Here is a 220046-nt window from a genome sequence, read left to right as displayed (position 1 = left end):
CAAGGTGAATCTGCATCTCGAGGTGCTCGGCCTGCGTGCGGACGGCTTCCACGAGTTGGCGATGGTGATGCAGAGCATCGACCTCGCCGATCGCCTCACGTTCAGCAACACCGCCGATGGGCGCCTCAGCCTCAGCTGTGATGACCCCGCACTCAGCATCGGCGAGGACAATCTGGTGCTGCGGGCCGCTCGTCTGCTGCGGGAGCGTTCCGGCTTCCAGGAGCTCGGTGCCGCCATCACACTCGAGAAGCGCATCCCCATCGGTGCCGGACTGGCCGGAGGCTCCAGCGATGGTGCCGCGACGCTCGTGGGGCTGAACGCGCTCTGGGGACTGGGGCACAGCTGCGCGGATCTGGAACGGCTGGCAGCTGAGCTCGGGTCCGACATGCCCTTCTGCGTTCAGGGGGGCAGTCAGCTCTGTTTCGGACGTGGAGAGCTGCTGGAGCCTCTGTCGGACGGGAGTGAACCGCTGGCGGTTCTGCTGGTGAAGGATCCAAGGGTGAGTGTCTCCACCCCCTGGGCCTATGGACGTTGCCGGCAACGGCATGGCGGCGACTATCTGGTCGGCGAGCCCGCCTTCGAGCTGAGACGCCGGGCCCTGCGCCAGGCCGGCTGGATCCGGCCGATCCGTGCCGCGCAGCCTCCGCCTCTGCGGAACGATCTCCAGTCCGTGGTGGAGCCCGAGACGCCAGCGGTGCAGACCGCGCTTCAGCTGCTGCGCTCCCTTCCCGACAGCCTTGCTGTCGCCATGAGCGGCTCCGGTCCCAGCTGTTTTGCCCTGTTCCCCGATCTCAACAGCTCCCGGCAGGGATATGAAAGGCTCCGGAAGGATCTGGAGTCCGAAGGGCTGCGGGCCTGGTGCTGTTCCCTCCGCTCCGGGGGGGCGAGGATCGAAGCATGAGTTCCGACGACACCAAACTTCCGGCCAGCGACTCCGCTGAGACCAGAGCCCGCAAGGGGCCCCTCAGTTTCTTCTCCGGTGCCGTGACGGCTGGACTGCTCGCCTGGCTGGCCCTGGGGTTCAGCCGGCGCATGGTCGTTTACTTCGCGATGCATCCGCCGCACTACAGCTCCCCGATCGCCCAGAACATCGCCGTCACGCTCAAGACGCTGCTGGTCGGTCTGTCCTTCCTGGCCACGTTCAGCACCGGATTCGTCGCCTTCGGGCTGACCCTGGTGTTTCTTCGCAGTCTCTTCACGGGTCAGGACTCAGACCCTGCCTAGCGTCTGGCTGAGCTCGGACGACGTGCATGACCCCCCACGACCTGGGACAGCTGGCTCTGCTGCTCTCGCCGGCGATGCTGCTGTCGGTGCTGCTGCTGTTCACCTTCGCCGCCGGCGGTTGAGTCCGCAGCGGCTGAGATAGCTTGGCCGCTCACCCCGGGAAGGCCGGGATTGCAGCGACGCCGTGGCAGGAACCCTTCTCTTCAACGCCCTGCGGGAAGCCATCGACGAGGAGATGGCCCGCGATCCTCATGTGTGTGTCATGGGAGAGGACGTCGGTCACTACGGCGGCAGTTACAAGGTCACCAAGGATCTCTGCGAGAAGTACGGCGAACTGAGGGTTCTGGATACCCCGATCGCGGAGAACGCTTTCACCGGCATGGCGGTCGGTGCCGCGATGACCGGTCTCAGGCCGATCGTTGAGGGCATGAACATGGGGTTCCTGCTCCTGGCGTTCAATCAGATCTCGAACAACATGGGAATGCTCCGCTACACGAGCGGCGGCAACTTCACCATCCCCACGGTGGTGCGCGGTCCCGGTGGTGTGGGCCGTCAGCTGGGGGCGGAGCACAGCCAGCGTCTGGAGGCGTACTTCCATGCGGTGCCGGGCATCAAGATCGTGGCCTGCAGCACGCCCACCAATGCCAAGGGTCTGATGAAGGCCGCCATCCGCGACAACAACCCGGTGCTGTTCTTCGAGCATGTCCTGCTCTACAACCTCACCGAAGAGCTGCCGGAGGGTGAGTACACCTGTGCGCTGGACCAGGCGGATCTGGTGCAGGAAGGACGCGACGTCACGATCCTCACCTACTCGCGCATGCGCCACCACTGCCTCAAGGCCGTGGAGCAACTGGAGGCGGATGGCATCAGTGTGGAACTGATCGATCTGATCAGCCTCAAGCCCTTCGATATGGAGACGATCGCGCGCTCCATCCGCAAGACCCATCGCGTGATCGTGGTGGAGGAATGCATGAAGACAGGCGGCATCGGAGCCGAGCTGATCGCTCTGATCACCGAGCAGTGTTTCGACGACCTGGATGCCCGCCCGGTGCGGCTGTCCAGCCAGGACATCCCTACGCCCTACAACGGCTCGCTGGAGAATCTGACGATCATCCAGCCGCATCAGATCATCGAGGCGGCTGAGCAGATCGTGCGTCAGGGGATCTGATCGATGGCTCGTCAGCAGGGCTGGTTCGCCCTTGTCCTCGCGCTGGCCATCTCGGCTGCGGCGTTGCTGTTCACCACCCCCCTCCAGCTGGGGCTGGATCTCCGCGGTGGCAGCCAGATCACCGTGGAGGTGCAGCCTGCCGGTGACATCAAGCGGGTGGGTGCCGAGCAGATGGAGGCGGTGAAGGTCGTGCTCGACCGCCGAGTCAACGGTCTGGGCGTGGCTGAATCGACCCTCCAGACCGTCGGGGAGAACCAGCTTGTGCTTCAGCTGCCCGGTGAGCAGGATCCGACGGCGGCGGCCAGGATCCTCGGCGACACGGCTCTGCTGGAGTTCAGAGCTCAGAAGCCTGGAACCGAGGCGGACTTCCGGGCTCTGCGTCAGCTGCGCAGCCAGGCCGAAGCGATTCTCAACCTGAGGGAAGAGCAGATCCGTCGCGGGGAGGAAACCGACCCGCTGGATCTTGAGCGGCTCGGCGAAGCGCAGTCGGTTCTTGGCCTGGATGGCGACATCGGCAGCGAAGAGGACCAGCTCAGGGCACTTCTGGTCAAGGTGGATGCCGAGATCCTGAAGCTTCTCGAGCCGGCAGCCCTCACCGGCAAACAGCTGGTCTCCGCAGGTCGTCAGCCGTTGCAGAACAATCCGAACAGCTGGGAGGTGACCCTCAATTTCAATGGTGAAGGTGCCGAGGCCTTCGCCGAGCTGACCAAGTCGATCGCCGGCACCGACCAGTTGCTGTCGATCGTTCTGGATGATCAGCTGATCAGCGCCGCCACCGTTGGCCCCCAGTTCAAGACAGCCGGCATTTCCGGAGGCGCCGCCACCATCAGCGGCAACTTCAGCGCCGAGACGGCACGGGAGCTGGAGGTGAAATTGCGAGGTGGCTCGCTGCCTCTGCCGGTCGAGGTGATCGAGGTGCGCACGATCGGTCCGACCCTTGGGGCTGAGAACATCCGTCGCAGCCTGGTGGCCGCTCTATCCGGCCTCGCCCTGGTGGCGGTGTTCATGGTGTTTGTCTATCGACTGCCGGGAGGGGTGGCTGTTGCGGCTCTCAGCCTCTACGCCCTGTTCAACCTCGCCATCTATACGCTGCTGCCTGTCACGCTGACACTTCCTGGAATCGCAGGGTTCATCCTCAGCATCGGCATGGCGGTGGACGCCAATGTGCTGATCTTCGAGCGCATCAAGGATGAACTGCGGCAGGGCAACACGCTGATCCGTTCGATCGAGACGGGCTTCGCTCAGGCGTTCTCCTCGATCGTTGATGGTCACCTCACCACGTTGATCAGCTGTGCGGCCTTGTTCTTCCTGGGCACAGGACTGGTCAAGGGATTTGCCGCCACCCTCGGTATCGGGGTGCTGCTGAGCCTGTTCACCGCCCTGACCTGCACGCGGACACTGCTGCGGTTCCTCATGGGGTATGCCGGCCTGCGCAACCCAAGCAATTTCCTGCCGCTGCGGCAGATCTCCCCCCCGTCTGCCTGAACGATGGTCGCTTCATCGCCTGAGCTCTCTGCGTCAACGCTCCAGCTGCGCTGGTCCTTGAGCAGCATGCGCCGCCGCATCTGGCTGGTCTCCGCCGCCGTCGTTCTGGTCAGCCTGACTGCACTGGTGCTGTGTTGGCTGGATCCCTCCGTTGGGTTCCCTTTGCGTCCCGGTCTTGATTTCACAGGGGGGACGCAGATTCAGCTTGAACGGAACTGCGGGTCATCCTGCGGTGCGCTGAAGACGGTTGAGGTTCAGGAGCTGATCCGCTCGCTCGAGCTTCCTGAAGAGCCCGACACGACTCCACCCAATCTCAGTGCTCCCCGTGTGCAACTGCTTGACGGTGGTCAGTCGCTGTCGCTTCGACTTCCAACCCTGACGGCCGGTCAGGGCCAGGCGGTGATTCGTGGCGTGGAGCCGCTCGCCGGTCCCTTCATCGAAGGGGGGCAGGCCGTCGACACGATCGGCCCGAGCCTGGGCGGTCAGTTGTTGCGCAGCAGCCTCATTTCACTGCTGGTGGCCTTCAGTGGCATCGCTGTGTACATCTCCTTCCGCTACGACCGTCGATACGCCCTGCTGGCGCTGGTGGCTCTGGCTCACGATGTCACCATCGTCTGCGGCCTGTTCGCCTGGCTCGGTCTGCTTCTGCAGCTGGAGGTGGACAGTCTGTTCGCGGTGTCGTTGCTGACGATCGCCGGATATTCGGTCAACGACACGGTGGTGGTGTTCGATCGCATCCGAGAACGGCGTCGCGAGATGGAGGAGCTCAGCCTCTCCCAGCAGGTGGACCAGGCCGTGTCGGCAACCCTGACGCGCACGCTTTACACCAGCGGCACCACCCTGATGCCGTTGCTCGCACTGATCTTCTTCGGAGGGTCAACGCTGGTGTGGTTCGCCACGGCTCTGGCCGTTGGTGTGGTGGTGGGCAGCTGGTCGAGCATCGCCCTGGCTCCATCTCTGCTCACGCTCTGGGACCGCTCCCGTGCGTAGGGGTCTGCCGTCGACCCCCGTGGGAGCTCGCACCTACAAATGGTTTCCGTTGCTGTTGATGGTCCTGTCGCTGTGGGATCTGAAAACTGAAATCATCCTGCTTGCCGATCAGTTCACCTTCACTGGCCTGAATTACGCCCTGCGCCATCACATGCTGGCCGTCGTGGTACTGGTGGCATTCCCTTCTCTTTGGCGTCGTTATCGATAGATTTCAAGGAGTGATTCTGGTCAGGCTGTGTTTCTCAGGTTCCAAACTCCTGCCAGAGTGAGTCCCACGTTCTGCGCTTGACTTCGTCATTCCAACGGCCTGCAGATTGATTTGATTCCCACCACGATTCAAACAAATCCTGTGCTTCTTCGTACAGGGAATCAGGGTCAATGTTGTCTCTCACCAGTTGAAGTACGGCCTGTTTCAGATCGTCGTAGCGGGAGAAGTTGAAAATGACATCCACGCGCGATGACGCAGTTGGTTGGATTCCACCGTATGCCAGCGATGGGCCTCATGGCCATTGATCCATCACCTGCTGCACCACCACGCGCTGCATGCCCACCTGCATCACCACCACCAGCGGCAGAGCCAGAAGTACGCCGGGAAGTCCGAGCAGGGCGCCAAGGCTGAGCTGCGCTGTCAGTGCAACCGTCGGGAGCAGGTTGACGGTCTGACGGAGCAGTAACGGCGTGAGGACGAATGCTTCCAGGTTCTGCAGGACAAGACGGAACACCAGCACCGAGATCGTCAGCTCCGGTGACTGCAGCAGCGCCAGTCCTGCCGGCAGCAGTGTGGCTGTGGTGGGTCCGATGGTGGGGACGAACGTGAGCAGACCGCAGACCAGGGCGCTCAGCAGTGCCAGGGGTGCCTTGAGCAGGCTCAGTCCTGCCCAGCTCAACAGGAAGACTGTTGTGGCGGAGATGGTCATGCCGCTCAGCCATCCCCCCAGTGCGGTCCGGCATGCATCGAGCAGTTGAACCATCTGAACCCGGGCCGGGCGGGGAGTCACCGCAACGACCATCTGGCGGTGTGATGCCGGGTCGAGGGCGAGGAGCACGGCAAGGAGCGTCATCAGCCCGAGCTGCACCACGCTGTTGGCGGCATTGCCGGCCATGCCCAGCAGCCGTGATCCAAGCGGTTGAAGCTGGTCGAGGCTGACGTCACCGCCGATGGCCTTGTCCAGTTCCACAAAGCGTGGATTGGTCGCGAGGATGGTGTTCAGTTTGCTGAGCAGCTCCGGCAGATCCCGCCCCAGTTGCTGGATCTGAGTGATCAGCTCCGGCAGCAGCAGCTGGGCCACGATCACGGCGGCCAGCAGCAGCAGCACCAACACGATGCTGAGAGCCTGCGGACGGTTGAGTCGCGTGCGTGTCATCAGCTGCGTGATCAGCACATCAAGGGCGACAGCGACCACAACGGCCCCGAACAGCACCAGCAGAACCCAGCGGAGGTGCCAGGCCATCAGGGCAAGGCCGATCGATGTCAGCGCAATCAGCAGTGAACGTGAGTTCATGTCTGAAGTCTTGTGCGCTTCCAGTGATCCAGAACGTCGTGAATCAGGATTTCACGTACCAGCACCTGGATCACCACGGCCAGCGGCAGGGCCATCAGCAGTCCGAGAGGACCAAACAGCAGGGTGAAGATGAACTGGGCCATCAGGGTCAATCCCGGCAGCAGTTTCACCTGGTGATGCATCACCGAGGGGGTGATCAGATAGCTCTCCAGGTTCTGGATCAGCACATAGGCCCCGAGCACGGCCACGGCTTTCCAGGGGGCGTCAAGAATGGCCACAGCCATCGGAAACACGGTGCTGATCGTCGGCCCCACATTGGGGATGACGTTGAGCAATCCCGCCAGCAGGGCGTTGGCCAGAACCAGCTTCACACCGAGCAGGGAGAGAGCGATGCCGCAGAGCATCGCCACAGCGAGCGAGCTGATCAGCACACCGACCATCCAGCTGCTGAGGGCCTCCCCGCACAGGGTCAGGATGCGACGTGCCCGTCGTCTGTAAAAGGATGGAACCAGCTGAATGCTGACGTCGCGGTAGGCCTGGGGTTGGATGCTGACCATCAGCCCGATGGCGAGCACGAACAGCACCCGGAGCAGTCCATTCCCGAGATTGCCGGCAACACCGACAAGGCTCACCAGGCCTGTGCCCACTCCTGACAAGAGGGAAGAACCATCGGGGATCAGCCGCAGTTCCGAACGTCCCAGCTCCTGCAGATCAGGCAGCGTGTCAACGCCGTAAATCGCATCACTGACGCGATCAAGAGAACTCAGGGTGCTGCTGATCAGGATCCGTGCGGCCTCCGGAAGTTGTTCCAGCAGAACCGCGAATTCCTTCACGAAGGGTGGAACGACGACGGCCGATGCGATGGCCAACCCGCCGATCACCCCACCGATGCAGGAGAGCAGGGCGATGGTCCGCGGCATCGGTCGCAGGGCCTGAAGCTGGCCGACCAACGTGCACAGAGCCATCGCCAGAACAATGCCTGTGAACATCAGCACAAGCACGTGACGAAGGCTCCAGATCAGGACACCGGCAGCGATCAGCGCCGCCAGGGACAGCCATCGCGCCAGGTTCACGCGTTCGGGTCGGAATCCTGGTTCGTGTCGTCGCCGTTCTGGTTCTGGGCATATCCCAGTCCGTTAGCGGCGGCATAGCGCTGGGCGAAGCGCATGAAGCGTTCGAAATCCTCCTCGGATTTCCATGAGTACACAGCTTCAAGGGCACTCGCTTTGCCGTTCACGAACTTGCCGTTGATTTCCCTGGTGACCATCTCTCCTTCTTCATCAATCATCCACATCCCCGTGATGTCACCCATCGTCTCCGGCGCAATCGCAGCCGGCTGCTCGAAACGGAACGTCGCTTGACCGGTGCGTCCATCACGACTGCGGGTCAGGCGGATATCTGGAACCACAGGTTCGTTGACTCCCCGGAAGAACTGGATGGCTGCCGCCCCGGATGCTTCGCTCATTGGCCCACTGATCTGAGGGCGGATCTTAGTCGGATCTCTCCATGCAACTGAGCTGGATCAGGTGATCTGCTGCCGCCGAGGGTGACAGACCGCTGATGTCGATGCTCTGGCGTTGCGGTGTCCGTTCCAGCTCATGGTCGTAACAGCGGTCGTAGTAATCGAGGGTGGCCCGACAGGCGGTTCCCCAGTCTTCAGCCTCAATCGCCTTCAGGGCCATGGCCGTGCGCTGCGGTCCCAGCCGCCGGCTGATGCGTTGCGTGGCCTCGCTCAGGGCTTCCTGCCCCTGTGATCCGTAGACCTCCACCAACTGGTTGACCCGTTCCTCGAGTGTTCGCTGAATCTCCAGCACCGGGGCCTGTTGCATCTGCTGGAACAGACCTGCAGGAATCCGGCAGCGTCCAACCTGCACACTCTCGGCTTCCAGCCAGATGCTTCGGGCCTGCGACCGCCGATGCCGGTCGAGACACTCGGCCAGTTTGTTCTCGTAGTGCTCTGTGGACGGCTGCTGCGGCAATCCCAGCCCTCCGAAGCTGCTGCCCCGGTGATGGGCCAGTCCCTCGAGATCGACCATGGCCACGCCCCGCTGTTCCAGAGCCAGCAGTAGATCGGTCTTGCCCGTCCCGGTGCGGCCTCCGAGCAGGCGCAGGGGCCAGGGTCTGCTGAACTGCTCGAGCACCCAGTGCCTGTACTGCTTGTAGCCACCCTTCAGAAGCAGCGGTTTGAGGTCGATCTGTTCCGCCAGCCAGGCGATGCTGGCTGATCGCATGCCTCCTCGCCAGCAGTAGATCCTCGGGGGGACTCCCCCGGCGAGAGACTCCAGCCTGGCGGCGAGTTCGGCCAGCTTCGGGCCGGTGATCTCAAGACCGAGCTGCACCGCCCGGCGGCGCCCCTCCTGCTTGTAAGCCGTGCCGACGGCAGCGCGCTCGTCATCCTCGAAGAGAGGAAGGTTCCGAGCCTCTGGCCAATGCCCGCGGTCGAATTCCGATGGACTGCGCACATCGATCAGCGGACCGCTCTGCTCCCGCAGTTCCTCGACGGTGACGGAACGGGCGATTCCCATGCCTGACATAGTGGGCCAACGCCGAGCCAGTCAGGGCCGGTTGCAATCCATGCTTTCTGGTTCCTCACCCGCCACCAGCCTCAGTCCCGACCAACTGCTCGAGCGGTTCGCGACCGGCAATCCACGTCAGCGCCGCAGTCTGATCAAGACCGTCGAGGCTCGGATCGGTGATCTTGAGGCCTTAGGAGATGGCTTGCTGGAGCCATTTGACCCTGCTGGTGATGACTGGGCGGCCGGCTGGATCCTGCAGCTGTTGCATCGCCAACACCCCGAACGGGTCAGCGCATTGCTCGGCAGCTGCCCGGATGGATGGTTCAAGGTTGAATCAGCTGTCGGCATCGACTACCGGGGCCTGCAGCAGGATCTGCTTCAGGAGGATTTCCAGGCAGCCGACCGCTTCACGAGTGCCGCACTCAGGCAGTTGGCAGGTCCGGAAGCTGAGAGGCGGGGTTACGTGTACTTCAGCGAGGTGCCGGCAATGCCGGGGGTTGACCTGACCGTGATCGACCGTCTCTGGACCGCGTATTCCCAGGGACGATTCGGTTTCACGACTCAGGCACGGCTTCTTCAGGCACTGGGTGGGCGTTATGACCTTCTCTGGCCTCGTATCGGCTGGAAACTTGATGGTGTCTGGACCCGCTATCCCGGCGCCTTCACCTGGAGCCTGGAGGCGCCGGAAGGGCACATGCCCCTGGTCAACCAACTGCGTGGTGTCCGTCTGATGGATGCCTTGCTGAATCACCCAGCCCTGCAGCAACGGCGGTAACCAATCGATCTGTGCAGACCGCAAAGAACCGTTAGGTTCGAGAAAGTCCAGCAGTGATCCGGATCGTGCCACCTCAGCGGTCCTTATCCCTCGTTCCTCCGTCGAGCGATCCGATCGCGTCGATTCCGTCGTTCCGGTGGGCCGATTTCGTTCTGCCCTCCACGCTTCAGCTGGCACCGCTGATGGAGCTTCTGATCGAACCGGTCGGATGTCTGGTGACATGCCAGCGCATTGAGCTCGGTCTGCACGAGGCACTGGTCAATGCCGTTCGTCACGGCAACGCGGAAAACCCCGCCAAGCGGCTCCGGGTCCGTCGCATCCTCACGCCCAACTGGTTGATCTGGCAGATCCAGGATGAAGGTCAGGGGATGCCGAGGGGGGTGCGTCAGCCCTCTCTCCCGGATCAGCTTGATGCCGCCAGCGGCCGAGGTCTTTTCCTGATCCATCAGTGCTTCGACGATGTCCGCTGGAGCCGACGGGGCAACCGTCTGCAACTCGCCTGCCGCAGGCCCGTCAGCGATGGGGGCAGCCAGGATCCTTCAGCTCACCTCTGATCCAGCCGAGAGCCTGTTCGGTGAGGCTGGCCACATCCTCGCGGCGGCCATTGGCGGTCAGCTGAGCCAGTGCTGCCATGAGCAGTTCAGCGGCGCGACGATCGGAACTGGTTTTCAGACGATGCCAGTCCCGATCGCTGATCTTCATCAGATCATGCAGCTCCTGGGTCAGCTTGCGGGTTCCATCAGGCCATTCAGCGGGCGGCATCGAGCTGGAGGAGAGGAGATCGGTCTAGTTTCAGGGAAACAGTGCAGTGGTTGATGCCTCAGCACCGTGCTGAACGTCGCCAGCTCCGCTGGCTTCACACCGCCTCCCTGTTGATGCTTCAGGGTCGCCGTCAGGCTGTCAGCCTGCGGAGCGGGAGAGGCAGTTCCCAGCGTCGCTGGAAGCAGCGCCAGAACCTGGCTCAGAAACTTCTGGAAAGCCCAGCAGAAGGTTGGACGCTGCCGCGTCAGCGAGGTGCAAGGTTCTGGCGGGCCCTGCGCTGGGGGGGAGCAGGATTCGTGGTCGCCTGGTGGCTGAGGGGAGGCTGAGGAGAACCCTCAGCCCAGCTTTTAGGAATTCTGCTGAACAACCACGAGGGAGACGGGTCGCTCTGACTGAGCTTCCCTGAGGGGCGGAAAGGGGCGTTCCGAAGGTCTGGGCAGATCATTACCCCGAAGCCAGGCACTGTGGAGCGCACGGCGACGGCGGTCCTCAGCGAGCACCAGACGATCAGCTGCGCTCTGAGGACTTTCCCCGGGGAGCACAGCGGTTCGCAGGCAGATGCCAAAACCGTGGGCTTCCACCTGAACATGGCCTTCCATCAGAACGACCTGGAAGATCCATCCCTGAAGCCAACGCAACCGGAAAGGATTGGTCATGGATCATCCCAACGGTCGAACACACCCTATGGATGTTGAACGGATCTGCAAGGTGGGCTGTCAGCGAACCCGTTCAGAGTGCTGAAACCACAGGTTTCCGCGCGGTCCATACCCTCGTCATGAAATGGGATTCGCCTTTGATGGCCTCGAATCCTGCGCTGGCCAGGCGTGCGGGGATGTCATCACTGATGTAATCGCGGTAGTAGGGCTCGTGAAAGACCCTTCTGAAGTTCTCCATCGCGACGCCGAACTCCGGCGAGTCGTTGATCTGGACCGAATCCGCGAGAACGAAGGTTCCGCCGGGCTCCAGCACCCGCCAGGCTTCGTTCAGCACGTTCTGGCGCGCTTCCCCCGGGAGCTCATGGAGCAGAAACACACAGGTCACGGCCTGCAGGCCGTCATCAGCCAGAGGAAGACGTTCTCCATTCGCCCGCAGTAGCTCCACCAGTGGTGACGTCCCACCATTCAGCCAGCGATTCGCCTGCCTGAGGTAGGCCTCCGAAAGATCGATCCCGATCAGTTCCGCGTGGGGAAAGGCTCCGCGGATCTGATGCAGGGTTCGACCGGTGCCGGTCGCCACATCAAGAATCCTCAGCGAGGCCGGCGATCGATCTGAGAAGTGACGCAGACCTCTCTTGAGAGGTGCCAGAACGCGGCGACGCATGGCATCGGCGGTGCCGTTGAACAGAATCTCAACCTGGAGGTCGTAGAGGCCTGCCGAGTGATCGCTCAGATACCCATCCGTCTGGTGGTGGAAGTTCTGGAGGTAGTAGTCGGGATAGAGGCTGGGGTCGGTTCCTTCCGGCAGATCTCTCACATTGCGCTGCTTGCGGCGGGACCAGGTTGAGGGCAGATCGAGCCAGACCATCGGATACGTTCTGGCCCACTCCAGCCAGGGCGCATCAAAGAGCAGTTCCTGTGGATACACACCCTGCTCAGCGTCAGCCCAGTCCCGTTCCTCGAGCTTCGCCATGGCAGCTCGGAGGGTGTTCAGCATCTCGGGAGGAACCGATTCCGTGCTGGGGACGGCTTCCGGAGCCACAAGCGACATCAGCCGCGTGCTGAGGTCTTTGTGAACCAGACCGGCCAGACCTTTCCCCTGCTGCAGGGTCTGGTAAGCGAGCTTGCTGAAGGGCGTGGTCGCCATCGGAGTGCGTTGAAGACGACCATTCCAGCGAATCCATTGCTGAAACGGGGACTCTGCTCATCAGACGGAACCTGACGGTCATCAAAAAGGCCCGTCTCCTGAGAAGACGGGCCCCTGAACACACCGACCGGATCCCCGGATCAGGCGTCGTAGTACATCGCGAACTCGTGGGGGTGAGGACGCTGCCGGAGCTGCTGAACCTCCTCGTATTTGATGTCAATCCAGTTCTGGATGAAGTCATCAGAGAAGACGCCTCCCTCGGTCAGGAATCCCCTGTCGGCATCCAGAGCTTCGAGGGCGCCGTTGAGAGATGGCGGAACCGTGGAGATGCTGGCGAGTTCTTCGGCAGGCAGTTCGAACAGGTCCTTGTCGAAGCCGTCACCGGGATCGATCTGATTCTTGATGCCGTCGATGCCGGCCATCATCATGGCGCTGAAGGCCAGATAAGGATTGGCCAGAGCATCACCCGAGCGGAACTCCAGACGCTTGGCCTTGGGGCTTGGGCCTGTGAGGGGGATGCGGACGGCGGCGGACCGGTTCCCTTCGGAGTACACCAGGTTCACAGGAGCTTCGAATCCGGGCACCAGTCGCTTGTAGCTGTTGGTGGTGGGGTTTGTGAAGGCGAGGAATGCCGGAGCGTGCTTCAGGATTCCACCGATGTACCAGCGAGCCGTCTGGGAGAGGTTGGCGTAGGTGCCTTCTCCGAAGAACAGGGGCTGGCCGCCCTTCCAGAGGCTCTGGTGCACGTGCATGCCGCTTCCGTTGTCGTTGAAGACAGGCTTCGGCATGAACGTGGCCGTCTTGCCGTACTTCTTCGCGACGTTGCGGACGACGTACTTGTACGTCATGACGTTGTCGGCTGCCTGGATCAGCTCAGCGAATTTCATGCCCAGCTCGTGCTGGCCAGCGCCGGCCACTTCATGGTGGTGCTTCTCGATGGGAATCCCGAGCTGGCCCATGAGCAGAAGCATCTCCGAACGGATGTCCTGGGCTGTGTCGTTCGGAGCGACGGGGAAGTACCCCTCCTTCTCCTGAATTTTGTAGGCGAGGTTGCCGCCTTCCTCGAGGCGACCGGTGTTCCAGCCCGCCTCGATCGTGTCAACGCTGTAGAAGGCGCCACCGGAGGACGAGTTGTAGCGGACGTCGTCAAAGAGGAAGAACTCAGGCTCAGGACCGAAGAAGGCCATGTCAGCAAGGCCGGTCGAGCTCAGATAATCGAGAGCCCGCTGGGCCAGGGCGCGAGGGCAGCGCTCGTAGGGCAGACCGGTGCGCGGCTCCTGAATCGAGCAGATCATGCTCAGGGTTTTGTGCCGGTAGAACGGGTCCACCCAGGCGGTGTTGGGGTCGGGCACCATGGCCATGTCGGAGGCCTGGATGCCTTTCCAGCCGCGGATCGATGAACCGTCAAAGGCAAGGCCCTCGGTGAAGGACTCCTCCTCCAGCAGATCGGTGCAGACCGTGAGGTGCTGCCACTTGCCGTGGAGGTCAGTGAACTTGAGGTCGATCAGTTCAATGCCCTCGTCTTTGATCTGACGGAGGACATCCTGTGAAGTTTTTGCCATGGAAAGACGTCTCGGCCCTAGGCGTGCTTTTAGGACCGTAAAGATCCTGAATACCCCATTGTGTAGCAAGGGGTACAAAATTCTCCACCCATCGCCTGGGGCGACATCTCTGCTCGGCCGGTTCCGCTGACGCTCCGCGTAACCGTTTCTGTCAACTTCGCTGGAACTCAGGCCCCCAGAGGCTTTTCGCCGGATGACAGGTGTTAGCTTCCGGCCGGGAGTGTCTGTCGAATCCACAGCATGCGCGACGCCATCAGCGGATTGATCGGTCGATATGACCAGCAGGGTCGTTACTTCGACCGCATGGCCATCGACCGGATCGAGTCGTTCCTTGGTGAGTCCGAACTTCGGATCCGCGCCGTGGAGCTGATCAACCGCGATGCCGCCGAGATCGTCCGCGAGGCGAGTCAGACGCTGTTCCTGGATGAGCCGGAACTGCTGCTCCCGGGAGGCAACGCTTACACCACAAGGCGCCTCGCGGCCTGTCTGCGGGACATGGACTACTTCCTGCGCTACGCCAGCTATGCCCTCGTGGCTGGAGACAGCACGATCCTCAACGAGCGGGTGCTCAACGGGCTGGATGACACCTACAAGAGCCTCGGGGTACCAACCGGTCCGACGGTTCGAAGCATCGTGCTTCTCGGTGAGGTCGTCTGTGAACGACTCCGGTCCGAAGGGGTCCCCCTGGAGCGCCTGGCCACCGTCCGAGAGCCCTTCGATCACATGGCCAGAGGCCTCGCTGAGACCAACGTGCGTCAGCGCTGATCCGAAGCTTCAACGACTGCGTTGCAAACCGACGGATTTCGTCCGCTGGGTGAGATGAGTGCGTAGCATCTGCGGCCAGACCTCCTGCTCAGGGCCTTGGCGACGACCCACTCACTCCTTCCCGTAGACGACAGTCACCGCAGGAGCTTCGATCCGATCGCCACCCCGGACAGACTGCTTCTCGGACCGGGGCCGTCCAATGCCCACCCGACGGTGCTGAAAGCTCTGTCTCGCACGCCCATCGGCCATCTCGATCCGCTCTACGTGGAATTGATGAGCGAGGTTCAGGAACTGCTTCGTTACGCCTGGCAGACCGAAAACCGACTCACGCTTCCGATGAGCGGTACCGGTAGCTCCGCAATGGAGGCAACCCTGGCGAACACCGTCGAACCCGGTGACACCGTTCTCGTCGCGGTGAAGGGGTACTTCGGTTTAAGGCTTGTGGACATGGCCGGTCGCTACCGCGCCGACGTCAGAACCATCGAAAAGCCCTGGGGAGAATGGTTCTCCCTTGAGGAGCTCGAGGCGGCGATCCTCGAGCACAAGCCGGCGATCCTGGCGATGGTGCATGCCGAAACCTCCACAGGGGTCTGCCAGCCCATGGAGGGAGTCGGCGAGCTGTGCCGCCGGCACGACTGCCTGCTGCTGCTGGATACGGTCACGTCTCTCGGCGGTGTTCCGCTCTACATCGATGACTGGCAGGTCGATCTCGCTTACAGCTGCAGTCAGAAGGGACTCAGCTGCCCCCCTGGGCTTGGTCCCTTCACGATGGGCCCCCGCGCTGAGGCCAAGATGGAAGCTCGCCGGGACAAGGTGCCGAACTGGTATCTCGACGTCTCCCTGCTCAACAAGTACTGGGGCAGCGACAGGGTTTACCACCACACAGCGCCTGTGAACATGAACTTCGGCATGCGGGAGGCCCTGCGTCTGCTTGCCGAGGAAGGGCTGGACCAGTCCTGGGCCCGACATCGTCGCAATGCGGAAGCGCTCTGGAGCGGCCTGGAGGCACTCGGTCTTGAAATGGTCGTTCCCGAGGAGCATCGGCTTCCCACCCTCACCACCGTTCGCATCCCTGAAGGGGTTGATGGAAAGGCATTCAGCCAGCATCTGCTCAATACCCATGGCATCGAGGTGGGTGGTGGCCTCGGCTCCCTCGCCGGCAAGATCTGGCGCATCGGTCTGATGGGCTACAACTCAACCCCCGAGAACGTCGACCGGCTGCTTGATCTGTTCAAGACCGAGCTCCCCAGCTTCAAGGGGACCGTCGCCGCCGCTGCCTGAACCAGCCTTCCAGCTGATCTCGGGCTTCGATCCGTAGAACCCCTCCCTGCACCGACATGTGATGGTGCGCACTTGCATGGGTGGACAGATCGAGGCTTCCCCCCAGGCCCCCTCGCTTGGGATCCGATGTTCCATAGATCACACAGCCCATCCGCGCCTGCACAAGGGCTCCGGCACACATCGGGCACGGTTCAAGCGTGACGATCAAGGTGCAGTCGTTGAATCTCCAGTCGCCCTGAACCCAGGCGGCCTGTCTGAGCGCAACCAGTTCGGCGTGACCAAGAGGATCCCTCCCCGTCTCGCGTCGGTTGCTGCCATGGCCGATGCAGCGACCTTCGGCATCCAGAACCACGGCTGCCACCGGCACTTCCCCGGCCTCACCGACCCTCTCCGCCCGCTGAAGCAGCACTGTCATCCAGCGCTGCACGGTGGCTTCCCGCATCAACGCACATCGAACGATCTGTGAGCACGTTCCCACGAAAGGCGAGGATCAGCGAAGCTCCACCGTTGCCGGTGCACGCCAGCTCCGATCTGCGTCAGCCCGTGACCTGGCTTCCACCCTTCGCCTCCCCTGACAGCCCGGACCCTGTCCTGCGCCATTTCCTTCATCAGGCGAGCGACCTGCTCTGCGAGTGGATCGGCACGGCCGCGGACCGCCCACCGCTGCCTGTGGTCCGTCCCGAGCCGGAGCTGGTGCCTGGGGATCAGGGATGCGACGTACCGGCGCTGTTGAACGACCTGCAGATCGTCATGGACGGGGCCTATCAGCCGTCCCACCCCGGGGCGCTGGCCCACCTTGATCCCCCTCCGCTCACCGCCTCGATTGCAGCGGATCTGATCTGTGCCGGCCTGAACAACAACCTGCTGGCCGAGGAACTCTCCCCAGGCCTGTCCAGCCTGGAGCGCCAGCTCTGCCGCTGGTTCTGTCAGCGACTCGGGCTGCCTGAGAACGCCGGAGGTGTGCTGGCTACAGGTGGAACACTCAGCAACCTGATGGCCCTGGTGACTGCCCGTAGCCTGCAAGGCCCCGGTGATGGCGTCGTCCTCTGCAGTCGGGATGCCCATGTTTCCCTTCAGAAGGCGACACGGGTGATGGGTCTGGCCGGAGACGGTCTGCAGCAGCTTCCCGTGGACAGCGAGGGTCGCCTCTGCTCCACCGCTCTCGAGCGGGCGCTGCAGGATCTTCACCGCCGTGGTCGACCCTGCCTTGCGGTGGTGGCGACAGCGGGCACGACGATCCGCGGTGCCATCGATCCTCTTGCTGAGATCGCCACCGTCTGCCGTCGCTATGAGGCCTGGCTTCACGTGGATGCTGCGATCGGGGGCGTCTTCGCCCTCTCGGAGGACTGGTCTCCCCTGTTCCGTGGGCTTGAGCAGGCGGATTCGATCACGCTCAATCCGCAGAAGCTTCTGGGGATCGCCAAAGCGTCTTCCCTTCTGCTGGTCCGGGACGTCGGTCATCTGCATCAGAGTTTCTCCACCGGCCTGCCGTACATGGACGGCGCCAGCGGTGAGCCCCATGGCGGTGAGCTCGGATTGCAGGGCACACGTCCTGCCGAAGTGCTGAAGCTCTGGCTGGGACTGAGACAGCTCGGTGAACAGGGAATCGCGATGGTGTTGCGATCGGCCCTCGAGCGGCGGGACCATGTCCGTCGTCGGTTGGACTTGGACCGGTTGACGCTGCTGGACGGCTCACTGCATCTGCTGTCCCTGCATCCCCACGCCGCTGACGCGGACCATTGCGACTCCTGGTCGCAGACCACCCGCCAATGGCTTCTGGGTCAGGGGTTCATGCTGTCGAGACCGCGCTACGGCGACCGCTATTGCCTGAAGGCCGTCTTCGGCAACCCCCACACCGGACCCCAGCACCTGGACCGGCTGGCTGAGCTGATCAACGACTCGCTCCTCTGAGCGTCATCCCTCAGAATCGCCCCACTGCGCAGTCTGTGATGAAGGAGGAACGAGGCCGTTCCCGCTGGATCGCCATCATCACCGGTGCGATCTCCGTCGCCATCGGCGTTCTCTATCTCGGGATGATCACGGTCCTGGACGCCCGCGGTCCGATGCTCCCCCCTCCTCCCGAGGCTCTGGCCGGGGTGGGAGCTTCCGATCTGGGCGGCGCTGCAACGGTTCCACCACCTGCCGCACGGCCATCTCAACAAAGCTCCTGAGAGAGGCATCGCGACGGTTCAGTTCAAAGGCCTGCCGCACGGCATCCTGAACACCTCCGTCCCCCCAGTCCTGGTCCTGCTCGAAATAGCGGATGAAGCTGAACCCGGCGATGCGGGTCAGCCAGGCCGCAGCCACGCCCTGGATCGCCCGTCCGGCCAGCAGGGTCGGCAGACTGAGGCTGAGAGCGGTACCGATCAGGCTCATCGCTCCCTTGACCAGTCCCAGGGTCGCCAGCGTCCGTCCCACGGACAGCGCCAGCTCACGAGCCCGATCTCTGGAGAGTTCGACTCCATAGACGCCGGCCATCTCCATCACCATCTGGGCATTCACGGCAGCCGTTCCAAGCAGGTCAACGCCGGGCAGCGGCGTGGCTGCCACGACCCCGCCACTGATCCAGCTGTAGCGGTCCACGCAGCGCTGAGCCTCCCGTCGTCGCTGGCGGTTCAGCAGCTGCCGACCCTGCTCATCCAGCCTGCGGCACTGCAGAAGGATGTTGTCGGCGATCAGTTCCTCGCCATCAGCGTGGAGCACGGCTGCGAGCCGCTGCAGCAGCTCCACCACATCCGGTGCCGGTTGCAGCGGCTGGCCCCCCGGTCTGGGAATCGACTGGGGTGAGGCACTGCAGGCGATCACATCCAGCTCCTCCACCAGCCCTCTGCAGCGGTGACGCAGCACCTCCAGCAACCGTCGCTCCTCTTCAACACCTCGCAGATCACGCTTGTTCAGCACCAGCAGCAGACGCTTTCCAAGGTCGGCGATCGACTGCAGAACGCCGAACTCGGAGGCCCTCAGATCTCCATCCACCACCACAAGGAGCAGATCGGAACGCACGGCCACCCTCCGTGCCGTTTCCTCACGGGTATACCCGGCGTCCCCGGCCTCGAGGATGCCGGGGGTGTCCACCAGCTGCAGGCCACGCTGCAAGCCCCGCAGTTTCAGGCGATAGGTGCGGCTGTGCTGGGTGGAGCCCATCGCCGCGGCGACCTCCCCCACCATCTCCTGAAGCAGTGCACGGATCAGAGAGGTCTTCCCGCTTGAGCCGCTGCCGAACACGGCCACCACGAGGTCGCCGCGCGTCAGATCCTCCGCGACCCGCTGCCGCTCCCGTCGCAGTCCCTCGCGGGTGATGTCGTCCTGAAGCTGTTCCAGCACGCGGTCGATGCTGTCCAGACTTCGGGTCGCGGCCTCGCGCCGATCGCTCGGAACCTGAATCTGCGGTTCCGTGGTCTGATCCGGCCGCCGCTTCCGTCGCTGCCAGCTCTGCCACCATGGCCAGCCGATCTGGATCCCGAGAGCGAGGATCAGGCCGACGGCCAGCAATAGCACCGGAGTGAGCAACCAGCCCGGCAGCAGATAGCTGAGATCCCAGAGCAGGCTGCGGACCGCCTGGAGGATGGCTCCAATCACCACAAGGGCCAGGAGCCCGGCAGCAAGGCCGATCAGCAACCGGCTGCGCGGCGGAATCATTGCGTGACGCTGCCGCGACCCGCTGCCCGGATGATGTCGCCCCAGAGGACCGCGGCAAGGGCGCTGGAGCTGGCGGTCGGACTGTTGTCGTCGTTGCCCAGCCAGATGCCGAGCACCCAGTGACGCGAGGGTTCGTAGCCGATGAACAGCAGATCACGACCGTCGTTCGTGGTGCCCGTCTTGCCTCCCTCCTTGCCGCCGAGATAGGCCCCTCGACCGGTGCCGTTGCGCACCACCGCCTGCAGCAGCGTCTGCATCCGCTTGGCAGTCTCGGGCCGGACGGCCCGACGCTCGGCGTTGAGACTTCCGCTGCCGGTGGCTGTGAGACTGCGGCAGGACCTGGCCTGCTCGGCTGTGCAGGTCTCCGCGTCCACAAGCCTGCGGATGGTGGTCGGTGGATGCCACAGTCCGTCGTTGGCCACCGCGGCATAGGCACTGGTGAGTTCGATCAGTCGGACTTCGCTCTGACCGAGGGCAAGACCCGGTACGGGGTCGAGCGGTGTGGTGATCCCGAGAGCCCTGGCCTGACGCACGACCTGCTCCAATCCGATCCGACGGGACAGTCGCAGGGCTGCGGTGTTGTTGCTGAACGCAAAGGCGCTCAGCAGCGTCAGTTCCCCCTTGCAGGTGCTCTCAAAGGTTTGACCTCCCCACTCCAGCCCCTCGCAGTTCAGCTTGGTTCCCGGGCTAATGCCGCGCTCCAGCGCCGCGAGGTAGGTCATCAGCTTGAAGGTGCTGCCGGGCTGCCTCAGCGCCATCGTGGCCCGGTTGAACTGGCTGAATCGATAGTCACGGCCACCGGCGATGGCGAGAACACCACCGTTGCGGCTGTCAAGCACCACCGCTGCCCCCTGCCCGACGCCAAGGCCGGCGCTGCTCTCGAGCAGATTTTGCAGCTGTCGGACCACCACGGACTGGAGCACAGGGTCGAGATGGGTCTCGATCAGAAAATTCCCTTCCGCTGCCACCTCCGGTCCCACCAGGGCAGTGAGATCTCGGCGCACCTGGTCGCTGTAGAAGGGTGCTGTACCGGCATTGACCTGGCTGCAGGCCTTCGGCGACAGCTGGATCGGTCGACGACGGGCTTCGCGGGCGGCTTCCAGGGACAAGCGCCCCTCATCGGCCATCTTGTTGAGCACCAGATTGCGGGCCTCCAGTGCCCGCTGGGGGTAACGGCAGGGATCGTGTCCGTTCGGAGACGGCAGCAGGCCCACCAGCAGGGCCGCCTGCTCCAGGTTGAGCTTGCTGGCCGAGGTGTTGAAGTAGGCCCGGGCGGCGTCCTCGAATCCGAAGCCGACACCGAGATACACCCTGTTCAGATAGCTCAGCAGCAGCTCTGCCTTGCTGAAGCGGCTCTCCAGCTGCAGAGCCACCAGCAGCTCCCTCCATTTGCGTTCGATCGTGTCGCCCTGCCCGACCTGGTCGGGATACAGGCTGCGGGCCAGCTGCTGGGTGAGACTGCTGCCCCCTTCAAGCACCTCGCCACCAACGACATTGGTCGTCAGTGCCCGCAGGGTGCCGATGGCATCGATGCCGGGATGCCACCAGAAGCGGTTGTCCTCGCTGGCCAGCAGAGCATCGACGATGGATGGAGAAAATTCCTGGATGCTGCCGAGTTCACGGTGGCGCTGGGAATCAGCAGAACGGATCGGCTGGTTGTTCCGGTCGTAGATGGCGATCGGACCCTGAACCGTGGCCAACCTCCCGCGGACCGGGACACTGAGATTGGCGAGAAGCAGCAAGGCGCCGGTGGTGCTGAGTCCCGCCACCACCAGGGCCCCGGTCAGCCAGGCAAGACGCCGACCGTTGTGTTCACGCGGGTTGATGAAGCGAAGAGTCGGTGATCCCGCCTCGGAAGCGGGTGCCAGGGCAATCCGGTCACCGTCACGCAGTTCCAGTTCTCTGACACGGCGGCCCTTCCACCAGATCCCGTTGGTGGAGTCCTGATCGATCAGCAGCCAGTGCCGTCCACGACGTTGCAGCAGAGCATGCAGGCGGCTGATGGCCGGATGATTGAGCGGAACCTCGAGACTGTCCTCCCGCCCGAGTCGATAGCCGTCTCCATGCAGGGGGATGCTTCGGTCCGGCTGATCCAGCTGGTGAACAACCAGGCTGGGCACTCCGGATTCAGCAATGCGTTCAGCCACGGCGAATCCCGCTGCGGTTCGACCAGAGGTCCACAGCGAAGCAGATCACGGCGAGATTGATGGCGACATCAGCCGGATTGAAGATCGGGAAGTCGATCGGAACAAGGGCCAGAAAATCGACCACATAGCCGAGCCGCCAGCGGTCCAGTCCATTGCCGAGACTGCCCCCCAGCAGGAAGCCGACAGCCAGCCCCTGCCAGATCGGAAGCCTCTGCTGTCGCCAGAGCCAAATCAGAACGGCGATGACCACCACCAGACTCAGCAGTGCAAGCAGCGGTGTCGCTCCCCGCAGCAGGCTGAACGCTGCTCCGGTGTTGTGCACCAGGCGCAGATCCAGCAGACCGGGAACAACCTTGATCGAGCGGCCATCGCTCAGCAGGGCCGTGATCCAGGCCTTGCTCAGCTGATCACAGAGCACAACGGCGACGGCGATCAGAATCACGCCACTCCGTCCCAGCACGCGATGGTTCATCCCGGCACCATCAGCAGACGGCGCAGCACGACGGCGATCAGGCCCACTCCGCAGCACAGCAGGAGCTGCGCCGGCAGGGGACCCAGCGAGTACTGAACGATCAGCTGGGGCAGGGAGACGCTCCAGCGGCTCAACAGAGCACCAAGGCCAAGGTTCAGAAGTCCGCAGAGCTGCAGAACCATCAGCCCCGCGATGGCGGAGCCGGTTTGCGCGGTCAGATCCCCCATCTCGTTCTGCTGGGACAGCCGTCCTGTGAGCCAGGCGGCCGGAATGAATCCGGCCAGATAGCCGAACCCGGGCTCGAGCACATAAGTGATTCCGCCACCGCTCTGGAACACGGGCAGATCAGTGAGGCCGATGCTCAGATAAGCGACGGCAGCGATCACCCCGGCCCTGGGACCACAGACCAGTGCGCAGAGCAGCAGGGCCGGGACCTGCCAGGTCGCCGGCAGCTCCACCACTGACAACGGCAACGGCACCAACAGGGCTGCCGGCAGCAGGCTGCCGATCAGGATCAGCAGCAGACCGGCGAGGGCGCCGCTCCATGTGGCCAGGGCCCGCACGGCTTGGCTTCGACTCGGCCCATCCTGCTTGACAATGCAAGCCCTGCCCAGACTCCATGGATGCGTCGATCGGCGACCGCCTGCGCCTGAAAGAACCCATGCCGTACCTGAAGACGGCGGATCCCATGCCCATGCTGCGACCTCCGGACTTGGTCGAAGCCGGAGAAATCGGTGAGGTGGTGGCCCTGCGCCCGCTTGACACCCTGGCTGTGCGCTTCAGGCGCGGCACGTTTCTGATCCCCATGGATCGTCTCGAGGCCGTCGCTCAGGACCGCGACGACTGACTGCACCAGAGCCGGCTGAGGGTCTCCAGAGGCTGCCGGGGTCCGCAGAGACTCAGGCTTGGTCTGTGCAACCAGCGATCCGCCACCTGCCGGAGTGCCTCTGCATCCAGCGATTCCAGACTGCTCTGACACTGCTGATCAAAATCCTGCGGCAGACCGAGGCCGCACAGCTGCACGTTGCGCTCAGCCCGTTGGGAACAGGTCTGGCCGGCATGGGCCATCTGGCCGATGAATTTGGCTCGGGCCAGGGCCAGCTCAGCCTGGTCGAGGAGCCCCTCCCGGAGCTCCCACCAGATCTGCATCAGCAGGCGCAGGGTGAGATCAGCCCGATCGGCACTGGTCGAGGCATGCAGAAGAAACGGAGCTGCGCCGGCGCGGACCGGATGATGCACGCCGGTTTCATAGGCGACACCGTTCTCCTCCCTCAGCCGCTGGAACAGGAGGCCCGACATTCCGGCCCCGAGATGACAGGCCAGCAATCGCAGGGCGAGATCATCCGGGTGTCCGTGCGGGATGGTCGCCTGCCCCAGCATCACGACCACCTGTTCCGTGGCCATCACCGACCCGTGCAATCGGTTGTTCGAATGCTCCGCACCGGTGTCCGGCAGCTGGCCGGCATCGGCAGTCCCGGGCGGCCAGGAGGCGAACCCGGGCAGCGTTCCGAACTGCTGGGTCAACTGATCAGGCCACTGGCCACAGAGCGCCAGAACCGCCGGTTGCCGTTGCAGATCAGAGGCGAGGGGTTCGAGTGCGGATCGCTCGAGGCTGATCAGATCCGCTTCGATTCCCAGCGGATCGTGGCCATAGCCGCCCTCTCCGTAGTTCAGGTTTCGCCAGCCGTCAAAGGCGATCTGCACCGGGTCCTCGCGCTGGCGCACCAGGGCCTGAACCGACAGCTGCCGCTCCAGCTCCAGCTGATCAGGCTCCAGGTGCGGGGCCGTGACCATCCAGGCCAGGCTGGGCAGCAGCTCCCGAGCATCCTCGCTGGCGCAGCGCAGGCTGATCAGCAGCCCATCCTCGTGAGCCTCGCTGCGTAGTCCTGCTCCCCGGCCTTCGATCAGTTCAGCCAGTTGCTGGTGGTTGTGCGGACCGCATCCTCTGGTGAGCAGGGCGGCCAGAAGCTGATGGGCGCCACGCTGTCCGGCGGGATCACATGCGCTTCCCCTGGGCAGCAGCAGCTTGGCTGCCATCACTCCAGGCGTGGAGCGTGGCTCGAGCAGCAGTTCAGGCCGTCCCATCACGCTGCCGCTCCGGGGGTGGCAATCAGGGTGCAGGCTCTGTCGCTGCTGAGCGTCGGCATCAGCTCCTGCAGGAGGCGGTCAGCACTCCAGCCGTTCAGAACCTGCAGGGGTTGCAACAGGTCCTGCTGACGCTCCCAGAGCTGTTGACTCCCCGCTGTGCCAGCCACCTGCGCCGTGGATTCAAGGGAGAAGCGCAGTCCGTTGCCAACGAGCTGTCGGGCTCGATTCAGCTCCCACTCGGCTGGTGGCTCATGGAGGCTCCTGGCCAGTTCTGCCTCGAGCTCCCGTTCCACACTCGCCAGATCCTCCTCTCTGCAGCAGATCTCGAGGGTGACCAGGCTCCCCTGCTCCAGCACCGTGAGATCCATGTCCACGGTCTCCGCGATGCGCAGTGTCTCCCGCAACCGCCCGACCAGACGACTGCGTCGTCCCTCGGCAAGAAGCGTGGTGGCCAGATCCGCCCCCATCACCATCTCCTGATCGGCTGCTTCCGCTGTTGACCACAGCATCAACAGCCGGGCGGACTCGAGGCGATCGACCCGGATCGCATGGCGGCCGCTGCGCACGGCTGCAGCCGGCGTCGGGATGGCATCGAGCGGTGCCGGCTCCAGATCCATCAGCGCTGAGGAACGGATGTGTGCTTCCAGGAATCCATCCGGAGCGCCGGCGATGGCGAGACTGCAGTTCGAGCCCCGGTACCGTCGCTGATGAAAGCGCCGGACCATGTCCGGTGTCATGGCCATCAGGCTGGAACGTGCGCCGAGGATCGGCCGGCCGTAGGCATGGTCCGGACAGCCACGGCTCAGCAGCACCTGCAGGACCAGTTCGTCGGGTTGATCGGCACACTGGGCGATCTCCTCAAGCACGACTTCCCGCTCGGTGCTGAAATCGCGCTCCAAAACCGCCGGATGCAGCACCAGATCAAGCAGCAGATCCAGGGCACGGGTGGTCTGCTCGGCGGGAATCAGCACATGGAAATGCACATCGTCGAATCCGGTGGCCGCATTGGAGCTGCCTCCGAGAGCTTCGATCTCGCGATCGAAGGCACCTGCTGGCAACTGATCGCTGCCTTTGAACACGAGGTGTTCAAGGAAGTGCGCCATCCCCTCTTCTCCCCTCTCTTCGCTGGCGCTTCCAGCGCGACACCAGAGATCAAGGCATGTCAGCGCAGCCTCCGGCATCGCCGCTGTCACGCAGCGGACGCCGTTGGGGAGTGTCCAAGGGGTGAGGTCAGGTCCGACCAGCGAAGTGCTCAGAACTACGTGGCAAAGTTCCATTCTGTGCCTGCTGCCCCTGATGCAGTCCTCCGTGTCGGACTCCTGTGAGGGACTGCACCCCCTGGTGAAGGCGTTGTCGGAGGGAATCCGCAGTGCCCGGGGTGAGCTGCCCGAGCTGCGGCTCCTGCCGCTGGCGGCCGATCTCGAGCAAGTCCAGGGGCGGCTGGATGGTGAACGCCTGTTCATCGCCAATGAGGTTCACCAGTGCCGTGGGCTGCGCAAGCTTCACCTTGAGGTCGCTCGCCTCGGCAACGGTCTGCAGATCCTGCACTGCGTCTGGTTCCCGGACCCCCGCTTTGACCTGCCGATCTTCGGAGCGGATGTCGTGGCGGGTCCGGCCGGCATCTCGGCGGCCATCGTTGATCTCTCCCCGGCAGGGGAGAACCTTCCTGCGCCTGTGGTGTCGGCTCTGCAGACCGTGCCTGTGCCGGGATTCCGGCAGGTTCGCCAACTGCCTGGCTGGGGGACGATCTTCTCCAGCTTCGTGCGTTTCATCCGTCCGGACGGTGCCGACGAGGAAGAGCTGTTCCGTCAGCTGGTGATGGATTACCTGGCCGTGATGCGGGAGGCGGTGGCCGGTGCCTCACTCGATTCCCCTGAAGCGACTTCTACGATCCGCAGACATGAGGGTCAGCTGAACTATTGCCTCCAGCAGAAGCGCAACGACAAGACCCGCCGGGTGCTGGAGAAGGCCTTCGACCCGACCTGGGCGGATCGCTACATCGAGCAGCTCCTGTTCGACGATCCGCCTCCTCTGAGATGAGTCGGCTGCGCCGCTGGGGGCTGCTGACTGGCGGAACTCTCGCGCTCGCCGCCGGCGTCTGGGCCGTTGTCAAGAACCTGCCGTCAACGTCACAGCAGGTGGCAGATCCTGCCCCGCTGACGCGGGCACCCGAAGCGGTGGCGGCGCTCGGGCAGCTGGAACCCTCCGGTGAGGTTCGGCGACTGGCGGCTCCCTCATCAGGGCTGGCCGGCAGTGCGCGGATGGCGGAGCTTTTGGTGGCGGAGGGTGAGACGGTCCGGGAGGGCCAGCCCCTGGCGCGATTCGACAGCCGATACAAGGTTCAGGCGCGCCTGGCGTCCAATGCGGCTCTGCTGAAGAGCCTGGAGAGCGAGATCGGATTCCAGCGCATCGAGGTCGAGCGCTACTCCAGAGCGGCCCGTGGAGGGGCTGCTTCGCTGGTGCTGCTTGAAACGAAGCAGGCCGAGCTGGGGCGTCTCGAGGGACAGCTGCTTCAGGCCAGGGCCGAGCGCGGGGTTCTCCAGGTTGATCTGCTGAACAGTGAACTCAGGTCTCCGATCGATGGCCTTGTGCTCAGGGTGCACGCCCAGGTCGGCGAGCGTCCGGGATCGGAAGGGGTGATGGAGGTCGGTGCCAGCCAGCGCATGCAGGCACGGATCGAGGTGTACGAATCCGACATCTCAAGAATCACCATCGGCCAACCTGTGACGCTCACCAGCGAGAACGGCGGGTTCAAGGGTGAGTTGCAGGGTCGCGTGGCGTCCATCACACCTCAGGTTCAGCAGCGTCAGGTGCTGTCGACCGATCCCACCGGTGACGCGGATGCCCGTGTGGTCGAGGTGAACGTGGCGCTTGACCCGCAGGACGCAGCCAGGGTCAGCCGGTTGTCCGGACTGAAGGTGATCGCCCGTTTCGGAGTGACGTCGTGAAGAGGCCCTGGCAGGGCCGTCGCATTCCTTTGTCGTGGCTGCTGCTGACGCGCCAGCCGATCCGGCTGCTCGTTGCCCTCGCCGGCATCAGCTTCGCCGGCATTCTGATGTTCATGCAGCTCGGCTTTCGCGACGGGCTGTTCGACGCCAGCGTCACAGTGCACCGGCTGTTCGATGCCGATCTGGTGCTGATCAGTCCCCGATCCGCCAGTTCGGTGCGCATGGCGGGTTTTCCGCGTCGCCGTCTGGTGCAGACCCTGGCTGATCCGGAGGTCGAAGGTGTCACGCCGGTCCACTGGGGATTGATGCTCTGGCGCAACCCGGAGACCCGTCGCAACCGGGCGATTCTGGCTCTGGGGTTCAATCCCGATGATCCCTTCTTCATGGATCCCGGTCTGGCGCAGAAGACGGGGGTTCTTAAGCAGAAAGGGCGCATCCTGTTTGATCAGCTGTCCCGCCCTGAGTTCGGTCCGATCGCGCAATGGCATCGCGAGGGGCGCACCGTCGAGACCGAGATTGCGGGCAATCGCGTCCGTGTTGCCGGTCTTGTAAGCCTCGGCACCAGTTTCGGTGCCGATGGCAACCTGCTGACCAGTACCGAGACTTTTCTCGATCTGCTGCCTCAGAAACCGCCCGGGGCGATCGAGGTCGGTCTGATCCGTCTTCGAACAGGCAGTGATCCTGATCGGGTGCTGGCTCGATTGAAGCAACGGCTGCCTGATGACGTGATCGTCCTCAGCAAGCAGGGGTTCATCGATTTCGAGCAGAACTACTGGCGCAGCAGCACCTCGATCGGATTCATCTTCACGCTCGGTGCCGCCATGGGCTTCGTGGTCGGTTGCGTCATCGTTTATCAGGTCCTCTACACGGATGTGAGCGACCACCTGCCCGAGTACGCCACGCTGATGGCGATGGGCTACCGGCTGAGCCATCTGCTTGGGGTGGTGCTGCGGGAGGGGGTCTACCTCGCGGCGATGGGCTATGTGCCGGCCTATCTCGCCGGTCAGGGTCTGTACTGGTTCGTCAGGGATGCCACCCGGTTGCCGGTGGGCATGAACGCCACGAGAGCTCTGACGGTTCTGGTGATGATCCTGGTGATGTGTGTGGCGTCCTCCCTCCTGGCGATGCGCAGGCTTGTGGATGCCGATCCTGCGGAGATCTTCTGATGGCCGCCGTTGAACTGAGCGGTCTGAGTCACGCCTACGGCCGCGGTGCCATGCGCCGTCAGGTGCTGCAGAACATCAGCCTGCGGATCGATCCGGGGGAGGTTGTGCTGCTGACCGGACCATCGGGCTGCGGCAAGACGACGCTGCTCACCCTGATCGGAGCCCTGCGTTCGGTGCAGTCAGGGGATGTGACAGTTCTCGGTGAACGTCTGGATGGAGCCGGCCGTCGTCGACGTCAGCAGGTCAGACGCAGGATCGGCATGATCTTTCAGGGACACAACCTGCTCCGTTGCCTCACCGCTGAGCAGAACGTTCAGATGGGGTCGGATCTTCTTCCGGGTCTTGGTTACAGGGCCCGTCGGGATGAAGCCCGCCGCTGGCTGAGGGCTGTCGGCCTCGAGGACCAGATGGCCCAGATGCCCCACGACCTGTCCGGAGGGCAGAAGCAACGGGTCGCCATCGCCAGGGCTCTGGCTGCCCATCCACGTCTGCTGCTGGCGGATGAACCCACCGCAGCCCTGGACAGCGCCACGGGCCGCGGTGTCGTTGAGCTGCTGCGCACCCTTGCGCTCGAACAGTCCTGCGCCGTGCTGATGGTCACGCACGACCCCAGGATTCTCGACGTGGCTGATCGGCTGCTGAGAATGGAAGATGGCTGCCTGCTGCCGCCCGTTCAGTAAGGTGATGGTCTGTGTCACGCAGACAACATTCCATGGCTAAGCGCAGGAACTTGAAGAAGGAGAAGCAGGAGCGCAATCGCGCCTACGCGCGCAAGTTCAAGAAGCGCAAGCTCCGCAACGACGGCCGCGGTGAGGGAGCCGGCAACGGTGTGACCGGAACCGCAAACAACGGCGGAGCGGCGGACTGATCCGCCGAGTCATTCCATCGCAAAGGGGCCTGAAGGCCCCTTTTTTTGGTCTCTAGGCTTGCTGATCTCTGCCACGAGGGTTCCGCGATGTTCGCCAGCGTCGTCATCCCGACCTACAACCGGAAGCCGATCCTGGAGAAGTGTCTGCTCGCTCTCGAGCAGCAGCAGCTCGGTGGAGCACTTGATCGTTATGAGGTGGTGGTGGTGGACGATGGATCCACCGATGGGACGCCCGACTGGCTGCGCGAGCACGCGGCCCGCTTCCCCCACGTCCGCTTGATTGAACAGGAACATGGCGGCCCTGCCGCGGGCCGCAACCGCGGCGTGCAGCAGGCCGATGGAGACGTGATCGTTTTCATTGACAGCGATCTTGTGGTGACTGACACGTTTCTTGCCAGCCATGCACGGGCGCTCAGCCAGCACTGGCAGACCCACGGGGACAGGCTGGCCTTCACCTACGGAGCCGTTGTCAACACGGCCGACTTCGACAACCCAACCTCGGAACGGCACAAGCTGCGTGATCTGTCCTGGGCGTATTTCGCTACCGGGAATGTGGCGATCGATCGCGATGTGCTGGAGGACTCCGGTCTGTTCGACACAGGATTCCGTCTCTACGGCTGGGAGGATCTCGAACTCGGGGAAAGACTCCGACGCATGGGGGTTCAACTGATCCAGTGCCCGGAGGCTGTGGGGTACCACTGGCACCCAGCCCTGAGCCTGGATCAGATCCCCCGCCTGATTGAGGTGGAAGGGGAACGGGCCCGCATGGGTCTGGTCTTCTATCGGAAGCACCCGACCCGGCGTGTGCGCTTCATCATCCAGTTCACCTGGCTGCACCGAGTTCTCTGGGAGCTTCTGACGCTCGGAGGTCTGCTGAATGAGCACAGCCTGCGACCCCTGCTGCGCTGGCTCATCCGTCGGGGCCATGCGGGAACGGCCATGGAGTTGCTGCGGCTTCCCCTGAACCGCATCGGCGTGCGGGCTCTGTTCCGGGAAGCCAGTGCTGCCGGCGTCCCCTGCCCCTTGCTTTGATAACGTCGGAAAGTCCTTTCAAACCGCACACCTGCTCGTTTCGGGTGAATGCGATCGCGGAGAATGCCCTCAGGCAGTGCCGTGATCCGTCCCTAGCAGGTGGAGGCGAACCCGAAACCCTCAAACCATGGCTGTTGTAACCCTCGCCGAGATGATGGAGGCGGGTGCCCACTTCGGGCACCAGACCCGCCGCTGGAATCCCAAGATGTCGCGCTACATCTACTGCGCGCGCAACGGAGTCCACATCATCGATCTCGTGCAGACCGCGGTCTGCATGAACAACGCGTACAAATGGACCCGCTCTGCCGCCCGCAGCGGCAAGCGGTTCCTGTTCGTGGGCACCAAGAAGCAGGCCTCCGAAGTGGTGGCCCAGGAGGCTGCCCGTTGCGGTGCCGCCTTTGTGAACCAGCGCTGGCTTGGCGGCATGCTCACCAACTGGACGACCATGAAGGCGCGCATCGATCGCCTCAAGGATCTCGAGCGGATGGAGTCCAGCGGAGCCATCGCGATGCGCCCCAAAAAGGAGGGCGCCGTGCTTCGCCGTGAACTGGAACGTCTGCAGAAGTACCTGGGTGGTCTCAAGAGCATGCGGCGTCTTCCGGACGTGGTGGTTCTCGTGGATCAGCGCCGCGAATCGAACGCTGTGCTCGAAGCCCGCAAGCTCGACATTCCGCTCGTGTCGATGCTCGACACGAACTGCGACCCGGATCTCTGCGAGGTCCCGATTCCCTGCAACGACGACGCCGTGCGCTCGGTGCAGCTTGTGCTGGGGCGCCTGGCGGATGCCATCAACGAAGGACGCCACGGCAACAACGATCAGCGCGGTGGTGACGACGGCGAGGCCTGAGTCCCGCTGAAGCGCTAAGTTCGCGCCGCCGCTCCATCACCCTGGGGCGGCGGTATTTCATTCCCCCTCATCTCTTCGAGTTCTGATGGCTGACGTATCCGCCAAGCTTGTCAAAGACCTGCGCGACAAGACCGGCGCGGGAATGATGGACTGCAAGAAGGCTCTCAAAGCCACCGACGGTGATGCCGCCAAGGCCGTGGAGTGGCTGCGTCAGAAGGGCATCGCCAGCGCCGAGAAGAAGTCGGGCCGCACGGCTGCCGAGGGATCCGTCGGCAGTTACATCCACACTGGCGCCCGCGTCGGGGTGCTTCTCGAAGTGAACTGCGAGACCGATTTCGTCGCCAGAGGTGAGATCTTTCAGGAGCTGGTCCGTGATGTGGCCATGCAGGTGGCGGCCTGCCCGAACGTGGAATACGTGTCCACCGATGACATCCCCGGTGAGATCCGCGAGCGGGAGAAAGCCATCGAAATGGGCCGTGATGATCTCGAAGGCAAGCCCGACAAGATGAAGGAGAAGATCGTCGAAGGCCGCATCGGCAAGCGCCTGAAGGAGCTGGCGCTTCTGGAGCAGCCGTTCATCAAGGACAGTGCGATCACCGTTGCCGAACTGGTCAAGCAGACCGCCGGCAAGATCGGCGAGAACGTGAAGGTCCGGCGATTCACCCGATACACCCTCGGGGAAGGAATCGAGGTGGAGGAAAGCGACTTCGCCGCGGAAGTGGCTTCCATGAAGGCCGGCTGACCCCGGTGCCTGGAAGGGACCATCCGCCCTGCCACGATCCATCCGAGCAGCTGGCGCGCCTGCGCAGGGTGTGCCGGCAGCGATCGGTCTCCGTCTACAGGGATCAGGCGCTCTATCTCCAGATCCTTCGGGATGAACTGCTGTCAGCGACCCGTCAGGCGCTGTACAGGCTGATCAGTGACGTTGATCCACTGCGTTTCCGCGAACTCAGTGAGACGGCACGGCAGGGATTTCATGCAGCTGTCGACAGCCTGGTGCAGCGATGTTCCGTGCTGCTCACCGTCGAGCAGCTGAGGCTTCTGGTTGACCAGATGCGTCAGGAGAACCGACGCCGGCAGGCCCGTGCCAGCCGGGGCATGCTCGAACAACTGGCGAAGCAGAGCGAAGCCGGTGAGGAAGCGGCGGACACGGCGCCGCGACAGGAGGCTTCCGGCTCCATCGAGCTCAGCCTGGCGTCTCCCCTCGACAGCGATCAGCCGTTCCGGCCGATCACCGGTCCGCAGGAGCAAGAGAGATCGGAGACTGCGGACGCTGACTCCAGCGCGGATCCCGCGGATCTCGATGTGCTCCGCTCGCTGTTCCAGCTGGCTGGTGAGGCATTGGATCATCCATCCCCGGATCCCACGGTCAGCACGTATCCAGTGCATCCACGGGAGGACAGGGACTCTGGCCTGTTGCCCTCCCAGCCGGATGCTCTTGGCCTCTGGATGGAGGGATTCGATCAGGCGATGGACCGTCGTCTTCGCAACCTCTCCCATGCCGTGAACGTGCAGTTGTTGCGCAGCGGCCTGGCCAGCACTCTGCTGCCCGTGACCTTGCTGGAGGCGGTGCTGCGCGGTCAGATGGAGACGCAACCGGCCGCTTCCAATCTGCTGCGCTTGCACCTGCCGATCGCAGTGGGTGAGATGGAGCAGGGAATGGATGTGCTGTGCCTGCTTCTGCGAACCAGCGAACTGGAATTCGACAGTCACCGCCTGCGACGGGTTCGCCGTCGTCTGCGCGAGCATCAGCAGGAGGTGCACACAATGGTGCGACAGCAGCGCCACTGGGAGCGCCGCTGTCTGGATCGTGAGGCCCTTTCCCATTGGCAGAGCCCATCCGAGCCGAAGCTGCCCCCGGAGAACGGGGACTGACCGCCGGTCAGCTCCGGCTGATCCTCGATTGGATCTCCCCTCTGCAGCAGGCCCTGGCACTGGAGGCTGACCGCGGCTTCTCCGATCTCGAAGGCCGTCGGCAACGCTTTCATGCCTTCCTTGCAGAGCAGCTGGAAACGCTTCCGGCCGTTCCCCTTCCCCGTGGTGCCGGGGACCGCGTCCGTGGCCTTGCAGAGGGATACGGCCGTTATCCGGGGATGACGGACGCCGCCCGCCGCCGTCTGGTGACGGACACCCGTCAGTGGCTGCATGAGCTGCGTCATCGCGTCGAACCGTCGGCACCGATGGCTCCACCACGTCTGCGACTGGAGACCGCCTCGGCCAGCTCCGCTGCTGGAGATCGCTCCGGACCGCTGCCGCTCGACAGTCCGCTCTCCGCGCTGCGGGGAGTGGGACCGAAGCTGGCGGCCCGTCTTGCCTCCCTCGGACTGCTTCTGGTGCGCGACCTGTTGCGCCATTACCCGCGGGACCACGTCGACTACTCAGCGATGCGCCGCATCGAGGCTCTGGTGACCGGTGAGACGGCCACGATCGTGGCGACCGTCCGTCGTTGCAACGGTTTCGTCAGCCCTCGGAATCCCAATCTCGCGATCCTGGAACTTCAGCTTCAGGATCCCACCGGTCGCCTGCGCATCACCCGGTTCCTCGCAGGCAAACGGTTCAGTTCTCCGGCTGCGCTGAAAGCTCAGCAGCGGCTTTATCCCGTCGGGTCCAGGGTTGCCGTCAGCGGGCTGGTCAAGGAGGGGGGGTACGGGATCACGGTGCATGATCCGTTGATCGAGGTGCTCGATGGTGCCGATTCCACGGTGCGATCCCAGACCATCGGCAGGCTGTTGCCCGTCTATCCCCTGACCGAGGGGGTGGCCTCGGATCGTTTCCGCGCTCTCATCGAACAGGCTCTGCCCTCGGCTCGCCTGTGGAGCGAGCCGCTCGGCAGTGGGGAACGTGAGAGCTGCGGGTTGCTGAGCATCGCTGAGGCGCTGCGCTGCATCCATGCGCCCCGTTGCCGTGAGGAGCTGGATCAGGCCCGTCGTCGCCTTGTGTTCGATGAATTTCTGCTGCTTCAGCTCGGACTGCTGCAACGCCGCAGTGAGCTCCGTTCCAGGCCGGCTCCCGAACTGCTGACACGCGTTGCCGAAGGAGGGCTGCTGCAGCGTTTCCAGGAGCTGCTCCCGTTCGACTTCACTCGGGCTCAGCAACGTGTCTTCGCCGAGATCGAGGCGGACCTGCAGCGGTCCGAGCCGATGGCCCGCCTCGTGCAGGGGGACGTGGGTTCCGGCAAGACCGTGGTGGCCATCGCCGCCTTGCTCAGCACCATCGATGCCGGCTGGCAGGGTGCCCTGATGGCCCCCACCGAGGTGCTGGCGGAACAGCACTACCGCAACCTCTGTCGCTGGATGCCACCGCTGCACGTCACGGTCGAGCTGCTCACCGGATCCACGCCGCGACCACGGCGGCGGCAACTGCTCGATGACCTCGCCAATGGCTCTCTCAAGCTGCTTGTGGGCACCCATGCGTTGCTGGAGGATCCGGTGGTGTTCTCCCGCCTCGGTCTTGTGGTGGTGGATGAGCAGCACCGCTTCGGTGTGCATCAGCGCGATCGCCTACTCAGCAAGGGTCTGCAGCCCCATCTGCTCACGATGACGGCGACACCGATCCCGCGCACCCTTGCCCTGTCACTGCACGGTGATCTGGACGTCAGTCAGATCGACGAGCTTCCGCCCGGCCGCACGCCGATCCGCACCACGCTGCTGAACAGCTCCCAGCGGGAGAAAGCGCATGAGTTGATCCGCTCGGAGGTGGAACGCGGTCAGCGGGCTTATGTGGTGCTTCCCCTGGTGGAGGAGTCGGAGAAGCTCGCCCTGCGTTCTGCGGTGGATGTGCATGCGGAACTGGCATCCGAGGTGTTTCCTGATCTGACCGTGGGTCTGCTGCATGGTCGTCTCAGCAGCCCTGAGAAGCAGTCGGTGTTGGCGGATTTTGCAGGTGGGCGAAGCCAGATTCTGGTGTCCACCACCGTGGTGGAGGTGGGCGTCGATGTCCCGGAGGCGTCGGTGATGGTGATCGAACACGCAGAGCGCTTCGGGCTGGCGCAGCTGCATCAGCTGCGTGGCCGCGTGGGCCGGGGGGCCGCTGCGTCTCACTGTGTGCTGATCAACGGCAGCTCCAATGCGCTGGCCCGGCAGCGCCTCGATGTGCTGGTGCGCTCCAGCGATGGATTCGAGATCGCCGAGATGGATCTGCGCTTGCGGGGGCCAGGACAGGTGCTCGGTACGCGTCAGTCCGGCCTTCCGGATCTCGCCCTCGCCAGCCTCGCCGACGATGGTGCCGTTCTCGACGATGCCCGCAGCTTCGCTGAGGGAGTGCTGGCCGCGGATCCTCACCTGGAGGATCACCCCAGGCTTCGTGAGCTGTTGCACGACCAGCAGAGACGCCTCAGCGGCGGAAACCCGCTGAACTGACCATCGCCACGGGCTGTGGAAGGATTTCGTTTTCGCACCTGAGCAGGTGAGGCCCTGGAGTGATCGTCCGATCGTGGAGTGCCACGAGCCCCTTGAACCGCTGCCGCCATCCCTTCTGCGGCTGACCCCCCATCCCTATCAGGCGATCGGGGCTCCCTATGGCCGCGGTGCGGATCCGTTCCGGCTCAGGTCAGGGGTCGTGGCACGGTTGCTTGAGGCCCAGGGCCAGTTGCAGCTGCGGGAACCCACGCTGCAGCTGGCCATCTTCGATGCCTGGCGCCCGGTGGCCGTGCAGGCCTTCATGGTGGATCACGCCATCGCTGAGGAATGCCAGAGGCAGGGCGTTGATCCCTCCGATGCGGGCCAGCGGGATGCACTCAGGAGAGTGACAGCCGAGGTTGGGCGTTTCTGGGCTCCTCCGAGTGACGATCCCGCCACGCCTCCCCCTCACAGCACAGGCGCGGCCGTGGATCTGACCCTCGCCGAGTCGGGTTCGGTGCTCGACATGGGCGGGGCGATCGACGCCATCGGTGCGGTCTCCGAGCCGGATCACTACAGCGCGGCGGCTCGATCACAGCCGCAGTCGCAGGCTGGCGTCTGGCAGCGACGGCGAGACCTGCTGAAGGAGGTGATGGCTGCAGCTGGATTTGAACAGCACCCCAACGAGTGGTGGCATTTCAGCCACGGTGATCAGCTGTGGGCGTGGCGCTGCGGCGCGCCGCAGGCGATCTATGCCGGAGCGCTGGTTCCGAGCAGTTCGGCGACGGTCTGATCCCCCAGCCGTTGGATGTGGTCGCCGAAGCTGCGCCGTCCGCCTGCCTCCTTCCAGCTCTTCAGAAGGGGTTCGATCGTCGTCTCCAGCTCCTGCAGGGGCATGCGCTGAAGAAAGGGCTGGGCAAGGCGCTGCAGATTCGGAGTTCCACCAAGCCAGAGCTGATACTGATTCACACCGCTGCCCACCAGCCCGAGTTCCGCCATGTAAGGGCGAGCGCAACCGTTGGGGCAGCCGGTCATGCGCACGAGCAGGGATTTTTCAATCCCGAGCCTGCGGAGCTGCGCATCCAGTCGATCCAGAACTTCGGGGAGGATGCGCTCTGATTCAGTGATCGCCAGTCCGCAGGTCGGCAGCGCGGGACAGGCGATGGCATGACGTGCCAGGGCGGCCGGTTCCTCAGGCACAGCGAAACCGAGTGCCGCAAGATCCTCCCGAATGGCGGCACGCTGGGTTGTGCCGATGTTGCAGAGCAGCAGATCCTGGTTGGCGGTGAGTCGGATCTCCAGCTGGTAGGTCTCCACCAGACGGCGCAGGCCCGACTTCATCTCCCCCTTCAAGCGTCCGCAGAGCAGGGGCAGGCCGACGAACCAGAGACCGGCGCGCTGGCGGTGCCAGCCCAGATAGTCCTGCAGTTTCGCCTTCGGCTCGTTGCGCAGCCCCTTCAACTCCCCATCGAAGTAGTTCTGTTTGAGCTCCGTGCGGAACCAGCCGATGCCACGGTCCTCGATCAGATACTTCATCCGGGCATGGCGGCGCACACGCCGATCGCCATGATCGCGCTGCAACGCGACGATCGCCTGCAGCAGGTCGAAGACATGCCTGGCATCGACGTAGCCGAGAGGATCGGCAATCCGCGCGAAGGTCTCCTCCTTGTTGTGGGTCCGACCCATGCCTCCGCCGACGTAGACATTGCAGCCGCGCAAGGCACCATCGGCGCCGGTGAATGCCACCAGTCCGATGTCCTGAGTCAGCAGGTCAACGGAGTTATCCCCCGGAACCGTGACGGCAACTTTGAACTTGCGGGGCAGATAGGTGTCTCCGTACAGCGGTTCGTCCTTGCTGCCGGAAAAGACACCACCTTCGAGCTGACGCTCGCGCGCCTTGCGGACCTCGCGCGATGGTTTGAAGCGGTAGCTCAGATCCCCATCGACCCAGAGATCGAGGTAAGACCCTTCGGCGGCCTCAGGACTCAGCAGATCGGCAATCTCATCCGCCAGTCGGCGGGCGACTGGATACCCCCCTTTCTCAAAGGGAGCCGGTGGAGCCATCACGTTGCGGTTGATGTCCCCGCAGGCCGCCAGGGTTGATCCCAGATTGGTCACGATCGTCCCGATCACCTCCTTGAGGTCGGCCTTCGGGATGCCGTGCATCTGAAAGGCCTGGCGGGTGGTGGCCCGCAGTGTTCCATCCCCGAGGCGATCGGCGAGGTCGTCGAGCGCGAGGAACAGCTGGGCCGGGATCCGTCCTCCCGGGCTGCGCAGGCGCAGCATCATCTGCCAGCTCTTGTCCTTTCCCTTTTCCCGCTTGTCGCGATCGTCCTGCTGATAGCTGCCGTGAAATTTGAGAATCTGAAGAGCGTCCTCACTGAAGTGATGGCTGTCATTAGCCAACTCGTCCAGCAGGGGCTGTCGCAGGTGCTCACTGTCCAGCTTCCTCTGCTCCGCCTTCGGGAGGGCGCTCTCCACTGATTGCTTCACCGCCGCTGGCCCGTCGCTCACTTGCATCGGATCTCGATTGTTTGAAGGTAGCGAAACGGCTTCCAATACAGTCACCTCCGGTTAAGTCAGTGGCGTGACATCTACGTTTCTTCTCGAGATCGGCACCGAGGAGCTGCCCGCTGATTTCGCCCGGCTGGCCCTGCAGCAGCTTGTGCAGCGCGTCACCAGAGATCTGGGTGAGTGCCGCCTCAGCCATCAGGGCATCAGCGTCAGTGGCACGCCACGGCGTCTGGCTGTCCGAGTGGCCGATCTGCAAGTTCGTCAGGACGATCTGACAGAAGATCGCAAAGGTCCCCCCGTGGCCCAGGCCTTCGTGGAGGGAAAGCCCGGTGCGGCGGCGATTGGATTCGCCCGTCGCTGCGGCGTTGAACCGAGCGAACTCGAGGTGCGGGAGACCCCGAAAGGCCCCTGCGTCTTCGCCACGGTGCGAACGCCCGGTCAGAGCAGTAGCGATCTTCTCCAAAGCCTGATTCCTGCCTGGATCGATTCCCTGCAGGGGAGGCGATTCATGCGCTGGGGGACCGGTAACCAGCGCTTCAGTCGCCCGATCCGCTGGCTCGTGGCTCTTCTGGGAGCGGATCTGATCCCCGTGGAGCTGGAGGGTGCCGATCCCCGGGTGTGCAGCGATCGTTTCAGTCGTGGTCACCGGCTGCATGGCGATGCCCCGGTGGAGATCTCCGATGCCGAGAGCTATGCGGACATCCTTGCGGCTCTGGGTGTGCTGGTGGATCGCGAAGCGCGGGCCGAGCTGATCCAATCCGCCATCGACAGCGAAGCTGAGGCGGTTGGAGGGGTTCCGAACTGCCCTGTAACTCTTTTCGAGGAGCTTGTCGATCTGGTGGAGGATCCGCGCGTGCTGCGGGGATCGATCGCTGACCGCTTTCTGGATCTCCCTCCAGAGGTGATCAGCACCGTGATGCAGGCTCATCAGCGCTACATCCCCCTGGATGTCCCGGATGTCGAGAGTGATCCGCTGCGGCTGCAGGCGAAGTCGGTGTTGCGTCCAGAGTTTCTGCTGGTCAGCAACGGTCGCGCTCAGGCCTCGGAACAGATCGTCCGAGGCAATGAACGTGTGCTCGGGGCCCGTCTCGCGGATGCGGAGTTCTTTCTGGCCGTCGACCGCCGCGACTCCAGCGTCAATCGTCGGGAGTCACTCCACCGAGTCACGTTCGCCGAGGGGCTCGGGAGTCTCCGCCAACGCTGCGAACGGATCGAACGTCTGGCGGAACGTCTCCTGGAGGCTCTTGTGTTACCGAAGGAGATCGCAGGTCATGCGAGTCGCGCCGCCCACCTCTGCAAGCATGATCTCGTCAGTCAGATGGTGGGGGAGTTCCCGGAGCTTCAGGGGCTCATGGGCGGCAAATATCTGCTCGAGGAGGGGGAACCGAGGGAGGTGGCTCTTGCGGTGGTGGAGCATTACCTGCCGCGGGGAGCCGGCGATGCCCTGCCCGGCAGCGATGCCGGAGCCGTCGTGGCATTGGCGGAACGGCTTGAATTGCTGCTGAGCATCTTCGCCAAGGGAGAGCGTCCAAGCGGCTCCTCCGATCCCTACGCGTTGCGACGAGCCGGCAATGGAATTCTTCTGATCCTCTGGGACAGAGGCTGGCGCCTCGATCTGCCGACCTTCCTGAAGGCTGCCGTCGCGGACTGGGTGAAGCTGTTCCCGCATTTCGCCATCGAACCGGGCCCGCTGCTGGCGGATCTACTGCAACTGCTCAGGCAACGCATCGTCTCGCAGCTTGAAGAGGACGGCTATGAACCGGATCTGGTTCAGGCGGTGGCCGGGGAAGGGGTCACGGACGCTCGTCTCCTCGGCGACCCGATGGATGTGCAGGAAAGAATTCAGCTGCTGCGTGCGCTGCGTCAGCAAGGCGGACTGGCGGCCGTTCAGGCCGTTGTCCAGCGCGCCGCTCGCCTGGCGGAGAAGGGGAACCTCCCCGAGGACACCCTGGCCCTGCCAGGTGTGGTGGATCCGGATCGTTTCGAATCCGTCAGCGAACAGGGCATGTTCGATGTGTTGAAGCAGCTGGAACCTCTCGCCGCGGAACGGCGCTACCAGGCTCTTTCAGACGGTCTTGTGAAGGCCACGCCGGTCCTGGAAGCCTTCTTCGACGGAGAGAACAGCGTGATGGTGATGGCTGAGGATGAAGACCTGCGCAGGAACCGTCTCAACCTTCTGGGCGTGTTGCGCAACCAGGCCTCAGTGCTGGCGCGATTCGAGTCGATTCAGTCCTGAGTCGCGACTGTTCCCCTGGGCCGCCGTTCCCTTTGTTGGCAACCGGCGATGAACCGGCTATCGAGAGATGGCATCAACCATCACATTCATGGCTGACGAGTCGAGCAATCAGCAACAGCCAGTCGTGGTCAAACAGGGAGGCAACGGCATCGGCCTTGTTCTTGCGGCCCTGATCGTGGCAGGTGCCGTCGTCTATGCCATCAACGTCTGGTCGACCACCAAGAAAGAAACCGCCCCAGGCAAGAACCTGCAGCAGGGGATCGAACGCATCAAGGAAGGCGTCGACAAGGCGATCGAACAGCGGGATTGAGTCAGGCCCCTGCAGCCGGGGTCAGCTGATCCCGGCTTTCTCCTTCTCGTTTTCCATCTCGTTCTCCTTGGCCTGAGCCTTCACCGCCTGAGCAGCTTCCTCAGCAAGGAAATCTCCATCGGAACGTCCAACCGCCGAGGGCACGGGGTTGTAGCTCGAGGGAGCCAGGGCCTCTCCTCTGATCAGGCTGCCCAGAGTGCGCAGCGTCAGCTTGATCTGCTGCCAGGGGTTCATCATCACCACCCGCTTGTAGAGGTAGCTGTCGAAGGTGAGCTTCTGAACGTCCTTGTCGTCGCACATCTCGACGAACGCTTCTCGCGCGGCGTCGTTTCTGTAGAAGATGCGCTGAAGAATGTCGAGCACGGCGTAAGTCGCGCCGTACTTGCGATCCCAGCGCTTGAGATAGCTGGATTTGATCTGTTTCTCGGTGGGGATGACGCTGCCGTTTTTGGAGATCTCCACGATCGCTTCGGCGCACATCCGGCCACTCTTGGCTGCGAAATAGATCCCTTCACCGGAGCTTTTGGTGACATAGCCGGCAGCGTCACCGACGAGGGCCATGCGCCCCACCACACGACGGGGTCGGGGATGTTCCGGGATGGGATGCGCTTCCACCTTGATCACTTCGCCCTTGAACAGGCGCTTGGTGGCACGCTCGCGGATTCCCTTCTGAAGACCCTTGATCAGGCTCTGGTTCTGCTGCATCGTGCCGGTTCCCACGGCCACGTGGTCGTATTTGGGGAACACCCAGGCGTAGAAGTCGGGGGAGACGTCGGTTCCGACGTACATCTCCGCCAGATCCTCGTAGTAGGTCATCTCCTCAGCAGGAAGCTTGATCCGCTCCTGAAAGGCGATCGCCACGTTGTAATCGCCGGCGTCCATGGCCTTGGCCACCCGGGAATTGGCGCCGTCGGCTCCAATGATCAGATCCACCTCCAGGGTCTTGCGGTCACCGGTGGGGCCGCCAGCGCTGTAGTCGGCGTAATGGATGGTGTATGGGCCCTGTCGGTTGGTGCCGGTGTCGATCTTCTGCACCAGACCGTTCACCAGGGTGGTGCCGAGATCGGCGGCACGGTTGCGGAGGAAGGCGTCGAACACCTCCCGGCGGCACATGCCGATGTAGGCGTTGTCGTCGTAACCGAGCGGATCGAGTCGGATGTCCACCTCCCGGTTGGAAGGGGAGATCATCTTCATGTTGCGAACCTTGCGGTCGATGATGTCGTCCGGCAGATCGAATTCCTCGACCATGCAGAGGGGGATCGCTCCACCGCAGGGCTTGGCGTTATCCAGCTTGCGTTCGAACAGCCAGGTCTCGATTCCAGCTTTGGCGAGCACCTCGGCAGCACAGGATCCGCTCGGACCACCGCCGACAACCGCAACACGCAACATCTCAGCCATTCTCCGCTGGATTGTTTTTTGAAGCTACCACTGCGTCATCAATGACGGTGGGGCTCCCTGGCCATCGCCCTTACGATCGAAACAACACGCATCAGCGCTGTGAGTCGGGCTGCCTCTGCTCGTCGGCAACAGAGGGACGACATTCCGGTCGCGCGTCGCTCCCGTCCGGCTCCGCGTCGCTCGCGGGGCCGTGGTCTCGGGCTGCTGCTCGCCTGCCTGGTGGTGTGCGGTGTCAGTGGAGCCGTCGTGCTGATGGGGCCGCAGCTGATGGCGAGGCTGAATCGCACGCCGCCAGCGCCTGTTGTTCCGGGGATCCCCGAGCCGCCGGCAGCGGATGGTCGGTTGCTGGGCCACTTCCCCTATGACCAGGTCAGCCCGGACGAGCTGATCGTCGTCGAGCCGGGTATTCAGCTTCATGTCGATGCGGCCGAGGCTCTCGACGGCATGCTCCGGGCTGCCGCCGCCGAAGGCATTGATCTGCGGTTGCTCAGCGGCTATCGATCCCATGACCTGCAGGAATCGATCTTCTTTGATGTGGCCTCGGAGCGGAATCAGACCGCCGAGGAGCGGGCTCAGGTGTCGGCACCGCCGGGTTATTCCGAGCACAGCACCGGTTTCGCTGTGGATCTGGGAGATGGGCAAGCTCCTGAGACCCACCTCTCGACCGATTTCGAGCAGACGCGCACCTTCCGCTGGCTGCAGGACAATGCCGCCCGCTATCACTTCGTGATGTCGTTTCCGGACGGCAATTCCCAGGGTGTGAGCTACGAGCCCTGGCACTGGCGCTTCGAGGGCACGGCCGATGCACTCCGACGCTTCGAGGCAGCCCGGCGTCTCGCCCGTCGTCCGTTTTGAACATTCCTGAGCTGCTGGCGCCAGCCGGCGACTGGCCGGCTCTGCGGGCAGCGGTGGCATCTGGAGCCGATGCCGTCTACTTCGGTGTGGACGCCTTCAACGCCCGCCAGCGGGCCGAGAATTTCCGCATCGACGAGCTTCCGTCGGTGATGCACTGGCTGCACGAGCGACAGGTGAAGGGATGTCTCACCTTCAACGTGCTGGTGTTCAGCGATGAGCTCGAGCGGGCAGCTCAGCTGCTGATCGCCGCAGCGGAGGCCGGTGTGGATGCCGTGATCGTGCAGGACGTCGGCCTCTGCAGGCTGGCCCGGAGACTCGTGCCCCAGCTGACGCTGCACGCCTCCACTCAGATGTCGATCACCAGTGCCGCCGGCGTGGCTCAGGCCGCATCCCTGGGCTGCGAACGGGTGGTGCTGGCCCGGGAACTGGCGCTGAGAGACCTCGAACGCCTGCAGCGTCAGCTGCGGGATCGCCACCTGGCCATGCCACTCGAGGTCTTCGTGCACGGAGCGCTCTGCGTGGCCTACTCCGGCCAGTGCCTCACGAGTGAATCCCTGGGCCAGCGCAGTGCCAATCGCGGGGAATGCGCCCAGGCCTGTCGCCTGCCCTATGAACTCGTCGTTGACGGCGTTCCCCGTGCGCTTGAGGATCAGCGCTATCTACTCTCACCCCAGGACCTGGCGGCCTGGGAGCTGCTGCCTGAGCTGCAGCGCATCGGCATTGCCAGCCTCAAGATCGAGGGGCGTTTGAAGGACGCCAGTTACGTAGCAGCGGTGACCGATGCCTATCGGCAGCGCCTCGACCGTCCTGAGCCCGAACCCGTCCAGAGGCAGCTGGAGCTGGCCTTCTCCCGGGGGCTTTCAACAGGCTGGCTTGAGGGAGTGAACCATCGCCGGCTGGTCCATGGGCGCTGGAGCAAGAAGCGTGGACCGCTGATCGGTCGCCTGCTGCAGGTTGATCGCGGAGGCTGGCTGCAGATCCGCAGCCGGGAGCGCCTGCGACCCGGTCAGGGAATCGTCCTGGAGGCTCTGTCGGACGACCCGTTGCGACCTCCCGACGAGGTGGGAGGCCGCGTCATGGCCTGTGAACAGCTCGGACAGGAACGCCTGAAACTGCGTCTGGGTCCTGGAAGGATCGAAACCCGCGCCCTGCGCGCCGGAGCATCGGTCTGGCTGACCAGCGATCCGGAATGGCAGAGCCAGTGGCAGCGGATGGCGCGTCGACCCACCGAGGCCCGGCCCCGTGATCTGTCGCTGCGGGTGGTTGGACGCCGTGGTGACGTCCTGAGGCTCGAGCAGCCGGAGAGGGGCGTAGTCATCAGCAGTGCCATGCCCTTGCAGTCCGCGGATCAGCGCCCCCTGGACCGGGCGCGTCTTGAGCAGCAGCTCGGGCGTCTCGGCGGCAGCGGCTGGCGGTTGCGTGATCTCAAGGTCGAGCTCGAAGGCGATCTGTTCCTACCGGTGGCAGAACTGAACCGCATGCGCCGGGCCCTTCTGGAGGCTCTTGGATCACCGGTCGCTGAGCAGCCGCTTGCTTCTGTGCCTCTCGATCCTGCAGCCGTCCTCTCGGAGTTTGTCCCGGCGGCAGCAGACGGTTGCCAAGACGAGCCGATGGGTCTGGTGGTGCTCGTGAGAAGCCTGAACCAGCTTCGAGCGCTGATGGAGCTTCCCGACGGGGCAGCGCCGATCCGCTCCGTGGTGGCCGACCTCGATCAGCCACGGCAGCTCCGGGAGGCTGTGGCCATGGCCCGGGGCGTCTGGCCCGAGGGCATCTGGCTTGCCGGCAGCCGGATCACCCGGCCTGATGAGCGCTGGACCCTGGAGCCGCTGATCCGCGCTCGACCGGATGGCTATCTGGTGCGCAATGCCGATCAACTGGAGATCCTCACTCCCCTGGCACCCTGCGTCGGTGATTTCTCCCTCAATGCCGCCAATCCCCTCAGCTTCGACTGGTATCGAAGTCACTGGGGGCTGAAACGGATCACAGCCAGCTACGACCTCAATCTCCAGCAGTTGCTGGATCTGTCCGCCGGGGTGGAGTCATCGCGCCTGGAGGTGACCCTGCATCAGCACATGCCCCTGTTTCACATGGAGCACTGTCTGTTCTGCGCTTTCCTCTCCGAGGGGCACGATCACACCGACTGTGGTCGCCCCTGCGAGCAGCACACAGTGACTCTCCGTGACCGCAGTGGTGTGGAACATCCTCTGCGCGCGGATCTGGGCTGCCGCAACACCCTGTTCAACGGCACGGCTCAGACCGGTGTCGAGGGGTTGCCGGCTCTGCGTCAGGCCGGCGTGCGTCACGTCCGTCTGGAACTGCTCGACGAGGGGGCAGAGGCCACCCGAAGACGCGTCCTCCTTTACGCGGATGCCCTGGCTGGCCGGCTTGCATCGCGTGACGTCTGGAAGCAGGAGCGCATCGACCATCAACTCGGGGTCACCCGCGGCAGCTTGCGCGTGCAAGGTCCAGAACGGACCAGTCGGATCTCACGTTGAGATATCCTTTCGCCCTGCGCCTATGGCGTTCTTCACAATTTCTAACGGTCAACCCGCATGAGCGCCCAGCAAAAGGCGATTCGCAATATCGCGATCATCGCCCACGTTGACCACGGCAAGACGACCCTGGTCGACTCACTGCTGGCTCAGTCGGGCATCTTCCGCGACAACGAAGCGGTTCCCACCTGCGTGATGGACTCCAACGACCTGGAGCGCGAGCGCGGCATCACAATCCTGTCGAAGAACACCGCTGTCACGTACAACGAGACGCGCATCAACATTGTTGATACCCCGGGTCACGCTGATTTCGGCGGGGAGGTGGAGCGGGTGCTCGGCATGGTCGATGGCTGTCTGCTGATCGTCGATGCCAACGAGGGTCCGATGCCACAGACCCGTTTCGTCCTGAAGAAAGCCCTCGAGCAGGGACTGCGTCCGATCGTGTTCGTCAACAAGATCGATCGGGCCCGGGTTGATCCCGAAACCGCCGTCGACAAGGTGCTGGATCTGTTCATCGAACTGGGCGCTGATGACGACCAGTGCGATTTCCCCTATCTGTTCGGAAGTGGTCTGGGCGGCTTTGCCAAGCCCGACATGAAGACCGACAGCGAGAACATGCGGCCGCTGTTCGACGCGATCCTGCGCCATGTTCCACCCCCGGTGGGTGATTCGGAGAAACCGCTTCAGCTCCAGATCACCACTCTGGATTACTCCGATTTCCTGGGTCGCATCATCATCGGCCGCGTTCACAACGGAAAAATCAAGCAGGGCCAGAGCGCTGCTCTGATCAAAGACGATGGTTCCGTCAAGAAGGGCCGCATCAGCAAGCTGCTGGGCTTCGAGGGGCTGCAACGCGTTGAAATCGAAGAGGCCTCCGCCGGAGATCTGGTGGCTGTGGCCGGCTTCGATGACGTGAACATCGGCGAAACCATCGCCTGTCCCGATGAGCCCACAGCACTGCCGCTGATCAAAGTGGATGAGCCCACGCTGCAGATGACGTTCGTGGTCAACGACTCCCCTTTCGCTGGCAAAGAGGGCAAGTTCGTGACCAGCCGTCAGGTGCGCGACCGTCTTCAGCGGGAACTGCTCACCAACGTGGCGCTCCGGGTCGAGGACACCGATTCTCCGGACCGCTTCGCCGTCAGCGGCCGCGGCGAGCTGCACCTCGGCATCCTGATCGAGACGATGCGGCGTGAGGGATATGAATTCCAGGTGTCGCAGCCGCAGGTGATCTACCGCACCATCGATGGCACCCCCTGTGAGCCTGTTGAGACGCTGGTGATGGATGTGCCCGAAGAGGCGGTCGGCGGTTGCATCGAGAAGCTGGGCACCCGGAAGGGTGAGATGCAGAACATGGAGACCGGTCAGGACGGCCGTACCCAGCTGGAGTTCATCGTTCCCTCCCGTGGTCTGATCGGCTTCCGCGGTGAATTCATCCGTGCCACCCGCGGCGAGGGAATCATGAGCCATTCCTTCTTCGAGTACCGGCCGATGGTTGGGGATTTCGATACCCGACGCAACGGTGTTCTGATCGCCTTCGAGGAAGGCACCGCCACGTTCTATGCCCTCAAGAACGCCGAGGACCGCGGTCAGTTCTTCATCTCGCCCGGCACCAAGGTCTACAAGGGGATGATCATCGGCGAATACAACCGGCCCCAGGATCTGGAGATCAACGTCTGCAAGACGAAGCAGCTCACCAACATGCGCTCGGCTGGTGCCGATGAACTCGATACCCTCCAGGCACCCATCCAGATGACCCTCGAGCGTGCGCTTGAGTACATCGGACCCGGCGAGATGCTGGAAGTCACCCAGGAATCCATCCGTCTCCGCAAGCTGCCGGCCAAGAAGATGGCCAAGCGCTGATGCCCGAGGCGGATCCCCGCTTTCAGCAGGCGATCGAGCTCTTCAACAGTCAGCAGTGGTACGACGCCCATGACGTGTTCGAGGAGCTCTGGCATGAAACCGGCGAGCCCGAACGACGCAGCCTCCAGGGCATCCTGCAGGTAGCGGTGGCCCAGCTGCATCTGCAGAGGGGCAACCGTCGTGGGGCCACCATCCTGTTCGGCGAAGCGCTCGGAAGGCTTCGCCGGCCGGGAACACCCGATCTCGGTCTCGATCTCGACGGCCTCTGCGCTGTGATCCAGGGGCGTCTCGAGCTGCTGCAGCTGGACGGCGATCCCGAGTCGTGCACTGTCCCCGTGCTTCGGAACAGCCCATGAGCAGGCTGTAGTGTCCACGCAACATCCAGCAGCTTCAGGCTGCGAAAGCGCCTTCCGAGATGTTCAGGTCCACCGGCTGGTCACCCCTTCTGATCCTGCTGTCATCACTTCTGTTCGGAGCTGTTCCGCTCCAAGCCGCTGATCCGCAGGGGGAGGGGCTGATCACCATCGAATCCGATCAGCAGTCGGCGGACAATGTCACCGGCGTGATCACCGCCTCCGGCAACGTGCGGCTGGTTCATGCCAACCGCGGTGTCGTCGCCACCAGCCGGCAGGCCCAGTACTTCACCAAGGAGGAGCGCATCGTGCTCAGCGGGGATGTCGACGTGGTTCAGAAGGATGGCAATCTTCTGAGGGCCGGACAGGTGACCTACCTGCTCGACGAAGAGCGTGCTCTTGCCCTGCCAACCGATGGTGGGCAGGTGTTCAGCCAGTGGTCCCTCGAGACGAAGTCCAGCAGTCCGACTCCGATGGTTCCATGAGCCTGACGCTGGAGACTGTCTCCATCAGCCTGGGCGGTCGTCAGCTTGTTCGTGACGTGAGCCTCGATCTCTCTCCGGGCGAAGTGGTGGGGCTGCTGGGTCCCAACGGTGCGGGAAAGACGACCACCTTCAATCTCGTGGTCGGGCTGCTGAGGCCCGACCGTGGAGCGGTGAATCTCGACGGCCTGGCCGTTGCCGGACTCTCCATGCCTCAGCGCGCCCGGCTGGGCATCGGTTATCTGCCGCAGGAACCCAGCGTCTTCCGACAGCTGAGCGTCCGGGAGAATCTGGAGATCGCTCTTGCCCAGACCGATCTGAGCAATCAGGAGCGTCGGGACCGCCGCGATCAGCTGATCGATCAGTTCCATCTCACTCTCTTCATGGATCGCCGCGGGTTTCAGCTGTCCGGAGGTGAACGCCGCCGTTGCGAGGTGGCCAGGGCTCTGGCGGTCGGCCGCGATGGTCCCCGTTATCTGCTGCTGGATGAACCGTTCGCCGGGGTCGACCCGCTTGCTGTCGCCGATCTTCAGCTGCTGATTCAGTCTCTGCGCAGCCTCGGCATGGGAATCCTGATCACCGATCACAACGTTCGGGAGATCCTCGCCATCACCGATCGCGCTTACATCCTCAACGATGGATCGATTCTGGCGTCGGGACTTTCCGAAACGGTGGCCTCCGATCCCCTGGTCCGTCGTCATTACCTCGGGGAGGGATTCCAGCTTTGATCAGCCTTCCCCCGCTGCCGCGCAAAGTACCGCTTCTTGATCGCTGGCTGTTCGGTGAACTCACGGGGCCGCTGCTGTTCGCCATCGCGGCCTTCACCGTCGTTTCCCTCTCCGTCGGTGTGATGTTCGATCTGGTGCGGCGCATCGTCGAATCGGGATTGCCGGTGACGGTGGCCGTGCAGGTGATGGCTCTCAAACTCCCCAGTTTTCTGGTCATCTCCTTCCCGATGGCCACGTTGATGGCGACACTTCTGGCCTACAGCCGGCTCTCGGCCAACAGTGAGCTCACGGCGCTGCGCAGCGTTGGAGTCAGCACGGTGCGACTGGTGGCACCGGCCCTGGTTCTGGCGATCCTGCTCACCGGGCTCACCCTGGTGTTCAACGATGTGATCGTTCCGCAGGCGAACCGAAGCGCTGAATCCACTCTGCAGCGTGCTCTCGGCCGCTCCCTGGCCACGGAGAAGGGCAAGGACATCATCTATTCACGTTTCGGGCGGTTGCAGGGCAGGGACGATGAACAACGCGGACGAGGGCTCAATCAGCTGTTCTATGCCCGCCGATTCGAGAAGGGGGAGATGCTCGATGTGACCGTGCTGGATTTCTCCCGGGTCGGTTTCCGCCAGATGCTCGTTGCCGAAAAGGCTCTCTGGCGGGAACAGGAGGCGAAATGGGAGTTTCTCGACGGTCAGATCCTCACGCTCAACACCAACGGCAGCACCACCCGTGTGGATTTCGATCGCTACCTCTATCCCCTCAGTGCCGGGCCTCTGAAGGTGGCCCGTCTTCCGCGGGATGCCAACAACATGACCATCGGGGAGGCGATCAAGGCCAGGCAGCTGTACGTGGAGGCAGGCAACGCCAAGGAAGCTCGCCGGCTTGCCGTTCGTATCCAGGAGAAGTTCACCTTCCCGGTCTCCTGCCTGGTGTTCGCTCTGATCGGCAGCAGTCTCGGCTCCAGGCCAGGGTCACGCACCAGCCGCAGCCAGGGCTTCGGCATCAGCGTGCTGTTGATTCTCGGCTATTACGTGCTCAGTTTCAGCTTCAGCTCCCTGGGCGTGAAGGGCACGCTTCCGGCTGTGACAGCCGCCTGGTTACCGGTGCTGATCTCCCTGGGCTGCGGCGGAGCGTTGCTTCGCCAGGCCAGTCGTTGAGGTGAGCCGTCAGAATTGATCTCTGGTTGATCGCACGACACCGTTGCCGACCCCTCCGACTGACGTGGTGACCCTGCTGGGATTCATCGCTTTCTCGCTGCTGCTGCTGGCTCTTCCTCTGGCGTTCTGGGCGGTCTCCGGTCGATCCCTGCAGTCGCAGGTCAGGCTCCTGGTGGCGGTTGCGAACCTTCTGCTCACAACCCAGCTGGTTCTGCGCTGGTGGCAGTCGGGTCATTTCCCCATCAGCAACCTCTACGAATCCCTGTGCTTTCTGGCCTGGGCCTGCACGCTCACGCAGCTTCTGGTGGAACGCAGCTGGCCGTCTCCGCTCGTGGCCGCCGCGGCAACACCGATGGGGCTCGGCTGCATCGCCTTCGCCAGCTTCGCGTTGCCGGATCAGCTGCAGGAGGCAGCTCCCCTTGTTCCGGCCCTGCGCTCCAGCTGGCTGGTGATGCACGTGAGCGTGATCATGGTCAGTTACGCGGCTCTGCTGGTGGGGTCGCTGCTGTCCCTGGCGGTGCTGTTCACTGATCGAGGGGACGACCTGGAGCTGCGCAGCAGTTCCATCGGCAGTGGTGGATTCCGTCAGTCCGTTGCCGCCTCTGATGTCGGTGTTCTGCAGCTGCAGTCGGTTCAGCTCTCCACCAGTGAGCAGCTCGACAGCCTCAGCTACCGCACCATCACCGTCGGGTTCCTGATGCTCACGGTGGGCATCATCAGCGGTGCCGTCTGGGCGAATGAAGCCTGGGGCAGTTACTGGAGCTGGGATCCCAAGGAGACCTGGGCCCTGATCTGCTGGCTGGTCTATGCGGCCTATCTCCACACCCGATTCAGCCGGGGTTGGCAGGGGCGCCGTCCGGCACTGGTGGCGGTGGCCGGCCTTGTCGTGATCGGCGTCTGTTACATCGGCGTGAACCTGCTCGGGATCGGATTGCACAGCTACGGCTGGTTTCTAGGCTGAGAGCAAACAGCACCCAAGCGCCGTGAGTCAGGCCAGTCGCCGTGGCTGCCGCCGTTGTGCTCCGGCCTACCGACCGGTGGATGTGCGCCCCGCTGTGACGGGAGTGCTGATCGGTTTGGCGGTGGTGATGCTGATCGCTCTGCTGGCTCTTCTCTGAACGGAGGCCCATGAAAAAGCCCCGGCCATGGCCGGGGCATCGATGACGAAGCGACACCGCCTGGTTCAGACCAGAACCGCTTCCTTGCTGCTGCTGCTGCGGATTCCTTTGATCGCCTCGGCGTAGTCGGGCTGGTTGAATACACCGGATCCGGAGACGATCGCATTGGCTCCGGCCTCGATCACCTTCCAGGCGTTGCCGGCCTTGATGCCGCCGTCCACCTCGATCCAGGGATCCAGGCCCCGCTCGTCGCACATGCGGCGGAGATCACGGATCTTCTGCACCTGGTTCTCGATGAAGCTCTGACCACCGAAGCCGGGGTTCACGCTCATGATCAGCACCAGATCGCAGAGCTCGAGGCAGTACTCCAGGGTGTCCAGGGGAGTGCTGGGGTTCAGCACAGCACCGGCTTTCTTGCCGAGGTCCTTGATCTGGGCCAGGTTGCGATGCAGGTGAGGGCAGGCTTCCACCTGCACCGAGATGATGTCTGCGCCGGCCTTGGCGAAATCAGGGACGTACTTCTCAGGCTCAACGATCATCAGGTGCACATCCAGCGGCTTCTGCGTCACCGGGCGCAGGGCGCTCACGATCAGGGGGCCGATGGTGATGTTGGGAACGAAGCGGCCATCCATCACATCAACGTGGATCCAGTCTGCGCCTGCCTCGTCAACGGCCTTGACCTCCTCTCCGAGACGGGAGAAGTCGGCCGAGAGAATGGAGGGCGAGATCACCAGGGGCTTGGTGCTCATGGCGGGAACCGCGGAAGTGCGGGGTGATTTTAGGGACAACGGAAGCCACTGATACAGTGAGCCGCGCTCAGACGCCGAGATCCACTGCGGCAAGGGCAAACTGCCCGCCCCGATGGACTTGCTAACCCCTTCACCCCACATCTGGAGTCCCGTGGATCAGACCCTCATTCAGGAAATTCTCGAGGTTGTCGAACAGGCTGCCATCGCCTCCGCCAAGCTCTCCGGCAAAGGCCTGAAGAACGAGGCCGATGCCGCTGCCGTGGAAGCCATGCGCAAGCGCATGGGACAAATTCAGATGCAGGGCCGCATCGTCATCGGTGAGGGCGAGCGTGATGAAGCTCCCATGCTCTACATCGGTGAGGAAGTCGGCAGCGGCACCGGTCCTGGCGTTGACTTCGCTGTCGATCCCTGCGAAGGCACCAACCTCTGCGCGTTCAATCAGCGCGGATCCATGGCGGTTCTGGCTGCTTCCGACCGCGGCGGTCTGTTCAATGCTCCCGACTTCTACATGAAGAAGCTGGCCGCGCCTCCGGCGGCCAAGGGCAAGGTGGACATCCGTAAGTCGGCCACTGAAAACATCAAGATCCTCAGCGAATGTCTCGGCCTCGCTGTTGATGAACTGACGATCGTGGTGATGGATCGTGCCCGTCACAAGGACCTGATCGCTGAAATCCGGGCCACCGGAGCCCGCATCCAGCCCATCTCCGACGGAGACGTTCAGGCCGCTATCGCCTGTGGTTTCGCCGGCACTGGCACCCATTGCCTGATGGGCATCGGCGCCGCTCCTGAAGGTGTGATCTCCGCTGCTGCCATGCGGGCTCTCGGCGGTCACTTCCAGGGTCAGCTGGTGTACGACCCTGCTGTGGCTCAGACCTCCGAATGGGCTGACCTGACCAAGGAGGGCAACCTGGCGCGTCTCGCTGAGATGGGCATCACCGATCCCGACAAGATCTACGAAGCTGACGAGCTGGCCTGCGGTGAGCACGTTTGTTTCGCTGGCAGCGGCATCACGGATGGCCTGCTGTTCCACGGGGTTAAGTTCGAGCGTGATTGCACACGAACCAGCAGCCTGGTGATCAGCAACCTGGATAACACCTGCCGCTTCACCAACACCGTGCACATCAAGGACGGCGCCCAGAGCATCGCTCTGAGCTGATCGTCATCCATTGGTTGAGAGGAACGTCTCCATGCACATTGCCGTCGTCGGCCTCAGTCATCGCACGGCACCGGTGGAGATCCGGGAACGGCTCAGCATCCCTGAGCAGACCATGGAGACGTCCCTCCAATCGTTGAAGGGCAACGATCAGGTGATCGAGGCTTCGATTCTCAGCACCTGCAACCGCCTGGAGATCTACACGCTGGTGCGGCATCCAGATCTGGGTGTGTCCGCCGTCAGCGATTTCCTCAGCGGCCATTCCGGTCTGGGGACCGGCGAACTGTCGCCCCACCTGTTCAGTTACCACCACGCTGATGCCGTGGACCACCTGATGCGGGTGGCGGCCGGGCTGGACAGCCTGGTCCTGGGTGAGGGACAGATCCTCTCCCAGGTGAAGAAAATGATGCGCCTGGGACAGGAGCACAAATCCCTTGGACCGATTCTCAACCGGCTGCTCACCCAGGCCGTCAGCACCGGCAAACGGGTGCGCAGCGAGACCAACCTCGGCACCGGGGCCGTGTCCATCAGCTCCGCCGCTGTCGAGCTGGCACAGCTGAAGCTCGGTCAGTCCCGTGGCCTCGATCAGCTGGTCACCCTCGAGAGCGAACAGATCGCCGTTGTGGGGGCCGGCCGCATGAGCCGTTTGTTGCTTCAGCACCTTCAATCCAAGGGTGCCGCTGGGGTGGTGCTGCTGAATCGCACGGTGGAGCGGGCTGAACTGCTGGCCAAGGATTTTCCCGAGCTGCCGGTTCAATGCCGGCCACTCACGGACCTCGATCAATACCTGAGCACCTGTTCCCTGGTGTTCACCAGCACGGCAGCCGACGACCCGATCATTGATGCAGCACGGCTGAAGCCGTTGAACCGCCGCAGCAGGCTGCGCCTGATCGATATCGGTGTGCCCCGCAACATCGCCGCCGATGCGGCGGAGGTGCCCGGCGTGGAGTCCCATGACGTGGACGATCTTCAGGAGGTGGTCGCCCGCAACCAGGAGGCGCGCCAGGCCATGGCACGCGAAGCCGAGCAGCTTCTGAACCAGGAGGCTCAGCAGTTCCTCGACTGGTGGGACAGCCTCGAGGCCGTGCCGACCATCAACCGACTCCGCTCGGCCATGGAAGCGGTCCGAACTGAGGAGCTGCAGAAAGCCCTCAGTCGGATGGGGCCGGATTTCTCCGCTCGCGAGCGCAAGGTCGTGGAGGCCCTGACCAAGGGGATCATCAACAAGATCCTCCACGTCCCAGTGACCCAGCTGCGGGCTCCTCAGTCCCGTCAGGACCGTCAGCAGTCTCTCCGCACCGTCGAGCGCCTGTTCTCGCTGGAGGAGTCCGGGCTGGAATGATCCCAGTCCGCCTCAGTCCCGACCTGATTCGCACCAATCTCGTCGGATCTGACCGGTGATCAGCTCCGATTCCCTGAAACTCCGGTAAGTTCATCCCGCTCAACCGAGTGAACAAGGCATGAAGCGGGTACTGGCCATCATTCTCGGCGGCGGTGCCGGCACCCGTCTCTACCCGCTCACCAAGATGCGTGCCAAGCCTGCGGTGCCCCTGGCAGGCAAGTACCGACTGATCGATATCCCCATCAGCAACTGCATCAACTCGAACATCAACAAGATGTACGTGATGACGCAGTTCAACAGCGCCTCACTGAACCGCCATCTCAGCCAGTCCTTCAATCTGAGCGCCTCCTTCGGCCAGGGCTTCGTGGAGGTTCTGGCTGCGCAGCAGACCCCTGACAGCCCTTCCTGGTTCGAGGGCACCGCTGATGCTGTGCGCAAGTACCAGTGGCTGTTCCAGGAATGGGATGTGGACGAGTACCTGATCCTCTCCGGTGATCAGCTCTACCGGATGGATTACAGCCTGTTCATCGAGCACCATCGCAGCACCGGAGCGGATCTCACGGTGGCGGCTCTGCCGGTTGATCCCAAGCAGGCTGAAGCCTTCGGTCTGATGCGCACCGATGAGAACGGCAACATCAAGGAATTCCGTGAGAAGCCCAAGGGTGATTCACTGCTGGAGATGGCCGTGGACACAAGCCGTTTCGGGTTGACTGCTGATGCCTCCAAGGAGCGCCCCTATCTGGCTTCCATGGGGATCTATGTGTTCAGCCGCGAAACGCTGTTTGACCTCCTGGACAAGCATCCGGGTCACAAGGATTTCGGCAAGGAGTTGATCCCTGAGGCTCTGAACAGGGGTGACAAACTCCAGAGCTATGTGTTCAACGATTACTGGGAAGACATCGGAACCATCGGTGCCTTCTACGAGGCCAATCTTGCGCTCACCCAGCAACCCACTCCTCCCTTCAGCTTCTACGACGAGAAGTTCCCGATCTATACCCGTCCCCGCTATCTGCCGCCGAGCAAACTGGTCGATGCTCAGATCACCAACTCGATTGTTGGTGAAGGCTCCATTCTGAAGTCATGCAGCATTCATCATTGTGTGCTTGGAGTGAGAAGTCGTGTGGAAACTGATGTTGTCCTGCAGGACACTCTTGTCATGGGAGCTGATTTCTTTGAATCCAGTGACGAGCGCGCTCTGCTGCGTGAACGTGGAGGGATCCCTGTGGGCGTCGGTCAGGGCACCACGGTGAAGCGGGCGATTCTTGATAAGAACGCTCGCATCGGTTCCAACGTCACGATTGTCAACAAGGATCATGTTGAGGAAGCGGACCGATCTGACCTTGGTTTCTACATCCGTAACGGCATTGTCGTTGTGGTGAAGAACGCCACGATTCAGGACGGCTCAGTCATCTGATTTCGGTTCGTTTTTCGGTATCGCCGACTACAGCGACCTGGTCAATCCCTTATTCCTGACACAAGGCATCGAAAGTGCGGCCGGATCCCGATCTGACGCTCACACTGACGTCAGTTGTCAGTGGTCCCTAAGACCATGTCCCAGTCTCACTTCGGTCTGATCGGTCTCGGCGTGATGGGGGAGAACCTCGTCCTCAACGCCGAGCGGAACGGATTTTCCAGTGTTGTCTACAACCGCACCTACGCCAAAACAGAGGAATTCCTGAACGGTCGCGGACAGGGCAAGAACATCCAGGGAGCCACCGATCTCCAGGACTTCGTCAGCAAGCTGGAGCGTCCCCGCCGCATCCTGATGATGGTCAAGGCCGGGCCTGCTGTGGATGCGGTTGTGGATCAGATCTCCCCGTTTCTTGAAGAGGGTGACCTGCTGATTGATGGTGGCAACTCCGACTACCACGACACCGAGCGCCGGGTGCAGGAGTTGGAGAGCAAGAGCTTCGGCTTCATCGGCATGGGTGTGTCCGGTGGTGCCAAGGGTGCTCTGGAAGGACCGAGCATGATGCCCGGCGGCACGAAGGCGTCCTACGACGCCATCGAGAGCCTGGTGAACAAGATGGCGGCACAGGTGGAAGACGGCCCCTGCGTCACCTACATCGGCCCCGGTGGTTCCGGCCACCTGGTGAAGACCGTTCACAACGGCATCGAGTACGGCATCGAGCAGATCCTTGCTGAGGGTTACGACCTAATGAAGCGGGTCAAGGGCATGAACGGTGAGCAGATGGCCGATGTTCTCGGTCAGTGGAATGCCACCGAGGAGCTGTCCTCCTACCTCGTCGAGATCACCGAGGTCTGCCTGCGCACCAAGGATCCAGAGGATGGCGCGGATCTGGTGGAGAAGATCATGGACCAGGCCGGCCAGAAAGGAACCGGTCTCTGGACTGTGGTCACAGCACTGCAGATGGGTGCGCCTGTCCCCACCATCTATGCGTCTCTCAACGGTCGCGTGATGAGCTCCCTGAAGCCTCAGCGTGTTGCCGCTGAATCGATCCTCAAGGGCCCCTCCATCAAGGATTTCGATCTCGGGACTCCCGCTGACGCCATGGCTCCGTTGATGGACGCCACGGTCCTCAGCTGCATCGCCAGCTATGCGCAGGGCATGGAGCTGCTGCGCATCGCCTCCCAGGATCTGGATTACAAGCTGCACATGCCGTCCATTGCCCAGATCTGGAAGGGTGGCTGCATCATCCGGGCGCGACTGCTGAAGCGCATTCAGGACGCCTTCAATGCGGATCCCGAGCTGTCCAACCTGATGATCGATCCCTGGTTCGCGGACCAGATCAACCGTCGTCTCCCCGGTCTGGCCAAGGTGGTGGCTGGCGCCGCCGAGTCCGGCATCCCCGTTCCCTGCTTCAGCAGCACCCTCGATTACATCAACAGCTACCGCAGTGGCCGTCTGCCGCAGAACCTGGTGCAGGCCATGCGCGACTGCTTCGGCTCCCACACCTACCAGCGGGTGGACAAGGACGGCAGCTTCCACACCGAATGGCTCAGCTGAGCCGAACGGTGATGACCACTTACCGCATCGAGCGGGCGGGCGATTCCGACTCCCTCGCCCGCCGGGCCTCCGAAACCATCGCGACCCAGATCAGTCAGGTGCTCGATCAGCGGGATCGCTGCAGGATCGCTCTCTCGGGAGGCAGCACGCCGGCCAAGGCGTACGCCCTGCTCGGTCAGGAACATCTCCCCTGGGAGCGGGTTGATGTCGTCCTCGGCGATGAGCGTTGGGTGGCCGCCGACGATGAATCCAGCAATGCCCGCATGCTGAGAAACACCCTGTTCGACGGAGGACCCGGGGCATCGGCCAGCTTCCATGCGGTTCCGACCGTGGAACTTTCCGATGCTGATGCCAGCGCCGCTGCCTTTGCTGACCTGGTCAGCCGCATCTGTCCAGGCGAGCCGCCGGTCTTCGATCTGATGCTGCTCGGCCTCGGGGACGACGGTCACACGGCGTCGTTGTTTCCCGGTACCGAAGCGCCGGGTGTCACGGATCGATGGGCCACCGTGGGGCGCGGCAAGGGACTGGACCGGATCACTCTCACGGCTCCGGTGCTCAGCGCCGCTCGCCAGGTGATCTTTCTGGTCGGAGGTTCCGCCAAGCAGGAGGCCCTCCGGCGACTGATGGATCCGCTCGAATCGGCGGAGCGAACCCCCGCCCGCCTGGTTCAGCCTGCTAAGGATGTCCTGATCCTCGCTGATCAGGATGCATCCGCCGGCCTCTGAACAGGTTCTTGTCCAGGAAGGCGGTTTCGCCGAATGGGCCAGCCTCAATGACACGATCATGGGGGGGCGCAGCCGGGCGGGCTGTCGCGTCACCCCCGAGGGTCTTCTGCTGGAGGGGGAGCTCGTCGAGGCCGGCGGTGGCTTCGTCAGCTGTCGCTCGCCCCGGCTGCAGCCTCCATTGGATCTCTCAGCCTTCTCGGCTCTGCAGCTGGATGTCGAAGCGGAAGGGCGCACCCTCAAGATCGCTCTCGGCTGCCGAGATGGTGCTCTTGGGCTCACAGAGCTGATTCCCGGTGGTCTGCGCTGGGTGATCGATGTTCCAACCCAGACCGATGGCATCACCCGGTTGACCGTTCCCTTCCGTGATCTGCATCCCACCTTCCGGGCCAAACCAGTGGGCCTGCCGCTGCGATTCGACGCCAGTGGGGTCACACGGATCCAGGTGCTGCATTCGAAGTTCGGGGAATCCGGAGAACTCAACCCAGGATTCCGCTCCGGACCGATCCGCCTGCTGATCCGATCCATCCGGGCCCTGCCCTGAACGGATGGATCTTCTGGTGCTGATCGCCAAGGCTGCGGATGTCTGCCTCAAGCCCTACAGCCATGCCGTGGTGCCCGCCGATCCCTCCGCGCCGGCGGACCTGGAGGACCTGACGGTGCGGATCGAATGCCGTGACGCCGAGGGGGCCCGCCATTGCGATCGCGATCTGGACCTTGAGATCTATCGCAGCGGTGACGAGATCAACCTGATGCTGGCCTGGAGGGATCAGCCGGAACGGCCGATGCTCTGGCAGGGGCGTCATCCGGTTTGGATGAACGGAGACACCGGTGTGCGCTGCCAGGGACCTGAGGATGCGGCTCCGCTCGAGGCCCTTGGCCGGCGACTGCGCTCCCTGCTGCAGCCGGACTGATCAGTCCGGCTGATCGGTGACGGCGCCTTTGCTCGAACTCGACACCAGACGGGCGTATTTGCCGAGGATCCCTGTGCGGTAACGCGGTTCCGGACGGATCCAGGCCGCGCGCCGCCGCTCCAGTTCAGCGTCGTCCACGTTCAGCTGCAGCAGCAGCTGATCGGCATCCACCGTGATGCTGTCGCCCTCCTCAACCAGCCCGATGGTGCCCCCGACGGCAGCTTCCGGAGCCACATGCCCCACCACCAGCCCGTAAGTGCCACCGCTGAAGCGGCCATCGGTGATCAGAGCCACCTTGTCCCCAAGTCCCTGGCCGACGATGGCGGAGGTGGGGGCGAGCATTTCACGCATACCGGGGCCGCCCACGGGGCCTTCGTTGCGCACCACCACCACATCACCGGCTTGGATCTGCTTGTCGAGGATGGCCGCAAGGCAGTCCTCCTCGCTCTCGAACACGCGGGCCGGACCCGTCAGCACCGGAGTTTTCACACCGCTGATCTTGGCCACACTTCCCTCTCGGGCCAGGTTGCCCTTGAGGATCGCCAGGTGCCCCTTGCCATAGAGAGGATTGTTCAGCGGACGGATCACGTCCTGACCGGCAGGAGGTTCCGACGGCACATCGGCCAGCAACTCCCTGAGGCTCTTTCCCTCCACGGTGCGGCAGTCGCCATGAAGCAGGCCGGCATCCAGGAGCAGCTTCATCACCTGAGGGATTCCACCGGCCCTGTGCAGATCCACGGTCACGTAGCGACCGCTGGGTTTGAGGTCGCAGATCACCGGCACCCTCTGACGGATCACTTCGAAGTCATCGATGCCGAGTTGCACGCCTGCGGTGCGGGCGATGGCCAGAAGGTGCAGCACCGCATTGGTGGATCCACCCACGGCCATGATCACGCTGATGGCGTTTTCAAAAGCCTCCCGTGTCAGCAGATCCAGCGGCCGGATGTCGGCCTTCACCGCGTTCAGCAGCACCTCGGCGGAACGGGCCGCACTGTCCGCCTTCTCTTCATCCTCCGCCGCCATGGTGGAGCTGTAGGGCAGGCTGAGTCCCATCGTCTCGATGGCTGCGCTCATCGTGTTGGCGGTGAACATGCCGCCACAGCTGCCGGCTCCGGGGCAGGCATTTTTCTCAACCGCCGTGAGCTGCTCCTCGTCGATCCTGCCGCTGGTCAGCTGACCCACCGCTTCGAAGGCACTGACCACCGTCAGATCGCAACCCCCGAGCTTTCCCGGCTTGATCGTGCCGCCGTAGACGAACACCGAGGGGATGTTCATCCGAGCCATCGCCAGCATGGCGCCCGGCATGTTCTTGTCGCAGCCGCCGACAGCAAGCACCCCATCCATGCTCTGGCCGTTGCAGGCGGTTTCGATGGCATCGGCGATCACTTCCCTGCTCACCAGGGAGTACTTCATGCCTTCGGTGCCCATCGAGATGCCGTCGCTGACGGTGATGGTCCCGAACATCTGGGGCATGCCACCGGCCTGCCGGGCCGCTTCCTCAGCACGCCGCGCCAGATCGTTCAGCCCGACGTTGCAGGGAGTGATCGTGCTGTAGCCGTTGGCGATGCCGAGGATCGGCTTGCCGAAATCCTCATCCCCGAATCCGACAGCCCGCAACATGGCGCGGTTCGGGGAGCGCTGGATTCCCTTGGTGACGGCGTCGGATCGAAGCATGGGCCTGAGGGCTGAGCCTGTGGCGATTTGGCCAACCTACCGATCGTTCAGTCGCCGCCCCCCATGCTCTCCAGCTGACGCCGCACATCGGCGATGGCGGCATTCAGTTTCTCCACCCGTTCCTCGAGATGCTGGTTGTGATGGTGTCCATTGCCGCTGGGGTCGAGGACCTCGGATCCGTCCTGCATGCGCGGGGCGTAGAGCATTGCCTTCTGATGGCCGATCCGCCGGCGGCGATCCGCTTCGTTGAGAAGCCACCAGGCCAGGCCTGCGGCTCCGATCACCGCTCCGGTCGCAAGAGTGGCGATGGTTCCTGGAGCGGAGTCGTGCTGCTGCACCATCACGGGTCGTCAGGTGATCACAAACTAGTCACGGCCTGCTGTTCTGAGATTCAGGCGTCGTGAAGGGTCACCGATGCCCGGAACAATCTCTCCTGCGTCGTTCAGATCGGGGTCGATGCAGGCGGTGTGCAGGGTGAGATCCGGAATGGCCTCGCCGATGCGCTTCAGTCCTGGGCTGGCACAGACGGCGGTGACCAGCCGCAGGCGGCGTCCGTCGATGCCGCGGTCGACCAGTTGCTGGAGCAACGCCAGCGTGCTGAAGCCATCGCTGATCGTGTCCTTGAAGACGATCACACCGGCGCGGCTTTCGATCGCAGCTGGAACGCCCTCCAGGCAGAGGGCGGCATCGGGCAGAACAGCGCGTGCTCCCTGCCAGAGTTCCAGGCCGGCCGGCAGAACGGGCATGGCCAGCAGCGGCACGTCCCGTTCCACGACGGTTCCCTCGGTTTCGCCATGATCGGTGAGCACGGCTTCCCTGCGGTGCGGCAACCAATCGCGCAGGGCCTCGTAGCTGAGCCAGCGTCCGAGCTCCTGCAGAGCTGTGGCGTAGAGCGCCGGAGGGGTCTCGCGGAACCGGAGCACCGTCAGCCAGTGGCCGATCAGTGGGTGGGGCGGTACCACCACCCGCAGGGTCATGGCCATGAACGTCGCTTCTCAGGCAGCTGCCATAACGTGAGCAGACAAGCTACCGGCCCTGATGCAAGCCCTCCTTCGCCCGGCTCCCCTGCTGGCGGCGCTGCTGGTCGCGGTCACGTCTCTGCTGTGGTCCGGCAGTGCCGAAGCCATCACCGCTCCAGAGCTGCGCGGGCAGCGTGCCGTGCAGGAGATCACCGCCGACATGCACGGCCTTGATCTCAAGGAGAAGGAGTTCCTGAAGGCGGATCTGCGTGACATCGATCTCAGTGGCACCGATCTTCGCGGTGCCGTGATCAACACCTCTCAGCTGCAGGGAGCGGATCTGCGCAATGCCGACCTGTCCGACCTCGTCGGCTTCGCCAGCAGGTTCGACGGTGCTGATCTGCGGGGCGCGAATTTCACCAACGCCATGCTGATGCAGAGCCGGTTCGCCGATGCCCGCATCGACGGAGCGGATTTCACCAATGCCGTGCTCGATCTTCCCCAGCAGAAATCCCTCTGCTCACGGGCCGACGGCTCCAACCCAGTCACCGGTGTCTCCACCCGTGAGAGCCTCGGGTGTCGTCCCTGAACCGAGCCACCATGCCAACCCGTCTGCCGGTGACCGTCATCACCGGTTTTCTCGGTGCCGGGAAAACCACGCTTCTGCGCCATCTGCTGACCACCAGTGGTCAGAGACTGGCGGTGATGGTGAACGAATTCGGCAGTGTCGGGCTGGATGGTGATCTGATCCGCAGCTGCGGTTTCTGTCCGGAGGATGAGCTCGAGGGGCGTCTTGTGGAGCTCAACAACGGTTGTCTCTGCTGCACGGTTCAGGACGACTTCCTGCCGACGATGGAACGTTTGCTGGAGCGGGCGGATCACCTCGACGGCATCGTCGTGGAGACCAGTGGTCTGGCACTGCCGCGCCCGCTGCTTCAGGCCCTGGAGTGGCCTGCGATCCGCAGTCGCGTCCACGTCAACGGTGTGGTCACCGTGGTGGACGGTGAAGCCATGGTCGGAGGACATCCGGTGGCGGATCGGGAGGCTCTGGAGAACCAGCGGCTGAATGACCCGAGCCTGGATCACATCACCGCCATCGATGAGTTGTTTGCCGATCAACTGGGTGCAGCTGATCTGGTGCTGATCAGCCGGGCGGATCTGGTGACGGACGACAGCATGGAGAGGGTGCGCTCCTCGCTCGCATCGCAGGTTCGCGACGGCACGCCACTGCTGCCCGTTCGTCAGGGGACGATCGATCCAGCTGTGGTGCTCGGCCTTGTTCATCGCGATGAGCATCAGGCTGACCACGACCACGACCACGATCACGATCACGATCACCATCACCACGATCACAGCCATGTGGAGATCGTTGGTGGTGTGGTGCGCCTTGCCGGTGCTATCGACCGCGCTCAGCTGGAGCGCCTGCTGCCCGACCTGGTGAGAGGTCATGGCGTCGTTCGACTCAAAGGCCGCGTCTGGTTGGCAGGCAAAACCCTCCCGCTTCAGATCCAGATGGTGGGACCGCGTCTCAACAGTTGGTTTGAAGCTGCGCCGGCCACGGCCTGGCATCCGCCCCAATCGGTTGGACTGGATCTGGTGGTGCTCTCCTTCGAGGAGTCCGCGACCGACGCGATCCAGACGGCTCTTCAGAGCGTGGTCACCGCGACTCCAGCAAGGGCAAGCACTGCCGCCAGCAGTCCCAGCGGTTGAATCGCATCGCCTTCCAGGGGAGCGATCAGAAGAGCCATCACCGGTGCCGTTGCCATCAGGGTCACCCCTGGCCCCACCGGTAATTCACGGAACACCAGTTGCTGCAAGGCAATACCGACGTTCGTGCCGAGCACGGTCGCCATCAGGATCCGGAACCATGGACCCCGCCGGCTGCCCAGCCGGTTCCATGGAGTCTTTCTCAGAACAGGCATCAGCACCAGCCAGCCACCCAGCAGCCGGATGGCTGCCGACTGCAGCGGCGACAGGCTGGTCTCCAGCAGCACATGGCGGGCGAGGAAGGCTCCTGCGAGTCCGCTGATCACCGCCATCAGCGACAACATCAACCCATGAACCACCGGAGGGTTGCCGGAGTCAGACGGGTTGGACTCCGAACTCTGACGCGCCACCAGCAACACGGCTGAGCTGACAAGCACGGCGCCAATCCATGCCTTCCAGGGAAGGGTGTCCTGCATCAGCAGCACGGACCCGACACTTCCGAGCACGGGCCCGACCGCTTCCACCGTGAGCGTGCGACGGGTGCCCAACCGTCGCAGCGCGGCCAGATAAAAGCTGTCGCCGATGGCGATGCCGATCACCCCGCTGAGCAGCAGGAGGGCCACCCCCTGTCCGTTGTCACCCCAGGGAAGGCTCAGCAGCACGGGGAGGAACAGCAGTGTCGCCAATCCGTTCTTGACCGTGTTGAGCTGCAGTGCGGAGCCGCTGCTCGAGACGGATCGCCACAGGCTGCTGGCTGTGGTCCAGACCATGGCCGCTCCCAAGGCTGCGAGCAGTCCGGCCATGTCGTCGTGCCCTGGAGACCGCCAAAGTCTGGCGCCAGCGGTCGGGGGCCGGGAGACAATGGCGATCAGTCTCTTTTCGTCACTGAATGCTGCTGGATGCTCTCAACCGACTCTCGGGTCAGTGGCAGGTGAATCTTGAGACCCGTGTGGCGCGGACAGAGCTGTATGAGAAGCGGATCGCATCCTCGAGACCGTCCCTCGGATTCTTTGTGCTGCTGATCAGTTCGGCGGTGATCGCCACGCTCGGGCTGATCTCCAACAGCACGGCCGTGGTGATCGGAGCCATGATCGTTGCTCCATTGATGGATCCGATCCTCAGCCTTTCCTTCGGTCTTGCGGTCTCTGATGACAAGTTGATCCGGCGTTCCTTTGTGACCGTGTTGCTCGGGGTGATCACGGTTGTTGTCACGGCGGCCTTGATTTCTTCTGTTCTCGATATCACTCACGTGCAATCGGAGATCCTCGGTCGCACCACACCGAATCTCATCGATCTGGGAATTGCAGTGGCGGCTGCTGTGGCGGGGTCGTTCTCGATGACCAGGGAGAGACTGTCGAGTTCCATTGCCGGAGTTGCGATCGCGGTTGCCCTGGTTCCACCGCTCTGTGTCAGCGGGATCGGTCTGAATCTCGGTCATGAGATCACCGCCGTGTTCGGACGCGGCAGCGTGACAGGACTCTCCAATCAGGTTGCGGAAGGCTCGTTTCTGCTTTTTCTGGCCAACCTGATCGGCATCGTTGTTGCCAGTTTGATGGTGTTCCTGATTCAGCAATACGGAACAATCACCCGATGCTGGCGCAATCTTCTGGTCTGGCTTGGATTGCTTGGACTGCTGTGCATTCCACTGTCATCGTCTTTGCATGATTTCAGCCTCACCCAGGAGATGAATGCTCAGTTCAGCCGATTCAAGGCGGGTAAGGTTGAACGCCTGCCTGTGATTCAGAAGAACCCGGGGTTATGGCGAAGGGTCCGTGTGATGTACAGCAACGTCAGGGTGGTCAACAACAAGGCGGTGGTGGATCTGGTGATTAACGTTCCCGAAGCCCTGGCGAAGAATGACCAGACGTTCGATCGCATCATGACCAGTCTGGTGGAACGCTCGAAGGACTACGGACTGGATGACACCGTTGTGAATGTGAACGTGATTCCCAACCACAGTCTGAGTTACAGCTCCAAGGGGTCGGAGGGCTGAACGCCGGGCATCACGGTCTGCATCAGCTCTGAACTGAGCCTCCACAACGCCGTTGCCTTGGCTTGATCGCGGGCCTCCGCACTGGTGTCCACCGCTTCGAACCGATGCTGTCCCGGTCGGGTCAGGTGGTTGCTGAAGTAGTGGAAGCCAGGATCCGACCAGCGGTTGTCGACGCAGAGATCTGCCAGTAGTTCCCCGGCCTGAGCCGGGGTCTCCGTGAGACGCAGCACGTCCCGGGCCAGAAGGGCGAAGAGGGTCATCCCCAGAGGATTGCAGGCGCGACTGGTGCGGAAGAATCCCTCAGGTCCACGAGGAATCACGAGCCCAGGACTCCAGCTGAGCACAGGAAACGGGGTGCCCTGTGCCTCGAGCCGACGGCTCAGTTCCCGCCCGAGCAGCACGTTGCAGAGCTTGCTGTCCTTGTACGCCTTGTCGGCGTCGAACGTGCCCCCGTCCACCATGGCGAAACCGGTGCCGCTGCGAAGACCATCGAGGCTCCCCAGATCGGCCGGTCGACCGACCCGACCACCACCGCTCAGCGGATTATGGACATCCGAGGCCGTGATCACGGCCCTCGGCTGGTGGCCACGTTTGAGCAACGGCAGCAGATTCTCAAGCAGTCGCTGGTGTGCCAGCTGGTTGACGGCGAAGGTCAGCTCGATACCTTGCCGACTCCACTGCGGCGCACGGGTTCCCGCTAGCTGCAGACCCGCATTCAGAACCAGGGTGTCAATGACGTCTGCCTCATCGATCAGCTGGCGACTGATCCGATCCACAGCTTCCAGATCAGCGAGGTCAGCGATCAGGATTCGCGGTGACGGACCCAGTTGCAAACGGGTCCGTGCTTCCGCCTGCTCCGATCGGCACAGCAGCGTCAGTCGATGCCCCATGGTTTGAAGACGTCGTGCCGCTTCGGCTCCGATTCCGGAGCTGGCTCCGGTGATCAGCAGGTGCCTGGCGTCATTCATGGCCGTGCACCCGGAACACGTAGAGCTGAGCGTCCCGTTCGCTCACGACGTAAAGCCTGCGTTTCACCGGATCGAAGGCAACGCCTTCGGATTTGCGGATCTTCGCTGGTTTCTGATCGCTCTCCAGGTTCAGATCCAGACGTTGCAGAACCTGATCGGTGGACCAGTCGTAATGAAACAGGCACTGGCCTTTGTCGCTGGTGATCCAGAGCGTGTCACGGGTGCTGTCGTGGCTCAATCCGGAGAAGTCGAGCTTGTCCGGGCCGACGCGTGGATGGTCGAAACCGTTCGTGGTTGTGAGAAGACGTGCGGCGATGATCGCCCCGAGGTCCGGGCTGATCTCGATGAGCACCCCCGGGCGGCCTTCCTTCACGACGAACACGTGGTTGTTCCTGGTGTTCACCGTGATGCCCTCCAGTCCCTTGTTGTCCGGCGGATCAGGAAAGTGATGGGCCACCAGCCCGTAGTTCTCCATGGCGGCCAGCGGTCGGCGGCTGATCTCCTTCCGGCTCGCGATGTCGACCGTGATGATCGAATTGGTGTCCTCCTGGACAGCCAGCAGGCGGCTGCCATCAGCGCTGATCGCGATGCCCTCGAGATCGTCGACACCGATGAAGAAGGATTCGCTGATCCTCAGCCGTCCCTTGAGGTCGAGCTTGAAGATCGCCTTGGTGTCGTCACTGACGGTGTAGAGCGCGGTGCCGTCAGTGTTGAGGGTGAGTCCTGACGGTTCGTTGAGGCCGGCTCCTTTGTCGAGAATGCGATGTTCGCCGATCAGGCTCAGCGTTAGTTCCTCAGGCCCGGCCATGGACGGATGGTTGGAGGTGCTCAAAGCATTTCAGCTGTCGTGGGGACGGGGAAGTGCCCAGATCACCCTGAACGATGATCGGAATTCATGCCGCTGATCCATGCCAAGCATCTGCGTGTACTGCGGATCCAGGGTTGGCCATGACCCGTCGCACCGGCAGGCGGCAGAGGAACTCGCTGCGGTTCTGCTGCGCCATCGACTCGGGCTGATCTATGGCGCTGGGCGGATCGGCCTGATGGGCGTGCTGGCGGACGCGATGCTTGCTGGAGGAGGGGACGTGATCGGTGTGATCCCGCGCGCACTGATGGATTCGGAGGTCGCTCATACGGGCCTCAGCCGTCTTGAGGTGGTCGAGTCGATGCACATCCGCAAGGCGCGGATGATGGAACTGGCTGATGCGATGGTCGCGCTGCCCGGTGGCCTCGGCACGCTCGAGGAGTTGTTCGAGGCGCTCACCTGGGCACAGCTCCGATTCCACAGCAAACCCTGCGGGCTGCTGAATGTGCGGGGCTATTTCGATCCGCTGCTGACCTTCCTCGATGGGGCTCTCGAGGAGGGGTTCATCTCAGCTGAGAACCGCCGGCTGGTGTCGGTGGAGTCTTCTCCGGCCCAGCTCCTGGATGTCCTGCTGAAAACCCTCTGATGGCTGAGGAGATGCGCGTCGTCATGCTGAGCGGAGGCAGCCGTGGCATCGGTCGTGCGATCGCTCAGGCTCTGCTGAAGGAGGGGCATCTCCTCAGCCTCGGTCTGCGCGACGTTGAATCAGCAGACATCGGCGATCTGGAGGATTCAGGGCGTGTGCTGCTTCAGCGGTATGACGCGGAGGATCCGGCATCGGCCGAGTCCTGGGTTGAGGCGACGGCTGCCTGGGCGGGACACGTGGATGCTCTGGTGCATTGTGCCGGCATCCTGAGGCGCACCCCGCTTCTCTTCTCTGACGGGGAGCAGCAGGACATCGAGGCGCTCTGGCGAGTGAATGTGATGGGCCCCTGGTGGCTGACTCGTGCTGCCTGGCCCCATCTGGTGCGCAGCGGGCGAGGACGGATCCAGGTGCTGGTCTCGATGAGTGGACGACGCGTGCGTGGAGGCATGGCGGCCTATCCGGTCAGCAAGTTCGCCCTGATGGGGCTTTGCCAGTCGATGCGGAATGAAGGCTGGCCCCATGGAATCCGCGTGACCGCCTTCTGTCCCAGTTGGGTCAACACCACGATGGCCGCTGGAATCAGCCAGGTGAGCTCGGATGACATGACGCAGCCTGACGATCTTGCGGCGATCTCAGCACTTCTGCTTCGGTTGCCGGCTGCCAGTGTTCCCTTCGAGGTTGCGGTGAACTGCAATCTGGAAACGTGATCCCCACGGCTGTCTCAGCTTCGTCGCAGCCATGAGGGGGCTCCTCCGAACCAATCCTCGAGATCATCCCGATCGGCGTGAAAGTTGCCATCCGGCTCGCTGCACCCGAGATCCAGTTCCTGAAGCAGAACGTCCTCCTGGAGCGGACGCTGTCGCTGTCGCTGGCGGCGACGGGCCCGTCGCAACCAGGCGGCCACGGTCGAATCATGGTCTGCGAACGTGTGCAGTTCGATCCGCTCGGCAAGGGTCACCTGGCAGCCGGAGGCCAGGCGTCGCAGGATTGCCTGCAGGCGGAGACGGGTCTGTGTGGTCAGCATCGACCTTTGCCACTGCACACCTGTTAGGGCTGCTGAGCCCATGACGCACAAGGCCCATGGAATCTCTCCAGGGTTGTCTCTCCGTTCACAAGCCCGGCCATCCCCCCGTCTGAGGCTGATCCCTGTGGCCGATGGTCACCTTCGCTCGCGACGGCGTCCAGATCCGCTTCAGCAGGTTCAGCATCAGTGCGATCCACAGCAAGAGCAGCACGGCAAAGCTGCCATGAACGATCCAGTCCGGCAGCAACAGCCGGGCTCCCCAGCTCACGTTGCGGACAATCCCCGACATCAGCACGGGGATCACCGAACCGAACCAGCCGATGCAGACACTGAGCAGAAAGCGCAGCACCATGCCGGTACGAGCTCCGATCATCATCACTTCATCTCAGCGGCTGTCGGCGTGATCCATCCACACGCTTGAATCTCCCAGATGATGAACTCCGACTGCCCCATCTGCGCCCTGCATGTCGAGCCGGCCATGGTGGGGAGCTACGAGATTGAACGGTCCGGTCTCTGGGTTCTCCGCCATCACCCCGATCCGGCGCCGCTGGTCGGTTGGTTGCTCCTGGACAGCCTGCGCCATTGCTCAGGCCCGCTCGCGTTCAATGCGGAGGAAGCCGCCGACTGGGGGCGGGCCGTTCGTGATGCCAGTGTTCTTGTTCAGGACCTCACCGGCTGTGATCGGGTGTATGCCATTGCCTTCGGCGAGGGCGCACAGCATTTGCATCTGCATCTGATTCCCCGTTTCCTGAACGAACCCGCCACGGCCGCATGGTCCGTGGCAGATCACTACCGGGCTGTGGCGGGTGGGGATCGCCAGGCCGCCGGACCAGCCGCGGTGCAGGAGCTGATCCGACGTGCCCGGACGGTTACCAGTTGACGAATCCGCCGCCGTAGCGCGCATTGGCGAAGCCACCGCCGCCGTTGCCCCAGCCGCCGCCGCGGGCATTGCCGAAGCCGCCGCCACCGCCGCCGCCGTTGGCCCAGCCCCGGCCACGACCGTTGCCCCAAGCGGCGATCTGCAGGTCTCCATTGCTGTGGCTGTCGAGGAACTCCTGCCAGCCACTGGCTTGATCACGGGCGCTGGCGATCCGCGCTTCGATGCTGTTGTCCGCTTTTTGGTCTGTGTAGGTGCCGGTCTCGGCGATGGCGCTGAAGGTGCTCCAGGAGCTGAGCAGCGCCAGAACTCCAAGCAGGGTGGTGGTTTTCATGGGATGTAAGGGAAATGGATGGATTCAGGAGCAGGACTCACTCGTCCTTGCCGATGCCGGCCACCGTGCCGAGCACACTGTTGTAGTAAGCCGCGATTTTGTCGGCCTCGAGGCCGACGGGGCTGTCGGGACCGATCGAGGAGTTGATGATTCGGGTGCTCTCCTCATCGCCATCGATATAGCCCTGCAACAGCTGGCCGATGGCGAGGTTTCCTGAAGCCAGCAGCGCATCGTTGCCGTGGGTCACCGCACAGCCGACACCTGCACGGCCGTAGGGACGGACCGGAACCATCCTGCTGCCGGGGACTTCGGCCATGTTGGCCTTGCTCCAGAGCGCACCTCCGGCAATGGTGGCGATTTCACCGTCCTTCAGGGCTTTCAGTGCTGCATCGGGGGAATCGAATCCCTTCGCGTCGGCTTCGGGGAGCTGGCTTTCAACAAGGTTGGCCGGAATGCTGCCGGTGATCACACCGATCTGCTTTCCCTTCATGGATTCAGGAGTTCCGTCCACGCCTTCGGTGGTGAGCAGTCGCATTCCGCCCACGGCGAAAGGAAGCGTGTAGTTGATCTGCCTGGAGCGTTTCCATGAGAAGCCAACGCCGCAGACGATGTTGGCCGTTCCGTTGGTGAGGGCGTCCTTGGCCTCTGAAACGCTGCCGACCTCCACATAGCTCAGTTCCGTTGTGGCATTCTCCTCCGACTGTTCCTTCTGAATGGCCTTGAGCACGTCAACAGCCAGGCCTGTCCATGCGTCGCCGTTCTTGGTGCTGTAAGGCAGGGCATCGTTGATGACGACGGCTTTCAACCCCACGTGATCGCCGGTGGCTGATGTCGTGGTGTCTTTTGTCTGGGAGCTGCAGGCCGCAAGGCTCAGCATTCCAACAGCCAAAGCGGCGGGAAGGATCTTCATCCGTCTGATCGGTTGAACTCCCCGTTGTTAAAGGATTTGTATCGGATGCGACGTGTTGCGTAAAACAGCTTGATGACGTGTCAGTTGTCTTCCACCAAGTGATCCTTCCGCTTGCTTTTTCGCTTGCGAGGGTGATCCGCCCGCAGGTCGCCCATCGGCCAGCCAAGTTGATGCAGGTGCCGGATCACCGGTGCATCAGCTTCGAAATAATTGCTGCCGTAGGTGGTCTTCAGTCCGATCTCCTTGAGTGTCAGCAGCAGGAGTCGTTCTTCACGGCGCGTTCCCCGGCGTGCATCGACCAACTGAAACCCACGGGCCTCGAAATCGCTCTGAACCGAGCCGATGTCTTCGCTGTAGCCGATGGCAATCGTCTGATCGATGCCGCGCAGAAAGGTGAAGACAACGGCTTCCGGTTTCGCCTCCAGATCCTGGAATCGTTCTGTCAGCGCAATAACGGCGTCCATCACCGGTGCCTGCAGAGCCTGTTCGATCAGTGCGAATTCCATGGTCAGAGGCCTCCGATGGCAAGGCGTTCGTCGCAGGCCGTTTCGTAATTGCGGATGGCGGCGCTGGGGATGGAGCCGTTGCTCTTGAGCTGCCGGATGGAGAGTTCGACGCACTGAAGCACAACACTGGTGAGCTCGCGGCCCTCGCACAGAGCCCAGCTTCGCAGCAGCACATGCAGGCTTGGTGGCACGGAGACCGTGAGCTTCACCTGGTTTTCGCGAGTGGCGGTTTTGATCATCAGCGGCTCTTCTGAGCAACCCAAAAGTAGCTCAGCAGTCACCAGGAAGCAACTCTGAAGTGTCTTCGAGGTGGCTTCGGGGTCTATTCAGAGCGTCTGCGCAAGAATTGCTGGTGTGACGCAAGGTGCACATGCGGCTCTGGCTCCTTCTGGCAGCAGCGCTTTTCAGCTCCTCTCCGGTGCGAGCCGCCGGTGGCGATGACGCCTGGGACTGGTACACGGGAATGACGCCCTTCGAGCAGTGCGAGGAGTATCTGCTCGGGGATCCCTATATCGAGACTGTGCTGGCGGAGGACCTTTCAGGATGCGCTGAAGTTTTTGGCCTCCCGCAGGTCATTGAGCCCTGAGGAGCAGCGTTTAAGGAAGAAAGCGGAGAGGGCGGGATTCGAACCCGCGGAGGCTTGCACCTCGCTGGTTTTCAAGACCAGAGCCATCAACCACTCGACCACCTCTCCCTGACCGTGATCAAGATCACGACCACCACTTTAGCAAGGTGTTCGCAGCTGTTCAGACCTGCCGATCAACATCTCAATGGCGTTCATCGAGCGACTGTTTCACCCATCAAGAGTCGGAAGGCTGATCCTCAAAGAGATATTCTTCGTGTTGGTGGTAACTGCTTTTTGCAAAATACGAATGCTATCGACCTGTTAAATCTTCTTTTTGCAAGAACAATAACGTTTTTCTTGGTTGGCAGTGTTGACGGACTCGTTCACGCCCTCTGACGGATGTCATGTCCTCTGTCTTTCATCGGGTCCCGCTTCCGGTGAGTTGGTGGTGAGAATGATGTTGCGAGGAATTCTCATTGTTTGGCCATGAAAAAGGAGGGGCCGAAGCCCCTCCCCTCCTGATTAGATCAAGCGATCAGATCAGTCAGCAGCGAAGGCCTGCATGAAGGCGGACGCGGTGCGCTGGTTGTTCTGAGTCGCGAAGGAGTTGGTGGACAACGTCGCTGTGGCAGAACCGTTGGCGGTCGCAGAAGAATTCTGCTGCGTGCCGGTGGACTTGAACGCTTCCAGGCGATCCAGGTTCACGGTGAAACTGGAGGCCTCATCGGCGTTCACGCTGGCGATGGCACCCAGACCTTCGATGGCAACCTGACTGTCGCTGACAGTGCTGGTCTGACCGACGGACTGCTGATAGCCAGCCTCATACGCTGCGTTGAAAGCAGCGGTCCAGGATGCACCACCGGTGGTGTCGTTGGTGCTGTTCGCGGCTGCCAAAGCGGAATTCACGATGGCACCCAGCTGACCTTCCTGACCGATGGCGGTCACAGAATCCTCAGTGGACTGGAAATCACCTTTGATGATTCCGGTCGCCGACGACTCGGTAGCCGTGGAGGAACTGTTGGTGATGACGTTGTTGTAAGCAGAGCTGTAACTCGCGTTGTAGTTCTGGTTGTAGGCCTGTGTGTAGGCGTTCTTGAACTGTTTGAAGTTGCTCTGCTCGGTTTCGTAAGCAGTTCTTCCCTCAGATCCATAGGAAGCCTGGACGGAGGCATCCAGATCGCCCCATGCGCTGTCGTAATCAGCAGACCACTGCCAATCACCATTCCGGTCGTAGCTGCCGTAATTACCGGTTGTGGTAGAGGACAGGTTCGTCGCTGTCGTGGCTGATTCCCAACCAGTGGAGTGGGATTCACGCTGAGCAGTTTCCGTTGCAACCGAGTTGGCGGCAGCAGAAGCGGCCTGGGTGGCAGCAGCGGAGGAGGAGGTGCCGTTGGTCTGCATCAGGCTGCTGCCTGCACCCAGCTGCATCACACCCAGGGACAGACCGTCAAATTCCTGAGTCGCAGACACGCTGGCGTTCACACCGATGCTGGTGTTGGAGCCGACGTTGAACTGGTTGGAGGTGCCAACTGCGTTGTTGAAGGTGGCAGTACCGGCGCCCGAGAAGGTCAGTCCACCGGGGGTGGTGGCGTTGATGATGAACATGCGCTGGGTGGTACCAGACATGTTGGGGTCATCGGACCCGGCGATGCTTTGAGCGTTCGCCGCAAGCGGTGCCAGGAGAAGCAGTGCTGCCCCAAAGCAAAGCCGAGGATCTAGACAGGATTTCATGGTTCAGGGAACGAACGAAGGATGAAGAAAGAGATTCACCCATCAAAGATTAGTAACCACCGGCGGACTAGAACATGTCGAAAAAATTAAATCACCGGCTCTCTGGAACGCCTGTTTTGCGAAAAGTAGAATTAAAAATGAATTTCTCGCGACTTTGGGGTTGTTCCGTGCAAGCCGTTGTTCTCATGAACACAAAAAAGGAGGCAATCAATGCCTCCTTGTTGTTTGATTGTCAGCAACGTTGATCTTCAGCTGGGTTTTGACAGAGGCAATAAGCACTTGTCCGAATCACAGCCGGCAGGACCTGCTTCTGCAATCTCGCCCATGTCGTATCGCTTCAAGGCAGCAAAGAAGTCGCTGCTGACGCGTCTCTGCACCACCTCAGACTGCATTCTCTCGTAGGTCGCTGCGTCGATCGGCTCGAAAGGCAGGCGTGGGAATGTGGCATTGGCGTCGAATCGAGCCAGCAGAGCTGCCGAGATGTAGCCATCTCCATGGAGCATCGCTCCATGGAGCGCGTCGGCCAGGGGCTCGATCTCGTGCTCGCGGAATTCGATCGTGGCAGAGGTGTTGTGGGCGGTGTAGTGGCGCTGCACCTGCATGTAGAAATCAAACTGGGCCATGGCCGAGAAGCCGTTGATGTCGACGGCATCGGCTCCAGGCAGATTGGCCCAGCTCACTTCGGTGGGGATTTCCACCAGCCATTCGGTGCAGCGGGGATCAAACGGATCATCCAGCAGCCGGCCCTGGTCGTCCTTGTCCGACTGGGAGGGAACCACGGTGTAGCCGTAGTCCATGCAGGCCATCGCCACCGGGTCGTTCTTGCGGAAGGTGATCCGGCGAATAAAGCGCTGGGCCTTGGGGGGATGCCAGCCAGGGGCTGCACCGGTGAGCAGGCTCTTGGTTCCTGCCGGTTGAACGGTGGTGCAGCGGTTCGGACGGCGCAGGCCGTGGCGATCGCAGTAGTCCCAGACGGTGTCGTTCACCACCTGCTTCCAACGGCTCAGGTAGGCCGCCTCCTGTGCCTTGAACGCCAGGCCTTCCTCGGTGTCCGGACGTCCGGCCTCCCACCACTGCAACCAGGGGGTGCCGAAGGCATGCACGAAGAAATCGAACAGGCCCGTGAAGCTGACACCCACGATCGGGTCCCATTCGCGGCTCTGGCGATAACGCTCCACCTCGAAGCGGTGGTTCAACAGACAGGCCACGGAAAGGGCGGCTGCACGGAAGGCATCAGCCTGCCCCTCCTCATCGCTCGGATCGATCTGATTCAGATGGATCTCCGCCAGATTGCAGTGGAAATCGGCACCGAGGATTTCTCCGCAGGGGTTGAGTCCGTAGCGGCCGAGGCGATGGTCCAGTTCTGCCTCGCTCATGTCGCTGTTGTGCAGGCGCAACCAGCGGCCGGCCTCATCACGACCCTGATCGCAGTAGATCTCAATGAATTCCTGGCGAAGTTCAGGGGTGCTCAGCAGGTCGGCATTGGAGCGGGCGATTGCTTCGGGTGCGAACTGAATGGCGCCCTCGCCGGAGTGGAACTGCTTGGTGACAGCCGCCAGCACCACATCGCGGCTTGGGCGCGTGTGATAAACCCGCGTGTGATTCGCCATGCGCAGGGCATCGCGCTCAGGGTCGATCCGCCAGTTGCCCTGTTCATCCTGTTGCCAGAGGTTGTCCTTGGCTGATGACGCCGCATCGTCATCGGCGGCGAACTGACGCATCCCCGCACTGCGACGGATGTTGCCGGCCACGATGGTGACGGCCGCTTCGTCGATCAGCAGGCAGCACTCCACGGAGGTGAGGCGTCTGCCGATCGCCTTGTTGAGCAGCCGTTCCACCCGTCCGTACAGATCCTTCAGCTTCACCGGGTTGGCCATGCCACCGAAGCCCTTCAGGGTTTCGCCGACCGGGCGTACGTCGTTGAGATCAACCTCGATCTCGATCAGTCCGCCATCGAACCGTTCATCGCTGCACAGTTCCAGCATCAGCTGGTAGCTGTCCACCCAGCCCCGACGGGTATCGCCCACCTTGATGGTGACCCGGTTGCCCTCGATGCGATGGGTGCACTCGTCCTGGCGCTGTCCTGCAGGGGTGACTCCGATATCGGAAACCGACACCACCTTGAGTCTGTTGCGCACGACCGGAAGGCGATCGATCAGGTGCGGCTCGATGATGGCCCCGGTGCCGCAGCCCATCATGGCGAGGTCCATCATCAGACCAAAGGCCTGCCAGTCCACCAGGTTGGTGGAGGTGCAGTTGTAGGCACCCGAGAAATTCACCGGTTGCTCAATCCAGCCCGTGCCGCCGATCCACAGCCAGCGGCCCGAGGGAAGAGCCTTCTTCTCTGCCTGCATGCGTGCCAGCAGATCCAGTTCCTGCTGATTGAGATTGCCGAGTTTGCGCAGGCCTTCGAGATTCCGTTGGCCAACCTGTGCCCAGCTCTCACGCCCTTCAGGAATACGGCGGCTGTAGGTGCGGTAGAAGACAGGGTTGGCGGCGGGGGCGGTAGCGGGGAAATCGCCAAAGCTGGCGATCTCTCCCGCGTGGAGCGCCACGCGATTCGGAGTGAGGGTCACGTGCAGCTGAGCACTGGAGTTGTCGAAACCCTAACGCCACCAATGGGGTCAGCAAGGCCCGTTTTCCACCATCAGCAGTGTCCTGCTCAGACTGGTGCCCTCAGCCTTCATCCAATGCAGCGTGTTTGCGAGCCGGAACTCATGGACGATCCGCAGCAGGTGCAGGCTTATGCGCAGGCGGATTTCAGCGACGGAGATCGCCACACCCTCGCCCTGATCGAGTCCCTGCTGGCGCGGTCCCCAGCATTGCCGGAAGCTCCTCTGTTCATCGACCTCGGTTGCGGACCAGGCAACATCACCCTGCCGCTGGCGGTATCGCATCCCTCCGCTGAGCTTGTTGGGGTGGACGGCGCCGGTTCCATGCTGTCTGTTGCGGCTCAGCGCGCTGCCGCCGCGGGCCTCACGGTGCGCTGGCAGCAAGCCTCGCTTCAGGATCTGCAGAGGGGTGATCTGCCTGAGCTGCTCGGACGTGCCGATCTGATTGTCAGCAACAGCCTGCTGCACCATCTGCATCAGCCCGGACTTCTCTGGTCGCTCACCCGCGTTCTCGCTGCTCCGGGTTGCCGGGTTCTGCACCGGGATCTGCGCCGTCCCGCAACTCTGATGGAGGCCCGGCAGCTCCAGGAGCGTCATCTCCCGGACGGTCCGCAACTGCTGGTGAGGGATTTCCTGGCGTCTCTTCAGGCCGCTTTCGAGGTTTCCGAAGTCGAGGCTCAGCTCGCGGCTGCTGATCTGAATGGCCTGAATGTCCGCGCGGAGAACGACCGCTATCTGGTGGTGTCAGGCTTGGTGGATTGACGCAACACGATGAGCTTGAGCACCTCTGCTGCGGAGTCTGATCCCGGCGCTGCGGTCGCTGAGGCGGTGGATCGGCGCCGCAATTTCGCGATCATTTCCCACCCGGATGCCGGCAAGACGACTCTCACCGAGAAGCTGCTGCTCTACGGCGGTGCGATTCAGCAGGCCGGTGCTGTGAAGGCCCGGGGGGAGCAGCGCAAGGTCACATCCGACTGGATGGAACTTGAGAAGCAGAGAGGCATCTCGATTACCTCCACCGTTCTCCAGTTCGACTACGACGCCACCACCATCAATCTTCTGGATACTCCGGGCCACCAGGATTTTTCGGAGGACACCTACAGGACCCTGGCGGCCGCTGACAACGCCGTGATGCTGGAGGACGCCGCCAAGGGACTCGAGCCGCAGACCCGCAAGTTGTTCGAGGTCTGTCGCATGCGCCAGATCCCGATCTTCACCTTCATCAACAAGATGGACCGTCCCGGTCGGGAGCCGTTGTCGCTGCTCGATGAGATCGAATCGGAACTGGAGCTGATCCCCTGGGCTGTGAACTGGCCGATCGGCAGTGGCGAGCAGTTCCGTGGCGTGATCGACCGTCGCAGTCGTGAAGTGGTGCTGTTCAGCCGTGCGGAACGGGGCCGACAGGCCAGCGAGCGGCGCCTGACCCTGGATGACCCTGCTCTGCGCGAGCTGGTGGAGCCTGAGCTGCTCGATCTGGCGGTGGAAGAGATGGAGCTTCTCGATGTCGCCGGCGCTGAACTGGATCTGGAGGCGGTGCATTCCGGAGACCTCACCCCCGTGTTCTTCGGCTCCGCAATGACCAACTTCGGTGTGCGTCCCTTCCTGGACGCGTTTCTGGAAATGGCCCAGCGTCCGATCGCCCGATCCAGCAGTGATGGCCTGGTGGACCCCCTGCGTGAGGGGTTCAGCGGATTCGTGTTCAAACTGCAGGCGAACATGGATCCTCGGCACCGGGATCGGGTCGCCTTTGTTCGGGTCTGCAGCGGTCGCTTCGAGAAGGACATGACCGTGAAGCACGCCCGGACGGGCAAGGCGATCCGTCTGTCGCGGCCCCAGAAGCTGTTCGGACAGGATCGAGCGGTAGTGGAAGACGCCTACCCAGGTGATGTGATCGGTCTGAACAACCCCGGCATGTTCTCGATCGGCGACACCCTCTATGTGGGGCCGAAGGTGGAATACGAAGGAATTCCCTGCTTCAGCCCGGAGATCTTCAGCTGGCTGCGGAATCCCAATCCCTCAGCATTCAAGAATTTCCGCAAAGGGGTGAATGAATTGCGGGAAGAGGGCGCTGTTCAGATCCTCTACGACACCGATGAAAGCAAGCGTGACCCGATCCTGGCGGCCGTCGGTCAGCTGCAGCTGGAGGTGGTTCAACATCGGCTCGAGCATGAGTACGGCGTTGAGACCCGTTTAGAGCCTCTTGGCTTCCAGGTGGCGCGATGGGTGTCGGGGGGCTGGTCGGAACTCGAGAAGGTGGGACGCATCTTCAACTGCAAGACAGTGCGTGACGCCTGGAATCGGCCTGTCCTGCTGTTCAAGAACGAGTGGAACCTCAATCAGCTCAAGGAAGATCATCCTGATCTCGCTCTCAGCAATGTGGCTCCGGTGGTCAGCGGTGTGGAGCCGATCAGCCTCTGATCGCCACCGTGCTGATCAGTGGGAACTGAAGTGCATCGCTTCGGTGGTTCCCCACAGATGTTTCCGCGCCAGTTCAGCGCGCCGAATCCATTGCTGCGCTTCGGTGCGGTTGCGACAGGTTCTGGCTTTCTCCTCAATCGTCATCAGCGACAGGAGTTCCTGAAGAGTGTTCATCCCTCTAGCCCAATTGATTCACTGTTAACCCGCCTTTAACCTTTGTCAAGCGCGGGCAGGCGTTCTTCACGCTCGTTTCAGCGCTGATGCATCAAGCGGGGGCGGGTGAGCAACCGCGGATCTCCTCGCGGGCCTCTGACTTCATCGCCAGACTGCACCGACTCACCACAACGATCCGTTGGACAGTCTCTGGCTTGTGCGAAGCACGTCGGACGGCGGAACCGAATACGTCTGCTTCCGCGGGGCCAGCGAACCTGTGGAGATGGTGGAGGGTTATCACCTTCCACCCCAGATGCCGCTGATCAAGCGACGCCAGTGGTTGAACCGCAGCGAAGCTCTCCATTGCCGTGAGCGCCTGGAGGGCAGTGAAGGGTTCCGACACGCAGCCCCCCTGTTCTGAGCTGCTGTCGATACGCTCAACTGCAGTTGGTTGAACGCCGTCATGGCAGCCGTGGGTGAATCCGGTCCACAACCCGATTCCGATGACCCCTATGCCCGGCTCGGGCTGTCGGCGGGCGCCAGCTTCGAGCAGGTTCAGAGCGCCAAGCAGCGCTGCCTCAGCGATGCCGACGATGATCCCCAGGCCAGGGCGAGGATCGAAGCGGCTTACGACGCGGTCTTGATGGCACGACTGCGGGATCGTCAGCAGGGCCAGCTCAGCCCGGCTGCTGCCACGGCATCACAGCGCGAGGACGGCACTGCTGCTGCAGCTGCTTCCGCTCCTGCCGCTGTCGGAGTTCTGCAGCGGATCCGCAGCGGTCTCCCCGATCCAGGCCCGGCTCTCTCCGGCCTGGCACCGCAATGGTCTCTGGTTGAGGGGCGTGGCCTGATCGTGCGACTGGTCGCCGGTGGCCTCGGTCTCGTGCTGCTGCTGTTGTCACCCGGAAGCGTTCAGCTGATCCTGGCGCTTGCCGTCATCGGCTGTTTCCTCAGCCAGATCCGTCGCGGTCGGCGCCCCCTGGCTTCGCTGGGCTGGACGATCCTTCTGCTCGTGGCCGGCCTGGTCACCGGCGTTGTGCTGGTCTCGGCGTTGTCTCCTTCGGCCCTGTCCCAGCTTCAGCTCGCCAGTGATCAGATTCAGGCGATTCCAGCTGCTCTGCTGCTGCTGATCGCATCGTTGCTGCTGGCTTAAGCCACCGGTGTCTGGTCGGCGATCAAGGCGCGCAGTTCGTCGCCGCTGATCTCATAACGGGCATTGCAGAAATGACAGATGAGTTCAGCCATGCCATCGGTCTCGAGCATGTTGGTCAGTTCCTCCCGCCCCAGCAACATCAGCGCGCCAACGCTTCGCTGACGGCTGCAGGGGCAGTGAAAGCGAACGTCCTGGTTGGCTGCGGCATCCTCCAGGGGGTGGGGGTCGAGGTCTGGGAAGACATCGCGAAGGAGATCCTCGAGCGCGTCCCCGTGCTCCTCCAGTCGGCCGCTGAAGTCGGTGATCTCACGGCAGCGCTGTTCCAGCAGCTCCACGAGGGCGGGCTCCTCCGCCGCCTTCGGCAACACCTGCACCAGCAGTCCTCCACTGCTCCTCACCCCTGATCGGTCGATGCGTTCGCCGACGAAGACCGCAGAGGGGGTCTGCTCGGAATGCAGCAGAAAGGACGCCACGTCCTCACCGACGGCACCACTGACCAGTTCGACGGTGCTGCTGAACGGTTCTCCCTTGCCGTCATCCCGCACCACATGCAGGTAACCGGTGCCGGTTGCCCCCTTGAAGTCGAAGCCGTAGCCCCCCTGGCCATCACCGATCGGATCCAGTTCCAGCTGCGGGGTGCCCACGTATCCACGCACCGTTCCGTCACGCCCGGCATCCACGCTCATTCCCTTCAGCGGTCCGACCGAGCTGATCCGCAGATTCACCCGTCCGTGCCGCACCTTCATCGAGCTGGCCAGCATCAGTGCGGCACTCATTCCTCTGCCGAGCATCACGGTCGTCAGGTACGAGAGGTCATGACGCTCCCGGGCTTCCCGCAGGGTCTCCGTCGTCGCCACCGCCACCAGCCGGATGCCGCCACCTGCCGCCGTTGCCCGAACCAGACGGTCGGCCATGCTCCCGCTCCAAGTCAGGGCAATGTAATCAGTGGCTTCAGCTGTCCGTCCAGGAGGGCATGTCGGTCGCAAAGCCAGCCCTCGAACAGTTCCGGTTCATGGGTGACAACGATCAGGATCCGCTCATCGGCCAGGTCCGACATCAGCTGCAGCACCTCGCGGCGCACCGACCAGTCCAGGCCGGCAGTGGGTTCATCCAGCAGCAGCACCTCTGCACCGCGAAGCAACTGCACCGCGAGGGCAAGCCTTCTCTGCTGGCCGCCGCTCAGTCGCTCCGGCGGGGTGCTGAGGTCCACATCCGCCAGACCGACCCGTTTCAGCACATGTTGCTGCTGCTCCCATCCGAGTCGCTTCTGACCCAGCTTCAGCTCCTGCTGGATGCTCAGCCCCAGAAAATGCCGTTCCGGGAACTGAAACACGATGCCGCAGAGCCAGCGTCGCTGCTGACGGTTGACGGCCTGACCCTGCCAGCGGATCTCGCCGTGCTGGTTGCCGGCAAGGCCGCTGATCACCTCCAGCAGGCTGGTCTTGCCACTGCCGCTGGCTCCGGCGATCAGCACGGGTTGCCCGTTCCTGGCCGACAGGGTCACCCCACGCAGCACTGGATCCGCGGCTGTCGCCGGGCTGTAGTGCAGCGCGTCCAGATCAAGCATGTCGTCCAGCTTGAATGATGATGAGGTGAAATCGATGGACCCATGGACATCCGGTTTCGGGAGGTCGACCCCTTCAATTGCTGGCTCTGGCTGCGTTTTGCGGAGGTTCCAAGCCAGGGGGAGCGGAATTACGTCGATGGGATCTTCGACAGCTGGTATGTGATCGGCCGTCTCGGCGGATTCAATGCCGAGAACCTGCAGGTGCATGAGGAAAGTGCTGACCTGAGTTGGATGGCCTACGACAACGAGGAGGCCGAATCGGTGATGCCCGCCCTGATGCACAACATGGGGCAGATGGAATACCGGGACGCGTGGGGCCGATGCTGGGTTGATCTCGGCACCAGTGATGCCGTCGGCCTTGATGTGCTTATCAATGCGCTGCGACAGCTCGATTCCGACGTGGTTCAGATCGAGGAACTGGTCGTCGGCGGAGTGAATGAGGACTGGCCCGTGGAGGACCATCCAGACAGCCTGTTCCCGGCGGGTGGCTGAACTGCGCCGGCTGCTGATCGAGCCGGAACGTCTGGGGGCTCTCTCCAGCCGGAACCGGGTTCTGACCCTCAGGGAGCACGAACGTCATTACCTGCGTCGGGTGCTGCGCCTTAAGGTCGGTGATCCGGTGGCCGTCATCGATGGCTGCGGCCATCTCTGGAGTGCTCGTCTGGATGTCGACGCTGCCCTGATCCTGGACACCGCCCCCTCCGCACCCGCCGAAAGCGAGCCGCGACCGCGTCAGCAGCTGGGTCTTGCAGTGGCCCTGGTCCGCCGTGGCATGGACGATCTGCTGCGCATGGCCTGTGAACTGGGGGTGGACCGATTTCAGCCACTGCAGACGGCGCGATGCACCCCCCAGGCGGAGCACCGTCCGGACCGCTGGGCCAGCATCCTGCGCGAAGCGGCCGAGCAGTGCGAACGCCTGTGGCAACCGACGCTGCATCCCTTGCGCACGCTTCAGGACTGGTCTCCTGCTCCCCCGTCTCAGCTGGCGGTCGCTGTCACGCGCTGTGATCAGGTTCAGGAGCTGAGCCTCTGGCTTGAGCAGGCGGCGGCTCCGGATCAGGATCTGTGGCTGGTGATCGGCCCGGAGGGCGGTTGGACAGCGGACGAGCAGACCCTGTTCGGGCAACGCCACTGGCAGCCGGTGGGACTGGCTCCGACGATCCTGCGCTCCTCCACCGCCGGCGTTTGTGCGGCGGTGAAGTTGTCGTCGTGGCGCCAGATCAGACCTTGAACAGATCGCTGGCGATGGCACGGAAACCGCGCATGGAGGCCCCTGGCTGCCGGCGACGTGCCCTCAAGCCTGTGCCGGGAAGCAGGTTCTCGGGAGCGAAGGTCGCCATGGTGACGGCCGGACGGGATTGTTCCGCCGCGGCCAGTTCGGCGGCGATCGCCTCGGCCGTGGTCTGCGTGGCGCTATCGGAGTCAGGAGCGGACGCTGTCACCGCCGTTGGGGTGAGGACCGGTTCCGGAGTGATCTCAGACGGTTCGGTGACCACAACCGGAGTGGCCGTCGGTTCGGGGCTTTCCGTCGCCTGGCTCGGAATGCTCAGATCGGCAGGGGCTGCCTCGTCATCGAGGGTGAGGAAGAATCCTTTGTTCTGCTTGTTGAACACCATGCCCTGGTCGCTGCACGATCACGGGTGATTCTCCCCCGTCGGCCTGGCATGACGAGGGATGCTTAGGGCAGTGCAACACAGTCGGCATGCCCTGGCTCTCAGCCCTGTTGATTCATGGGGTGCTGATCGCCCTGGCGCAGCGACTGCCGCTGCTCACACGGGCGGGCTGGATCCATGCCGGAGCCCTTGGAACGATTCTGCTGGGTTCCCTTGGTTGGCAGGGTTGGCTGGCCGTGGTGCTCTATCTGGTGCTCGGCAGTGCCGTCACCAAACTCGGTTTCCGCGACAAGCAGCGCCGTGGTCTGGCCGAAGCCCGCGGAGGCAGCCGTGGGCCGGAAAACGTCTGGGGTTCGGCTGCCACCGGTGCTGCGCTGGCGTTGCTGATCGGCGCCGGAGTGGAGCCCAGGTCGGTGCTGCTGGTGGGTTTCGCCGCCAGTTTCGCCGCCAAGCTGGCGGATACCTTCGGCAGTGAGATCGGCAAGCGCTGGGGACGCACAACCGTTCTGATCACCAGCTTCCGTCGCGTGCCACCCGGTACGGAAGGGGCGATCAGCCTGGAGGGAACCCTGGCCAGTGCCTTCGGCAGCCTGCTGATGAGTGTTCTGATGCTTGCGCTGCAGCTGATTCCGTCCTGGCCGTTGACCGGTCTGGTGATGCTGATCGGTCTGGTGGCGACCCTGGCCGAGAGTCTGTTCGGTGCGCTGGTGCAGGACCGTTACGACTGGATGAGCAACGAACTGGTGAATGCGCTGCAGACCTCCCTGGCGGCAGTTCTGGCCATCACAGCGATGCGGATCTGAGCGACAGCTCACCGTCTCTCTCCGCCAGTTCCTGAAGACGCGCGATCCCCGCCTGGATCACAGATCGGAGTCCGCCGGCATGCACGTTCTGACGTCGCGCCACCTCGCGAAGGCTTTGCCCGTCGATCAGATGGGCCTGAAGCACCCGGCGTTGTTCCGGATCCAGTTCGACCATGGCCTTGACAAGCCACTCGCGTTGGTCATCAAGGGCTCGCTCATCGGGCAGCTCGCATGGCATGGCGTCGAGGCTCTGGCTCCGGGCGCAGTGGAGGGCTGCAAAGGCATCCTGCAGCCGTGTCTCCGTGACGCCGAGACGTCTGGCAAGACCCTGGCGTGACAGAGGCGGCTGACTCTCCGGCGAGAGACCATCGCGGAGACGTCCGGCACGCACGGCCAGATCCCTCAGTCGCCAGGGGATGCGCAGCGTTGCCGCACGATCCCGTCGGTAGTGCATCACCTGGCCGTTCGCACGGCTGAGCAGATAGGAGCTGGGCTTCAGTCCCCGACTTGCATCGAAGCGATCCACCCCGGCGATCAGACCAAGGCAGGCCTCCTGGAGCAGATCGTCGTACTCCTCCGGACCCTGTCGCCGCTGACGTTTGGCGACCAGGTGGGCCAGTCCCAGGTGCTGAAGAACCCGATGGTTGCGACGCCGCAGGGCATCGGGCAGAGGTCGGCGCTGCTCATGGCGCCAGTGATGTTGGTTGATCAAAAGGAGAACGCATCGTCCTCCCCAGGGTTCCCGGCTTCAGGACGACGGCACGCCCACTCGAGTGCCGCTGTTGACCACCCGGGTGTCGCCGATGCTCCGTGATTCAGGAGGGATCCAGATCGCAGCGGGCAAGCTCCGGCTGGGTCAGCCGATCGATGATGCGAGCCATGTCCACGGCGGTGAGCTCACCGTTCTCATCCCATTTCAGTGTTGTCTTCCGCTGCGCGGAGGTGCGTCCGGTGGTCGGGTCGAGATTGCGGTCGGGCCCCACGTCCATCAGTTGTGTCAGGGAACACGCACATTAGGTCTCAGGTCGTGTTCGGAGTCAGTGTCTTCAGGGGTTGTAACCCGGCCCAGGCGAGCAGAGCGGGCCATTGCCGCAGCCTCTGATGCATCCAGGCATGGCCATCGGCGTTCAGGTGAAGTCCATCGGGCTCCAGCCAGCTCAGCCAGTCCGTTTCAGCCTGCACTGGCCTGTGCATCGCGAGGAAGGGCACATCGTGTTCCCGGCAGGTTTCCGCCAGCACCGCTTCGTATTGCTCGATCACTGGGTTGGCGTACCAGAGACAGTCCGCAAAGGGCATCACGTGGTCGTCCACCGGCGTCATGCCGATCACCAGCACGCTGCTCTCCCGGCTGATGGCTTCCAGCAGCTGCCCCATGCCGAAGGCGTAAGCCTCCTCGCTGAGCTGTGGTCGACCGTTGGGCCTGCCGATGCGAGCGGTGTCGTTCAGGCCGACGCTGAGCAGCACACCATCCGGTTGCTGCCGACGCAGTTCGCCCCGGCAGCTCCATTCCCTCCGCCATCGGGCCGAGACGGCCTCCAGTCCGTCACCACGCACGCCGAGCGGGTAGATCACCGGCGCCTGGGGCAGTCCCATCCATTCCAGCCTGAGCCGCTCGCACCAACCACCGCCCAGCCGATCCCCCCAGCCATGAACGCCGCTGTCACCCAGAACCACCAGCTGCCGCGGTGCCATTGCCATCAGCCTGGACGACTCAGAGCGAGCCAGCCTGACAGGCCCACTGTCTCTGCAGCCGGTCCATCAGCAGTTCCCCGAGGCTGGTGAGGGTGGCATAGGCCAGCACCAGCCAGAACACCTGGGCCCAGTGGAAGGAACCGAGCGCTTCGATCAGCTGCCAGCCCAGTCCGGCGCCACCGACCAGTCCCACCACAGCGGTGTCACGGAGGATCACATCGCAGCGACTGGCGGCATAGATCAGATAGCTGCGACTGCATGGAGCCAGCTCCCCCATCAGCCACGCCTGGCGCTGTCCGGCTCCCATGCAGCGCAGAGCCTGGGAGAGCCTGGGATCGTTGTGATCAAGGTCCTCCACAAGAATCCGGCCCATCACACCGAGATGATGCAGTCCGAGGGCCAGACCGGCGAGCCACAGACTCGGCTTCACCATCATCATCAGCAGCAGGGCTGTGAGCGGTGGTGGTAGCAGACGCAGCAGTCCCCATCCCCACCGCTGCAGATGCGCCGCTGACCGCCCGGGCCAGACCATCAACCCCAGCACCGGCCCGCTGATGGCGACAGCGCTGCCCAGCAGTGTCAATCCGAGTGTGGAAAGAATCAGGCCTGGCCAGGGTGTCGTGGTTAGGGCCTCCATCAGCGCAGCGCCATCCACCGCCTGGAACAACGACAGATCCGCCAGCTGCGGTGCTGTGAGATCCAGCTGGAGCATGGATCCCCACAACAGGCCTGCCGGCAGTGCTGCCGTCAGGAGCAGCAGGATCATTCCGGTGGGAAAGAGGTTCAGCAGCACTTCGAGCAGAACCATGGCGAGCGCCAGGATCCAGAGCCCGCTCCAAAGCTCACGGAACTGCAGCGACTGAAGACTGAGGACCAGATCGGTTCCCAGACCTCCGAGACCGAAGACCCCCAGCAGCACAGCCGAACGCAGGGCACAGTCCAGACGCTGAGCCATCTGACTGATCAGCGACGGTCCGACCGTCGGCAGCACGGCGGTGACGAAGGCGGCTCCCGGACCGGCTCCACCTCTCTGCAGCGCCAGGGACGCCGGCGGATTACGACTGTCGATCTGATCACTCACGACCCTGGCCAGCAGAGCGGCATAGGGGACGGCGATCGCCAGAACCGCCACCCATCCATTCAGACCGAACACCTGCAGCAGCAGCAGTCCCCAGATGAGTTCATGCAGGGAACGGATCGGAGCAAGCAGCCGTCGGACCAGCACGGCACCTGTGGTGGTGCCGTTCACCAGCAGCCAGACATGACGTGAACTGAGCAGTCCCAGGGCACATCCCGCCAGGCAACTCACCCCCCAGGCGAGCAGGGCCGTGATCAACGTCACCTGGAGACCCTGCAGCAGGCTTGCGATCAGCGGAGGATCCAGGCTGGGCTGCACGGCAGCGAGTGCGAAACGGCCGAGCAGGTTCAGCCCGCCGCCATGCAGATCCAGCGCCAGCACCAGCAGCATCACTGGAAAGACCAGGCCAGGCAGCAGAGGCCACAGGGGCAGAGCCGGTTTCAGAGGGATTGGTAGAGGCATGCGATCGCGTCAGACGTGACATCGCCGGTGGATTTGTCGAGCACGAGGCGCCCTTGCCGCAAGCCGATGACGCGGTCGAAGCGATGCACCAGGTCGGGACGGTGCAGGCTCACCAGGCAGCCGGCCTGATCCAGCAGACCGAGCATCACCTCCTCGGCAAGGACGGGATCCAGAGCGGAGAGGGGTTCATCCGCGAGCACCAGAAGCGGTTGCTGCCGCAACAGGCGGGCCAAAGCCACCCGCTGACGCTGGCCGCCGGACAGACGGCTCACCGTGGTGTCCATCAGTTCAGGCTCCAGACCCGCTGCGGTCACCGCGGCCAGGCACTCCCGCCGTTCGAGCGGCTGGAGCAGATTGCGCAGGGCCCAGAGCAGGGAGTGTCGCCCGAGGGCACCGGCATTGACATTGCGGCTGACCGTCAGTTCCTCGATCAGCCGCAGGTCCTGCCAGAGGGTTCCGATCTCCAGACGCCTCCGCCGCGGCAGTGTCCTGATCGGCTGGCCTCGCCACTGCACCTGGCCCTGATCGGGCTGAAGACTGCCATTGGCGAGGCTGAGCAGCGTCGTTTTTCCGGCGCCACTGGCTCCGAGCAGAGCGACACGTTCTCCGATGGCAATGCGCAGATCGAGCGGTTCCAGGCGCCCCCGAACGCCCACCTGCCGCATCGCCAGCACAGCGGTCAACGGATTTTGCCGAGCTGCCGACCGATGTTGGCGATCGCGTCGTAGTCCGACGCCTTCGCCGGAATGAAGCTGCCCGCACCGAACAGTTCCAGGATCGTGCGCCGGCGCTCGGTATCCGGTTTCAGCGCGATGAAGGTGCCGCGCACCCGTTCGGTGAATCCGGTGCCGAAACGGTCGTCCAGTCCGGGACGTGCCAGCCAGTGATAGTCGGCATACGGAGGCGTGCGCCAGATCACCTTCACCTTGCTGCTGTCCACCCGTCCATCCTTCACCTGGCTGGTCCAGACCTGCTCGTTCAGAGCGCCGACTTCATAGGCCCCGCTCTGCACCAGAGCGACCGTCGCGTCGTGGCTGCCGCTGAATCCGCCTCTCCCTCCAGCGAAATCACGGGGGGTGACAGCGGCTTGCCGCAGGAAGTGCTCTGGCATCAGCCGTCCTGAGGTGGAACTTTCCGAGCCGAAGGTGAAGCGTTTTCCCTTCAGTTGCTTCAGCTGGTCCTGACTGGTGATCGGACGCAGACCGCTCCCGCTGTTGGCGATGAACACACTGGTGAAACGGGCGTCGATATCGCGCTGAGCCACGACTTTGGCCCCGGGGGTCTGCAGGCGTGCCTGCACACCGGTGAGTCCTCCGAACCAGACCAGATCCAGACTGCCGGTGCGGAAGGCGCTCACCGCAGCGGCGTAATTGCTGACTGGGACATAGCGCACCGGCACTCCGAGGGACTCACTCAGTTCCGCGGACAGTGCCCCGTGCAGGCGGTTGAGCCGTTCGGGATTCTGGTCAGGGATCGCTCCGATCCGAAGAGGACGGACGGCGGCGGTGGGGGTGGCCGTGATTCCGAGACCGAACAGCAGTCCGGTGACGACCACGGCCAGGCGTTCTCGCACAGGCATCAGGAATTCGTGGGTCTTGAACGATTGATCAGAACGACTGCAGCATCTGACTGAGTCGGTTCAGACCATCCCCGATCGTCTCACGCGACACCGCACAGGACAGTCGGATGCAGCGGTCCTCTCCGAAGGCGACACCCGGAACGACGGCCAGCCCGGACTCGTCCAGGGCTCTGCGGCAGAACGCCATGGAATCGTTGATCCGTTCCGGAAGCTGAGGGAAGGCGTAGAACGCACCCTGGGGCGGCAGCAGCGTGATCTCCTCGATCGCCTGCAGTCCCTGCGTGAGCAGAGTCCGGCGGCGGTTGTAGCTCTCCGCCATCTGAATCACACAGTCCCGCTTGCCCTGCAGTGCCGCCAGCGCACCGCGCTGGGCGAAGCTGCAGACGTTGCTGGTGCTCTGGCTCTGAAGCGCCGACGCCGCCTTGATCACGGTCTCGTCTCCGGCCAGGTACCCGATGCGCCATCCGGTCATCGCCCAGCCTTTGGCGAACCCATTGACCGTGAAGCAGCGTTCCGCCAGATCCGGTGCGACGGCCGCGAAGCTGTGGTGCTCCTGCCCTTCCGCCAGGAGGAATTCGTAGATCTCATCGCTCATCACCAACAGACGAGGATGCCGGCGCACCAGCTCGGCCAGAGCTTCCAGCTCCGCACGGCTCATCACCCGTCCGGTCGGATTCCCGGGGGTGTTGAGCACCAGCAGGCGCGTGCGTTCCGTGATGCGTGCCTCCAGCTCGGAGAGATCGAGCCGGAAGCCCTCCTCAGGGTTCGACGCAATCACAACACTCCTGGCTCCCGCCAGAGCGGCCATGTCCGGGTAACTGAGCCAGTACGGCGCAGGGATCAGCACTTCGTCGCCGGGATTGAGCAGCACCTGGAACAGGTTGAAGATCGCCTGCTTTCCACCGTTGGTGATCAGCACCTGGCTCGGCCTGGTGGGAATGCCGTTCTCGCTGCTCAGCTTCTCAGCCACCGCCGCTCTCAGTTCGGGATCACCGGCCGCCGGCCCGTAGCGGGTGATTCCATCGCCGAGGGCCTTGCGGGCGGCGTCGACGATGAACTCGGGGGTGTCGAAATCCGGCTCTCCGGCGCTCAGACTGCAGATGTCGCGGCCCTCGTTCCTCAGCGCTTTCGCTCTGGCCCCGATTTCAAGGGTCAGGGACGGCTTCAGGGCTTCAGCCCGTTGGGACAGAACGGTCGGGGTGGGCATCAGCAACGCACCTCCCCCGGATGCGTTTGAAAGAGCCAATCCTGCCTCATGTGGTGTCCCAGACAACCAGTTGCCAGCTCATCGCCATGAAACCGATCTCGATCACCTGGGTGCTGGCGGCCCACGCCCCCGAACCCCTGGCCCGTTTCTATGCCCTTGCCTTCGGGACCGTCGCCGAACAGGGTTTCTCTCGGCAGCACTGGCGCGTGCCGCTGGCGGATGGGGGATGTCTGGAGATCTACCGCCCCTCTCGATCGCGTCCTTTCCCAGAGCGTGGACGAACCCTGGCGCCCTGTCTCAGGCTCTCCGCCTGTGAGCATCCCCTGGAGCTGCTCGAGGCGTGTCTCCCCGAGTTGATCGCCTCTGGCGCCAGAGTGCAGCAGCCCCCGCGCGTGGAGCCGTTCGGGGCTGAAGCCTGGCTGGAGGATCCCGAGCAGAATCCGCTGCTTGTGGTTGCCCCGTCCATCTGATCCGTCATGGCCGAGACCCCGCTCACGGAACTGGACCTCTGTGGCAGCTGCACCGCCTGTTCCCTCTCGGAGACCCGCACCAGGGTGGTGGTGAGCCGAGGTTCCGCGTCGGCGCCTCTGATGCTGATCGGTGAGGCCCCCGGAGCCCGGGAAGATGCCACCGGCCAGCCGTTTGTCGGACGATCCGGCCAGGCGCTTGATCGTCTGCTGGTGGAAGCCGGATTCGACCTCGAGACGGACGTCTACATCTGCAATGCCGTGAAATGCCGACCGCCGGGCAACCGACGCCCGAAGCGGGTGGAACTCGCCGCCTGCCGGCCCTGGCTCGATCTTCAGCTGCAACAGGTGAACCCCGCAGCGGTCGTCCTGGCCGGTGCGACGGCGGTGGAGGCGATCCTGGGCATCAAGGGCGGCATGACGCAACTTCGGGGACGTTGGCAGCGATGGCAGGACCGTGCGGTGATGCCGATCTTCCACCCCTCGTATCTGCTGAGAAATCCTTCGCCTGATGAAGGTGCTCCCATCGATCTGACGCGCCGGGATCTGGCCGCGGTGCGACAGCACCTGTGCGAACGTTGAATCGCTCGCGGCGAACCCTGTCATGACCGCCACACTGCCGACCACGCCAGCTGTTGTGGATCGTCGTTACGACACCCAGATCCACCGGCGCGTCACCCGCACCGTGATGGTGGGGGACGTGCCCATCGGCAGTGACCATCCCGTGGTGGTGCAGTCGATGATCAATGAGGACACCCTCGACATCGAGGCCGCGGTGGCGGGCATCATCCGGCTGGCCGAGGCGGGCAGCGAGATCGTGCGGGTGACCACTCCCTCCATGGCCCATGCCCGAGCGATGGGTGAGATCCGGGCTGCCGTCCGATCCCGTGGCTGCACGGTTCCGCTCGTCGCTGATGTGCATCACAACGGCGTCAAGATCGCCATGGAAGTGGCTCAGCACGTCGACAAGGTCCGGATCAATCCAGGCCTGTTCGTCTTTGACAAGCCCGACCCCGGGCGTCAGGAGTTCTCAGACCAGGAATTCGCCGCCATCGGAGCCCGCATCCGCGAAACCTTCGAGCCACTCGTCACCCTGCTGCGGGATCAGAACAAGGCTCTCCGCATCGGTGTCAACCACGGCTCCCTCGCCGAACGGATGTTGTTCACCTACGGCGACACCCCCAAGGGAATGGTCGAGTCGGCGATGGAATTCGTGCGCATCTGCGATGACCTCGACTTTCACAACATCGTGATTTCCATGAAGGCCTCCCGCGCTCCGGTGATGCTGGCGGCGTACCGCCTGATGGCCGACACCATGGATCGGGAGGGTTTCCATTACCCGTTGCATCTCGGGGTGACGGAGGCCGGAGATGGTGATTACGGCCGCATCAAGAGCACCGCTGGGATCGCAACCCTGCTTGCCGATGGGCTCGGTGACACCGTCCGGGTGTCGCTCACCGAGGCTCCAGAGCGGGAAATCCCAGTTTGCTACTCGATTCTTCAGTCGCTGGGCCTGCGCAAGACGATGGTCGAATACGTGGCCTGCCCCAGCTGCGGTCGCACCCTGTTCAACCTTGAGGAGGTGTTGCACAAGGTGCGCGATGCCACGGCTCATCTCAAGGGGCTCGACATCGCCGTGATGGGTTGCATCGTCAACGGTCCAGGCGAGATGGCGGACGCTGACTACGGATATGTCGGCAAGACACCCGGCGTCATCTCTCTCTACCGCGGTCGCGAGGAGATCCGCAAGGTTCCCGAGGATCAGGGCGTCTCCGCTCTGATCCAGTTGATCAAGGAGGACGGCCGCTGGGTTGATCCGGCCTGAAGTCGTTAGGCTGAAACATCAACTTTCAGGGCGCATGCCCAGCGTTTCACCCATGCGGAAGGTGGTGCGGTCGGGCTCCCTGCTGATCCTGGGTCTGGGTGGAATCGCAGCTGCCGTTGTGCTGTCGCGGCCGGGGCTGAGTCTTCCGAGCGCCACCGGCGGTTCGATCACCGACAGCCCGAAAGAGGTGATCGATCAGGTCTGGCAGATCGTGTATCGCGATTACATGGATTCCAGTGGTGCCTACACCGAATCGCGCTGGCGTCAGCTGCGGGGCGAACTGCTCAGGAAGTCCTACGCCGACAGCGATGCCTCCTATGAGGCGATCCGCGGCATGCTTGACAGCCTGAACGACCCCTACACGCGCTTCCTGGACCCGAAGGAGTTCAAGGAGATGCAGATCGACACCACCGGGGAGCTGATGGGTGTCGGGATTCAGCTCGGTCTCGACAAGGAGACCAAGGAACTGGTGGTGATTTCGCCGATCGATGGAACTCCTGCCTCACGGGCCGGTGTGCAGTCCAAGGATGTGATCGTCACCATCGATGGTGCCTCCACCGAGGGCATGAGCACCTCCGATGCCGTCAAGCTGATCCGCGGACCTGAGGGCTCCGAGGTGGTGCTCGGCCTCCGCCGCGACGGCAGGGTTCTGAATGTGCCTCTGATCCGGGCCCGCATCGAACTCAATGCGGTGAAGTCCAGCCTCAACACCGCCCAGGACGGCAGCAAGGTCGGATACATCCGCCTGAAGACCTTCAATGCCAATGCATCCCGCGAGATGCGCGATGCGATCCGCGAACTCGAGGAGCAGGAGGCGGACGGCTATGTGCTGGATCTGCGCAGCAACCCAGGTGGTCTGCTCGAAGCCAGCGTTGACATCGCCCGCCAGTGGCTGAACGAGGGCACCATCGTCAGCACGCGCACCCGTGAGGGCATCCGTGATGTGCGTCGTGCCACCGGCAGCGCTCTCACCGACAAGCCCATGGTGGTGCTGATCAACGAGGGGTCGGCCAGTGCCAGCGAGATCCTCTCCGGAGCACTGCAGGAGAACAACCGTGCCGAACTCGTCGGCATGAAGACCTTCGGAAAGGGGCTTGTGCAGGCCGTTCGCGGCCTTGCTGATGGTTCCGGAATGACGGTGACCATCGCCAAATATCTGACCCCCCGTGGGACGGACATCCACCAGAACGGCATCAAACCGGATCTGGAAGCCGATCTCACTGAGAAGGAGATCAAGGGACTCACCCCGGATGATCTCGGAACGGCAAAGGACGGTCAGTACAAAGTCGCTGAGTCCGCCCTCGTGAAAGTGCTCACCAAAGCCGACGCCGGTCAGACCTACAACCCAACTGGTGCCAATCTTCAATCCGCGCTTCAAACTCCTGAGTAGTCAATCTCAAACACGCAGCAACAACGATTCAGGTCTCCATGACCTCAGGATCGTCTGTTAAACGCCATCGGTATGAAAGGTATAAACCGCTGCAGACACAGGTAAAACCACAATTAAGGTTAGGTTAACGAGGCGAAGCTGAGTTGCCTGACAGAATCCTCTACTTCTTCTTTTTTCTAAGCATCTACAACACGTGCTTCATCTTCGCTTACACGACAGGTCATAAGCGATTGAGACCCGACTCCCCTTACAGGCTTTCTCGAGAAGTCTGGTTGGTGACAATCATCGGTACTTTGATTGCTGCTATCTGGGATCTGGATTTGATGTAGGTCTCTTGAAGAACAGCTGAATGTTGTGAAGGCAGATCCCTTGCCCGGATCAAGCGCTTCCACCGAACCCTTCTCTTTGTGTTCGGAAGACTTCGCTCAAGCCGGACATGCGTGATGGAAGGTGAATCAATGCCAATACCGCAAGTCATTCCAGCGGCAAGCGATCGAAACCATGGAATCGAGTCAGCGGTATGGATAGAGACCGAAAGCTTCCCGCTGACTTCGACCTTGATGGCCTCCGGCCACCTGGATGGGGGCTCCCGGCCATGCGCTTCCAGGGGCGTTGCCGTTCAGCAAGGCCCGGCAGCCTCCGGCCGAATCGATGGTGCGATCCACCACTGAGATCGGCACCGACCGACCCCAGCCCCGGGACCAGCCCCAGGTCTCACCCTGCCGGTCCAGCAGGGTGATGGCCTGGTCACGGCTGATCCGGCCGCTGCGCAACAGGCACGTCGTGGAGGCCAGCGTGCTGGCCTGCATCGACGGCTGCCAGCCATTGGAGACAGGTGCCGGGCTGCTGTAGGGAGCCATGGGCCTCGACGGCATCGGTATGGGCATTCCACCGGACATCGGGACGGATCGACCGCCACCGAATTGGCTCATGGCAGCCATCGCGAGTTGCATTAAGAGGGATTCCATTGGTCGTGAGGATGTGGGTGTGCGTTAGGGAGAGTCGTCAGATCTGATTCATGCCGAACGAGCGCCGCAGTAGCGGTCGAACAGCCTCATCACCTGTTGAGGAGGAAGTTGCGCCGTGTAGCGGGCCTCGATTTCGCTGCGGTGTTGCCGCCTCGGGTAGGCGCGCAGTGCGGCGACATCCTCCGGCGAGTAGCGCCGGAGCGTGCTCAGCATGGTTTGCGTGTACTCCGGTTTGGAGATGGGACCACCGGCGCAGTCCTGCATGCGATGGGCCGCCTCGTGCGCCAGCGTGTTCCAGACCTGTCCGGGGCTCCGATGGGCACGGCAGACGACAAGCCTGTTGCGTCTGGAGTCGTACGCCCCCTGCAATCCCCGCTGGCAATCCGTCTGGGACACACGGACACCATTGCGCTCGAGACGCCAGCGCAGCGCATCAACCTCTGCCCAGGATCTGGCCTGGGCAGGACCTGAGACTGCAAAACAAAGCAGGCCGAACCAGAGCAGACATCGGACCGGAACGTTGCTCATCAAGATCTGAAAAGGACTTCCTCACGCTGGAGGAGGACACCGTCCCATTCATCTCAGAAGTGTTGGCAAGGTGCGACCAGATGCGTCCGGATCCAGCGGAGCTCAGGAAATCGGCTGCATCAGGCCGCCACCACCACCGCCATTGGAGTCGTCATCGTCACTCGGGCCGGTCTGAAACAAGGCAAACAAGCCAAGCGCCGCAACACAGAAAACACCGCTGACCGCTCCGATGGAACCGCCCGCTGAACTGAGTTCGATCACTTCACCCATCGGAGATCCAGCGTTTCGAGCAATGTAACGAAGAATTGCGGGTCTGTGGAGTTTTTCTCAGAAATGCGACTACGCCGTCACACGCGCAGCACCGACGCGTTGCGTTCGCGCTCAGCTGCCTCGCGCTCAGCGCTGCTGACCCCTTCTGCATCCGGAATCTGAGCGGCCATCAGTCTCAGCCACTCCATCAGCTGCTCCAGCTGTTTCTCCATCGGCAGGACCCCGAGGCCCCTTGCCATCACCTTGTGGAGGATGCCGTTGCCGGCCTGGTACACAAGCCGGCCATGCAGGTGCTGGGGAAGTCCCTGGCGCAGCAGACGGAAGGCGGGTTCCTCCATGGGTGTTTCCAGAACGATGTTCGGTTTCTCCGGTTTGATCCTGGAAAAGCCGCAACGCTTGGCCAGCAGCTTCATCTCCATCAACTGCAGGAGGGACTGCACGGCGGCGGGAAGTGCTCCGTACCGATCGGCCCAACCGGCTGCGAGCTCCACCAGAGCCTCTGAGCTTTCGCAGTCAGCGGCAGCGCGGTAGGCCGCGATCTTCTCGTCCGCATCGGTGATCCATTCCGCTGGGACGAATGCGGTCACGGGCAGATCCACCTGGGTGTCGTCCACCGATGGAATGTCCTGCCCCTGGATTTCGGCGAGGGACTCCTGCAGCATCTCCATGTAGAGGTCAAAGCCGATCGCCTCCATCTGGCCGCTCTGCTCCACGCCGAGCAGATTGCCCACGCCGCGGATCTCCATATCCCGCATCGCCAGCTGATAGCCGCTCCCCAGCTGCGCAAACTCCTGAATCGCCCGGAGCCGCTGCCGGGCGGTGTCACTCAGGGAGGCATTGCCGGGATAGAACAGCCAGGCGTGGGCCTGGATACCGCTGCGTCCCACCCGCCCTCGCAGTTGGTAGAGCTGCGACAGTCCGAAGCGATGGGCATCCTCGATCAGGATCGTGTTGACCCGGGGGATGTCCAGACCGCTCTCCACGATCGTGGTGCAGAGCATCACATCAGCTTCACCGGCGTTGAAGGCCACCATGGCGCTTTCCAGTTCGCCCTCCGCCATCTGACCGTGGGCCACCAGCAGCTTCAGGCCTGGAAGCATGGTCCTCAAGCCTGCGGCCACATCCTCGATTCCTTCCACCCGTGGCACCACGTAGAAGACCTGGCCGCCGCGATCGAGCTCCTGGCGGATGGCGCTGCGCACCGCTTCGGGATCGAGGGTGGCCAGATGCGTCTTGATCGGTCGGCGCAGCGGCGGCGGTGTGGTGATCAGACTCATTTCGCGCACTCCCGACAGGCTCATGTAGAGCGTTCGCGGAATCGGGGTAGCCGACAGGGTCAGAACGTCGACGTCCTTGCGCAGAACCTTGATCTTCTCCTTCTGATTGACGCCGAAGCGCTGTTCTTCGTCCACCACCAGCAGCCCGAGCTTGTCGAATGCCGCCCCCTTGTTGAGCAGCTGGTGAGTCCCGACCACGGCATCGATCGTGCCCTGCTTGAGGCCTTCAAGAATGGTCTTGCGCTCCGAGGCCGTCCGGAACCGGTTCAGCAGTGAGACCTTGATCGGATACGGAGCGAACCGTTCCGAAAGGGTGCGCCAGTGCTGCTGGGCCAGAACGGTGGTGGGGGCGAGCATCGCCACCTGGCGTCCTGCGGTGATCGCCTTGAAGATCGCCCGGATCGCCACCTCCGTCTTGCCGAATCCAACATCACCGCACACGAGTCGATCCATCGGCTCCGGTTTCTCCATGTCCCGTTTCACATCGGCGGTCGCCTTCAGCTGGTCCGGGGTGGGTTCGTAGGGGAAGGATTCCTCGAGCTCGCTCTGCCAGGGCCCATCCGTGGGGTAGGCGAATCCGTTCGCCTTGTGTCGCTCGGCGTAGAGCTTCACCAGGTCCATCGCCACCTTGCGCACGGCCTTCCTGGCCCGCTCCTTCGCCTTGGTCCAGGCGGTGCCTCCCATGCGGTTCAGCTCCGGAGCTTTTTCACTGGTGGCCCGATACCGGCCGAGGCTGCCCAGCTGATCGGCGGCCACCCGCAGCAGCCCGTCGGCGTACTGCACAACGAGGTAGTCGCGGACATCCCCGCTGATGGCGAGCTTCTCCATCGCCTTGAAGCGTCCGACCCCGTGGTTGCGGTGCACCACGAAATCTCCCGGCCGCATCTTGTTCGGATCCACCGTGCGACTGGCGGCTTTGCGCCGGCGTCTCATATAGCCGCTTGATGTCAGCGTCTGCTGCCCGAAAAACTCCCGGTCGGTGACCAGCGCAATCCGCCAGGCCGGCAGTTGCAGGCCCTCCAGCTCGGCATTGCCGCGTGCCTTCAGAGCCACCGGAGTGTTCTGCTGGATCAGGCGCGTGATGGCCGCGGCATCGGCACTGTTGGACACGAACCGGCTGATGCAGTCGTGTTCCTCGAGAAGGGCCACGGCCCGACTTGGCTGAGCGGAGACCAGCCAGGTGGCGATCCGCTCCTGCTGGAATCCCTTGATCAGTTCTCCGAGCTTGCCGAACTGGTTCGGATAGGCCGGGACGGGGCGGCTGGCGAGATCGAAGCTGTTCGGATGGGAGTCCTCCTCCAGCAGTTCCGCCAGATCGAAGCCTTTGAAGCCCTCCGCCGCGCCGAAAGCCTCGTCGATATCCCGGTGCAGCAGACCTGGCCAGAGACGGTCCCGATCCCCATCGTTCAGGCCCCGTTCCGCGGCCATCTCGTTGTGATGTTCACGGGCATGGTCGAGCCATTGCTGCCCGTGGGCGAGACCGTGACGGCGTTCGTCGATGACGACGAAGCAGTCCTCGCCGAGGTAGTCGAGCAGTGATGCCGGTTCCTGCCAGGCGAGCCCCATCAGGCGTCGCATCCCCTCCGGTGTGCCCCCATCGAGCAACAGATCAACCTCCTGCTCCTGCAGCAGACGATCCAGACCCTCGGGCATCCGTTCGCGCAGAGCGTCGGCGATCAGAGGGCTGAAACCGGTGGGTGTCAGCTGCAGCTGATCGATTGGATCAAGGGAGCGCTGGCTGGCGGGGTCGAACTCTCTGAGCTTGTCGAGCTCCTCCCCGAAGAACTCCAGTCGCACCGGCAGCTCGCTGCTGACGGGAAACACATCAACGATGTCGCCCCTGCGGCTCCAGGTCCCTTCCTGGTCGATCGAGGAGACGCGTTCGTAGCCCAACCTGGCGAGGGTCTCCCCCAGGTCCTCGAGATTCACCTGATCTCCCCGCCGCAGGATCCGGCAACGCTCTGAGAGGGCCTTCGCAGGTGGCAGATGCGGCTGAAGGCAGCGTTCCGTCGCCACGATCGCCCGGTTGGCCTGGCTTGGCTCTGCGATCAGATCGCTGAGAACCTGAAGCTGTCCCCACACGATCTCACTGGTGGGATCGAAGGGTTCGTAAGGAGAGCCCTCGCTGGTTGGATACAGATGGGTTGTGCTCCATCCCATCAACTCCAGCAGCGCGGTCCAGCGGCCCGCCTCCTCCAGAGTTGGCACCACCACCAGCAGCGGTCGTTTGTCGCGCTGGGCCATGGCGCTGGCCACCAGCGCCCGGCAACCACGACCGGCACCGCGCATGAGCAGACGATCAGGACGCCGGCTGCGCTCCAGCAGTTCCCCGGTGAGTGCTGCCTCCTGCAGCTGACGCACCAGAGAACTGAGGGGCATGGGTGGCTGAGTGCAGCAACAGACGATCTTCGCAATATGGTGCGCCAAGCCGCGACCAACGGTCGATGCCGCGCTACCGCTGTCCTTCCTGCTGCTGCGGTGCGGCCCTCGTGCTTCATCCGCCGAAGGGAGCCACACCGATCTGCTCCCGTTGCCGCACTCCGCTTGAGCGCCAACCGCTTGTGCGGCCGCTTCCCCTGCTGATCCTGTTGTCAGTCGGCAGCGTTCTGGTGTTGTCGTCAGTGCCGATGTTGTTCAATCCTTCCGCTCCGGTTCAACCGGAACACAAGGACCGCTCGGCGTGAAGGCCAAGGTCCTCAGCAGCAGCCTGATGCTGTTGCGTTTGGGGATTCAGTTAGCCCTGGGGTTCAGACACTCACTCTCGTTGTGGACAGTCTTCATCGAGTTCTCATGTCGCCGGAGACAGATTTGACGACACTGAATGTGAAAGGCAGAGGTGCTTTTCAGCTTTCAGGGAAGATCATCCGGCCTTGGCATTCTGCTGAAGCCGGATTTTTATTGGCCATTGTTCCCGGATGGGTCTGCAGCTGAGGTTGTTGAACCGGATTCCGTGGCCCTGAAATGGCGGGTTGTCACCTGTTCCAATGTTCTGATGGCTTCCAGGTTCTCAAGTCGCTTCTGGGCCTGAGCAAGCATCGGTTTTCCATGGGGCACACAGGATTCGATCAGCGAAACAGCTTCTGAAACTTCTGCTCTGACCCATCCAATGCAGCGATCGATCTGCTGAGAGAGATTTCCATCTTCGAGGGCACCGGCATAGTTCGGACCCGCAATCGTGGTCAGCAGCAGACGAAGAGCCTGCGTCGTGTCGTCTGAACCGGGGTTCATGGCTGTTGCCTGACTGAACCGGAAGTCTGAAGCCTCCGATCGATCTCAGCCACTCAACGTTTTTCCATCAGGAGTCCTGATGCCAGAACCTGATCAGAGGATCGAAATGATCGGTCTGAACAGGCCAAGGAATCCGATTGTGATGATGATCACAGTCAACGTGTACATGATCAGGATTTACCCGGCGTCAGTGCAGCAGCGAATCCACCGGAGATGGCAACGATGACGACAACGGCGAGAACTTCCATCGGAAAAGGGTGTAATGCAAACAACTTCCGGCATCCGGTGGATTGGAGATGTAGTCGTTGAGGCGAAATCTCTCGCTTGAGTTCAAATGCCTAACTCATTTGGAAAGCATCCATTGCGACGCTTCTCTGACGTTCTGGAAATGACAGATACAGAAGCGCGCAGTCTGTGCCTGCATGGTGATGTCAACTGCTCCGGCATCTATGGAATTCATTCTGGCTGGCTGTCTCGTTTTTCCCATCTCGGCGCTTTGGCTGCAATCCCTCGAGGATGATGAAGTCGAAGAGGAGTTTGATTTTCTCTGAACATCGGCCTCAAGTCTTATTTCGGTGTTGTTGTGATGGTCCGGATCCTCGGGTTCTCGCAGGATCTGGATACCATCTCCACAACAGTTGCAGGTTCGATGCGCGGTTTTCAGCCTGATGAGATTGACAGGATCATCGAAATGGCCTGGGAGGACCGCACAACTTTTGACGCGATACACGCTCAGTACGGAGTGACTGAGCCTGAGGTGATTGCGTTGATGAGAACGGAACTAAAACCATCATCATTCCGGATGTGGCGCAAGCGTGTGACAGGGCGGAAGACGAAGCATGGTTTCACATCCGGATCTCAACGGTTCCGAGCGGCGTGCCATCGCTGAACCTGCTGGCTGGCTTCCCTGCCGAGAGCGATTCTGCTGATTGACAGCCTTAGCGCATTGGCTTGACTGCGGCATATGGGGTTTTGATCATGCAGGATCTCTCAAGAGCGGCCGCTGAAACGATGGCCATCCTTTCTGAGATGAAGGCGGACCTCCCCGATTCCGCCCTCGGCACCCCGAGCTGGAGCCGGCTCGGCAGGTTGGAGGATCTGTTGATGCGCGTTCTTGCCCAGTCTGATCTGGCTTTGTCGGAGCTCGGCAGCCATCGGCGTACCAGCTGAGAGCTTCAGGCAGCCATCCCGTGATGTTCCTTCAGGGCTGGTAACGACCATCACTGGATTTTTGCAACCGAGTTGGGATAACTTGAAATATGGCCATTTTCCCAGCTTCTCTCGCTGTTTCTGCCTTGTTGATCCTGGCGGCGGGTCCCGCTGCCAGATCCCAGACACAGACGGCGATCACGCGACGGACCTTCGTCAGCCCCAGTCACACGACCAGTGTGACAACCCCGACGACCAACAGTGCGGTTGATTTCTCGGTTGATCGCCGTTTCCGGGGATCGCTTTATGTGCTGATGGTGAACGTTCGTGAGCCGGGCAACGAAGACTGCCGACAGCCGCTGTCCGACAGTTTCCTGTGCAGCAAGACCATCACCAACACGCTTGATCCGAGTGAGGGGCCAGTCTTCGACTAACGCATGAGAGCGATGGCTGTCTGATCCCTTCGATCATGCTGCCGATTTGTTCTGTCGCTTCGGTGTTGATTGCTTCAAGAAGCTTCCGCTGGTTCGAGCTCTTGCTAACCAGCAGAAAGAATCAAAAAAATCATGCAGCATTACCTGATTGTCTGGAGCTTCCCGACAGTTGAGGGGTCCTGGCAGTCATGCCCTGGGTTCGCTGATTACATCAATGGGGGATGTCCTGGTGATCAGTTCGATGGTTTCGCTCTGCAGTACCGCGTCTGTGAGCCGATCAGTGGAAGCGGTGTTGCCATTGTGCAGGCCACTGACATCGGAAAGGTCTGGGCGCATCTCGGTCCCTGGATCGAGGGCTATGGCATTCAGTTCGAGGTCAATGCCGTGGTGACCGATCGCGAATTCGCAAGCATGTGGCCGGCGGTGGAAGCTGCCGCGGCCGTTGTCTGATCTCAGCCTGAACGGGAGGGTGTTGCTTGACATAGCCACCTTACGCGGCTAGTACTGGTGTACTTAAGGGTTGAGTGATGGTTGCCCCTGCTGCCTGCAGGCCCGCTGGTCTGCCACCCGTCTTTCTCAGTGTCACCGCCGGGATGACGGTGATCTGTGGTGATCCGGACGGCGACGATTGGTGGATGGCAGATGTCGTTCACGTGTCCTGTACGGCTCGGGAGCCCGAAGTGCCGAGCCTGTTTCATGTGGTTGATGTCGATAGCGGAACGCTGCGATGGGTCTGCGCCGATCTGGTGACGCATATCGTCCCGGGTGGTTAATTGCCAGGACGCATGCCGTTCAGCTGCAGGGCGTTGATGTATTGGCAGGTCTGAACATCTTCAAATTTTCTGGAGTACGATCAACGGCATTTACTTCGGCTGCGGAATTGCTATGGGCGCGAAATCAATCGGTCTGGCTGCAGCGTCGACGCTTCTTTTTTTCAACGCTGCCGCTCTGGCGGCACCAAAGCCCGTCATCGATGAATTGTTCAAATCGAATCAGACGCTGGGCGGTCGATCCGTCGTCTATCCAGAAGGAAAGCCGGAGATGAGGGTTTATAAAGTCACTCTCGCTCCCGGTTCAACCATTCCTCTCCATACCCATCCGTCCCCTGTTGTCGCTTTTGTACAGGAAGGCGCCCTGCATAATGTTCGGGTTGTAGATGGTGCCGAAGTCGTTGATCTGATTGTGGCCGGGGAGGGTTTTCTTGAAGGGTCTCCCGATGAGCCGCATTATGTGGTCAACAAGGGGACGACACCAGCTGTTGTGATGGTCACATTCGCTTCTGTTGAAGGAATGCCGAATCTTGTGGCGATCGACTGAACCTGTTCCCGGTTTTACTTGATCAAATCATTGCAGGACCTGTTCTCTGGCTGAGCGCAGAGTGCGCTGTGCTGTTCTGTGTTGCTGTGCATGTTGGCAACAGCATGATCCACGCCGTCGCTGATGAACACGCCAAATGCAATCGTGATCAGGCAGATTCCCAGTGGGTTGAAATGGACGAGGCGTGATGTTCTGCGCCGGAAGATGAGTCGATTGTTATCCACAGATCAGGACTGTTATGATCTTCTGTGATCTTGATGCGCTTGGTTGCACAGATCTTGTGATTTCGCTGAGAATTTCGTGAGGAACTCCACGGATATCGGAACGGCCATGAAGTTCGCTCTTTTGATGCAACGAATGGTCTGCTATTCCTGCGGATGTTGCCGGTTCAATTCCGGTGGTTCGTCACATCTTGATCCATAGGCTGCAGTTTGTGTCTTGCGGATTTCGGTCCTGCGAGCCTGTCGCGTCTTCTCAAGTCGGAACTCTGTTCGATATCGGTTAGACTGACTGAATGACACGAATCAACTGATTTCGCGTGATTCAAGCTCTTGAGGTTGCTGCAGCGATCATTGTCACGGCAGGTTTGGTTGCCGGAAATCTGATTTTATTCTCGCCCCTGAGATCCGACGACAGGGGCAATGCACTGAGTTCCCATTCTCGATCAGCAGCCACTGGTGTTGATGTGGCGCCTGTTAGCAATAAGGTGACCAACAATCCTTGAACGATGCTCCGAGTTTCCTGGTTGCATTCCCGCTGGGTTGAGATGAAACGCTGCTGATTCAGGATGCACCCCCTGCTTGCAACGTCTGCTCCTCCAGCAGCATGTTGAATTGCAGTAACTGTTCGTCGCTGAGCTGCTGCCGGCTTGTTGCGCCGAGATGCTGTTGCAGGAAACGGCGTGCCTGATCTGCTCCCCAGCTCAGCTGCTGCAGCATCAGGTCTCCCTGGTTGATCAGATCATTACGGCGGATGGGGACAGGAGCTGACTCCGGACGATCTCCTGGTTGGAGACCGCGCAGCTGCCGCAGAAACGACACCAGATCGGCATAACGGGTCAGCCGATGGCGACTGGCATGTCCGAACGCTCTCTCCAGATAGGTGCTCTCCAGCTCACGATCCCAGCCAATGCGACGCAACTCCAGATCGATGGCAGTGAGCTCCTCACTCCAGTCCTCAGGGTCGGTCGGAGCTTCCGAGGGGGGCTCTGGGGTTGGCTCGGGAGTCGGCTCTGGTGATGGAACCGCTGCAGCTGGTGGTCTCAGGTCCGGATCGGTGTCGGGTCTGGAATCAGTGGATCGTGTCGGGGTGGTCTGCGGACCCTGAGGAGCCTTCCTCGCTGGAGCCGGTGTCGTGCTGGCGAGACGCTGGCGGGCCCGGTCCTCCGCTGCCTCACAGCTCTCGGCCTCTCCCAGTGTGCTGGCCAGCAGCTGACCGTTCTCCCAGGCCTCGACGCGCACCACGCATCGGAGCGTATCGACGTGACACAGCTCAGCCCGGAACTGCACGGTCATGCAACGACTGCGTACTTTCTAGGCTGCCGCCATGGATGTCACAGCACTTCCCTCGATCAGCGATGCGTTCGAGGGCGTCGACCAATGGAGAGAGGTCCTCTCCGTGCTGCCGGTGCTCGTGGCCCTCGAGCTGGTGTTGTCGGCTGACAATGCCGTGGCTCTGGCGGCCATCGCGCGTCGTTGTCGTCAGCAGGATCAGGAGCGACTTGCTCTGAACATCGGTATCGCACTGGCGTTCGTGCTCCGGATCGCGTTGATCGTGATGGCTCAGTGGGTGCTGCGCCATCCACCGGTGCAGATCCTGGCGGCGACCTACCTGCTCTGGTTGTTCATCGACCATCTGCGCAGCCGATCGAACCCGGCATCAGAGGATTTGCCCGAGGAGGGCGGTCTGTCCGGCTCACTCGCACGCACGGTGGTTCTGCTGGCCTTCACCGATCTTGCTTTCTCGATCGACAGTGTCGCGGCGGCTGTGGCCATCAGTGATCAGACCCTGCTGATCGGCACCGGCGCGGTGATCGGGATCATTGCCCTGCGATTCACCTCAGGGCTGTTCATCCGCTGGCTGGAGATTTACCCTCGCCTCGAAACCGCCGGTTTTCTCGCGGTGGCCTTTGTGGCGGTTCGTCTGTTTGTGCATGTGGCACTTCCGGCGGTCCAGCAACCCGACTGGTTGATGTTCCTCGTTGTCATGGTCCTGTTCACCTGGGGGTTCTCACTACGGAATCCCGTTGTTGACGCGCGTCATGCTGGTTGAGCTGCGCCAGTCGGGAAGTGATGTGCTGCTGGATCGCCTGCAGCTGGATGTTCCCCCTCACCCCGGCCGCTGGGTTGAACTGAACGGGAGGTCTTACCTGGTGATGCAGCGTCGGCATCGATACCAGCTGCGCAACGGTCGATATGAGATCGGTTCCGTCGCCCTTGTCGTGAAGCCTCAGAGCAGACCAGTTGACGCCAAGGCCTGGCGCCACGGTTGGGTCATCGGAGATCCTGACTGTCGATTCAACGCGCACAGTCCATTGCTGCGTTGTGCGGTCTGGCCGGATGGCCCCTGTCATGAGTGCCAGCACCGCGAGTCGCGATGAGCCGTGTCGATACCAGTCGCCTGATCGGACACATCGTGAGTGGTCATGGCGTGGCCTCAGGCCGCAGCGATGGCTCCCCGTACCCCGCCGGGACCATCGCGATGCAGACGCCAGTGTTCCGTCAGGCCGGTCTCGACCTCAGCGACTGCTGGCCCGGCACGATCAACCTCAGTTTCGCGCCGTTGGAACTGCGTCTGAAGGATCCGGACCATTGCTTTCCGCACCTTCGCTGGACCGATCTGCATCCACCCGAAACGTTTTCGTTCTGGCGGGTCGATCTCATCTCCGAAAACGGGCAACAGGCCTGCGGCTGGGTTTACCGCCCTCACCCCGAAACGAAGCAGCGTCATTGGCAATCCTCCAGCACCCTTGAGTTGCTGGCTCCGCGCCTCAACGGGGTGAAACCGAACTCCCGCATGGAGATCGTCGATCACCGATCCCGGATCGCCCTGGTGGATGGGGTGCGGTTGCGGTCCCGTCTTCTGGAATGTCTGAAATTCAGGGTGCTGGCTGCTCAGCAGAGCTTCTTTGTCTCCACGGAGGGGGAGCAACGGCGTGTCTGGCTCCGGCAGGCCTGGCCTGAAGCTCTCGACCTGGACGATGGCGATCTGGAGGCGGTCTGGTCCCAGGCCAGGATGCTCTATGCCGACGACTGAGGCTTGGACGATATCGTTTCAGAATCGTTTCAATATCGTCACGTGTCCGTATCGACATCGTTTCCCAGCTGGTCGCCGGGCTGAGCGCGCAGTTGCTGGAGAAGTGTGTCTGCGTCGCTGCGCGACTTTCCTTCCAGCTGCGCTGCGCGGATCAACAGGGGGCATCCCCGTGTGCTGACCACCAGTCCGAGGCCCGCCTCGGTGCTCAGAACAGTCCCGGGTGTGCCCTCGCCGGTCGGCCAGCGACCGACCAGATCTCTGGCGTCCTCTGAAAGTTCCCCGCGCAAACGCTCGATCAGCGGTTCGCAGCGCAGCACCTTGAGGCGTTGTCCCCGCCATCGCGTGAAAGCGTTCGGATGCAGCGCCATCACACGCCGGTGCAGCGCCAGGGCCGACTCACTCCAGTCCAGCCGCAGGTCGTCCTTGGTCAGCATGCGTGCATAGGTCACCTCCCCGTTCCGCTCCTGCTGAGCAGTGACCCCCAGACGCTGCCAGCGAAGCTCCTGAGGGCCCTCTCCAGCTGATTCGATGCGGGGGAGCGCCTCCAGCATCAGCTCGGCCGTCACAGCACTCAGGCGTAAGGCCAGCTCTTCGGCGGTCTCCAGCAGACCGATCCTGCAGCGCCGTTCCAGCAGCACCGGCCCTGTGTCCAGGCCCTCCTCCATCGCCATCACGCCGACACCGGTCTCCGGGTCACCTTCCAGCAGGCTCCACTGGATCGGTCCGGCTCCGCGCCAGCGCGGCAGCAAGGATCCATGGCCGTTCCAGCATCCCAACGGAGGCTGCTCCAGCACGGATCTCGGCAGGATCTGGCCGAAAGCCACCACAACGGACAGATCCGCATTCAGCCTTGCCAGTGCTTGCTGGCACTCCAGATCCCGACGGATCCGTTCCGGGGTGAACACCGGACATTCGATCTCCAGCGCCACCTGTTTGACGGGCGATGGCATCAGCTGCTTCCCACGCCCCCGCCGCCGGTCCGGTTGGGTGACGACACCGACCACCTCGTGGCCGGCGGCATGCAGTGCCTTCAGAGTTGGGACGGCGTACTGGGGAGTGCCCCAGAACAGCACTCTCATGCTTCGCCGGTGATCGAGAGTCCGTCCACCCAGACATGGGGACTGACCCCCCTCGGGGTGACTTCCGATTCCGTTTCAAGATGCAGAAGGCTGTTGAGCACGGTGCGGATATCGCCGGCCACGGTGGCGGCTTCCACCGAAATGCGTTCGCCGCCCTTCACCAACCAGCCATCAAAGGGGAGGGAGAACGAGCCCTGGCTCGCTTTGACGCCGGCATGCAGGGCGCTGAGATCTTCAATCAGCACAAACGGATCCTGATGGGTCTTGTGATGCAGATCGTGACCGCTGCTGACGCCTTCTGTGGTGCTCACCACAAACCAGTCCGGACCGACCGAGACTTTCGCGCCCAGGCCGGCATGGCCGGTGGGTGCGACGCCGAAGGCCCGGGCTGTGGCCTCCGAGTGCAGGAAGTTGGTCAGCACGCCACCCTCGATCAGGCTGATCCGTCGCGTCGGTGTTCCTTCTCCGTCGAACGCCGATGCGCCGATGTTGCCGCTGTGCAGTCCGTCGTCGTGAAGGGACAGGAACGGAACAGCGACGGAGGTCCCGAGCGACTCCCGCCGGCTGAGGCTGACGCCATCCAGAACCGAGCGTGCATTGAGCATGCTGCTGAAGGCCCCGAGCAGAGACAGAAACGCCTCCGGTGTGAAGCAGATCCGATAGCTGCCGGTGTCGATCGGTCGATAGGCGAGGTGACTGACGGTGCGCTCGACGGCCTCCTCGATGCAGCCGCTCACGTCGAGGTCGCCACTGCCCAGAGCGAGGCGAACGGCACCGGAGCTGCGCGGTTTACGACCGGTTTCTTCCGCCTTCGCGTAGAGATAAAGCGAGGCCTGGGTGCGCTGCATTTCGCGCAGGGCTCCGTCGCTGTTCAGATAGAGGCTCTGCGAGAGCGACTCAGCAAGTCCGTTGTACGGCACGCTGTTGATCGCGGGGTGGCGGGCGAGCAGGTCGGCTTCGGCCTCGCGCAGGGTCGACAGCAACGGCAGGATTCCCCGGCGCTGTTTCAGTGGGCGGTCCAGCTCGGGCAGCGGTGCCGTCGCCAGCGGTGAAAAGCCGGGCACATCGTCTGGATTGCCGAAGCGGCTGGCTTCGTGGGCTCCGGTGAGGGCCTTCTCCAGGCCGGCCTCGGAGAGATCGGTGGTGCTGGTGATCCCCACCAGCCCATCGCCGTTCCAGACACGCACGGTGATTGAGCTGCGCTGAGCCGCCTTCAGCTGTTTCGCTTCTCCCCGATCGACCTGAACAGAGCAGTCGTCACTGCAGGCGGCGCCAAGGTCCCACTGATGGATCCCTTCGCGTCTGGCGAGTTGCTGCAGCCGATCACGCAGGGCGGAGGCGTTGAGACCGTTCGTTTCCGTCATCTTCAGCGGCCTCCGACGGTGATGGAATCGACCTTGATGTGCGGTTGCCCCACGGTGACGAAGATGCTGCCGCTCACGGAGCCACAGAAGCCGGCTGCCAGATCGAGATCATCCGCGCACATGGAGATTCGCGGCATCACCTCCTTGGCATCCCCGATCAGCGTGGCGCCCTTCACCGGTTGTCTCAGTTGACCGTTCTCGATCAGATACCCCTCCTCCACGGCGAAGTTGAACTGACCAGTGGGTCCAACGCTGCCACCGCCCATGGCCTTGCAGTAAAGACCGTGATCCACCGACGCGATCAGATCCTCCGGCTTGTGGGGACCGGCATCGATGTAGGTGTTTCGCATGCGACTGGCGGCCGCGAAGGCGTGGCTCTGGCGCCGACCACTGCCGGTTCGACGGTGGCCTGTCCGGAGTTCTCCGGCGCGGTCACTGATGAACCGCTGCAGGATGCCGTTCTCGATCAGCACCGTGCGTTCCGGCGCCATGCCTTCGTCGTCCATGGAGAGGGTTCCGAAGGCCCCGTCACTGAGGCCCTCATCAACCGCCGTGACCGCTGGATGGGCGATCAGCGAACCGACGCTGTCCGCGAAGGGGGTGGTGCCCCGTTCGATCTGAGTTGTCTCCAGCAGGTGACCGCAGGCTTCATGGAAGATCACACCGCCGAAGCGGTTGGCGAGCACCACCGGCATCTGGCCGGCCTCGACGTAATCAGCGCGGAGCATCTTGCCGGCGCTCTCGCAGACCTCCGTGGCACTCGTCTCGCTGTTCCAGTTGACGAGATCCTCCGGTCGGTCCGTGCTGCCGTAGCGCCGACCGATGCTGGCGCGGTAGTCGCCATCGGCTGCCAGCACCGAGAGTCCGGTGGACTGGTGGAGACGGATGTCCCGCGCGAAGGTGCCGTCCGACGCGGCCACCAGAACCTCCTGCCAATCGCGGGAATAGCTGCCACGACGCACCTGCAGATGCTTGCCGAGGCGCTCCAGATGAGCGGTTCCCTGCTTCAGCCTGTCGCCGGCTGCCGCCATGGAGGGGCAGCGCTGCAACCAGTCCTCTTTGGTTGCGGCATGGTTGATGAGTGCACGCAGACCCTGGAAGCCCGCAGCGGAATCCCGGGTTCCGATCTCCAGCCCAAGCATCGCCAGGGCCTGGTCGAGAGCCCTGGTCAGGCCATCCCTCGAGAGATCGTTGGTGCTCACGAAGCCGTCCCGCTCGCCGCGGAACACCCTGATTCCAGCGCCGCAGGCGAAGGACGGGTTGACGCTGGTGATGTTGTCCTGTTCGGCGAGCAGACCGAGATGATCGGTTCGTTCAGCAAACACCTCGACGAGCGAGGCCCCGGCCGAAACGCCCCGCTGGAGAAGGTCCTCCAGCAGTGCGGCTCCGTTGGTCGTGAAAAGAGCGGCGGTCAAGTGCGTTGTCGTGAGAAGAAGCCCGTCAGCGGACGGCGGGCTGGAAACGATCACTGGGGATCGGGGACATCAGGAACAGCTTCGCCATCACGGAGACGTTGCCGAGCCAGTGGGGGAGCTTGCGGATCAGACGCACAGGCGCAGGGGACGTGCCGGCATCCGCAGCCTGAAGAGCTGCGTTGTTGCTGACCAACTGCTCGAGGCGCTCCCAGAACTTGTCGTTGCGCACATCGAGCACGACCGGGAAAACGCGGGCCGAGGTCTCGTTGGTCTTGTCGATCACCATGCGGTCGTAGGTGCGGGCGTCAAGGCCGAGTGACTCGTAGAACTCCTTGCGGGCCACATCACGCACATACATGGTGGCGAACACGGCCAGCAGGAAGAACCGGCACCACAACCTGGCGATGGGGCCACGCACGGTGTCGGGCTGAGCCTTCATCAGGGCGTCGAAGAAATCGCCATGGCGGTTCTCGTCCTGACACCAGTTCTCGAAGAAGTTGAAGATCGGGAAGATCTTGCTGTCCGGGTTCTTCTCCAGGTGCCGGTAGATGGCGATGTAACGCCAGTAGCCGATCTTCTCTGACAGGTAGGTGGCGTAGAAGATGAACTTGGGTTTGAAGAAGGTGTACTTCTTGCTGGCCGTCAGGAACCCGAGGTCGAGCTGAACTCCGAAATCACTCATCGCCTTGTTGAGGAAGCCGGCGTGGCGGGCCTCATCGCGGGCCATGTGGGCAAAGCACTCGGCGAGAAGAGGGTTCTTCTGCTTGATCCGACGGCTCAGCTCCTTGTAGAGGAGGAAACCGGAGAATTCCGACGTGCAGCTCTGCTCGAGAAATTCAACGAAGACCTGTCGTGTTTCAGGGTCGAGTTTGTCGGCGGCGCCGTCGAACTCGTCGTTGCGGACGAAATGATGACGGTTGTAATCCTTGCGGAATTCTTCACAGATCGCTTCGAGCTCCGCCTCGTTCGGGCGCAGGTCCATGGCGGCCATGGCCTCGAAATCGGTGGTGTAAAACCGCGGAGTGAGGATTGTGTCCTTGACGGGCTCCTTGACGGCGACAGCACTCTCGGCTGCCTGCTCGGCCATGGCGGTGGGAGGGACCATCAGCTCCGGTACAAGGTGTCATCCAATGTAGGGGTGACACCGTGATCTCCGTCGCGCTTCAGTTCCCCCCCAGCCATTTCTGACCGTTCAGGCGCTGCAGAAGCCTGGACACGAGCAGAGCCAGTGACATCCGCTTCTCATCGATCAGGAAGGACTCCAGCAGGGTCGGGTCGCTGCCCGGGTCCGCCAGGGTGATGGTCTTTCCGCTGGCGATGTCCTCGCTGTTGAAACACAGCCAGAAGCGACGGTCACCAGGCAGTTCCCCGACCACCATCGGGCAGGTGCCTCCGACCACCGGTCGCTCGCCTGTGACCAGCTCAAGCCGGTCCGGGGCGATGGCGTGATCCTTGAGCTGGCTGCTGACCGCCGGCAGAAACTCCTCGCGCATGAACAGCTCGAATGGTTTGTCCTCCGGTTTGGGAGGTTTGGCCTTCGGCTTCGGTTTCGCCTGCGCTTCGGCTTCAGCAGGGGTGTCGCTCACCGGATCCAGATCTCTGCGGGAACTTTAGGCAGCCCCGGAGGTGCCTCACCAATCGCGGTCGGGATCCTGATCCCAGTCCGACGTGTCGCTGTCGCTCGGTCGCGACCGGACGCGCTCGGGTTGCTGAATCACCCGGTAGGCGACAGCAACGGTGGGTGCCGGCTCCCGGATGTCCCGTTCGGGCATCGACGGGCTCGGCTGAGGAGGTTGCGGTTCCCGCTCGACGTTCTCGACGGCACGATGCACCTGACGGCGCAGGGGCTGGCGGGACGGCCTCAGCAGCAAGGTCGTGCCCGCCGCCAGAGCGGCGCCCGTGGAGGCGGCCAGAGCCGTCCAGGCTCCGATCGGCAGGGGTGGCGTGCGCCAGATGAGCAATTGCAGCCGAACCGGTGTTCCGCGCGTCAGCGCAGACAGCACGATCACCATCACGAATGGTGCCAGGCAGGGCAGCAGCAGCAGTCTCTGCAACGCGGTCATGCGACAGGGCCCTGCCAGCGATCGAGCGGACCGAGATCCTCCTCAAGACCATCCAGCAGGCGGATCACGAGGAAATCGACCATGTCATCCAGGCTTTCCGGCCGTGTGTACCAGGCAGGAATCGGAGCTGCAATGCGTGCCCCGGCTTCCGCAAGGGCCGTGAGATTGCGCAGATGAATCAGGTTGAACGGCATTTCGCGAGGAGCGATCACCAGCGGGCGACCCTCCTTGAGATGCACATCGGCGCAGCGTTCGATCAGATCCATCGCCACACCGGCACGGATGCGACCGACCGTGCCCATGCTGCAGGGAAGGATCAGCATGGCCCGTGTGCGGAAACTGCCGCTGGCGATCGAGGCGCTCTGATCGTTCCAACGATGGCACACCAGTCCACCCGCTGATTCCTTGAGATGCTCGCGCCAGAAGCGTTCCTGCTCATCGGGTGCCACTGGGATCCTCAGTCCCTGCTCGGCGCGGAACACCTCGTGGGCTCCGCGGCTCAGCACCAGATGAACGTCGCGGCCGCGTCGCAACAGCAGCTGCAGAGCCCGCTCCGCCAGCGGCTGCGCGGATGCGCCGGTCACCGCAAGGACGTAGGGATGCATGGTCAGGCGTTGCTGAGGGTGACCGGAATCGGTGTGATGCCGGTGTCCTCTGCTTCCGGCGCCGGCAAGGGGTCGGCGATCACGTCCAGATCGATCTGATTGCGCAGCACGTCGACTTTGATCACACGCACCCGAACGCTGTCACCGAGTTGATACACGCGGCGTGTCTTGCGTCCGACGAGACGGTTCTGGCGCGATCGGTACTCATACCAATCATCGTTCAGGGAGCTGACGTGCACGAGCCCTTCAACCCGTGTCGGCCCCACCTCGACAAAGAATCCGTAGCTCTGAACACCACTGATTCGGCCTTCGGTTTCGCTGTCCACCAGCGGCTCGGCGGACCGCGCCTGAACCATGGTCACCAGATCCCGTTCAAGCTCATGAATCTGACGACGGCGGCTGTTCAGTCTCTGAACGAAGCGTTCCGTGCAGATCCCCTGCAGTTTCTCCTCCTGGGACGCTGTGAACAGAGGCCAGCTCAGCGCTTCGCCGCATCCGCGTTCCCCGAGGGTGAGACGGGTCTTGTGGCGCACGGTCGGCCGATCCTTGCCGTCCTGGAGCAGGCTGACCAGCACCTGCTGGTTGGCGAGGTGGGCATAGCTGAGGCCTGCGCAGCACCACGGGACCTCGGCGACCAGAGGATCTGTCGCCTTCTCGCCACCGGTGGCCGATGCGGTGGATTCCTCGGCTTCCGTCGGCACCGGGGCCAGGCCGGCAAAGGCGAACACCGGTTGCGGCAGGGCATGGCTGAGCTGTTGCTCCAGCACGCGTCGATGGGCTGACTCGCTGAAGCCTGCGAGCAGTTCCTGAGCGGATGGGCTGCCCTCTTCATCGAGTTCAAGCGGCAGATCGAGGGCAATCGCGGTCTTCGCGACATCCGTCAGAACAGCGGGATCCGGTTCCCCGCTCTGCAGAACGATGCCCGGCAGCTGAAGCGACTCACGATGCTGTGCCCAGGCCCGGTTGGCGGCACGCAGCAGCGGCTGCAGCAGCGACTGTGGGTCCTGTGGAGCCATGGCATCGACCCAGCGATGCCGCAGCCCTGTGGGATCGGCCCAGATCAGGTCTCCGAGCGCTTCCATCTCCGGCAGCTGCAGATCCAGTTGCACCACGCCGGCCTGACGCTCGCGATCCATCAGACAGCGGGCACAGAACTGCAGTGTCTCCAGCTGTCCGAGGTGGTCCTTGATCGGCTTGAGCGCGGTGGGGAGACTGCGGCTTCTGGGCTTGCGCTCCGCCAGCGCCTTCATCTGCTCCGAGGACACCGTCGCCGCCGGACGGATGGTGCTGAGCATGAAGGTCCAGTCCGTGATCTCTCCCGTCGCGGAGACATCGAGGCGCACCGTGATCGCTTCGGCCGTTTCCCCTGACACGAAGCTTCCGGCCTTGCTGAGTGCTGGCGTGAGCAGCGGTTGCCAGGCGTTCCCGAGGCAGAGAGCTTCCCCCTGATCGCGCAACCACAGATCCAGACTGTTTCCGCTGCCGATCCGTTCGGCGACCGTGGGCGCATGCACCCAGAGCCGGCTCCCGCCCTCATGGGCTTCGACGTGAACGGCGGGCAGCCCGGGGGCGTCCTCGACGGACCAGCTGCGCAGCAGCAGACAGGGCTGATCACTGAGATCGGTGCGTCCCTTCGTGGTTGGAGCCTTGGCGGATCCACGCGGCGCGGCCTGCCGGTGATGCAGCCCTGCCTTGGTGAGCAGCAGTTCGCGATCGGCCGCAGGGCCCCCGTTCAGGGGAAGCGGACGCGCCACATGACCCATAGCCGCATGCTGAGCCACCGGGTAGCGATCGACCTGAACCTCCACAACAGAGGTTGGTTTGTCTTCCTGGAGATGCTCTCCAGCTTCTTTCGGCAACTGAATGCTGGCCAGCAGCCGGTCGTCGAGGGGAACGGCCACCAGCTGCTCGTCCTGACGTTCCACCTGGGCCAGCAGCGAGGTGGTGCTGCGTTCGAGGATGCACTGAACACCTCCCTCCGGTGATCGTCGTCGCCCGCCTTCTCGGGTGATTCGCACCAGCACGCGATCACCGTTCCAGGCGTGATTGAGCTGATGGTCGCGGATGTAGATGTCATCCCCGCCGTCATGACGGATGGCGAAGCAGAAGCCTTTGCTGCTGCAGCGAAGCCGGGCATCGATCAGCTGATCGTTTTCACAACGGATGACGCCACCGTCGTCCTGGATCGCGACCACCCCGATCCTGCCGAGGGCGTCGAGGGCCAGATCCAGGCACTGCTTCTCGCTCTGCTTGGTGAGCTTGAGGCTCTTGGCCAGCTTCGGTGGCTCGACCGCTGCATCGATGGACAGTTGATCGAGCAGGTCGGCGACCGTGAACTTCATCGGAAATCGGGAAAAGACCGGCCGTCAGGACCGGGGGAAGGTGACGCGGAGCGGGCCACCGGTGGGGTGGACCATGCAGCGAACTCCAGGCCGTTCCGACTTTAGGAGTCGGCGGGTCCCTCCTTCTCCTCCAGCAGGTTTGCGCCGCGAAGTGCTGGCCAGAGCAGACGGGTTCCGATCACCAGGAAGCCGATGGAGGCAGCCAGCTGCAGCAGATCAGCGGGGATCATGCTCGCCATCGACCCTCCCGCCAGAGCCCCGAGAAGGCTGGCCAGCACAAGGGCGGACGACGATCCCAGGAAGACGGCGAACGGACGGTCGGAGGTTCCACTGAGCGCCACGGTGGCCAACTGGGTCTTGTCCCCCAGCTCCGCCAGGAAGACCGTCACGAAGGTGGACAGCAGCAGCGCGAGGTCCATGACTCAGAACATGGGGTGGGTGATCAGCAGCGCCCGTGCCGCCTGCAGACCGAGCCAGAGGCCGAGGCTCACCATCAGCACGCCGGCCATCAGTTCCAGCCGTTCCGGAGGCAGCACCTTGGACAACCACTGGCCCACCAGCACCCCAACGAGGCTGGAGGCGATGAGCGCCAGGGCAGCACCGAGGAAGACCAGCCAGGGCGAGCCTGACTGAGCGGCGAGGAGCAGGGTCGCCAGCTGCGTCTTGTCCCCGAGCTCCGCCAGGAAAACCGTGGTGAAACTGCTGATCAGAACCGTCAGAAACGGGGGCCGAGCGGACTCAGTCATCGCCGGGGGTGGACCTGCGCAGGGCTCGGTCGAACCTACGCAGGACGCGGCTGCGTCCTCCATAGACGGATCGGATCTGCTGACGGCAGCAGCTCACCGCGAACTCCTCGAGGTCGGAGTCGCTCACATCGAACAGGCTTCCGAGCTGCTGGACCCGGCAGAAGTCCGGTCGCGTCTCATAGATGCGACAACGGCGGCCGCCGCTGTCGTAGTTGATGCACCAGCCATCCGGCCCCACCATCGACAGATAGTCACGGCGTTGATCCTCACTGAGGGCCTCAAGCGCCTCGCCCCGTTCCTCCGGGCAGAGCCGGCAGCACGCTCCGCACTGGCTGATGCAGGTCCAGCTCCCGAGCACCCCGTTCATCGGTCTCGCTGTGACAAGCAATCACAGAGCTTCACCCCTCGCGGACCCGCAGGTCCGCAGGCCCCGTAGCCTGGGTTGCCAATCGTCGTCTGACAGCGCTTCCGAACCATGGGCATCGACATCCATCTGATCGCCAATTTCGCCGCCCTTGCGCTGATCACTCTCGCCGGCCCCGCTGTGATCTTCATCCTCTTCTATCGCCGCGGCGCCCTCTGAGCCCTGCTCAGGGCCTCAGTCCAAGGGCCAGGCTCGCCTCCTCGAGAAGGTGCAGAACCTGTCGGTTCTGAGCGAGAGGGTCCCGGCAGTTCAGCGGTTCCTCCGCGGGCACGCGTGCCTCGATCGAGCGTCCCTGGTCGTTGCTGAGGGTCAGACCTTCCCCGTTGCGGGCGGCGGTGTACCGGTTGGTTCCTCGGCAGAGCGTGATGCTGTCGCTGTGGGGTCTGAGTGCTTTCACATCGAGTTGCAGCCGCTGCTCCCCCTGCCACCGATTGAGGTTGATCCGGAAGGCCACATCACAGCGGCTGGGAACGGAACGCTGGTCTGACCAGCGCCAGGCGACAGCCCTTCGTTCGGCGGATCCCTGGCTCAGCTTCAGAGCCAGATGACCACCGTTCATGGTGCGTGATTCCGTCACCCGACAGTCCCGCGACCAGAAGAGGGGCGTCTCATGGCCGATGCCGAAGGGCTCCAGGCGCTGCAGCGCACTCCAGAGATCCCAGTTCACCTGTTCAAGGCTCAGCAGGGCGTCAGGGCGGATGGGAATGCCCTGTCCCTGCCGGCTCAGCCAATCCTCCGCCAGGGAGTTGAGCCGTTCCTGGAGTGGATGCACCTGCTCCGCCGCCACGGTGAAGCCACCGGCTGCCGGATGACCTCCGAAACGTTCCAGCAGGTCACTGCAGCTGTTCAGGGCGGCATCCACGGCAAATCCGGATGGTGCCCGCACGGAGGCCCGCAGGCGGCCATCCCCCTCTCCCGCCAGCAGGGCGGCCGGCCGGTGATAGCGCTCAACCAGGCGCGCCGCCACGATGCCGATCACGCCGTGATGCCAGTGTCCCTGAGCCAGCAGCAGGAACGGCGGCACTGTTCCCCGGTCTGCTTCCACCAGAGCCACGGCTTCGGCCTCGATGGCGTTGCACAGATCCCGGCGCTGCCGGTTGTAATCGTCACAACGGCGTGCCAGAGCCATGGCCGCTTCAGGGTCCTCCACCGTCAGCAGGTCCACCACAAGGCTCGGTTCCCCGAGGCGCCCCACGGCGTTGATTCTCGGAGCGATCTGAAACCCGATGTCATCGCTGCGAAGCGGCCGGTCACCAAGCCCTGAAAGGCGTTGCAGCGCCTGAAGCCCTTCACATCGACTGCGGTGCAGTTGTCTCAGCCCGTCCCGCAGCCAGCGACGGTTCGCTCCGGTGAGGGGAGCCATGTCGGCGACGGTGCCGATGCAGAACAGATCCCGGGCCGTCGCCACCGCTTCCGGACGCTTCAGTCGGGATGCCACCGCCTCCGCCAGCACGTAGGCCAGTCCGACGCCCGCCAGTCCTCGGTAGGGCGAGCTTTCGGGGGTTGTGGCCGGATGAATCAGCGCTGCCATCGGCGGTCGCTGAGCGGGAATCGTGTGGTGATCGGTGACGATCACCTCCACATCGAGTTCGATCGCCTTCTCCAGGGCCGCTACCGCTGCAACTCCGTTGTCAACGGTCACCAGCAGTCGGATCCCCTGGGCCTGCAGGCGTTCGACCATGCCGGTGTTGAGCCCGTAACCGTCATCCATCCGCGAAGGGATCGCTGCCACAGCGTCCGCTCCAAGGGGGCGGAGGGCGCGAATCAGCAGGGCTGTGCTCGTCATCCCATCGGCGTCGTAATCCCCGCAGATCGCCAGGGATTCACCGCCTCTGCAGGCCCGCGCCAGGCGTGCTGCCGCTGTTGCCAGATCCGGGAACTCCTGTTCCGGATCCGGCAGATCCGGCGGATCGAGCAGGTGTTCCGCTGCTTCCACCGTTCGGATGCCCCGTCGTTGCAGCAGGCTCCGCAACGGCAGGGGCAGATCCACCTCCGCCAGCGGGGACGGTGTGATCACCTCCGGCAGGGACCAGCTCCAGAGAGGTGAATGGTGCGTCAACGTCGGCCGCGATCGTGTGCTGAGATGCTCGTGCATTGTGCGTCCGACGGCACGTCGGCACCGGCGATGGCTGAGCTGCGCGGCGTGTTCTGGGATGTGGACGGAACCCTGGCGGACACCGAGATGGATGGCCATCGCCCCGCCTTCAACCAAGCGTTCGAGGACCTCGGTCTGCCCCTTCACTGGACTCCCGAGCACTACGCCGATCTGCTCTCCGTTCCAGGAGGGATGGCCCGTGTCAGGTTCTCTGCCCGGCAGCAGGGCGTGAGCCTTGATGATGACCTGCTTCTGACACTTCGTGGCCGCAAGCGGGAGCGTTACCTGGAACGCTGCCGGTCCGGCCATGTGCGCTGGCGGCCGGGCGTGCTGCGACTGCTCCGGGAGCTGGACTGCGCCGGTGTGCAGCAGTGGATCGTCACCTCCAGCGGCCGTGGCTCGGTCAGCGCGTTGCTGTCCGGTGGTGGCGACGGATCATGGCCGTTCCAGGGCATCGTCACGGCTGATGACGTGCCTGAGGGCAAACCATCGCCTGCCGGTTATCTCCACGCTCTGCAGGCCAGTGGCCTCAGTGCCGAGGAAGGACTGGCCCTGGAGGATTCGGCGGCTGGACTCCGGGCGGCCAGAGCCTCGGGCCTCGCCTGCCTGCTGACGCCCTCTCCATGGGATCGGGACCTTCCGCCGCTGCATGGGCTGGCCGTTGCCGTTCTCGAGCATCTCGGTGAGCGGGAGCGGCCGGCTCACCAATGCTGGGGGCCCCCTTGCCCGCAGGGCCTAGTGACGCTGGAGTACCTGAAGTTTCTTCTGGATCCACCGGCGTGATGCGCTCCTACCAGACCACGCGTCTCGCCGGGGTTCAGGGTCGATTCGGGGCGCGTCTCAGCCAGTCCTTCGCTGGCCCCTGGTGGCGGCGCAGCCTCTCACTGATCGCTTTGTTGCTCGGATTCCTTTCAGGATCCGTGGCCACTGTTCATCTGGTGAACGCCGTATCGATGCGAACGTTCGCCGGGCTTCTCGTTCTGGCTGTGTGTGAAGCCCTGGTGTTCTTCCGCCGCCGTGTCTTCCAGGAGCCGCTGCCACTCTCCTGGCAGCTTCTGGACAATGGCCGGATTGGACTGGTCTACGGAATCGTGCTGGAGGCGTTCAAGGTTGGATCCTGAAGCACCGAGGGATCTGCCGCAGGCGGATCTGATCGCACTGCTTGAACATCTCGGGGATGTTGACCCTCAAGGCTGGGAGAGGCGCTGGCGTCAGCGTTCCGCCACCGATCTCGCATCGGATGCCTGGGCTCGCGGTGCATCGGCCGACTGGTTGTGGGCGCTCGGGCTGCCTCTGCTGACCCTGGCTGAACAGCTTGAGAGCCGTGGAACACGCCATCTCATCGGCCTCAGCGCCCTGCCGGGCTGTGGCAAATCCAGTCTCGGACGCTGGTTGGAAGGCGCCGCATCTCAGCTCGGGCTGTCGTTGCAGGTGGTGTCCATCGACGATTTCTATCTCGATGCGGCCGGTCTCGATCTGGCGATGCAGGGCAACCCCTGGGGAGTACCCCGGGCCTTGCCTGGAAGCCATGATCTGCCTCTGCTGCTGGATCGCCTCAGTGCCTGGAGGCAGGGGAAACAGCCCAACCTTCCGATGTTCGACAAGGCACTCCGGCAGGGGCGCGGGGACCGCTGCGGCTGGCGTCCGTGCCCGGCGCGGATTCTGCTGCTGGAAGGTTGGTTCGTGGGCTGTGAACCCCTGGCCGCCGGTCAACCGATTTCGGCGGGTTCGGAGCATCTGCTTCCTCCCCTCAGTGCGGAGGAACTCCGGTACCGCCAGACCGTGCAGGACCAGCTGCGCACTTACGCCCCGGTGTGGTCGAGCCTTGATGCGCTCTGGCAGCTTCAGGCCCTGGACTTCACATCCTCCAGGCTCTGGAAGCTGGATCAGGAGGCCACGATGCAGCAGACGAGCGGTGTCTCCCTGGATCGCAGGGAGCTGGAAGGCTTCACCCGGATGATCATGGCCGCCATTCCCGCCGTGAGCTTCCAGCTTCCATCCGCTGATGTGGTTTTCGATATCGATGTTCAGCGGCGGCTCCGCCGCATCCGCATCGGACCGGATCAGCTCTCCTCGTCGTCGGTATCGCGGACGGGGTAGACGAATCCCTGGGCCCGGCCGCTCAGCACCGATTTGCCGATCGACATGGCTCGCTGGGCAGCGACCGCCGCCTTGGCTTTCCAGGTGGCATGGCGCTGGTTGCGCTTGGCCTTGGATGTCTTCTTCTTCGGGACGGCCATTGCGGCTGCTGTATCTCCAAACAGGGATTGTCCCGCCTGGAGATGCCCGGCGTCAAATCGCTAGTCTCATGACAGAGCAGAGATGTCGTGAGTTCAGGTTCGAGCGCTCCGGAACAGACCAGCCGTCCTCAGCCGTCCCTGATGCCCGCTCTGGGTCGGCGACAGCCCCCGACGAGCTATTCCACGCTGCTGCGTCAGATTGAGAAGAAGGACGTCAGCAACCTCGAGCTGATCCCCGGGCGCCGGGAAGTGCAGGTGACCTATCGCGATGGCCGGCGCGCCACCGTTGCTGTCTTCGCCAACGACCAGCAGATTCTGCGGGCTGCCGAAGCTTCCGGCACTCCACTGACGGTGCGGGATGTCCGCCAGGATCAGGCCCTGGCCGGCATGGCCGGAAACCTTGCCCTGATCGTGCTGATCGTTGTGGGGCTTTCGCTGCTGCTGAGGCGCTCAGCTCAGGTGGCCAACAAAGCGCTGGGTTTCGGACGCAGTCAGCCTCGGGTCAAGGCTCAGGAGGATCTTCAGGTCCGCTTCGAGGACGTCGCCGGCATCAACCAGGCGAAACAGGAACTCCAGGAGGTGGTCACCTTCCTGAAGCAGCCGGAGTCCTTTATCCGGCTCGGGGCCAGGATTCCCAGAGGTGTTCTGCTGGTGGGACCACCGGGAACCGGCAAGACACTTCTGGCCAGGGCGATCGCCGGGGAGGCCGGCGTTCCCTTCTTTTCGATGGCCGCCTCCGAATTCGTTGAGCTGTTCGTCGGTGTCGGAGCCAGCAGAGTCAGGGATCTGTTCCGAAAGGCCAAGGAGAAAGCTCCCTGCATCGTCTTCATCGATGAGATCGACGCCGTCGGTCGTCAGCGCGGGGCAGGAATCGGTGGCGGAAATGATGAACGGGAGCAGACGCTGAATCAGCTGCTCACCGAAATGGATGGTTTCGCGGAGAATTCCGGTGTGATTCTCCTGGCGGCCACCAATCGGGCCGATGTGCTCGATGCCGCTCTGACGCGTCCGGGCCGTTTCGATCGCCGCATCGATGTCTCGCTGCCCGATCGCCGTGGCCGCGCTGACATCCTCGCGGTCCATGCCAGAACCAGGCCCCTGGATCCCAGCGTGAATCTGGAGCACTGGGCACGGCGGACACCGGGATTCTCCGGAGCCGACCTTGCCAATCTGCTCAATGAGGCGGCGATTCTCACCGCTCGTCAGCAGGAGCAGGCGATCACGGACACCCAACTGGAAGGCGCCCTGGATCGGATCACGATGGGGTTGAGCGCCAGACCCCTCCAGGACAGTGCCAAGAAACGTCTGATCGCTTATCACGAAATCGGCCACGCTCTCGTCGCGGCGCTGTTGCCGGCAGCTGACCCCGTCGACAAGGTCACGATCCTTCCCCGCGGTGGCGCGGCCGGCTACTCCCGTTTGATGCCGGATGAGGAACGCCTCGACTCGGGCCTCTACACACGCGCCTATCTGCAGGCGGATCTTGTGGTGATGCTGGGGGGACGCGCCGCTGAACTCGTGGTGTTCGGAGCTCAGGAAGTGACCCAGGGAGCCAGCGGTGACCTCCAGACAGTGGCCCGTCTGGCCAGGGAGATGGTCACCCGCTTCGGTTTCTCCAGCCTGGGACCGGTCGCCCTTGAGTCGGCAGGTTCCGAGGTTTTCCTCGGCAAGGACTGGTTCAACCAGCGTCCCGACTACGCCGAGACGACAGGACGGGAGATTGATTCCCAGGTCCGTGCCCTTGCCCGACGCTCCCTTGAGCAGGCAGTGGCTCTCCTGCAGCCGAGACGGCAGGTGATGGACCGTCTGGTCGAGGCCCTGATCGACGAGGAGACCCTGCCGGGGGACCGCTTCATGCAGCTTGCCGGCCTGACGTGATCCGTCTGCTTCTCCTGCTCCCGCTGTCGTGGCTGGCAGCCCGGATGCTGGTGGAGTGGCTCTGGTTCGCTCAGTTCGACTGGCAGGGCGTGTTGCTGCAGCGTTGGGGCCTGCAGCTTCTGTCAGGGGGGTGCGCCGCGATCCTGCTGCTGGCCGCATCCCGCTGGAGCCGAACCGTCCTGGCGTCTCCGGTGGACCGCTCGGACAGCCTCGCTCCCGTGCTGCGGGGGTGGCGCTACAGCCTGCTTCTGGCCGTGAGTGGTGCCGTGCTTCTGGTCAGCGGGGTGCTGATCGGCCTGCTGGTGGTCGAGGCGCTACTTCATCCGACCACGCTGGGGCAGTGGTCCTTCGATCTCTCCGGCTCTCGCCAGGTCCTCGTGCTTCTGAGTCTGGCCGTGGGCCTGCTGGCTCTCCGACTCCCCTGGATGGTCTGGCTGATGCGTCTCGGCTGGATCGGCCTTGTGGTGATCACCGCCAGGGCCTGGAGTGTGTGGGCGCTGGCAGTGGACATTCCCGATACGGGCTTGACCGAACCTCTGCTCGGCGGCGACATCAGCTTCTCCCTCGCCCGTTTCGCCGCCATCAAATTGCTGCTGGAGCTGGGGTTGCTGGCTCAGCTGTTCACCCTGTCGAGCACGGTCTGGGGGCGGTTGATCCGTCCTCCGTGTCTCAGTGACTGGGAATGTCCCGGATTTGCCCCTCACGCTCTGAACGGTCTGCGCCGCTGGAGCGGCCTGATCCTGACCACCGCTGCCTGCTGGTGCTGGCTGTCACGCCATCAGCTCCTCTGGACGCAGTCCGGCATGGTCGCCGGTGCCGGCTGGTTGCAGGTTCATCTGACCCTGCCGTTCCGCAGCCTGATCGCGCTGTTGCTGCTGCTCCTGGCCATTGCTGTGATCGCTGGCGGAGACGATCGTCTCCGCCGGCGCGCGCCGCGTCTGCTGCTGGTGCTGCTGGTGATCACCGTGCTGATCGAGCAGTTGGTCACCCCTCTGACCCGCTGGCTGTTGCTGCGACCCCAGGAACTGACGCTGCAGATGCCTTACCTGGAGCAGGCGATCACATCGACCCGACGCGCCTTCCAGCTGGATCGCATCAGCTTCCGCTCGGATGATCTGAGTTCCAATCTCACCAGCGCCGATCTGGAGACGGCAGCCAGCACCGTCGACAACATCCGTCTATGGGACAGCAGGCCTCTGCTGGAGACCAATCGACAGCTGCAGCAGCTTCGTGTCTACTACCGCTTCTCCAACGCCGCCGTTGATCGCTATCCACTCCTCCCCGATCGCGACACGGCTCAGCAGGTGATCCTCGCGGCCCGGGAGCTGGAGCAGTCCGAACTGCCCAGACGGTCCCGGACGTGGTTGAACCGTCATTTCGTGTTCACCCACGGCTACGGATTCACGCTGAGCCCGGTGAATGCGGCCCGTCCGGATGGCCTTCCGCCCTATTTCATCAGCGATCTGGGCTCCGCCACCCGCATCGAAGGCAATGCAAGGCTTGGCATCTCCCGCGGGGATGTTGAGCGGGTTGTCCCTGTGAACCGGGCGGCGCTGTATTTCGGCATGCTGCCGTCGCCCTATGCGGTGGCTCCGACCCTCGTGGACGAGTTCGATTACCCGGAGGGCGATGTCAACGTTTACACCAATTACTCGGGGGCAGCTGGTGTTCCCATCGGTTTCCTCCCCCAGAGGCTTGCTGCTGCTGCCTATCTGATGGAGCCAAGGTTGCTGACAACCGGTTCGATGACATCCGACACCCGTCTTCTGCTCAGGCGTGATGTCCACCAGCGGGTCAAAGCGATCGCCCCGTTCCTGGAGTTCCGCGGCGATCCCTATCTGGTCTCCGTCCCGATCGAGCAGGGACGGGCCGGCTATGAGCAGGATCAGAACCAGTACTGGATCGTTGAGGGTTTCACCCGTTCAGCCACCTACCCCTACAGCGCAGCTGTCGGCGACGCCCTGAGTGATCGCTATCTGCGCAATTCGGTCAAGGCCGTTGTCGATGCCTTCAACGGCAGCGTCCACTTCTATGTGAGTGAACCGGAAGACCCGCTGATCCGTGGATGGTCAGCCTTGTTCCCGGATCTGTTCGAACCCCTCAGCGCCATGCCTGAGAGCCTTCGCCGGCACCTGCGTGTACCGGAAGCCCTGTTCAAGGTGCAGGTCCAGCAGCTTCAGACTTACCACGTGATCGATCCGAGGGTGCTCTACAGCGGTGACGACGTGTGGCAATTGCCCGTTGAGACCTACGGCGACAGGGAAGTGCCTGTTGAGCCCTATCACATCACGGCACAACTGGAAGCCAACAGCAGTTCGGAATTCCTGTTGCTTCAGCCCTTCACCCCCCAGGCCCGACCGAATCTCACCGGCTGGCTTGCAGCACGCAATGACGGCGATCACTACGGGGAACTGGTGCTGATTGATTTCCCTCAGGACAAGCCCATCCCCGGGCCACAGCAGGTGCAGGCCAGGATCAACCAGGATCCCGATATCAGCAAGATGTTCGGACTCTGGGATCGCGGCGGATCTGAAGTGGTTCAGGGCAATCTTCTGGTGGTCCCCGTTGGCAGCAGCCTTCTCTACGTCGAGCCGGTCTATCTGCGCGCCAGCCAGGGGGGGCTTCCCACGCTTGTCAGGATCGTGGTGAGTGACGGACGCGGGATCGCGATGGCGGATACGCTCTCTGGCGCGATCGATCAGCTCATGAAAAAGGCTCCGGCAGGTCAGAGACCGCCGGAGCCGGATAACGAGGATGTGCTCGGTTGATCAGCCGATGGCAGAGAAGTACTCCTTGCTGCCGACGGGATCCTCCTTCATGGTCTTTTCGCCAGGAGTCCAGTTGGCGGGGCAGACCTCGTCGGGGTTTGCCGCCACGTACTGGTAGCCCTGAAGCACACGAAGGGTTTCATCAACATTGCGACCGACGGGCGCCTTGTTGATGGTCATGTGCATGACCATCCCTTCCGGGTTGATGATGAACAGTCCGCGATCGGCTTCGCCGTCGTCGTTGAGCACGTTGTAGGCGGTGCAGATCTCACGCTTCAGGTCGGAGACGAGCGGATAGCTGATATCGCCCACGCCACCCTGGTTACGAGGAGTCTGGATCCAGGCCAGGTGGCAGTTCTTGCTGTCGACGGAGACCGCGAGAACTTCGGTGTTCTTGCTGGTGAAATCAGCGATGCGATCGCTGAAGGCCGTGATCTCTGTCGGACAGACGAAGGTGAAGTCCAGGGGGTAGAAGAACAGCACGACGTACTTGCCCCGGTACTGGGACAGGCTGATTTCCTTGAACTCCTGATCCACCACAGCGGTGGCGGTGAAATCCGGGGCCATCTGGCCCACACGCAGGCAACCGTTTTCGGGCATGTTCGGGATGCGGTGGTGATGAACCGGTCGTCGACGGCGACTAAGTCGTAGTCGGATCGACTTCCAATTGCGCGCGCAACCTATCACGGGTCCCGCTGCTCTAGACCATACACTTTTGCAACAACCTTTCGGTCTTGATGAGCTGGGATCCCTCATTGCTGCGCAAATTCAGTTCCACCGGGCACTTCCGGCTTCTGAATCAGCTGCGCGGTGACCTGAAGAAGCGACCGCTGGATCGTGACAGCACGACGGGAGCTCTCAGGATGCCGGGCACATCCGGTCGCTCCGAGCGCCAGAGACGTCAGGCGCCGCCGCAGTCCAGGTCGACTCCAACGGCATCCACCACCTCCATGCAGGAGAAGGACAACAACCGCACGTTCCGCGACCGGCTCAACGCCATCGACATGCGTTGAGAAGTTGATGTTCAGAACAGACGAATGGCTCGGGGGAGACTTGAACTCCCGACCTTGGGGTTATGAATCCCACGCTCTAACCAGCTGAGCTACCGAGCCTTGTATGAACGGATTTTAGAGGATCACCAGACGCTCAGGCCTGACGGGTTGGAAGCTTGGAGAGGGGATTGACAGCAGCTCCACCGGAACGGCGGATCTCGAAGTGCAGATGGGGGCCGGTGCTGCGTCCGGTGCTTCCCATCAGGGAAATGCGGGCTCCCTGAGGGACCACCTGGCCTTTCTTGACCAGCAGCCGGCTGTTGTGGGCATACCGCGTGGACTCTCCATCGGCGTGGGACATCTCCACCAGATAGCCGTAACCGCTGCTCCAACCCGAGTAGGTGATGATTCCATCCCGAGCGGCATGGATCGGGGTGCCCGTGTTGTTGGCGATATCGATGCCCTTGTGCATCCGACCCCAACGCCAGCCGTAGCCAGACGTGAAGATGCCTTTGGTGGGCCAGGAGTAGGAATTGTTGAGAAGCTTGGGAGCCTGCTTTACCGGTGTCTCGAACTGAGGCCGCCGAGGCCAGCTGGCACCACCACTGACGGTGGGTCGGATGGCCAGAAGCTGTCTTGCGCTGCTGGCTTTGGCGACCGTCAGTTCACTTCCGGCGGCCATCGAGCTCAATTCGAGGCCGGGATTCAGGCTGCGCAACTCATCCCAGGTGAGTCCGTTGCGGGACAGGAACGTGTTGAGAGAGTCACCCGACTGAACACGCGCCGTGTTGCCGACCGGAGGAGGTGCCAGAACGGGAGGCGATGTGCGGCGGGACTCAGCATCAACCGCTGAGATGAACTCGAGTTCTTCAACGGCCTCGGCTGGAAGCTTGACCCACGAGCCAGATAGGTAGAGGTGAGCTTCCGATTTCTCGTTCAGTCTGGAGAGCTCCTCACCCTGCAGCCCAAGCAGTTCAGCCAGGCTTCCGAGGCCGATCCTCTCCTGAAGCTGCACCCAGATCATCTTGTCGCTGGCGATTTCCTCCTCCGTCAGAGATGGAAGCGGAGGGAGTTCAGCGATCAGTGGGCGGTTGTTGGCTTGTCCAGGCTGACCCTGCCAGATGCCGAGGGTCAGCATCGGCGCAGTGACCGTCAGTAGGACCTGGACGAAACGCATGCACCCCGGAGGAAGTCTTGGACGGCATACGACCGTCTGAGTGGGCCGAAGGTAACGAGCCAAACATTTGGGTGCAAGGGGGACTGGATCACTCCGTCGATCACCACAAACTCAGTTGAGTTCCTGCGTGGAATGCCACCAGAGCACAGGCCACCGAAAGGTTGAGACTGCGCACGCCTCCTCGGCCCGAGCTGTCCGCTGCGCCTGGCATGGGAATCGTGACCATGCCGTCACAGCGTTCACGCACTGATGGCGGCAGCCCCGTGTCCTCCCGTCCGAACAACAGCACATCACCGTGCTGGAACACCATTGACGTCAAGGCCACACCGCCGTAGCGGCTGCAGCCGATCAGACGGCTCTCCCTCGGGAGCTGTCCTGTCAGATCGTTGAGATCCTCATGGGTGGAGACCCTCACGTGCGGCCAGTAGTCGAGACCGGCCCTCCGGAGGCTGCGGTCGTCAATCCGGAACCCGAGGGGTTCGATCAAAGCCAGTGGCAGCTGGAACGCCGCACAGGTGCGGGCGATATTCCCGGTGTTGGGAGGAATCTGCGGTTCGAACAAGGCGATGCGCAGCGCTGCTGAGGGATCCGGAAGCTTCATGGAACCGGTACCCCCAGAGCGTGAAGATCCAGTGCCCGACCCTGCACCACCAGCCAACTGGCCACCGCCTGACGATCAAGGCGCTGGGCAAGAGCTCCGAGTCGGTCACGGAACAGACCGCCGATGGCGGTGGGCGGAACCACGCCCCACCCCGTTTCCTCGATCACCAGAACACAGGTCTGCCCCATGGTCGAAAGCTGGCTGAGCAGGCGTTCGGTCTGTTGATCCCAGATGTTGCTGTCCGAGTCGAGATGCCGGGCCACGTATCCGCCGAGAGCATCGATCAGAACGGCATGGTTCCCAGGAACGCGCTTCAGATCCTGGGGAAGGTCCGGACCCGCTTCCAGCAACGCCCAGTGATCCGGTCGCCGCATGCGGTGCAGACGCAATCGCTCCTGCCAGCGCGCATCCTGAGGTCGTCCCGGTGATGTCGCGACGTAGGTGACCGGGGTGATGTCCTTCAACAGTGCTTCTGCCCAGCGACTCTTGCCGCCGCGGGCCGGACCGTGGACAAGAACGAGGGATCCTGCCCGCGCTGGGGCTTCAGCCTCCACCGTTCATTCCCTTCAGTGTCGCCACAGACGAGGGTGAGACCCGGTTGAGATAACGGAAGATCCAGTATTTGAAAATCGTTGCCAGGATCACCGGGAAAGTGGCGATAAACAACATGATGAAGTTCTCCTGAGCCGGTAATCCGAAATGGTTGGCAACACCGTCAAGCAGAACAGTCCATCCCTCTGGACTGTGATAGCCCACGAAGATATCTGTGAACAGAATGATGCCGAAAGCCTTGGCTGAATCACTCAGACCGTAAACAGCTTCATCGATGAAACCTCGAAGAACCCGAAGTTCATCTCGGCTCGAAAAGCAGACCACAACGAAGGCCATCAGAGCGGCAAGATCGGAAAGAACATTCTTGATCGCCTGAAGGCTCTCGAATGTGATCTCACGGTTCAGTTCTTCTGCCTTGACTCTCAGTTTCTCCCGCATGGCATCACCCGTCGGAGTCTCGACGCCGCTGAGCAGAGCTTCAAACTCGATTTCTTCCTTGTAAATCCGCAGCTTCTCCACAGACCTTGCTTCGAGGCCGTCTTTCGGATAGCTCAGAAAGCCGAGATCAGGTGCCAGGCGGTCGACCACCGGGGAGATCAGATAGGTGCGCGAGATCTGCTGCACCATGAGCGGTACGAGGATCAGCAGCAGGACCAGACGCAGGGAGATGAGTGTGGAATCACGGCGCCGCCGAAAACCTGCAACGAGGGTTTCCTCTGAAGAGGGGTCCAGCTGACGACGCATCGAGTCGAAGAGGCTGAGCAGCGACCGGGGAAGAGGTTCCGGGTCCCTGCTGATTTTTCCGCGTTGTGAGGAGCGACCCGGTGCGTAGCGGGCCACGACGGTTTCGATCAGCTGCAGCTGTCGCAGTTCCTGAACATCCAACTGGCCGCGTTTCGGTTCGATGGCCGCCTTGCTCGAGCGGCAGATGTTCAGAGCTGTCCGGAAGCGTCGAAGAATCGTCAGCTGAACCTGCCGGGGAACCGACAGCTCAAGGTCCGGACGAACCGGACGGTCTGCGTAGTACTCAAGCTCGAGGCTCTGGATCAGCAGGGCAGCCTCATACCCCCTCTCCAGTTCATTGGAGAGGTCGAATGACTGGTCGTGGGAAAAGAGCTGGATCCAGTTTCGACGCGTCATCAGCTGCGGTGGTCAGCGTGAGAACACCCACCAGGTCGCCATCGGGATGATGGTTCCGAGCACCATCAGCACGATGATCCAGGTGGTGGCATTGCTGCTCTGGGTCTCTTCCTGGGTGGGGATGTTGGTGGGCAGAGTCGTGCGCACCGTCTCCTCAGGGGGGCCAGGATCCTCACCACCGTTCAGGACTACCGAGATCCGCCCGAGGCCGTCCATCGAGGCCTGGCGGTAGCGATCTCCAGCCCGCAGTGGAATCGCCATCGTGGTGCGTGCCGTGCTTTTCAGCAGGGATTCAGGAAGGCGTGACTGCAGGGAGTCGTCCGCGACAATCGCGGCCCGTTTCCCCTGACTTTCGATCAGAAGCAGCATCAGAGGCGCCTCACCGGGCTGACTCCACTGCTCCAGCAGCTCGGTCCCGAAGCTGTTGAGGGTGTATCCGTAGTCCAGGCGCCGCAGCGTGATCAGCCTGGCGTCAAGGCGGTCCTGTTCAAAGTCCTGCAGACGCGTTTCCAGCTCCCCGCGGCTGGCACGACTGAAGACGTCGGCATCGTCGATCACGTGATCAACCGGCCGTTCGGTGCTGAACGCTGCCGGGGCGACCGCCATGGCCGCTGGAACCATCAGGATCAGAGCCAGAGCCAGGCCGCTCAGTGCGGTGACGATCTGCTTCCAGTGCGGCTTCACGCGGTTCCTCCCACAGGCGATTCATGGCCACAGTCTGCCGTCAGCTGTCGAGGCTGTCGCGGTTGAGTGCTTCGATCGAGCGGATGATCATCTGGGCTTCCCCGGATGGCAGGTTGAGCTGTTCCGTCAACCTCTGGAGAAATTCGGACTCCTCACGTGTCACTTTGCGATCGGCGTGAACGAGATGGGCGGCCACGGCCAGGGCCGACTCCTGCTGACTCTGATTGAGGGCGGGCACAGCCGAATCGATCAGTCCCGCGACACCGTTCTCCCGGAGCAGGGTGAGCAGCCGATCGAACAGCTCACCCATCGCGGCTTCCGAACAGCTGGTGTACAGGCTGCGGTTCTCCAGCTGTCGGCGCAGGGCATGGGCCTCATCGCGACCAAGAGTCCCGTCGCAGGCAACTGCAGCAAGGGCTACGGCGGCAAAGGCTTCGGCGCTGGTCATGCGGACGGGACGGTCTGTCCACATTTGAGCAGGATGTCCTGGTTCTGACAGTGCCCGGTAACGCATGCCCGCCCAGGCCCGCATCGTCCTCGTCTGGGGTCTGCTGATCCTTGTGATGGCCGTGCTGAACACCGTGATGGCGCAGTCCGTCACCCCGGAACTGCAACGGGCCGAAGTGCTCTCGGCCGTCGCTGCGGTCAGTCTCCTGCTGGTGGCTGTGCTCTGGACCCGGGCCGACCCTCGCAGCGCTGCTCGTCAGGAGCTCGGTGGCGAACAGGGTCTCGTGCTGGCATCCGATCTCTCCGATGCGGTCCGCGATGAGCTGGGCTGGGGAAGCCATATGTTGCTGACGGCGACGGCTGCGTCAACCGTGCTGGTCTACTGGCAGGGGACTGTCCTGCTGCGTCGGGGGCTGATCAGCGATGGAGACTTCCACCCCGGAACCATCTGCCGGCGCGTGATGCAGAAGAACAGCAGTGTCTCCCTGGTGAGCACCGCGCTGTTTCCGGGTCGAGGGGAGTTTGACCCCGTGCTGGACGCCCTTCCCTCCGTGTTGATCTGTCCCCTCGGAGGGGATGGGGTGGTCGTGATCGGTGGCTGGTCAGAACGCTGCTTCAGTCGATCGGACGAACGCTGGGCTGAAGGATGGGCCGTCCGACTCAGAACAGCTCTGCAGGGGATCCATTCCGTTGCTGACGGGCCGGTTCCCCCAGTCTGATCCGGGACCGAACCCGCTCACCCCCACCACTGAACCGCAGGTTGCCGTCTTCCCCGACCACCCCCTCCAGAACAGGAGCCCTGGTGATCTGTTCAAGTGCTTCACGCCGGACTTCCACGTCCCCTTCTGCCCTGACGCGTTCATTGCTCCAGTTCCAGCGACAGCGTTGGGCACGCAGCTGCTCTCCCGGCTGGTTCAGACGGCAGTCGCTTGCAATGGTGACCGTGGTGGCCTCCTCATCGATGATGAAGCCAGTGCCACTGGCCTCACCTACCTCGAATGTGGCTGTGAATGGTCTGTTGGAACGGAGTTCCCGTCGCTGATAGTTCCAGCGTGTCCGTCCGGCCTTGATCTCATCCTCTGAATCACCGAGACGAACGTGCACCGGTTCCATCAGGTCCAGATATCCCTCTTTGGTGTTGCCCTCCAGCCGGCTGGCTGTGAGCGAACGATCCGGCTGGCGTTCGCCCAGCACAGGACCGGCGGCATCCAGACGGCCGGTGGCGAGATTCCAGCTGCCACGTTGAACCTGGATGAGCGTGTCAGGAGGCTTGTCCGCCGTTCGCGCCTTGTCCCAGCGCTGCAGGCGGGCAGGCCCCTCGAAGATCAGGTTGTCGGTGTCTGTCCGGTAGTTCAGGCGCGGGGAGGTGAGTCTTGATTCCGCATCCACCGCCACCGGTCGCTGCTCGAGAACCATCTGCGATCGGTCCGGCGTCCACACCAGACGTTGGCCCTGGATCAGGAGGCGTCGCTGATTCAGCTGCTGCAGACGCACGTTCCCTTCCAGAACCACCAGTTCCCCGTCATTGAGAACAGTGGCGAGATCAGCAGTGATCCGGAACCCCGGGCGATCAGCCTTGTACAGCACGCCGGAGGGGCGTTTGGCACGCACGGTTCGGCTGTCGAGGTCGTAGCGGGCCTCCGGACTGCTGAGATCCCAGTCCCGGGAGCCGTCGGGCTTGAGCTGATTGAGGCTGAGGGAGCGCAGCACGAAGGGAGGTGCCTGCTGGTTGCTCGCTGGCTTCTCCTGGCAGCCTGTCATCACGGCAAGGCCGGCAAGCAGCGGGATCAGGCGCCGACCGACGGGACCAAGCAGCATCGCCATCAGAGCGGTTCGTCCAGCTCCAGTCGCTGCATCACAGGACTGGGCTGAGGCAGCGGCGTTCCCGGGGTCAGTCCCCCCCAGACCAGTTGATCCTCCCAGCGGTCGGCTGCCCTGGGATTCCCCAGCTGTTCGAGGATCCTTGCGCTCAGATCCGGCAGCAGCGGGGACAGAAGCACACCGACGATCCTGGCCGCTTCCAGGACCGCATAGAGGTCGATCGCCACAACTGACTCCTGACCCGGTTGCTTCATTCGGCTCCAGGGTGCGGTGTCATTCAGGTGGCCGTTCGCTGCGATCGCCAGTTGCAACAGGGCTTCTGAGGACGTCTTGAACGCCAGCCGATCGAGTCCCTCGAGACAGGTGCTCACCGCCCCGGCAGCCTGCACGGCAAGGGGGTGATCCGCGCCGGCACCATCGCGACCGGGGGGAACGGATTCCTCAAACCACTTGCGTGCCATGGACGACGTTCGGTTCAGCAGATTGCCGATCGTGTTCGCCAGGTCGTTGTTGATCAGATCGACGAACCGCTGCTGCTGGAAATCGCCGTCGTCTCCGAACTGGATGTCCCGCAACAGGTACCAGCGCACAGCGTCCGTCCCGCAGCGTTCGAGCAGCACCTCCGGATCAAGGACATTTCCGAGGGATTTGCCCATCTTCTGCCCTTCACGGGTCAGGAATCCATGGCCGAACACCCGATGCGGCAACGGCAATCCGGCCGACATGAGCATGGCCGGCCAGAACACGGCATGGAAGCGGAGGATGTCCTTGCCGATCACGTGCACTGATGCGGGCCAGCCCGACTGCTCAAGCCTGTCGAGGTCGACATCGCCTCCGTCATCGAGGAGGGCCGTGAGGTAGCCGAGCAAGGCATCAAACCAGACGTAGAAGGTGTGTCCGTCATGGCCGGGTACCGGCAGTCCCCAGGACACATTGACCCTGGAGATCGAGAAGTCCCGCAGTCCCTGGGCAACGAAATTGCGCACCTCCTGGCGACGGCTGGCCGGGGCGATGAAATCGTCCCGGTTCACGAGCTCCTCGATAGCGCTCTGGTACCGGGACAACCGGAAGAAGAGATTCTCCTCATCGCGCCACTCCAACGGCTTGCGGTGGATCGGGCAGTCGGGGTCAACCGCTTCGGCCGGATCGTCCTTGAATTCCTCGCAGTCAACGCAGTACCAGCCCGTCTGGCGTCCTGTCACCACATCGCCGGAGGCCTCGACCCGTGCAAAGAACTGCTGGACCAGGTCAAGGTGTCGCGGATCGGTTGTGCGGATGAAGCGGTCCTGGCTGATTCCCCAGCGGGCCCAGAGGTCGCGGTAGGTGGAACTGATGCGATCGCAGTGTTCCTGGGGTGAAACCCCCTGTCGTTCCGCTGTGCGCTGGATCTTCTGGCCATGTTCATCAACACCGGTGATGAACACCACGGAACCGTTGCGCAAACGCTGGTAGCGGGCCAGGGCGTCGCAGGCGATGGTCGTGTAGGTACTGCCGAGATGGGGCTTGTCGTTGACGTAATAAAGCGGAGTTGTGAGGGTGTAGGGCATCTTGAAAGCGGTAACTCCGCTGCACCGCAGCGACGCCGGATCCTAACGACCATCCTCTGCAGCACCTGATGACGCGCTCCTCAGAACTGGATGACAGGAGCCTGCAGGCCGGGCTCGCCGCTCTCCACCCAGGCGGCGACGCGTGATGTCCTGGGATGTCGTTGTCTGGGGAGGGGGAACCGGTGGTTGCGCAGCCGCTGTTCAGAGTGCCCGGACCGGGGCCTCCACCTTGCTGCTGACCCCAGGTCACTGGTTGGGTGGAATGCTGAGCGCCGCCGGCGTCAGTGCACCCGATGGCCATGAACTCAGTTGCTGGCAGACCGGCCTGTGGGGCGCTCTGATCCGTGACCTGCAGCCGAGGGTGCCGGAAGGTCTCGATCAGAACTGGGTGAGTTGCTTCGGATTCCGGCCTGACCAGGCGGAAGCGGTTCTTCAGGAGTGGGTTGCAGCCGAGGAGCTGCTGACCTGGTGGCCGGGAACCACTCTGCTGGATGTGGGCCGCCGCGCGGATCGTATCGATGTTCTGACGGTGCGGTATGCCGACGAGAGCATCAGCCTCACTCCGGAGATCGTTGTCGATGGCAGTGATCTTGGTGATCTGATGGCACGGGCGGAGGTGCCGTTCCGCTGGGGCTGGGAGCCCAGGGAATGCTGGAACGAACCGAGTGCACCACCGCGGCAACAGCTGTCCAGCGATCCGTTCTTCCGGCGTCAGCCGGTGCAGTCGCCCACCTGGGTCGCGATGGGACAGCTCACAGAGGCTCGTTTGCCCGTGCAGCCGTTGGTTGAACCCCAAGAGCCCTTCCGGGGCTGCCTCGAGACCTTCGGACTGGAACGCACCCTCACCTACGGCCGGCTGCCCGGGGGACTGGTGATGCTGAACTGGCCGAAGCAGGGCAATGACTGGCACATCGATCTGGGCAGGTGCATCAGTCCAGATCCGAAGGAGAAAGACGACCTTGCCGTCGCGATGCGGCGTCATAGCCGCGCCTTCCTGGACACATTGCGGGCCTGCTCCGGCGGAGCGCTGGAGGCAGGCTCCGCCTTCCCTGGTCCGTCCCCCGAGTTGGCGCTGATGCCCTACTGGCGGGAAGGACGTCGCCTCGTCGGCGATGCGGTGGTCACCGAATGCGACCTGCTGCCTGTGGCGGCTGGTCGGCGCGGTCCCCTGCCTCTGGATGCCTCAGGGCGTTGCACCAGCATCGCCGTGGGCACCTATGCCAATGATCATCACTACCCAGGAGAGGACTGGCCGCTGGCTCCGAAGAGCTGCCGCTGGGGCGGCCGCTGGACCGGAACCCCCTTTTGTGTGCCGCTGGCTGCCCTGGTGTCCAGGTCGGCGCCCAACCTGCTGATGGCGGACAAGGCCTTCAGCGTCAGCCACATGGCCAACGGAGCCACACGCCTGCAACCTCTGATGCTCAATCTCGGGCAGGCGGCCGGACTGGCGGCAGCCCTTTCCATCCGCAGAGCCACTGTGCCGGCCGAACTGCCGGTGGAGGCCGTTCAGCACGCCCTTCTGGAGGATCCGGTCGCTCCGGCGGCGGTCCTTCCGCTTTGGGAATGGCCGAGCTGGCATCCGGACTGGGCTCAGGCCCAGCGCCGTGGCCTCTGCCATCCGGATGCCGTCGATGAGCAGGGAAACCTGCACCCGGCACAGGTCAGCGACCTGTCGCGTCCGCAGCCTGACGGCGCCCCATGCCCCGGGCCTGCCAGACGGTTCAAGGGCAGGTTGTTTCACGGCCCGGATGGCGCTCTTCGGCTCAGTTGCGGCCAGGGGGATCAGACCTTGATCACCCTGGAACCGGCGGTGAATCAGTGGTTGATGGCCATGCGCGACGCTGAACCCGTGGAACTGATCGCCGCCGAGAATCCATGGGGGCCCTGGCTGCGGGTGATTCAGGTGCTCGATGCCTCCAGCTGAATGCGCAGCTCGCCCTGATCCGCATCCACATGCTGGATCCGCATCTGCAGAGACTGCCCCGGGTTGGGATCGACCCCTTCCGCCACACCCACCAGATCCATCGCCAGGTCCGCGACATGCACCAGCGCCAATCGATCCTGGGGCCGCAGCCAGCGCAGGAAGAGCGCTCTCCAGGTCTGCTCGCGATGCATGCTCAGCCAGACCTGCTGCCAGTGACGCTGGTCCTCCCGACTGATCTGAATCCCCTGTCGCAACGGTGAGTCCAGATCCCCGATCAGCTCACCGATCCGGTCCTTGTCGAGCGGTGTCTGGCCTTCAAGGTTGGCGATGAGCTGTCTGTGGCTGAGCAGATCCGCGTAGCGCCGGATCGGGGAGGTGGCCTGGACGTAACTGGCCAGGCCGAGACTGAAATGGGGCATTGGGGTGGTGCCCTGGACGCCACGGCTGAGACAGCGCTTGATCGCAGCATCACGGGCCGGCCCCTCGGGAAGTGCCTGCAGCTCGGCCGGCGAAGGCAGCTCTGCCGGAGGTTGACTGCGGAAGGGCAGTGCCAGATCGTGTCGCACACCGAAATCAGCCACCACGGCCCCCATCAGCAGCATCGCTTCGCTGACCATCCGTCTGGCGGCCGTTGGTTCGATCACCTGGAGTGCCGGACCATCCTCCAGACGTCGGAACCGCCCTTCCGGTCGATCGAATCCGATCGCCCCCTGACGTTCGCGCCACTGCTGGCGACGACGCAACAGCAGCGAGAGATCGGCAAGATCCTCATCCCCGGGCGGGGCCAGTTCGATCAGTTCATCACCATCGTCGTAGCTGAGGCCGTAGCGAGGTCGGACCCAGCTTCGGCAGATCCTGCTCTCCTGCACCGCACCCTCTGCGTCGAGCCGAACGCCGGCACTCAGGGCAGCGCATCTCTGACCGGCCCGCAGGCTCAGCACGTCGGCGGCGAGGCTGAAAGGGAGCATCGGTCGCACCCCTTCCGCCAGATAGAGACTTGTGGCCCTGCGCCTTGCCTCCAGATCCAGTGGGCTGTCCGCTTCGATCAGCCGTGCGGGATCAGCGATGTGGATCCAGATCCAATCTCCCCGGGGATCGCGCATCAGGGAGAGGCCGTCGTCGATCTCGCGTGTGCCGCTGTCATCCAGCGTGTAAACCCGATGATCGGTGAGATCCAGACGCATGGGATCCCCCGGTTGAGGGCGTTCCGAACACCGTTTCAGGTCTTCTGCCGCTTCCAGCAGCTCCGGTTCGAACGTTGCCGACCAGACACTCCCCCGCAGCCCTGCCGGTTGATCCGGATCGAGCAGGTCCCGTTGCATCAGCCACTGCCTCAGGCTGCGACGCGATGCCTCGATCGAGAGTTGCTGCATCTGTTCGCAGGCATCCGCATCGGCGAGCAACTGGCGTTCATCTCCAAGCGCCAGCTCCTGCAGTCGTTCAAGAGTTCTGCGCCACTCCGGATCAAGCTGTTCGCGCAGATCGGTGGTCAGCGGTCGCGGTGAACGCAGCAGATCCAGTTGCCGCTGCTGGTGTTGAAGCAGCAATCTCTGCTGCTTGTTTCTGCCGCGCTGGCGCTGGATCTCCGTGAGTGGGCGCACCTGCAGCGAACGATCCCGTCGCAGCCGAAACCACAGCTGCGGCCCATGCAACCAGTCCCAGAGCGCCGCTATGGAAGCCAGGGTCACGGAGGCCATCACCAGATCGGCGAGTTCCACCAGGGACAGGCAGGGCAGATCGTCGTCAGAACCGTTGTGATCGCTGATCAGCAACCACCAGGTTTCCGCCACGGCTCGCGCACTGACGCCACAGTCCTGAATGGCTTCAGGCGTCGGCAGGGGCTGCCGGGATGCAGCCGGCTCCAGCCCTGCGATCACCGTCAGATCCCTCTGAGGCAGTTCCTGGTCGCGGCGCTGACCGCCGAATCCGATACTCGCTCGGCTGCCCCTGGAAGACAGAACACGACCGATCAGGGGCTGTCCCCTGAGGACGAGCCCGACAATCGCGTCTGTCTGGATGGCTGGCTTCAACGGTGGCCGATCAGCCTTCGGGATTCACGAACGGCAGCAGCGCGACGATCCGCGCACGCTTCACAGCATTGGTGAGATCACGCTGCTGTTTGGCTGTCAGACCGGTGAGACGGCGAGGGAGGATCTTGCCCCGCTCGGTGATGAATTTCTTGAGCAGATCCACATCCTTGTAATCGATGGGATCGCCGGGCTTGATCGGAGAAAGACGCTTCTTGAAGAAGGAGCTGGACATGAGTCAGGAACGGATGGAAGGAAGGCAGGCCTGCAAGATCACTTGATCTCCTTGTGGAGCGTCATCTTGTTGCAGTGGGGACAGAACTTCTTGATCTCCAGCCGTTCGGTGGTGTTCCGGCGGTTCTTCTCTGACGTGTAACGGGACACGCCAGGGGAACGCTTGGCGGGATTGGACCGGCATTCGGTGCACTCGAGAGTGATCACGATCCGGACGCCCTTGTTCTTGGCCATAAAGGACGTTGCGCCGCAGTGCGAAGCGGATTGACAAACAAAGAGCTTACCCGCTGATGCCGCTGGGACCTCCCACCGACGCTTCTTAGGATCACGCGCGCTTCCTGCCTTCCCCCATGCGGGTCTCTCTCTCCTGGTTACAGCAACTGGTCCAGGTGAACGATTCCGTCGATGCACTGGCGGAACGTCTCTCCATGGCAGGGTTCGAGGTGGACGAGATCGATGATCTGAGCGCCCGGGCCCGGGGGGTTGTGGTCGGGAAGGTGATCGAACGGGAGAAACATCCCGATGCCGACAAACTGAGTGTCTGCCGTGTTGATGTCGGAGCAGCGGAGCCGCTCCAGATCGTCTGCGGTGCCGCCAACGTCCGCGCCGGGATCCATGTTCCTGTGGCCAGGGTCGGAGCGGTACTGCCGGCAGTCAATCTCACCATCAAGGCCGGTGAGCTGCGTGGCGTCGCCAGCAACGGAATGATCTGCTCCCTGTCGGAACTGGGGCTGGAGAACGACTCCGACGGCATCGCCGTTCTGGATGATCTGGTGGAGGCAACGCTCGAGCCTGGTGCTGCGGCGGCCTCTGTGCTTGGTCTCGATGACACCGTGCTCGATCTCGCGATCACCGCGAACCGGCCCGACGGTCTTTCCATGGTGGGCATCGCCCGTGAGGTCGCCGCCCTCACCGGCGCTCCGCTCAACCTTCCGGCCCTCACGCTGAATCCGGATCACCAGTCGCTGAACACCTCCGAGGCCAGTGACGCGGCCATGCGACGGGGTGGTCTCTATGGCCTGACCTCGATCGAGGGCATCGACGGTTCCGTCAGTTCACCCGCATGGGTGAAGGATCGCCTGGAACGCGCCGGCATCAATCGCGTCAATGCCGTGGTCGACGTCACCAACGTGGTGATGCTCGAGCAGGGCCAGCCCCTGCATGCCTTTGACGCTGATGCCCTGGAGCAGCTGACCGGCCAGCCGGTGGATGCCGCCAGCTTCGGACTGCGACAGGCCCGTGAGGGCGAAGCGTTCACCGGACTGGATGACCGAGAGCTCGTCCTCGACCCGAGGGCACAGGTGGTGACCTGCCACGACCGTCCGGTGGCTCTGGCCGGGGTCATCGGCAGTCGCGAGAGCGGCGTCACCGAGGCGACCCGGCGCATCTGGCTGGAATCCGCGATGTTCACGCCCTCCTCCGTTCGAGAAACGGCCCGGTCCGTCGGCCTGCGCACCGATGCCAGCGCCCGTTTCGAGAAGGGACTGCCGAAGGATCTCACCCTGGCCTGCAGCGTCCGTGCCGTTGAACTGCTTGAGGATCTGTTCCGTTGCCGGGTCACGGGGCGCTGGGTGTGCGGCGATGTGTCGCCCGAGTCGAAGCCTGTTCTGCTGCGACGTGAAGCCCTGCAGCGTCTGCTCGGATCACTGGAGTCGCAGGAGGAGGTCCGGCATCTGGAGGATGCGGAGATCGAACGCTGCCTGACGGCCCTCGGCTGTGAGCTCACGGCGATGGATGAAGGCTGGCAGGTGATCGCCCCACCCTCACGCAGACAGGATCTCTGCCGCGAAGTCGACCTGATCGAGGAGGTGGCCCGTCTCGTGGGCTTCGATCGCTTCGGTTCCCATCTGCCTGATCCGATCGTTCCGGGACGCCTCACACCGACCCAGCAGGCCGAACGCCGTCTGCGTCGTCTGTTCAGTGGCTGTGGTCTTCAGGAGATCACCACGCTGTCGCTGGTCGGTCCCAGTGAAACGGAACACCGGATCCCGCTCACGAATCCTCTGCTGGCGGAAACCAGCCACCTGCGCACCAACCTCTGGGAAGAACACCTTCAGGTCTGCGTGCGCAATCTGAAGGCGTCCCAGACGGGTTGCTGGATCTTCGAGCTCGGTCACACCTTCAGCGGCCGAGCCGATGCCGTCGACCAGTCCGCTTCTCTCAGCGGCATGATCTGCGGCGAACGTCGACTGGAACGCTGGTCCAGCAGCGGTAAACCCGTGCACCTCGATTATTTCGAGGCACGTGGCGTCCTGGGCCAGGTGATGCAGGCGCTGAAGCTGGAGATCAGTGACCGTCGACTCGACAGCGACGCCCGTCTGCACCCCGGCCGTGCGGCGACGCTGATCCTTGAAGGTCGACCGTTCGGATGCTTCGGGCAGCTGCATCCCGCTCTGGCCGAAGCCCATGATCTGCCGGAGGCCACCTACCTGTTCGAACTGGATCTCAGCCGCGTTCTCGAGGCTGCGACCCGCAGCAACCGCTGGGTGACAGGGTTCCGTCCATTCCCGACGGTGCCCTTCAGCGAACGGGATCTGGCGTTGGTGGTCGATCAACAGTGTCCATCGTCCGATCTGATGCAGGCCATCCGCAAAGCCGGAAAGCCGTTGCTGGAACAGGTGGAGCTCATCGACCGCTTTGAAGGCGATCAACTGGGAGCCGGCAAGGCGAGCCAGGCATTCCGTCTGCGCTACCGCGGCAAGTCAACGCTCAAGGACGAGGAGGTGCAGCCGGTGCACGACAAGATCCGGAAGGCCCTGGAGAAGCAGTTCGGGGCTGAGCTCAGGAGCTGATGCGTTTCAGCAGCGCCAGGCTTTCCAGGTGGCTGGTCTGCGGGAAGAAGTCAATGGGTTGGAGACGTTCCAGCCGGTAGCAACCGGACGGCCCGACCAGCCGGCGCAGATCCCTGGCCTGCGTGGCGGCATCACAACTGAGATAGGCCAACAGCGGTGGTGGAGATCCGAGGATCGCTTCGATCACTCGATCGTCCAGCCCACGTCGCGGTGGGTCCAGCACGAGGCCATCACAGCCGGCCAGTGCCTGGCCGAGATGGTCAGCGACATCCCCGGCGACGAACCGGCACCGGTCGTGCAGCCCGTTCATCCGCGCGTTACTGCGGGCCTGTTCGATCGAATCCGGATTCAGTTCCACCCCCACCAGATCAAATCCGGCTGCAGCGAGAGGGAGGCTGATGGTGCCGATGCCGCAGTAGGCGTCAACAAGACATCCCGAGTCGAGTTCAGCGGCGAACCAATCGCGGATGAGGCCGACGATCCGCTCGGCCTGGGGGGTGTTGATCTGGAAAAAGGTGGTAGTGCCCAGGGAGAGGCTCAGCCCGCAGAAGCGTTCTTCGATGCAGGGGCTACCGCCGAGCAACCGTGTCTCCGCTCCGAGGATCAGGTTGCTGCGTTTCGGTTGCAGGTTCAGGGTCACCCCACGCACGCTCGGCCAGCGGCTCAGCCAGCGGGTTGCCAGTTCCCGGAGTCCGGGCAGATCCTCACGGCTGCTGATCAGGCTGATCAGCACCTCCCCGGTGTGATGACCGATGCGCAGGCCCAGATGGCGCAGGCCATCACGGCCCTGAAGATCATGATCAGCGGGAAGAGCGCTGCGCTCCAGATCCCGTTTCAGCGGCTCCAGCAGAGGGTCCAGCCGTGCATCAAGCACCGGACAGCGATTCAGATTGACAATCCGATGGCTGCCGCGACGGAAATACCCCATGCGCAGACGTCCATCCGGTTCCCGGCGCAGCGGAATCAGTGCCCGGTTGCGATAGCCGAGACAACGGTCACGATTCACCAGCACGGCTTCGGGCTCGTGGGAGAGCGACCCGACGCGCTGAAGGGTCTGCTCGAGTGATCGTTGTTTCCACTGCGTCTGAGCGTCGTCCTGCCAGTGCTGAAGAGTGCAGCCTCCGCAGTCCTTCGCCAGGATGCATGGACTGGATCGCCGTTCGGGGGAATGGTGCTGCAACTCCAGTCGACGACTGAGCCACTGAGCCTTCTGACGTTGTTGCAGCTGAACCCTGGCCCGCTCTCCGGGAAGCAGATCCGGGACCACCACGACCCAGGAGTTCCAACGGGCCAATCCACGACCTTCACGGTCAAGGTCGATTGCCTCGAGATCGACGATCAGACCGGGACGGGGAACCTGCGGGTCCTGATCGTGTCCGTCGCAGTCAGGCATTGCAATGGCGTAACACCGGGCTCTGCATCAGCGGAGGACCCACGTGAGACCACTAAACTCCACTGAGCCTGTTCTGTTCCATGAGCGTCGTCCGGGATCTCATCCTTCAGGCAGATGAGGATCTGCGGTATCCGACCAGCGGAGAACTCCGCTCGATGGTCGACTTTCTCGGCCAGGGTGCCATGCGCATCTCGGTGGTCAGGGTGCTGACCGACAACGAGAAGAAGATCGTGGATGAAGCCGCCAAACAGCTCTTTCTGCGCAAGCCTGAGTACGTGGCACCCGGCGGCAACGCCTACGGCCAGCGTCAGCGTGCACAGTGTCTGCGTGATTACAGCTGGTACCTGCGTCTGGTGACCTACGGCGTCCTCGCCGGCAGCACTGAAATGATCCAGGACATCGGTCTGGTCGGTGCCCGTGAGATGTACAACAGCCTCGGGGTCCCCATGCCCGGAATGGTGGAAGCGATGAAAACGATGAAGGCCGCAGCCCTGTCACTTCTTTCTGAGCAGCAGAGCATGGTGGCTGGTCCGTACTTCGATTTTCTGATCCAGGGGATGCAGACCTCCACCTGATTCATCTCCTCCGTCTCAGTCGAGACACGGCCCTGGTCGCATGATGCGTCCAGGGCTTTTTTTATGGGATTGGCAGGCTTGCTTGCGATTCCCTGGCAAGACTCGGCCTAAGACTTATGTCTGGTCCTGGATGCGACGCATGATGGGCGTGATTGGTCGCTTTTGGTGATTTCAGGCTTGCGTATCTGTGTCTACAGCAGGTACGCAAGCCATCTGATGCCCTTCCTCACTGGGTTCCAGAGCGGCCGTTCAATCTCTGGACCGGACGTGGACGCTGCTATTAAGCATCACAATCAGAATTTTCTGAGGGCGACTGTTGTTGTCGAGGATTGACAGGTTGATGCGGGTGAAATTATGCAAAAACCATTGTTCATTCTTACTCGGGAATCTCGCATGAGACTCTTACGTGGTCTCATGACGGGACTAGGACAGGAGTGCTGCGATGGCTTAGCGCTGGCGCTTCACTAGTCTTCGCTGAGCTTTGATCCGGTTCGTGCCGACCACACTCCTTGAACGACGTTTCGAGCGCATGATCTGGCGCTTCCGGCTGATCAGCATTGTGCCAGTGCTGCTGAGTCTGCTTGGAAGCATTGGTTGCTTTGCGATTGGTGCCAGCGAGGTGCTCTCGGCGTTCTGGCGTTTGCTGAGTCACCCGATCGGCAGTTCGTCGTTGCAGGCCAAATCGATTGCTCAGATGGTCGGAGGTGTGGATTACTTCGTGATCGGTATCGCTTTGCTGATTTTTGGATATGGCATCTATGAGCTCGTGATTTCAGACCTGGACCCCCGCCATGAAGGTGATGATGAGCAGCACGCCAATCTGCTCTCGGTCAGCAGCCTGGAAAGCCTGAAGCACAATCTCACCAACGTGATTGTTGTGGCTCTGATTGTTTCCGCTTTCAAGAAGATGATCGACTTCGAGGTCAACAACTCTCTGGAACTCCTGGCGCTCTGTGGCTGCGTCGCCATGCTCGCTCTCAGCGCCTGGTTGATCGTTCGCAGCCACTCGGAAACGGAATCAATTCAGTCTCGGCCGTCTCGCAAGAGGCGCTCGCCGAGACTTGCCATGCGTCGCAGATGAGACGCATGATCTATCTCTGGCGGTACAGCTCCCGGAGCAGGCGGTAGGCCTCATTCAGTCGGCGCATCGATTCGGTTGAGCCACCGGCGTCCGGATGCTCATCGAGGGCGCGGGTCTTGTAGGCCTCTCGGATCGAGTTCAGCGTCACCGAAGCACCAGCCTGCGTTGACAGGCCAAGGAGTTTCAAAGCCCCATGCACGGTCATGGTCGACTCCAGAGTCTCGAAGGAGGTCACCTGTCGACTGCGCCGGAAGCGATTCACGAAACGCCGAACCAGCGTTGGCATGCGCTCCGCCAGGAACGCCGTTGCAAAGGGATCCTCCAGGGCACCGGCGACGACCATCACACGAGCGAGAGACGGTTCCGCAAGGTTCCATTCGGGGCAGAGCTCCTGAATCGCCGCGTTGGCCGCTGTCCAGGTGAACGGTCGTCCGTCGCTGGCATCAACGCTTGGCCAGAGGTCTCGGCCCAGCCAGAGCATCGCTGCTTCCACGACGGTCTCGCCGGGATCCTGGCCGTACAAAGATCGCCAATGTTCCTCAGCCGCCCCACCGGCCGCGATCAGATCGTCATGGCTGACCGGCGAGAGCAGAGGGTCCGCCTGAGAACGTCCAGACGGTCTGGGATCGGACAGTGACTCCTTCAGCTGTGTCGTGCGGCGACGCACGAAACCGGGCAGGTCAATACCGACTGACGCACTGGCACCTGGAGACGCCGACGATGGCAGCGAAGGCTCCGACGTTTCGTTTGCATCTGCCGTTCGGCCGATGAGAACCAGGCTGCTGGCATCGGATGAATCCTGAGGATCGTCGTTGGTCGATGGTTCGCTCGGCTGCGGAACCGGATCGGCGTCTTCGGCGTCCGCGCTGCAGACGAGATCCTCCAGCAGAGTTTCCAGCACCTTGCCGCGGGAACGCACCCCGAACTCCTTCTTCAACCGGTCGAGGACGTCGACGTACCGTCCGGCCAGCATCAATGTGATCTGTCGTTTCGCGGACTCCTCGTCAGCCAATCAGACGACACTGCTGCCGGAAGGTTATCGACCCTGCAGGGTCCGAAGCCATTGCTGCTGTGTGCGGATCGCATCCGACTGCATCGCATCAACCGAAGGCACGATCGCCGGGATCGGTGGCGGCGGCGGCGGTGGCAACGGCTGAGTCGTCTTGGTCGTGGGTTTCGGTTTCGATTGGCCAGCCGTCTTGGTCGGTGTCGTCAGATTCGGGGGAGGTGCCTTCGGGTTCACCTTGCGTGCTTTCTGCTCCTCAAGCTTCTTCTGTGCGGCACGCTGCTGTTCCTGCCGTCTGTGCAGCATCGCCAGTTGCTGCACAGGAACCACGCTGAGCAGGTGACCCGGTGTCGCATCGGCGGGGTAGACCAGGCTCACTTTCACCGGATTGACCTGCCCCTCTTTCAGGCGCAGGTCAGTGAGAGCGAGACTTTCCCCTGATTTCAGGCCGACATGCACCTCCTTGGCACCCTGATCCGATTCAATGCGGATGGACCCTCTGAAGGCCGTGAAGGGCTTCTTGCCTGAGACCACCGGATGGCTCATCACCAGTTGATGTTGTCCTGATCCGGACAGGTTCAGGGAGACGTCGTAGCGGACGCCGTAGGTCCCGACGTTGTCGAGAGCGGAATCGAGCATGCGTGTCGTCAACTGGTTGACCTGCACATCACGGGTTCCGAAGTTGTGACGCTCCGTGCTGGTGAGCGGCACATGCAGAGATCCGCGTCGCAGATCGTGCTTGATCGATGCCTGATAGGAATCCCCGAGTGCGACTCCGGCGACGCGCGAGAAGATTTTCCGTTGCTGAATCTCCCGGACCCGATCGAGATACACCCGTCCGGGTGCGAGGCGACCTGCATCGAGCACCGCGATCAGTTCAGCGTCCAGCTTGGTTTCCTCAGCAGCGATGACCGCCATCGTGAACGGTCCGTCGCTCCGTCCACGCAGCAACCCATTGGCAATGCCCCGTGCCGGCAGCACTGTGCTCACCACCACTGCCCGACCGCGGGCAGGAATCGTGATGCTGCGTTCAAGACGTCGATCCAGTTCATTGCGAAGCATCTGGACCGCCGTGGCGTCACCGGGGCCTGTGTTCCATGGACGTTTGCCCAGGGGCTTGACCCCCATCAGGTTGTTGGGGTGATACGGCGCCTCGAAGCTGTTCTTGACGGAGCCCCGATCGAAACGGAGGGTGACGGGACGTTTGCCGGGATTGGAGGCGATCAGGGCCAGTGTGAGCAGCCCGCGCTTTCGACGGCCGCCCAGCTTGTTCTTGTCGTCCGGGTAATACTTGTGGTGCATGTGAACGCCGAATTCACCCTCGAAGGTGTATTCCGCATTGCGCAGCGGTCGGTTGGTTTCCGCAGCGATGGCCGCCCCTTTCGCGGTGTCAACAAGAATCCCAGGCCCCGTCACGATCTCGGGCTGATTGGAGTGCAGAACCGGCACGTTGTTGAACCGACCGTTGAGGGCTCTCGCCCGCTGACCGGCCATCAGGGCGACGTAGGACCGCGCGGGCGTCGGCAGGCTCACCTCCAGGAGCGTGCCGGCACCGGTGGCCAGGATCAGAACCAGCAGTGAATCTCGCCTGATCGCCATGAACCAAGGTGCTCAGAGGCTTGCCGATTGATGCCGGCCTCCTCTGAAACCCACTCGACAGTGGCTAAAGGTAATGCGCCTGACATCCCTCGCCAAGCACATGCGTCCGGAACGCATCCACAGATCATTTCCGCCAGGATCATCTCGGTGATTCCCTCTGAGATGTTCCCGCCCCTCTGCTGCGATTCCGGTGTTGATCAGGCCAGCCGCCGTCGCCATCACCAGTCCCGCAAGATGGCCATGCTGACCTTCTGGCGTGATGGTCTGGAGCGTCAGCTCGCTGCTGTCACCGCTGCGATGGACACTCTGCAGCGGCAGATCGATCGGGACGCTCAGTCTGATAGCTGACTTTGCTTCAGCGCTGCCGACAGGCTGCCGAGCCCGCGTTTGACGCGACGTTGAATCGTCATCGCCGAAACGCCGCTGTCTCTGGCGACTGCTCGCAGAGAGGCCCCCTGCAGGACCACCCGCACGATCGCGTCCCGTTCCTGTCCGGGAAGATCGTTCAGAGCTTCGCGCACCTGGTTGCGTCGATCCTCTGCAACCAGATCAATCAGATGGTCTTCACCTGATTCAGCGGCAACATCATCGAGGTCACACCATCGGGTTTTGTTCCGATACCGCGCCACCACCAGCTGCTCTTTGGCATCCAGCTGATCGATCGGTTGCCGGCAGAGCCGCTGAGCCTGCTCCTCGACACGACGCGGAAGCCGTATCAGCGCTGATCGATCCCGCAGGTAATGAAGGATCGCACCGCGGATATGCGGTCGAGCGAAGGCCTGGAAGGGAACCGGGCCGCCGACCTGATAGGCCGACGAGGCCTTGATCAGCCCGAGCATCCCCACCTGGGTGAGATCCTCGCCGCATTGGCCGCTGCGCCTGGCGAAGCTGAGAGCGATCGGTCTGACCAGCTGGAGATGCTCCTCCACTCTCCGGTTGCGCCTGTGAATTGCTGTTGATGTCTTGATGGTGGGTTGTTTCGATGGATCCGGGACGTCGTCGGCGACTCCCTACCTCCAGCGATGCCTTAATGAAAGTCAGGCCGCATCCGTGATTCCACGGACGTTTCTGAAATCACGGATGGTTCCGCGCCACCTGTCGCAACAGCTCCTCCGGCCCCACCGCGTTCAGCCAGTCTCGATCAGAGCTCTCCGTGGCCAGCAGATATCCGGCGAAGCCGAGGGCGTTGACGCTGAAGCCGTGCACACCGTCTCTCGAGCGTCGCACCAGAGCCATCCAGTCCCTGCAGAGAAGGATGTTGTAAGGGTGCCGGGGCCTGTCCATCTCTTCGGGACTGCCGATCCCCAGGCTTCCGCAGAGGTTCCGGTACGTGGCGGAGAGTCGTTCGCCGCTGCAGGCGGCCGCGTCCATCGGTGCCACGGCGCAGCTCTGTTCCAGCAGATCACCATCCGACCTGCCGGGACGTGACGAGCGCATCCGGTACCAACGGTCCCGAGGACACACGGCCTGGCCGACATGCCTCGGCAACAGCTGCAGATGTCGATGCGGCTGACTGGCCCCTGCATCCGGGCCACTGTTGAAGAACCAGAGCCCGGTCGTGTCGCTGTCCACGGAGGCAAGAGCCTGCCAGTCTCTCTCCGTCAGCCATCCCGACTGAGGAGCCCACTCGGATGTGATCAGAAGCATGTGACCGATCTGGACCGGAAACTTGTTGAGAATCAGGGTGTGGTGCTCTCCGACCGAACGGACCGCCAGCCGTTGATCCCACGGTCGAAATGGATTCGGACGCGGACCCGCGGCCCGCAGGTGCTTCGGTGTGGTTCCGGTGAGATGCCGCAGCTCGAAGTCCAAGCCATCCGCCCCGGCCAGGGCGTGGACACTGGTGGGCAGCGGCACCAGCGCTGATGCCGCCAGAGCCGTCTCGCTGCAGGCCAGAGCCTGTTCCCAGATCTGCTCAGTTCCCATCGATCCGTAAGCGGGCCAGAGAAGCGCCCTGGTAATAGCTGCCGAGGATCTCGTTGTACTTCAGTCCCCTGGAGGCCAGCTCCTGCGCTCCCGTCTGGCTCATGCTGGCTCCGAGATGCCCGTGGGCCTCGGCACTGATGGTGCTGTTGGCGGCGTAGAGGCTCTCCACGATTCCTCCGTCGTAGCTGAGGATGATGCCCTGCGTGTCCCTGGCTGCCCTCAGCGTGCGCTCGCTGACGCTCTGATCTCCTGAAAAGACCTGCCACCGTGTCGTGTCACCCAGGTGGTAATCCGAGGAGGCGGGGCGGGCGAGATGGGCCATCGCGTAGGAGCGGGCGGCCACAGCCTGGGCCTTGAGTGCTTCCATCTCCCAGTAGGCCGGCATTTCCCCACCGACCACAGAGGCGATGTAGTCCTCCAGATCCAGTTCGTTCACCGCCAGCCAGCCCTCCCCACGGTTGATCAGGTGCAGGGCGTCTCCGTACGTCCTGTTGTTGATCCTCAGGCGCCCTCCCCGGCAGTGGAACTGGCCCGTCTGCCTCGTGCTGATGACGATCTCGAGCTGCTGACTGTCGAGGACGCGTCCGTCAGGAAGGCTGCAGCGGCAACCTGCGATGGGTGTCAGGGATCGGATCGGTGCCTGACTGAGGAGTGCCACACGGATGGGCAGCGTCACAGGGCCCTGGGGCTCCGGGATCTCCGGAACGATGCGTGGTCGCGTTGCCGTCGTGGAGGCGTCCCCTGCCGTGTTGAGTTGTTCAGCAGGGCGCGGGGGGGCCTGCAGCAGGTCCAGAAGCCGTGCGGACGTTGCGGCGGATGCACGGGGCTTGATGAAGGGACTGTCCGAGCGGCCCATCGACCATGCCCCGGCAAGGACCGCCCCAGTGATCCCTGCGAGCATGAGGGTGCGCTGTGGGGAGACCGGCACGGTGCAGCCAGGCTGGACCCCCGAATCATCGCCGAAATCACTTAGACGACACGGGCATTCAGAGCACCGATCGTGTCAACAGCGGATCCTGCCTCTTGGCGTGGCCTCGCCCTGGTCGTCGGGACCGGGGGGATCGGAACAGCGATGTCCTCAACGCTCCGCCGCAGATGTCCGGATCTCACGCTGCTGACCGCCGGTCGCAGTGGCCCCCCGCTTCAGGATCTGCGTCTGGATCTGGAGGATGACGATTCCCTGGATGCTCTGGCCTCACAGCTGGCGGAGACCGAACTGCCGCTGCGGCTGGTGTTCAACTGCAGCGGACGTCTGCACGGCCCTGATCTGGCTCCGGAGAAGAGGCTCCGCCAGGTTGAACGCCGACAACTCAGTGAACAGTTCGGCATCAATGCGATCGCTCCGGTTCTGCTGGCCAAGGCCGTGGAACCCCTACTCCGGCGCGCTCAGCCCTTTCACTTCGCCAGTCTCAGTGCCCGGGTCGGAAGCATCACGGACAACCGCAGTGGCGGCTGGTATGGCTACAGGGCGGCAAAGGCAGCGCAGAATCAGTTGCTGCGCTGCCTCAGCATCGAATGGTCGAGGCGCTGGCCACGGGCCACCGTCAGCCTGTTCCACCCCGGAACCACCGACACGGACCTGTCACGGCCCTTTCATGGTTTTGTCCCGCCGGAGCAGCTGTTCCCGCCTCAGCGGTCAGCGGACCATCTGGTGGACCTGCTGCTGCAGCAGACCCCTGAGCAGTCCGGGCAGTTTCTTGCCTGGGACGGTCAGGTCATCCCCTGGTGAGCATGTTCCTGGAGCTGCTCCAGGCTCACCACCGCCAATGCGGACTCTTCCGTTGCCTCGAGTCGCACAGGAGGGGCCATCCCGTCGTCGTAAGCCTGTTTCCAGCGCGGCGCGCAGACGCACCAGTGATCTCCGGGCTTCAGCCCGGGGAATCGGAAGGCCGGCACCGGGGTGGACAGGTCATTTCCCTGCGCCTTGCTGTACGTCAGGAAGGATTCGTTCATCACACAGCAGATGCTGTGCTGGCCGAGATCGGTGGGATCGGTTTCGCAGAAACCGTTGCGATACCAGCCGGTCATCGGCTGACAGCCGCATTGCACCAGGGTCTCTCCGAGAACGTTTCTGGTGGTTGAAGTTGCAGGGCTGCTGCTGGTCATCCGAACAGTCCAGGTGCAAGGAGTCTGCCGAAGGAGTGGCACATTTCGACGTCAGACGGTTGACGGACCCCTGGGGGAAGGCGTTAAAGGTCGTTCAGTCATGTCCACTCGATGGATTGGGAGTTCACCGAAGACGCCGCCTTTCTCGCGCTGTGCGACGCCTTTCGCGAGAGCGGTGAGAGCTCGGCGATCGAGTTCCTGGCCAACGGGGAGGGTGCGTTTCATTTTCAGGATCTGGCTCAGAATGCTGCCGGCGAAGGCATCGATCTGAGCGAATCGAATGCCCTCGACGAGTTTCAGCAGGAAGTGATCGACACCATGGAGAAGCTCTGCCAGGACTGATGCAACCGAGCTCGAAGGGAGCCTTCAGCTGAAGTAGAAGGCGATCTCCTTGGCCTTGAGGCCGTCCCAGCCGGCCTCGATCAGTCGCTGATTGAGAGCAGCCTGATCGAAATGCTTGGCGCCGGTCTTGACCACGCGGTTGCGCATGGACTTGAGCACACCGCTGCGGGCACGCTGGCTCTCCAGATCCATCACCTCGTTGTAGAGACTGAGCATCTCCTGGGGGATGGGGCTGCCGTCGAGATCAACGCCCGCCTGGATGGCGGCATCCACGCCGTCGGGTCCGGCAATCGCCATGGTCTTCAAAAAGAGGCGATTCAGGTTATGCGCTGAAATAGCGCGCCTGGCTGTGGATCGTCACGAGAGCGGTCGTGCTCTGTTCCGGTGCCAGCTGATCGCTGGCATCCATGGTCAGACCGATTCTCTCCGCATCGAGCCAGGCCAGTTGCTGTCTTGAATCGGCCACATTCGGACAGGCGGGGTATCCGAATGAGTAGCGACTGCCGCGGTAGCGCTGCGCCAGAACATCCCGCAGAGGCATGTCGGAGGGATCGGCAAAACCGAGTTCCGTCCGGATCCGCGCATGCACCCACTCGGCCAGAGCTTCCGCCATCTGCACGGCGAGACCGTGGAAATAGAGGTAGTCGCTGTAGCGATCGCCCTGAAACAGCTCCTGGGCCACTTCACTGGCCCGTTCCCCCATGGTGACCGCCTGCATCGGCAGAACATCGGCCGGACGGCCATCAGATCCGAGGTCCTGGAAGAAGTCAGCGATGCAGTAACGGTTCCCAGAACGTTGACGGGGTAGATCGAAGCGCCCCAGCTCCTCGGCCCCGTTCACGTCGAAGACACGCAGGCTGTTGCCGTCTCTTCCGACGGGGAAATAGCCGTAGGCGACCCGCGGTGTGAGCAGCTTTTCATCCAGACAACGGGCCATCCACTGCTCCAGGACCGGCTCCGCCTTCTCAGCCAGCATCGCGTCGTACTCCTCACGGCTCTGCTGCTGGGTTTTGCGGATCTGCCACTGCCCGGCGAACAGAGCATTGCGATCCAGGTATGGGAACACTTCTTCAAGTGCGATCTGACCCTCGTCCAGCAGAGCCGAACCCAGGAAGGGAGGCGTCGCAGCCGGCTCGGCAGGCACCGCCTCCGAGCGTTCGGTGCTCACCGGGGTCTGAGGCTGCTGGGGAGTGTCCTTCGGGGCTGAACTGCCGTTGCTGCTGGTCTCCTCGGCTTCCGGCTCGTCCAGCCCGACACCCTGCGGTGCTCCGTTCAGAAATCCGGTGGTGTTGCTCCAGCCGTCCTGCCCCTTCGCCTCCATCAGCGCATCCATGAAACGCAGATCAGCGAAGGCATCCCGTCCGTACACCACCTTGCCGTTGTAGACCTCGCGGCAGTCCTTCTGAACGAACCGAGGCGTCAGTGCAGCGCCTCCGAGAATCACGGGAACGTCGATGCCCGCCTCATTGAAGGCGCTGAGGTTGTCCTTCATGAAGGCGGTCGACTTCACCAGAAGGCCGCTCATCGCGATGCAGTCGGCCTTGTGTTCGTGCTGGGCCTCGATGATCGCTTCACAGCTCTGTTTGATGCCGAGATTGACGACCTCGTAGCCGTTGTTGGTGAGGATGATGTCCACCAGGTTCTTGCCGATGTCGTGGACATCGCCTTTGACGGTGGCGATGAGGAACTTGCCCTTGCTGCTGCTCTCTCCCTCGCTCTTCTCCATGTGCGGCTCCAGGAAGGCCACCGCTGATTTCATCGTCTCGGCGCTCTGGAGCACGAAAGGCAGCTGCATCTGACCGCTGCCGAACAACTCACCCACCACCTTCATGCCGTCCAGCAGGAAGGTGTTGACGATGTGCAGCGGCTTGTAGCTGGTCAGGCCTTCCTTCAGGGCCGTTTCCAGGCCGATCCGCTCACCATCGATGATGTGCTGCTTGAGACGTTCTTCCACGGGAAGGTCAGCCAGGGATGGTCCGGATGCCCGCGCTTCCTTGGCGCTCACACCTTCGAACAGCTTGGTGAGCTCGGTGAGGGGGTCGTAAACGCAGATGCCGTCGTCGAAGCGACGCTTGTCGTTGATCAGATCACGGCACACCGTCTGATGGTCTTCGCTGATCTTGATCAGCGGCAGGATCTTCGCTGGGCTGACGATCGCGGCATCCATGCCGGCCTGGCAGCAGTCGTGAAGGAAAACGGAGTTGAGCGTGATCCGTGCGGCAGGTGAGAGCCCGAAACTGACGTTGCTCACCCCCAGCACCACATGCACGCCGGGGAGGTTCTCGCGGATCAGCCGGATCGCGTCGAGGGTGGCCTTGCCGTTGAGTCGGTCCTCCTCGATCCCGGTGGAGATGGGCAGGGCCAGAGGGTCATAGAAGATCTCCTCAGCAGGAATGCCGAACTCCAGGGCATCGCGGTACGCCCGCTGGGCGATGGCGAACTTCTGCTCAGCGGTCCGGGCCATGCCGTCTTCATCGATGGTGCCGACAACGACACCGGCGCCATAGCGGCGCGCAAGGTCAAGCACCTTGAAAAAGCGCTCATCCCCGTCTTCGTAGTTGGTGGAGTTGAGGATGCACTTGCCACCAGCCACCTTGAGGCCGGCTTCCATCTTCTGCCACTCGGTGGAGTCAAGCATCAGCGGCAGGTTGACGTTGGTGACCAGACGGCTCACCAGTTCGTGCATATCCCGCTCGCCGTCGCGTCCGACGTAGTCGACGTTGACGTCCAGGACGTGGGCGTTCTCCTTCACCTGACCGCGGGCCACGGAGACCAGTCCGTCCCAGTCCTCCTCCGCCAGCAGCTCTCGCACTTTGCGGCTGCCGCTGGCATTGAGTCGCTCTCCGATGATCAGGAAGGAGTTGTCCTGGTGATACGGCGTGATTCCGTAGATCGAGGCCGCGGACGGCTCACTGCTGCGACGGCTCCGTTCCGCCGGTTTCAGTTCCGCGGAGAGCTCCGAGAGTGCGCTGATGTGGGCAGGTGTGGTGCCGCAGCAACCTCCGATCACCTGCACTCCCAGGTCCTCCACGAAGTGCATCAGCTGCATCTTCAGTTCCGTCGGCGTCAGACGGTAATGAGCCACACCGCCGATGTTCTCCGGAAGCCCGGCATTGGGAATGCAGCTGACGGTGAAGGGTGAATGCTCCGAGAGGTAGCGGATGTGCTCTTTCATCTGCTCCGGTCCCGTCGCGCAGTTCAGCCCGAGGATGTCGATGGGAAATGGCTCAAGGATCGACACCACAGCGGCGATGTCGGACCCCACGAGCATCGTGCCGGTGGTCTCCATGGTCACCGACACCATCAGGGCACGACGTTCACCGGCGGCTTCGAAGGCCTCCTCGATTCCCTGCAGTGCCGCCTTGATCTGGAGAACGTCCTGACAGGTCTCGACGATGAACAGATCGACATCGCCGGCGATCAGGCCCTCCGCCTGTTCCCGGAAGGACGCGCGCATCGTGTCGAAATCGATGTGGCCGAGGGTGGGCAGTTTGGTGGTGGGTCCCATGGAACCGGCCACGAAGCGCGGTTTCTCGGCGGTGCTGTACTGATCCGCCATCTCCCGGGCGAGTTCCGCCGCCTTCTTGTTCAGGGCATGGGCGTGGTCCTCCAGGCCGTATTCGGCCAGAACGATCGAGGCGGCACCGAAGGTGTCGGTCTCGATCACATCGCATCCCGCCTCCAGAAACTGGCGATGCACCGCCTGAACGGCATCGGGCCGGGTGACCACCAGGTTCTCGTTGCAACCCTCCAGTTCCAGACCGCCGAAGTCATCAGCCGTCAGATCCATCTGCTGCAGGCTGGTTCCGGTGGCCCCGTCGAAGACGAGCACGGGACGTCGGGGACCGTTCAGGTGGCTGAGAAAACGGGAATTCGCCACGGATGTGGTGGTCACCGTCGCTGCCATGGAACCCTTCCAGTAGTCGCCGACTCTAAGAAAAGTCCGTGGCGAGCATCCCTCGAACTCAGATGCTGATCCGGGTCACCCAGTGCTCGAAGGCCGGATCCCGTCCCTCGGTGATCGCGACCAGTCGGGTGCGGAGCGACTCCATCACGGGCCTGTCGGTGCCGAGGGTGGTGGATTCGATCTGGCGGATGGGAGTGATCTTGGCGGCTGTACCGGTCAGGAACACCTCGTCGGCGATGAACAGCTCCGTCTTGTCGACAGGCCTCTGGATCACCCGGATGCCCATGGTTTCCGCCAGTTCGATGACGCTGGCACGGGTGATGCCCTCCAGGATGTCCTGTTCGACGCCAGGCGTGATCAGCTCGCCATCGCGCACGAGGAAGAGGTTCATGCCGCTGGCCTCGCTGACCTTGCCGCGGCTGTTGAGCAGCAGCGCTTCGTCGAACCCGCTCTGCACTGCTTCGGTCTTGGCCAGAGAGCTGGTGATGTAAGCGCCGCTGATCTTGCCCCGCAGGGGCAGGGAGCGATCCTCCTGGCGTGTCCAGCTGCTGATGCGACAGCTGACTCCCTCCGGTGAGAGGTAGTCGCCGAGCGGCAGGCCATAGATGAGGAAGTCGGTCTCGATCTGATGCAGCCGGGGCGCGATGCCGAGATCGCTGGTGTAAACGAAGGGCCGCAGATAGATCGGCTGCTGAGGTTTGTTCGCCTGCAGCATGGCGGTCAGTGCGGAGAGGATCGTCTCCTCGCTGAGCTCTGTGAGCAGCAGACGGGCACTCTGACTGAGCCGGCGAGCATGGCGATCGGCCCGGAACAGCAGCATCGTGCCGGCCTGAGTGGGGTCGGGGATGGCCCGCATGCCGCCGAACGCTCCAGTGCCGTAGTGCAGAGCGTGGGTGGCGATGGAGATCCTGGCGTCCTCGAAGGGCACGCACTGTCCCTGGAACCAGGCGTAGGGCAGGAACTGATGCATCACTGTGGAGCCCGATGGCTGAATCTTCTCACCCACCGGGCAGGAGAATGTCCGCATGCATCGTCTCGCCACCTGTCCCGGGGTCGATCCACCGGAGGACGTTGTGCTGGTGGAGCAGCCGCCGGCGGATGTGCTCTTCCTGACGAGTGCCGGAACCGATCTCACCTGTCTGTCCCGGGCGTTGGCTCGACCAGCCGCTGAAGCGGTGTTCCGAGCCACGATTCGCGGGCTCGCTCTGGACTGTCTGGGCCACCCGGCCCAGCTCGATCACTACCTGAGCACCACGGCCGCGAAGGCCAGGGCGATCGTGGTGCGCCTCCTCGGTGGTCGGGGTCACTGGAGTTACGGGCTTGAACAGCTGCAGGGCTGGTGCGCAGCCGCATCCGATCGCGAGCTGGTGATCCTGGCCGGTACCGCTGATCAGGACGTTCATCTTCACGAACTGGGCTCGATCAATGCCGATCTGGCCGGTCGTCTGGCCGCCTGTCTGCGCGAGGGCGGCGAGCGGAACATGCTGCAGATGCTGGCGGTTCTGCAGCGTCTGCTGGACGGCGAATCACAGCCGGAGGATGCCGGCAGCGTGCACCCGATGCCCGACCCATCGCCCTGGGACTGGCAGTCCGACGCTGGGCCGCGTATCGGTGTCGTCCTCTATCGCGCGCTGTTTCAGAGCGGTGATCTGCGTCTTGCGGAAGCCCTGACCGCGGCTCTGCGATCTCAGGGCCTCTGTCCACGTCTTCTCTGGGTGAGCAGCCTGCGTGATGCCGCCGTTCAGCGCGGAGTGAAGGACCTGCTGCGCCGAGAACAGGTTGAGGTCGTGATCTGTGGCACGGCCTTCGCATCCGTGCGCAGTGCGGATGCCGGGTTCGGCAGTCCGCTGTGGGATGACCTGGATCTGCCGGTGCTTCAGCTGCTGATCAGCGGACGAAGCCGGGAGGAATGGCTCGCGGGCAGCCGCGGACTGACACCGCTGGACCTCACGCTCCAAGTGGTCATGCCGGAGCTGGATGCCCGTCTCTGCACGCGGCCCTGCGGTTTCCGTGATCTGCGCACGGATGATCCCCGGCTCGCCACCGCGATTCCGGGGGTGGTTCCCGATGACGACGGCATCCGCTGGCTCGTGGATCATGCCCGCCGTTGGGTGCGGCTGAGAGAGACCGACGCCAATCAACGGCGGGTTGCCCTGGTGCTGGCGAACTATCCGGTGCGGGACGGTCGGCTGGCCAACGGGGTGGGACTCGACACCCCCGCCAGCTGTCTGTCCATCCTGCAGTGGCTTCAGCAGGAGGGAATGGCCCTTGGTGGGGAACCGCTCCCCTGCGATGGCGAGGCACTGATGCAGAGCCTGCTCGCTGGTCGCACCAATGCTCCGGAGAGCCTGAATCGTCAGCCACTGGATCATCTGAGCCTCTCCGATTACCAGCGGTGGTGGGAGTCCGTCCCCCCCGAGGCCCGTCAACGCATCGAGGAGCGCTGGGGACCGCCGGACAGGGCCTGTGACCTGGAGCCCGGGCTCGGCTTTCCCGTGCACGGACTCCGATTCGGTCATGTGGTGGTGCTGATTCAGCCGGACCGCGGCTACGACGCGGATCAGATCGCGGATCTGCACTCACCGGATCTGCCACCACCCCATCGCTATCTCGCGCAGTACCTGTGGTTGAGGGAGCGGCATGGGACGCACCTGATGCTGCACGTGGGCAAACATGGCAGCGCCGAATGGCTGCCGGGCAAATCCGTTGGACTGAGTGCAGGCTGTGCGCCTCAGCTGGCGCTCGGGGCCATTCCGCATCTCTACCCCTTCATCGTCAATGACCCGGGGGAGGGATCGCAGGCCAAACGCCGTGGCCACGCCGTGATTGTGGATCACCTGACCCCTCCGCTGGGCCGGGCCGGCCTGCATGGTCCTCTGCAGAGGCTTGAGGGGCTGCTGGATGAACTGGTGGAGGCTCGCCAGATGGGGGCCGCTCGAAGCGCCGACCTGGAGCAGCAGGTGCTCAAGACGCTGCGGCATCTGGACTGGCCCGGTCTGCCGGATCCAGAGCAAGCCGATTCCGATTCAGCGGCACTGGATCTCGCTTTGGATGCAGCCGAGACCTATCTCTGCGAACTGAAGGAAGCCCAGATCAGGACCGGTCTGCATCGTCTCGGAACCCGCCCGTCTGCGGGGGCGGAACTGGAACTGCTGATCGCCCTGGCGCGGCCGCCGAGTCGGGAGGGTCCAGGCCTGATCCAGGCGCTGGCTCGGGTGGTCGGTCTTGCGTTCGATCCCTGGTCGGATGAAGACGGTGAACCGCTGTCAGCGGCGGACCAGCAGCTTCTGGGAGAGCTCGGTTGCACGCGTGCGCGCCGCGTGGGGGATGGCACGGCCTGGCTCGAGAACCAGGCCATGGGTCTGGTGAGCCGGCTGGTCGGCCAGGGATCCGGAAGCGACCTGTCCGCTCCGATCCACGACTGGTCGGTACGGACCCCCCGGGATCCGGTGCTGGAGCGATTGCTCACCCGGCTGTGGCCGGATCTCATCCGTTGTGCGGACCAGGAGCGACACGCCCTGATCCGCGGTGCCGCCGGAGGTCGTGTACCGGCTGGACCATCGGGAGCGCCGACCCGAGGACGGCCCGATGTGCTTCCCACCGGCCGCAATTTCTACTCCGTTGATCTGAGGGGCCTGCCCACCGAGGCCGCCTGGGATCTGGGTCGCCGCTCGGCTGAACAGCTGCTGGATCTGCACCTGCTGGAGGAAGGAGAACCGGTGCGGCATCTGGCACTGTCTGTGTGGGGGACGGCCACCATGCGCAACGGCGGCGAGGACATCGCCCAGTTGCTGGCTCTGATCGGGGTTCGTCCCGTCTGGGATGGACCGACCCGTCGGATGGTCGATCTGGAGCTGATCCCGTTGTCTCTGCTGGGAAGGCCGAGGGTCGATGTGCTGCTGCGCATCTCAGGGTTGTTCCGTGATGCCTTCCCCCAGCTGGTGGCCTGGGTTGATCGCGCTCAGCGCCTTGTGGCGGCACAGGACGAACCGGGGGAGGCCAATCCCCTGGCGGAGCTCTCGCGGCGAGAGGGACCCCAGGGTCGGATCTTCGGATCGGCCCCGGGGGCCTACGGCGCTGGATTGCAGGCAGTGATCGACAGCGGTGCCTGGGAGGACCGGGGTGATCTGGCCGAGGCCTTTCTGAGCTGGAGTCAGTGGCGGTACGACGAAGGTGGTGAGGGCGTGAAAGACCGCACCGGCCTGGAATCAGCCCTCAGTCGCGTGCAGGTGGTGCTGCACAACCAGGACAACCGGGAACACGATCTGCTCGATTCCGATGATTATTACCAGTTCCACGGGGGGCTGGCTGCTGCGGTGGAACACCAGCGTGGGCAACCCGCTCAGATGTGGTTCGGCGACCACTCCCGGCGGGAGAGACCCCGCCTGCACCGGTTGGAGAAAGAGATCGACAAGGTGATGCGCAGCCGTCTGCTCAACCCTCGCTGGATCGAGGGAATGCAGCAGCACGGATACAAGGGGGCCTTCGAGATGGGGGCGAGTCTTGACTATCTGTTCGCCTATGACGCCGCCACGGATCGTGTTCCGGACTGGTGCTACGGAGCCCTCAGCGATCAATGGCTCGCGGATGATCGAACGATTGAGTTCCTGATGTCGAGCAATCCCTGGGTGCTGCGCGACATGGCGGAACGTCTTCTCGAGGCGTCCAACCGCGGTCTGTGGCAATCAGCTCAGGCTCAGCAGCTGCAGCTGCTGAGCCATCTGGTGCACCGCAGTGAGGCCTGCATCGAACAGGGCGGACCTACTTGTTGAGATCCCTGACCATCTGACGGAACGGATCGATCGAGCCGGCGGGGCTCCGACCTCCGGTGTTGCCGGGCTTGGTCACCTCAGGCTCTGACTTCAGAGATTCCTTGCGACCGACAGGAGCGGCGTCCGCGCTCGACGGCACGTTGACTCCAGTCACGGCAGCACCCTTGAGACGCTGCTTCATCTCGGCGGTGCTGACCTGTTCGGCAAAGGTCTTCTTGACAGGCTTCGGGACACCGCCGACAGGACTGACCGGTTCCTCCTCCTTCTTCACGACACCACCGAGGCCGTCACTGCGGCGGGTCACCTGTTCGGTCTCCGCTGCCACCACACTCACCCGTTCCTTCGTGCCGGGGGAATCGGCCGTACCAGGGAAGGTGCGGCGGATCGTCTTCGATTCGCGCATGTAGTCGCGGTCCCCCAGGGAGGAGGAGGAGTCGGAATCGAGGAAGAAGGCTTCCGCCTTTTCGGCCTTCTCAGGTCTCGGCTTAATCGGCTTGGAGTCTTCGGAGCCACTGTTGACGAAGCTCTTGACTCGATCAAATAAACCCATGCCGAGTGGATCTGACTTGCGTCGAACTTAGCGGCCGCTCAGGTCGATTCCGTGACTGTCGGTGCCACACGTACGCAAAAGGCCAAGTTCACGGAGCTGCCGGTCGATCGTTTCGCAGATCAAGGGGCTTGGTCGCCAGTGGGGCTGCATCTCATAGTCGTACCAGGCTTCACCTCCATCAAATCCCAGACGGGCGGCCTCCTCGATGAGCAGGTCATGGCCGAGTCGGTAGCGGGCCGGATGGGCCAGCACGGCAAGCCCGCCCGCCGCGTGGATCGCCCGGACGACGCTCTCGGCTCGCAATGCTTCACCGACCACGGCATCACCACGGTTGTAGGGCTGCAGATCCCGGTGATTCAGCTCGAAGCCGAGCGCCAGCACGTGGACCAGACAACCCTTGAGCAGGGCGCTGATCTCCATGCCGCTCCACAGGGTGGGCACGGTCCGGCCCGAGTCCCGCTGCCGGGACAACCAGTCACGCATGGCGGGATGCGCATGGGAGCTGTGGTGATCGGTCACCGCCAGGTGCGTCAGGCCCCGTTCCGTTGCCTGGGTGATCAGTTCCTCAGGGGTCAGACTTCCATCGCTGCAGATGGTGTGGCAGTGGAAGTTCAGCGTCCCGGGGCAACTGGAGGATTCGACCTGCTCCAGCACCGTGCTCAGAGGGTGATCAGTGCGCGTTGGCATCTCAGGCCTCCGCTGCCGCTTCGGCGCGCAGACGACGCCAGCGCGCGTAGAACTGGATCGACGCGGCCATGAACACCACCAGTCCGACGATGAACCAGGTCGCGGCGCTGGTCGGGAACTGGTTCTTGAAGACCACCAGCATCACAACCAGCACCAGCAGCAGGGTGGGCAGTTCGTTGAACGCGCGCAACTGACGCCCGCTCCACTGACAGCCGCCCGTCTTCAACTGTCCCATCAGCCTGTAACACAGCAGGTGATAGGCGAGCAGTGCGGCCACGAAGCCCAGCTTGGCGTGCATCCAGCTCTCATGAAGCCAGCCGGGTTGAAGCAGCAGCAGACCAATCGCCATCGCCACCGCGACAACCATTCCCGGGGTGGTGATGATGTTGGCCAGACGCCTCTCCATCAGTTCGTATTGCGCCCGGAACGGTTGCTGCAGCTCGGGAGCCAGCTCATCAGCCTCAACGTGATAGATGAACAGCCGAACGAGGTAGAAGAGGCCGGCGAACCAGACCACCACACCGACGATGTGGAGAGTCTTGAACCAGAGGTAAGCCTCAGGAGGAAGCGACATCACCGCAACCGCACTGGAAGGACCATACGCAGTGCTCAGGTGAGGCCGTCAAGAAAGTCGCCGGCCCGACGCTGATGGGCGATCAACACCTCCGGGGCCATGCGATCCAGATTCCGGGCCATCATCGCCAACCGGTACTGACTGCGGAAAAAGGCGTCGTGGCGTTTGATGAACGACCAGAACAGACCGTCCCAGATCTCGCACCAGTCACCCTTGCGGTAGTCCGACATCTTCCGCACGTAGTTGGATCCGGAGAGGTAGGGCTTGGTGGTGAAGATGCCTCCGTTCGCGAACTGGCTCATGCCGTAGACATTGGGGACCATCACCCAGTCGTAAGCGTCCACAAACAGCTCCATGAACCAGGTGTAGATGCGGGTCGGGTGAAAACCGCAGAGCAGCATCACGTTGCCCAGCAGCATCAGTCGTTCGATGTGATGGCAGTAACCGGTGCTCAGGGCATGGTGGATGGCGTCATCGATGGGGGGAAGGCCCGTGGTGCCCTCATAGAACGCTGATGGGATCGGCCGGTCCTCGAAGTCCCAGAAGTTGCCGTTGCGCATCGTCACGCCATGGAGGCGGTACATCGCTGCCATGAACTCCCTCCAGCCGATGATCTGACGCAGGAATCCCTCGAGGGAATTGATCGGGATATCCCCCTCCCCGGCTCTGTCCATCGTCCGGTTGATCACCTGCTGCGGCGTGAGCAGGCCGCAGTTCAGCATCGGTGTCAGCACCCCGTGCCACATCACCCGATGCCTGGTGCTGATTGCGTCTTCGTAGGCCCCGAACTGCTGCAGGCGATGCTCCAGAAAATCATCCAGCCATCGGCTCGCATCGGCATGGGTGATGGGATAAGCGAAGTCCTCCCAGGCACCGATCCCCGGTAATGACTCCTGGATCAGCTCCCGACGCGCCAGGTCCACGTGCCGGCCGCCGACCTGACGCGGCTCCGGGGGAACAAGAACCGTTTTGGGCAGCTTCTTGCGGTTGTCGGCGTCGTAACTCCAGCGCCCTCCAAGGGGCCCGCCATCGGCATCGATCAGCAGATCGAGCCTGCGGCGCTGCATCTCGTAGAAGCGTGCCATCAGCGGTTTCCGTCCGCCGCTGAAATGCTCATCCAGCAGGTCGGTCGGCGTCAGCAGCAGCGGTGTGGGGCTGATGGTGAGCTCACATCCGGCTCGCCGGACGAAACCCCGCAGGCGCCGGTGCAGCACGTCATCGACGGGGTCGGCCAGATGGAAGCTTCGGTAGCCGGCTGCATGCAGCAGCCCGAGATGCCCAGCGGTGTCGGCAGCCTGATCATGGCGCTGGTGCAGAACGGTCAGCCCCCTGCCACGGAGGTCGTCGCCATAGGCCTTCAGCGCTGCACGGTGCAGCAACAGACGCTGACGATGGACACGCATCGGCCAACGGGGATCCGTGCCGAAGAACAGCGGATCCTCGATCAGCGCCATAGGTCGCGCGGCCGTGATCGCCGGATGCTCAGCGAACAGCTGATGCGGAAAAACGATGGTGATCTCCATCTCAGACAGGCTCACCGGCAAGCCGGCAGGCGCGCCGACCGAGGGCCGTGGCGAAGCCCCGATCCACCTGTCCGACACGCGGACTGAGAACACCGGCCCTGCAGTCCATCACCACCTTTTCGCGATGGCCCTGCTGGTCATTGAGGCGAAGAACCAGTTGCCAGTGGTTCTTCGCGCTGCGGGTGATGCCATCCGCACACACAGGGCCCGTGCAGAGCCCTGGCGCGGCCTCGACGACGCCCGTGATGGTGAACCACAGCACGCCGAGCAGGATCAACAGTGCCCTGAACGGGAACAGCCGACGGATCATGCGCTTTGCTCCCGGGTGTCATCGCTCTGCTCGGACGCATCCGGATGAAAGAAGCCGTGAATCTCCCGGGCCAGGGACGATCCGACCCCTGGAGCCTGGGAAAGCCTTTCGATGCTTGCCAGCTGGATCGCGTCGATCGAATGGAAATGGGCCAGGAGCTCTTTCACGCGTTTGGGACCGAGACCAGGAATATCGGAGAGGCGTGACCGCTTCATCCGTTCCCCACGTTGCTGACGATGGAAGCTGACCGCGAATCGGTGGGCTTCATCCCGGAGACGACGCAGCAAGGCCACACCCAGCTGATCCGGTTCACTGTCGAGCGGCTGGCTCTCACCGGGCAGAAAGACCTCTTCCCGTTGCTTGGCCAGGGAGCAGACCTGCAGCTCCTCCTGCAGGTCCAGTTCGCGCAGAGCCTCCATCACGGCAGAGAGCTGGCCTTTCCCCCCATCGATCATCACCACATCCGGCCAGTCATTCAGTCCGTCGGTCTGCAGCGCACTGCCGCCCCGCCGGCGAAGTGCCGCCAGATCCGCCCCCTCCGCCTTGGCCCTCGCCCAACGGCGGAAGCGACGCCGGATCACCTCGGCCATGGCCATGAAATCGTCGCTGTGGCCGGAACGGATGCTGCTGCTGCGAATTTTGTATTTCCGGTAATGCTGCTTTGCCGGAAGACCATCGATGAACACCACCTGGGAGGCGACCGCATCACTCCCCTGGATGTGGCTGATGTCGTAGCCCTCGATGCGCCGCGGTGAACCCGACAGTTCCAGAAGCTGCGCAAGATCCTCCATGGCCAGTGCCTGCTGTTCCTGGCCCTGCTTGGCGCGGAGCAGCTCGAACTCGGCATTGCGTTGCACCAGCTCGATCAGATCAGCCTTCCGCCGTCGCTGGGGCCAGTGAATCTGGACTTTGCGTTCTCGCTGCTCCGTCAGCCATTCCTCCAGCAGATCCTGTTGCGGCAAGGAGTGCTGCACAAGAAGTTCCGGAGGAATCTCGACCGAATCCACCTGGCTGTAATGCTCCTCGATCACGCGCTGGAGAATCACCCCCGGCTCCAGTCCTGAAGCATCCGCCGTGTACCCGAGCCGTCCGACAAGCTTTCCCGCCCGCATCTGAAACAGCTGAACGGCCGCGACACGCTCATCACTGGCGAGGGCCAGCACATCCCGACTCACCGAGGAGTCCGGGAGGCTCATCTTCTGATCCGCCGTCAACTGATCCAGCCCTTGAAGCTGATCGCGAACCCGGGCAGCCGATTCGAAATCGAGACGTTCGGCATACCGCTCCATCTGCTGCTCGAGCAGCTTCTGAAGCTCATCGCTGCGGCCCTGGAACACCATCGCCACCTTGCGCAGGGTGCGGTGATAGTCCTGCGAGGTGATCATTTCCTGGCAGACACCGGGGCAGCGTCCGATGCTGAAGTTGAGACAGGTGCGATCCGGATGCAGCGGGCGTGGACGCTGCCGAAGCGGGAACACCCGTTTCACGAGAAAGAGGGTGCGTCGCAGCAGCCCGACATCTACATAGGGGCCGTAGAAGCGATCGAGCGGGCTACGGAACCGTCGTCGACGGGTGATGAAGATCCGTGGATAGGCCTCGCTCCAGGTGATGCACAGATAGGGATATTTCTTGTCGTCCTTCAGCAGCACATTGAAGTGCGGCTGATGGTTCTTGATCAGATTCGACTCAAGGGCAAGGGCCTCGGCTTCGCTGTCGGTGACGATGAATTCGATCTCGCAGACCTGTCGCGTCATCAGACGGATGCGCGGCGACAGGTCATGACGGCTGCGGAAATAGCTGCGGACCCGGCTGCGCAGGCTCTTGGACTTGCCGACGTAGAGGATCCGGTCGTCCCCGTCTCGCATCAGGTAGCAACCCGGCTCAGCGGGAATGTCCCGGAGCCGGCTCTCCAGCACCTGAGGCCGGGTGAGCAGAGGTGCCACCGACGTGGACTCGTCCAAACCGTTTCAGCCGCCGTAATTCCAGCCGGTGCTTGCCAGGGTGAGTGCCTCGCCGTCAGCGAGCAGCTGGGCAGACTTCACTTCGCCGACGAACACGGTGTGATCGCCATGCTTGACCTGGCCCACCAGTTCGCATTCCACTCCGCCGATCGCCTCCTCCAGAAGTGGCAGTCCGAGCTCTCCCTCACGGAAGGGAGCAGCTTCGAATCGACCTCCCATCGCCTTCTGCGGTTTGAAGAACACCGCGACCAGATCCTTCTGATCAGCGCGCATCACGTTGAGAGAGAAGCGCCCGGTGCGCTCGATGATGCCGTGGCTGGTGCTGTCGGCACGAACACCCATCACCACCAGAGGCGGTTCAAAGGAGCCCTGAGTTACCCAGCTGGCTGTGAAACCGTTGACCTCATCCCCTTCCCGCACTCCGCAGACGAACAGGCCGTGAGGGATCTTGCGCAGGAGAACCTTCTTCGCGTCAGCGTCGAGGGGCATCGAGATGGGAGTCGTTCCCTGAAATCTAGGCAGAGCACTTCTGCATAGGATCCGACCACGGTCTGCACAGCCATGAGGGCGCTCTATCCCGGCAGCTTCGATCCGCTCACGAACGGTCACATGGATCTGATCGAACGGGCGTCTGCGCTGTTCGGCGAGGTGATCGTGGCTGTGCTGTCGAACCCCAGCAAGAAACCGCTGTTCACCGTCGAGGAGCGGATCGCTCAGATCCGGGTCTCAACGGCGCACCTGGAGCGCATTGAAGTGATCAGCTTCGACGGACTGACCGTGCATTGCGCGGAGGCCCATTGTGCCGATCTGATCCTGCGGGGACTGCGGGCGATGAGTGATTTCGAATACGAGCTTCAGATCGCCCACACGAACCGTTCGCTGGCGGAGGATCTGGAGACCGTTTTCCTCGCCACATCAGCCCGACACAGCTTTCTGAGCAGCTCTGTGGTCAAGGAGGTGGCCCGTTTCGGTGGGCCGGTGGAGCACATGGTCCCCTGCGAGGTTGCGTCCGACCTGAACAGGCATTTCAATTCGGCTTTCACACCTCCGGTGACATGAGTGACGCCCGGTTCACCGTCCTCGATCAACTCGATCAACTGGAAGAAATCGTGCTGGAGGGAAGTCGCCTTCCCTTCACCGGTGGCCGGCTTGTCAATGAAGGGGATGCGGTCGAGGTGCTTGATGCCATCCGCGAGGCGATGCCCAAGGAGGTGGAGCGGGCCGGACAACTGCTCGACCGCCGCGATGAGTTCATCAACACGGCCCGTCAGCAGGCGGAGGAGATCGTTCAGCAGGCTCAGCGCCAGCGTGAACAGCTGGTGAACAATGCCGCGATCCGACAGGAGGCGGAGCGTCAGGTGAACGAACTGCGCGAACAGACCCGCCAGCAGTGTGAGCAGGTTCTTCAGAACACACGCCAGCAGAACGCCAAGCTCGAGCAGGAGATGCAGGCGAAGACGGCTCAGCAGGAGCAGCAGTTCGCAGCCCGCAGGCAGCAGCTGGAACAGGAGGGGCTGGAGCGTCGTCAGCAGCTCGAGCAGGAGGCTACGGAGATCAAGCGCCAGTACGCCGAGCAGCACGAAGCCAACCGTCAGCAGGCTCTGCAGGATCTCGAGACGATCCGCCGTGAGGGGCTGCGTCTCCAGAAGGAAAGCCGTGACGAAGCGGAAAGGGTTCACAACGATGCCCTCCAGTTCCGTCAGCAGACGCAGCAGCAGTGTGAATCCCTGATTCAACGCAGTCGTCAGGAGGCTGCCAGTGTTCAGGACGGTGCCAATCGCTATGCGGAGCAGACCCTTGGAGAACTGGAGGTCCGCCTCAAGGAGATGGCCCAGGTGGTGATGGCCGGACGCCAGGAACTGGTCAAGATCCAGACCATCCGCACCCATGAGGAGGTGAATGGTTCCTCGGAGGCCAACACCGTGCCGATCACGCGGGCCCGGCGTGGTGCAGGACGGGTTCGTTCCGTCAAGCGCACCGGCTGAGGCGTTGGCTGGCCCTCAGCACCTTGCCCATCACGGTGTTGGGGGTCGATCCTCCGTTGGAGATCATGCTCACGTAGCGCGGTCCATTGGCTGTTTCCAGGATTCCTGAAAGAGTCCGCACCCCGCGCAGTGTTCCGGTTTTGCCCCAGAAACGTCCCTCGAGGGGCGTACCGCGATAAAGACGTCTCAATGTGCCTCGCTGTCCGGCGATCGCCATCGAGGCCTGGTAGTACGAGGCCATCGGATGCTGCCCCATGCGGAGCAGCAATTCAGCCAGCGTCCGGCTGGTGACGCGATTGCCTCTGGAGAGCCCGCTGCCATCACGAATTCGAAGCCCGGCAGTCGAGATCCCCTGCGACTGCAACCAGCGGGTGTTGGCCAGAGCGGCTCGGTTCACGTCCCAGTCGTCCGCGGCTTCACGCAGCAGCACCTCAGCCGTGAAATTGTGGCTTTCGGTGTTGGCCAGACTCAGCAAGGCGTGCATCGGTGCCGAGTCCTCGCTGTGCAGCACCACCGTGTCGTCACCGGCGATCGGAGCCCCTCTCTCACGCTGTTCGTGGTCGACCATCACCATGCTCAGTCGCCCCCCCTGCTGGCGTGCCGTGCTGTCGAGAATGCGCTGCAACCTGGCAGCGGGATTCATCACCGCACTGCTCAGTGCATTGCTGGTGAGCGCCAGTCGCGTGATCGGTGCCCCGTAGGCATAGGTTCGATCCGCCTGTTGCCAGTCGCTGGGCCACCAGCGGCGTTTCGGCTCTTCACGAACCAACAGCCGGATCGGTGTTTCCGGAGTGCTGGTGCTTCGGGAGCCCCCCTCGCCAAGGGCCACCATCGCGAACCGCTGGATTTCAGCGATGCTCAGGTCCGGATCTCCCTCGCCCACGATTTCCAGAGAGCCATCGGGGTGACGCAGCAGCCTGGTGCGCAGGCGGAAATCTGTTCCCAGACGATCCAGCGCAAAAGCAGTGCTGATCAGCTTCTGGTTGGAGGCCGGAACCCGGGGCACTGTGCCGTTCACATCGGCCAGCAAGGCGCCGTTCTCATCGAGAACGGTGATGCTCCAGGCCCCGATCTGAGGTCCGAGCACCGAACGGATCGTCTGCTGCAGGGCCTCACAGAGGCGTCCCGGTTGCAGTTGCAGCGATGGACGTCCCTGCTGATGTTGCGGCGCCGGGGGCGAGAGCAGGGCGGACGGGATTTCACCGGTCTGCGCCAGAGCTGGAACAGACACCGTCAGCAAGCTGATGCTGACCATCGCGCAGCGACGCATCACGCCCATCACAGGAGCTGCACTCCACTGACGGTGCCGTTCACCCGGTAAAGACGGCCCTCCAGCTCGATCGGTGTGCCGATCTTCAGCTTGGTTCCGCCGACCACAACACCGGACGACTTCGCTTCCCCTCTGGCTTCCAGCAGGAAGCGGGCATGGACGGGAAGGGCGGGATTGGGATTGTCCGCCTGGACGACATCCCCATCAGGAAAAACCGAGATCAGGCGATTCTTGAACTGTTCGACTCCGATCAGCTTCAGGCGACCAGCCGGTTGGTTGCGGATGACGAGGCTCACCTCTCCTTCCTCCCGGATCGCATTCATCAGGCCTTCCGGATCGGCGGCCACCAGATGGCGGACATCGACGCTCACGCGGATGGGTTGGATCGCCCCCGTCGCCTGGGCGAGGGCATTGGTCAGCTTCGGTGACCACACGGCACCAGCGAGGGCCGACAGAGCGATCAGAGCAGCCAGTCCGTCCAACGGAGTGAGCTGGCGCAACCACGAAGGACGCTGCATCGATCGCACGATTGGACCCGAACCATACGGATTGTTCGCTGATGGATCAAGCGATTCGGATCAGTTCCGAAGTCCGTCGAGGAATCGGTCGACAGTGTTCAGCTGCGCTGCGATGCCCTGGGTTCCGTCCGTTGACAGCAGCTCGGCAAGATCTTCGGAATCAGGCCGGGAGCTGAGAGTTCCGGCCAACCGGTAACCGTCCGGGTCCTGTCTGAAGACCCGCCAGTCATCCGGATGGATCCGCATCAGGGCTCCGGCATCGAGTGGCTGCAACCAGTAGCAGGCGGTCCAGGACGCAACGAATCCGCGCCGTCGTTCCCGGGCGACACTGCCGATGCCGACAGCAGCGTCCTCGAGCCTGCCGTTGAGCATGACCACCATGCCGGCATGGGCTTCGCAGATCTCCTGGAAATCCTCGTAGTCGGAGGGTTGAGGGGAGATGGCCAGGATCAGATCCGTGCGGTCACCCGCCTCGGTTCCTGCCGACCACTGGTTGAAGTCCTTGATGAATGTCTGCAGCTCCGGTGCTTCCCGGCGGGCCAAGGCGGCAGCACCCGCATCCGGCCAGAGCAGTGTCGGTTGAAGCCCTGCTTGCTTCAGTGCATTCCCAAGCCGCAGGGCGATGGGAAGCAGCCGAAGACCCTCAAAGAGCAGAGATGCGGCCAGACGGCGACTGGGAACAGCACCGATCGCGTCGAGCACAGCCCTCTGAAGATCCAGCTCCGCGGTGGCCAGATCAGCAGGGAGATGGTCCGGTACGGGAGTGGATGTGCTCATTGGACCAGCATCTCAGGTGCACGACTGGCGGGCTGCATCCAGGCGATCCGGGACCGTGGCCAGATCCGCATCGCTCAGCCACGTGCCCAGGGTGAGCCGCAATCCCGAACGGCGCCAGGCCGGAGCCGTCCCCATCGCGGCGAGCACAGGACTGTCCTCCGTCCGGCCTGCATGGCAGGCACTGCCGCTGCTGCAGGCGAGTCCATCCCGTGCCATCGCCCGGACGACGGCACGAGCGGACAGGGGTCTGTCCTTGCGGTCGCCGATCAGGAGGGAGATGTGGTGAGGCAGCCGCGCCTGGAGCGCAGGACCCAGCAGATGCACACCGTCCATGCGCAACAACCTCTCCAGAAGACGGTCCCTCTGGATCCGAACCGACGGATCACCCGGCGGCACAGGATGCACCGTTGGATCGAAGCGGGGCAGACCCCGCATCGCTTCCGCCATGCCAGCGATCAACGCCACAGGCTCGGTGCCGGAACGGATGCCCCCTTCCTGTCCACCACCGCCCAGGAGCGGATCGGGGACCGAATCGCTTCGGTGCAGCAGCAAGCCCACACCACGGGGGCCCCGCAGCTTGTGGGCGGAGAGACTCAGCAGATCGATGGGATGGTCGTTCCAGCGGATCAAACCCTGGGGGATCACCTGAGTGGCGTCGGTGTGGAAGGTGATTCCGCGCTGCCGGCAGGCCTGCGCGACCTTCAGAACCGGTTGCAGAGCTCCGACCTCGCTCTGCCCCCAGATCATCGACACAAGCTGTGTCGGTGGGGCGAGCATCGTCTCGAGCAGCTCGAGCCGGATCAGTCCATCGCCGTCCACAGGCCACTGCAGGAGCTTCCAGCCCTGCCGCTCCAGCCGCCGTGCCGCTGCCACCACGGCGGGATGCTCAACGGCCGAGATCACCAGACGGGCAGGGTCCCTTTTGAGCGCCGTGCCCAGAAGAGCCAGATGCACCGATTCCGTGGCGCCGGAGGTGAAGGTGAGCTGGTCGCGTTCCGCCCCGAGGGCGCTGGCAATCGACTGACGGGACCGTTCCAGGCACTCGGCAGCCCGGATACCCGGACCATGAAGGCTGCTGGGGTTGGCCCAGGTGTCGGCCTGGACAACGCGGATCCGTTCGATCACGTCGGCCGACGGAGGGGTCGTCGCCGCCGCATCCAGGTAGATGTCAGCCTTCGCTTCGCTCATACCGACTGCGGATCCGTTGTTCCAGAGACTCACTCGCAAGATTGAGCATGGAATCCAGCGAGGTGTTGTTCAGGAAGGCCTGGACTTTCTGCTGCGCTTCATCACGGAGGCAGTTGTCTGGCCGGAGACAGGCTTCCGAACAGTCCTTTGCACAGTCGAACAGATCAGGGTCCGGCTCGGCCGTCCCGATGCTGGCCTGCATGGCCGGGGCCATGCTCGGAATCAGATCCGGTGACAGCACCCCATCGAAGACGGCTTCGGCTGGCCCGGTCATCAGAACGGATCCCTCACGTCCGCTCCAGGCGATCTGCAGCGGTCCGCCAGGCAGCAGCACCTCCGCCTGGTCATCACTGAGTCCGAGCAGACTGGCGGCGACGAGCGTCGCGCAGGCACCGGTGCCACAGGCAAGGGTCGGTCCGGCCCCGCGCTCCCAGACGCGGATTTCCAGGGAGCGGCGGTCGTGCACCCGCAGAAAGTGGACGTTCGTGCGTGCAGGGAACATCGGATGCCGTTCCAGAGCAGCGCCCCAGGTGTCGAAGGGGATGGCCTCGAGATCCTCGACCGGCACGACCACATGGGGATTGCCCATGCCGACGGCAGCCACCGCCATCTCCACACCATCCAGATCGATGACGCCTTCCGGAAGACCACGGTCCGAAACGGCCAGGCCCGTGGGCACCTGATCGGACAGCAGGAAGGGTGCTCCCATATCGACCTTCAGCTGACCGTCCCCCTGAAGCTCCGGGCAGATCAGACCTGCCGGGGTCTCGATCGACCAGCGGATGCCGACAGGGGAGCCGTCACTGTCGGCCAGAAAGCGGGCCAGACAACGGATGCCGTTGCCGCACATCTCCGCCTCCGTGCCGTCGGCATTGAAGATGCGCATGCGCAGATCCGCCGCTCCCTCCGGAGGCAGGGCCAGGATCACTCCATCACCGCCCACTCCGAAGCGTCGGTCGCAGACCCGCCTCACCCATTCCTCAGAGGGGTCAACGATTTCAGCAGGGAGCTGACCTCTGCGTCCCTCGAGGATCAGGAAGTCGTTGCCAAGTCCCTGATATTTGCTGAAGTGCAGCATGACCGCTGGGGAACTGTCCGAATCCTATGGAGACCACCCCACTGGACTCGAGCCTTCCCGGCGTCCGATTGCTGCAGTCCTGGATCCGGGAACGCTGTCCGCTCTCCATCGAAGTGCTCGGCGCGGAGCGACTGGAAGGACGGCTGGTGTGGCAGGACCCGGAATTTCTGGCGATCGAACGACCGGGAGCGCAACGCCCGGTGCTGATCGGGCGCCGGCAGATCTGCGTGATCCGTCCACTCGGCTGAAACAGCAGGCTGTGGCACGATCGCAGCCTTGCCGTCGACCGGTCGCCCGTGAACAGCCGCTACGAGCCCTCCGAACTGGAGCAGCGCTGGCAGTCGAGTTGGCGTGATCTTGGGACGGACAGAACCCCCGAGGATCCGACAAGACCGGTTTTCTACGCGCTGTCGATGTTCCCGTATCCCTCGGGAACTCTGCACATGGGTCACGTGCGCAACTACGTGATCACGGATGTGATCGCGAGGGTGCAACGGATGCGCGGCCATGCCGTTCTTCATCCGATGGGATGGGATGCCTTCGGCCTTCCTGCAGAGAACGCAGCGATCGAACGGAATGTCGACCCCGGCGAATGGACGGACCGAAACATCGAACAGATGCGCGGCCAGCTCGACCGTCTCGGACTGTCCATCGACTGGGATCGCGAACAGGCGACCTGCCACAGCGATTACTACCGCTGGACCCAGTGGTTGTTCCTTGAACTCTTTGACGGTGGGCTGGCGTACCGCAAGAACGCGACGGTCAACTGGGATCCCATCGACCAGACGGTGCTGGCGAACGAACAGGTGGATGCCGACGGCCGATCCTGGCGTTCCGGGGCCCTGGTGGAGCAGCGGCAGCTGAATCAGTGGTTTCTGCGCATCACCGACTACGCCGAGGCACTGCTCAGGGACCTGGATCAGCTCGACGGCTGGCCCGAGCGTGTCCGCACCATGCAGGCCAACTGGATCGGCCGATCGGAGGGGGCCGAGATCACCTTTGCGGTCACCGCTGATCCAGCCACCACCCTCACGGTGTTCACCACCCGGCCGGACACGTTGGCCGGAGCCAGTTACGTGGTGCTGGCTCCGGAACATCCGCTGGTGGATCAGCTCCTCGATGCTGATCACACGGATTCCGTGCGTCGCTTTCAGAAGGAGGTTGCACGACTCAGCAACCTGGAACGCACCAGCGACGACGGACCCAAGCGGGGTGTCCCCATCGGCGCCGGTGTGATCAATCCACTCACGGGAGAGGAGCTGCCGGTCTGGATCGCTGACTACGTGCTGGCCGACTACGGCACCGGCGCTGTCATGGGCGTGCCCGCTCACGATCAGCGGGACATGGCCTTCGCAACCAGCAACAAACTGGCTGTTCGCCAGGTGATCGAAGCCGACGGCGCAGCCGATGCGATCGCGGCAGGGCAGGCATGGACGGAGCCGGGGCAGTTGATCAACTCCGGCCGTTTCGATGGTCTGGATTCCAGCGCTGCCAAGACGGCGATCACCACCCATGGCAGCGCAGAGGGTTGGGCCCAGGCCAAGGTCACCTACCGCCTGCGGGATTGGTTGATCTCCCGCCAGCGGTACTGGGGGTGTCCGATTCCGGTCATCCACTGTCCGAGTTGTGGTGCGGTGGCTGTGCCTCGAGAGGATCTGCCGGTCGAGCTGCCAAGGGGGATCGACCTCTCCGGGAAGGGCGGTTCGCCTCTGGCCCAGCAGGAGGACTGGGTGAATGTCCCCTGCCCGTCCTGCGGTGAACCGGCCAGACGTGAGACCGACACGATGGACACCTTCATGTGCTCCTCCTGGTATTTCCTGCGCTTCGCGGACCCGCACAACAGCGAAACACCCTTCAGCAGGGAAGCGGTGAACCGCTGGTTGCCCGTTCAGCAGTACGTGGGCGGCATCGAGCACGCGATTCTTCACCTGCTCTATTCCCGGTTCTTCACCAAGGCCCTCAGGGATCGAGGCCTGATCGATGTCGGTGAGCCCTTTCAGCGTCTGCTGACCCAGGGCATGGTGCAGGGCACCACCTACCGCAATCCGGTCACGGGTAAATACGTGGCACCGGCCGACGTCGTCGATCCCGCAGATCCCAGGGATCCCGTGACGGGTGATGCCCTTGAGGTGCTGTTCGAGAAGATGTCGAAATCGAAGTACAACGGGGTCGATCCTGCGGCTGTCATCGACCGTTACGGCGCCGACACCGCCCGAATGTTCATCCTGTTCAAAGCTCCTCCAGAGAAGGATCTCGAATGGGATGACGCCGACGTTGAGGGCCAGTACCGCTTCCTGCAACGGCTCTGGCGCCTGATCGACAGCTCACGTCCCCTGCTGGATCAGCAGGACGGCGGTGAGGGGCGTCCCGCCGAGCTCACGCCGGAGGAAGCGGATCTGCGACGGGCCGTTCACACCGCTATCGAGGCCGTTACGGAGGACCTCAGCGATGACATCCAGCTCAACACGGCCATTTCCGAGCTGATGAAGCTGTCCAATGCCATCAATGCCACAGATCTCCCAGGCCTGCGTGTCGCCGTGCTGCGTGAAGCCCTTTCGGTGCTCGTGCGTCTGCTGGCCCCGTTCGCGCCTCATCTCGCGGAGGAGTTCTGGCAGAAACTCGGGGGGAGCGAGAGCGTGCATCAGCAGAGCTGGCCGGAGCTGGATGCCTCGGCGCTGGTGCAGGACAGCGTTGATCTGGTGATTCAGGTGAAGGGGAAGGTGCGGGGAACCATCAGCGTTCCCGCCGATGCGGACAAGGAGACCCTCGAGAAACTCGCCCTCAGCAGTGAGGTGGCTCAGAAGTGGCTCGAGGGAGCTGAGCCGCGCCGGGTGATCGTCGTGCCGGGCAAGCTGGTGAATCTGGTGCCCTGAATCACTCAGCTGCAAATCCGTGGTTTCAGACCTTGCTGAATCGCATGCTGGCGGGACTGGACCAGTCGCCTTCAGCGGTGTAGCCGCGCTTGTTGCCGGTGAGGTGCCGCATGATCCAGAAGACTGATTCGTCGGAACCCTCCCCGAGGGCCTGACGGATCTCCGTGACGGAACGGGATGCACCGTCCTTGAGCACGCCCTCCACACGGCTCTGAAGATCCAGCACGGCGGCAGCTGCTTTCTTGCCGGCTTCCACCCCAGGCTGGTGATAGGCATTGATGTTCACCAGCTCTCCGTAAAAGCCGACCGCCCGTTCAAACAGTCCGATCAGCGCGCCGAGACGGCGGGCATCGAAACGGCGCATGGTGATGCTCATGTTCTGTCGACCTCCTTCCGTCAGTGCCGATCGGGTGCCCTGCAGGAATCCATCGAGGAAATCCCCTGGACGCTCCTCCTTGATCTCGGGAATGTCCTCAACATCCTCGAGACACTCGATGAAGGTGGCGAAGAAGTTGTCGACTCCGTCTCTCAGCTGCTGGACGTAAGCGTGCTGGTCGGTGGATCCCTTGTTGCCGTAAACCGCGATGCCCTGGTGCACCACGTTGCCGTCGCGGTCGAGACGCTTGCCGAGGGACTCCATCACCAGCTGCTGCAGATAGCGGCTGAACACCTCGAGACGATCGCGGTAGGGAAGCACCACCATGTCGCGCTTGCCCTTGCCGTCGCCGGCAACGAACCAGGACGCTGCCATCAGCGCAGCAGGATTGCGACGAAGATCGGCCACCCGCGTGGCTTCATCCATCTGGGCGGCACCACCCAGAAACTCGCGGATATCGCATCCGATCAGTGCTCCTGGGAGCAGGCCGACGGCGCTGGTGATGCTGGTCCGTCCGCCGACCCAGTCGAACATGTCGAACCGCTGCAGCCAGCCCTGCTGCCGAGCCTCGACGTCGAGCTTGCTGTCCAGCATGGTGATCGCGACGGCCTGACCCGCCCACTGGCCGCCGTTGGCCTCGACCCGGTGACGGGCCTGTTCCATGCCCAGGTGAGGTTCCGGCGTGCCACCGGATTTGCTCACCGTCACCACCAGCGTTGTCTTGAGCTTCTCTCCGAGGGCTTCCAGCACGGCGCTCATGCCGTTGGGATCGACGTTGTCGAAGAAGTGAAAGGGCAGACCCTCCCCATGGCGCTGGAGTGCCCTGATCATCAGAAGCGGGCCGAGGCCGCTGCCGCCGATGCCGATCCAGAGCACATCCGTGAACGGTTCCCCGTTGGGGGCCTTGATGGTGCCGCTGAGCACGTCCTTGCCGAACGATTCGATCTGATCGATCTCGCGGGACACATGAACGCGCACCTCCTCGGAGGGGGCCAGCTGGGGATGGCGCAACCAGTAGTGACCGACCTGGCGCTGCTCATCGGCATTCGAGATCGCACCGGCCTCCAGCTCCTGCATCGCCGCAAAGGCCTTGTCGAAGCCAGGCTGCAGCTGATCGAGATGGGAGGTGTTGAGATGCATCCGGCTCACATCAAGCCAGAGTCCGAGATCGTCGTGGTACCAGATCAGATCACAGAATCTCTGCCACTGGATCTGTGCATCGGTACCGTTGAAATCCGGAAAACTCATCAGGGCCTGAGGATGCACTCACGATGAAGTTATCCATCTTCGAACGGACTGCCCATCGCCTGCGACACCACGGCTAATTTCTGTGCCGTGTTGTTCCCGTCCAGCTCTGCACTTCATGGGTGAGTTCCTGCGTCAATCCGCTCTGCCACTGCTGGCATGCCTGGGACTTCTCACCAGTTCGGCTGTGCTTCTGTCTGGGAAGGACCATCGACAGACCGTTGCGGACGAGAACGCGCAACAAACCATCACCCAGCAGGGGGACCCGACGGATTTCTCCGCGGAGGAACTGCGGATGCTGCAGGTCCGCTTCGGGGTGCACGGCCCTCAGACACCTCTCGCCCAGTTGTTCACCAACGGAGTCGACCAGCTTCAACCGCTGCGGACCCGCACCCTGGATCAGCTGCGCTCGTTGAAGAGCGATATCCACCGCCAGTCGGCGCGATATCGCGTCAACCCGATGCTGCTCACGGCAATCCTGTTCGATGAGATCCAGCATTCCAAACCGGGGGAATCCCTGCCCTTCATCGCCCACTCCGGTCTGGTCCGCACCCACGGTCCCGCCCAGATCGGGATTTCTGAGCTGATTCATCAGAACTGGCTACCAGAGGATCCCAGCGACACCGACATCGCCTGGGCACGGGAACAGCTTCTGGATCCTGCCTTCAACGTTGAACTGCTCGCCGGCAAGCTGCAGCGGCTGAAACGTGCCCTTGGACTGCCGGCTGAGTCGATGCTTCAGGCGAGCCGCTCCTATCTCGACGCCAAGGCGATCGCCACACTCACCTATCTCCACAACGGCAAACTCGATTACCCGGCTCGGGTTCTGCGTTACATGCAGGACGCCGAGCTGCACGGACTGATCTACAGCAAACAGCACGGCGGCGCGGACTGGCTGATCTGACTCAGGGGGTCAGGGCCCTGGCGACACACAGATCTCCGAGCGAAGCGAGCCGGCTCTGAAGAGCTGCCCAGTCGAAACTGCGTGGGTCACTGCGTTCGCCTCCGATATCCACATGCCGATGGGTGGTGATCGCTGCCGGCGGCAGGTTGAAATCGCGGATCCAGCCCGACAGAACAAGTGCTAGGGCGTCGTACTGAGATGAGCTGTAGCCGCTGTGGCGTGGGTTGTTGTTGGCCCCTTCGCTGGGGGTCTCCAGGCTGACGTGCAGGGCGAAGTTGTTGACCGACCCCTTGAAGCGCTTGTTGGTGATGGCCCACTCCCCCAGGAAGGCGGAGTAGCCGGCGCCATAGGCACGCAGGGACGGGTCCACCAGGTCGAGAACACGACCATCCCTGCCGATGAGCGTGTGATAACTGACCTGATCCTCGTCCCGGGGATGGGGTGTCAGGAAGGTGTTCACCGCAGAGGTCATCGAATAGACCGTCTCGTGCATCACCACCACCCGGGGGGTGATGTCCAGGCGGCGTCCGAAGGCATCGCGTTCGTGTCGCCGACCGAAGTTCGTGGCGTCGATGGCGAGATCGGACCGCCAGGACGCTTCCTGGCTCATCAGCGTTTCCAGGCGCTGCTTCACCGCGGGATCGATGCCTGAACACTGGCGGGCCAGGGGTGAGGTCCAGGATCGAGCTCGGGGGGCCTGCGGCGCGGTGTCGAGGGGAGCATCCTCCAACTGACGGCCCCGCTCCTTGCTCACCTGATCCAGCAGCTCAAGCAGAGAGGGGCGATCACCGGCGTGGGAGCGTTCCCCCTGTTCACCTCCAAGCCAGGTCACCAGCACCAGGGTCAGGGCCCCCGCAGCCAGGGCACTCAGGAGAGCACCTGGATGCCTGCCGATCATCTTCAGAACATCGGACAGGCGACGATTCAGAGGATCTGGAACCATTGATCCCGCAGGGCCCGCTGAGATGCGCTTGACCCAGGGTCCCAGGAGAGCAGCCAGCGGTCTACCGCTTCGTCAGGAATCAGATGCGTTTCAGCGAGGCAACCGCGGCGCGCATAGACGATCCCAACAGGCGTCGAACCCTTGAGTAATCCGGAGATGTCGGTCATCCGCCGCAGCCGCCGGCCCCGAACGGCGATCAGTTCATCATCTGGAACCAGGGCCGCGGTGGCAGCGGGGCCGCCAGGGCGGACGCGGCTGACGAGCACCGCGCCACCCTCGTCCCGCAGAGTCATGCCGGGATCGGGGGATGAACGCATCACCGGATCCAGGCGCAGGCCGAGCTCCTGCGTGCAGGCTTCCAGCGGCAGGGAATCCGGCTGATCAAGCCAGGTTGCGAGATCATCGGAGAGGGCCGGATCGGATTCCGCCAGCAGGGCCTGGATGTCGCCGCGGTGGAACCCGCGGGCGCTTCTGCCGTGGCTGCCCCAGAGCCGGCGCAGCAGAGACGACAAGGATGAGTTGCGCCGGCGCAAGCGAACATCCAGGCAGAAGGCCGTTGCAGCTCCGAGGCGGTAGTAGCTCACCTGCGTGTCGCGGGAGGTCGCCGTCGCCTTGTAGAGCTTCACCCACGCCTCCCGGGCGCTGTCGGACAGGCTCTGCACCCGACGTCCCGGCGTGAGCTGCACCCTTGAAAGCTCATCGCCGAGATCGGCAAGAAAGGTCGGCCGGTCACTGCGGCCCGCGAGCAACGTCAGGGCCAGATCGAAATAACTGGTGATGCCCTCGGCGAACCAAAGCCCCTCACTGATCACCGCGGAGCCGTAGTTGTAGGGACGCAACTCCGCAGGGCGAAGACGGCGGATGTTCCACTGGTGCAGGTATTCATGACCGATCAGCTGCAGCAGCTGCCGGTATCCCTCCGGTTTCTCCAGTGCAGCCCAGCTGTAGTGCAGAACTGCCCCGTGATCATGCTCAAGGCCGCCGTAACCGTTTTCCAGAAGAATCAGCACCAGCTGGTAGCGGTCTGCCGCCGGCGGTGGTGTTCCCATCAGGCGGCAGGTGGCCTCGCAGACGGCGATGACATCGTCGAGGAAGCTGGGGGGCCATCCTCCGGGGGGCGCTCCGATCAGAAGCAGCTGATGCTGATGATCCAGCACGCGGAAGTGACGGACTTCGAGGGAACCGGCATGCACCGGACTGTCGACGAGTGCATCGAAGTCAGCGGCGATCCAGCCTTCGCCGGAGTGATCAAGGGGAACGTGAACGGACCAGTCCTCCGGTGCGCTGACGGTCAGTTGGTGGGCGCTCCAGCGACATCCCTCCACCTCCATGGCCAGGCCCGCCAGGCAGAGGGAGGCGAGGTCCGGATCCAGGTGGCAGGTGCGCACGGTCAGGTTGCGCGCCTCCACGGCGTAACTGAGCGTGAGCGGAGCCAGATGGGGCAGATCGGCCTGCCAGCGCGATGGTGTGACACGTCGGAACGGGACGGGTCCGCCCTCAGACTCGAGCCGCAGGCTGTGAAGGTGCTGCACGTGATCCCGAACCGTGTAGGACCCGGGTGTCCAGACCGGCATCTGCCAGGACTGGTGCATAGTCTCCGGAGACCAGCTCAGGCTGACCCGAACCGTCTGCCGTTCAGGCTCGCGAAGGTCGAGATGGATCCGGACAGCGGAACTCACCTCAGCACTGGCCGATGCTGAACTCAGCGGTCGGCAGATCGAGGGACTGCAGTGAGTCGATCGCCGACAACAAGGCGTAGCGACGCGAGAGGCGCTGCAGACGGGAGGACAACCCCGGAATCCGCTGAAGATCTCCGTGCAGACGGATCACGCCCTGGTCATCGATGCACCAGCCCATGGGACGGGAGCCGTCGCGGAGCGCCAGCAGATCCACGGATCGGGGGGCGCGACCGAAATCAGGCAGGACCCCATGGCGGATCACGTCGAACCCTTCGAGCCCCAGTGCGGTCTCAAGCAGGTCGAGGCGGGTGAAGACGGTCGGCAGGATGGAGAGATGGGACATGAATCCGGATGCCCGCTTTCTCAGACCCTAGCCAGCGTGAACCGGCGGACCAGGCCCTGATGCATCCCCACGCAGAACAGTGCGCCGCTCTGCGTGCTCCGCTGCGACTCGGCGTGATGGCATCCGGAAACGGGACCAATTTCGAAGCCCTGGTGGAATCGATCGCGGCGGGGGAGCTGTGTGCGGAGATCCCTCTGCTGGTGGTCAACAACCCAGGATGTGGTGCGCAACAGAGGGCGCAGCGTCTCGGCGTGCCCTGCAGCGTGCTGGATCACCGGGTCCTGCGCGATCGCGTTGAACTCGATCGTGAACTGGTGCGCCGCTTCCGGGAAGCGGAGGTGGAAGGCATTGTGATGGCCGGCTGGATGCGCATCGTCACACCGGTGCTGGTTCAGGCGTTTGCGGGTCGGTTGCTGAACGTTCATCCCTCACTGCTCCCCAGCTTCCGGGGTCTGGATGCTGTCGGGCAGGCCCTGGCCTCTGGCGTGACCATCAGCGGTTGCACCGTTCACCTGGTCACCGAGGAGCTCGATGCCGGCCCGATCCTTGCCCAGGCGGCGGTTCCAGTGCTGGAAACGGATGATCACGTCAGCCTGTCGGCTCGCATCCGCCGCCAGGAGCATCGTGTGCTGCCTCAAGCCGTTCTCAGGGCCGGACTGCGCTGGCGTCAGGGATAGAAGGCCTGCAGAGGAAGTCCGGTTTCCGGCTCGAGACCAGCCATCAGATTCAGGCATTGAATGCCCTGACCGGCCTGTCCCTTGATCAGATTGTCGATGGCACTCATCAGGATCAGCTGCCCGGTTCGGGTATCGACCTGCACCGAGAGCATGGCGCGATTGGTGTGGCGCACCCACTTGGTGGCCGGATAGGTACCCACCGGCATCACCTGCACGCAGGGATGATGGCGATAGACCGCCTCCAGCACCGTCGTGCAGTCCTCTGCGGTCAAGCCCGGATCACGAAGCCGCGCGTAGACGGTGGACAGCAATCCGCGCACCATCGGCACCAGATGGGGTGTGAACTGCAGTTGCACGGACTGCCCCGCAACCTCCTGTGCGAGCTGCTCGATCTCGGAGGTGTGTCGGTGGCCGACGACTCCGTAGGGCGAGATCGATTCGGAGGCCTCAGCCAGCAGCATGGCCTCCTTGGGAACACGTCCTCCCCCGGAGGTACCGGTCTTCGCGTCGATGATGATCCCGTCGGTGTCGATCAGCCCCTGCTTCAGGAAGGGCAGCAGCGGCAACAGGCTGGCGGTGGGAAAACAACCTGGGGCCGCCACCAGCGAGGCCTCGGCGATCGCCGGACCATGCCATTCCGGCAGCCCATAGACGGCATCTCGGCAGAGATCGGCATCGGTCCTGTTGAGACGGGCGGCTTCCTGGGCGTAGACCTGATTCCACTGCTCAAGCGACCGGTAACGGAAATCGGCAGACAGATCGATGACGCGAACACCCCGCTCCAGAAGACGGGGTGCGAGCTGACAGGCCAGTCCGTTCGGGAGACTCAGCACCGCGTAGTCAGCGGCCTCCGCGACGCGGTCGGGATCAGCCGACTGGACCTGTGGATCGTCGGGAAGGGGGAGGAATGGACAGACCGAACTCCAGCGCTGTCCGGCACTGCGCTCTCCCCCCAGAAAGGTGACATCGAAGCGAGGATGCCCGAGCAGAAGCCTCAACGTCTGAAGCCCGCCGTAACCCGAGGCACCGATCACCGCGACCCTGGACGGCTCCGATGACGTCATCGCGGCCAGGGGCGACGGGATACTGCTGTCCATGGGCGGTATCAAACCGCGGCTGATCGTACAGGTATCGATAATGACAACTCATTCCATCGTTTTCAGGACCCTGGGAGATCAGATCGAATTCGACAGCATTCCCGATGCCCTGGCGGCCATCCGTAACGGGGCCTGCGTCGTGGTGGTCGACGACGAACAGCGTGAAAACGAAGGTGATCTCATCTGCGCCGCGCAGTTCGCCACCCCTGAAGCGATCAATTTCATGGCCACCGAAGCCCGTGGACTGATCTGCCTGGCAATGGAGGGGAGTCGTCTGGATGCCCTCGATCTGCCCCTGATGGTGGATCGCAACACCGACGTCAATGAGACCGCCTTCACCGTCAGCATCGATGCCGGCCGTGAGCATGGCGTCAGCACGGGGATTTCCGCTGAGGACAGGGCCCGAACGATCCAGGTGGCCCTCAACCCGTCCACGCGACCGGCCGATCTGCGGCGCCCCGGTCACATCTTCCCCCTGCGGGCCCGTCCGGGTGGGGTTCTGAAGAGGGCAGGGCACACCGAAGCCGCGGTTGACCTCGCCCAGCTGTCCGGACTGGCACCAGCCGGTGTGATCTGCGAGATCCAGAACACCGATGGCTCGATGGCTCGGCTGGCGCAGCTGCGGGAGTACGCCACCCACTGGGGGTTGAAGCTGATCAACATCGCGGATCTGATCCGATACCGACTGGAAAACGAGCGGTTCGTCAGACGACAGGCCCAGGCGAGCATGCCCAGCCAGTTCGGCGACTTTCAGGCGATCGGATATCGCAATGAACTCGACGGTTCCGAGCACGTCGCCCTGATCAAGGGAGATCCTGCAGCCCTGAAGGAACCGGTGCTCGTGCGCATGCATTCGGAATGCCTCACCGGCGATGCCTTCGGTTCACTTCGCTGCGATTGCCGTTCCCAGCTAGAGACAGCGCTGCGAAGGATCGAACAGGAGGGGGAAGGCGTCGTCGTTTATCTGCGGCAGGAAGGCCGGGGGATCGGACTGATCAACAAGCTCAAGGCCTACAGCCTCCAGGATGGGGGGCTGGACACGGTGGAAGCCAACGAGCGCCTGGGTTTTCCGGCCGACCTGCGCAATTACGGGGTCGGAGCTCAAATTCTTTCCGACCTCGGCATCCACCATCTGCGGCTTCTGACCAACAACCCGCGCAAGATCGCCGGCCTCGGTGGCTATGGACTGAAGGTGGAGGAACGCGTTCCGCTTGTGATGGATGCCGGGGATCACAACGCCGAGTATCTGGCCACGAAACGCGACAAGCTCGGTCATCTGATGGCAGAACAGGGACCCTGCACCGTGCTGGCGCTGGCCGTCGACGCCGCCACGGACCAGTGGCCTCAGATCCGTCGACGAGCCGAGTCGGCGGCCTCGGACCACGGCTTCCTGCTGGAAGCCGTCCAGACCCCCCGCCTGCTGGCCCTTTGGGAGCGCCCCCAGTTCGTCTGGACGCTTCGTCCGGGTCAGGAGGATCCTCTCCCCCTGCTGCGTCTGATGGCGCAATGGCCGGAGACACGTCGACTCGGTCTGTTGAAGGCAGCAACCGACCGGATGGCAATGCATCCGCCCCACACGCTGGAGCGGACCGAGCTTGGCCTGAACGACCTGGTTGATGGGCAGGGGGACGGACCGCTGCCTTCCGAACCGTCCCTGCTGCACTGGACCACGGACTGATCAGTCCTGGATGGTGACCTTGGTGATACGGGATCCGTTGCCCAGCTTCAGCACGGTGTCCATGTTCCCGGTGAGACCGAACACGGTGTGCACGCCATCGAGATGAGGCTGAGCCTCATGGCAGATGTAGAACTGCGAGCCGCCGGTGTTCTTGCCGGCGTGAGCCATCGCCAGCGTGCCTGCCTGGTGTTTCTTGGAATTGATCTCACAGTCGATCTGGTAGCCAGGGCCACCGGTGCCGGGCATGCCCTTGGATCCTTCACGGGAGTTCGGACAGCCTCCCTGGGCCATGAAACCTGGAATGACCCTGTGGAAAGCCAGACCGTCGTAAAAGCCATCCTTCGCCAGCTTGACGAAATTGGCCACGGTGTTGGGTGCGTCCGCCTCGAACAGCTCGAGCTCGATCGGGCCCGCCTCCGTCTCCATCAGAGCCTTGGTCATGGTGCCGCGAGCAAAACTGGAGTGTAGGGAGCTGTGCAGGGATGACTGAGCCCATGGATCTGAGCCATGCCCGTGTCGGTGTGATCGGCGGCAGCGGTCTCTATGCCATGCCCGGACTCGAGCAGCTGGAGGAACACTCCGTGGAGACCCCGTTCGGGAGTCCGTCGGATGTGATGCGTCTCGGACGGCTGGGAGGAATGGAGGTCGTCTTTCTGGCCCGTCACGGCCGTGACCACCATCTGATGCCGATGGAAGTTCCATACACGGCGAACATCTGGGCGATGCGGAGTCTCGGCGTGCGCTGGCTGATCTCCGTGTCCGCCGTCGGATCCCTGAAGGAACATCTCCGGCCGCGCGACATGGTGGTGCCCGATCAGTTCATCGATCGCACCCATCGACGCCCGCAGTCGTTCTTCGGTGACGGCTGTGTTGCTCATGTGAGCCTGGCCGATCCGACCTGCCCGATCCTCAATGCCCTGCTGGCTGATGCTGCCGAGCAGGCGATCCCCGCCGGTCATCATCTGCATCGCGGCGGAACCTATCTGTGCATGGAAGGTCCTGCCTTCTCCACCCGTGCCGAGAGCGAGCTCTACCGCAGCTGGGGATGTGCGGTGATCGGAATGACGAATCACACCGAAGCACGGCTCGCCCGCGAGGCTGAGATCGCTTACAGCTCCCTCAGCATGGTGACCGACTTCGACTGCTGGCAACGGGACCAGGACGCTGTCAGCGTCGAACTGGTGCTGAGCAATCTGAAGGCCAATGCGGAGGCCACCGCACCGATCCTGAGCCGGGTGATGGATCAGCTGCAAGCGACGCGGCCTGTGTCCGCGGCCCACACCGCGCTCGCGGATGCTCTCTTCACCCGGAAGGAGAGGGTCCCAACGGAGACCAGGCGACGGCTTGATCTGTTCACAGCTCCCTACTGGGGATCCTTTGATCAGGCCTGAAGCAGGCTGACACCACTGGCTTCGAGCGCCGCACGCAACTGCTGTCTGTGCTCCTGCAGTCGCTCGGTTGCTCCGGAACGATCCAGACCTGTGGCCGCCATCATCAGCGCGAGCTTCACCGAACCGCCTGTCTGTTCGAGAAGCGCAAGGCCACTCTCCCGATCGAGTCCGGCCAGATCGCGCAGGATGCGCAGGGAGCGGTCCACCAGTTTGCTGTTGCTGGCAGCCACATCAACCATGCGGTTGCCGTACACCTTGCCGAGACGCACCATCACGCCGGTCGACAGGATGTTGAGCGCCATCTTCGTGGCGGTGCCCGCCTTCAGGCGGGTTGAACCGGTGAGCAGTTCCGGGCCGGTGAGCAGCCGGATGTCGAGATCACAGGGGAGTGGTGCCTGCTCAGCGGGCACGCAGGCCATGGCGATCGCCAGAGCCCCGAGCTCGAGTGCATGGCGGAGACCTCCCCTGACATAGGGGGTGGTGCCACCTGCAGCGATGCCGATCAGACAATCCCTGGAACAGAAGCCCCGCTGCTCCAGATCGGAGCGGCCGGCCTGCTCAAGATCTTCCAGACCTTCGGAGCTGCGCAGCAGTGCCGGTGCCCCACCCGCGAGCACACCCTGCACCATCTCGGGATCACTGCAGAAGGTGGGGGGACATTCGGCAGCGTCGAGAACACCCAGCCGTCCGGAAGTCCCCGCTCCCAGATAAAAAAGCCGGCCTCCCGTCCTCAGTCGTTCAGCAATGCGGTCCACGGCATGACTGATCTCTGTGGCGGCAGCCTGGACCGCCTGTTGAGGGCGACGGTCCTCGGCCACGAACAGGTCCACCAGCTCCTGGGTCGGCAACTGATCGAGGTCACGGCTGAGGCTGTTGCTCTGCTCCGTGAGCAGATGCCCGCGGTCATCCGAGGGCTGCAGGTCACGCTGAAACTCAGCCATGGATCAGAGGAGACCCTCCAGTCGCTGACGCAGTTCATCTAGCTCCGGGGAGGACCTCACCGCACTGTCACTCTCACCGTCACTGGCAGCGTCACGGGCACTTTCATCATCGGTGTCGATCTCCTCTTTCCAGCGGGAGACATCGCGATTGGATTCCGGAGGGGAGATGAACAATCTCTCTTCGTCACTGCCCGGTAGGAAACCGGTCTCGATGAAGCGCGGTTCATATCCCGCCTCGCTGCAGAACGCCTCCACTTCCACGCGATCCAGGGCTTCGATGCTCGGCACAGGGAAGTCCTGTGCTTCGAGCAAACCGGCGTACCGCTCGGCGTCATCGGGATTCTCGAACAGGAGAACCACCGTGCGCCCCCCGATCTCAAGGGAATGGATTCCCTCGCTGTCAGTGCCTGCATCGAAAAGGAGCACGTGCACGCGCATTGCGTCGGTCACATCACCGGAGGAGGGCAGGAGTCTCTCACCGATCCTCGCTCAGCTGGCATCCGGATCGAGAGCCAGCTCCTGCAGGCGGCGGTACAGCGCCCGTTCCGCATCTCCGAGATCGGCGGGAATGACGATCACGATCTCAACGAGCTGATCACCTCGACGGTCATCGATGGTCAGCCCACGACCACGAAGACGAAGCAGGCGGCCGCTGGAGGAACCAGGAGGGACCTGCAGTGTCACGGGGCCGTCGAGGGTGGGAACATCCACCGCGCATCCGAGAGCGGCATCGGGCGGGAAGAGCTCCAGCCTGTACAGAACCCTGAGCCCATCAATGCGAAGTCCTTCCGGTGTCACCACACGCAGCTGCAGAAAATGATCACGCCCACCGGCGGCAACCCCCTCCAGCCTGAGTCTCCAGCCGTCTCCAGCGAAGGGAGGGGTGTCGAGCTCCACCAGCGTTCCATCCTCCAGGGCAAGCTCCACACGGGTTCCGAACAGCGCCTGATCAGGGGTGAGCTCGATGGTGGATTCCAGGTCTTCCCTGACCTGAACCGGCGGCGGCGGCGGCGGTGCGGAGACCGGTGAATCCCCGCGATCTCTCGCAGGTTCGTCCTGCACGGCCGTCGTCGGAATACCGAGAACCACCTCGAGGTAATCCTCGAAATGGGGAAATCCGCTGGCGAAGGGATCGTGGCTGGTCTCCGATGCGCGATCACCGGCTTCCCAGCTCTGCCGGCGACGCGGGTCGCTGAGCACCGCATAAGCCTCATTGACCAGCTTGAAGCGCTCTTCCGCAACAGGGTCATTGCCGTTGAGATCGGGGTGCCATCGGCGGGCTTCCTGGCGGAAGGCACGCTTGAGCTGGTCCTGGCTGCTGCCCGGTTCGAGTCCGAGCAGCGACCAGTAATCAGGATCAGCGATAGAAGTCATCGTCCCAGGGATCGGAACCCCGCTGGCCTAGTCCACGGCTTCGCGAGGGAGGACGGCTGGGGGAGCCCCAGGGGTCATCCTCCCAGTCATCGGAGAACAGTTCATCCTTCAGGGATCCAAGCGTGTTGCGGAGACCCTGGAGGGGATTGCCATCCCCTTGTCGCTCCATGGAGAGGCGCCGGTTGAGGCCGAACAGGGCCTCCTCCAGGCCGCTCACGGTGAGATCGAGTTCCTGAAGGTCATCCTGAGCCAGACAGTCCTGGACATCACGGATGGCCATCTCGACCGCCCTCTGCTGGCGATCCGCTCCGTACGGCCCAAGTTCGAGCGCAGCATCCCGGAGGCGACGTTCGGCCTGAGCCACAAGGGTCTGGGCACGGTTGCGACGCTCCACCTGACTGCGACGACGCCGGTCGTCATCCGCGCGCTCCTCCGCTTCAGCCAGGAGTGCCTGAAGTTCGTCCTCATTGAGATTGGAACCTCCCTGAATCGAAACGGACTGCTTGCGGCCGGTGGTGCGATCAGTGGCACTGACCTGCAGAAGACCGTTGGCATCGATGTCGAAGGCCACCTGCACCTGAGGGACACCGCGAGGGGCGGGTGGGATCCCCGAGAGTCGGAATCGACCCAGTGACTTGTTATCAGCGGCCATCTGACGCTCCCCCTGCCAGACATGAATCTCGACCGAGGACTGGTTCGCCTCCGAGGTGCTGAACACGTCGGACTGACGCACGGGAATTGGCGTGTTCCTGGGAATGAGCACCTTCATCAGGCCTCCAACCGTCTCCAGTCCGAGCGATAGAGGCGTGACGTCGTTCAGCAGGAGGTCCCGGAGCTCGCCGGTGAGGATGCCCGCCTGCACGGCTGCGCCGATCGCCACCACCTCATCGGGGTTCACCGACTGACAGGGATCGATGGGCACGAGGGTGCGCACCAGCTGCTGAACCATCGGCATGCGCGTGGCTCCGCCGACCAGAACCACGTCATCGATGTCCTCAGCCGCCCAGCCGGAATCCCGCAGGGAACACTGCACGGGATTCAACAGACGGTCGAGCAGATCGGGGCAGAGGGATTCGAAGGTGGATCGGTCGAGAGAGGTCTCGATATGCAGAGGTCCCTCAGTTCCGGTGGCGATGAAAGGTAGGGAAATCGGCGTGCTCAGTACGCCGGAGAGCTCCTGCTTGGCCTTCTCGGAAGCTTCGATCAGTCGTTGCAGTGCCTGGCGGTCACGGCGGAGATCGATGCCGTGTTCGGACTGGAAGGCATCGGCGAGCCAGTCGACGATGCGCTGATCGAAATCATTTCCCCCCAGCTGCGTGTCGCCGTTGGTCGCTTTCACATCGAAAACACCGTTGGCGATGCGAAGCAGCGACACGTCAAAGGTTCCACCACCCAGATCGAAGACCAGAACACGCCGGACGGCGCTGCGATCAAAGCCGTAGGCAAGAGCGGCAGCGGTGGGTTCGTTCAGGATTCTCTCGACGGAGATACCGGCAAGACGGCCGGCATCCCGGGTTGCCTGGCGCTGAGCATCGTTGAAATAGGCCGGCACGGTGACGACCGCGGCCTCGACGCTCTCACCGAGATAAACGGCCGCATCATCCACAAGCTTGCGGATGATACTGGCCACGAGTTCCTCCGGCGCGTATTCCCGCTCCGTCACCGGACAGGGCACACGGACCTGGCCGACGTCATTGGCCCGGACCGTGTAAGGGACAGAGAGGCTGCCATCCTCAAGCTCCTCCCAGTCACGACCGACGAATCGCTTCAGATTGGAAAAGGTGTTGCGTGGGCTGAGGACCAGCTGACGCCGGGCCATCTGACCGACCAACAGCTCCCGATCCTTGCTGTAGCCCACCACCGAGGGCGTGGTTCGACTCCCCTCGGCATTCGCGATCACGAGAGGCCTGCCGGCTTCGAGGACGGCAACGACCGAGTTGGTTGTCCCCAGGTCGATTCCGACGATCCGGCCCATAACCCCACGCGTTCGATCCCCACGCTACCGACCGCATCCAGAGCGAGGTCGCGAGCCTCGACCAAAAGCCAACGTCCCGTTAAGACGTTCTTAGTGACGTGCAGTGAAGTCACCGATAACTTATCGAAGTGAGATTTACAGGAGAATGTCCCCCGAAACAGACACTCAATATCTTCTCCGCAGGCGTCCTCCGCAAGAAAAACTTGTCGATGTCGGCTTTAGGAATCTCGCAGTCGTTCTGGCTTCGATGGTGGCGATCGTTCTCCTCTCCATTCTCGTGGTGGTGTTCTGGGGAGGTCTCGAATCCATGGGTCGATACGGCTGGAAATTCCTGGTCACATCCAACTGGAATCCAGTCGACGACGAGTACGGAGCCGGAGCAGCCATTTACGGAACACTTGTCACGTCGCTGCTTTCTCTCCTGATTGCAGTTCCACTTGGCGTTGGCACAGCAATCTTCATCACGGAAAACATCATCCCCCGCAATATCAGAAATGTGATCGGGGTGATGGTCGAGTTATTGGCAGCCATTCCTTCCGTTGTGCTCGGCCTCTGGGCCATCTTCGTGATGGAGCCATTCATCCGTCCGTTGCTGGAGTTGCTCTACACACTGTTCAGTTGGTTGCCCTTCTTCAGCACACCTCCGATGGGTCCAGGCACTCTGCCTGCGGTTCTGATTCTGGTGGTGATGATTCTTCCGATCATCACGGCCATCGCGCGTGATTCTCTGAATCAGGTGCCGATGAAACTCCGTCAGGCTGCTTATGGAGTTGGAACAACCCGCTGGGGAGCGATCATGAATGTGATGCTTCCAGCAGCCGTTTCCGGAATCGTGGGAGGCGTGATGCTCGCACTCGGCCGTGCCATGGGAGAGACGATGGCCGTGACGATGATCATTGGCAACTCAAACAACTTCAGCGTCTCACTGCTGGCACCCGGCAACACGATTGCCTCGATGCTCGCCAATCAGTTCGGTGAAGCTGATGGTTCACAGGTCTCCTCCTTGATGTATGCGGCCTTCGTTCTGATCATCATGACCCTTGCGGTGAACATCTTCGCTCAGTGGATCGTTAAACGACTCAGCCTGAAGTATTGAGATGACTTATTCCACTTCCATCAAAACTGCTGACGGGCTTCCCGATCTTTCCTACAAGCCTGCACTGGGCCGCAACATCGGCAGCCGCATTCTCACGATCATCGCCGGTCTGTTTGCGGGCATTGCTGTTCTTCCGCTGATTCTCGTTCTCGGCTACGTGCTGATCCGGGGAGCTTCGAAGATCAGCATCAGTCTGCTGACCGAGCTGCCCCCTCCTCCCGGTCTTGAGGGTGGCGGCATCGGCAACGCGATCATCGGGACCTTCGTGGTGACGGTCATCGCCGGGCTTGTGGCGATTCCGGTTGGCGTCGGAGGCGGGATCTACCTGGCTGAATACTCCCGGTCTGGTTCCTTCTCTAAGTTCATCCGCTTCGGCACCAACGTGCTGGCGGGAGTTCCCTCGATCATCGCCGGTGTTTTCATCTACGGGACGATCGTCACCAGCCGCATCGTTTTCGGCAATGCCTACAGCGCTCTAGCCGGTGGCATCGCTCTTTCGATCCTGATGCTGCCCACGGTGATCAAGACCACCGACGAGGGCCTCAAACTCGTCTCGGATGATCTGAGACGCGGAGCACTGGGTGTTGGCGCCTCCCGCTTCGTCACGATCGTGCGGATCACGCTTCCAACCGCGTTCACCCCGATCGCCACAGGTGTCGTTCTGGCCATCGCCCGAGCAGCCGGTGAAACTGCTCCCCTGATTTTCACGGCCCTGTTCTCACCCTTCTGGGCCGAGGGGATCTTCGCACCGATCGCAACGCTTTCCGTGCTGATCTACAACTTCGCGATCATGCCTTACGAGATACAGAACGAACTGGCCTGGGCCGCTTCGTTCATTCTCGTGGCCATGATCCTGATGCTCAATCTCTTCTCCCGCTGGCTCGGTCGTTTCGCTTCCAAGTGATCGACTGACTGATTTCTTCCAACCGTTCCTCTTCCCCATCGCTCCCCTACAGAGCCATGACCACCTCCCAGCTCCACACTGAACAGCAGCAGGTGTCGGAAGATACCGCCATCTCGATTCAGAACGTCACCATCAGCTACGGCTCCTATGAAGCCGTGAAGAACGTCTACTGCGATGTTCCGCGCGGCAAGGTGACGGCGTTCATCGGACCATCTGGCTGCGGAAAATCAACCGTTCTGCGTGCCCTCAACCGCATGAACGATCTCATCGAAGGTTGCTCTCTGAAGGGGCGTGTTCTCTTCGATGGTGTTGATCTCTACGGTGCGCAGGTGGACCCTGTTGAGGTGCGGCGGCGCATCGGAATGGTGTTCCAGCAGCCGAATCCCTTCCCCAAAAGTATCTACGAGAACATCGCCTTCGGTGCTCGCATCAACGGCTTCACCGGTGACATGGACGAGCTTGTGGAACGCTCCTTAAGGCAGGCAGCGGTCTGGGACGAGTGCAAAGACAAGCTCAAGGAAAGCGGATACTCCCTCTCAGGTGGTCAGCAGCAGCGTCTCTGCATCGCACGGACCATCGCCATTCAGCCGGAGGTGATCCTGATGGACGAGCCCTGTTCAGCGCTCGACCCGATCTCCACCCTGAAGATCGAGGAAACCATGCATGAGCTCAAGAAGAGCTTCACCATCGTGATCGTGACGCACAACATGCAGCAGGCCGTTCGCGTCAGTGACATGACCGCCTTCTACAACGCCGAGGCCGTTGAGGGTGGGACCGGCAAGGTGGGGTATCTGGTGGAATTCAGTGACACCGAGAAGATTTTCAACTCCCCCCAGCAACAGGCCACTCAGGACTACGTGTCGGGCCGTTTCGGCTGATCAGTTCCAGGGGGTGCCATCAACCAGCGGAACAGGGTGGTGTCACAGCCACCCTGTTTTTGTGCGTGCTGCTGATGTGGAAGCCAGGCAAAAAAAATCCGGTCCTGACGGACCGGAGAAGCGGAGAGCGAGGGATTCGAACCCTCGATAGAGTTGCCCCTATACAGCATTTCCAGTGCTGCGCCTTCGACCACTCGGCCAGCTCTCCACCGGCTTATGTGGGGCAGATGCCAATGTAGCAGGGCCTTTTCCAGAGGGCTGCATGCGGCCGCAGCACAGGATCACGGTGCACTGGCGCCAGCAGAACCGCACCATCACCCATGAGGTGGCTGAGGGTGATTACATCCTGCGCAGCTTCGAGCTGCAGGGCGATCCGCTGCCCTTTTCCTGTCGGAACGGATGCTGCACGAGCTGCGCCGTCCGGGTGCTGGAAGGAGAACTCGATCAACGGGAGGCGATGGGACTGTCGAAGGAATTGCGTGCCCGAGGCTATGGACTGTTGTGTGTCGCCAGGGCGACGGGCCCGCTTGAAGCGGAGACCCAGGATGAGGACGAGGTCTATGAGCTCCAGTTCGGTCGCCACTTCGGTCGCGGTTCCGTACGGGCCGGACTCCCTCTGGAGGAGGACTGAACGATGACATCAAACCTGTGTGCGCAGGCCGCTGAGCAGGCTGGTCTGAATCAGGCGGCTCTGCGTCACCTGGCAGACGTGGCCAGGGAGGTGGCCGAACTCGGCGGTGCTGAGCTGATGCGTCATTACGGACGTCTCTCAAGCATCGAGAACAAAGGTCGCATCGGGGATCTGGTCACCAACGCAGATCTCGCAGCGGAAGCCAGAGTGCTGGAGGCCCTGAGGGAACGAACGCCCGAAATCGCCGTTCTGGCTGAGGAGAGCGGGGCCAGAGGTGAACAGGACGGCCTGCGCTGGTGTGTCGATCCGCTCGACGGAACCACCAACTTCGCTCACGGGTATCCCTTCTTCGCCACATCGATCGGATTGACGTGGCAACAACAGCCCGTGCTCGGGGCGATCGCCGTGCCGTTTCTGAACGAGACCTTCTGGGGAGCTCCGGGCCTCGGCAGCTTTCTCAACACATCACCGATGCAGGTGAGTTCTTGCAACCACCTGGCGGACGCGCTTCTGGTGACGGGCTTCGCCTATGACCGTCACACACGGCTCGACAACAACTACGCGGAGTTCTGCTGGTTCACCCATCGCACCCGCGGCGTGCGTCGTGGCGGAGCTGCTGCGGTCGATCTGGCCTTTGTCGCAGCGGGGCGTCTCGACGGTTACTGGGAACGGGGTCTCGCGCCCTGGGATCTCGCGGCTGGCGTTGCTCTGGTGGAGATCGCCGGCGGACAGGTCAGCGATTACAGGGGAGAGCGTTTCGACATCGGCAGCGGACGCGTCCTGGCCTGTGCCCCCGGGCTGCATCAGGCCATGGTGGACGAACTGAACCAGGTGGAGCCACTCAGCGGTGCCTGTTTCGGTGCGCCGGGGATCACGGCCGTGGGATCCTGAAGCGTCGCCGACGACTTCGGACATGGCGCTGCAACCCGCAGCTGGCGCCCGGGATCTCAACCCGCGGCAGGTGGAGAGCAATCGCCTGCTCAGTGAACGGCTTGCCGCCGTCTACAGACTCTGGGGATACGACGAGGTGTCTCCTCCCCGGGTCGAGCGGCTGGACACCCTGATGGCAGGGGGTGCCATCGCCAGCGGTGATGTCGTCAGGCTTGTTTCGGACGACCCACTCGGGCTTCGCCCCGAGATGACCGCCTCGATCGCTCGCGCAGCCAGCACGCGGCTGGCGAGTCGTCCTCGACCTCTGCGCCTCTGGGCCTCAGGCACGGTCTTCCAGAGCCGTTCTGCCGATGAAGGCGGCATGTGCATCGAGGAGAACCTCCAGAGCGGAGTGGAGCTGTTCGGCGTCCAGGGAGTGGAAGCGGAGATGGAACTGCTGGCCCTGCTCATCGCTTCGGTATCGACCCTCGATCTGGGGGCAGGGCATCAACCGCAGCTGTTGATCGGTCACACCGCCCTGATGGATCTGGTGCTCTCTCCGTATGACGGAGTCCGAAAGGACGCCATCCGCACAGCTCTCACCCGATACGATCGCCTGGCCATCGAAGCGATGGATCTGCCGCAGGTCGATCGTGACCGGCTGCTTCGGCATCTCGACAGCCGAGGCAGACCTGACCTGCAGTTGCGGGAGCTGGAGGAACGGTTCGGCCCGCAGCCGGTGTTCGCGGATCTGAAGCGTCTCACGGACCTGCTCACGCCGGCGGCTGACGCCCAGGGTGTCTCAGTTCAGCTGGATGCCACCTTCCAGCCGATCTTCGAGCTCTACACAGGTCTTGTGTTCCAGTTGGTGTGCCAGGGGAAGGCAGCACCTGTCGTGATTGCCCGTGGAGGTCGTTACGACGATCTGGTTCGACGCTGCGGGGCGACGGGGATGGATGCGGCCGGTGTCGGGTTCAGCCTGGCGATCGATCCGATCCGAGAATTGCTCAGCGAATCCAGCGCGGGGCAAGCCGCTGAACCGGCTGTTCTGGTGGCCTATTCAGCCGGAACCGGTCTGGAGGATGCACTGCAAAGACAGCTGTCCTGGCATCAACAGGGAACACGCGCGGTGGTGGAGTTGAAACCGGTGGCTGATCGAACCCAGGCGGAGGCGATGGCCAGGGAGCGAGGCGGGCTGCAGCTGGACTGGATCACTCCCTAAAGTCCGGGTCCCATTTGATTCCCGTCATGCCCCACACCATCGTGAGCGATGTGTGCGAAGGCGTCGCCGACTGCGTCGATGCCTGTCCGGTCGCCTGCATCGATCAGGGGGGCGGTAAGAACAGCAAGGGAACCGACTTCTACTGGATCAACTTCGACACCTGCATCGACTGCGGGATCTGTCTGCAGGTCTGCCCTGTGGAGGGGGCGATCCTGGCCGAGGAGCGACCTGACCTGCAGAAGGTGAGCTGAACCACGTTCCCTCAGTTCGTGGTTCCGTGAAGCGCTCCGGGTGGCTGGTGCTTCGCCATGCGAACCGGTATCAGAGCCAGAGTGAACACAAGCAGCGGGGCGTAAAGCCAGAGCGGACCCTTCTTCGTGTGCTCGACATAGGTGAGTGCGAACACAGCCCACAACCAGTGACTGCCGATGAAGTGAAGCCGCTTCCAGTTCTGCAGACCCATCCATTTCTGGGCCTGATCTGTGGACGTCAAAGCCATCAGAGCGACGAACAGGTAGCCGAGCCCCCCGAACACCCACTGCGCCTTTGACTGATCACTGAGAAATGGTTCCGGGAAGCAGAGGGAGATCGCCAGGATCAGAGCCAGATGAACGAAGTGGGACGCTGCAAAGCTCAGACCGATCCAACGCCTGTTGCGCAGGATCCAGATGGTGAGAGGTGATCTCCAGAGACTCTGGAGACTGGAGGCTGTGAAGGCGATCGAGAACAGAAGCAGGGAGCTGCGACCGGTGGCATCGATGCCTGTCTTGATGGAGGCCGCACTCCACCCGGCCTGCATCAGGAAGACGGCCAGTGAGAGAAGGATCAGACCGCTGACCCAAACAGTGATTCTCGGGCCGTCAACCTTCATGGCACGGAGCTCAAAGCCGAATTCTGAAGCTGCGTTCTGCCCCGGATGAGCCCATCAGTACGGAGAACCACCAAGGGTGGCTCTTGAGGGAGGTCTGGGTCGATTTGTAGGGTCGGTTTTTCTCTCAGATCCTCATGTCGGTGATGGAAGAACAGGGTCAGATTCAGATCCACACCGAGAACATCTTTCCGATCATCAAGAAGGCCGTTTATTCAGGCCACGAGGTGTTCCTCAGAGAACTGGTGAGCAATGGGGTCGACGCCATCAGCAAGAGGCGGATGGCCGCCATGGCTGGCGACTGCAGCGAGGGCGATGAGGGCGCCATCCGGATCTGCGTCGACCGTGAAGCCAAAACCGTCACCATTTCCGACAACGGGATCGGAATGACGGCTGATGAGGTGAAGCGCTACATCAACCAGGTCGCCTTCTCAAGCGCTGAGGATTTCCTCCAGAAATACAAACAGGAGGACGACGCAATCATCGGCCACTTCGGCCTTGGCTTCTACTCGAGCTTCATGGTGGCTCAGCGCGTCGAGCTGGTGACGCGATCAGCCCGACCTGACAGTGAAGCGGTTCGATGGAGCTGCGATGGATCTCCGAATTTCAGCATCGTCGCGGCAGAACGCGAGTCGGCCGGGACCGATGTGATTCTCCATCTGATGGAGGAGGAACTTGAATACCTTGAGCCGGCAAGAATCCGGACCTTGATCAATACCTACTGCGATTTCATGGCAGTACCGGTGCAACTCGAAGGCGAGACCATCAACAAGAGGGAAGCACCCTGGAGAAAGAGTGCTCGTGACCTGACAGATCAGGATTACATCGATCTCTACAACTATCTCTATCCCTTCCAGGGTGATCCCCTGCTGTGGGTTCATCTCAATACGGATTATCCCTACAACCTTCAGGGAATTCTTTTCTTCCCGAAACAGACTGGTCGCGCCGACTGGGAGAAGGGAGAAATCAAGTTGTACTGCAATCAGGTTTTCGTCAGCGACTCGATCAAGGAAGTTGTTCCGCGCTATCTGTTGCCGTTGCGAGGGGTGATCGATTCACCGGATATTCCCCTGAATGTGAGCCGCAGTGCCCTGCAAACAGATCGGAGAGTCCGCTCCATCGGCAGTTTCGTCGCCAAGAAAGTGGCCGATCGACTTCGCAGCCTCAAACAGGACGACCCCTCTGCCTACGCAGAAGCCTGGGAATCACTTGCCCCGTTCGTGAAGATCGGCGCGATGGAGGATGAAAAGTTCGCTGATCAGGTGTCCGAACTGATTCTGTTCGGAACATCAGCGCCCGCAGGGACAGGCGACGAGGCAGATCCTGTGGGTGCAAACGGCAACTGCTACACAACGCTCGCCGGATACCGCAGCAGACTTCCATCCGACAACAGCACCCGCATTCTCTACAGCACGGATGATGTGGCTCAGGCGGGCGCTCTGAATCTGTGGACCGCTCAGGGGGCCGAGGTCCTGAAACTCGAAACGGTGATCGACACGCAGTTCATCCCCTGGATGGAGCAGCGACATGACGATCTGAAGTTCCAGCGGGTTGATTCCGAGCTGGATGAAAGCCTCAAGGACGATGACTCCGAGCTGGCGGATCAGGATGGCAACACCCAGTCTGAAACTCTTCGCAGTCTGATCAAGGAGGCTCTGGCCAACGACAAGGTCACCGTTCAGGTGCAGGCGCTCAAGAGTGAGGGCGCACCCCCGGCCATGATTCTTCTGCCGGAGCAGATGCGGCGGCTGAATGACATGGGAGCCCTGATGGAGCAGAGACTTCCAGGACTGCCGGATCACCATGTTCTGCTGGTGAATCGCCGCCATCCCCTCGTGGAGGGGCTTCTGAAACTCAAATCCGGCTCCGTTCTCGTGGGTTCGGCGGAGTCGTCCCCCACTGAGCGGCTATCCCGCGATCTGGCGGTTCACCTCTACGACATGGCACGACTCGGGGTCGGCGGGCTGGAACCCAACGAACTGGCCGGATTCCAGACCCGCAGCGCAACCCTGATGGGTGACCTGATGCAGAGAGGCCTCTAGCAGCCAGTCTTTGATAGGGTTGTTGTTTGATTCCGTCTGATCGGGATCGAGCAACCTCAAGTCAGAAGGACGTCGTCATGTCACGGGTGTGTCAGCTCACGGGTACTCGCGCCAACAACGGCATGGCCGTGAGCCATTCCCACATCCGTACCAAGAAGTTGCAGCAGGCCAATCTGCAGCAGCGTCGTCTGTGGTGGGCCGAAGGAAAGCGTTGGGTGAACCTGCGCATCACGACTCGCGCCCTGAAGACCATCCAGAAGAAGGGTCTTGGTGCCTATGCCAAGTCCCTCGGCATCAATCTCGCCAAGCTCTGAAGCCGCTCCGATGCAGCGCAGGGATCTGCTGATACGCACCGGTCTGCTGATGGCGGCGGTGTGTCTTGGCCCGAGAAGCGTGAGTGCTCTGGGAGGCGCCCAGCTCTCCATCGGCGAGGCCGTGCCGACCTTCCAGCTGCCTGGATCCAGTCGCTCCGATAAAGATCGTTCCCTGTGGTCTCTCTCCGATTTCCAGGGCCAATGGCTTGCCTTGTACTTCTATCCCCGGGATTTCACCGGGGGCTGCACGCTGGAGGCCCGCGGCTTCCAGACCATGCATCAGAGCTTCCGGGACGCGGGGGCTCAGGTGGTGGGCATCAGTGCCGACAGCGTCGATGACCACACATCCTTCTGTGACAGCGAGGAGCTGAGCTTTCCACTGCTCTCCGACCCCGACGGAACCGTGAGCAAGGCCTACGGGTCGTGGATGGCTCCCTACTCGCTGCGTCACACCTTCCTGATCGACCCCAACGGCGTTCTGCGCGAGCGGTGGGTCGCCGTACGCCCGAACGGTCACGCGAAGGAGGTGCTGGATTCTCTTCTGAATCTTCAGAACAACACGTCTGTTTGACAAATTCGCCACCTTGATGAAAGGTGGTTATCAAATTCATGCGCGATGTTGTGAACATGGGCAGCAGTAGTTTCATCATTCTCTACCACCGCACACCTTTTGACGAAGGAACTGATGAGCAGGGAAATCGAATATGGGTGGATCAGAAAAGCCCGAACGGCATCATTCCAACGCTGAGAAATATATTCAGAGACTGCGATGACGGAACCTGGATTGCCTGGAGAAGGGTCGAGAATCCCGAATCCGGCGACATTGAGCGGATCGGAATGCATGATCCATCACCATTTACGCTCTGCAGAATTCCGCTCCATGATACTCAGATAACCAGTTTTTATCACATCACATCTAAGGAGTCCTTCTGGCCGATTCTGCATACATTTCCAACACACTTCAACGTCAATAACGCCGACTGGTCCATCTTCGAAGAAGTGAATCTCAGATTTGCTGAGGCAGCATGCGAGGAAGCTGCTGAGGGCGCCACGGTCTGGGTGCACGACTACAACCTCTGGCTCGCACCCGGATACATCCGGGAACGACGTCCAGATCTGAAAATTGCGTTTTTTCACCACACTCCTTTCCCGGGGAATGATGTTTTCGCAATTCTTCCCTGGCGTGAGCAGATCCTCGAGAGTCTGCTCTGCTGTGATGTTGTGGGTTTTCACATCCCCCGATACACCGAGAACTTCGCCAGAGCTGCCAGCACTCTTGTTGGAGCCAACCGCGGACCGAAGGTGCCGGTCGACAAGAAATTCATCACGGTCGGGACAGCCCTGTCAGAAGGCACCGTCACCAGTCATCTGGAGCACAACGGCCGCTGTGTTCAGTTACTGAGTTCACCGGTGGGAACATCGCCGGATGTGATTCAGGAGCTCTCCTGGAGTGCTGCTGTCGAAAATCACGGTGAACTGATCGTTCAGGACACCAAGAAGGGACGCAAGCTGATTCTTTCCGCAAGCCGAGTCGATTACACCAAGGGAAACGAAGAACTGCTGCTTGCCTATGAACGCCTGCTGGAGCGACGTCCTGATCTTCACGGTGACGTTGTGCTGATGCTGGCCTGTGTTGCAGCTGCGAGCGGCATGAAGATCTACGAGGACACACAGCGGTCGATCGAAGAAATGGCCGGTCGCATCAATGGTCGCTTCAGCCAGATTGACTGGGTTCCGGTGCGTTTCTCCACCCGAAGGATTCCTTACGAGGAGATGATCGCCTGGTTCTGCCACGCCGATGTCTGCTGGATCACGCCACTTCGGGACGGGCTGAATCTGGTCGCCAAGGAATATGCCGCAGCCCGCCGGAACCGTGGGGGAGTCCTGGTTCTGTCGGAATTCACAGGCGCCTCTGTGGTGCTTGATGGAGCGGTGCTGACCAACCCATACTCCAACCGACGCATGGATGAAACCATCGAGACGGCACTGGTCATGCCGGAGGAGGAGCAGCGGGATCGGATGAGTCGGATGACTGAGGCAGTCGAGAACTACACCGTCAAAGACTGGGCTGAAGAGCAGCTGGCCGGTTTCCCTCAGGCTGTCGTTGCATGACCATCGGCCGGCGCACGCTGGCCGCTCTGCTCGGCCTCACCCTGCTGTTCAGCTTCGGGCTGGCCTGGTCCGGACAACGACAGATTCAGCGGGTCAACATCCTGATGCCGGCTCCCTTCGCGGATGCCACGGCAGAGCTGGTGCAGCGGTTCAATCGTGACCATCGCGGGAGCATCGCCCTCAGAGTGACCCGCGGCCCCCGCGACACCGAGTCGATCTCCGACCTGGCCATCAGCAGTCTTCTGCTGGGCAGTCCCCCCTTCGATGCCCTGCTGATGGATGTCACCTGGCTGGCCAAGTACGCCGCCGCCGGGTGGCTTGAACCGCTTGATTCCTACTTTGAACCTCAGGAGATCGATGCACTGGTCGCGGGAGCCCGGCTTGGCAATCACTACGACGGCGTTCTTTACCGCTGGCCTCTGATCGCCGACGTGGGTCTGCTCTACTGGCGCAAAGACCTGATGGAGGCACCACCGCGCACTCCGGACCAGCTGAGCAGTGTCGGCCGCCGGCTGATGGATGACGGTGCGGTGAACAGTGGATTCGTCTGGCAGGGGCGTCAGTACGAGGGATTGAGCTGTGATTTCGTTGAGATGCTCAGTGCCTTCGGTGGCAACTGGCTGAACCCACAGACCGGTGAACCCTCGCTCAACTCATCCGAGGCGCTTGAGGCCGTCGGATGGATGCGGAGCCTGATCCGTGATGGCATCAGTCCGAAAGCTGTGACCAACTATTCCGAATCCGAGTCGCTGCAGGCCTTCAAGGCAGGAGATGCCGCCCTGATGCGGAACTGGCCGTACGCCTGGGCGGAGCTTCAGAAGCCTGACAGTGCTGTGCGGGGACAGGTCGGGGTGACGCTGATGGTCCACAACGCGGGGCATCAGCCCGCTGCCACGCTCGGGAGCTGGGGGCTGAGCCTGCTGAAGGGCTCGGATCATCCACAGGCCGTGATCGAGGCGATTCGATTCCTCACATCTCCCGAGGCACAGAGGGAGCGATTCCGCAATCAGGGCTACACCCCCACCGACCGGTCCCTGTTCCGGGATCCCGAGATGCTGGAACTCTCCCCAATCCTGCCGGACCTGGAGCAGGCCCTCACCCACGCTGTTCCGCGACCTCCCACGCCGCTCTATGCCCAGCTCAGTGATGTGCTGCAGCGTCAGCTCAGTGGCGTGCTCACAGATGATCTGGCGGTTGACCAGGCGATGAACAAGGCACAGATCAACAGCATGACGATCGTCGAAGCCGCGGGAGGCGCCTCGTGACCTGGTTGCTGCTGACGCCGGCGCTGCTGCTGATGGCTCTCATCTTCGGATGGCCGATGTTGCGTTATGCCTGGCTCAGCTTCCACGCCAACTCGGTCCTGACGGGCCTGGTGCCGGTGGCCAACGGCGGTGCCAACTGGATGCGGCTGCTGGCCGACGACCGTTTCTGGCAGGACGTGCTGCAGACGAGCCGCTTCGCTCTGGTATCCGTGACAGCCGAGCTGTTCCTCGCCCTTCTGATCGCCCTGCTGCTCGATCAGCGTTGGAGGGGGCGCGGTGCCGTGAGAGCTCTCACGCTTCTGCCCTGGGCTCTGCCCACCACGATGATGGCTCTGGGCTGGCGTTGGATCTTCAACACCCCCTACGGCCCCCTGGAAGCAGTCGCCGGGTTCGTGGGGCTGGGTCCGCTGAATCTGATGGCATCACCGCAGTGGACCTGGCTGGCCACGGTGGTGGCCGATGTCTGGAAGACAACTCCCTTCATCACGTTGATCCTTCTGGCTGGCCTGCAGACGATTCCGGCCGATCTCTACGCAGCCTTCCGTCTGGAAGGAGGCCGCTCCATCCAGGCACTGCGCGACATCACCCTGCCGCTGCTGCTGCCGTACATCCTGCTGAGCCTGCTGTTCCGGCTGGCCCAGGCCTTCGGAGTGTTCGACCTGATTCAGGTCCTCACGGGAGGCGGACCGGCCGGGAGCACGGAGAGCCTCGCGTTGTATGCCTATTTCAACGCCATGCGTTTCCTCGACTTCGGTTACAGCGCCACGGTCATGCTGGGTGGGTTCCTGCTGCTGAGTCTCTCGATCCTGCTCGGTGCCCTGGCGCTGCGGCTCTCCGGCGCGCTGCGACCGTTGCAGCCATGAACCGACGACAACTCTGGATCAGCCTGCTGTTGCTCTGGTCACTGGCTCCGATGCTCTGGCAGCTGATCAGCTCCTTCACCACCACGGCGGCACTGGTGGATGGTGGGGTCCCGTTCCTTCAGCGCTGGACCCTGATCCACTACCGCCAGTTGCTGAGCAGCGATCCACCCTTCTGGAGATTTCTGCTGAACAGCACCGTGCTGGCCTCGGCGTCCACCGTGCTCACCATCGCCCTGGCCATCCCCGCCGCCTACGGACTGGTGCGACTGCCCCAACGGTGGTTGCGCGTCAGTCGGACCTTGATCGCCGGTGCCGCCCTCTTTCCTTATGTGCTCCTGTTTCTGGCCCTGCTGGAACTGGCCCGCAGCCTGAATCTGGGCAACAGTCTTCTCGCCCTGGCCATTCCGTATTCAGCCCTTTCCCTCCCACTGGCCCTGCTGCTGCTGACGGCAGCCTTCGAAGGGCTTCCGAAGGATCTCGATGACGCCGCAAAACTGGAAGGAATGAGCCTGGTGCAGCGGCTGCGATGGGTTCTGATTCCCCTGATCGCACCGGCGACGGCCAGCACGGCGATTCTCGTCTTCCTGTTCGCCTGGAATGAATATCCGATCGCCCTTACCTGGCTGAGCCGCAGTGAACAGCTCACCTTGCCGGTGGCGATGGCCCGCATCGCCGGCTCTTCGGTGTATTCCGTTCCCTACGGCGCTTACGCGGCTGCCACAGTGCTCGGAGCTTTGCCTCTGCTCTTGCTCGTGTTGCTGTTTCAGCGCCAGATCGTCTCCGGCCTCACCAACGGCGCTGTGAAGGGATGAGCCTGACTCTGCAATCGGTCGGCCGCCGTTACGGCGACACATGGATCCTTCAGAACCTTGACCTTGAGGTCGGTTCAGGGGAATGCCTCGCGCTGCTCGGCCCGAGCGGTTGTGGCAAGAGCACAGCCCTGCGTCTGATCGCCGGCCTTGACACGCCCGATGAAGGCAGCATCCGGATCAATGGCGAGGTCATGAACGGCGTGCCGCCGGATCGGCGACGGGTGGCCATGGTCTTCCAGAGCTATGCCCTCTTCCCCCATCTCTGCATCCGGGAGAATCTGAATCTCGGACTTCGCATCCGTGGGGTGTCCCCCGATGATCAGCGCCGCAGGGTGGCGTCGATCATCGAGGTGATGCAGCTGGGATCGCTCGCGGAACGACGGCCTTCGGAGCTGTCGGGAGGGCAACGGCAGAGGGTTGCCCTGGCACGGGCGTTGCTGCGGGATCCGCTTGTGTATCTGCTGGATGAACCGATGAGCAATCTCGACGCCCAGCTCAGGGAAGAGCTGAGGCCTGAGCTCAAGCGACTCGTCCTGCAGGGTCCACAGCCGGTGGTGTACGTGACCCACGACCAGCAGGAGGCGATGGCGCTGGCAGACCGGATTGCCGTGCTTCGCAACGGCAGGATCGAACAGATCGGAACGCCCAGGGAGTTGTACGAACGCCCGGCGACCCTGTTTGTCGCACAGTTCATCGGACGACCACAGATGAACCTGCTGCATCGGGAGACGGGATTGATCGTGGGGATCAGACCTGAGCATCTGCGACTCGATCGAGAAGGCCTCCCCTGCCGTCTGATCGGCCGGGAATGGCTGGGGGCCGGGCAGCAGCTGCTTCTGGAGTGCAGCGCTGGAACGCTGCGCATGCTCTGCGACGGCACGGTTGAGCCTGGCGACGATCTCAGGGTGTCGTGGAACAGCTCCGATGAGCACCGATTTCTGGACGGCAGCGGAACTCGAATGGCCTGATCCAGCGGTGCGCTGCGACACGTCCTGGATCAGCCGAAGTCGCTGAAATAAATGTCGATGCAGTCTGGTGATGACGTCCGCACTCTGGAGACAACGCAGTGACGTTCTGATCTGCCTTCTGATCCAGACCTTGTTGATTGTCATCGGTCAGAGCCTTCAGGGCCTGCAGCTCAGGCATGGAAGCAAGACAACACAGGCACAACCATCAGTTTCAACTCTCCATAATCTCAACAAGAACGATCAACAAGCTGATTCATTCCGGGCAAAGTTTGCAATAGAAACAGAGAAGTAAAATCATCAATATTGACCATTTCTGATGATTTCCATCCTTTGGCATCCCATCCAATCCATGCATGGTGAGCATCTGTCAGGAGCAATAACCGTTGCTTAACCCGGCGGTCAACTTCCGTCCCCATCATTAAGAAGCATCCCTGTTCGACGATGGGTTCATCGGCAGCTATCCGCCCAGTAATTCTTCTTGCGGGCGTCAGTGCAGCAGTGGGACTGACCGCAGCAACAGCGCAAAGCTCAGACACCATCAGGATCAGCGGATCCAGCACCGTTCACCCGATCACGCGATCAGCAATCCGTGAATTCAAGTCCACTGCTGCTGGTGCGACGAGCAACTTCAAACTCAGCGAAACAGGATCATCAGCCGGGTTCCGTCAGTTCTGCAGTGGGACCATCGTTCTTGCCAACGCTTCGCGTCCGATTTCCGCCAAAGAATTAAGGTCTTGCAAGACCAATAACATCAGTTTCATCGAATTGCCGATTGCCTTTGATGCCATCACAGTTGTCGTCAATCCTGCCAACAGCTGGGCGAACAGCCTCACCATCAATGAACTCTCAAGGCTCTGGAGCAAGCAGGCTCAAGGGAAGATCAGCAAATGGAATCAAGTAAATCTTGATTTTCCTGATGTCGGCATCAAGCTATGCGGCCCTGGCATGGATTCAGGAACATTTGACGTCTTCAACAAGACAGTGAATGGCTCGAAGACAAACTCCCGAACTGATTACACCTCCAGTGAAGACGACAACGTTCTTGTCAGGTGCGTGATGGAGAACAAAGATGCTCTGGCTTATTTCGGCTACGCCTACTTCAAGAATAATGCCAAGAGTCTCAAGTCTGTTAAAATCATCAATCCTGAAGGGCAGGCTACTGCGCCTTCCAGGCAGTCAGTCCAGAACGAAAAGTATCAACCACTGGCAAGGCCACTGTTTCTGTACGTCAACGATCAGGCCTTGAGAAAGAACAAAAACTTTCGTCAGTTCGTGAGCTACTACCTGCGCAACATCAGCTCACTGGTGAACAGCAGCAACTACATCCCCCTCCCGGACTCCACCTACCGGCTCGTGGACGCCAAGTTGTATCGCCACATTCTCGGCACAAGCTTCGGTGGTGATCTACCGGTGGGGCTGACCATCGGCCAGGCCATCGATCGCAGTTTCGATCAACACAAAACATCCGCTCACCGTTGAAGAAACTGCTCCAGCATGCGGCCATGGGCTGAAGCCTGGGTTCGGATCTGCTCGATGGTCTGAGGATCGGCGGGTGAATCGGCTGCGGCCAGCCACTGGCTGAGGATGCTTGCTGCCGTCGGCAGCTTGTCCAGCTTCAGCCAGGGCACATCGGCCATCTCCGCAGCCGCTTCCACTTTCGGGTCGTAACTGAGGGCCGCCATGGGGCAACCGGTCAGCCTGGCGAGAATCAGCGCATGCAGGCGCATGGGCACCACCAGCCTCGCCTTGCGCACGGTCGCGAAAACAGTTTCAACGCTGCGCGGCACGATCGTTGAGCTGCGGGCCGCGAGAGACGCAGGGATCAGACCACGCTCCTTCAGCGCATCAAACAGCACGGCATCCTGATGCTGGTGAAACGCGAGCCAGCGCACAGGGGCCTGCAGCTGTTCCGCCAGATCATCGAGAGCCGAAAGGAGCACGGACCAGCCGGAGTCATCCAGCAGGGATGTCGGTCTCCAGCAGACGACGATCGAAACGCCTCCAGACCAGGACTGCGGAGGCATCTGCCAGACCGGATCAGGGGCCATCTGCGACGGCAGTCGGGGAGCCCAGCGCCTGGAACGCTCCAGGGAACTCCGATCACGCCAACTGGCGGCTGTGCACAGAGGCAGCACCTGCCGCACCAGCCAGCGACTGGTCGGTCTGTTCAAGGGGCCTAGCCCCTGACCCCAGAGCAGAATCGGGCGGCGCTGAATCCGTGCCGTCACGATCAGCAGCAGGTAATAGATCAGGCTCCGCAGGCTGGTGCTGTCCTGCAGCAGGCTTCCGCCGCCGAGAATCAGGGCATCGGCCCGGCCCACGGCCGCGAGCACGGAGCCCAGCGATCGACGGGCCACGCCGTCCGCCATCGGCGCCAGGGCCCGCAACGCCTCCTGATCGTTCGCAGTGATCAACAGGCTGAAGCCGGCAGGGATCTGCTGAAGCAGCACCAGCAGCAGGGCATCATCCCCGAGGTTGTTCTCCCCGTAGTAACCGCACAGAAGCAGGGTGCGCGTGCCGGTCCCAGCCACGGTCATCGCCCTGCAAACAGGCTCATTATCCGGCAGTTCCCATCATTAGGGTGTCGCCATGCATGAGCTTTCCTTCGGAACCTGGTGGATTCACATCGCTTCAGTGATCGAGTGGATCCTGGCGATTGTTCTGATCCAGCGGCGGGGTCTGAACGGGCTGGCCCTGGCCATGCTTCCCGCCCTGGTGAGCGCCATGGCCGCCTGCACCTGGCACCTGTTCGATAACAGCGAAGCTCTGCGCGGCCTCGTGCTGCTTCAGGCCAGCCTGACATTGCTGGGCAACGTTGTTCTGGCACTGGCCGCTCTGCAGCTGAAACGTCGCGCGGCGACCTGATGCCCATGGACCTCGATCCCGCTCCCCTTTTCGCCCTGTCTCTGCCGCCCTACCTGCTGTTTCTGCACTGGCTGCGACAAAGCGACGCCCTGCCTCCTCTGGCTCTCTGGGGCTTCCGGCTCACCCTGCTCTTCGTGCTGGTGACGATCGGGGCGGCGATTGTGGCGCTGCGTTGCTGCAACGCGGAACTCGTGGAGATCGATGCCCTCCACGGGGGCGCGGAAGCTTTTCTCACACTCGGAAACGCCGTACTGGTGATCGGGCTGATCCAGCGGCATCAAGGGTGAACAACTCTTAAGAGTGCAGTTCACAACAGTGATGACCTCGGATGATGGAGCGTCGCTCCACGCCTTGCATGCTGACCCCTCTCCTCGCTATCGCCCCTGCAACCGTCTCCTGGTCTCCCAAGGTTGCCCTGGTGATGATTGCCTGCAACGTGATTGCCATCGCGATCGGCAAGGCAACAATCAAGCACCCGAACGAAGGTGCTCAACTCCCCAATCCCGCCTTCTTCGGCGGCATGGGCCGCGCTGCCCTGCTGGCCACCACCAGCCTTGGCCACGTGATGGGCATCGGCGCCATCCAGGGTCTTGCTGCCCGCGGCGTTCTCTGATTCGGAACAGACCGTCCTGAGGGAGCTGCCCCCACCGGCACTCCCTCAGATCAGATAAGGAAGCAGACGCGGCCCGTAGCGTTCGAACCTGTAGTCGAACAGAAGCTGCGACAGGTCCTCTGCGTCTGCCTGTCTGGAGAGTCCCTCGATCAGACGAAGCATCCGCCGATCCGCCCGGGGAGCATCCAAACCCCACCAGGTGCGTCGAGCCAGACGTCCACTGATGCCCCAACGCCAGCCCAGACGTCGGCGCAAGCGAGAGGAGTAGTGGGAGATCAAGGCATCCCGCTTCTGAGGATGAGCCCTCTCATCGCTCATGACGTCCGCCAGCAGATCGGAACTCCGAAGAGCGTGACGAAGTCCCTCGCCACCGAGAAGGTTGCAGGTTCCTGCCGCATCACCGACCGCGATCAGAGCACCACGTCCCATGCTCTGGTCCCGACGGACTGTGCTGGAGACCAAGCCGCCGTGGCGATCCAGCACCGGCAGGCTGTCGAGGTCACAGTGCTGTATCAGGCGCCGGAGACTGGAACCGAGGGCATCGCCCCGGCCTGACAAGGGAGGTGGCAACCGGCAGATTCCCACCTTCAGACGATGCTGATCCATGGGGAACACCCAGCCGTAGCCGTGAGAAACCCACCGTGAGCCGAGAAAGAAGCTGAGCCGATCCCGCCACGGAGCCGAACGGCGGTCATCCGCCTGAAGCAGCCATTCGACGCCCTCACCCTTCAGCAGCGGATCCTCCCGGGTCTCCACGGGCACCCCCGCCTGACGCAACAGAATCCGCTGAGAGCCCGTGGCATCCACCAGCCATCGGACGGTCCGGCGCTCTGAGGCGCTGCGACCGGAGCGCAGCTCCACGGTGGCGCAATCGTCCTGCAGCTGTTCCAGCGCAACCCTGCAGCCGCTGATCAAATGGACCCCCGCACGGCAGGCCTGCTCCCACAGTGCGGCCCGAAGGCGACCGAAATCGAGCACGACACCAAGAGCATCGTTTGCCCACCACTGGTGAGTCATGCCCTCTGGATCGTGCAGCTGCCAACCGTTCCAGCGACTGCCCCAGCAATCGTTCGGAATCCCGAGTTGGAGAACGTCCCGCATCGGAACGGCAGCACTGGAATAGGCGTTGCGGTGGGGGTCGCTCAGGGGATCCACCAACATCACCTGCTCCCCGGCCTGGGCGAGACGGATCGCCAGGCGCGCTCCAGCAGGTCCGGCGCCGGCGACGAGAACCGTCATCGCTTCAATGCCCTGGAGAGCTCAGGACTGGACCGCGCCGACGGGTGAGGTTTCGATGAAGTCGGCACGGGATGACAGAGGGAACCTGTCGAGGATGCGCTTGGCCATCTGTGGGGGGGTCAGCTGCAGGGATTCCTTGCTCTGCTGGGGTGTGGCGTGATCCACCAGCTGATCGGGGATACCGATACGCAGCAGGGAGGGGTTGATGTCGCGATCGTTGAGAGACTCGAGAACGGCGGCACCGAAACCACCGGGAAGAGCCCCTTCCTCCATGGTCACCACCCTGCCGATGCGTCGGGCCAGGGGGTGGATCAGCGCTTCATCGAGCGGCCGCAGGAATCGCGCATTCACCACAGTGGCCGAGAACCCGGCTTCTTCCAGAAGTGTTGCTGTGTCAAGCGCCGGTTTGACCATGGCGCCGTAAGCAACGATCAGCAGGTCATCGCCCTCTCGCAGAACCTCACCGCAGCCGACCGGCAGCGGCTCCCATCCCTCCTCCATCAGCGTGACGCCCACACCGGAGCCCCGTGGGATCCGAAGCGCCGTGGGGCCAGGGTGTGCAAGGCAGGTGACCAGCATCCTCTGAAGCTCAGCTTCATCCTTGGGAGCCATCACGGTGAAGTTGGGCACCGATCTCAGGTAGCTGATGTCGTACTGCCCCTGATGCGTCGGGCCATCGGCTCCGACGATGCCGGCACGATCGAGCACAAACGTGACCGGCAGTTTCTGGATGCCCACGTCGTGAATGAGCTGGTCGTAAGCCCGCTGAAGGAAGGTGCTGTAGATCGCCACCACCGGTCGCAGACCCTCGCAGGCCATCCCGGCGGCCAGCGTCACCGCATGCTGTTCGGCGATTCCGACATCGACGTACTGCTTGGGAACAGCCTTCTGCAGCAGATCCAGACCGGTTCCTGTGGCCATGGCGGCAGTGATACCGATCACGCGGCTGTTCTGTTCGCACAGCTTCACCAGGGTCTGCCCGAACACCTTGCTGTAACTGGGAGGCTTCGGCTTCTTGGAGGGAATCGCCTTGCCGGTGCTCAGGTCGAAGGCGGACTGGGCGTGGTACCCGACCTGATCAGCCTCGGCATAGGGATAGCCCTTGCCCTTGGTGGTGACCACATGCACCAGAACCGGACCGTGGGAACGATGGGCCGCCTGGAAGGTTCGGATCATCTCACCGATGTCGTGGCCGTCGATCGGCCCCATGTAGGTGAAACCGAGTTCCTCGAACACCGCCCCCACCTTCGGCACCGCCAGTCGGCGCATGCTTCCCTTGAGACGGTTCAATTCCGCCGGCAGTTCGCCGCCCATGAAGGGCAGATGACGGACGCTTTCCTCGACACTGCCGGAAAGGAACTGCATCGGTGGGCTGAGTCGTGCCCGGTTGAGTGCATTGGAGAGAGCCCCGACCGGCGGTGAGATCGACATGTCGTTGTCGTTCAGCACCACCAGCAAGGGGGTCTCCGGCAGGTGACCGGCGTGGTTGATCGCTTCGAGAGCCATGCCACCGGTCATGGCCCCGTCGCCGATCACGGCAACGCATTTGAAGCTTTCGCCGCGGTTGTCCCTCGCCAGGGCCATTCCGAGGGCTGCGGAAATGGAGGTGCTGGCATGACCGGCACCGAAATGATCGAAACGACTCTCCGACCGCTTGAGATAGCCGGCCACTCCGTGCTGCTGACGGAGCGTTCCGAAGTCGTTGTAGCGGCCGGTGATCAACTTGTGGGGATAGGCCTGATGGCCCACATCCCAGATCACACGGTCGTGGTCGAGATCGAGGGTTTGATACAGAGCAAGCGTGAGCTCAACAACACCGAGCCCCGGGCCGAGATGGCCACCACTGGTGGACACCACCTCGAGATGGCGTTCACGGATCTGACGACCGACATCCTCAAGCTCAGCGACGCTGAGTCCGTGCAGCTCATTCGGATGCTTCAGATCTCCGAGATGCATGCACAGCCCACTGCAATCCATGCAATCTACGGGGTCCCTTCCGTTGACCAGAGGCTGCGGGCTCTGGAGAGAATGGTGTGATGACCGACTATCTGCAGCGGATACTGCGGGCCCGCGTCTATGACGTCGCCCACGAGACTCCGCTCGAACCCGCCCCAAATCTCAGTCGCCGTCTGCAGAACCGCGTCTGGCTCAAGCGTGAGGACCTTCAACCGGTGTTCTCGTTCAAGTTGCGGGGCGCCTACAACCGGATGTCGCAGCTGACCACGGATGAGCTGCAGCGTGGCGTGATCGCCTCCAGCGCCGGCAATCACGCTCAGGGTGTCGCTCTCAGTGCCCGTCGCCTGAACTGCCGTGCGGTGATCGTGATGCCCAGCACGACGCCCGAAGTGAAGGTGCGGGCGGTGCGGGCGCTCGGTGGAGAGGTGGTCCTGCACGGGGAGACCTACGACGAATGTTCCGCGGAAGCGCGACGCCGCTGCAGTGCCGAAGGGCTCACCTACATCCACCCCTTCGATGATCCGGAGGTGATCGCCGGCCAGGGCACGATCGCGCTGGAAATCATGCGGCAGAGCGAGGAACCACCCCAGGCGATCTATGTCGCCGTCGGCGGAGGTGGCCTGATCGGTGGGATTGCTGCCTATGTGAAAGCGCTCTGGCCCGAGATCGAGATCATCGGCGTCGAACCGCAGGATGCCGCAGCGATGACCCGCTCTCTGGAGGCTGGCGAGCGCATTGAGCTCGACCAGGTGGGGCTGTTCGCTGATGGTGTCGCCGTGCGCCGGGTCGGGGAACACACCTTTGATCTGGCGAAACGGCACGTGGACCGCATGGTCACGGTCGACACGGATGCCATCTGCGCAGCCATCAAGGATGTGTTCGAGGACACCCGGTCGATTCTGGAACCCGCCGGAGCCCTCGCCGTGGCGGGGATGAAGCGGGACGTGATCGATCGGCAGCTGACCGGTCGGCGTCTGATCGCCGTGGCCTGCGGCGCCAACATGAATTTCGATCGGCTTCGCTTCATCTCCGAACGGGCTGAACTCGGGGAAGAGCGGGAAGCGATGCTCGCTGTGGAGATCCCGGAGCGACCTGGAAGCCTGCGCGATCTCTGCGAGCAGCTCAAACGCCGCAGCCTCACGGAATTCAGCTACCGGATGACGGAAGGCTCCCGGGCACAGATCTTCATCGGTGTGCAGGTGCAGGACGAACGGGACCGCAGCGCTCTGGTGAGCACACTCGGCGCCGCCGGATTCCCCTGCCATGACCTCAGCGACAACGAATTCGCCAAGAATCACCTTCGCCACATGGTGGGCGGGCGACTGCCCTCCTCAGCCCGACAGGCCTGCGCCGGTGATTGCCGCGAACTGCTGTATCGCTTCGAGTTCCCGGAGCGCCCCGGCGCCCTGATGAACTTCGTGAATGCCCTTCACCCCGGCTGGAGCATCAGCATTTTTCATTACAGGAATCACGGTGCCGACGTCGGTCGCATCGTGGTGGGAGTTCTTGTGCCCGTCGATGGCATGGATGGCTGGAGGGCCTTCCTGGACGACCTCGGGTACCGATGCTGGGAGGAAACGACGAATCCCGCCTATGCCCTGTTCCTGTAAGGGATCAGGCGGTACCTTGACTCATCCTGCGGGGTAGAGATGACGGAGCCGTCACTGGCCACCCGACTGGAGGCGATTCTCTATCTCAAGGGGCGGCCGATTGCGGTGGGTGAACTGTCGGAACTGGCCGGTGTTCCGCGATCGGAGGTGGAGCAGGCGCTCCTTGAACTGAGCACGAGCTACTCGCAGCGCGAAACAGCCCTCGAAATCGTCAGCCAGAACGGACGGTACGGGCTGCAACTGCGAGCCGGACTCGGAGATCTGGTCCGCGATCTTCTTCCGGTGAACCTGTCAACGGCCACCCTGCGCACCCTGGCCACCATCGCGCTGAAGAAGCGCATCCTTCAGTCGGAGCTGGTTGATCTGCGTGGCTCCGGTGCCTACGACCACATCAAGGAACTGCTCGCCCAGGACTTCATCGAACGCCGACGGCAGAGTGAAGGCCGTTCCTACTGGCTGACGCTTTCGGAGAAGTTCCATCGCACCTTTTCAGTGCTCCCGGATCTTGGAACGTCCGAAACAACGGAGCCTGCATAGAGTCGAAGTACAACAGCTCCAGCCATGGCGAGTCTCTCCGTCACCATCCTTCAGGTTCTGGCCCAGACCCTTCAGATCTATTCCCTGGTGTTGATCGTCCGGGTGCTGCTGAGCTGGTTCCCCAATCTGGACTGGGGCAATCCTGTGCTGAGCACGGTGAGTTCGATCACAGATCCATACCTGAACGCCTTCCGCGGATTGATTCCTCCCCTGGGTGGCATCGACCTCTCCGCCATCCTGGCCTTCGTGGCGCTGAACCTGCTTCAGCAACTGCTGCTCAACGCCAGCTTCTATTTCTATGCCGGCGGTCTGAGCTACTGAATCTCCTGCTCCAGAGGCAGAAGATCATCACCATCGTCGGCGCGGCTGCGCACCGGAGCTGAAAACCCCCTGGCTTTGGCGTTCCGGACATCAAAGGGACCTGGTGTTCCTGCCGGAACGGCGATCCGCAGGGCGAACGGATGTGTCCCTGGGGCCACATCACCGATGGATCCCACTCGGGTGCGGTTCTGCAGAGCAGGTTCTCCGCTGGCATCCAGAATGCGGGCATAGACATCCGTGTCGACGACCGGACGACGACCGGGGTTGTCCACCTTGCCGCTGAGCACGAAGCAACTGGCTCCCATCGGGCGTCCGACATCCGGTTGATTTCCCGGATCCTCCTCAGTGCAGGGAAGCAACTGGATGGCGGAGAGCTTCAGATCCGCAGCCCTGGCTGGAGCCGCTGATCCAAGCAGGATCAGCAGGCTGGTGAGGAGCGCAAGCAGACGACGGGACATGGCAGCGATCAGCGATGGTCACCGCTGCCGCCGATGCGACCACGGGCGGCACGGCTGGCGAGCTTGTCGAGGTTGGCGGTGGCAACCTCCTCGAGGTCATAACCGAGCTCTGACGCGAGCTGCGCCACGTACCAGAGCACATCGCCCAGCTCGAGCTTGATCGCCTCCCGGGTTGGGTCGTCGAAGACACCCCCACGGTCCCGAAGCACCTTCTTGACCTTGTCCGCCACCTCTCCGGCCTCGCCGCTGAGACCCAGCGTCGGATAGACGGGGTTGGCGCCCACGTCGGGATAAGCGGCAGTGCGGCGGGCAGCGGCCTGATAAGCATTGATGTCGATGGCTGCCTCCCACCGGCGGACGCCGGCTTCCAAACGACTGGATGGTAGTTTCCGCAAGGTTTTTAGCCTCGGTATGGGCCAGTTCGATCAGAACCGTCGGACCAAGATCGTGGCCACCATCGGCCCCGCCACGGAAAGCGCCGAGCGGATCAAGGAACTTGTTCAGGCTGGAGCAACCACCTTCCGCCTGAACTTCTCGCACGGCGATCACAGCGAGCATGCGGCACGGATCGCGACCATCCGGGAGGTTTCCAACGAACTGGGCATCAACATCGGCATCCTTCAGGACCTGCAGGGGCCGAAAATCCGTCTGGGTCGCTTTGCTGATGGTCCGATCACCCTGGCCAACGGCGACCGGTTCTCCCTCACCTCCAGACCGGTGAGCTGCGACCAGACCATCGCCACCGTCACCTACGACAAGCTGGCGGATGAAGTGACCGCTGGCAGCCGCATCCTTCTCGACGACGGACGCGTCGAGATGAAGGTCGAACAGGTTGATCAGGCCGAACAGACCCTGCACTGCAGCGTCACCGTCGGCGGGGTTCTGTCGAATAACAAGGGAGTGAACTTCCCCGATGTGCAGCTGTCCGTCCGGGCGCTGACCGATAAGGACAAGGTGGACCTGGAATTCGGGCTGTCCCAGCAGGTGGACTGGGTGGCGCTCAGCTTCGTCCGAAATCCCTCCGACATGGAGGAGATCCGTGACCTGATCCGTCAGCACGGCCATTCCACACCCGTGGTGGCCAAGATCGAGAAATTCGAGGCCATCGATCAGATCGACGCGATCCTGCCGCTCTGTGACGGAGTGATGGTGGCCAGGGGAGACCTGGGGGTTGAGATGCCCGCAGAGGAGGTGCCGTTGCTGCAGAAGGAACTGATCAGCAAGGCGAACAGCCTCGGCATCCCGATCATCACAGCGACCCAGATGCTGGATTCGATGGCCTCCAGCCCGCGGCCGACCCGCGCGGAAGTGAGCGATGTCGCCAATGCCATCCTCGACGGCACCGATGCCGTGATGCTGTCCAACGAAACCGCCGTCGGCGATTTTCCCGTGGAGGCGGTTCAGACGATGGCGACCATCGCTTGCCGCATCGAGAAGGACTATCCCCGGCGGGCCATTGACAGTCATCTGCCCAGCACGATTCCCAACGCCCTCAGCCTGGCGGTGAGTTCCATCGCCAGTCAGCTGAATGCGTCGGCGATTCTGCCGCTCACCAAAAGCGGTGCCACCGCCAAGAACGTGAGCAAATTCCGTCCAGCTGCGCCGATCCTGGCCATCACCCCGGATCCCACCGTCGCCTGCCGGCTGCAGCTCGTGTGGGGCGTGAAGCCTCTGGTGATTCCGCAGCATGAACGGACCACCCACACCTTCCTGGCGGCCATGAACAAGGCGAAGTCGCTGGGACTGCTCAATGAGGGGGATCTGGTGGTGCAGACCGCGGGCACGCACACAGGCGTCTCGGGTTCCACCGATCTGCTCAAGGTGGGAATCGTCAGTTCCGAGGAGTCAGCGGTCAACATGATCTGAAGCACCCACCTGCCTGAGCAGCCATGACCCGGCGGATGCCGCCAACGGAGACGGTGAGGATGGCCCTCACCACCCTGCGGAGCAACCGGCTTCGCAGCCTGCTCACGATGGTGGGCATTGTCATCGGCAATGCCTCGGTGATCACCCTTGTCGGAGTCGGGCGCGGTGCGCAGGGCCTGGCCGAGGAACAGCTGAGCAACCTCGGAGCCAACGTTCTGTTTGTGGTTCCTGGGAACAACGACACCCGTCGCCGAGGAGTCGCCTTCCCGAGAACACTGGTTCTGGAGGATGCCGAAGCGATCGCCGAGCAGGTGCCAAGCGTCAGTCGCGTGGCTCCGCAGATCACCAGCAGCCAGGTGGTCCAGACGGGAGCCCGCAGCGCCACCAGCTCGATCTCCGGCGTCACGCCCGAGTTTCTCCCCGTGCGCAGCTTTGAGGTTGCTCGGGGGCGGTTCATCACCGCCGAGGACAACAAGGCTGCCCGCAACGTCGTGGCGATCGGCCCGGATCTGCGTCTGAAACTCTTCCCCACCGGCAACGCTCTGGGGCAGCAGATCCGGATCGGGAGCCAGGCGTTCGAGGTGGTCGGTGTGATGGCACCGAAGGGAGCCGTGTTCGGCAGCAACCAGGATGAGAATGCCTACATCCCCCTCAGCACGATGGTGACAAGGCTGACGGGTCGGGATCCCACCTACGGCATCAGTCTCAGTTTCATCAGCGTGGAAGCACGGGATGAGGCGAGCACCGGTGCGGCCAAGTTCCAGATCACCAATCTGCTGCGGCAGCGGCATCGGATCCTGCGCGATGACGACTTCGCCGTCCGTTCCCAGAAGGATGCCCTCAGCATCGTGGGAACCATCACCGGAGGGCTGACGCTGATGCTTGCTGCCATCGGCGGCATCTCCCTGCTGGTGGGAGGCATCGGAATCATGAACATCATGCTCGTCTCCGTCAGCGAGCGAACCGAGGAAATCGGACTCCGCAAGGCTCTGGGGGCTCGCAGCAGCGACGTTCTGCAGCAGTTCCTGGTCGAATCCCTGGTGCTGTCCAGCCTCGGCGGCGCCATCGGCACGGCGGCAGGCCTCGGCACCGTTGCGCTTGTGGCGGCCGCGACGCCGCTGCCGGCGACCATCGGCACCGGCATGGTGCTGATCACGGTGGGGCTGTCCGGTTCGATCGGGCTGTTCTTCGGCGTCGTTCCGGCCCGCCGAGCTGCAAGGCTGGATCCGATCGTGGCCCTCAGAAGTCTCTGAACGACGCGTCAGAGAGCGGTCCAACTGCTTTACAATCGTTCATCATTTCTCAGGATCATGAATCAGCGCTGGCGCCTCCTTGTTCTCTGGCTCCTGCCGATCGCCGTGGTCCTGCTGATCGGCTGGCAGGTCGTGAGCAACGGCGGCGTCAACGGAGTGGGCCCCAGCGGCCCGACCGTGGCACCCCGGAATGCCGCCGTCGCGAGGATGAGCTACGGACGCTTCCTTGACTACGTCGAGGCAGGCCGCGTCACAGCCGTCGACATCTACGACGGAGGTCGCAATGCCGTGGTTGAAGCCGTCGATCCCGATCTCGACAATCGCGTCCAACGGCTGAGAGTGGATCTTCCTGGGCTGGCCCCAGAACTGATCAACACCCTCAAGAGCGAGGGCATCAGCTTCGACATTCATCCACCCCGCACCGCACCTCCGGCTCTCGGTCTGCTGGGCAACCTGCTGTTCCCACTGATCCTGATCGGCTCTCTCATCTTCCTGGCCCGACGCAACAGCGGCATGCCCGGTGGCCCCGGTCAGGCGATGCAGTTCGGCAAAAGCAAGGCCCGCTTCATGATGGAGGCCGAAACCGGAGTGATGTTCGACGACGTCGCCGGTGTGAATGAGGCAAAACAGGAGCTTGAAGAGGTCGTCACCTTCCTCAAGCAGCCGGAACGTTTCACGTCCGTCGGTGCACAGATTCCCCGCGGCATGCTGCTGGTCGGACCTCCGGGAACCGGCAAGACGCTTCTGGCCAAAGCGATCGCAGGTGAGGCCGGTGTGCCGTTCTTCTCTCTGTCAGGTTCCGAATTCGTCGAGATGTTCGTCGGTGTCGGTGCCAGTCGTGTCAGGGATCTGTTCAAGAAAGCCAAGGAAAACAGCCCCTGCCTGATCTTCATCGATGAGATCGATGCCGTCGGCCGTCAGCGGGGTGCCGGCATCGGCGGCGGCAACGATGAGCGCGAGCAGACCCTCAATCAGCTGCTCACCGAAATGGATGGTTTCGAGGGCAACAGCGGCATCATCATCATCGCGGCCACCAACCGTCCGGATGTTCTGGATTCAGCTCTGATGCGTCCTGGCCGCTTCGATCGCCAGGTGACCGTCGATGCACCGGACATCAAAGGCCGGCTTTCAATCCTCGAAGTGCACTGCCGGAACAAGAAACTCAAGGAAGAGCTGTCTCTCGAGAGCATTGCGCGTCGCACCCCCGGCTTCACAGGGGCTGATCTGGCCAACCTGATGAACGAAGCCGCGATTCTCACGGCCCGTCGCCGCAAGGAAGCGATCGGCCTCAGCGAAATCGATGATGCCGTGGATCGGATCATCGCCGGCATGGAAGGTCGGCCTCTCACCGATGGACGCAGCAAGCGTCTGATCGCGTACCACGAAGTCGGTCACGCCCTGATCGGAACCCTCGTCAAAGATCACGATCCGGTTCAGAAGGTCACGCTGATTCCCCGGGGGCAGGCACAGGGCCTCACATGGTTCTCCCCCGACGAGGAGCAGTCACTTGTGACGCGAGCTCAACTCAAGGCACGCATCATGGGAGCTCTCGGTGGACGCGCAGCGGAAGATGTGGTCTTCGGCCACCAGGAAGTCACCACCGGTGCGGGTGGCGACATTCAGCAAGTGGCCTCGATGGCCCGTCAGATGGTCACGCGATTCGGCATGAGCGATCTCGGACCTGTTGCTCTTGAGGGCGGCAATCAGGAAGTGTTTCTGGGTCGTGATCTGATGACCCGCAGCGACGTCTCCGATTCCATCTCCCGTCAGATTGACGAACAGGTGCGCGCCATGGTAAAGCACTGCTACGAGGAGACCGTGTCCATTGTCTCGGCGCATCGCCAGGCCATGGATTCCCTGGTCGAAACTCTCATCGAGAAGGAGACGATGGACGGCGATGAGTTCCGCGCCATGGTCGGCGAGTTCGCGACGGTTCCCGACAAGGACCGCTCGACACCGATTCTCAACTGATTCGGAGATCACACCGCAAGACCCTGAGCATCTCTAAGGTGTCAGGGTCTTGTTTTGCATTTCTGAGCATCACTCATGACCAGTGATGGCACCCGTTCACCGATGCAGGGTCATAGCCAGTTTCATGGCCCCGACTGGACCCCTCAGCGGGTTGCCTTTCACCAGAATCTCGAGGAATTTGCCGATCGCGTCGGCCTGATTGTCGGACTGCAATCAAACGGAAAAGTCAGCCAGGAAAAAGCTTTTGAACAAATCAAAGATATGTGGAAATCCCTGAAGGTCAGTCGCAATGATTTGCTGCATTAAACATTATCCTTTGAAGAAATCGTTGATTTCCTTCGGCGACATCGATCAGAGCAATAAATAACCTCGTCCCAGCAATTCCTCCACGCCTTCCTCCACTGAAACGGTCTCTCGCAGACCGGACAGATCTTGGTTGGAAGACCGGATTTCAAGCGACGGAATGCACCGGGCGCTTGTCGATCACTGAGTCAATCAGCCCGTAGCTGACAGCTTCCGTGGGTGACATGAAGAAATCACGATCGGTGTCCTGTTGGATGCGGTCGAGGGGCTGGCCGGTTCTCGAAGCCAGTTCATGGTTGAGGCGATCCTTGAGGAAAAGGATTTCATCAGCCTGTATTCGGATATCACTGGCCTGACCGCGAGCCCCGCCGAGTGGTTGGTGAATCATGATGCGCGAATGCTGAAGGCTGCTGCGCTTGCCCTTCGTACCAGCACAGAGAAGGAAGGCTCCCATACTTGCTGCGAGACCAACACAGACGGTATGAACATCTGGTTTGATGTGCTGCATCGTGTCAAAGATTCCAAGCCCGTCGTAGACGGAACCGCCAGGTGAGTTGATGTACAGGTAGATGTCCTTTTCCGGGTCTTCCGCTTCCAGGAAAAGCATCTGAGCAACGATGCGATTGGCTGAATCGCTCGTTACGGCTTCTCCCAGAAAAATGATTCTTTCTCTGAGAAGACGGGAGTAGATATCAAAGGCCCTTTCGCCCCGGCCGGACTCCTCGATCACGATCGGGATCATCTGCTTCTGCGTGATTG

General features: G+C 62.7%; 236 protein-coding genes and 3 tRNA genes (1 of these 239 only partly in view). 121 read left to right on the top strand and 118 right to left on the bottom strand.

Going from position 1 to position 220046, the window contains the following annotated elements:
- The 6 genes from ispE to KR49_RS02625 form a co-directional block, all read left to right on the top strand.
- Positions 1-901, top strand: the 3' portion of a protein-coding gene (gene ispE, locus KR49_RS02650) for a 4-(cytidine 5'-diphospho)-2-C-methyl-D-erythritol kinase (RefSeq protein ID WP_043691358.1). 29 nt of this gene lie to the left of the window's left edge; the window shows 901 of its 930 coding nt (coding positions 30-930); its start codon lies beyond the left edge, outside the window; the stop codon is at positions 899-901.
- Positions 898-1224 carry a DUF3082 domain-containing protein gene (locus KR49_RS02645; protein WP_043691357.1) on the top strand — a complete coding sequence of 109 codons (327 nt, stop codon included), beginning with the start codon at positions 898-900 and terminating at the stop codon, positions 1222-1224. The genes ispE and KR49_RS02645 overlap by 4 nt, the downstream gene beginning before the upstream one ends.
- 184 nt (positions 1225-1408) lie before the next feature.
- A complete protein-coding gene (locus KR49_RS02640) occupies positions 1409-2392 on the top strand; it encodes a pyruvate dehydrogenase complex E1 component subunit beta (protein ID WP_043691353.1) in 984 nt (327 codons plus the stop codon).
- A gap of 3 nt (positions 2393-2395) precedes the next feature.
- On the top strand, positions 2396-3877 hold the full coding sequence (gene secD, locus KR49_RS02635; RefSeq protein WP_043691350.1) for a protein translocase subunit SecD: 1482 nt from the start codon (positions 2396-2398) through the stop codon (positions 3875-3877).
- A 3-nt stretch (positions 3878-3880) separates the two neighbouring features.
- Complete coding sequence (gene secF, locus KR49_RS02630; RefSeq protein WP_043691348.1) at positions 3881-4867, top strand: protein translocase subunit SecF; 987 nt, start codon at positions 3881-3883, stop codon at positions 4865-4867.
- A gap of 19 nt (positions 4868-4886) precedes the next feature.
- On the top strand, positions 4887-5075 hold the full coding sequence (locus KR49_RS02625) for a hypothetical protein (RefSeq protein WP_052378143.1): 189 nt from the start codon (positions 4887-4889) through the stop codon (positions 5073-5075).
- Between the two features lie 34 nt (positions 5076-5109).
- On the opposite strand, the gene KR49_RS02620 is transcribed toward KR49_RS02625, so the two are convergent.
- Genes KR49_RS02620 through mnmH form a run of 5 tightly spaced genes read right to left on the bottom strand, consistent with a single transcriptional unit; the run spans position 5110 to position 8903 of the window.
- Positions 5110-5319 carry a hypothetical protein gene (locus KR49_RS02620; protein WP_084187930.1) on the bottom strand — a complete coding sequence of 70 codons (210 nt, stop codon included), beginning with the start codon at positions 5317-5319 and terminating at the stop codon, positions 5110-5112.
- Positions 5320-5367: 48 nt separating this feature from the next.
- The gene (locus tag KR49_RS02615) at positions 5368-6369 is read right to left on the bottom strand and encodes an AI-2E family transporter (RefSeq protein WP_043691344.1); all 1002 of its coding nucleotides are present in this window, start codon (positions 6367-6369) and stop codon (positions 5368-5370) included.
- Positions 6366-7442 carry an AI-2E family transporter gene (locus KR49_RS02610; RefSeq protein ID WP_043691342.1) on the bottom strand — a complete coding sequence of 359 codons (1077 nt, stop codon included), beginning with the start codon at positions 7440-7442 and terminating at the stop codon, positions 6366-6368. Before KR49_RS02610 ends, KR49_RS02615 begins: the two co-directional genes overlap by 4 nt.
- On the bottom strand, positions 7439-7834 hold the full coding sequence (gene psb28, locus KR49_RS02605) for a photosystem II reaction center protein Psb28 (protein ID WP_043691340.1): 396 nt from the start codon (positions 7832-7834) through the stop codon (positions 7439-7441). Before psb28 ends, KR49_RS02610 begins: the two co-directional genes overlap by 4 nt.
- A gap of 25 nt (positions 7835-7859) precedes the next feature.
- Entirely contained in the window at positions 7860-8903 is a 1044-nt protein-coding gene (gene mnmH, locus KR49_RS02600; protein WP_043691339.1) for a tRNA 2-selenouridine(34) synthase MnmH, read from the bottom strand.
- A 40-nt stretch (positions 8904-8943) separates the two neighbouring features.
- Between mnmH and KR49_RS02595 the strand changes: the two genes are divergently transcribed.
- A complete protein-coding gene (locus tag KR49_RS02595; protein ID WP_043696556.1) occupies positions 8944-9660 on the top strand; it encodes a GUN4 domain-containing protein in 717 nt (238 codons plus the stop codon).
- 182 nt (positions 9661-9842) lie between these two features.
- Positions 9843-10214 (top strand): ATP-binding protein, encoded by a 372-nt coding sequence (locus KR49_RS02590; RefSeq protein ID WP_156957237.1) that lies wholly within the window; start codon positions 9843-9845, stop codon positions 10212-10214.
- Here the strand turns inward: KR49_RS02590 and KR49_RS02585 are convergent.
- Positions 10174-10422: a DUF6439 family protein gene (locus KR49_RS02585; RefSeq protein ID WP_043691337.1), complete on the bottom strand. Its 249-nt coding sequence runs from the start codon at positions 10420-10422 to the stop codon at positions 10174-10176. The genes KR49_RS02590 and KR49_RS02585 overlap by 41 nt on opposite strands.
- Positions 10423-10475: 53 nt before the next feature.
- Here KR49_RS02585 and KR49_RS02580 point away from each other — a divergent pair, with 53 nt between their 5' ends.
- Positions 10476-10748 (top strand): hypothetical protein, encoded by a 273-nt coding sequence (locus tag KR49_RS02580; protein ID WP_043691335.1) that lies wholly within the window; start codon positions 10476-10478, stop codon positions 10746-10748.
- Positions 10749-10769: 21 nt separating this feature from the next.
- Here the strand turns inward: KR49_RS02580 and KR49_RS02575 are convergent, their stop codons facing one another.
- From KR49_RS02575 to glnA, 3 genes are all read right to left on the bottom strand, one after another.
- Positions 10770-11078, bottom strand: coding sequence for a hypothetical protein (locus tag KR49_RS02575; RefSeq protein WP_043691334.1), 309 nt, complete (start codon positions 11076-11078; stop codon positions 10770-10772).
- Between the two features lie 73 nt (positions 11079-11151).
- Positions 11152-12225: a class I SAM-dependent methyltransferase gene (locus KR49_RS02570; protein WP_043691332.1), complete on the bottom strand. Its 1074-nt coding sequence runs from the start codon at positions 12223-12225 to the stop codon at positions 11152-11154.
- 140 nt (positions 12226-12365) lie between these two features.
- On the bottom strand, positions 12366-13787 hold the full coding sequence (gene glnA, locus KR49_RS02565) for a type I glutamate--ammonia ligase (protein WP_043691330.1): 1422 nt from the start codon (positions 13785-13787) through the stop codon (positions 12366-12368).
- Between the two features lie 240 nt (positions 13788-14027).
- On the opposite strand from glnA, the gene KR49_RS02560 reads away from it, so the two are divergent.
- Both KR49_RS02560 and KR49_RS02555 read left to right on the top strand, forming a co-directional pair.
- Complete coding sequence (locus tag KR49_RS02560) at positions 14028-14552, top strand: allophycocyanin subunit beta (RefSeq protein ID WP_043691329.1); 525 nt, start codon at positions 14028-14030, stop codon at positions 14550-14552.
- Between the two features lie 96 nt (positions 14553-14648).
- Entirely contained in the window at positions 14649-15833 is a 1185-nt protein-coding gene (locus KR49_RS02555; RefSeq protein WP_084187928.1) for an alanine--glyoxylate aminotransferase family protein, read from the top strand.
- On the opposite strand, the gene KR49_RS02550 is transcribed toward KR49_RS02555, so the two are convergent.
- Positions 15805-16275, bottom strand: a complete 471-nt coding sequence (locus KR49_RS02550; protein ID WP_043691326.1) for a nucleoside deaminase — start codon at positions 16273-16275, stop codon at positions 15805-15807. The genes KR49_RS02555 and KR49_RS02550 overlap by 29 nt on opposite strands.
- 71 nt (positions 16276-16346) lie before the next feature.
- Between KR49_RS02550 and KR49_RS02545 the strand changes: the two genes are divergently transcribed.
- On the top strand, positions 16347-17744 hold the full coding sequence (locus KR49_RS02545; protein ID WP_052378287.1) for an aminotransferase class V-fold PLP-dependent enzyme: 1398 nt from the start codon (positions 16347-16349) through the stop codon (positions 17742-17744).
- A gap of 126 nt (positions 17745-17870) precedes the next feature.
- On the opposite strand, the gene KR49_RS02540 is transcribed toward KR49_RS02545, so the two are convergent.
- Genes KR49_RS02540 through KR49_RS02525 form a run of 4 tightly spaced genes read right to left on the bottom strand, consistent with a single transcriptional unit; the run spans position 17871 to position 22654 of the window.
- Positions 17871-19472, bottom strand: coding sequence for a YcjF family protein (locus tag KR49_RS02540; RefSeq protein WP_043691324.1), 1602 nt, complete (start codon positions 19470-19472; stop codon positions 17871-17873).
- Positions 19469-21619, bottom strand: coding sequence for a transglycosylase domain-containing protein (locus tag KR49_RS02535; RefSeq protein WP_052378142.1), 2151 nt, complete (start codon positions 21617-21619; stop codon positions 19469-19471). The genes KR49_RS02540 and KR49_RS02535 overlap by 4 nt, the downstream gene beginning before the upstream one ends.
- Positions 21612-22091 (bottom strand): signal peptidase II, encoded by a 480-nt coding sequence (gene lspA / locus KR49_RS02530; protein ID WP_043691322.1) that lies wholly within the window; start codon positions 22089-22091, stop codon positions 21612-21614. Before lspA ends, KR49_RS02535 begins: the two co-directional genes overlap by 8 nt.
- Positions 22088-22654, bottom strand: coding sequence for a biotin transporter BioY (locus tag KR49_RS02525; RefSeq protein ID WP_043691320.1), 567 nt, complete (start codon positions 22652-22654; stop codon positions 22088-22090). The genes lspA and KR49_RS02525 overlap by 4 nt, the downstream gene beginning before the upstream one ends.
- Before the next feature lie 56 nt (positions 22655-22710).
- Here KR49_RS02525 and KR49_RS02520 point away from each other — a divergent pair, with 56 nt between their 5' ends.
- A complete protein-coding gene (locus KR49_RS02520) occupies positions 22711-22938 on the top strand; it encodes a DUF3148 domain-containing protein (protein WP_043691319.1) in 228 nt (75 codons plus the stop codon).
- Here the strand turns inward: KR49_RS02520 and KR49_RS02515 are convergent.
- Together KR49_RS02515 and KR49_RS02510 are read right to left on the bottom strand one after the other, a co-directional pair.
- On the bottom strand, positions 22920-24176 hold the full coding sequence (locus KR49_RS02515) for a pitrilysin family protein (RefSeq protein WP_043691317.1): 1257 nt from the start codon (positions 24174-24176) through the stop codon (positions 22920-22922). The genes KR49_RS02520 and KR49_RS02515 overlap by 19 nt on opposite strands.
- The gene (locus tag KR49_RS02510; protein ID WP_043691315.1) at positions 24176-25456 is read right to left on the bottom strand and encodes a pitrilysin family protein; all 1281 of its coding nucleotides are present in this window, start codon (positions 25454-25456) and stop codon (positions 24176-24178) included. The genes KR49_RS02515 and KR49_RS02510 overlap by 1 nt, the downstream gene beginning before the upstream one ends.
- Positions 25457-25475: 19 nt before the next feature.
- Between KR49_RS02510 and KR49_RS02505 the strand changes: the two genes are divergently transcribed.
- The 11 genes from KR49_RS02505 (at position 25476) to KR49_RS02460 (ending at position 36170) form a co-directional block, all read left to right on the top strand.
- Entirely contained in the window at positions 25476-26219 is a 744-nt protein-coding gene (locus KR49_RS02505; RefSeq protein ID WP_052378141.1) for a phycocyanobilin:ferredoxin oxidoreductase, read from the top strand.
- Positions 26216-27127, top strand: coding sequence for an HlyD family efflux transporter periplasmic adaptor subunit (locus tag KR49_RS02500; protein ID WP_052378140.1), 912 nt, complete (start codon positions 26216-26218; stop codon positions 27125-27127). The genes KR49_RS02505 and KR49_RS02500 overlap by 4 nt, the downstream gene beginning before the upstream one ends.
- On the top strand, positions 27124-28293 hold the full coding sequence (devC, locus tag KR49_RS02495) for an ABC transporter permease DevC (RefSeq protein ID WP_043691314.1): 1170 nt from the start codon (positions 27124-27126) through the stop codon (positions 28291-28293). The genes KR49_RS02500 and devC overlap by 4 nt, the downstream gene beginning before the upstream one ends.
- Positions 28293-28973 (top strand): DevA family ABC transporter ATP-binding protein, encoded by a 681-nt coding sequence (locus KR49_RS02490; protein WP_043691312.1) that lies wholly within the window; start codon positions 28293-28295, stop codon positions 28971-28973. Before devC ends, KR49_RS02490 begins: the two co-directional genes overlap by 1 nt.
- Positions 28974-29005: 32 nt before the next feature.
- Entirely contained in the window at positions 29006-29161 is a 156-nt protein-coding gene (locus KR49_RS14185; protein ID WP_006171625.1) for a hypothetical protein, read from the top strand.
- Positions 29162-29248: 87 nt separating this feature from the next.
- The gene (locus KR49_RS02485) at positions 29249-30193 is read left to right on the top strand and encodes a glycosyltransferase family 2 protein (protein ID WP_043691310.1); all 945 of its coding nucleotides are present in this window, start codon (positions 29249-29251) and stop codon (positions 30191-30193) included.
- 127 nt (positions 30194-30320) lie between these two features.
- The gene (gene rpsB / locus KR49_RS02480) at positions 30321-31040 is read left to right on the top strand and encodes a 30S ribosomal protein S2 (protein ID WP_043691308.1); all 720 of its coding nucleotides are present in this window, start codon (positions 30321-30323) and stop codon (positions 31038-31040) included.
- Between the two features lie 85 nt (positions 31041-31125).
- Entirely contained in the window at positions 31126-31782 is a 657-nt protein-coding gene (gene tsf, locus KR49_RS02475; RefSeq protein WP_043691306.1) for a translation elongation factor Ts, read from the top strand.
- A gap of 5 nt (positions 31783-31787) precedes the next feature.
- Positions 31788-32915, top strand: a complete 1128-nt coding sequence (locus KR49_RS02470; protein WP_043691304.1) for a hypothetical protein — start codon at positions 31788-31790, stop codon at positions 32913-32915.
- Positions 32867-35398, top strand: a complete 2532-nt coding sequence (recG, locus tag KR49_RS02465) for an ATP-dependent DNA helicase RecG (protein ID WP_043691302.1) — start codon at positions 32867-32869, stop codon at positions 35396-35398. Before KR49_RS02470 ends, recG begins: the two co-directional genes overlap by 49 nt.
- A 46-nt stretch (positions 35399-35444) precedes the next feature.
- Complete coding sequence (locus KR49_RS02460) at positions 35445-36170, top strand: M15 family metallopeptidase (RefSeq protein WP_043691300.1); 726 nt, start codon at positions 35445-35447, stop codon at positions 36168-36170.
- Here KR49_RS02460 and KR49_RS02455 read toward each other — a convergent pair.
- On the bottom strand, positions 36128-37897 hold the full coding sequence (locus KR49_RS02455; protein ID WP_043691297.1) for an NADPH-dependent assimilatory sulfite reductase hemoprotein subunit: 1770 nt from the start codon (positions 37895-37897) through the stop codon (positions 36128-36130). The genes KR49_RS02460 and KR49_RS02455 overlap by 43 nt on opposite strands.
- Before the next feature lie 67 nt (positions 37898-37964).
- On the opposite strand from KR49_RS02455, the gene glyS reads away from it, so the two are divergent.
- Both glyS and KR49_RS02445 read left to right on the top strand, forming a co-directional pair.
- Positions 37965-40127 (top strand): glycine--tRNA ligase subunit beta, encoded by a 2163-nt coding sequence (gene glyS / locus KR49_RS02450; protein ID WP_043691296.1) that lies wholly within the window; start codon positions 37965-37967, stop codon positions 40125-40127.
- Between the two features lie 67 nt (positions 40128-40194).
- On the top strand, positions 40195-40437 hold the full coding sequence (locus KR49_RS02445) for a hypothetical protein (RefSeq protein WP_253912797.1): 243 nt from the start codon (positions 40195-40197) through the stop codon (positions 40435-40437).
- Between the two features lie 21 nt (positions 40438-40458).
- Here the strand turns inward: KR49_RS02445 and chlP are convergent, their stop codons facing one another.
- Positions 40459-41826, bottom strand: coding sequence for a geranylgeranyl reductase (chlP, locus tag KR49_RS02440; RefSeq protein WP_043696530.1), 1368 nt, complete (start codon positions 41824-41826; stop codon positions 40459-40461).
- Between the two features lie 108 nt (positions 41827-41934).
- Between chlP and KR49_RS02435 the strand changes: the two genes are divergently transcribed.
- Genes KR49_RS02435 through KR49_RS14465 form a run of 9 tightly spaced genes read left to right on the top strand, consistent with a single transcriptional unit; the run spans position 41935 to position 50877 of the window.
- Entirely contained in the window at positions 41935-42690 is a 756-nt protein-coding gene (locus KR49_RS02435; RefSeq protein ID WP_043691294.1) for a M15 family metallopeptidase, read from the top strand.
- Entirely contained in the window at positions 42687-45185 is a 2499-nt protein-coding gene (locus KR49_RS02430; protein ID WP_043691292.1) for a U32 family peptidase, read from the top strand. Before KR49_RS02435 ends, KR49_RS02430 begins: the two co-directional genes overlap by 4 nt.
- A gap of 57 nt (positions 45186-45242) precedes the next feature.
- Positions 45243-47045: a translational GTPase TypA gene (gene typA, locus KR49_RS02425; protein WP_043691291.1), complete on the top strand. Its 1803-nt coding sequence runs from the start codon at positions 45243-45245 to the stop codon at positions 47043-47045.
- Entirely contained in the window at positions 47045-47401 is a 357-nt protein-coding gene (locus KR49_RS02420; RefSeq protein ID WP_043691289.1) for a DUF309 domain-containing protein, read from the top strand. The genes typA and KR49_RS02420 overlap by 1 nt, the downstream gene beginning before the upstream one ends.
- Before the next feature lie 59 nt (positions 47402-47460).
- Entirely contained in the window at positions 47461-47883 is a 423-nt protein-coding gene (locus KR49_RS02415) for an LptA/OstA family protein (protein WP_043691288.1), read from the top strand.
- Positions 47880-48608: an LPS export ABC transporter ATP-binding protein gene (lptB, locus tag KR49_RS02410; protein WP_043691286.1), complete on the top strand. Its 729-nt coding sequence runs from the start codon at positions 47880-47882 to the stop codon at positions 48606-48608. Before KR49_RS02415 ends, lptB begins: the two co-directional genes overlap by 4 nt.
- On the top strand, positions 48605-49759 hold the full coding sequence (locus KR49_RS02405; RefSeq protein WP_043691285.1) for an LptF/LptG family permease: 1155 nt from the start codon (positions 48605-48607) through the stop codon (positions 49757-49759). Before lptB ends, KR49_RS02405 begins: the two co-directional genes overlap by 4 nt.
- Before the next feature lie 43 nt (positions 49760-49802).
- Positions 49803-50720, top strand: coding sequence for a c-type cytochrome biogenesis protein CcsB (gene ccsB, locus KR49_RS02400; RefSeq protein ID WP_043691283.1), 918 nt, complete (start codon positions 49803-49805; stop codon positions 50718-50720).
- A 22-nt stretch (positions 50721-50742) separates the two neighbouring features.
- The gene (locus KR49_RS14465) at positions 50743-50877 is read left to right on the top strand and encodes a hypothetical protein (protein WP_256381028.1); all 135 of its coding nucleotides are present in this window, start codon (positions 50743-50745) and stop codon (positions 50875-50877) included.
- A gap of 65 nt (positions 50878-50942) precedes the next feature.
- On the opposite strand, the gene rpe is transcribed toward KR49_RS14465, so the two are convergent.
- Positions 50943-51626, bottom strand: a complete 684-nt coding sequence (rpe, locus tag KR49_RS02395; protein WP_043691281.1) for a ribulose-phosphate 3-epimerase — start codon at positions 51624-51626, stop codon at positions 50943-50945.
- A 151-nt stretch (positions 51627-51777) separates the two neighbouring features.
- On the opposite strand from rpe, the gene glpX reads away from it, so the two are divergent.
- The 7 genes from glpX (at position 51778) to KR49_RS02360 (ending at position 58725) form a co-directional block, all read left to right on the top strand.
- Positions 51778-52782 (top strand): class II fructose-bisphosphatase, encoded by a 1005-nt coding sequence (gene glpX / locus KR49_RS02390; protein ID WP_043691279.1) that lies wholly within the window; start codon positions 51778-51780, stop codon positions 52780-52782.
- 31 nt (positions 52783-52813) lie between these two features.
- Complete coding sequence (locus tag KR49_RS02385; RefSeq protein ID WP_043691277.1) at positions 52814-54121, top strand: glutamyl-tRNA reductase; 1308 nt, start codon at positions 52814-52816, stop codon at positions 54119-54121.
- A 118-nt stretch (positions 54122-54239) separates the two neighbouring features.
- Positions 54240-55535, top strand: a complete 1296-nt coding sequence (locus KR49_RS02380) for a glucose-1-phosphate adenylyltransferase (RefSeq protein WP_043691275.1) — start codon at positions 54240-54242, stop codon at positions 55533-55535.
- Positions 55536-55670: 135 nt separating this feature from the next.
- Complete coding sequence (gene gndA, locus KR49_RS02375; RefSeq protein ID WP_043691273.1) at positions 55671-57089, top strand: NADP-dependent phosphogluconate dehydrogenase; 1419 nt, start codon at positions 55671-55673, stop codon at positions 57087-57089.
- 11 nt (positions 57090-57100) lie between these two features.
- Positions 57101-57814, top strand: coding sequence for a 6-phosphogluconolactonase (gene pgl / locus KR49_RS02370; RefSeq protein ID WP_043696527.1), 714 nt, complete (start codon positions 57101-57103; stop codon positions 57812-57814).
- Positions 57795-58355 carry a CIA30 family protein gene (locus KR49_RS02365; protein WP_043691271.1) on the top strand — a complete coding sequence of 187 codons (561 nt, stop codon included), beginning with the start codon at positions 57795-57797 and terminating at the stop codon, positions 58353-58355. Before pgl ends, KR49_RS02365 begins: the two co-directional genes overlap by 20 nt.
- A 4-nt stretch (positions 58356-58359) precedes the next feature.
- Positions 58360-58725 (top strand): hypothetical protein, encoded by a 366-nt coding sequence (locus tag KR49_RS02360; RefSeq protein ID WP_043691269.1) that lies wholly within the window; start codon positions 58360-58362, stop codon positions 58723-58725.
- Here KR49_RS02360 and ilvD read toward each other — a convergent pair whose 3' ends face one another.
- Genes ilvD through KR49_RS02345 form a run of 3 tightly spaced genes read right to left on the bottom strand, consistent with a single transcriptional unit; the run spans position 58726 to position 61382 of the window.
- Complete coding sequence (gene ilvD, locus KR49_RS02355; RefSeq protein ID WP_043691267.1) at positions 58726-60399, bottom strand: dihydroxy-acid dehydratase; 1674 nt, start codon at positions 60397-60399, stop codon at positions 58726-58728. It lies immediately after the preceding gene.
- Between the two features lie 47 nt (positions 60400-60446).
- On the bottom strand, positions 60447-60740 hold the full coding sequence (locus tag KR49_RS02350; protein WP_043691266.1) for a hypothetical protein: 294 nt from the start codon (positions 60738-60740) through the stop codon (positions 60447-60449).
- Positions 60741-60764: 24 nt separating this feature from the next.
- On the bottom strand, positions 60765-61382 hold the full coding sequence (locus KR49_RS02345; protein WP_043691264.1) for a uracil phosphoribosyltransferase: 618 nt from the start codon (positions 61380-61382) through the stop codon (positions 60765-60767).
- A 55-nt stretch (positions 61383-61437) separates the two neighbouring features.
- Here KR49_RS02345 and KR49_RS02340 point away from each other — a divergent pair, with 55 nt between their 5' ends.
- Positions 61438-61947, top strand: coding sequence for a pentapeptide repeat-containing protein (locus tag KR49_RS02340; RefSeq protein ID WP_043691262.1), 510 nt, complete (start codon positions 61438-61440; stop codon positions 61945-61947).
- Positions 61948-61958: 11 nt separating this feature from the next.
- Positions 61959-63068 (top strand): cobalamin biosynthesis protein CobW, encoded by a 1110-nt coding sequence (gene cobW / locus KR49_RS02335; protein WP_043691261.1) that lies wholly within the window; start codon positions 61959-61961, stop codon positions 63066-63068.
- Here cobW and KR49_RS02330 read toward each other — a convergent pair.
- On the bottom strand, positions 63005-63868 hold the full coding sequence (locus KR49_RS02330; protein WP_043691259.1) for an EamA family transporter: 864 nt from the start codon (positions 63866-63868) through the stop codon (positions 63005-63007). The genes cobW and KR49_RS02330 overlap by 64 nt on opposite strands.
- 86 nt (positions 63869-63954) lie before the next feature.
- On the opposite strand from KR49_RS02330, the gene KR49_RS02325 reads away from it, so the two are divergent.
- Positions 63955-65058: a TIGR00341 family protein gene (locus KR49_RS02325; RefSeq protein WP_043691258.1), complete on the top strand. Its 1104-nt coding sequence runs from the start codon at positions 63955-63957 to the stop codon at positions 65056-65058.
- Here the strand turns inward: KR49_RS02325 and KR49_RS02320 are convergent.
- On the bottom strand, positions 65031-66026 hold the full coding sequence (locus KR49_RS02320; protein ID WP_043691256.1) for an SDR family NAD(P)-dependent oxidoreductase: 996 nt from the start codon (positions 66024-66026) through the stop codon (positions 65031-65033). The two genes, KR49_RS02325 and KR49_RS02320, sit on opposite strands and share 28 nt — an antisense overlap.
- Complete coding sequence (locus KR49_RS02315) at positions 66019-66858, bottom strand: SdiA-regulated domain-containing protein (RefSeq protein WP_253912796.1); 840 nt, start codon at positions 66856-66858, stop codon at positions 66019-66021. Before KR49_RS02315 ends, KR49_RS02320 begins: the two co-directional genes overlap by 8 nt.
- 76 nt (positions 66859-66934) lie before the next feature.
- Between KR49_RS02315 and KR49_RS02310 the strand changes: the two genes are divergently transcribed.
- Positions 66935-67477: a TIGR00730 family Rossman fold protein gene (locus tag KR49_RS02310; protein ID WP_043691253.1), complete on the top strand. Its 543-nt coding sequence runs from the start codon at positions 66935-66937 to the stop codon at positions 67475-67477.
- Entirely contained in the window at positions 67477-68184 is a 708-nt protein-coding gene (locus KR49_RS02305) for an SDR family NAD(P)-dependent oxidoreductase (protein ID WP_253912795.1), read from the top strand. Before KR49_RS02310 ends, KR49_RS02305 begins: the two co-directional genes overlap by 1 nt.
- Positions 68185-68198: 14 nt before the next feature.
- Here the strand turns inward: KR49_RS02305 and KR49_RS02300 are convergent, their stop codons facing one another.
- Together KR49_RS02300 and KR49_RS02295 are read right to left on the bottom strand one after the other, a co-directional pair.
- Entirely contained in the window at positions 68199-68501 is a 303-nt protein-coding gene (locus KR49_RS02300) for a hypothetical protein (RefSeq protein WP_043691251.1), read from the bottom strand.
- Positions 68502-68586: 85 nt separating this feature from the next.
- Positions 68587-68874: a hypothetical protein gene (locus tag KR49_RS02295; RefSeq protein ID WP_156957079.1), complete on the bottom strand. Its 288-nt coding sequence runs from the start codon at positions 68872-68874 to the stop codon at positions 68587-68589.
- Positions 68875-68934: 60 nt separating this feature from the next.
- Between KR49_RS02295 and KR49_RS02290 the strand changes: the two genes are divergently transcribed.
- On the top strand, positions 68935-69381 hold the full coding sequence (locus tag KR49_RS02290; protein ID WP_043696521.1) for a hypothetical protein: 447 nt from the start codon (positions 68935-68937) through the stop codon (positions 69379-69381).
- Here KR49_RS02290 and grrA read toward each other — a convergent pair.
- The 4 genes from grrA to KR49_RS02270 form a co-directional block, all read right to left on the bottom strand.
- The gene (gene grrA / locus KR49_RS02285; protein WP_043691247.1) at positions 69371-69712 is read right to left on the bottom strand and encodes a GrrA/OscA1 family cyclophane-containing rSAM-modified RiPP; all 342 of its coding nucleotides are present in this window, start codon (positions 69710-69712) and stop codon (positions 69371-69373) included. The two genes, KR49_RS02290 and grrA, sit on opposite strands and share 11 nt — an antisense overlap.
- A 37-nt stretch (positions 69713-69749) precedes the next feature.
- Complete coding sequence (gene grrP, locus KR49_RS02280; protein ID WP_043691245.1) at positions 69750-70622, bottom strand: extracellular substrate binding-like orphan protein GrrP; 873 nt, start codon at positions 70620-70622, stop codon at positions 69750-69752.
- 80 nt (positions 70623-70702) lie between these two features.
- Entirely contained in the window at positions 70703-71128 is a 426-nt protein-coding gene (locus KR49_RS02275) for a hypothetical protein (RefSeq protein WP_043691244.1), read from the bottom strand.
- Between the two features lie 2 nt (positions 71129-71130).
- On the bottom strand, positions 71131-71367 hold the full coding sequence (locus tag KR49_RS02270) for a hypothetical protein (RefSeq protein ID WP_043691242.1): 237 nt from the start codon (positions 71365-71367) through the stop codon (positions 71131-71133).
- A 131-nt stretch (positions 71368-71498) separates the two neighbouring features.
- On the opposite strand from KR49_RS02270, the gene KR49_RS02265 reads away from it, so the two are divergent.
- Positions 71499-71714: a hypothetical protein gene (locus KR49_RS02265; protein ID WP_043691240.1), complete on the top strand. Its 216-nt coding sequence runs from the start codon at positions 71499-71501 to the stop codon at positions 71712-71714.
- 23 nt (positions 71715-71737) lie between these two features.
- On the opposite strand, the gene KR49_RS02260 is transcribed toward KR49_RS02265, so the two are convergent.
- Positions 71738-71822: transfer RNA gene (locus KR49_RS02260), tRNA-Ser, on the bottom strand.
- Between the two features lie 6 nt (positions 71823-71828).
- On the opposite strand from KR49_RS02260, the gene KR49_RS13730 reads away from it, so the two are divergent.
- Positions 71829-72089 (top strand): hypothetical protein, encoded by a 261-nt coding sequence (locus KR49_RS13730; protein ID WP_156957078.1) that lies wholly within the window; start codon positions 71829-71831, stop codon positions 72087-72089.
- 144 nt (positions 72090-72233) lie between these two features.
- Here the strand turns inward: KR49_RS13730 and KR49_RS02255 are convergent, their stop codons facing one another.
- Together KR49_RS02255 and nrdJ are read right to left on the bottom strand one after the other, a co-directional pair.
- Entirely contained in the window at positions 72234-73319 is a 1086-nt protein-coding gene (locus KR49_RS02255) for a hypothetical protein (RefSeq protein WP_156957077.1), read from the bottom strand.
- Between the two features lie 353 nt (positions 73320-73672).
- Positions 73673-76000 carry a ribonucleoside-triphosphate reductase, adenosylcobalamin-dependent gene (gene nrdJ, locus KR49_RS02250; RefSeq protein WP_043691237.1) on the bottom strand — a complete coding sequence of 776 codons (2328 nt, stop codon included), beginning with the start codon at positions 75998-76000 and terminating at the stop codon, positions 73673-73675.
- 141 nt (positions 76001-76141) lie between these two features.
- Here nrdJ and KR49_RS02245 point away from each other — a divergent pair, with 141 nt between their 5' ends.
- Together KR49_RS02245 and KR49_RS02240 are read left to right on the top strand one after the other, a co-directional pair.
- Positions 76142-76798 carry a class I SAM-dependent methyltransferase gene (locus KR49_RS02245; protein ID WP_253912794.1) on the top strand — a complete coding sequence of 219 codons (657 nt, stop codon included), beginning with the start codon at positions 76142-76144 and terminating at the stop codon, positions 76796-76798.
- Positions 76799-76813: 15 nt separating this feature from the next.
- On the top strand, positions 76814-78454 hold the full coding sequence (locus KR49_RS02240; RefSeq protein ID WP_253912793.1) for a peptide chain release factor 3: 1641 nt from the start codon (positions 76814-76816) through the stop codon (positions 78452-78454).
- Between the two features lie 15 nt (positions 78455-78469).
- On the opposite strand, the gene KR49_RS13725 is transcribed toward KR49_RS02240, so the two are convergent.
- Positions 78470-78628 carry a hypothetical protein gene (locus KR49_RS13725; RefSeq protein ID WP_156957076.1) on the bottom strand — a complete coding sequence of 53 codons (159 nt, stop codon included), beginning with the start codon at positions 78626-78628 and terminating at the stop codon, positions 78470-78472.
- Positions 78629-78806: 178 nt separating this feature from the next.
- On the opposite strand from KR49_RS13725, the gene KR49_RS02235 reads away from it, so the two are divergent.
- Together KR49_RS02235 and KR49_RS02230 are read left to right on the top strand one after the other, a co-directional pair.
- A complete protein-coding gene (locus tag KR49_RS02235; protein WP_043691231.1) occupies positions 78807-79028 on the top strand; it encodes a hypothetical protein in 222 nt (73 codons plus the stop codon).
- A 42-nt stretch (positions 79029-79070) separates the two neighbouring features.
- Entirely contained in the window at positions 79071-79760 is a 690-nt protein-coding gene (locus KR49_RS02230) for a CPP1-like family protein (RefSeq protein WP_043691229.1), read from the top strand.
- Here the strand turns inward: KR49_RS02230 and hslO are convergent.
- A complete protein-coding gene (hslO, locus tag KR49_RS02225; RefSeq protein WP_043691227.1) occupies positions 79757-80674 on the bottom strand; it encodes an Hsp33 family molecular chaperone HslO in 918 nt (305 codons plus the stop codon). The genes KR49_RS02230 and hslO overlap by 4 nt on opposite strands.
- 14 nt (positions 80675-80688) lie before the next feature.
- A complete protein-coding gene (locus KR49_RS02220; protein WP_043691226.1) occupies positions 80689-81327 on the bottom strand; it encodes an ABC transporter ATP-binding protein in 639 nt (212 codons plus the stop codon).
- Positions 81328-81369: 42 nt separating this feature from the next.
- On the opposite strand from KR49_RS02220, the gene KR49_RS02215 reads away from it, so the two are divergent.
- Positions 81370-81819 carry a DUF3531 family protein gene (locus KR49_RS02215; protein ID WP_043691225.1) on the top strand — a complete coding sequence of 150 codons (450 nt, stop codon included), beginning with the start codon at positions 81370-81372 and terminating at the stop codon, positions 81817-81819.
- The gene (locus tag KR49_RS02210; RefSeq protein WP_043691224.1) at positions 81812-82558 is read left to right on the top strand and encodes a 16S rRNA (uracil(1498)-N(3))-methyltransferase; all 747 of its coding nucleotides are present in this window, start codon (positions 81812-81814) and stop codon (positions 82556-82558) included. Before KR49_RS02215 ends, KR49_RS02210 begins: the two co-directional genes overlap by 8 nt.
- Here KR49_RS02210 and KR49_RS02205 read toward each other — a convergent pair.
- The gene (locus tag KR49_RS02205) at positions 82548-82943 is read right to left on the bottom strand and encodes a hypothetical protein (RefSeq protein WP_043691223.1); all 396 of its coding nucleotides are present in this window, start codon (positions 82941-82943) and stop codon (positions 82548-82550) included. The two genes, KR49_RS02210 and KR49_RS02205, sit on opposite strands and share 11 nt — an antisense overlap.
- Before the next feature lie 86 nt (positions 82944-83029).
- On the opposite strand from KR49_RS02205, the gene KR49_RS02200 reads away from it, so the two are divergent.
- Complete coding sequence (locus tag KR49_RS02200; RefSeq protein ID WP_043691222.1) at positions 83030-83743, top strand: DUF92 domain-containing protein; 714 nt, start codon at positions 83030-83032, stop codon at positions 83741-83743.
- Here the strand turns inward: KR49_RS02200 and KR49_RS12975 are convergent.
- The 7 genes from KR49_RS12975 to KR49_RS02170 all read right to left on the bottom strand — a co-directional run bounded on the left by KR49_RS12975 (position 83724) and on the right by KR49_RS02170 (position 89761).
- Positions 83724-84455, bottom strand: a complete 732-nt coding sequence (locus tag KR49_RS12975) for a sigma-70 family RNA polymerase sigma factor (RefSeq protein ID WP_052378139.1) — start codon at positions 84453-84455, stop codon at positions 83724-83726. The two genes, KR49_RS02200 and KR49_RS12975, sit on opposite strands and share 20 nt — an antisense overlap.
- A gap of 103 nt (positions 84456-84558) precedes the next feature.
- Complete coding sequence (locus KR49_RS14180; protein WP_173402117.1) at positions 84559-84732, bottom strand: hypothetical protein; 174 nt, start codon at positions 84730-84732, stop codon at positions 84559-84561.
- Positions 84733-84763: 31 nt separating this feature from the next.
- Positions 84764-85441 (bottom strand): GDSL-type esterase/lipase family protein, encoded by a 678-nt coding sequence (locus KR49_RS02190; RefSeq protein WP_043691220.1) that lies wholly within the window; start codon positions 85439-85441, stop codon positions 84764-84766.
- A 13-nt stretch (positions 85442-85454) separates the two neighbouring features.
- Entirely contained in the window at positions 85455-86975 is a 1521-nt protein-coding gene (locus KR49_RS02185; protein ID WP_043691218.1) for an ABC transporter permease, read from the bottom strand.
- The gene (locus tag KR49_RS02180; protein ID WP_043691217.1) at positions 86954-87658 is read right to left on the bottom strand and encodes a phosphonate ABC transporter ATP-binding protein; all 705 of its coding nucleotides are present in this window, start codon (positions 87656-87658) and stop codon (positions 86954-86956) included. Before KR49_RS02180 ends, KR49_RS02185 begins: the two co-directional genes overlap by 22 nt.
- Positions 87655-88554, bottom strand: a complete 900-nt coding sequence (locus tag KR49_RS02175; RefSeq protein ID WP_043691215.1) for a putative selenate ABC transporter substrate-binding protein — start codon at positions 88552-88554, stop codon at positions 87655-87657. Before KR49_RS02175 ends, KR49_RS02180 begins: the two co-directional genes overlap by 4 nt.
- A gap of 28 nt (positions 88555-88582) precedes the next feature.
- On the bottom strand, positions 88583-89761 hold the full coding sequence (locus tag KR49_RS02170) for a pyridoxal phosphate-dependent aminotransferase (RefSeq protein ID WP_043696515.1): 1179 nt from the start codon (positions 89759-89761) through the stop codon (positions 88583-88585).
- Between the two features lie 53 nt (positions 89762-89814).
- On the opposite strand from KR49_RS02170, the gene KR49_RS02165 reads away from it, so the two are divergent.
- Genes KR49_RS02165 through KR49_RS02150 form a run of 4 tightly spaced genes read left to right on the top strand, consistent with a single transcriptional unit; the run spans position 89815 to position 93443 of the window.
- On the top strand, positions 89815-90231 hold the full coding sequence (locus KR49_RS02165) for a VOC family protein (RefSeq protein ID WP_253912792.1): 417 nt from the start codon (positions 89815-89817) through the stop codon (positions 90229-90231).
- A gap of 6 nt (positions 90232-90237) precedes the next feature.
- Positions 90238-90810, top strand: coding sequence for a uracil-DNA glycosylase (locus tag KR49_RS02160; protein ID WP_043691214.1), 573 nt, complete (start codon positions 90238-90240; stop codon positions 90808-90810).
- A gap of 22 nt (positions 90811-90832) precedes the next feature.
- Positions 90833-92053 carry a (E)-4-hydroxy-3-methylbut-2-enyl-diphosphate synthase gene (gene ispG / locus KR49_RS02155; protein WP_043691212.1) on the top strand — a complete coding sequence of 407 codons (1221 nt, stop codon included), beginning with the start codon at positions 90833-90835 and terminating at the stop codon, positions 92051-92053.
- A gap of 34 nt (positions 92054-92087) precedes the next feature.
- A complete protein-coding gene (locus tag KR49_RS02150; protein ID WP_043691210.1) occupies positions 92088-93443 on the top strand; it encodes a S41 family peptidase in 1356 nt (451 codons plus the stop codon).
- A 512-nt stretch (positions 93444-93955) separates the two neighbouring features.
- Here KR49_RS02150 and KR49_RS02145 read toward each other — a convergent pair.
- The 4 genes from KR49_RS02145 to mfd all read right to left on the bottom strand — a co-directional run bounded on the left by KR49_RS02145 (position 93956) and on the right by mfd (position 98865).
- Entirely contained in the window at positions 93956-94375 is a 420-nt protein-coding gene (locus tag KR49_RS02145) for a hypothetical protein (protein ID WP_253912791.1), read from the bottom strand.
- Positions 94376-94459: 84 nt separating this feature from the next.
- Positions 94460-94939: a hypothetical protein gene (locus tag KR49_RS02140; protein ID WP_043691207.1), complete on the bottom strand. Its 480-nt coding sequence runs from the start codon at positions 94937-94939 to the stop codon at positions 94460-94462.
- Between the two features lie 102 nt (positions 94940-95041).
- A complete protein-coding gene (locus tag KR49_RS14175) occupies positions 95042-95209 on the bottom strand; it encodes a hypothetical protein (RefSeq protein WP_173402116.1) in 168 nt (55 codons plus the stop codon).
- 77 nt (positions 95210-95286) lie between these two features.
- A complete protein-coding gene (gene mfd / locus KR49_RS02135) occupies positions 95287-98865 on the bottom strand; it encodes a transcription-repair coupling factor (RefSeq protein ID WP_043691205.1) in 3579 nt (1192 codons plus the stop codon).
- A gap of 65 nt (positions 98866-98930) precedes the next feature.
- Here mfd and KR49_RS02130 point away from each other — a divergent pair, with 65 nt between their 5' ends.
- The 7 genes from KR49_RS02130 to KR49_RS13180 all read left to right on the top strand — a co-directional run bounded on the left by KR49_RS02130 (position 98931) and on the right by KR49_RS13180 (position 102614).
- On the top strand, positions 98931-99170 hold the full coding sequence (locus KR49_RS02130; protein WP_043691203.1) for a hypothetical protein: 240 nt from the start codon (positions 98931-98933) through the stop codon (positions 99168-99170).
- A 1130-nt stretch (positions 99171-100300) separates the two neighbouring features.
- A complete protein-coding gene (locus tag KR49_RS02120; RefSeq protein ID WP_371257643.1) occupies positions 100301-100603 on the top strand; it encodes a TIGR03643 family protein in 303 nt (100 codons plus the stop codon).
- A gap of 122 nt (positions 100604-100725) precedes the next feature.
- Entirely contained in the window at positions 100726-100884 is a 159-nt protein-coding gene (locus tag KR49_RS13720) for a hypothetical protein (RefSeq protein WP_156957075.1), read from the top strand.
- Positions 100885-101102: 218 nt separating this feature from the next.
- Positions 101103-101297 (top strand): hypothetical protein, encoded by a 195-nt coding sequence (locus tag KR49_RS13715; protein ID WP_156957074.1) that lies wholly within the window; start codon positions 101103-101105, stop codon positions 101295-101297.
- A gap of 132 nt (positions 101298-101429) precedes the next feature.
- The gene (locus KR49_RS02110; RefSeq protein ID WP_043691201.1) at positions 101430-101747 is read left to right on the top strand and encodes a DUF3303 domain-containing protein; all 318 of its coding nucleotides are present in this window, start codon (positions 101430-101432) and stop codon (positions 101745-101747) included.
- Positions 101748-101824: 77 nt separating this feature from the next.
- On the top strand, positions 101825-102070 hold the full coding sequence (locus tag KR49_RS02105; RefSeq protein WP_052378137.1) for a DUF3104 domain-containing protein: 246 nt from the start codon (positions 101825-101827) through the stop codon (positions 102068-102070).
- Positions 102071-102182: 112 nt separating this feature from the next.
- A complete protein-coding gene (locus KR49_RS13180) occupies positions 102183-102614 on the top strand; it encodes a cupin domain-containing protein (RefSeq protein WP_071839643.1) in 432 nt (143 codons plus the stop codon).
- Positions 102615-103396: 782 nt separating this feature from the next.
- On the opposite strand, the gene KR49_RS02095 is transcribed toward KR49_RS13180, so the two are convergent.
- A complete protein-coding gene (locus tag KR49_RS02095) occupies positions 103397-104128 on the bottom strand; it encodes a hypothetical protein (RefSeq protein ID WP_052378136.1) in 732 nt (243 codons plus the stop codon).
- A gap of 31 nt (positions 104129-104159) precedes the next feature.
- Here KR49_RS02095 and KR49_RS02090 point away from each other — a divergent pair, with 31 nt between their 5' ends.
- From KR49_RS02090 to KR49_RS02080, 3 genes are read left to right on the top strand one after another with little or no spacing between them, the layout of a single operon-like run.
- Positions 104160-104885 (top strand): DUF475 domain-containing protein, encoded by a 726-nt coding sequence (locus KR49_RS02090; RefSeq protein WP_043691198.1) that lies wholly within the window; start codon positions 104160-104162, stop codon positions 104883-104885.
- Positions 104875-105213 carry a DUF6464 family protein gene (locus KR49_RS02085; RefSeq protein WP_043691196.1) on the top strand — a complete coding sequence of 113 codons (339 nt, stop codon included), beginning with the start codon at positions 104875-104877 and terminating at the stop codon, positions 105211-105213. Before KR49_RS02090 ends, KR49_RS02085 begins: the two co-directional genes overlap by 11 nt.
- Positions 105210-105869 (top strand): hypothetical protein, encoded by a 660-nt coding sequence (locus KR49_RS02080; RefSeq protein ID WP_043691195.1) that lies wholly within the window; start codon positions 105210-105212, stop codon positions 105867-105869. The genes KR49_RS02085 and KR49_RS02080 overlap by 4 nt, the downstream gene beginning before the upstream one ends.
- A 38-nt stretch (positions 105870-105907) precedes the next feature.
- Here the strand turns inward: KR49_RS02080 and fmt are convergent, their stop codons facing one another.
- The 11 genes from fmt to KR49_RS02025 form a co-directional block, all read right to left on the bottom strand.
- Positions 105908-106948, bottom strand: a complete 1041-nt coding sequence (gene fmt / locus KR49_RS02075; protein WP_043691193.1) for a methionyl-tRNA formyltransferase — start codon at positions 106946-106948, stop codon at positions 105908-105910.
- Positions 106945-108312 (bottom strand): TldD/PmbA family protein, encoded by a 1368-nt coding sequence (locus KR49_RS02070; protein ID WP_043691191.1) that lies wholly within the window; start codon positions 108310-108312, stop codon positions 106945-106947. The genes fmt and KR49_RS02070 overlap by 4 nt, the downstream gene beginning before the upstream one ends.
- Positions 108313-108314: 2 nt before the next feature.
- The gene (locus tag KR49_RS02065; RefSeq protein ID WP_043696500.1) at positions 108315-109727 is read right to left on the bottom strand and encodes a TldD/PmbA family protein; all 1413 of its coding nucleotides are present in this window, start codon (positions 109725-109727) and stop codon (positions 108315-108317) included.
- Positions 109728-109752: 25 nt separating this feature from the next.
- The gene (gene acsF, locus KR49_RS02060; protein WP_043691189.1) at positions 109753-110832 is read right to left on the bottom strand and encodes a magnesium-protoporphyrin IX monomethyl ester (oxidative) cyclase; all 1080 of its coding nucleotides are present in this window, start codon (positions 110830-110832) and stop codon (positions 109753-109755) included.
- A 58-nt stretch (positions 110833-110890) separates the two neighbouring features.
- Complete coding sequence (locus KR49_RS02055; protein WP_043691187.1) at positions 110891-111313, bottom strand: DUF2996 domain-containing protein; 423 nt, start codon at positions 111311-111313, stop codon at positions 110891-110893.
- 45 nt (positions 111314-111358) lie between these two features.
- Positions 111359-111790, bottom strand: coding sequence for a hypothetical protein (locus tag KR49_RS02050; RefSeq protein ID WP_052378135.1), 432 nt, complete (start codon positions 111788-111790; stop codon positions 111359-111361).
- A complete protein-coding gene (locus KR49_RS02045) occupies positions 111787-112395 on the bottom strand; it encodes a flavin prenyltransferase UbiX (RefSeq protein WP_043691185.1) in 609 nt (202 codons plus the stop codon). The genes KR49_RS02050 and KR49_RS02045 overlap by 4 nt, the downstream gene beginning before the upstream one ends.
- A gap of 2 nt (positions 112396-112397) precedes the next feature.
- Complete coding sequence (locus KR49_RS02040; protein ID WP_043691183.1) at positions 112398-114737, bottom strand: RNB domain-containing ribonuclease; 2340 nt, start codon at positions 114735-114737, stop codon at positions 112398-112400.
- Between the two features lie 101 nt (positions 114738-114838).
- Positions 114839-115156 (bottom strand): TMEM165/GDT1 family protein, encoded by a 318-nt coding sequence (locus KR49_RS02035; RefSeq protein WP_043691182.1) that lies wholly within the window; start codon positions 115154-115156, stop codon positions 114839-114841.
- 3 nt (positions 115157-115159) lie between these two features.
- Positions 115160-115483 (bottom strand): TMEM165/GDT1 family protein, encoded by a 324-nt coding sequence (locus tag KR49_RS02030; RefSeq protein WP_043691180.1) that lies wholly within the window; start codon positions 115481-115483, stop codon positions 115160-115162.
- Positions 115476-115850: a YkgJ family cysteine cluster protein gene (locus KR49_RS02025; RefSeq protein ID WP_043691178.1), complete on the bottom strand. Its 375-nt coding sequence runs from the start codon at positions 115848-115850 to the stop codon at positions 115476-115478. Before KR49_RS02025 ends, KR49_RS02030 begins: the two co-directional genes overlap by 8 nt.
- Before the next feature lie 108 nt (positions 115851-115958).
- Between KR49_RS02025 and psb30 the strand changes: the two genes are divergently transcribed.
- On the top strand, positions 115959-116066 hold the full coding sequence (gene psb30, locus KR49_RS02020; RefSeq protein WP_043691176.1) for a photosystem II reaction center protein Ycf12/Psb30: 108 nt from the start codon (positions 115959-115961) through the stop codon (positions 116064-116066).
- Between the two features lie 7 nt (positions 116067-116073).
- Here psb30 and recJ read toward each other — a convergent pair whose 3' ends face one another.
- Positions 116074-118002, bottom strand: a complete 1929-nt coding sequence (gene recJ / locus KR49_RS02015) for a single-stranded-DNA-specific exonuclease RecJ (protein WP_052378134.1) — start codon at positions 118000-118002, stop codon at positions 116074-116076.
- Between the two features lie 30 nt (positions 118003-118032).
- Here recJ and KR49_RS02010 point away from each other — a divergent pair, with 30 nt between their 5' ends.
- The 3 genes from KR49_RS02010 to KR49_RS02000 are packed head-to-tail and all read left to right on the top strand — an operon-like array spanning position 118033 to position 120102.
- Entirely contained in the window at positions 118033-118785 is a 753-nt protein-coding gene (locus tag KR49_RS02010) for an HAD-IA family hydrolase (RefSeq protein ID WP_043696496.1), read from the top strand.
- Positions 118785-119123 (top strand): DUF565 domain-containing protein, encoded by a 339-nt coding sequence (locus KR49_RS02005; RefSeq protein WP_043691173.1) that lies wholly within the window; start codon positions 118785-118787, stop codon positions 119121-119123. Before KR49_RS02010 ends, KR49_RS02005 begins: the two co-directional genes overlap by 1 nt.
- Complete coding sequence (locus tag KR49_RS02000) at positions 119113-120102, top strand: phosphoribulokinase (RefSeq protein WP_043691171.1); 990 nt, start codon at positions 119113-119115, stop codon at positions 120100-120102. The genes KR49_RS02005 and KR49_RS02000 overlap by 11 nt, the downstream gene beginning before the upstream one ends.
- Here KR49_RS02000 and rpmF read toward each other — a convergent pair.
- Positions 120066-120242: a 50S ribosomal protein L32 gene (rpmF, locus tag KR49_RS01995; RefSeq protein ID WP_043691166.1), complete on the bottom strand. Its 177-nt coding sequence runs from the start codon at positions 120240-120242 to the stop codon at positions 120066-120068. The genes KR49_RS02000 and rpmF overlap by 37 nt on opposite strands.
- A 141-nt stretch (positions 120243-120383) precedes the next feature.
- Here rpmF and ftsH (KR49_RS01990) point away from each other — a divergent pair, with 141 nt between their 5' ends.
- Both ftsH (KR49_RS01990) and KR49_RS01985 read left to right on the top strand, forming a co-directional pair.
- A complete protein-coding gene (gene ftsH, locus KR49_RS01990) occupies positions 120384-122120 on the top strand; it encodes an ATP-dependent zinc metalloprotease FtsH (RefSeq protein WP_084188081.1) in 1737 nt (578 codons plus the stop codon).
- Positions 122117-124888, top strand: coding sequence for a UPF0182 family protein (locus KR49_RS01985; protein ID WP_043691162.1), 2772 nt, complete (start codon positions 122117-122119; stop codon positions 124886-124888). The genes ftsH (KR49_RS01990) and KR49_RS01985 overlap by 4 nt, the downstream gene beginning before the upstream one ends.
- On the opposite strand, the gene KR49_RS01980 is transcribed toward KR49_RS01985, so the two are convergent.
- Positions 124889-125488, bottom strand: a complete 600-nt coding sequence (locus KR49_RS01980) for a peroxiredoxin (protein ID WP_043691161.1) — start codon at positions 125486-125488, stop codon at positions 124889-124891.
- Between the two features lie 137 nt (positions 125489-125625).
- Here KR49_RS01980 and KR49_RS01975 point away from each other — a divergent pair, with 137 nt between their 5' ends.
- The gene (locus tag KR49_RS01975; protein ID WP_043691159.1) at positions 125626-125901 is read left to right on the top strand and encodes a hypothetical protein; all 276 of its coding nucleotides are present in this window, start codon (positions 125626-125628) and stop codon (positions 125899-125901) included.
- 25 nt (positions 125902-125926) lie between these two features.
- Here KR49_RS01975 and KR49_RS01970 read toward each other — a convergent pair.
- From KR49_RS01970 to KR49_RS01940, 7 genes are all read right to left on the bottom strand, one after another.
- Positions 125927-126000, bottom strand: a tRNA-Met gene (locus KR49_RS01970).
- 34 nt (positions 126001-126034) lie between these two features.
- On the bottom strand, positions 126035-127018 hold the full coding sequence (locus KR49_RS01965) for a peptidoglycan DD-metalloendopeptidase family protein (RefSeq protein ID WP_253912790.1): 984 nt from the start codon (positions 127016-127018) through the stop codon (positions 126035-126037).
- Positions 127019-127157: 139 nt separating this feature from the next.
- Positions 127158-127658, bottom strand: a complete 501-nt coding sequence (locus tag KR49_RS01960; protein ID WP_043691154.1) for a tRNA (cytidine(34)-2'-O)-methyltransferase — start codon at positions 127656-127658, stop codon at positions 127158-127160.
- Positions 127655-128212 carry a bifunctional adenosylcobinamide kinase/adenosylcobinamide-phosphate guanylyltransferase gene (locus KR49_RS01955; protein WP_043691152.1) on the bottom strand — a complete coding sequence of 186 codons (558 nt, stop codon included), beginning with the start codon at positions 128210-128212 and terminating at the stop codon, positions 127655-127657. Before KR49_RS01955 ends, KR49_RS01960 begins: the two co-directional genes overlap by 4 nt.
- Positions 128202-129350 (bottom strand): proton extrusion protein PcxA, encoded by a 1149-nt coding sequence (gene pxcA / locus KR49_RS01950; RefSeq protein WP_043691151.1) that lies wholly within the window; start codon positions 129348-129350, stop codon positions 128202-128204. Before pxcA ends, KR49_RS01955 begins: the two co-directional genes overlap by 11 nt.
- Before the next feature lie 12 nt (positions 129351-129362).
- Positions 129363-129971 carry a photosystem II repair protein Psb32 gene (gene psb32, locus KR49_RS01945; protein WP_084188079.1) on the bottom strand — a complete coding sequence of 203 codons (609 nt, stop codon included), beginning with the start codon at positions 129969-129971 and terminating at the stop codon, positions 129363-129365.
- Positions 129972-130074: 103 nt separating this feature from the next.
- The gene (locus KR49_RS01940) at positions 130075-130482 is read right to left on the bottom strand and encodes a tellurite resistance TerB family protein (protein WP_043696492.1); all 408 of its coding nucleotides are present in this window, start codon (positions 130480-130482) and stop codon (positions 130075-130077) included.
- Positions 130483-130546: 64 nt separating this feature from the next.
- Between KR49_RS01940 and KR49_RS01935 the strand changes: the two genes are divergently transcribed.
- Entirely contained in the window at positions 130547-131200 is a 654-nt protein-coding gene (locus KR49_RS01935) for a cofactor assembly of complex C subunit B (RefSeq protein WP_043691148.1), read from the top strand.
- Here the strand turns inward: KR49_RS01935 and lptC are convergent.
- Entirely contained in the window at positions 131142-132305 is a 1164-nt protein-coding gene (gene lptC / locus KR49_RS01930; protein ID WP_043691147.1) for an LPS export ABC transporter periplasmic protein LptC, read from the bottom strand. The genes KR49_RS01935 and lptC overlap by 59 nt on opposite strands.
- Positions 132305-133849 (bottom strand): methionine--tRNA ligase, encoded by a 1545-nt coding sequence (locus KR49_RS01925; protein ID WP_043691145.1) that lies wholly within the window; start codon positions 133847-133849, stop codon positions 132305-132307. The genes lptC and KR49_RS01925 overlap by 1 nt, the downstream gene beginning before the upstream one ends.
- Before the next feature lie 145 nt (positions 133850-133994).
- Between KR49_RS01925 and KR49_RS01920 the strand changes: the two genes are divergently transcribed.
- Positions 133995-135773, top strand: a complete 1779-nt coding sequence (locus KR49_RS01920; RefSeq protein WP_173402115.1) for an FAD-dependent oxidoreductase — start codon at positions 133995-133997, stop codon at positions 135771-135773.
- Here the strand turns inward: KR49_RS01920 and KR49_RS01915 are convergent.
- From KR49_RS01915 to rpmG, 3 genes are read right to left on the bottom strand one after another with little or no spacing between them, the layout of a single operon-like run.
- Positions 135749-137803, bottom strand: coding sequence for a ribonuclease catalytic domain-containing protein (locus KR49_RS01915; protein ID WP_043691142.1), 2055 nt, complete (start codon positions 137801-137803; stop codon positions 135749-135751). The genes KR49_RS01920 and KR49_RS01915 overlap by 25 nt on opposite strands.
- 10 nt (positions 137804-137813) lie before the next feature.
- The gene (rpsR, locus tag KR49_RS01910) at positions 137814-138035 is read right to left on the bottom strand and encodes a 30S ribosomal protein S18 (RefSeq protein ID WP_006041316.1); all 222 of its coding nucleotides are present in this window, start codon (positions 138033-138035) and stop codon (positions 137814-137816) included.
- A 38-nt stretch (positions 138036-138073) separates the two neighbouring features.
- Positions 138074-138268 (bottom strand): 50S ribosomal protein L33, encoded by a 195-nt coding sequence (gene rpmG, locus KR49_RS01905; protein WP_043691141.1) that lies wholly within the window; start codon positions 138266-138268, stop codon positions 138074-138076.
- A 116-nt stretch (positions 138269-138384) separates the two neighbouring features.
- Between rpmG and pheT the strand changes: the two genes are divergently transcribed.
- On the top strand, positions 138385-140826 hold the full coding sequence (gene pheT, locus KR49_RS01900) for a phenylalanine--tRNA ligase subunit beta (protein ID WP_043691140.1): 2442 nt from the start codon (positions 138385-138387) through the stop codon (positions 140824-140826).
- Here the strand turns inward: pheT and rlmD are convergent.
- A complete protein-coding gene (gene rlmD, locus KR49_RS01895; RefSeq protein WP_043691138.1) occupies positions 140816-142219 on the bottom strand; it encodes a 23S rRNA (uracil(1939)-C(5))-methyltransferase RlmD in 1404 nt (467 codons plus the stop codon). The genes pheT and rlmD overlap by 11 nt on opposite strands.
- An 80-nt stretch (positions 142220-142299) precedes the next feature.
- On the opposite strand from rlmD, the gene KR49_RS01890 reads away from it, so the two are divergent.
- Complete coding sequence (locus KR49_RS01890) at positions 142300-142794, top strand: allophycocyanin subunit alpha-B (protein ID WP_043691136.1); 495 nt, start codon at positions 142300-142302, stop codon at positions 142792-142794.
- 493 nt (positions 142795-143287) lie between these two features.
- The gene (locus KR49_RS01885; RefSeq protein WP_371257642.1) at positions 143288-143875 is read left to right on the top strand and encodes a YqhA family protein; all 588 of its coding nucleotides are present in this window, start codon (positions 143288-143290) and stop codon (positions 143873-143875) included.
- A 10-nt stretch (positions 143876-143885) separates the two neighbouring features.
- Here KR49_RS01885 and KR49_RS01880 read toward each other — a convergent pair whose 3' ends face one another.
- Both KR49_RS01880 and KR49_RS01875 read right to left on the bottom strand, forming a co-directional pair.
- Positions 143886-144848 carry a molecular chaperone DnaJ gene (locus KR49_RS01880; RefSeq protein ID WP_052378132.1) on the bottom strand — a complete coding sequence of 321 codons (963 nt, stop codon included), beginning with the start codon at positions 144846-144848 and terminating at the stop codon, positions 143886-143888.
- A 63-nt stretch (positions 144849-144911) separates the two neighbouring features.
- Positions 144912-146480 carry a DUF3370 family protein gene (locus KR49_RS01875; RefSeq protein ID WP_043691131.1) on the bottom strand — a complete coding sequence of 523 codons (1569 nt, stop codon included), beginning with the start codon at positions 146478-146480 and terminating at the stop codon, positions 144912-144914.
- Positions 146481-146642: 162 nt separating this feature from the next.
- Between KR49_RS01875 and KR49_RS01870 the strand changes: the two genes are divergently transcribed.
- The gene (locus KR49_RS01870; RefSeq protein ID WP_043691129.1) at positions 146643-146828 is read left to right on the top strand and encodes a hypothetical protein; all 186 of its coding nucleotides are present in this window, start codon (positions 146643-146645) and stop codon (positions 146826-146828) included.
- Here KR49_RS01870 and KR49_RS01865 read toward each other — a convergent pair.
- From KR49_RS01865 to KR49_RS01855, 3 genes are all read right to left on the bottom strand, one after another.
- A complete protein-coding gene (locus tag KR49_RS01865; protein WP_052378131.1) occupies positions 146813-147409 on the bottom strand; it encodes a sigma-70 family RNA polymerase sigma factor in 597 nt (198 codons plus the stop codon). The two genes, KR49_RS01870 and KR49_RS01865, sit on opposite strands and share 16 nt — an antisense overlap.
- Positions 147410-147554: 145 nt before the next feature.
- Positions 147555-148406 carry a DUF4922 domain-containing protein gene (locus KR49_RS01860; RefSeq protein ID WP_043691128.1) on the bottom strand — a complete coding sequence of 284 codons (852 nt, stop codon included), beginning with the start codon at positions 148404-148406 and terminating at the stop codon, positions 147555-147557.
- The gene (locus KR49_RS01855; RefSeq protein WP_253912789.1) at positions 148396-149334 is read right to left on the bottom strand and encodes a SpoIID/LytB domain-containing protein; all 939 of its coding nucleotides are present in this window, start codon (positions 149332-149334) and stop codon (positions 148396-148398) included. Before KR49_RS01855 ends, KR49_RS01860 begins: the two co-directional genes overlap by 11 nt.
- A gap of 144 nt (positions 149335-149478) precedes the next feature.
- Between KR49_RS01855 and KR49_RS01850 the strand changes: the two genes are divergently transcribed.
- Entirely contained in the window at positions 149479-150135 is a 657-nt protein-coding gene (locus tag KR49_RS01850; protein ID WP_173402114.1) for an SDR family oxidoreductase, read from the top strand.
- On the opposite strand, the gene KR49_RS01845 is transcribed toward KR49_RS01850, so the two are convergent.
- The gene (locus KR49_RS01845; RefSeq protein ID WP_043691124.1) at positions 150117-150512 is read right to left on the bottom strand and encodes a DUF2237 family protein; all 396 of its coding nucleotides are present in this window, start codon (positions 150510-150512) and stop codon (positions 150117-150119) included. The two genes, KR49_RS01850 and KR49_RS01845, sit on opposite strands and share 19 nt — an antisense overlap.
- 111 nt (positions 150513-150623) lie before the next feature.
- Here KR49_RS01845 and KR49_RS01840 point away from each other — a divergent pair, with 111 nt between their 5' ends.
- The gene (locus KR49_RS01840; protein ID WP_043691123.1) at positions 150624-150854 is read left to right on the top strand and encodes a hypothetical protein; all 231 of its coding nucleotides are present in this window, start codon (positions 150624-150626) and stop codon (positions 150852-150854) included.
- A 24-nt stretch (positions 150855-150878) separates the two neighbouring features.
- Here the strand turns inward: KR49_RS01840 and KR49_RS01835 are convergent, their stop codons facing one another.
- Genes KR49_RS01835 through KR49_RS01825 form a run of 3 tightly spaced genes read right to left on the bottom strand, consistent with a single transcriptional unit; the run spans position 150879 to position 155731 of the window.
- Positions 150879-151151, bottom strand: coding sequence for a DUF4090 family protein (locus tag KR49_RS01835; protein WP_043691119.1), 273 nt, complete (start codon positions 151149-151151; stop codon positions 150879-150881).
- A gap of 25 nt (positions 151152-151176) precedes the next feature.
- Positions 151177-154761, bottom strand: coding sequence for a methionine synthase (gene metH / locus KR49_RS01830; RefSeq protein ID WP_043691116.1), 3585 nt, complete (start codon positions 154759-154761; stop codon positions 151177-151179).
- A 58-nt stretch (positions 154762-154819) separates the two neighbouring features.
- The gene (locus KR49_RS01825) at positions 154820-155731 is read right to left on the bottom strand and encodes a branched-chain amino acid transaminase (protein WP_043696481.1); all 912 of its coding nucleotides are present in this window, start codon (positions 155729-155731) and stop codon (positions 154820-154822) included.
- Between the two features lie 55 nt (positions 155732-155786).
- Between KR49_RS01825 and cobN the strand changes: the two genes are divergently transcribed.
- The gene (gene cobN, locus KR49_RS01820) at positions 155787-159533 is read left to right on the top strand and encodes a cobaltochelatase subunit CobN (RefSeq protein ID WP_043691114.1); all 3747 of its coding nucleotides are present in this window, start codon (positions 155787-155789) and stop codon (positions 159531-159533) included.
- Here cobN and KR49_RS01815 read toward each other — a convergent pair.
- The 7 genes from KR49_RS01815 to KR49_RS01785 are packed head-to-tail and all read right to left on the bottom strand — an operon-like array spanning position 159523 to position 165627.
- Positions 159523-160083: a hypothetical protein gene (locus tag KR49_RS01815; protein ID WP_043691112.1), complete on the bottom strand. Its 561-nt coding sequence runs from the start codon at positions 160081-160083 to the stop codon at positions 159523-159525. The two genes, cobN and KR49_RS01815, sit on opposite strands and share 11 nt — an antisense overlap.
- Positions 160084-160110: 27 nt before the next feature.
- The gene (locus tag KR49_RS01810) at positions 160111-160770 is read right to left on the bottom strand and encodes a PHP domain-containing protein (RefSeq protein ID WP_043691110.1); all 660 of its coding nucleotides are present in this window, start codon (positions 160768-160770) and stop codon (positions 160111-160113) included.
- A 1-nt stretch (position 160771) separates the two neighbouring features.
- Positions 160772-161344 (bottom strand): protoporphyrinogen oxidase HemJ, encoded by a 573-nt coding sequence (hemJ, locus tag KR49_RS01805; protein ID WP_043691109.1) that lies wholly within the window; start codon positions 161342-161344, stop codon positions 160772-160774.
- 35 nt (positions 161345-161379) lie between these two features.
- Positions 161380-162867 carry a cryptochrome/photolyase family protein gene (locus tag KR49_RS01800; RefSeq protein ID WP_043691106.1) on the bottom strand — a complete coding sequence of 496 codons (1488 nt, stop codon included), beginning with the start codon at positions 162865-162867 and terminating at the stop codon, positions 161380-161382.
- A gap of 1 nt (position 162868) precedes the next feature.
- Positions 162869-163177, bottom strand: coding sequence for a hypothetical protein (locus tag KR49_RS01795; RefSeq protein WP_043691101.1), 309 nt, complete (start codon positions 163175-163177; stop codon positions 162869-162871).
- Positions 163174-165120 carry an excinuclease ABC subunit UvrC gene (gene uvrC / locus KR49_RS01790; RefSeq protein WP_173402156.1) on the bottom strand — a complete coding sequence of 649 codons (1947 nt, stop codon included), beginning with the start codon at positions 165118-165120 and terminating at the stop codon, positions 163174-163176. Before uvrC ends, KR49_RS01795 begins: the two co-directional genes overlap by 4 nt.
- 24 nt (positions 165121-165144) lie before the next feature.
- The gene (locus KR49_RS01785) at positions 165145-165627 is read right to left on the bottom strand and encodes a flavin reductase family protein (RefSeq protein WP_043691094.1); all 483 of its coding nucleotides are present in this window, start codon (positions 165625-165627) and stop codon (positions 165145-165147) included.
- A gap of 72 nt (positions 165628-165699) precedes the next feature.
- On the opposite strand from KR49_RS01785, the gene coaD reads away from it, so the two are divergent.
- Both coaD and KR49_RS01775 read left to right on the top strand, forming a co-directional pair.
- Complete coding sequence (coaD, locus tag KR49_RS01780; RefSeq protein ID WP_043691092.1) at positions 165700-166197, top strand: pantetheine-phosphate adenylyltransferase; 498 nt, start codon at positions 165700-165702, stop codon at positions 166195-166197.
- Positions 166194-167123: a hypothetical protein gene (locus KR49_RS01775; protein WP_043691090.1), complete on the top strand. Its 930-nt coding sequence runs from the start codon at positions 166194-166196 to the stop codon at positions 167121-167123. The genes coaD and KR49_RS01775 overlap by 4 nt, the downstream gene beginning before the upstream one ends.
- Here KR49_RS01775 and dacB read toward each other — a convergent pair.
- Genes dacB through dapF form a run of 5 tightly spaced genes read right to left on the bottom strand, consistent with a single transcriptional unit; the run spans position 167107 to position 171954 of the window.
- Complete coding sequence (gene dacB, locus KR49_RS01770) at positions 167107-168393, bottom strand: D-alanyl-D-alanine carboxypeptidase/D-alanyl-D-alanine-endopeptidase (RefSeq protein ID WP_043696478.1); 1287 nt, start codon at positions 168391-168393, stop codon at positions 167107-167109. The two genes, KR49_RS01775 and dacB, sit on opposite strands and share 17 nt — an antisense overlap.
- Positions 168394-168401: 8 nt before the next feature.
- Positions 168402-168911, bottom strand: coding sequence for a DUF4330 domain-containing protein (locus KR49_RS01765; RefSeq protein WP_043696475.1), 510 nt, complete (start codon positions 168909-168911; stop codon positions 168402-168404).
- Positions 168912-168971: 60 nt separating this feature from the next.
- Positions 168972-169688, bottom strand: coding sequence for a DUF1995 family protein (locus KR49_RS01760; protein ID WP_043691089.1), 717 nt, complete (start codon positions 169686-169688; stop codon positions 168972-168974).
- Between the two features lie 12 nt (positions 169689-169700).
- Positions 169701-170876 (bottom strand): cysteine desulfurase family protein, encoded by a 1176-nt coding sequence (locus KR49_RS01755; RefSeq protein ID WP_043691088.1) that lies wholly within the window; start codon positions 170874-170876, stop codon positions 169701-169703.
- Positions 170857-171954 carry a diaminopimelate epimerase gene (dapF, locus tag KR49_RS01750; protein ID WP_043691085.1) on the bottom strand — a complete coding sequence of 366 codons (1098 nt, stop codon included), beginning with the start codon at positions 171952-171954 and terminating at the stop codon, positions 170857-170859. Before dapF ends, KR49_RS01755 begins: the two co-directional genes overlap by 20 nt.
- Positions 171955-171980: 26 nt before the next feature.
- Here dapF and KR49_RS01745 point away from each other — a divergent pair, with 26 nt between their 5' ends.
- On the top strand, positions 171981-172202 hold the full coding sequence (locus KR49_RS01745; RefSeq protein ID WP_043691083.1) for a hypothetical protein: 222 nt from the start codon (positions 171981-171983) through the stop codon (positions 172200-172202).
- 9 nt (positions 172203-172211) lie between these two features.
- Complete coding sequence (gene leuS, locus KR49_RS01740) at positions 172212-174827, top strand: leucine--tRNA ligase (RefSeq protein ID WP_052378130.1); 2616 nt, start codon at positions 172212-172214, stop codon at positions 174825-174827.
- A gap of 25 nt (positions 174828-174852) precedes the next feature.
- On the opposite strand, the gene KR49_RS01735 is transcribed toward leuS, so the two are convergent.
- Entirely contained in the window at positions 174853-176451 is a 1599-nt protein-coding gene (locus tag KR49_RS01735) for a glucose-6-phosphate isomerase (RefSeq protein ID WP_043696472.1), read from the bottom strand.
- A gap of 115 nt (positions 176452-176566) precedes the next feature.
- Here KR49_RS01735 and KR49_RS01730 point away from each other — a divergent pair, with 115 nt between their 5' ends.
- Positions 176567-177352 carry a hypothetical protein gene (locus KR49_RS01730; protein WP_043691080.1) on the top strand — a complete coding sequence of 262 codons (786 nt, stop codon included), beginning with the start codon at positions 176567-176569 and terminating at the stop codon, positions 177350-177352.
- Between the two features lies 1 nt (position 177353).
- Here KR49_RS01730 and KR49_RS01725 read toward each other — a convergent pair whose 3' ends face one another.
- Genes KR49_RS01725 through KR49_RS01715 form a run of 3 tightly spaced genes read right to left on the bottom strand, consistent with a single transcriptional unit; the run spans position 177354 to position 180317 of the window.
- Positions 177354-178295, bottom strand: a complete 942-nt coding sequence (locus KR49_RS01725; protein ID WP_043691078.1) for an N-acetylmuramoyl-L-alanine amidase — start codon at positions 178293-178295, stop codon at positions 177354-177356.
- Positions 178277-179974 carry a M61 family metallopeptidase gene (locus KR49_RS01720; protein ID WP_043691076.1) on the bottom strand — a complete coding sequence of 566 codons (1698 nt, stop codon included), beginning with the start codon at positions 179972-179974 and terminating at the stop codon, positions 178277-178279. Before KR49_RS01720 ends, KR49_RS01725 begins: the two co-directional genes overlap by 19 nt.
- Position 179975: 1 nt before the next feature.
- Complete coding sequence (locus KR49_RS01715; RefSeq protein WP_043691075.1) at positions 179976-180317, bottom strand: hypothetical protein; 342 nt, start codon at positions 180315-180317, stop codon at positions 179976-179978.
- A gap of 8 nt (positions 180318-180325) precedes the next feature.
- Here KR49_RS01715 and purN point away from each other — a divergent pair, with 8 nt between their 5' ends.
- On the top strand, positions 180326-180994 hold the full coding sequence (purN, locus tag KR49_RS01710) for a phosphoribosylglycinamide formyltransferase (RefSeq protein ID WP_052378129.1): 669 nt from the start codon (positions 180326-180328) through the stop codon (positions 180992-180994).
- Here purN and argC read toward each other — a convergent pair.
- Positions 180985-182091 carry an N-acetyl-gamma-glutamyl-phosphate reductase gene (gene argC / locus KR49_RS01705; RefSeq protein WP_253912787.1) on the bottom strand — a complete coding sequence of 369 codons (1107 nt, stop codon included), beginning with the start codon at positions 182089-182091 and terminating at the stop codon, positions 180985-180987. The genes purN and argC overlap by 10 nt on opposite strands.
- Positions 182092-182131: 40 nt before the next feature.
- Here argC and ribBA point away from each other — a divergent pair, with 40 nt between their 5' ends.
- Entirely contained in the window at positions 182132-183769 is a 1638-nt protein-coding gene (gene ribBA, locus KR49_RS01700; protein WP_071839641.1) for a bifunctional 3,4-dihydroxy-2-butanone-4-phosphate synthase/GTP cyclohydrolase II, read from the top strand.
- Here the strand turns inward: ribBA and KR49_RS01695 are convergent, their stop codons facing one another.
- A complete protein-coding gene (locus KR49_RS01695) occupies positions 183770-184210 on the bottom strand; it encodes a peptidylprolyl isomerase (protein ID WP_043691074.1) in 441 nt (146 codons plus the stop codon).
- Between the two features lie 41 nt (positions 184211-184251).
- Between KR49_RS01695 and mtnP the strand changes: the two genes are divergently transcribed.
- Complete coding sequence (gene mtnP, locus KR49_RS01690) at positions 184252-185160, top strand: S-methyl-5'-thioadenosine phosphorylase (protein WP_173402113.1); 909 nt, start codon at positions 184252-184254, stop codon at positions 185158-185160.
- Here the strand turns inward: mtnP and murQ are convergent.
- Genes murQ through dnaK form a run of 4 tightly spaced genes read right to left on the bottom strand, consistent with a single transcriptional unit; the run spans position 185151 to position 189450 of the window.
- Positions 185151-186101, bottom strand: a complete 951-nt coding sequence (gene murQ / locus KR49_RS01685) for an N-acetylmuramic acid 6-phosphate etherase (protein WP_043691071.1) — start codon at positions 186099-186101, stop codon at positions 185151-185153. The two genes, mtnP and murQ, sit on opposite strands and share 10 nt — an antisense overlap.
- Positions 186102-186104: 3 nt before the next feature.
- The gene (locus tag KR49_RS01680) at positions 186105-186539 is read right to left on the bottom strand and encodes a DUF3110 domain-containing protein (protein ID WP_043691069.1); all 435 of its coding nucleotides are present in this window, start codon (positions 186537-186539) and stop codon (positions 186105-186107) included.
- A gap of 51 nt (positions 186540-186590) precedes the next feature.
- The gene (locus KR49_RS01675) at positions 186591-187475 is read right to left on the bottom strand and encodes a DnaJ domain-containing protein (protein WP_043691067.1); all 885 of its coding nucleotides are present in this window, start codon (positions 187473-187475) and stop codon (positions 186591-186593) included.
- Entirely contained in the window at positions 187459-189450 is a 1992-nt protein-coding gene (dnaK, locus tag KR49_RS01670; protein WP_043691065.1) for a molecular chaperone DnaK, read from the bottom strand. The genes KR49_RS01675 and dnaK overlap by 17 nt, the downstream gene beginning before the upstream one ends.
- Before the next feature lie 145 nt (positions 189451-189595).
- Here dnaK and pstC point away from each other — a divergent pair, with 145 nt between their 5' ends.
- Genes pstC through pstB form a run of 3 tightly spaced genes read left to right on the top strand, consistent with a single transcriptional unit; the run spans position 189596 to position 192328 of the window.
- Entirely contained in the window at positions 189596-190546 is a 951-nt protein-coding gene (pstC, locus tag KR49_RS01665; protein WP_043691062.1) for a phosphate ABC transporter permease subunit PstC, read from the top strand.
- Position 190547: 1 nt separating this feature from the next.
- Positions 190548-191450, top strand: coding sequence for a phosphate ABC transporter permease PstA (pstA, locus tag KR49_RS01660; RefSeq protein ID WP_052378128.1), 903 nt, complete (start codon positions 190548-190550; stop codon positions 191448-191450).
- A gap of 56 nt (positions 191451-191506) precedes the next feature.
- Positions 191507-192328, top strand: coding sequence for a phosphate ABC transporter ATP-binding protein PstB (gene pstB, locus KR49_RS01655; protein ID WP_043691061.1), 822 nt, complete (start codon positions 191507-191509; stop codon positions 192326-192328).
- Between the two features lie 121 nt (positions 192329-192449).
- On the opposite strand, the gene KR49_RS01650 is transcribed toward pstB, so the two are convergent.
- Positions 192450-192536 (bottom strand) — tRNA-Ser (locus KR49_RS01650).
- Positions 192537-192590: 54 nt separating this feature from the next.
- Here KR49_RS01650 and KR49_RS01645 point away from each other — a divergent pair.
- The 4 genes from KR49_RS01645 to KR49_RS01630 are packed head-to-tail and all read left to right on the top strand — an operon-like array spanning position 192591 to position 195302.
- A complete protein-coding gene (locus KR49_RS01645) occupies positions 192591-192959 on the top strand; it encodes a 2Fe-2S iron-sulfur cluster-binding protein (protein WP_043691059.1) in 369 nt (122 codons plus the stop codon).
- 3 nt (positions 192960-192962) lie between these two features.
- Positions 192963-193850 carry an inositol monophosphatase family protein gene (locus KR49_RS01640; RefSeq protein WP_043691058.1) on the top strand — a complete coding sequence of 296 codons (888 nt, stop codon included), beginning with the start codon at positions 192963-192965 and terminating at the stop codon, positions 193848-193850.
- 22 nt (positions 193851-193872) lie between these two features.
- Positions 193873-195051: an ATP phosphoribosyltransferase regulatory subunit gene (locus tag KR49_RS01635; RefSeq protein ID WP_043691057.1), complete on the top strand. Its 1179-nt coding sequence runs from the start codon at positions 193873-193875 to the stop codon at positions 195049-195051.
- 26 nt (positions 195052-195077) lie between these two features.
- The gene (locus KR49_RS01630; RefSeq protein ID WP_043691056.1) at positions 195078-195302 is read left to right on the top strand and encodes a ferredoxin family protein; all 225 of its coding nucleotides are present in this window, start codon (positions 195078-195080) and stop codon (positions 195300-195302) included.
- 11 nt (positions 195303-195313) lie between these two features.
- Here KR49_RS01630 and KR49_RS01625 read toward each other — a convergent pair whose 3' ends face one another.
- Positions 195314-195922, bottom strand: a complete 609-nt coding sequence (locus tag KR49_RS01625) for a ferric reductase-like transmembrane domain-containing protein (protein WP_043691055.1) — start codon at positions 195920-195922, stop codon at positions 195314-195316.
- A 134-nt stretch (positions 195923-196056) separates the two neighbouring features.
- Here KR49_RS01625 and htpG point away from each other — a divergent pair, with 134 nt between their 5' ends.
- From htpG to KR49_RS01585, 8 genes are all read left to right on the top strand, one after another.
- Positions 196057-197961, top strand: a complete 1905-nt coding sequence (gene htpG, locus KR49_RS01620) for a molecular chaperone HtpG (protein ID WP_043691052.1) — start codon at positions 196057-196059, stop codon at positions 197959-197961.
- A gap of 77 nt (positions 197962-198038) precedes the next feature.
- Positions 198039-198275 carry a 50S ribosomal protein L28 gene (rpmB, locus tag KR49_RS01615; protein WP_043691050.1) on the top strand — a complete coding sequence of 79 codons (237 nt, stop codon included), beginning with the start codon at positions 198039-198041 and terminating at the stop codon, positions 198273-198275.
- A gap of 10 nt (positions 198276-198285) precedes the next feature.
- On the top strand, positions 198286-198846 hold the full coding sequence (locus KR49_RS01610) for a peroxiredoxin (protein WP_043691047.1): 561 nt from the start codon (positions 198286-198288) through the stop codon (positions 198844-198846).
- Between the two features lie 56 nt (positions 198847-198902).
- Positions 198903-200387, top strand: coding sequence for a glucosylglycerol-phosphate synthase (gene ggpS / locus KR49_RS01605; protein WP_043696457.1), 1485 nt, complete (start codon positions 198903-198905; stop codon positions 200385-200387).
- On the top strand, positions 200384-201652 hold the full coding sequence (locus tag KR49_RS01600) for an ABC transporter substrate-binding protein (protein WP_043691046.1): 1269 nt from the start codon (positions 200384-200386) through the stop codon (positions 201650-201652). The genes ggpS and KR49_RS01600 overlap by 4 nt, the downstream gene beginning before the upstream one ends.
- Positions 201649-202515: a carbohydrate ABC transporter permease gene (locus KR49_RS01595; protein ID WP_043691044.1), complete on the top strand. Its 867-nt coding sequence runs from the start codon at positions 201649-201651 to the stop codon at positions 202513-202515. Before KR49_RS01600 ends, KR49_RS01595 begins: the two co-directional genes overlap by 4 nt.
- Positions 202512-203327, top strand: a complete 816-nt coding sequence (locus KR49_RS01590; protein ID WP_043691042.1) for a carbohydrate ABC transporter permease — start codon at positions 202512-202514, stop codon at positions 203325-203327. The genes KR49_RS01595 and KR49_RS01590 overlap by 4 nt, the downstream gene beginning before the upstream one ends.
- Positions 203324-204295, top strand: coding sequence for an ABC transporter ATP-binding protein (locus tag KR49_RS01585; protein WP_043691040.1), 972 nt, complete (start codon positions 203324-203326; stop codon positions 204293-204295). Before KR49_RS01590 ends, KR49_RS01585 begins: the two co-directional genes overlap by 4 nt.
- A 227-nt stretch (positions 204296-204522) precedes the next feature.
- On the opposite strand, the gene KR49_RS13710 is transcribed toward KR49_RS01585, so the two are convergent.
- Complete coding sequence (locus tag KR49_RS13710; RefSeq protein WP_156957073.1) at positions 204523-204711, bottom strand: hypothetical protein; 189 nt, start codon at positions 204709-204711, stop codon at positions 204523-204525.
- Between the two features lie 25 nt (positions 204712-204736).
- Between KR49_RS13710 and KR49_RS01575 the strand changes: the two genes are divergently transcribed.
- A complete protein-coding gene (locus KR49_RS01575; RefSeq protein WP_043691038.1) occupies positions 204737-205774 on the top strand; it encodes a PstS family phosphate ABC transporter substrate-binding protein in 1038 nt (345 codons plus the stop codon).
- Here the strand turns inward: KR49_RS01575 and csaB are convergent.
- Positions 205765-206832: a polysaccharide pyruvyl transferase CsaB gene (gene csaB / locus KR49_RS01570; protein WP_043691036.1), complete on the bottom strand. Its 1068-nt coding sequence runs from the start codon at positions 206830-206832 to the stop codon at positions 205765-205767. The two genes, KR49_RS01575 and csaB, sit on opposite strands and share 10 nt — an antisense overlap.
- A 52-nt stretch (positions 206833-206884) precedes the next feature.
- On the opposite strand from csaB, the gene KR49_RS01565 reads away from it, so the two are divergent.
- From KR49_RS01565 to psaK, 3 genes are all read left to right on the top strand, one after another.
- The gene (locus KR49_RS01565) at positions 206885-207160 is read left to right on the top strand and encodes a DUF2499 domain-containing protein (protein WP_043691035.1); all 276 of its coding nucleotides are present in this window, start codon (positions 206885-206887) and stop codon (positions 207158-207160) included.
- Between the two features lie 5 nt (positions 207161-207165).
- On the top strand, positions 207166-207447 hold the full coding sequence (locus tag KR49_RS01560; RefSeq protein WP_052378285.1) for a DUF3593 domain-containing protein: 282 nt from the start codon (positions 207166-207168) through the stop codon (positions 207445-207447).
- A 68-nt stretch (positions 207448-207515) separates the two neighbouring features.
- On the top strand, positions 207516-207773 hold the full coding sequence (gene psaK, locus KR49_RS01555) for a photosystem I reaction center subunit PsaK (RefSeq protein ID WP_043691033.1): 258 nt from the start codon (positions 207516-207518) through the stop codon (positions 207771-207773).
- 45 nt (positions 207774-207818) lie between these two features.
- Here psaK and KR49_RS01550 read toward each other — a convergent pair whose 3' ends face one another.
- Together KR49_RS01550 and dxs are read right to left on the bottom strand one after the other, a co-directional pair.
- On the bottom strand, positions 207819-209012 hold the full coding sequence (locus KR49_RS01550; protein WP_043691030.1) for an NAD(P)/FAD-dependent oxidoreductase: 1194 nt from the start codon (positions 209010-209012) through the stop codon (positions 207819-207821).
- A gap of 21 nt (positions 209013-209033) precedes the next feature.
- Positions 209034-210968: a 1-deoxy-D-xylulose-5-phosphate synthase gene (gene dxs, locus KR49_RS01545; RefSeq protein ID WP_043696454.1), complete on the bottom strand. Its 1935-nt coding sequence runs from the start codon at positions 210966-210968 to the stop codon at positions 209034-209036.
- A gap of 80 nt (positions 210969-211048) precedes the next feature.
- Here dxs and ilvA point away from each other — a divergent pair, with 80 nt between their 5' ends.
- From ilvA to KR49_RS01530, 3 genes are read left to right on the top strand one after another with little or no spacing between them, the layout of a single operon-like run.
- On the top strand, positions 211049-212578 hold the full coding sequence (gene ilvA, locus KR49_RS01540; protein ID WP_043691028.1) for a threonine ammonia-lyase, biosynthetic: 1530 nt from the start codon (positions 211049-211051) through the stop codon (positions 212576-212578).
- Positions 212579-212617: 39 nt separating this feature from the next.
- The gene (gene scpB / locus KR49_RS01535) at positions 212618-213115 is read left to right on the top strand and encodes an SMC-Scp complex subunit ScpB (RefSeq protein WP_043691026.1); all 498 of its coding nucleotides are present in this window, start codon (positions 212618-212620) and stop codon (positions 213113-213115) included.
- Positions 213116-213139: 24 nt separating this feature from the next.
- A complete protein-coding gene (locus KR49_RS01530) occupies positions 213140-213436 on the top strand; it encodes a YggT family protein (protein WP_043691024.1) in 297 nt (98 codons plus the stop codon).
- Here the strand turns inward: KR49_RS01530 and KR49_RS01525 are convergent.
- Positions 213430-213894: a hypothetical protein gene (locus KR49_RS01525; protein WP_043691022.1), complete on the bottom strand. Its 465-nt coding sequence runs from the start codon at positions 213892-213894 to the stop codon at positions 213430-213432. The two genes, KR49_RS01530 and KR49_RS01525, sit on opposite strands and share 7 nt — an antisense overlap.
- Before the next feature lie 8 nt (positions 213895-213902).
- A complete protein-coding gene (locus KR49_RS01520; protein WP_043696451.1) occupies positions 213903-214232 on the bottom strand; it encodes a nucleoside triphosphate pyrophosphohydrolase family protein in 330 nt (109 codons plus the stop codon).
- A gap of 73 nt (positions 214233-214305) precedes the next feature.
- Here KR49_RS01520 and pyk point away from each other — a divergent pair, with 73 nt between their 5' ends.
- The 4 genes from pyk (at position 214306) to KR49_RS01500 (ending at position 219290) form a co-directional block, all read left to right on the top strand.
- Complete coding sequence (gene pyk / locus KR49_RS01515) at positions 214306-215760, top strand: pyruvate kinase (RefSeq protein ID WP_043691021.1); 1455 nt, start codon at positions 214306-214308, stop codon at positions 215758-215760.
- A 23-nt stretch (positions 215761-215783) separates the two neighbouring features.
- Positions 215784-217013 (top strand): ABC transporter permease, encoded by a 1230-nt coding sequence (locus tag KR49_RS01510; protein ID WP_043691020.1) that lies wholly within the window; start codon positions 215784-215786, stop codon positions 217011-217013.
- Between the two features lie 57 nt (positions 217014-217070).
- Positions 217071-218984: an ATP-dependent zinc metalloprotease FtsH gene (gene ftsH, locus KR49_RS01505; RefSeq protein WP_043691019.1), complete on the top strand. Its 1914-nt coding sequence runs from the start codon at positions 217071-217073 to the stop codon at positions 218982-218984.
- 75 nt (positions 218985-219059) lie between these two features.
- Positions 219060-219290 carry a hypothetical protein gene (locus KR49_RS01500; protein WP_253912785.1) on the top strand — a complete coding sequence of 77 codons (231 nt, stop codon included), beginning with the start codon at positions 219060-219062 and terminating at the stop codon, positions 219288-219290.
- On the opposite strand, the gene KR49_RS13175 is transcribed toward KR49_RS01500, so the two are convergent.
- Both KR49_RS13175 and clpP read right to left on the bottom strand, forming a co-directional pair.
- Entirely contained in the window at positions 219287-219439 is a 153-nt protein-coding gene (locus KR49_RS13175; RefSeq protein WP_071839640.1) for a DUF2256 domain-containing protein, read from the bottom strand. The genes KR49_RS01500 and KR49_RS13175 overlap by 4 nt on opposite strands.
- Positions 219436-220029 carry an ATP-dependent Clp endopeptidase proteolytic subunit ClpP gene (clpP, locus tag KR49_RS01495; RefSeq protein WP_043691017.1) on the bottom strand — a complete coding sequence of 198 codons (594 nt, stop codon included), beginning with the start codon at positions 220027-220029 and terminating at the stop codon, positions 219436-219438. Before clpP ends, KR49_RS13175 begins: the two co-directional genes overlap by 4 nt.
- Positions 220030-220046 lie beyond the last annotated feature (17 nt).

The organism is Synechococcus sp. KORDI-49 (assembly GCF_000737575.1).
Classification (GTDB): Bacteria; Cyanobacteriota; Cyanobacteriia; order PCC-6307; family Cyanobiaceae; genus Parasynechococcus.
The sequence above is the reverse complement of the archived record's forward strand: the minus strand, read 5'-3'. Positions and strand labels throughout refer to the sequence as shown.

Bases quoted from the DNA above. Each gene is read 5' to 3' on its own strand.
- argC (WP_253912787.1), bottom strand. From the start codon at position 182,091: ATGGACAGCAGTATCCCGTCGCCCCTGGCCGCGATGACGTCATCGGAG.
- KR49_RS02645 (WP_043691357.1), top strand. From the start codon at position 898: ATGAGTTCCGACGACACCAAACTTCCGGCCAGCGACTCCGCTGAGACC.
- KR49_RS01625 (WP_043691055.1), bottom strand. From the start codon at position 195,922: ATGAAGGTTGACGGCCCGAGAATCACTGTTTGGGTCAGCGGTCTGATC.
- KR49_RS01590 (WP_043691042.1), top strand. From the start codon at position 202,512: ATGAACCGACGACAACTCTGGATCAGCCTGCTGTTGCTCTGGTCACTG.
- KR49_RS01965 (WP_253912790.1), bottom strand. From the start codon at position 127,018: ATGCTGACCCTCGGCATCTGGCAGGGTCAGCCTGGACAAGCCAACAAC.
- KR49_RS02570 (WP_043691332.1), bottom strand. From the start codon at position 12,225: ATGGCGACCACGCCCTTCAGCAAGCTCGCTTACCAGACCCTGCAGCAG.
- KR49_RS01845 (WP_043691124.1), bottom strand. From the start codon at position 150,512: ATGACCAGCAGCAGCCCTGCAACTTCAACCACCAGAAACGTTCTCGGA.
- KR49_RS01600 (WP_043691046.1), top strand. From the start codon at position 200,384: ATGACCATCGGCCGGCGCACGCTGGCCGCTCTGCTCGGCCTCACCCTG.
- ilvD (WP_043691267.1), bottom strand. From the start codon at position 60,399: ATGCTTCGATCCGACGCCGTCACCAAGGGAATCCAGCGCTCCCCGAAC.
- KR49_RS01765 (WP_043696475.1), bottom strand. From the start codon at position 168,911: ATGCAGCGTCCTTCGTGGTTGCGCCAGCTCACTCCGTTGGACGGACTG.
- KR49_RS02040 (WP_043691183.1), bottom strand. From the start codon at position 114,737: ATGAAGTTCACGGTCGCCGACCTGCTCGATCAACTGTCCATCGATGCA.
- KR49_RS02300 (WP_043691251.1), bottom strand. From the start codon at position 68,501: ATGCTGACCACACAGACCCGTCTCCGCCTGCAGGCAATCCTGCGACGC.
- KR49_RS02320 (WP_043691256.1), bottom strand. From the start codon at position 66,026: ATGAATGACGCCAGGCACCTGCTGATCACCGGAGCCAGCTCCGGAATC.
- KR49_RS01630 (WP_043691056.1), top strand. From the start codon at position 195,078: ATGCCCCACACCATCGTGAGCGATGTGTGCGAAGGCGTCGCCGACTGC.
- cobN (WP_043691114.1), top strand. From the start codon at position 155,787: ATGCATCGTCTCGCCACCTGTCCCGGGGTCGATCCACCGGAGGACGTT.
- KR49_RS01755 (WP_043691088.1), bottom strand. From the start codon at position 170,876: ATGAGCGAAGCGAAGGCTGACATCTACCTGGATGCGGCGGCGACGACC.
- KR49_RS02140 (WP_043691207.1), bottom strand. From the start codon at position 94,939: ATGAGCAACGTTCCGGTCCGATGTCTGCTCTGGTTCGGCCTGCTTTGT.
- KR49_RS02595 (WP_043696556.1), top strand. From the start codon at position 8,944: ATGCTTTCTGGTTCCTCACCCGCCACCAGCCTCAGTCCCGACCAACTG.
- KR49_RS02095 (WP_052378136.1), bottom strand. From the start codon at position 104,128: ATGACCGTGCAGTTCCGGGCTGAGCTGTGTCACGTCGATACGCTCCGA.
- dapF (WP_043691085.1), bottom strand. From the start codon at position 171,954: ATGCTGCACTTCAGCAAATATCAGGGACTTGGCAACGACTTCCTGATC.
- KR49_RS01695 (WP_043691074.1), bottom strand. From the start codon at position 184,210: ATGACCAAGGCTCTGATGGAGACGGAGGCGGGCCCGATCGAGCTCGAG.
- fmt (WP_043691193.1), bottom strand. From the start codon at position 106,948: ATGAGAGTGCTGTTCTGGGGCACTCCCCAGTACGCCGTCCCAACTCTG.
- pxcA (WP_043691151.1), bottom strand. From the start codon at position 129,350: ATGACGCGTCGAAACTGGATCCAGCTCTTTTCCCACGACCAGTCATTC.
- KR49_RS02105 (WP_052378137.1), top strand. From the start codon at position 101,825: ATGGTTGCCCCTGCTGCCTGCAGGCCCGCTGGTCTGCCACCCGTCTTT.
- KR49_RS02070 (WP_043691191.1), bottom strand. From the start codon at position 108,312: ATGACGGAAACGAACGGTCTCAACGCCTCCGCCCTGCGTGATCGGCTG.
- KR49_RS01525 (WP_043691022.1), bottom strand. From the start codon at position 213,894: ATGTCCCGTCGTCTGCTTGCGCTCCTCACCAGCCTGCTGATCCTGCTT.
- KR49_RS01785 (WP_043691094.1), bottom strand. From the start codon at position 165,627: ATGCCCCTCGACGCTGACGCGAAGAAGGTTCTCCTGCGCAAGATCCCT.
- KR49_RS02590 (WP_156957237.1), top strand. From the start codon at position 9,843: ATGGAGCTTCTGATCGAACCGGTCGGATGTCTGGTGACATGCCAGCGC.
- KR49_RS01745 (WP_043691083.1), top strand. From the start codon at position 171,981: ATGGAGACCACCCCACTGGACTCGAGCCTTCCCGGCGTCCGATTGCTG.
- lptC (WP_043691147.1), bottom strand. From the start codon at position 132,305: ATGGCGATGCTGCTTGGTCCCGTCGGTCGGCGCCTGATCCCGCTGCTT.
- mnmH (WP_043691339.1), bottom strand. From the start codon at position 8,903: ATGTCAGGCATGGGAATCGCCCGTTCCGTCACCGTCGAGGAACTGCGG.
- KR49_RS02270 (WP_043691242.1), bottom strand. From the start codon at position 71,367: ATGATCAAAACCGCCACTCGCGAAAACCAGGTGAAGCTCACGGTCTCC.
- KR49_RS02220 (WP_043691226.1), bottom strand. From the start codon at position 81,327: ATGCTTGATCTGGACGCGCTGCACTACAGCCCGGCGACAGCCGCGGAT.
- KR49_RS02200 (WP_043691222.1), top strand. From the start codon at position 83,030: ATGCCCTGGCTCTCAGCCCTGTTGATTCATGGGGTGCTGATCGCCCTG.
- KR49_RS13725 (WP_156957076.1), bottom strand. From the start codon at position 78,628: ATGAACACTCTTCAGGAACTCCTGTCGCTGATGACGATTGAGGAGAAA.
- KR49_RS02245 (WP_253912794.1), top strand. From the start codon at position 76,142: ATGGACGATCCGCAGCAGGTGCAGGCTTATGCGCAGGCGGATTTCAGC.
- KR49_RS01500 (WP_253912785.1), top strand. From the start codon at position 219,060: ATGACCAGTGATGGCACCCGTTCACCGATGCAGGGTCATAGCCAGTTT.
- KR49_RS01560 (WP_052378285.1), top strand. From the start codon at position 207,166: ATGGACCTCGATCCCGCTCCCCTTTTCGCCCTGTCTCTGCCGCCCTAC.
- KR49_RS02365 (WP_043691271.1), top strand. From the start codon at position 57,795: ATGCATCCGCCGGCCTCTGAACAGGTTCTTGTCCAGGAAGGCGGTTTC.
- KR49_RS02185 (WP_043691218.1), bottom strand. From the start codon at position 86,975: ATGCCTCTACCAATCCCTCTGAAACCGGCTCTGCCCCTGTGGCCTCTG.
- KR49_RS02325 (WP_043691258.1), top strand. From the start codon at position 63,955: ATGCTGCTGGATGCTCTCAACCGACTCTCGGGTCAGTGGCAGGTGAAT.
- KR49_RS01550 (WP_043691030.1), bottom strand. From the start codon at position 209,012: ATGACGGTTCTCGTCGCCGGCGCCGGACCTGCTGGAGCGCGCCTGGCG.
- htpG (WP_043691052.1), top strand. From the start codon at position 196,057: ATGTCGGTGATGGAAGAACAGGGTCAGATTCAGATCCACACCGAGAAC.
- dnaK (WP_043691065.1), bottom strand. From the start codon at position 189,450: ATGGGCCGGATCGTCGGAATCGACCTGGGGACAACCAACTCGGTCGTT.
- dacB (WP_043696478.1), bottom strand. From the start codon at position 168,393: ATGCGTCGCTGCGCGATGGTCAGCATCAGCTTGCTGACGGTGTCTGTT.
- csaB (WP_043691036.1), bottom strand. From the start codon at position 206,832: ATGACCGTGGCTGGGACCGGCACGCGCACCCTGCTTCTGTGCGGTTAC.
- grrA (WP_043691247.1), bottom strand. From the start codon at position 69,712: ATGAAAACCACCACCCTGCTTGGAGTTCTGGCGCTGCTCAGCTCCTGG.
- KR49_RS01925 (WP_043691145.1), bottom strand. From the start codon at position 133,849: ATGCCCTACACCCTCACAACTCCGCTTTATTACGTCAACGACAAGCCC.
- KR49_RS02540 (WP_043691324.1), bottom strand. From the start codon at position 19,472: ATGATTCCGCCGCGCAGCCGGTTGCTGATCGGCCTTGCTGCCGGGCTC.
- KR49_RS14175 (WP_173402116.1), bottom strand. From the start codon at position 95,209: ATGGGTGAAGTGATCGAACTCAGTTCAGCGGGCGGTTCCATCGGAGCG.
- KR49_RS01775 (WP_043691090.1), top strand. From the start codon at position 166,194: ATGAGTGACGCCCGGTTCACCGTCCTCGATCAACTCGATCAACTGGAA.
- KR49_RS01870 (WP_043691129.1), top strand. From the start codon at position 146,643: ATGTTCCCGCCCCTCTGCTGCGATTCCGGTGTTGATCAGGCCAGCCGC.
- KR49_RS01715 (WP_043691075.1), bottom strand. From the start codon at position 180,317: ATGTCCCATCTCTCCATCCTGCCGACCGTCTTCACCCGCCTCGACCTG.
- rpsR (WP_006041316.1), bottom strand. From the start codon at position 138,035: ATGTCCAGCTCCTTCTTCAAGAAGCGTCTTTCTCCGATCAAGCCCGGC.
- KR49_RS02330 (WP_043691259.1), bottom strand. From the start codon at position 63,868: ATGGCCGGACTGCTCGCAGCCTTGGGAGCGGCCATGGTCTGGACCACA.
- KR49_RS02215 (WP_043691225.1), top strand. From the start codon at position 81,370: ATGGACATCCGGTTTCGGGAGGTCGACCCCTTCAATTGCTGGCTCTGG.
- KR49_RS02110 (WP_043691201.1), top strand. From the start codon at position 101,430: ATGCAGCATTACCTGATTGTCTGGAGCTTCCCGACAGTTGAGGGGTCC.
- KR49_RS01760 (WP_043691089.1), bottom strand. From the start codon at position 169,688: ATGAGCACATCCACTCCCGTACCGGACCATCTCCCTGCTGATCTGGCC.
- KR49_RS01585 (WP_043691040.1), top strand. From the start codon at position 203,324: ATGAGCCTGACTCTGCAATCGGTCGGCCGCCGTTACGGCGACACATGG.
- KR49_RS02025 (WP_043691178.1), bottom strand. From the start codon at position 115,850: ATGAACGGGGTGCTCGGGAGCTGGACCTGCATCAGCCAGTGCGGAGCG.
- KR49_RS01635 (WP_043691057.1), top strand. From the start codon at position 193,873: ATGGCGCTGCAACCCGCAGCTGGCGCCCGGGATCTCAACCCGCGGCAG.
- rpsB (WP_043691308.1), top strand. From the start codon at position 30,321: ATGGCTGTTGTAACCCTCGCCGAGATGATGGAGGCGGGTGCCCACTTC.
- KR49_RS02550 (WP_043691326.1), bottom strand. From the start codon at position 16,275: ATGCGGGAAGCCACCGTGCAGCGCTGGATGACAGTGCTGCTTCAGCGG.
- KR49_RS02520 (WP_043691319.1), top strand. From the start codon at position 22,711: ATGGATGCGTCGATCGGCGACCGCCTGCGCCTGAAAGAACCCATGCCG.
- secF (WP_043691348.1), top strand. From the start codon at position 3,881: ATGGTCGCTTCATCGCCTGAGCTCTCTGCGTCAACGCTCCAGCTGCGC.
- metH (WP_043691116.1), bottom strand. From the start codon at position 154,761: ATGGCAGCGACGGTGACCACCACATCCGTGGCGAATTCCCGTTTTCTC.
- KR49_RS02455 (WP_043691297.1), bottom strand. From the start codon at position 37,897: ATGCAAGTGAGCGACGGGCCAGCGGCGGTGAAGCAATCAGTGGAGAGC.
- KR49_RS02585 (WP_043691337.1), bottom strand. From the start codon at position 10,422: ATGCCGCCCGCTGAATGGCCTGATGGAACCCGCAAGCTGACCCAGGAG.
- KR49_RS01920 (WP_173402115.1), top strand. From the start codon at position 133,995: ATGTCCTGGGATGTCGTTGTCTGGGGAGGGGGAACCGGTGGTTGCGCA.
- recJ (WP_052378134.1), bottom strand. From the start codon at position 118,002: ATGCACGAGCATCTCAGCACACGATCGCGGCCGACGTTGACGCACCAT.
- KR49_RS01675 (WP_043691067.1), bottom strand. From the start codon at position 187,475: ATGACTTCTATCGCTGATCCTGATTACTGGTCGCTGCTCGGACTCGAA.
- KR49_RS02515 (WP_043691317.1), bottom strand. From the start codon at position 24,176: ATGGGACGGCCTGAACTGCTGCTCGAGCCACGCTCCACGCCTGGAGTG.
- KR49_RS02035 (WP_043691182.1), bottom strand. From the start codon at position 115,156: ATGGACCTCGCGCTGCTGCTGTCCACCTTCGTGACGGTCTTCCTGGCG.
- rpmB (WP_043691050.1), top strand. From the start codon at position 198,039: ATGTCACGGGTGTGTCAGCTCACGGGTACTCGCGCCAACAACGGCATG.
- KR49_RS01935 (WP_043691148.1), top strand. From the start codon at position 130,547: ATGCCCGCCCAGGCCCGCATCGTCCTCGTCTGGGGTCTGCTGATCCTT.
- KR49_RS01640 (WP_043691058.1), top strand. From the start codon at position 192,963: ATGACATCAAACCTGTGTGCGCAGGCCGCTGAGCAGGCTGGTCTGAAT.
- KR49_RS01815 (WP_043691112.1), bottom strand. From the start codon at position 160,083: ATGGGTTTATTTGATCGAGTCAAGAGCTTCGTCAACAGTGGCTCCGAA.
- KR49_RS01810 (WP_043691110.1), bottom strand. From the start codon at position 160,770: ATGCCAACGCGCACTGATCACCCTCTGAGCACGGTGCTGGAGCAGGTC.
- lptB (WP_043691286.1), top strand. From the start codon at position 47,880: ATGAGCCTGACGCTGGAGACTGTCTCCATCAGCCTGGGCGGTCGTCAG.
- KR49_RS01725 (WP_043691078.1), bottom strand. From the start codon at position 178,295: ATGGTTCCAGATCCTCTGAATCGTCGCCTGTCCGATGTTCTGAAGATG.
- KR49_RS02445 (WP_253912797.1), top strand. From the start codon at position 40,195: ATGGCATCAACCATCACATTCATGGCTGACGAGTCGAGCAATCAGCAA.
- KR49_RS02175 (WP_043691215.1), bottom strand. From the start codon at position 88,554: ATGCCTGTGCGAGAACGCCTGGCCGTGGTCGTCACCGGACTGCTGTTC.
- KR49_RS02560 (WP_043691329.1), top strand. From the start codon at position 14,028: ATGCGCGACGCCATCAGCGGATTGATCGGTCGATATGACCAGCAGGGT.
- KR49_RS01610 (WP_043691047.1), top strand. From the start codon at position 198,286: ATGCAGCGCAGGGATCTGCTGATACGCACCGGTCTGCTGATGGCGGCG.
- KR49_RS02290 (WP_043696521.1), top strand. From the start codon at position 68,935: ATGAACTCCGACTGCCCCATCTGCGCCCTGCATGTCGAGCCGGCCATG.
- KR49_RS02090 (WP_043691198.1), top strand. From the start codon at position 104,160: ATGGATGTCACAGCACTTCCCTCGATCAGCGATGCGTTCGAGGGCGTC.
- KR49_RS01980 (WP_043691161.1), bottom strand. From the start codon at position 125,488: ATGCCCGAAAACGGTTGCCTGCGTGTGGGCCAGATGGCCCCGGATTTC.
- KR49_RS02340 (WP_043691262.1), top strand. From the start codon at position 61,438: ATGCAAGCCCTCCTTCGCCCGGCTCCCCTGCTGGCGGCGCTGCTGGTC.
- mtnP (WP_173402113.1), top strand. From the start codon at position 184,252: ATGACTGAGCCCATGGATCTGAGCCATGCCCGTGTCGGTGTGATCGGC.
- KR49_RS02310 (WP_043691253.1), top strand. From the start codon at position 66,935: ATGCCAAGCATCTGCGTGTACTGCGGATCCAGGGTTGGCCATGACCCG.
- KR49_RS02190 (WP_043691220.1), bottom strand. From the start codon at position 85,441: ATGGCAATGGCACCGCGGCAGCTGGTGGTTCTGGGTGACAGCGGCGTT.
- KR49_RS14180 (WP_173402117.1), bottom strand. From the start codon at position 84,732: ATGGACGTGGGGCCCGACCGCAATCTCGACCCGACCACCGGACGCACC.
- KR49_RS01735 (WP_043696472.1), bottom strand. From the start codon at position 176,451: ATGAGTTTTCCGGATTTCAACGGTACCGATGCACAGATCCAGTGGCAG.
- hemJ (WP_043691109.1), bottom strand. From the start codon at position 161,344: ATGTCGCTTCCTCCTGAGGCTTACCTCTGGTTCAAGACTCTCCACATC.
- KR49_RS01510 (WP_043691020.1), top strand. From the start codon at position 215,784: ATGACCCGGCGGATGCCGCCAACGGAGACGGTGAGGATGGCCCTCACC.
- KR49_RS02420 (WP_043691289.1), top strand. From the start codon at position 47,045: ATGCCCGAGGCGGATCCCCGCTTTCAGCAGGCGATCGAGCTCTTCAAC.
- KR49_RS02205 (WP_043691223.1), bottom strand. From the start codon at position 82,943: ATGGTGTTCAACAAGCAGAACAAAGGATTCTTCCTCACCCTCGATGAC.
- KR49_RS02230 (WP_043691229.1), top strand. From the start codon at position 79,071: ATGGCAGCCGTGGGTGAATCCGGTCCACAACCCGATTCCGATGACCCC.
- hslO (WP_043691227.1), bottom strand. From the start codon at position 80,674: ATGGCCGACCGTCTGGTTCGGGCAACGGCGGCAGGTGGCGGCATCCGG.
- KR49_RS02045 (WP_043691185.1), bottom strand. From the start codon at position 112,395: ATGCATCCCTACGTCCTTGCGGTGACCGGCGCATCCGCGCAGCCGCTG.
- acsF (WP_043691189.1), bottom strand. From the start codon at position 110,832: ATGGTCCCTCCCACCGCCATGGCCGAGCAGGCAGCCGAGAGTGCTGTC.
- KR49_RS01880 (WP_052378132.1), bottom strand. From the start codon at position 144,848: ATGCTGGCCGGACGGTACGTCGACGTCCTCGACCGGTTGAAGAAGGAG.
- KR49_RS02255 (WP_156957077.1), bottom strand. From the start codon at position 73,319: ATGTCTGGTACCACCCAGCGCATGTTCATCATCAACGCCACCACCCCC.
- KR49_RS01890 (WP_043691136.1), top strand. From the start codon at position 142,300: ATGAGCGTCGTCCGGGATCTCATCCTTCAGGCAGATGAGGATCTGCGG.
- psb32 (WP_084188079.1), bottom strand. From the start codon at position 129,971: ATGGTTCCAGCGGCCATGGCGGTCGCCCCGGCAGCGTTCAGCACCGAA.
- KR49_RS02615 (WP_043691344.1), bottom strand. From the start codon at position 6,369: ATGAACTCACGTTCACTGCTGATTGCGCTGACATCGATCGGCCTTGCC.
- KR49_RS02275 (WP_043691244.1), bottom strand. From the start codon at position 71,128: ATGGAATTCGCACTGATCGAACAGGCTCTGCAGGCACCGGTGATGGAC.
- KR49_RS02415 (WP_043691288.1), top strand. From the start codon at position 47,461: ATGTTCAGGTCCACCGGCTGGTCACCCCTTCTGATCCTGCTGTCATCA.
- KR49_RS02010 (WP_043696496.1), top strand. From the start codon at position 118,033: ATGGCTGAGCTGCGCGGCGTGTTCTGGGATGTGGACGGAACCCTGGCG.
- rpmF (WP_043691166.1), bottom strand. From the start codon at position 120,242: ATGGCCGTCCCGAAGAAGAAGACATCCAAGGCCAAGCGCAACCAGCGC.
- KR49_RS02510 (WP_043691315.1), bottom strand. From the start codon at position 25,456: ATGGAACTTTGCCACGTAGTTCTGAGCACTTCGCTGGTCGGACCTGAC.
- pstB (WP_043691061.1), top strand. From the start codon at position 191,507: ATGACCACCTCCCAGCTCCACACTGAACAGCAGCAGGTGTCGGAAGAT.
- psb28 (WP_043691340.1), bottom strand. From the start codon at position 7,834: ATGAGCGAAGCATCCGGGGCGGCAGCCATCCAGTTCTTCCGGGGAGTC.
- murQ (WP_043691071.1), bottom strand. From the start codon at position 186,101: ATGGCTGAGTTTCAGCGTGACCTGCAGCCCTCGGATGACCGCGGGCAT.
- KR49_RS02345 (WP_043691264.1), bottom strand. From the start codon at position 61,382: ATGGCCATGACCCTGCGGGTGGTGGTACCGCCCCACCCACTGATCGGC.
- grrP (WP_043691245.1), bottom strand. From the start codon at position 70,622: ATGAAGATCCTTCCCGCCGCTTTGGCTGTTGGAATGCTGAGCCTTGCG.
- KR49_RS01645 (WP_043691059.1), top strand. From the start codon at position 192,591: ATGCGGCCGCAGCACAGGATCACGGTGCACTGGCGCCAGCAGAACCGC.
- KR49_RS01825 (WP_043696481.1), bottom strand. From the start codon at position 155,731: ATGCATCAGTTCCTGCCCTACGCCTGGTTCCAGGGACAGTGCGTGCCC.
- KR49_RS02360 (WP_043691269.1), top strand. From the start codon at position 58,360: ATGGATCTTCTGGTGCTGATCGCCAAGGCTGCGGATGTCTGCCTCAAG.
- KR49_RS02580 (WP_043691335.1), top strand. From the start codon at position 10,476: ATGCCTCAGCACCGTGCTGAACGTCGCCAGCTCCGCTGGCTTCACACC.
- KR49_RS02485 (WP_043691310.1), top strand. From the start codon at position 29,249: ATGTTCGCCAGCGTCGTCATCCCGACCTACAACCGGAAGCCGATCCTG.
- glnA (WP_043691330.1), bottom strand. From the start codon at position 13,787: ATGGCAAAAACTTCACAGGATGTCCTCCGTCAGATCAAAGACGAGGGC.
- KR49_RS01575 (WP_043691038.1), top strand. From the start codon at position 204,737: ATGGGTTCATCGGCAGCTATCCGCCCAGTAATTCTTCTTGCGGGCGTC.
- KR49_RS02130 (WP_043691203.1), top strand. From the start codon at position 98,931: ATGCCGCGCTACCGCTGTCCTTCCTGCTGCTGCGGTGCGGCCCTCGTG.
- tsf (WP_043691306.1), top strand. From the start codon at position 31,126: ATGGCTGACGTATCCGCCAAGCTTGTCAAAGACCTGCGCGACAAGACC.
- secD (WP_043691350.1), top strand. From the start codon at position 2,396: ATGGCTCGTCAGCAGGGCTGGTTCGCCCTTGTCCTCGCGCTGGCCATC.
- KR49_RS13720 (WP_156957075.1), top strand. From the start codon at position 100,726: ATGGCCATCCTTTCTGAGATGAAGGCGGACCTCCCCGATTCCGCCCTC.
- gndA (WP_043691273.1), top strand. From the start codon at position 55,671: ATGTCCCAGTCTCACTTCGGTCTGATCGGTCTCGGCGTGATGGGGGAG.
- KR49_RS02265 (WP_043691240.1), top strand. From the start codon at position 71,499: ATGCGGCTCTGGCTCCTTCTGGCAGCAGCGCTTTTCAGCTCCTCTCCG.
- KR49_RS13180 (WP_071839643.1), top strand. From the start codon at position 102,183: ATGGGCGCGAAATCAATCGGTCTGGCTGCAGCGTCGACGCTTCTTTTT.
- pyk (WP_043691021.1), top strand. From the start codon at position 214,306: ATGGGCCAGTTCGATCAGAACCGTCGGACCAAGATCGTGGCCACCATC.
- KR49_RS02150 (WP_043691210.1), top strand. From the start codon at position 92,088: ATGCCCAGCGTTTCACCCATGCGGAAGGTGGTGCGGTCGGGCTCCCTG.
- cobW (WP_043691261.1), top strand. From the start codon at position 61,959: ATGCCAACCCGTCTGCCGGTGACCGTCATCACCGGTTTTCTCGGTGCC.
- KR49_RS01960 (WP_043691154.1), bottom strand. From the start codon at position 127,658: ATGAAGCTTCCGGATCCCTCAGCAGCGCTGCGCATCGCCTTGTTCGAA.
- KR49_RS01860 (WP_043691128.1), bottom strand. From the start codon at position 148,406: ATGGGAACTGAGCAGATCTGGGAACAGGCTCTGGCCTGCAGCGAGACG.
- KR49_RS01875 (WP_043691131.1), bottom strand. From the start codon at position 146,480: ATGGCGATCAGGCGAGATTCACTGCTGGTTCTGATCCTGGCCACCGGT.
- pstA (WP_052378128.1), top strand. From the start codon at position 190,548: ATGACTTATTCCACTTCCATCAAAACTGCTGACGGGCTTCCCGATCTT.
- KR49_RS02295 (WP_156957079.1), bottom strand. From the start codon at position 68,874: ATGATCGGAGCTCGTACCGGCATGGTGCTGCGCTTTCTGCTCAGTGTC.
- KR49_RS01975 (WP_043691159.1), top strand. From the start codon at position 125,626: ATGAGCTGGGATCCCTCATTGCTGCGCAAATTCAGTTCCACCGGGCAC.
- dxs (WP_043696454.1), bottom strand. From the start codon at position 210,968: ATGCATCTCGGAGATCTGAAGCATCCGAATGAGCTGCACGGACTCAGC.
- KR49_RS01530 (WP_043691024.1), top strand. From the start codon at position 213,140: ATGGCGAGTCTCTCCGTCACCATCCTTCAGGTTCTGGCCCAGACCCTT.
- KR49_RS01850 (WP_173402114.1), top strand. From the start codon at position 149,479: ATGTCCTCAACGCTCCGCCGCAGATGTCCGGATCTCACGCTGCTGACC.
- KR49_RS14185 (WP_006171625.1), top strand. From the start codon at position 29,006: ATGGCTAAGCGCAGGAACTTGAAGAAGGAGAAGCAGGAGCGCAATCGC.
- ftsH (WP_043691019.1), top strand. From the start codon at position 217,071: ATGAATCAGCGCTGGCGCCTCCTTGTTCTCTGGCTCCTGCCGATCGCC.
- KR49_RS02575 (WP_043691334.1), bottom strand. From the start codon at position 11,078: ATGACCAATCCTTTCCGGTTGCGTTGGCTTCAGGGATGGATCTTCCAG.
- lspA (WP_043691322.1), bottom strand. From the start codon at position 22,091: ATGAACCATCGCGTGCTGGGACGGAGTGGCGTGATTCTGATCGCCGTC.
- rlmD (WP_043691138.1), bottom strand. From the start codon at position 142,219: ATGCCTGACTGCGACGGACACGATCAGGACCCGCAGGTTCCCCGTCCC.
- KR49_RS02490 (WP_043691312.1), top strand. From the start codon at position 28,293: ATGGCCGCCGTTGAACTGAGCGGTCTGAGTCACGCCTACGGCCGCGGT.
- KR49_RS01680 (WP_043691069.1), bottom strand. From the start codon at position 186,539: ATGCGCGTGCACGTGCTCCTTTTCGATGCAGGCACTGACAGCGAGGGA.
- KR49_RS02120 (WP_371257643.1), top strand. From the start codon at position 100,301: ATGGTCCGGATCCTCGGGTTCTCGCAGGATCTGGATACCATCTCCACA.
- KR49_RS02505 (WP_052378141.1), top strand. From the start codon at position 25,476: ATGCAGTCCTCCGTGTCGGACTCCTGTGAGGGACTGCACCCCCTGGTG.
- KR49_RS02350 (WP_043691266.1), bottom strand. From the start codon at position 60,740: ATGGTGCAGCAGCACGACTCCGCTCCAGGAACCATCGCCACTCTTGCG.
- ftsH (WP_084188081.1), top strand. From the start codon at position 120,384: ATGCCCGCTCTGGGTCGGCGACAGCCCCCGACGAGCTATTCCACGCTG.
- typA (WP_043691291.1), top strand. From the start codon at position 45,243: ATGAGCGCCCAGCAAAAGGCGATTCGCAATATCGCGATCATCGCCCAC.
- KR49_RS02305 (WP_253912795.1), top strand. From the start codon at position 67,477: ATGGCTGAGGAGATGCGCGTCGTCATGCTGAGCGGAGGCAGCCGTGGC.
- psaK (WP_043691033.1), top strand. From the start codon at position 207,516: ATGCTGACCCCTCTCCTCGCTATCGCCCCTGCAACCGTCTCCTGGTCT.
- KR49_RS02080 (WP_043691195.1), top strand. From the start codon at position 105,210: ATGAGCCGTGTCGATACCAGTCGCCTGATCGGACACATCGTGAGTGGT.
- KR49_RS01795 (WP_043691101.1), bottom strand. From the start codon at position 163,177: ATGATCCGTCGGCTGTTCCCGTTCAGGGCACTGTTGATCCTGCTCGGC.
- ggpS (WP_043696457.1), top strand. From the start codon at position 198,903: ATGGGCAGCAGTAGTTTCATCATTCTCTACCACCGCACACCTTTTGAC.
- KR49_RS02170 (WP_043696515.1), bottom strand. From the start codon at position 89,761: ATGCCCACCCCGACCGTTCTGTCCCAACGGGCTGAAGCCCTGAAGCCG.
- KR49_RS13710 (WP_156957073.1), bottom strand. From the start codon at position 204,711: ATGGGGACGGAAGTTGACCGCCGGGTTAAGCAACGGTTATTGCTCCTG.
- KR49_RS02380 (WP_043691275.1), top strand. From the start codon at position 54,240: ATGAAGCGGGTACTGGCCATCATTCTCGGCGGCGGTGCCGGCACCCGT.
- KR49_RS02145 (WP_253912791.1), bottom strand. From the start codon at position 94,375: ATGAGCCAATTCGGTGGCGGTCGATCCGTCCCGATGTCCGGTGGAATG.
- ilvA (WP_043691028.1), top strand. From the start codon at position 211,049: ATGACCGACTATCTGCAGCGGATACTGCGGGCCCGCGTCTATGACGTC.
- mfd (WP_043691205.1), bottom strand. From the start codon at position 98,865: ATGCCCCTCAGTTCTCTGGTGCGTCAGCTGCAGGAGGCAGCACTCACC.
- KR49_RS02030 (WP_043691180.1), bottom strand. From the start codon at position 115,483: ATGACTGAGTCCGCTCGGCCCCCGTTTCTGACGGTTCTGATCAGCAGT.
- purN (WP_052378129.1), top strand. From the start codon at position 180,326: ATGCCCGCTTTCTCAGACCCTAGCCAGCGTGAACCGGCGGACCAGGCC.
- pheT (WP_043691140.1), top strand. From the start codon at position 138,385: ATGCGGGTCTCTCTCTCCTGGTTACAGCAACTGGTCCAGGTGAACGAT.
- KR49_RS02085 (WP_043691196.1), top strand. From the start codon at position 104,875: ATGCTGGTTGAGCTGCGCCAGTCGGGAAGTGATGTGCTGCTGGATCGC.
- ispG (WP_043691212.1), top strand. From the start codon at position 90,833: ATGACCGCCACACTGCCGACCACGCCAGCTGTTGTGGATCGTCGTTAC.
- pgl (WP_043696527.1), top strand. From the start codon at position 57,101: ATGACCACTTACCGCATCGAGCGGGCGGGCGATTCCGACTCCCTCGCC.
- KR49_RS02050 (WP_052378135.1), bottom strand. From the start codon at position 111,790: ATGACCGCGTTGCAGAGACTGCTGCTGCTGCCCTGCCTGGCACCATTC.
- KR49_RS01940 (WP_043696492.1), bottom strand. From the start codon at position 130,482: ATGACCAGCGCCGAAGCCTTTGCCGCCGTAGCCCTTGCTGCAGTTGCC.
- pstC (WP_043691062.1), top strand. From the start codon at position 189,596: ATGTCCCCCGAAACAGACACTCAATATCTTCTCCGCAGGCGTCCTCCG.
- KR49_RS01840 (WP_043691123.1), top strand. From the start codon at position 150,624: ATGGATTGGGAGTTCACCGAAGACGCCGCCTTTCTCGCGCTGTGCGAC.
- KR49_RS02385 (WP_043691277.1), top strand. From the start codon at position 52,814: ATGCACATTGCCGTCGTCGGCCTCAGTCATCGCACGGCACCGGTGGAG.
- KR49_RS02005 (WP_043691173.1), top strand. From the start codon at position 118,785: ATGCGCTCCTACCAGACCACGCGTCTCGCCGGGGTTCAGGGTCGATTC.
- KR49_RS02160 (WP_043691214.1), top strand. From the start codon at position 90,238: ATGGCCGAGACCCCGCTCACGGAACTGGACCTCTGTGGCAGCTGCACC.
- KR49_RS01565 (WP_043691035.1), top strand. From the start codon at position 206,885: ATGCATGAGCTTTCCTTCGGAACCTGGTGGATTCACATCGCTTCAGTG.
- rpe (WP_043691281.1), bottom strand. From the start codon at position 51,626: ATGAGCACCAAGCCCCTGGTGATCTCGCCCTCCATTCTCTCGGCCGAC.
- ribBA (WP_071839641.1), top strand. From the start codon at position 182,132: ATGACAACTCATTCCATCGTTTTCAGGACCCTGGGAGATCAGATCGAA.
- psb30 (WP_043691176.1), top strand. From the start codon at position 115,959: ATGGGCATCGACATCCATCTGATCGCCAATTTCGCCGCCCTTGCGCTG.
- KR49_RS01730 (WP_043691080.1), top strand. From the start codon at position 176,567: ATGGGTGAGTTCCTGCGTCAATCCGCTCTGCCACTGCTGGCATGCCTG.
- KR49_RS01800 (WP_043691106.1), bottom strand. From the start codon at position 162,867: ATGGAGATCACCATCGTTTTTCCGCATCAGCTGTTCGCTGAGCATCCG.
- coaD (WP_043691092.1), top strand. From the start codon at position 165,700: ATGAGGGCGCTCTATCCCGGCAGCTTCGATCCGCTCACGAACGGTCAC.
- rpmG (WP_043691141.1), bottom strand. From the start codon at position 138,268: ATGGCCAAGAACAAGGGCGTCCGGATCGTGATCACTCTCGAGTGCACC.
- KR49_RS02500 (WP_052378140.1), top strand. From the start codon at position 26,216: ATGAGTCGGCTGCGCCGCTGGGGGCTGCTGACTGGCGGAACTCTCGCG.
- clpP (WP_043691017.1), bottom strand. From the start codon at position 220,029: ATGATCCCGATCGTGATCGAGGAGTCCGGCCGGGGCGAAAGGGCCTTT.
- chlP (WP_043696530.1), bottom strand. From the start codon at position 41,826: ATGTTGCGTGTTGCGGTTGTCGGCGGTGGTCCGAGCGGATCCTGTGCT.
- KR49_RS01835 (WP_043691119.1), bottom strand. From the start codon at position 151,151: ATGGCGATTGCCGGACCCGACGGCGTGGATGCCGCCATCCAGGCGGGC.
- scpB (WP_043691026.1), top strand. From the start codon at position 212,618: ATGACGGAGCCGTCACTGGCCACCCGACTGGAGGCGATTCTCTATCTC.